At 61.4% G+C, this 228,041-nt stretch carries 217 protein-coding genes, 1 tRNA gene, 5 pseudogenes and 1 riboswitch (1 of these 224 running past the window's edge); of the genes and pseudogenes, 128 read left to right on the forward strand and 95 right to left on the reverse strand.

Annotation, left to right across the window (positions count from 1 at the left end; translation table 11 throughout):
- Positions 1-320: 320 nt before the first annotated feature.
- Together EKN06_RS00005 and EKN06_RS00010 are read left to right on the forward strand one after the other, a co-directional pair.
- On the forward strand, positions 321-617 hold the full coding sequence (locus tag EKN06_RS00005; RefSeq protein ID WP_127610849.1) for a hypothetical protein: 297 nt from the start codon (positions 321-323) through the stop codon (positions 615-617).
- Positions 618-890: 273 nt separating this feature from the next.
- Entirely contained in the window at positions 891-1,085 is a 195-nt protein-coding gene (locus EKN06_RS00010) for a twin-arginine translocase TatA/TatE family subunit (protein ID WP_127610850.1), read from the forward strand.
- Positions 1,086-1,143: 58 nt separating this feature from the next.
- Here EKN06_RS00010 and EKN06_RS00015 read toward each other — a convergent pair whose 3' ends face one another.
- From EKN06_RS00015 to EKN06_RS00030, 4 genes and pseudogenes are all read right to left on the reverse strand, one after another.
- A complete protein-coding gene (locus tag EKN06_RS00015) occupies positions 1,144-2,106 on the reverse strand; it encodes a magnesium and cobalt transport protein CorA (RefSeq protein WP_127610851.1) in 963 nt (320 codons plus the stop codon).
- Positions 2,107-2,297: 191 nt separating this feature from the next.
- Positions 2,298-2,861 (reverse strand): annotated as a pseudogene (locus EKN06_RS00020) (class I SAM-dependent methyltransferase); the annotation flags it as partial.
- A 153-nt stretch (positions 2,862-3,014) separates the two neighbouring features.
- Positions 3,015-3,425 carry a VOC family protein gene (locus EKN06_RS00025; RefSeq protein ID WP_127610853.1) on the reverse strand — a complete coding sequence of 137 codons (411 nt, stop codon included), beginning with the start codon at positions 3,423-3,425 and terminating at the stop codon, positions 3,015-3,017.
- Positions 3,422-4,030 carry a pyridoxamine 5'-phosphate oxidase family protein gene (locus EKN06_RS00030; RefSeq protein ID WP_127610854.1) on the reverse strand — a complete coding sequence of 203 codons (609 nt, stop codon included), beginning with the start codon at positions 4,028-4,030 and terminating at the stop codon, positions 3,422-3,424. Before EKN06_RS00030 ends, EKN06_RS00025 begins: the two co-directional genes overlap by 4 nt.
- 76 nt (positions 4,031-4,106) lie before the next feature.
- On the opposite strand from EKN06_RS00030, the gene EKN06_RS00035 reads away from it, so the two are divergent.
- Positions 4,107-5,000: a LysR family transcriptional regulator gene (locus tag EKN06_RS00035; RefSeq protein ID WP_127610855.1), complete on the forward strand. Its 894-nt coding sequence runs from the start codon at positions 4,107-4,109 to the stop codon at positions 4,998-5,000.
- A 41-nt stretch (positions 5,001-5,041) separates the two neighbouring features.
- Here EKN06_RS00035 and EKN06_RS00040 read toward each other — a convergent pair whose 3' ends face one another.
- From EKN06_RS00040 to EKN06_RS00070, 7 genes are all read right to left on the reverse strand, one after another.
- Positions 5,042-5,740: a FadR/GntR family transcriptional regulator gene (locus EKN06_RS00040; protein ID WP_240654524.1), complete on the reverse strand. Its 699-nt coding sequence runs from the start codon at positions 5,738-5,740 to the stop codon at positions 5,042-5,044.
- A 5-nt stretch (positions 5,741-5,745) separates the two neighbouring features.
- Entirely contained in the window at positions 5,746-6,504 is a 759-nt protein-coding gene (locus EKN06_RS00045; RefSeq protein WP_240654525.1) for a helix-turn-helix transcriptional regulator, read from the reverse strand.
- Positions 6,505-6,558: 54 nt separating this feature from the next.
- The gene (locus EKN06_RS00050) at positions 6,559-7,791 is read right to left on the reverse strand and encodes an MFS transporter (RefSeq protein WP_240654526.1); all 1,233 of its coding nucleotides are present in this window, start codon (positions 7,789-7,791) and stop codon (positions 6,559-6,561) included.
- A gap of 29 nt (positions 7,792-7,820) precedes the next feature.
- A complete protein-coding gene (locus EKN06_RS00055) occupies positions 7,821-9,224 on the reverse strand; it encodes an FAD-binding oxidoreductase (protein ID WP_127610857.1) in 1,404 nt (467 codons plus the stop codon).
- Position 9,225: 1 nt separating this feature from the next.
- On the reverse strand, positions 9,226-11,421 hold the full coding sequence (locus EKN06_RS00060; RefSeq protein WP_240654527.1) for a TonB-dependent receptor: 2,196 nt from the start codon (positions 11,419-11,421) through the stop codon (positions 9,226-9,228).
- A 119-nt stretch (positions 11,422-11,540) separates the two neighbouring features.
- Positions 11,541-12,314 (reverse strand): SDR family NAD(P)-dependent oxidoreductase, encoded by a 774-nt coding sequence (locus EKN06_RS00065; RefSeq protein ID WP_127610858.1) that lies wholly within the window; start codon positions 12,312-12,314, stop codon positions 11,541-11,543.
- A 13-nt stretch (positions 12,315-12,327) separates the two neighbouring features.
- Positions 12,328-13,947 (reverse strand): carboxylesterase/lipase family protein, encoded by a 1,620-nt coding sequence (locus EKN06_RS00070; protein ID WP_240654528.1) that lies wholly within the window; start codon positions 13,945-13,947, stop codon positions 12,328-12,330.
- A gap of 74 nt (positions 13,948-14,021) precedes the next feature.
- Here EKN06_RS00070 and EKN06_RS00075 point away from each other — a divergent pair, with 74 nt between their 5' ends.
- The 4 genes from EKN06_RS00075 (at position 14,022) to EKN06_RS00090 (ending at position 18,187) form a co-directional block, all read left to right on the forward strand.
- On the forward strand, positions 14,022-14,360 hold the full coding sequence (locus EKN06_RS00075; protein WP_127610859.1) for a hypothetical protein: 339 nt from the start codon (positions 14,022-14,024) through the stop codon (positions 14,358-14,360).
- A gap of 154 nt (positions 14,361-14,514) precedes the next feature.
- Positions 14,515-16,167, forward strand: a complete 1,653-nt coding sequence (locus EKN06_RS00080) for an FAD-binding protein (RefSeq protein WP_127610860.1) — start codon at positions 14,515-14,517, stop codon at positions 16,165-16,167.
- Positions 16,168-16,268: 101 nt separating this feature from the next.
- The gene (locus EKN06_RS00085; protein ID WP_127610861.1) at positions 16,269-17,057 is read left to right on the forward strand and encodes a ThuA domain-containing protein; all 789 of its coding nucleotides are present in this window, start codon (positions 16,269-16,271) and stop codon (positions 17,055-17,057) included.
- Entirely contained in the window at positions 17,054-18,187 is a 1,134-nt protein-coding gene (locus tag EKN06_RS00090; RefSeq protein WP_127610862.1) for an oxidoreductase, read from the forward strand. The genes EKN06_RS00085 and EKN06_RS00090 overlap by 4 nt, the downstream gene beginning before the upstream one ends.
- Here the strand turns inward: EKN06_RS00090 and EKN06_RS00095 are convergent.
- Entirely contained in the window at positions 18,184-19,446 is a 1,263-nt protein-coding gene (locus tag EKN06_RS00095; RefSeq protein WP_127610863.1) for a cytochrome P450, read from the reverse strand. The two genes, EKN06_RS00090 and EKN06_RS00095, sit on opposite strands and share 4 nt — an antisense overlap.
- Before the next feature lie 228 nt (positions 19,447-19,674).
- On the opposite strand from EKN06_RS00095, the gene EKN06_RS00100 reads away from it, so the two are divergent.
- The 3 genes from EKN06_RS00100 to EKN06_RS00110 are packed head-to-tail and all read left to right on the forward strand — an operon-like array spanning position 19,675 to position 25,195.
- Positions 19,675-22,179, forward strand: a complete 2,505-nt coding sequence (locus EKN06_RS00100; protein ID WP_127610864.1) for a TonB-dependent receptor — start codon at positions 19,675-19,677, stop codon at positions 22,177-22,179.
- 23 nt (positions 22,180-22,202) lie between these two features.
- The gene (locus EKN06_RS00105) at positions 22,203-23,891 is read left to right on the forward strand and encodes a class I adenylate-forming enzyme family protein (RefSeq protein WP_127610865.1); all 1,689 of its coding nucleotides are present in this window, start codon (positions 22,203-22,205) and stop codon (positions 23,889-23,891) included.
- Positions 23,891-25,195, forward strand: a complete 1,305-nt coding sequence (locus EKN06_RS00110) for a spinster family MFS transporter (protein ID WP_127610866.1) — start codon at positions 23,891-23,893, stop codon at positions 25,193-25,195. Before EKN06_RS00105 ends, EKN06_RS00110 begins: the two co-directional genes overlap by 1 nt.
- Here the strand turns inward: EKN06_RS00110 and EKN06_RS00115 are convergent.
- Positions 25,168-25,905: a TetR/AcrR family transcriptional regulator gene (locus tag EKN06_RS00115; RefSeq protein ID WP_127610867.1), complete on the reverse strand. Its 738-nt coding sequence runs from the start codon at positions 25,903-25,905 to the stop codon at positions 25,168-25,170. The genes EKN06_RS00110 and EKN06_RS00115 overlap by 28 nt on opposite strands.
- A 116-nt stretch (positions 25,906-26,021) precedes the next feature.
- Between EKN06_RS00115 and EKN06_RS00120 the strand changes: the two genes are divergently transcribed.
- Complete coding sequence (locus EKN06_RS00120) at positions 26,022-26,768, forward strand: SDR family NAD(P)-dependent oxidoreductase (protein ID WP_205693783.1); 747 nt, start codon at positions 26,022-26,024, stop codon at positions 26,766-26,768.
- A gap of 25 nt (positions 26,769-26,793) precedes the next feature.
- Here the strand turns inward: EKN06_RS00120 and EKN06_RS00125 are convergent, their stop codons facing one another.
- Entirely contained in the window at positions 26,794-27,696 is a 903-nt protein-coding gene (locus EKN06_RS00125; RefSeq protein WP_127610868.1) for an acyl-CoA thioesterase, read from the reverse strand.
- Positions 27,697-27,777: 81 nt separating this feature from the next.
- Here EKN06_RS00125 and EKN06_RS00130 point away from each other — a divergent pair, with 81 nt between their 5' ends.
- A complete protein-coding gene (locus EKN06_RS00130) occupies positions 27,778-28,602 on the forward strand; it encodes an SDR family oxidoreductase (RefSeq protein WP_240654529.1) in 825 nt (274 codons plus the stop codon).
- Between the two features lie 10 nt (positions 28,603-28,612).
- On the opposite strand, the gene EKN06_RS00135 is transcribed toward EKN06_RS00130, so the two are convergent.
- The 5 genes from EKN06_RS00135 to EKN06_RS00155 form a co-directional block, all read right to left on the reverse strand.
- Positions 28,613-29,155, reverse strand: coding sequence for a VOC family protein (locus EKN06_RS00135; protein ID WP_127610869.1), 543 nt, complete (start codon positions 29,153-29,155; stop codon positions 28,613-28,615).
- Positions 29,152-31,302: a PQQ-dependent dehydrogenase, methanol/ethanol family gene (locus EKN06_RS00140; protein ID WP_240654530.1), complete on the reverse strand. Its 2,151-nt coding sequence runs from the start codon at positions 31,300-31,302 to the stop codon at positions 29,152-29,154. Before EKN06_RS00140 ends, EKN06_RS00135 begins: the two co-directional genes overlap by 4 nt.
- Before the next feature lie 55 nt (positions 31,303-31,357).
- On the reverse strand, positions 31,358-33,751 hold the full coding sequence (locus tag EKN06_RS00145; RefSeq protein ID WP_164843874.1) for a TonB-dependent receptor: 2,394 nt from the start codon (positions 33,749-33,751) through the stop codon (positions 31,358-31,360).
- A 301-nt stretch (positions 33,752-34,052) separates the two neighbouring features.
- The gene (locus EKN06_RS00150; protein ID WP_164843875.1) at positions 34,053-34,685 is read right to left on the reverse strand and encodes a TetR/AcrR family transcriptional regulator; all 633 of its coding nucleotides are present in this window, start codon (positions 34,683-34,685) and stop codon (positions 34,053-34,055) included.
- A gap of 133 nt (positions 34,686-34,818) precedes the next feature.
- Positions 34,819-35,229 (reverse strand): hypothetical protein, encoded by a 411-nt coding sequence (locus tag EKN06_RS00155; protein ID WP_127610872.1) that lies wholly within the window; start codon positions 35,227-35,229, stop codon positions 34,819-34,821.
- 136 nt (positions 35,230-35,365) lie between these two features.
- Between EKN06_RS00155 and cysD the strand changes: the two genes are divergently transcribed.
- The 4 genes from cysD to EKN06_RS00175 are packed head-to-tail and all read left to right on the forward strand — an operon-like array spanning position 35,366 to position 39,642.
- A complete protein-coding gene (gene cysD / locus EKN06_RS00160) occupies positions 35,366-36,271 on the forward strand; it encodes a sulfate adenylyltransferase subunit CysD (protein WP_127610873.1) in 906 nt (301 codons plus the stop codon).
- A complete protein-coding gene (gene cysN, locus EKN06_RS00165; protein ID WP_127610874.1) occupies positions 36,271-38,199 on the forward strand; it encodes a sulfate adenylyltransferase subunit CysN in 1,929 nt (642 codons plus the stop codon). The genes cysD and cysN overlap by 1 nt, the downstream gene beginning before the upstream one ends.
- 2 nt (positions 38,200-38,201) lie before the next feature.
- On the forward strand, positions 38,202-38,948 hold the full coding sequence (locus EKN06_RS00170) for a 3'(2'),5'-bisphosphate nucleotidase CysQ (RefSeq protein ID WP_127610875.1): 747 nt from the start codon (positions 38,202-38,204) through the stop codon (positions 38,946-38,948).
- A 31-nt stretch (positions 38,949-38,979) separates the two neighbouring features.
- Positions 38,980-39,642: a YoaK family protein gene (locus EKN06_RS00175; RefSeq protein ID WP_240654531.1), complete on the forward strand. Its 663-nt coding sequence runs from the start codon at positions 38,980-38,982 to the stop codon at positions 39,640-39,642.
- Positions 39,643-39,653: 11 nt separating this feature from the next.
- Here the strand turns inward: EKN06_RS00175 and aroQ are convergent, their stop codons facing one another.
- From aroQ to crtY, 4 genes are read right to left on the reverse strand one after another with little or no spacing between them, the layout of a single operon-like run.
- Positions 39,654-40,085, reverse strand: coding sequence for a type II 3-dehydroquinate dehydratase (gene aroQ, locus EKN06_RS00180; RefSeq protein WP_127610877.1), 432 nt, complete (start codon positions 40,083-40,085; stop codon positions 39,654-39,656).
- A gap of 25 nt (positions 40,086-40,110) precedes the next feature.
- Positions 40,111-41,130, reverse strand: coding sequence for a phytoene/squalene synthase family protein (locus EKN06_RS00185; RefSeq protein ID WP_240654532.1), 1,020 nt, complete (start codon positions 41,128-41,130; stop codon positions 40,111-40,113).
- Between the two features lie 6 nt (positions 41,131-41,136).
- On the reverse strand, positions 41,137-42,654 hold the full coding sequence (locus EKN06_RS00190) for a phytoene desaturase (RefSeq protein WP_127610878.1): 1,518 nt from the start codon (positions 42,652-42,654) through the stop codon (positions 41,137-41,139).
- Positions 42,651-43,886 carry a lycopene beta-cyclase CrtY gene (gene crtY, locus EKN06_RS00195; protein WP_127610879.1) on the reverse strand — a complete coding sequence of 412 codons (1,236 nt, stop codon included), beginning with the start codon at positions 43,884-43,886 and terminating at the stop codon, positions 42,651-42,653. The genes EKN06_RS00190 and crtY overlap by 4 nt, the downstream gene beginning before the upstream one ends.
- Positions 43,887-44,059: 173 nt before the next feature.
- Here crtY and EKN06_RS00200 point away from each other — a divergent pair, with 173 nt between their 5' ends.
- On the forward strand, positions 44,060-44,950 hold the full coding sequence (locus tag EKN06_RS00200) for a MipA/OmpV family protein (RefSeq protein ID WP_127610880.1): 891 nt from the start codon (positions 44,060-44,062) through the stop codon (positions 44,948-44,950).
- Positions 44,951-45,030: 80 nt separating this feature from the next.
- A riboswitch (TPP riboswitch) is annotated at positions 45,031-45,139 on the forward strand.
- A 73-nt stretch (positions 45,140-45,212) separates the two neighbouring features.
- On the forward strand, positions 45,213-47,072 hold the full coding sequence (gene thiC / locus EKN06_RS00205; RefSeq protein ID WP_127610881.1) for a phosphomethylpyrimidine synthase ThiC: 1,860 nt from the start codon (positions 45,213-45,215) through the stop codon (positions 47,070-47,072).
- Between the two features lie 19 nt (positions 47,073-47,091).
- Here the strand turns inward: thiC and EKN06_RS00210 are convergent, their stop codons facing one another.
- The 3 genes from EKN06_RS00210 to EKN06_RS00220 all read right to left on the reverse strand — a co-directional run bounded on the left by EKN06_RS00210 (position 47,092) and on the right by EKN06_RS00220 (position 48,973).
- Entirely contained in the window at positions 47,092-47,511 is a 420-nt protein-coding gene (locus EKN06_RS00210) for a hypothetical protein (protein WP_127610882.1), read from the reverse strand.
- A 281-nt stretch (positions 47,512-47,792) separates the two neighbouring features.
- A complete protein-coding gene (locus EKN06_RS00215) occupies positions 47,793-48,338 on the reverse strand; it encodes a hypothetical protein (protein WP_127610883.1) in 546 nt (181 codons plus the stop codon).
- The gene (locus EKN06_RS00220) at positions 48,335-48,973 is read right to left on the reverse strand and encodes a DUF2726 domain-containing protein (RefSeq protein ID WP_127610884.1); all 639 of its coding nucleotides are present in this window, start codon (positions 48,971-48,973) and stop codon (positions 48,335-48,337) included. The genes EKN06_RS00215 and EKN06_RS00220 overlap by 4 nt, the downstream gene beginning before the upstream one ends.
- A gap of 240 nt (positions 48,974-49,213) precedes the next feature.
- Between EKN06_RS00220 and EKN06_RS00225 the strand changes: the two genes are divergently transcribed.
- From EKN06_RS00225 to EKN06_RS00235, 3 genes are all read left to right on the forward strand, one after another.
- Positions 49,214-49,822: a hypothetical protein gene (locus EKN06_RS00225; RefSeq protein ID WP_127610885.1), complete on the forward strand. Its 609-nt coding sequence runs from the start codon at positions 49,214-49,216 to the stop codon at positions 49,820-49,822.
- Positions 49,823-50,009: 187 nt separating this feature from the next.
- A complete protein-coding gene (locus EKN06_RS00230; protein ID WP_127610886.1) occupies positions 50,010-50,609 on the forward strand; it encodes a hypothetical protein in 600 nt (199 codons plus the stop codon).
- Between the two features lie 79 nt (positions 50,610-50,688).
- Positions 50,689-50,886 (forward strand): hypothetical protein, encoded by a 198-nt coding sequence (locus EKN06_RS00235; protein ID WP_127611906.1) that lies wholly within the window; start codon positions 50,689-50,691, stop codon positions 50,884-50,886.
- Here EKN06_RS00235 and EKN06_RS16050 read toward each other — a convergent pair.
- The 5 genes from EKN06_RS16050 to EKN06_RS00255 form a co-directional block, all read right to left on the reverse strand.
- The gene (locus EKN06_RS16050) at positions 50,883-51,017 is read right to left on the reverse strand and encodes a hypothetical protein (RefSeq protein ID WP_264394106.1); all 135 of its coding nucleotides are present in this window, start codon (positions 51,015-51,017) and stop codon (positions 50,883-50,885) included. The genes EKN06_RS00235 and EKN06_RS16050 overlap by 4 nt on opposite strands.
- Positions 51,018-51,104: 87 nt before the next feature.
- Positions 51,105-51,575: a YaiI/YqxD family protein gene (locus EKN06_RS00240; RefSeq protein ID WP_127610887.1), complete on the reverse strand. Its 471-nt coding sequence runs from the start codon at positions 51,573-51,575 to the stop codon at positions 51,105-51,107.
- Between the two features lie 25 nt (positions 51,576-51,600).
- On the reverse strand, positions 51,601-51,858 hold the full coding sequence (locus EKN06_RS00245) for an alkylphosphonate utilization protein (RefSeq protein ID WP_205693815.1): 258 nt from the start codon (positions 51,856-51,858) through the stop codon (positions 51,601-51,603).
- A gap of 105 nt (positions 51,859-51,963) precedes the next feature.
- A complete protein-coding gene (locus EKN06_RS00250; protein ID WP_127610889.1) occupies positions 51,964-52,908 on the reverse strand; it encodes a 1-phosphofructokinase family hexose kinase in 945 nt (314 codons plus the stop codon).
- A gap of 44 nt (positions 52,909-52,952) precedes the next feature.
- Entirely contained in the window at positions 52,953-54,557 is a 1,605-nt protein-coding gene (locus tag EKN06_RS00255; RefSeq protein WP_127610890.1) for a GMC family oxidoreductase, read from the reverse strand.
- A gap of 79 nt (positions 54,558-54,636) precedes the next feature.
- On the opposite strand from EKN06_RS00255, the gene EKN06_RS00260 reads away from it, so the two are divergent.
- The 4 genes from EKN06_RS00260 to EKN06_RS00275 all read left to right on the forward strand — a co-directional run bounded on the left by EKN06_RS00260 (position 54,637) and on the right by EKN06_RS00275 (position 57,722).
- Entirely contained in the window at positions 54,637-55,269 is a 633-nt protein-coding gene (locus EKN06_RS00260) for a hypothetical protein (RefSeq protein ID WP_127610891.1), read from the forward strand.
- Positions 55,270-55,648: 379 nt separating this feature from the next.
- Positions 55,649-56,659: a hypothetical protein gene (locus tag EKN06_RS00265; RefSeq protein ID WP_127610892.1), complete on the forward strand. Its 1,011-nt coding sequence runs from the start codon at positions 55,649-55,651 to the stop codon at positions 56,657-56,659.
- 185 nt (positions 56,660-56,844) lie between these two features.
- Positions 56,845-57,429 carry a YbhB/YbcL family Raf kinase inhibitor-like protein gene (locus tag EKN06_RS00270; RefSeq protein WP_127610893.1) on the forward strand — a complete coding sequence of 195 codons (585 nt, stop codon included), beginning with the start codon at positions 56,845-56,847 and terminating at the stop codon, positions 57,427-57,429.
- 41 nt (positions 57,430-57,470) lie between these two features.
- Positions 57,471-57,722 (forward strand): SWIB/MDM2 domain-containing protein, encoded by a 252-nt coding sequence (locus EKN06_RS00275; protein ID WP_127610894.1) that lies wholly within the window; start codon positions 57,471-57,473, stop codon positions 57,720-57,722.
- Here EKN06_RS00275 and EKN06_RS00280 read toward each other — a convergent pair.
- The 7 genes from EKN06_RS00280 to dapD form a co-directional block, all read right to left on the reverse strand.
- On the reverse strand, positions 57,719-58,183 hold the full coding sequence (locus EKN06_RS00280) for a DoxX family protein (protein WP_127610895.1): 465 nt from the start codon (positions 58,181-58,183) through the stop codon (positions 57,719-57,721). The two genes, EKN06_RS00275 and EKN06_RS00280, sit on opposite strands and share 4 nt — an antisense overlap.
- A gap of 86 nt (positions 58,184-58,269) precedes the next feature.
- Entirely contained in the window at positions 58,270-58,734 is a 465-nt protein-coding gene (locus EKN06_RS00285; protein WP_127610896.1) for an ion channel, read from the reverse strand.
- 48 nt (positions 58,735-58,782) lie between these two features.
- On the reverse strand, positions 58,783-59,202 hold the full coding sequence (locus EKN06_RS00290) for a DUF1810 domain-containing protein (protein ID WP_338068049.1): 420 nt from the start codon (positions 59,200-59,202) through the stop codon (positions 58,783-58,785).
- Between the two features lie 13 nt (positions 59,203-59,215).
- Complete coding sequence (locus tag EKN06_RS00295) at positions 59,216-59,395, reverse strand: hypothetical protein (protein ID WP_127610898.1); 180 nt, start codon at positions 59,393-59,395, stop codon at positions 59,216-59,218.
- Complete coding sequence (locus EKN06_RS00300) at positions 59,392-59,619, reverse strand: hypervirulence associated TUDOR domain-containing protein (RefSeq protein ID WP_127610899.1); 228 nt, start codon at positions 59,617-59,619, stop codon at positions 59,392-59,394. Before EKN06_RS00300 ends, EKN06_RS00295 begins: the two co-directional genes overlap by 4 nt.
- On the reverse strand, positions 59,619-59,858 hold the full coding sequence (locus EKN06_RS00305) for a hypothetical protein (protein ID WP_127610900.1): 240 nt from the start codon (positions 59,856-59,858) through the stop codon (positions 59,619-59,621). Before EKN06_RS00305 ends, EKN06_RS00300 begins: the two co-directional genes overlap by 1 nt.
- A gap of 128 nt (positions 59,859-59,986) precedes the next feature.
- Positions 59,987-60,829: a 2,3,4,5-tetrahydropyridine-2,6-dicarboxylate N-succinyltransferase gene (gene dapD / locus EKN06_RS00310; protein ID WP_127610901.1), complete on the reverse strand. Its 843-nt coding sequence runs from the start codon at positions 60,827-60,829 to the stop codon at positions 59,987-59,989.
- 203 nt (positions 60,830-61,032) lie between these two features.
- On the opposite strand from dapD, the gene EKN06_RS00315 reads away from it, so the two are divergent.
- Entirely contained in the window at positions 61,033-63,465 is a 2,433-nt protein-coding gene (locus EKN06_RS00315; RefSeq protein ID WP_164843876.1) for a S8 family peptidase, read from the forward strand.
- Between the two features lie 42 nt (positions 63,466-63,507).
- Here the strand turns inward: EKN06_RS00315 and gmk are convergent, their stop codons facing one another.
- The 3 genes from gmk to EKN06_RS00330 form a co-directional block, all read right to left on the reverse strand.
- Positions 63,508-64,179: a guanylate kinase gene (gmk, locus tag EKN06_RS00320; RefSeq protein WP_240654533.1), complete on the reverse strand. Its 672-nt coding sequence runs from the start codon at positions 64,177-64,179 to the stop codon at positions 63,508-63,510.
- Between the two features lie 87 nt (positions 64,180-64,266).
- Positions 64,267-64,581, reverse strand: a complete 315-nt coding sequence (locus EKN06_RS00325; protein ID WP_240654534.1) for a hypothetical protein — start codon at positions 64,579-64,581, stop codon at positions 64,267-64,269.
- A gap of 109 nt (positions 64,582-64,690) precedes the next feature.
- Positions 64,691-65,200, reverse strand: coding sequence for an SspB family protein (locus EKN06_RS00330; protein WP_127610904.1), 510 nt, complete (start codon positions 65,198-65,200; stop codon positions 64,691-64,693).
- Between the two features lie 188 nt (positions 65,201-65,388).
- On the opposite strand from EKN06_RS00330, the gene hisB reads away from it, so the two are divergent.
- From hisB to EKN06_RS00405, 15 genes are all read left to right on the forward strand, one after another.
- A complete protein-coding gene (hisB, locus tag EKN06_RS00335; RefSeq protein ID WP_127610905.1) occupies positions 65,389-65,997 on the forward strand; it encodes an imidazoleglycerol-phosphate dehydratase HisB in 609 nt (202 codons plus the stop codon).
- Between the two features lie 4 nt (positions 65,998-66,001).
- Positions 66,002-66,631 carry an imidazole glycerol phosphate synthase subunit HisH gene (gene hisH / locus EKN06_RS00340; RefSeq protein ID WP_127610906.1) on the forward strand — a complete coding sequence of 210 codons (630 nt, stop codon included), beginning with the start codon at positions 66,002-66,004 and terminating at the stop codon, positions 66,629-66,631.
- 60 nt (positions 66,632-66,691) lie between these two features.
- Positions 66,692-67,417 (forward strand): 1-(5-phosphoribosyl)-5-[(5-phosphoribosylamino)methylideneamino]imidazole-4-carboxamide isomerase, encoded by a 726-nt coding sequence (hisA, locus tag EKN06_RS00345; protein ID WP_127610907.1) that lies wholly within the window; start codon positions 66,692-66,694, stop codon positions 67,415-67,417.
- Between the two features lie 4 nt (positions 67,418-67,421).
- Positions 67,422-68,243, forward strand: coding sequence for an imidazole glycerol phosphate synthase subunit HisF (gene hisF, locus EKN06_RS00350; protein ID WP_127610908.1), 822 nt, complete (start codon positions 67,422-67,424; stop codon positions 68,241-68,243).
- Between the two features lie 126 nt (positions 68,244-68,369).
- Positions 68,370-70,079: a M28 family peptidase gene (locus EKN06_RS00355; protein WP_127610909.1), complete on the forward strand. Its 1,710-nt coding sequence runs from the start codon at positions 68,370-68,372 to the stop codon at positions 70,077-70,079.
- A 155-nt stretch (positions 70,080-70,234) separates the two neighbouring features.
- Positions 70,235-71,983, forward strand: a complete 1,749-nt coding sequence (locus EKN06_RS00360; RefSeq protein WP_127611908.1) for a cation:proton antiporter domain-containing protein — start codon at positions 70,235-70,237, stop codon at positions 71,981-71,983.
- Between the two features lie 66 nt (positions 71,984-72,049).
- On the forward strand, positions 72,050-72,376 hold the full coding sequence (locus tag EKN06_RS00365) for a phosphoribosyl-ATP diphosphatase (protein WP_420810774.1): 327 nt from the start codon (positions 72,050-72,052) through the stop codon (positions 72,374-72,376).
- On the forward strand, positions 72,373-72,768 hold the full coding sequence (locus tag EKN06_RS00370) for an HIT domain-containing protein (RefSeq protein ID WP_127610911.1): 396 nt from the start codon (positions 72,373-72,375) through the stop codon (positions 72,766-72,768). The genes EKN06_RS00365 and EKN06_RS00370 overlap by 4 nt, the downstream gene beginning before the upstream one ends.
- A 118-nt stretch (positions 72,769-72,886) precedes the next feature.
- Positions 72,887-73,348: a YbgC/FadM family acyl-CoA thioesterase gene (locus tag EKN06_RS00375; protein ID WP_127610912.1), complete on the forward strand. Its 462-nt coding sequence runs from the start codon at positions 72,887-72,889 to the stop codon at positions 73,346-73,348.
- Entirely contained in the window at positions 73,348-74,067 is a 720-nt protein-coding gene (gene tolQ, locus EKN06_RS00380; RefSeq protein ID WP_127610913.1) for a protein TolQ, read from the forward strand. Before EKN06_RS00375 ends, tolQ begins: the two co-directional genes overlap by 1 nt.
- A gap of 69 nt (positions 74,068-74,136) precedes the next feature.
- Complete coding sequence (locus EKN06_RS00385; protein WP_205693784.1) at positions 74,137-74,523, forward strand: ExbD/TolR family protein; 387 nt, start codon at positions 74,137-74,139, stop codon at positions 74,521-74,523.
- Positions 74,524-74,535: 12 nt separating this feature from the next.
- A complete protein-coding gene (locus EKN06_RS00390; protein WP_127610915.1) occupies positions 74,536-75,366 on the forward strand; it encodes a hypothetical protein in 831 nt (276 codons plus the stop codon).
- Positions 75,367-75,368: 2 nt separating this feature from the next.
- Positions 75,369-76,709: a Tol-Pal system beta propeller repeat protein TolB gene (gene tolB, locus EKN06_RS00395; protein WP_127610916.1), complete on the forward strand. Its 1,341-nt coding sequence runs from the start codon at positions 75,369-75,371 to the stop codon at positions 76,707-76,709.
- Between the two features lie 111 nt (positions 76,710-76,820).
- Positions 76,821-77,342, forward strand: coding sequence for a peptidoglycan-associated lipoprotein Pal (gene pal, locus EKN06_RS00400; RefSeq protein ID WP_164843877.1), 522 nt, complete (start codon positions 76,821-76,823; stop codon positions 77,340-77,342).
- Between the two features lie 181 nt (positions 77,343-77,523).
- On the forward strand, positions 77,524-78,066 hold the full coding sequence (locus EKN06_RS00405) for a J domain-containing protein (RefSeq protein ID WP_127610917.1): 543 nt from the start codon (positions 77,524-77,526) through the stop codon (positions 78,064-78,066).
- A 1-nt stretch (position 78,067) separates the two neighbouring features.
- Here EKN06_RS00405 and EKN06_RS00410 read toward each other — a convergent pair whose 3' ends face one another.
- Together EKN06_RS00410 and EKN06_RS00415 are read right to left on the reverse strand one after the other, a co-directional pair.
- Positions 78,068-78,727, reverse strand: coding sequence for a hypothetical protein (locus EKN06_RS00410; RefSeq protein WP_127610918.1), 660 nt, complete (start codon positions 78,725-78,727; stop codon positions 78,068-78,070).
- On the reverse strand, positions 78,724-79,491 hold the full coding sequence (locus EKN06_RS00415) for an alpha/beta fold hydrolase (protein WP_127610919.1): 768 nt from the start codon (positions 79,489-79,491) through the stop codon (positions 78,724-78,726). Before EKN06_RS00415 ends, EKN06_RS00410 begins: the two co-directional genes overlap by 4 nt.
- A gap of 343 nt (positions 79,492-79,834) precedes the next feature.
- Between EKN06_RS00415 and EKN06_RS00420 the strand changes: the two genes are divergently transcribed.
- The gene (locus tag EKN06_RS00420) at positions 79,835-80,362 is read left to right on the forward strand and encodes a 2'-5' RNA ligase family protein (protein WP_127610920.1); all 528 of its coding nucleotides are present in this window, start codon (positions 79,835-79,837) and stop codon (positions 80,360-80,362) included.
- A gap of 72 nt (positions 80,363-80,434) precedes the next feature.
- Positions 80,435-80,511 (forward strand) — tRNA-Met (locus EKN06_RS00425).
- Between the two features lie 421 nt (positions 80,512-80,932).
- Here the strand turns inward: EKN06_RS00425 and cas2 are convergent.
- The 6 genes from cas2 to EKN06_RS00455 all read right to left on the reverse strand — a co-directional run bounded on the left by cas2 (position 80,933) and on the right by EKN06_RS00455 (position 87,562).
- Positions 80,933-81,262 (reverse strand): CRISPR-associated endonuclease Cas2, encoded by a 330-nt coding sequence (gene cas2, locus EKN06_RS00430; protein ID WP_073976073.1) that lies wholly within the window; start codon positions 81,260-81,262, stop codon positions 80,933-80,935.
- A gap of 2 nt (positions 81,263-81,264) precedes the next feature.
- A complete protein-coding gene (gene cas1 / locus EKN06_RS00435) occupies positions 81,265-82,167 on the reverse strand; it encodes a type II CRISPR-associated endonuclease Cas1 (RefSeq protein ID WP_127610921.1) in 903 nt (300 codons plus the stop codon).
- Positions 82,125-85,286 (reverse strand): type II CRISPR RNA-guided endonuclease Cas9, encoded by a 3,162-nt coding sequence (gene cas9 / locus EKN06_RS00440; protein WP_127610922.1) that lies wholly within the window; start codon positions 85,284-85,286, stop codon positions 82,125-82,127. The genes cas1 and cas9 overlap by 43 nt, the downstream gene beginning before the upstream one ends.
- Positions 85,287-85,902: 616 nt before the next feature.
- Positions 85,903-86,352, reverse strand: a complete 450-nt coding sequence (locus EKN06_RS00445; RefSeq protein WP_127610923.1) for a hypothetical protein — start codon at positions 86,350-86,352, stop codon at positions 85,903-85,905.
- 392 nt (positions 86,353-86,744) lie between these two features.
- Positions 86,745-87,059 (reverse strand): hypothetical protein, encoded by a 315-nt coding sequence (locus EKN06_RS00450; protein WP_127610924.1) that lies wholly within the window; start codon positions 87,057-87,059, stop codon positions 86,745-86,747.
- Entirely contained in the window at positions 87,041-87,562 is a 522-nt protein-coding gene (locus tag EKN06_RS00455) for a hypothetical protein (RefSeq protein ID WP_127610925.1), read from the reverse strand. Before EKN06_RS00455 ends, EKN06_RS00450 begins: the two co-directional genes overlap by 19 nt.
- Before the next feature lie 244 nt (positions 87,563-87,806).
- Here EKN06_RS00455 and dmeF (EKN06_RS00460) point away from each other — a divergent pair, with 244 nt between their 5' ends.
- Positions 87,807-88,766 (forward strand): CDF family Co(II)/Ni(II) efflux transporter DmeF, encoded by a 960-nt coding sequence (dmeF, locus tag EKN06_RS00460; protein ID WP_127610926.1) that lies wholly within the window; start codon positions 87,807-87,809, stop codon positions 88,764-88,766.
- A 70-nt stretch (positions 88,767-88,836) separates the two neighbouring features.
- Here dmeF (EKN06_RS00460) and EKN06_RS00465 read toward each other — a convergent pair whose 3' ends face one another.
- From EKN06_RS00465 to EKN06_RS00480, 4 genes are all read right to left on the reverse strand, one after another.
- A complete protein-coding gene (locus tag EKN06_RS00465; RefSeq protein WP_127610927.1) occupies positions 88,837-90,141 on the reverse strand; it encodes a PepSY-associated TM helix domain-containing protein in 1,305 nt (434 codons plus the stop codon).
- Complete coding sequence (locus tag EKN06_RS00470) at positions 90,138-90,716, reverse strand: hypothetical protein (protein ID WP_127610928.1); 579 nt, start codon at positions 90,714-90,716, stop codon at positions 90,138-90,140. Before EKN06_RS00470 ends, EKN06_RS00465 begins: the two co-directional genes overlap by 4 nt.
- On the reverse strand, positions 90,716-92,836 hold the full coding sequence (locus EKN06_RS00475; RefSeq protein ID WP_127611910.1) for a TonB-dependent siderophore receptor: 2,121 nt from the start codon (positions 92,834-92,836) through the stop codon (positions 90,716-90,718). The genes EKN06_RS00470 and EKN06_RS00475 overlap by 1 nt, the downstream gene beginning before the upstream one ends.
- A gap of 757 nt (positions 92,837-93,593) precedes the next feature.
- Positions 93,594-94,559 carry a hypothetical protein gene (locus tag EKN06_RS00480; protein ID WP_127610929.1) on the reverse strand — a complete coding sequence of 322 codons (966 nt, stop codon included), beginning with the start codon at positions 94,557-94,559 and terminating at the stop codon, positions 93,594-93,596.
- A gap of 149 nt (positions 94,560-94,708) precedes the next feature.
- Here EKN06_RS00480 and EKN06_RS00485 point away from each other — a divergent pair, with 149 nt between their 5' ends.
- Both EKN06_RS00485 and EKN06_RS00490 read left to right on the forward strand, forming a co-directional pair.
- Positions 94,709-95,011, forward strand: coding sequence for a hypothetical protein (locus tag EKN06_RS00485; protein WP_127610930.1), 303 nt, complete (start codon positions 94,709-94,711; stop codon positions 95,009-95,011).
- Between the two features lie 76 nt (positions 95,012-95,087).
- Positions 95,088-96,035: a tyrosine-type recombinase/integrase gene (locus EKN06_RS00490; protein WP_127610931.1), complete on the forward strand. Its 948-nt coding sequence runs from the start codon at positions 95,088-95,090 to the stop codon at positions 96,033-96,035.
- Between the two features lie 15 nt (positions 96,036-96,050).
- Here the strand turns inward: EKN06_RS00490 and EKN06_RS00495 are convergent, their stop codons facing one another.
- The gene (locus EKN06_RS00495) at positions 96,051-96,377 is read right to left on the reverse strand and encodes a hypothetical protein (protein ID WP_127610932.1); all 327 of its coding nucleotides are present in this window, start codon (positions 96,375-96,377) and stop codon (positions 96,051-96,053) included.
- Positions 96,378-96,625: 248 nt separating this feature from the next.
- Between EKN06_RS00495 and EKN06_RS00500 the strand changes: the two genes are divergently transcribed.
- Positions 96,626-97,699, forward strand: coding sequence for a COG3904 family protein (locus EKN06_RS00500; RefSeq protein ID WP_127610933.1), 1,074 nt, complete (start codon positions 96,626-96,628; stop codon positions 97,697-97,699).
- 1 nt (position 97,700) lies between these two features.
- On the opposite strand, the gene EKN06_RS00505 is transcribed toward EKN06_RS00500, so the two are convergent.
- Entirely contained in the window at positions 97,701-98,111 is a 411-nt protein-coding gene (locus EKN06_RS00505) for a hypothetical protein (protein WP_127610934.1), read from the reverse strand.
- Positions 98,112-98,472: 361 nt separating this feature from the next.
- Entirely contained in the window at positions 98,473-98,961 is a 489-nt protein-coding gene (locus tag EKN06_RS00510) for a hypothetical protein (RefSeq protein ID WP_127610935.1), read from the reverse strand.
- 286 nt (positions 98,962-99,247) lie between these two features.
- Here EKN06_RS00510 and EKN06_RS00515 point away from each other — a divergent pair, with 286 nt between their 5' ends.
- The 4 genes from EKN06_RS00515 to EKN06_RS00530 all read left to right on the forward strand — a co-directional run bounded on the left by EKN06_RS00515 (position 99,248) and on the right by EKN06_RS00530 (position 103,531).
- Positions 99,248-100,273: an FUSC family protein gene (locus EKN06_RS00515; RefSeq protein WP_127610936.1), complete on the forward strand. Its 1,026-nt coding sequence runs from the start codon at positions 99,248-99,250 to the stop codon at positions 100,271-100,273.
- Between the two features lie 36 nt (positions 100,274-100,309).
- Positions 100,310-100,501, forward strand: a complete 192-nt coding sequence (locus EKN06_RS00520) for a hypothetical protein (protein WP_127610937.1) — start codon at positions 100,310-100,312, stop codon at positions 100,499-100,501.
- A 343-nt stretch (positions 100,502-100,844) separates the two neighbouring features.
- On the forward strand, positions 100,845-102,827 hold the full coding sequence (locus EKN06_RS00525; RefSeq protein WP_127610938.1) for a DNA/RNA helicase domain-containing protein: 1,983 nt from the start codon (positions 100,845-100,847) through the stop codon (positions 102,825-102,827).
- Between the two features lie 146 nt (positions 102,828-102,973).
- Positions 102,974-103,531 carry a thermonuclease family protein gene (locus EKN06_RS00530; protein ID WP_127610939.1) on the forward strand — a complete coding sequence of 186 codons (558 nt, stop codon included), beginning with the start codon at positions 102,974-102,976 and terminating at the stop codon, positions 103,529-103,531.
- A 15-nt stretch (positions 103,532-103,546) separates the two neighbouring features.
- On the opposite strand, the gene EKN06_RS00535 is transcribed toward EKN06_RS00530, so the two are convergent.
- Positions 103,547-104,071 (reverse strand): hypothetical protein, encoded by a 525-nt coding sequence (locus tag EKN06_RS00535; RefSeq protein WP_127610940.1) that lies wholly within the window; start codon positions 104,069-104,071, stop codon positions 103,547-103,549.
- A gap of 135 nt (positions 104,072-104,206) precedes the next feature.
- Positions 104,207-104,761, reverse strand: coding sequence for a hypothetical protein (locus tag EKN06_RS00540; RefSeq protein WP_164843878.1), 555 nt, complete (start codon positions 104,759-104,761; stop codon positions 104,207-104,209).
- A gap of 357 nt (positions 104,762-105,118) precedes the next feature.
- On the opposite strand from EKN06_RS00540, the gene EKN06_RS00545 reads away from it, so the two are divergent.
- Positions 105,119-105,496 carry a hypothetical protein gene (locus EKN06_RS00545; protein WP_127610942.1) on the forward strand — a complete coding sequence of 126 codons (378 nt, stop codon included), beginning with the start codon at positions 105,119-105,121 and terminating at the stop codon, positions 105,494-105,496.
- Here the strand turns inward: EKN06_RS00545 and EKN06_RS00550 are convergent.
- On the reverse strand, positions 105,474-105,704 hold the full coding sequence (locus tag EKN06_RS00550) for a hypothetical protein (RefSeq protein ID WP_127610943.1): 231 nt from the start codon (positions 105,702-105,704) through the stop codon (positions 105,474-105,476). The genes EKN06_RS00545 and EKN06_RS00550 overlap by 23 nt on opposite strands.
- On the reverse strand, positions 105,671-106,198 hold the full coding sequence (locus EKN06_RS00555) for a hypothetical protein (protein ID WP_127610944.1): 528 nt from the start codon (positions 106,196-106,198) through the stop codon (positions 105,671-105,673). Before EKN06_RS00555 ends, EKN06_RS00550 begins: the two co-directional genes overlap by 34 nt.
- 234 nt (positions 106,199-106,432) lie before the next feature.
- Here EKN06_RS00555 and dmeF (EKN06_RS00560) point away from each other — a divergent pair, with 234 nt between their 5' ends.
- The 3 genes from dmeF (EKN06_RS00560) to EKN06_RS00570 all read left to right on the forward strand — a co-directional run bounded on the left by dmeF (EKN06_RS00560) (position 106,433) and on the right by EKN06_RS00570 (position 109,948).
- Positions 106,433-107,392, forward strand: coding sequence for a CDF family Co(II)/Ni(II) efflux transporter DmeF (gene dmeF, locus EKN06_RS00560; RefSeq protein WP_127610945.1), 960 nt, complete (start codon positions 106,433-106,435; stop codon positions 107,390-107,392).
- Positions 107,393-108,633: 1,241 nt separating this feature from the next.
- The gene (locus tag EKN06_RS00565) at positions 108,634-108,924 is read left to right on the forward strand and encodes a hypothetical protein (RefSeq protein WP_127610946.1); all 291 of its coding nucleotides are present in this window, start codon (positions 108,634-108,636) and stop codon (positions 108,922-108,924) included.
- 76 nt (positions 108,925-109,000) lie between these two features.
- Positions 109,001-109,948: a tyrosine-type recombinase/integrase gene (locus EKN06_RS00570; RefSeq protein WP_127610947.1), complete on the forward strand. Its 948-nt coding sequence runs from the start codon at positions 109,001-109,003 to the stop codon at positions 109,946-109,948.
- 17 nt (positions 109,949-109,965) lie between these two features.
- On the opposite strand, the gene EKN06_RS00575 is transcribed toward EKN06_RS00570, so the two are convergent.
- Both EKN06_RS00575 and EKN06_RS00580 read right to left on the reverse strand, forming a co-directional pair.
- Positions 109,966-110,919 carry a retron St85 family RNA-directed DNA polymerase gene (locus tag EKN06_RS00575; RefSeq protein ID WP_127610948.1) on the reverse strand — a complete coding sequence of 318 codons (954 nt, stop codon included), beginning with the start codon at positions 110,917-110,919 and terminating at the stop codon, positions 109,966-109,968.
- Positions 110,916-111,860 (reverse strand): retron St85 family effector protein, encoded by a 945-nt coding sequence (locus tag EKN06_RS00580; RefSeq protein WP_205693785.1) that lies wholly within the window; start codon positions 111,858-111,860, stop codon positions 110,916-110,918. The genes EKN06_RS00575 and EKN06_RS00580 overlap by 4 nt, the downstream gene beginning before the upstream one ends.
- Before the next feature lie 572 nt (positions 111,861-112,432).
- Between EKN06_RS00580 and EKN06_RS00585 the strand changes: the two genes are divergently transcribed.
- A complete protein-coding gene (locus EKN06_RS00585) occupies positions 112,433-113,401 on the forward strand; it encodes a lysylphosphatidylglycerol synthase transmembrane domain-containing protein (RefSeq protein WP_127610950.1) in 969 nt (322 codons plus the stop codon).
- Positions 113,398-115,947 (forward strand): magnesium-translocating P-type ATPase, encoded by a 2,550-nt coding sequence (mgtA, locus tag EKN06_RS00590; protein ID WP_127610951.1) that lies wholly within the window; start codon positions 113,398-113,400, stop codon positions 115,945-115,947. Before EKN06_RS00585 ends, mgtA begins: the two co-directional genes overlap by 4 nt.
- A gap of 16 nt (positions 115,948-115,963) precedes the next feature.
- On the opposite strand, the pseudogene EKN06_RS16135 reads toward mgtA, so the two are convergent.
- A pseudogene (locus EKN06_RS16135) lies at positions 115,964-116,050 on the reverse strand (KUP/HAK/KT family potassium transporter); the annotation flags it as partial.
- 334 nt (positions 116,051-116,384) lie between these two features.
- On the opposite strand from EKN06_RS16135, the gene EKN06_RS00600 reads away from it, so the two are divergent.
- From EKN06_RS00600 to EKN06_RS00610, 3 genes are all read left to right on the forward strand, one after another.
- A complete protein-coding gene (locus EKN06_RS00600) occupies positions 116,385-116,630 on the forward strand; it encodes a hypothetical protein (protein WP_127610952.1) in 246 nt (81 codons plus the stop codon).
- Between the two features lie 80 nt (positions 116,631-116,710).
- Positions 116,711-117,445 carry a hypothetical protein gene (locus EKN06_RS00605; RefSeq protein ID WP_127610953.1) on the forward strand — a complete coding sequence of 245 codons (735 nt, stop codon included), beginning with the start codon at positions 116,711-116,713 and terminating at the stop codon, positions 117,443-117,445.
- A gap of 199 nt (positions 117,446-117,644) precedes the next feature.
- A complete protein-coding gene (locus tag EKN06_RS00610) occupies positions 117,645-118,667 on the forward strand; it encodes a hypothetical protein (protein ID WP_127610954.1) in 1,023 nt (340 codons plus the stop codon).
- Between the two features lie 312 nt (positions 118,668-118,979).
- Here EKN06_RS00610 and EKN06_RS00615 read toward each other — a convergent pair whose 3' ends face one another.
- Positions 118,980-119,444: a hypothetical protein gene (locus tag EKN06_RS00615; RefSeq protein ID WP_127610955.1), complete on the reverse strand. Its 465-nt coding sequence runs from the start codon at positions 119,442-119,444 to the stop codon at positions 118,980-118,982.
- A gap of 283 nt (positions 119,445-119,727) precedes the next feature.
- On the opposite strand from EKN06_RS00615, the gene EKN06_RS00620 reads away from it, so the two are divergent.
- Together EKN06_RS00620 and EKN06_RS00625 are read left to right on the forward strand one after the other, a co-directional pair.
- Positions 119,728-120,285, forward strand: coding sequence for a thermonuclease family protein (locus EKN06_RS00620; protein WP_127610956.1), 558 nt, complete (start codon positions 119,728-119,730; stop codon positions 120,283-120,285).
- Positions 120,286-120,780: 495 nt separating this feature from the next.
- Positions 120,781-121,161 carry a tyrosine-type recombinase/integrase gene (locus EKN06_RS00625; protein WP_127610957.1) on the forward strand — a complete coding sequence of 127 codons (381 nt, stop codon included), beginning with the start codon at positions 120,781-120,783 and terminating at the stop codon, positions 121,159-121,161.
- Between the two features lie 157 nt (positions 121,162-121,318).
- Here the strand turns inward: EKN06_RS00625 and EKN06_RS00630 are convergent, their stop codons facing one another.
- The 6 genes from EKN06_RS00630 to EKN06_RS00655 all read right to left on the reverse strand — a co-directional run bounded on the left by EKN06_RS00630 (position 121,319) and on the right by EKN06_RS00655 (position 125,189).
- Complete coding sequence (locus EKN06_RS00630) at positions 121,319-121,741, reverse strand: hypothetical protein (RefSeq protein ID WP_127610958.1); 423 nt, start codon at positions 121,739-121,741, stop codon at positions 121,319-121,321.
- Positions 121,742-121,987: 246 nt separating this feature from the next.
- The gene (locus EKN06_RS00635) at positions 121,988-122,173 is read right to left on the reverse strand and encodes a hypothetical protein (RefSeq protein ID WP_127610959.1); all 186 of its coding nucleotides are present in this window, start codon (positions 122,171-122,173) and stop codon (positions 121,988-121,990) included.
- Positions 122,174-122,227: 54 nt separating this feature from the next.
- Complete coding sequence (locus tag EKN06_RS00640; protein WP_127610960.1) at positions 122,228-122,788, reverse strand: winged helix DNA-binding protein; 561 nt, start codon at positions 122,786-122,788, stop codon at positions 122,228-122,230.
- 228 nt (positions 122,789-123,016) lie between these two features.
- On the reverse strand, positions 123,017-124,399 hold the full coding sequence (locus EKN06_RS00645; protein ID WP_127610961.1) for an aminotransferase-like domain-containing protein: 1,383 nt from the start codon (positions 124,397-124,399) through the stop codon (positions 123,017-123,019).
- Between the two features lie 33 nt (positions 124,400-124,432).
- Complete coding sequence (locus EKN06_RS00650; RefSeq protein ID WP_240654537.1) at positions 124,433-124,696, reverse strand: hypothetical protein; 264 nt, start codon at positions 124,694-124,696, stop codon at positions 124,433-124,435.
- Between the two features lie 49 nt (positions 124,697-124,745).
- The gene (locus EKN06_RS00655) at positions 124,746-125,189 is read right to left on the reverse strand and encodes a DUF983 domain-containing protein (RefSeq protein WP_127610963.1); all 444 of its coding nucleotides are present in this window, start codon (positions 125,187-125,189) and stop codon (positions 124,746-124,748) included.
- Positions 125,190-125,796: 607 nt separating this feature from the next.
- Here EKN06_RS00655 and EKN06_RS00660 point away from each other — a divergent pair.
- The 7 genes from EKN06_RS00660 (at position 125,797) to EKN06_RS00690 (ending at position 129,529) form a co-directional block, all read left to right on the forward strand.
- Positions 125,797-126,162: a c-type cytochrome gene (locus EKN06_RS00660; protein ID WP_127610964.1), complete on the forward strand. Its 366-nt coding sequence runs from the start codon at positions 125,797-125,799 to the stop codon at positions 126,160-126,162.
- Positions 126,163-126,257: 95 nt separating this feature from the next.
- Positions 126,258-126,452, forward strand: coding sequence for a tyrosine-type recombinase/integrase (locus tag EKN06_RS16140; protein WP_127610965.1), 195 nt, complete (start codon positions 126,258-126,260; stop codon positions 126,450-126,452).
- Positions 126,453-126,455: 3 nt separating this feature from the next.
- On the forward strand, positions 126,456-126,812 hold the full coding sequence (locus EKN06_RS00670; protein WP_127610966.1) for an ArsR/SmtB family transcription factor: 357 nt from the start codon (positions 126,456-126,458) through the stop codon (positions 126,810-126,812).
- Positions 126,812-127,282, forward strand: a complete 471-nt coding sequence (locus EKN06_RS00675) for an ArsI/CadI family heavy metal resistance metalloenzyme (protein ID WP_127610967.1) — start codon at positions 126,812-126,814, stop codon at positions 127,280-127,282. The genes EKN06_RS00670 and EKN06_RS00675 overlap by 1 nt, the downstream gene beginning before the upstream one ends.
- Before the next feature lie 8 nt (positions 127,283-127,290).
- Positions 127,291-127,791, forward strand: a complete 501-nt coding sequence (locus tag EKN06_RS00680; RefSeq protein ID WP_164843880.1) for an arsenate reductase ArsC — start codon at positions 127,291-127,293, stop codon at positions 127,789-127,791.
- Positions 127,788-128,858: an ACR3 family arsenite efflux transporter gene (arsB, locus tag EKN06_RS00685; RefSeq protein WP_127610968.1), complete on the forward strand. Its 1,071-nt coding sequence runs from the start codon at positions 127,788-127,790 to the stop codon at positions 128,856-128,858. The genes EKN06_RS00680 and arsB overlap by 4 nt, the downstream gene beginning before the upstream one ends.
- A gap of 209 nt (positions 128,859-129,067) precedes the next feature.
- Positions 129,068-129,529: a DUF411 domain-containing protein gene (locus EKN06_RS00690; RefSeq protein WP_240654538.1), complete on the forward strand. Its 462-nt coding sequence runs from the start codon at positions 129,068-129,070 to the stop codon at positions 129,527-129,529.
- Between the two features lie 178 nt (positions 129,530-129,707).
- Here the strand turns inward: EKN06_RS00690 and EKN06_RS00695 are convergent, their stop codons facing one another.
- Both EKN06_RS00695 and EKN06_RS00700 read right to left on the reverse strand, forming a co-directional pair.
- On the reverse strand, positions 129,708-130,058 hold the full coding sequence (locus EKN06_RS00695) for a hypothetical protein (RefSeq protein WP_240654539.1): 351 nt from the start codon (positions 130,056-130,058) through the stop codon (positions 129,708-129,710).
- A gap of 473 nt (positions 130,059-130,531) precedes the next feature.
- Positions 130,532-131,434, reverse strand: coding sequence for a LysR family transcriptional regulator (locus EKN06_RS00700; protein WP_338068050.1), 903 nt, complete (start codon positions 131,432-131,434; stop codon positions 130,532-130,534).
- Between EKN06_RS00700 and EKN06_RS00705 the strand changes: the two genes are divergently transcribed.
- A complete protein-coding gene (locus EKN06_RS00705; protein ID WP_338068051.1) occupies positions 131,321-132,556 on the forward strand; it encodes a bile acid:sodium symporter family protein in 1,236 nt (411 codons plus the stop codon). The two genes, EKN06_RS00700 and EKN06_RS00705, sit on opposite strands and share 114 nt — an antisense overlap.
- 181 nt (positions 132,557-132,737) lie before the next feature.
- On the opposite strand, the gene EKN06_RS00710 is transcribed toward EKN06_RS00705, so the two are convergent.
- The gene (locus tag EKN06_RS00710; RefSeq protein ID WP_127610970.1) at positions 132,738-133,253 is read right to left on the reverse strand and encodes a hypothetical protein; all 516 of its coding nucleotides are present in this window, start codon (positions 133,251-133,253) and stop codon (positions 132,738-132,740) included.
- Positions 133,243-134,013 carry a Crp/Fnr family transcriptional regulator gene (locus EKN06_RS00715; RefSeq protein ID WP_164843881.1) on the reverse strand — a complete coding sequence of 257 codons (771 nt, stop codon included), beginning with the start codon at positions 134,011-134,013 and terminating at the stop codon, positions 133,243-133,245. The genes EKN06_RS00710 and EKN06_RS00715 overlap by 11 nt, the downstream gene beginning before the upstream one ends.
- Positions 134,014-134,836: 823 nt before the next feature.
- Between EKN06_RS00715 and EKN06_RS00720 the strand changes: the two genes are divergently transcribed.
- From EKN06_RS00720 to EKN06_RS00765, 10 genes are all read left to right on the forward strand, one after another.
- Positions 134,837-135,577 (forward strand): GntR family transcriptional regulator, encoded by a 741-nt coding sequence (locus EKN06_RS00720; protein WP_127610972.1) that lies wholly within the window; start codon positions 134,837-134,839, stop codon positions 135,575-135,577.
- Between the two features lie 162 nt (positions 135,578-135,739).
- A complete protein-coding gene (locus EKN06_RS00725) occupies positions 135,740-137,908 on the forward strand; it encodes a TonB-dependent receptor (RefSeq protein ID WP_127610973.1) in 2,169 nt (722 codons plus the stop codon).
- A gap of 2 nt (positions 137,909-137,910) precedes the next feature.
- Positions 137,911-139,053 carry a serine hydrolase domain-containing protein gene (locus tag EKN06_RS00730; protein WP_240654540.1) on the forward strand — a complete coding sequence of 381 codons (1,143 nt, stop codon included), beginning with the start codon at positions 137,911-137,913 and terminating at the stop codon, positions 139,051-139,053.
- Positions 139,050-139,817: an SDR family NAD(P)-dependent oxidoreductase gene (locus EKN06_RS00735; protein ID WP_127610974.1), complete on the forward strand. Its 768-nt coding sequence runs from the start codon at positions 139,050-139,052 to the stop codon at positions 139,815-139,817. Before EKN06_RS00730 ends, EKN06_RS00735 begins: the two co-directional genes overlap by 4 nt.
- Entirely contained in the window at positions 139,817-141,172 is a 1,356-nt protein-coding gene (locus tag EKN06_RS00740) for an MFS transporter (RefSeq protein WP_127610975.1), read from the forward strand. The genes EKN06_RS00735 and EKN06_RS00740 overlap by 1 nt, the downstream gene beginning before the upstream one ends.
- A gap of 18 nt (positions 141,173-141,190) precedes the next feature.
- Positions 141,191-142,123, forward strand: coding sequence for a 3,5-dioxohexanoate:acetyl-CoA acetone transferase (gene kce / locus EKN06_RS00745; RefSeq protein ID WP_127610976.1), 933 nt, complete (start codon positions 141,191-141,193; stop codon positions 142,121-142,123).
- 1 nt (position 142,124) lies between these two features.
- Positions 142,125-144,179: a hydantoinase/oxoprolinase family protein gene (locus tag EKN06_RS00750; RefSeq protein WP_127610977.1), complete on the forward strand. Its 2,055-nt coding sequence runs from the start codon at positions 142,125-142,127 to the stop codon at positions 144,177-144,179.
- 2 nt (positions 144,180-144,181) lie between these two features.
- Complete coding sequence (locus EKN06_RS00755) at positions 144,182-145,954, forward strand: hydantoinase B/oxoprolinase family protein (protein ID WP_164843882.1); 1,773 nt, start codon at positions 144,182-144,184, stop codon at positions 145,952-145,954.
- Complete coding sequence (locus EKN06_RS00760) at positions 145,951-146,703, forward strand: SDR family oxidoreductase (protein WP_127610978.1); 753 nt, start codon at positions 145,951-145,953, stop codon at positions 146,701-146,703. The genes EKN06_RS00755 and EKN06_RS00760 overlap by 4 nt, the downstream gene beginning before the upstream one ends.
- Position 146,704: 1 nt before the next feature.
- Positions 146,705-147,289 carry a carboxymuconolactone decarboxylase family protein gene (locus tag EKN06_RS00765; RefSeq protein WP_127610979.1) on the forward strand — a complete coding sequence of 195 codons (585 nt, stop codon included), beginning with the start codon at positions 146,705-146,707 and terminating at the stop codon, positions 147,287-147,289.
- Between the two features lie 358 nt (positions 147,290-147,647).
- Here the strand turns inward: EKN06_RS00765 and EKN06_RS00770 are convergent, their stop codons facing one another.
- Positions 147,648-147,995, reverse strand: a complete 348-nt coding sequence (locus tag EKN06_RS00770; RefSeq protein ID WP_127610980.1) for a hypothetical protein — start codon at positions 147,993-147,995, stop codon at positions 147,648-147,650.
- 92 nt (positions 147,996-148,087) lie between these two features.
- Positions 148,088-148,867 (reverse strand): 2-keto-4-pentenoate hydratase, encoded by a 780-nt coding sequence (locus EKN06_RS00775; protein ID WP_127610981.1) that lies wholly within the window; start codon positions 148,865-148,867, stop codon positions 148,088-148,090.
- A 167-nt stretch (positions 148,868-149,034) separates the two neighbouring features.
- Here EKN06_RS00775 and EKN06_RS00780 point away from each other — a divergent pair, with 167 nt between their 5' ends.
- The 4 genes from EKN06_RS00780 to EKN06_RS00795 all read left to right on the forward strand — a co-directional run bounded on the left by EKN06_RS00780 (position 149,035) and on the right by EKN06_RS00795 (position 152,872).
- On the forward strand, positions 149,035-150,057 hold the full coding sequence (locus EKN06_RS00780) for a LacI family DNA-binding transcriptional regulator (RefSeq protein WP_127610982.1): 1,023 nt from the start codon (positions 149,035-149,037) through the stop codon (positions 150,055-150,057).
- Positions 150,058-150,178: 121 nt separating this feature from the next.
- Positions 150,179-151,015 carry a 5-dehydro-4-deoxy-D-glucuronate isomerase gene (kduI, locus tag EKN06_RS00785; RefSeq protein ID WP_127610983.1) on the forward strand — a complete coding sequence of 279 codons (837 nt, stop codon included), beginning with the start codon at positions 150,179-150,181 and terminating at the stop codon, positions 151,013-151,015.
- Between the two features lie 25 nt (positions 151,016-151,040).
- Positions 151,041-151,808 (forward strand): 2-dehydro-3-deoxy-D-gluconate 5-dehydrogenase KduD, encoded by a 768-nt coding sequence (gene kduD, locus EKN06_RS00790; RefSeq protein WP_127610984.1) that lies wholly within the window; start codon positions 151,041-151,043, stop codon positions 151,806-151,808.
- Positions 151,805-152,872 carry a sugar kinase gene (locus EKN06_RS00795; protein ID WP_127610985.1) on the forward strand — a complete coding sequence of 356 codons (1,068 nt, stop codon included), beginning with the start codon at positions 151,805-151,807 and terminating at the stop codon, positions 152,870-152,872. Before kduD ends, EKN06_RS00795 begins: the two co-directional genes overlap by 4 nt.
- Before the next feature lie 49 nt (positions 152,873-152,921).
- On the opposite strand, the gene EKN06_RS00800 is transcribed toward EKN06_RS00795, so the two are convergent.
- Positions 152,922-154,268: a pectate lyase gene (locus tag EKN06_RS00800; RefSeq protein WP_127610986.1), complete on the reverse strand. Its 1,347-nt coding sequence runs from the start codon at positions 154,266-154,268 to the stop codon at positions 152,922-152,924.
- Between the two features lie 357 nt (positions 154,269-154,625).
- On the opposite strand from EKN06_RS00800, the gene EKN06_RS00805 reads away from it, so the two are divergent.
- From EKN06_RS00805 to EKN06_RS00835, 7 genes are all read left to right on the forward strand, one after another.
- On the forward strand, positions 154,626-155,645 hold the full coding sequence (locus tag EKN06_RS00805) for an alpha/beta hydrolase (protein WP_338068052.1): 1,020 nt from the start codon (positions 154,626-154,628) through the stop codon (positions 155,643-155,645).
- A 26-nt stretch (positions 155,646-155,671) separates the two neighbouring features.
- The gene (locus tag EKN06_RS00810; RefSeq protein WP_127610988.1) at positions 155,672-156,673 is read left to right on the forward strand and encodes a TRAP transporter substrate-binding protein; all 1,002 of its coding nucleotides are present in this window, start codon (positions 155,672-155,674) and stop codon (positions 156,671-156,673) included.
- Positions 156,673-157,137, forward strand: coding sequence for a TRAP transporter small permease (locus tag EKN06_RS00815; RefSeq protein ID WP_240654541.1), 465 nt, complete (start codon positions 156,673-156,675; stop codon positions 157,135-157,137). Before EKN06_RS00810 ends, EKN06_RS00815 begins: the two co-directional genes overlap by 1 nt.
- Positions 157,137-158,420 (forward strand): TRAP transporter large permease, encoded by a 1,284-nt coding sequence (locus tag EKN06_RS00820; protein WP_127610990.1) that lies wholly within the window; start codon positions 157,137-157,139, stop codon positions 158,418-158,420. Before EKN06_RS00815 ends, EKN06_RS00820 begins: the two co-directional genes overlap by 1 nt.
- 241 nt (positions 158,421-158,661) lie before the next feature.
- Positions 158,662-161,391, forward strand: a complete 2,730-nt coding sequence (locus EKN06_RS00825) for a TonB-dependent receptor (protein ID WP_127610991.1) — start codon at positions 158,662-158,664, stop codon at positions 161,389-161,391.
- A gap of 9 nt (positions 161,392-161,400) precedes the next feature.
- Entirely contained in the window at positions 161,401-162,468 is a 1,068-nt protein-coding gene (locus EKN06_RS00830; protein WP_240654542.1) for an alpha/beta hydrolase, read from the forward strand.
- Between the two features lie 16 nt (positions 162,469-162,484).
- Entirely contained in the window at positions 162,485-163,594 is a 1,110-nt protein-coding gene (locus EKN06_RS00835) for a pectinesterase family protein (RefSeq protein WP_127610992.1), read from the forward strand.
- A 333-nt stretch (positions 163,595-163,927) separates the two neighbouring features.
- On the opposite strand, the pseudogene EKN06_RS15870 reads toward EKN06_RS00835, so the two are convergent.
- Positions 163,928-164,323, reverse strand: a pseudogene (locus EKN06_RS15870) (Ros/MucR family transcriptional regulator); the annotation flags it as partial.
- Between the two features lie 243 nt (positions 164,324-164,566).
- On the opposite strand from EKN06_RS15870, the gene EKN06_RS00845 reads away from it, so the two are divergent.
- Complete coding sequence (locus EKN06_RS00845; protein WP_127610993.1) at positions 164,567-164,794, forward strand: hypothetical protein; 228 nt, start codon at positions 164,567-164,569, stop codon at positions 164,792-164,794.
- 3 nt (positions 164,795-164,797) lie between these two features.
- Entirely contained in the window at positions 164,798-166,096 is a 1,299-nt protein-coding gene (locus tag EKN06_RS00850) for an O-acetylhomoserine aminocarboxypropyltransferase/cysteine synthase family protein (RefSeq protein WP_127610994.1), read from the forward strand.
- Between the two features lie 64 nt (positions 166,097-166,160).
- Here the strand turns inward: EKN06_RS00850 and EKN06_RS00855 are convergent, their stop codons facing one another.
- Together EKN06_RS00855 and EKN06_RS00860 are read right to left on the reverse strand one after the other, a co-directional pair.
- Positions 166,161-167,201, reverse strand: coding sequence for a LacI family DNA-binding transcriptional regulator (locus EKN06_RS00855; RefSeq protein WP_127610995.1), 1,041 nt, complete (start codon positions 167,199-167,201; stop codon positions 166,161-166,163).
- Between the two features lie 58 nt (positions 167,202-167,259).
- The gene (locus EKN06_RS00860; protein ID WP_127610996.1) at positions 167,260-168,585 is read right to left on the reverse strand and encodes an MFS transporter; all 1,326 of its coding nucleotides are present in this window, start codon (positions 168,583-168,585) and stop codon (positions 167,260-167,262) included.
- Between the two features lie 158 nt (positions 168,586-168,743).
- On the opposite strand from EKN06_RS00860, the gene EKN06_RS00865 reads away from it, so the two are divergent.
- The 3 genes from EKN06_RS00865 to EKN06_RS00875 all read left to right on the forward strand — a co-directional run bounded on the left by EKN06_RS00865 (position 168,744) and on the right by EKN06_RS00875 (position 173,314).
- Positions 168,744-171,209, forward strand: coding sequence for a TonB-dependent receptor domain-containing protein (locus EKN06_RS00865; RefSeq protein WP_127610997.1), 2,466 nt, complete (start codon positions 168,744-168,746; stop codon positions 171,207-171,209).
- A gap of 72 nt (positions 171,210-171,281) precedes the next feature.
- Entirely contained in the window at positions 171,282-172,418 is a 1,137-nt protein-coding gene (locus EKN06_RS00870; protein ID WP_127610998.1) for a glycoside hydrolase family 68 protein, read from the forward strand.
- The gene (locus EKN06_RS00875) at positions 172,415-173,314 is read left to right on the forward strand and encodes an ROK family protein (protein ID WP_127610999.1); all 900 of its coding nucleotides are present in this window, start codon (positions 172,415-172,417) and stop codon (positions 173,312-173,314) included. The genes EKN06_RS00870 and EKN06_RS00875 overlap by 4 nt, the downstream gene beginning before the upstream one ends.
- On the opposite strand, the gene EKN06_RS00880 is transcribed toward EKN06_RS00875, so the two are convergent.
- Both EKN06_RS00880 and trhO read right to left on the reverse strand, forming a co-directional pair.
- Positions 173,311-173,940 carry a glutathione S-transferase gene (locus tag EKN06_RS00880; RefSeq protein WP_127611000.1) on the reverse strand — a complete coding sequence of 210 codons (630 nt, stop codon included), beginning with the start codon at positions 173,938-173,940 and terminating at the stop codon, positions 173,311-173,313. The genes EKN06_RS00875 and EKN06_RS00880 overlap by 4 nt on opposite strands.
- Positions 173,933-174,901 (reverse strand): oxygen-dependent tRNA uridine(34) hydroxylase TrhO, encoded by a 969-nt coding sequence (gene trhO, locus EKN06_RS00885; protein WP_127611001.1) that lies wholly within the window; start codon positions 174,899-174,901, stop codon positions 173,933-173,935. Before trhO ends, EKN06_RS00880 begins: the two co-directional genes overlap by 8 nt.
- A gap of 124 nt (positions 174,902-175,025) precedes the next feature.
- Between trhO and EKN06_RS00890 the strand changes: the two genes are divergently transcribed.
- The 3 genes from EKN06_RS00890 (at position 175,026) to EKN06_RS00900 (ending at position 178,830) form a co-directional block, all read left to right on the forward strand.
- A complete protein-coding gene (locus EKN06_RS00890) occupies positions 175,026-175,664 on the forward strand; it encodes a DUF1326 domain-containing protein (RefSeq protein ID WP_240654543.1) in 639 nt (212 codons plus the stop codon).
- Positions 175,665-175,666: 2 nt separating this feature from the next.
- Positions 175,667-176,542: a DUF2182 domain-containing protein gene (locus EKN06_RS00895; protein ID WP_127611002.1), complete on the forward strand. Its 876-nt coding sequence runs from the start codon at positions 175,667-175,669 to the stop codon at positions 176,540-176,542.
- Between the two features lie 164 nt (positions 176,543-176,706).
- Entirely contained in the window at positions 176,707-178,830 is a 2,124-nt protein-coding gene (locus EKN06_RS00900; RefSeq protein WP_240654544.1) for a PQQ-dependent dehydrogenase, methanol/ethanol family, read from the forward strand.
- 43 nt (positions 178,831-178,873) lie between these two features.
- Here EKN06_RS00900 and EKN06_RS00905 read toward each other — a convergent pair whose 3' ends face one another.
- The 3 genes from EKN06_RS00905 to EKN06_RS00915 are packed head-to-tail and all read right to left on the reverse strand — an operon-like array spanning position 178,874 to position 181,901.
- Positions 178,874-179,053 carry a hypothetical protein gene (locus tag EKN06_RS00905; protein ID WP_127611003.1) on the reverse strand — a complete coding sequence of 60 codons (180 nt, stop codon included), beginning with the start codon at positions 179,051-179,053 and terminating at the stop codon, positions 178,874-178,876.
- Between the two features lie 50 nt (positions 179,054-179,103).
- The gene (locus EKN06_RS00910; protein WP_127611004.1) at positions 179,104-180,729 is read right to left on the reverse strand and encodes an MBL fold metallo-hydrolase; all 1,626 of its coding nucleotides are present in this window, start codon (positions 180,727-180,729) and stop codon (positions 179,104-179,106) included.
- Between the two features lie 11 nt (positions 180,730-180,740).
- Entirely contained in the window at positions 180,741-181,901 is a 1,161-nt protein-coding gene (locus EKN06_RS00915; protein WP_164843883.1) for a L,D-transpeptidase family protein, read from the reverse strand.
- 102 nt (positions 181,902-182,003) lie between these two features.
- Between EKN06_RS00915 and EKN06_RS00920 the strand changes: the two genes are divergently transcribed.
- On the forward strand, positions 182,004-182,603 hold the full coding sequence (locus EKN06_RS00920) for a murein L,D-transpeptidase catalytic domain family protein (RefSeq protein WP_127611006.1): 600 nt from the start codon (positions 182,004-182,006) through the stop codon (positions 182,601-182,603).
- A 13-nt stretch (positions 182,604-182,616) separates the two neighbouring features.
- On the opposite strand, the gene trxC is transcribed toward EKN06_RS00920, so the two are convergent.
- Together trxC and EKN06_RS00930 are read right to left on the reverse strand one after the other, a co-directional pair.
- The gene (trxC, locus tag EKN06_RS00925) at positions 182,617-183,063 is read right to left on the reverse strand and encodes a thioredoxin TrxC (RefSeq protein WP_127611007.1); all 447 of its coding nucleotides are present in this window, start codon (positions 183,061-183,063) and stop codon (positions 182,617-182,619) included.
- A 19-nt stretch (positions 183,064-183,082) separates the two neighbouring features.
- On the reverse strand, positions 183,083-184,054 hold the full coding sequence (locus tag EKN06_RS00930; protein WP_420810740.1) for a zinc-dependent alcohol dehydrogenase family protein: 972 nt from the start codon (positions 184,052-184,054) through the stop codon (positions 183,083-183,085).
- 418 nt (positions 184,055-184,472) lie between these two features.
- Between EKN06_RS00930 and EKN06_RS00935 the strand changes: the two genes are divergently transcribed.
- The 7 genes from EKN06_RS00935 (at position 184,473) to EKN06_RS00965 (ending at position 195,183) form a co-directional block, all read left to right on the forward strand.
- The gene (locus EKN06_RS00935; RefSeq protein WP_127611009.1) at positions 184,473-185,729 is read left to right on the forward strand and encodes a hypothetical protein; all 1,257 of its coding nucleotides are present in this window, start codon (positions 184,473-184,475) and stop codon (positions 185,727-185,729) included.
- An 18-nt stretch (positions 185,730-185,747) separates the two neighbouring features.
- Entirely contained in the window at positions 185,748-188,903 is a 3,156-nt protein-coding gene (locus EKN06_RS00940) for a TolB-like translocation protein (protein WP_127611010.1), read from the forward strand.
- Between the two features lie 10 nt (positions 188,904-188,913).
- Complete coding sequence (locus EKN06_RS00945; protein ID WP_127611011.1) at positions 188,914-189,996, forward strand: PrsW family glutamic-type intramembrane protease; 1,083 nt, start codon at positions 188,914-188,916, stop codon at positions 189,994-189,996.
- A 165-nt stretch (positions 189,997-190,161) separates the two neighbouring features.
- Positions 190,162-190,521, forward strand: coding sequence for a hypothetical protein (locus EKN06_RS00950; protein ID WP_127611012.1), 360 nt, complete (start codon positions 190,162-190,164; stop codon positions 190,519-190,521).
- A gap of 69 nt (positions 190,522-190,590) precedes the next feature.
- Positions 190,591-193,059: an outer membrane beta-barrel protein gene (locus EKN06_RS00955; RefSeq protein WP_164843885.1), complete on the forward strand. Its 2,469-nt coding sequence runs from the start codon at positions 190,591-190,593 to the stop codon at positions 193,057-193,059.
- A 184-nt stretch (positions 193,060-193,243) separates the two neighbouring features.
- A complete protein-coding gene (locus EKN06_RS00960; protein ID WP_127611014.1) occupies positions 193,244-194,452 on the forward strand; it encodes a collagen-like domain-containing protein in 1,209 nt (402 codons plus the stop codon).
- A 71-nt stretch (positions 194,453-194,523) separates the two neighbouring features.
- Entirely contained in the window at positions 194,524-195,183 is a 660-nt protein-coding gene (locus EKN06_RS00965; protein WP_127611015.1) for a hypothetical protein, read from the forward strand.
- Positions 195,184-195,214: 31 nt separating this feature from the next.
- Here the strand turns inward: EKN06_RS00965 and EKN06_RS00970 are convergent, their stop codons facing one another.
- The 3 genes from EKN06_RS00970 to EKN06_RS00980 are packed head-to-tail and all read right to left on the reverse strand — an operon-like array spanning position 195,215 to position 197,575.
- Complete coding sequence (locus tag EKN06_RS00970; protein WP_164843886.1) at positions 195,215-195,739, reverse strand: nuclear transport factor 2 family protein; 525 nt, start codon at positions 195,737-195,739, stop codon at positions 195,215-195,217.
- A 19-nt stretch (positions 195,740-195,758) separates the two neighbouring features.
- Positions 195,759-196,343, reverse strand: a complete 585-nt coding sequence (locus EKN06_RS00975) for a VOC family protein (RefSeq protein ID WP_240654545.1) — start codon at positions 196,341-196,343, stop codon at positions 195,759-195,761.
- Positions 196,340-197,575, reverse strand: a complete 1,236-nt coding sequence (locus EKN06_RS00980) for an aromatic ring-hydroxylating oxygenase subunit alpha (protein ID WP_127611018.1) — start codon at positions 197,573-197,575, stop codon at positions 196,340-196,342. The genes EKN06_RS00975 and EKN06_RS00980 overlap by 4 nt, the downstream gene beginning before the upstream one ends.
- 369 nt (positions 197,576-197,944) lie before the next feature.
- Here EKN06_RS00980 and EKN06_RS00985 point away from each other — a divergent pair, with 369 nt between their 5' ends.
- The 4 genes and pseudogenes from EKN06_RS00985 (at position 197,945) to EKN06_RS00995 (ending at position 206,747) form a co-directional block, all read left to right on the forward strand.
- Positions 197,945-198,739, forward strand: a complete 795-nt coding sequence (locus EKN06_RS00985; RefSeq protein WP_127611019.1) for an SDR family NAD(P)-dependent oxidoreductase — start codon at positions 197,945-197,947, stop codon at positions 198,737-198,739.
- A 4,406-nt stretch (positions 198,740-203,145) separates the two neighbouring features.
- Positions 203,146-203,910, forward strand: a pseudogene (locus EKN06_RS16145) (autotransporter outer membrane beta-barrel domain-containing protein); the annotation flags it as partial.
- A 111-nt stretch (positions 203,911-204,021) separates the two neighbouring features.
- Positions 204,022-204,477 (forward strand): annotated as a pseudogene (locus tag EKN06_RS16150) (OmpA family protein); the annotation flags it as partial.
- Positions 204,478-204,602: 125 nt separating this feature from the next.
- Positions 204,603-206,747, forward strand: coding sequence for a tetratricopeptide repeat-containing sulfotransferase family protein (locus EKN06_RS00995; RefSeq protein WP_127611021.1), 2,145 nt, complete (start codon positions 204,603-204,605; stop codon positions 206,745-206,747).
- 730 nt (positions 206,748-207,477) lie between these two features.
- On the opposite strand, the gene EKN06_RS01000 is transcribed toward EKN06_RS00995, so the two are convergent.
- Positions 207,478-208,089, reverse strand: a complete 612-nt coding sequence (locus EKN06_RS01000) for a hypothetical protein (protein WP_240654546.1) — start codon at positions 208,087-208,089, stop codon at positions 207,478-207,480.
- Positions 208,090-208,183: 94 nt separating this feature from the next.
- Between EKN06_RS01000 and EKN06_RS01005 the strand changes: the two genes are divergently transcribed.
- The 8 genes from EKN06_RS01005 (at position 208,184) to EKN06_RS01040 (ending at position 214,021) form a co-directional block, all read left to right on the forward strand.
- On the forward strand, positions 208,184-208,987 hold the full coding sequence (locus EKN06_RS01005) for a TlyA family RNA methyltransferase (protein WP_127611022.1): 804 nt from the start codon (positions 208,184-208,186) through the stop codon (positions 208,985-208,987).
- Positions 208,988-209,023: 36 nt separating this feature from the next.
- Complete coding sequence (locus EKN06_RS01010; RefSeq protein ID WP_127611023.1) at positions 209,024-209,527, forward strand: TspO/MBR family protein; 504 nt, start codon at positions 209,024-209,026, stop codon at positions 209,525-209,527.
- Between the two features lie 26 nt (positions 209,528-209,553).
- Positions 209,554-209,847: an accessory factor UbiK family protein gene (locus tag EKN06_RS01015; protein ID WP_127611024.1), complete on the forward strand. Its 294-nt coding sequence runs from the start codon at positions 209,554-209,556 to the stop codon at positions 209,845-209,847.
- Between the two features lie 136 nt (positions 209,848-209,983).
- Positions 209,984-210,610, forward strand: coding sequence for a DNA repair protein RecO (gene recO / locus EKN06_RS01020; protein ID WP_127611025.1), 627 nt, complete (start codon positions 209,984-209,986; stop codon positions 210,608-210,610).
- A gap of 3 nt (positions 210,611-210,613) precedes the next feature.
- A complete protein-coding gene (gene leuB / locus EKN06_RS01025) occupies positions 210,614-211,669 on the forward strand; it encodes a 3-isopropylmalate dehydrogenase (RefSeq protein ID WP_127611026.1) in 1,056 nt (351 codons plus the stop codon).
- Between the two features lie 267 nt (positions 211,670-211,936).
- Positions 211,937-212,281 carry a hypothetical protein gene (locus EKN06_RS01030; protein ID WP_127611027.1) on the forward strand — a complete coding sequence of 115 codons (345 nt, stop codon included), beginning with the start codon at positions 211,937-211,939 and terminating at the stop codon, positions 212,279-212,281.
- A gap of 52 nt (positions 212,282-212,333) precedes the next feature.
- On the forward strand, positions 212,334-213,434 hold the full coding sequence (locus tag EKN06_RS01035; protein WP_127611028.1) for a glycosyltransferase: 1,101 nt from the start codon (positions 212,334-212,336) through the stop codon (positions 213,432-213,434).
- 89 nt (positions 213,435-213,523) lie between these two features.
- Positions 213,524-214,021 (forward strand): PilZ domain-containing protein, encoded by a 498-nt coding sequence (locus EKN06_RS01040; RefSeq protein WP_127611029.1) that lies wholly within the window; start codon positions 213,524-213,526, stop codon positions 214,019-214,021.
- On the opposite strand, the gene EKN06_RS01045 is transcribed toward EKN06_RS01040, so the two are convergent.
- The gene (locus EKN06_RS01045; protein WP_127611030.1) at positions 214,018-215,355 is read right to left on the reverse strand and encodes a phospholipid carrier-dependent glycosyltransferase; all 1,338 of its coding nucleotides are present in this window, start codon (positions 215,353-215,355) and stop codon (positions 214,018-214,020) included. The genes EKN06_RS01040 and EKN06_RS01045 overlap by 4 nt on opposite strands.
- Before the next feature lie 74 nt (positions 215,356-215,429).
- Between EKN06_RS01045 and EKN06_RS01050 the strand changes: the two genes are divergently transcribed.
- The 5 genes from EKN06_RS01050 (at position 215,430) to EKN06_RS01070 (ending at position 220,014) form a co-directional block, all read left to right on the forward strand.
- Positions 215,430-216,638 (forward strand): trans-sulfuration enzyme family protein, encoded by a 1,209-nt coding sequence (locus EKN06_RS01050; protein ID WP_127611031.1) that lies wholly within the window; start codon positions 215,430-215,432, stop codon positions 216,636-216,638.
- A gap of 36 nt (positions 216,639-216,674) precedes the next feature.
- Positions 216,675-218,102 (forward strand): PAS domain S-box protein, encoded by a 1,428-nt coding sequence (locus EKN06_RS01055; protein WP_127611032.1) that lies wholly within the window; start codon positions 216,675-216,677, stop codon positions 218,100-218,102.
- A gap of 116 nt (positions 218,103-218,218) precedes the next feature.
- On the forward strand, positions 218,219-218,617 hold the full coding sequence (gene apaG, locus EKN06_RS01060) for a Co2+/Mg2+ efflux protein ApaG (protein ID WP_127611921.1): 399 nt from the start codon (positions 218,219-218,221) through the stop codon (positions 218,615-218,617).
- Between the two features lie 60 nt (positions 218,618-218,677).
- Entirely contained in the window at positions 218,678-219,469 is a 792-nt protein-coding gene (locus EKN06_RS01065) for a LysR family transcriptional regulator (RefSeq protein WP_127611033.1), read from the forward strand.
- Positions 219,466-220,014, forward strand: a complete 549-nt coding sequence (locus tag EKN06_RS01070) for a GNAT family N-acetyltransferase (protein WP_164843888.1) — start codon at positions 219,466-219,468, stop codon at positions 220,012-220,014. The genes EKN06_RS01065 and EKN06_RS01070 overlap by 4 nt, the downstream gene beginning before the upstream one ends.
- Here the strand turns inward: EKN06_RS01070 and tmpT are convergent.
- The 3 genes from tmpT to EKN06_RS01085 form a co-directional block, all read right to left on the reverse strand.
- Positions 220,011-220,652: a thiopurine S-methyltransferase gene (tmpT, locus tag EKN06_RS01075; protein WP_127611035.1), complete on the reverse strand. Its 642-nt coding sequence runs from the start codon at positions 220,650-220,652 to the stop codon at positions 220,011-220,013. The genes EKN06_RS01070 and tmpT overlap by 4 nt on opposite strands.
- A gap of 72 nt (positions 220,653-220,724) precedes the next feature.
- Positions 220,725-221,705: a hypothetical protein gene (locus tag EKN06_RS01080; RefSeq protein ID WP_127611036.1), complete on the reverse strand. Its 981-nt coding sequence runs from the start codon at positions 221,703-221,705 to the stop codon at positions 220,725-220,727.
- Between the two features lie 75 nt (positions 221,706-221,780).
- Positions 221,781-223,067: a ParB N-terminal domain-containing protein gene (locus tag EKN06_RS01085; protein ID WP_127611037.1), complete on the reverse strand. Its 1,287-nt coding sequence runs from the start codon at positions 223,065-223,067 to the stop codon at positions 221,781-221,783.
- 790 nt (positions 223,068-223,857) lie between these two features.
- Here EKN06_RS01085 and rpsL point away from each other — a divergent pair.
- The 4 genes from rpsL to tuf form a co-directional block, all read left to right on the forward strand.
- Positions 223,858-224,229, forward strand: coding sequence for a 30S ribosomal protein S12 (gene rpsL / locus EKN06_RS01090; RefSeq protein WP_127611038.1), 372 nt, complete (start codon positions 223,858-223,860; stop codon positions 224,227-224,229).
- Positions 224,230-224,367: 138 nt separating this feature from the next.
- On the forward strand, positions 224,368-224,838 hold the full coding sequence (gene rpsG / locus EKN06_RS01095; RefSeq protein WP_127611039.1) for a 30S ribosomal protein S7: 471 nt from the start codon (positions 224,368-224,370) through the stop codon (positions 224,836-224,838).
- Between the two features lie 167 nt (positions 224,839-225,005).
- The gene (gene fusA / locus EKN06_RS01100; protein WP_127611040.1) at positions 225,006-227,099 is read left to right on the forward strand and encodes an elongation factor G; all 2,094 of its coding nucleotides are present in this window, start codon (positions 225,006-225,008) and stop codon (positions 227,097-227,099) included.
- A 107-nt stretch (positions 227,100-227,206) separates the two neighbouring features.
- Positions 227,207-228,041, forward strand: partial view of an elongation factor Tu gene (gene tuf / locus EKN06_RS01105; protein ID WP_127611041.1) — the 5' portion only. The gene runs 341 nt beyond the window's last position; the window shows 835 of its 1,176 coding nt (coding positions 1-835); its start codon is at positions 227,207-227,209; its stop codon lies beyond the right edge, outside the window.

Genomic DNA, 228,041 nt, shown 5'->3' on the forward strand with positions numbered 1-228,041 from the left:
ACCTGAAGGTCGTTGGTTCAAATCCAACCCCCGCAACCAAACCTCATTGATATAAAACATTTTTATAGCCTCACTGTTAACAGTGGGGCTTTTCGCGTTCGGCAATCAAATGGCGGTAAGATGGTGGCAAACGCAATGCCGTACAGACGCATTGTACGGGTTGAGTGCGAGCGGCACCCTTCGTGTCATGAGTGCGTGCGAACGAGAGCAAACGCTGCCATTTGCTAATGACTTGCCCGCGACAGCGCTGCCGTACGAAAAGCAAATCCCGCGATTTTCGTTTTGCCGTATTTGGTCCGGCGGTCTAATCGGGCGTCGCCATGACTTCCGAACCCACGCGATTTGTCAGCTGGAATATCGCTGTCGCCCTGTCGATCTATGGCATCGTTTTCATTGTCAGCACCGGCATTGCCGCACTTTTCGGCGAGGGTTCAACGCCATTGATTGTGATGATCGGGGTTTCGGTTGCTGGCCTAGCAGTGCTTGTGTTGGTCTGGCTCCGCATGGATGGCCGAGGCGGCCTGGTCGAGAGATTGGCTTATCTTATGGGCGGATCGCTCATCGGGTTCGATCTGCTAGGAAACCTTGCCACTCTTTTCGCCGCGCATATTCGCTAACGATAAAGCGCGAAATTCTTTCAGACTGCCGCGCGGGCATGGAAAGTGAATTGGCGCATGAATAGGGCGCCGTCGCACATATCATTTTTACAACCGTCAGTTGTTTGCCAATCTGTTTCTCGCCCCCATTGTGCGCAAGTCTCGCCTTCAGCCAGTTGGCGACGATCGGGGAGAAGGCCGGTAAAGCGCGAGGCGCGGTCATCCGATTTGCGTCGGGTCTGATGGTGAAGGCGGTTCGATAGCATTCTAGTGTAGTTTTCTGGAGCGATTAAGATGGGTTCGATGTCGTTGGCGCACTGGATCATCGTGATGGTGGTCGTGCTTGTCCTGTTCGGTCGCGGCCGCATTTCGGAAGCCATGGGCGACTTCGGGAAAGGCATCCGCCATTTCCGACAGGGACTGAATGACGAAAGCGACACGATAGAAGCCAGAAAGCTTCCGACCAATGAACGCTCGCCGACCGACTAACCATGCGCAAAACCCTGCACGCTCGTCGCATGGGCTTACTCGGGAATGGACGGAAGCGTTATAGCCAGCCCAGCCGGCGGAAGCGAAACCATAGCCCGATGCTGACCGATACGATCACTAGCAGGATCAAGGGGTAACCCCACCGGCTCTGCAATTCAGGCATGACTTCGAAGTTCATGCCGTAGATCCCGGCGATTGCGGTCGGAACCGCCAGGATCGCCGCCCAAGCCGCCAGTTGCCGGGTAATCGCGTTCTGGTTTTGCTGTTCGATCAGCGCGCTGGTTTCCATCACCGACGCCAGCACTTCACGCTGTAATCGCGTCAACGTTTCGGCGCGATGGACGTGATCGTTCACGTCGCGGAAATAGGGCCGCATCTCGGGATCGACGGCGGGCAGGTCGAGGTGTGCGAGCTTGGCACAGACTTCCTCCATCGGGACCAGTTGCCTTTGCAGCCGCAGCAATTGCCGGCGCAGCGAAAAGACTTCCTTCGTGTGGCTGCGGTCCAGCCCGCCATCGACAGCCTCCTCCTCGAAGTGGTCGAGTTTTTCGCCAATTCTGTCGAGCGGAGGGAAATAGCCGTCGATGATAAGGTCGAGCACCGCATGCAGGACGAAATCCGGACCCTGCACGAGCAGCGCGGCATCATCCTCGATCCGCTCTCGCAACAAGGAGTGGCCCTCGCTCGACCCCAGTCGGACCGTGACGATAAAATTTTCCGACACGAAGAACGACGTCAGCCCGAATTGCATTCTCGTATCGATGAGCGAGACAGTGCGTGCCTTGACGAACAAGTGCCGCCCATAGACCTCAAGTTTCGGAAGCCCGGCCAGCGACTGCGCATCTTCGACTGGCAAGGGATGCAGGTGATAGCGTTGTGCGACTGCGTGCAATTCTTCCGCGGTCGGTTCGAACAGGCCCACCCATTCGAATTCGTTATCGCGTTCAGACACGGGCGCGGCGAAATCGACGGCGCCTTGGCGCATGCCATCACGATAGGAAAAGGCGGCGATGACGCTCATGGCGCGGTTGGCGCCATACGCTTTTGACCGATGAGGGTCCCTTTCGCGCCCCTTGGATCGAGGCGGAAATCGAATTCGGGCCAGTTTTTTCGCCAGCGCCTGGCCACGATCCGTTCGCCGGGCCGGTTCGCATCGTCTAGCAGTACGGTGCCGCCCTCCCTGATCCGGGGGAACAGCAATTCGGCGCCACCTCTGACCAACGGATGCGTCGCCCATGGCGGGCCATCGATGATCAGCAAGTCTATTTCGTCAGGGACGCCCGAAAGCGCGTACCAGATCGGCGACCAGTCGACCCATCCGGCCTCCAGCGGAGCATGCCTGAAATCGACGTTCAGGCCATATTCGGCGAGCCATTCGCGCATCGCTTCGAGGAAGACTTCGTGCTGATCGAAGCTGACCAGATGGCCACCGCCATTACGTTCCAACGCGCGCGCCGCGATCAGCGAAGTCGCGCCCGCGCCCAGTTCGACAACGACCTTGGGCCTGAGCAGTTCGATGGTATCGACTATATGATGAAGCAGCACCGTATCCGCCTTCCAGCTGCCGAGGTTGGGCAGGGCGTCGTCGGGCAGGTCCAGCCGTTCGAGCAGGCGGCGCTTGTCCGCCTTGGATCCCCCGCGCAGCGACCGCAGCAGCCAGGGCCACTGGATCAGGCCGAACCCGGCAACGACGAGGCGTCTGCGCCAAAGCGCCGACTGGCCCGCAGGGGCAGGAGACGAAAGCGCGAAAGGCCCCGTTGTTTCTTTGGTCGTCACGAAGCCTCTTGCATCTGTTCGGCGCAGCGCATGCGATCATTCCACATATATGCAACATGGTTTTGATGCACCAGCGCCGAACGGAGTGCTTTGCGCGCCGAGCCCCGATCGGAAGCGCCTGAAATCAGGCTCGCGGGGCCGTCGGAGCCTGCTTCATGCGAAAGGTGTCGCGAATTCCATCCTGATGCCTCCTGGAATGAAGACGAGGAAGTGACGCGTCGCAGAGCCTGGTCCGATCGGGCACGGTGCAACGTCGATCGTCACTTGCGGGTGCTTGCGCAGCAATTCCCACACCGTATCGAGGGCCGCATCGTCAGCCACGGCAAGCGAGAGATGGTGCAGGCCGATGTTGGCGCGGCGATCGAAGGCGCGCGCGGATGCCGGGTCGGTCGCGCGCCAAAGCGTGAGAAGGGTCATGCCATCGGACACGAAGATCGAAGGATAATGGGGCACGCCGCCGACTTCGTCGAAGCCGAGCACGCCGCAGAAGAAATCGCGCGCCTCATCCAGATCGGGCACGGTCAACCCGACGTGATGGACGCCGCGGGTAAGTTTGGTGTTCATGGTTTCGATCCTTCCAGCTCGGCAACGCGCATCCGCAGCCGGGTGATTTCGTCTATGAAGGGTTGCGTACGCTGCCCGACTTCGGCTTCGGAAAAGCGGGGGGTGATGTGTTGCGGGCAGTTCCAGTCGAACCCGACGACATCGATCACAAAGACGCGTTCGGGCGCGGCGGGATAGTGCGGTACCGTCAGCGCAGCGATGTCGTCGGCATTGTCGGTGACGCGCGCATGACCGATCAACTTTAGCCGGCGACGATTGGGATAATCCATCAGGAACAACGCGACGCGGTCGTCCGCCGTCAGGTTGGCGACCGAAAGGAACTGCATGTTGCCTCGGTAATCCGCAAAGCCGATACGGTTGCCTTCGACCTTGCGCAGGAATCCCGCAGGTCCGCCGCGATGCTGGACATAGGGCCAGCCGCTCTCGCCGATGCTCGCCATGTAGAAGCTGTCGCGCGGCGCGATGAAATCGCATTCCCGCGCCGTAAGCTGGTCTGCGGCGTCGGCGCCGGCTTCCATCCGTGCATAGGATGAGCGCGAACCGGCCTCCGTTTGCAGGGCACGACTGCCCGGTCCGAACATTGTGCGAAGAAATACCTGTGCCATGCCGGCCAGCTTATAGCATTGCCTTTTTCGGGATAATACCAGATAAAACGTGATCACTATTTCATTTTGGATAATAATGGACCGGTTCGAAACTTTGGCCGCGTTTGTCGCCGTCGCCGATCGGGGCAGCTTCGTCGCGGCGGCCCGCACGCTTGAAACATCGCCGCCTGCGATCACCCGCGCGGTCGCGTCGCTTGAGCGTCATCTGGGCGTGACGCTATTTCATCGTTCGACCCGGGCAGTATCGCTGACCGACGACGGCGCGGCCTTGCTGGACCGGGCCCGCCGCATCCTCGTCGATTTGCGAGAGGCCGAGCGGATCGTCATGGGTGGGAGATCCGTGCCGCGCGGGCAGGTTTTTCTCACCGCGCCGGTGATGTTCGGCAGGATGCACGTCCTACCGGTGGTCAGCGCACTGTTGGCCAAGCATGACGGATTGAGCGCGCGGATGATGCTCGTCGATCGCAACGTGCGCATCGTCGAAGAAGGCATCGACCTTGCAGTGAGGATCGGCGCGGTCGCCGACAGCGCCTTGCGCGCAATCACGATCGGGTCGGTCCGACAGACGGTCGTGGCCAGTCCCGGCTACCTCGCCGAACACGGGGTGCCGGTTGTGCCGGCTGATCTGACGCACCATCGCTGCATCGTCACCAGCGGCGTTCGGGCCGGTGCCGCCTGGTCGTTCGAAGCGAACGGCGGCGCGGTCGTGGACGTCGCACCACGGCTGACCGTCAATACCATCGACGCCACCGTCGCGGCGGCTGAGGCGGGGCTGGGAGTTGCGAACCTGCTGAGCTATCAGACGGCCGATCCGATCGCGGCGGGGCGGCTCGTGCGCGTTCTCGACGATCAAGCGCCTGTGCCGATGCCGGTGACGCTATTGTTCGAGGCGGGTCGCGCGGCGATGCCCGCGGTTCGGTTGCTTATCGAAGCGATGAAGGAACGGGCGCGCGAGCACGAATGGCGCTGACGGACAGTCGCAGTATGCCCGGTGCCGAGCCATGCGCTTGCCTAGCGGTCGTCGTGAAACAGGTCGCCGATCGACCGTGCGAAATGGGATTCCATAGCGATCCTGGCCAAATCGGGATCCCTCTCCGCAATCGCGGACGCGACCTTGTTGTGGAGCATGACCGATTCGGTCTTTTCCTGTTCGGTCGTACGGCCAGCCCACGCCTTGGGAATTGCGACCTGCATCATCTGTTCGAACGAACGGACGATCTGATAAAACATCTGGTTCCCGCTGGCGAGCGCGATGGTCTGATGGAACTGCGTGTCGGCCAGCGTGCGGGTCGCTTCATCGTTGCTGACGGCAAGCGTGCGCGCCGCGGCGAGAATGGCATCGGCCTGTGCATCGCTGCGGTTGAGCGCGGCAAGTTCAGCGGTGCGCAATTCCAGCGTGCGGCGAACATCCCATACGTCGGCCAGGGATACTTGCGCGGTGCTGACGGCGTGCCCCATCGATGCCGCCATGACCGATCCGTCCATCGCGCCCACCCGCGCACGACGGCCGTTGCCGACATCGATCATCCGGAGCGCGGCGAGGGCGTGAAAAGCCTCTCGCATCACGGGGCGGCTTACGCCCAGATCCGCAGCGAACCTGCCTTCGCTGGGCAGGACGTCCCCGACCTTCAGCCGGTTGGCATCGATATGCGCGCGCACGGCGGCGGTCGCGCTTTCGACCAGGGTTCCCTTGTGCGTGGAAGTCGTCATCTCGTTCATCCCGCGATCCCTGTGCGGCGCAGTTCGCTTGGCGCCATGCCGAACCGGCGATTGAAGGCGCGCGTGAACGCCGCGTTGTTGAGATAGGAGCAACGATAGGCGATCGTCGCCACCGGCAAGTCGCTGGCCAGCAGCATCGTCCGGGCTTCGGACAGGCGCCGTTCGCTCAACACCTGTGCTATGGTGGCGCCATAGATCCCGTGGAAGCCCCGAGCCAGCTTGTCGCGGTTCAAGCCGGTCGTCCGCGCAAGTTCGGCGATGGTGATCTTGTCCTGCCAGCGTTGATCGATGGCGCGGCGCGCCGCGGTCACACGTGCCACATCGCCTTCACTGAGGTCGCATTCGCTCCCGGTGGCGACGAGCGTCGCGCCATCGGCAAGCGCGGCGTGGATCTGGCACAACAGTTCGATACTGCGGGCAAGGCGCAGCGTATCGCGCGCCTCTCCCCGCCCTTCGCAATCCAGGATCGATAGCGCGAGCATCACCAGCCCGCTGGGTAGGTGCCAAGTCTCCCCACCGTCTGGATGCGCCGAAAACAGGCGATCGCAAGCGGCACGCGCCGCGATCAGGACCAGCGGCGTGTCATTCGCCGATGCTGGGCGGAAATCGCGGTCATAGGTCAGCAAAGGTCGTCGTTCATCGGTCAGGCCGTTGAACCGGAATGCGACTGGATGAAGGGGCAGGGCGCAATCCGGCGCCGGGCCATGGCCGATCAGCGTGACCATCTCGTGCGATACCTGGATAGCGCTTTTCATACCCCATTCCTCTCCCGAACGGTTCGTAAACCTATATGATAGCTACCGCAAGAGCTATCTTACAGGTTCCGGGGCATTGCGCCATGCGATCACGAAACCTGCGCAGCCGATCAGGCTGACAATCAGCCCGACGATGGCCATCGCGCGGTCGAGCATCGCTTCGCCGCCAAGCCAGGCGCTGACCACTGTCACCAGTGTCGGTGCTATGCCGAATGCGACAAGTCCGCCTACGGCAAGGAAGACCCCCACCGAGAGGCCGCGCAATTCGTTGGGCAGGATCACGGCCAGCGCCGTCGCGGTGACGAGGCCCGTGATCGTACCGCCGAACAGGAGGACGAAAAGCGCCAGCGCGAATGTGGGGACATCGGGCGCCAGCGGGAAAAGCGCCGCCGGCATCGCGATGATCGAAGCGAAGATCGCGCCGAGCAGGATGCCGCCGCGCCGGCCGGTGCGATGGCCCGCATCGGCGGCGATCCCGCCCACCAGCGCGCCAAGGATGCCGGCGCCGAAAATCACCGCGCCCATCCATCCGGCGAATTCCTGCGGCGTCACGCCATACGATCGCGACAGCACTGGCGCGGCCCAGATCGCCGCCGCCGCATCGGCCATCAGCACTCCGATCTGGCCGAGGAACAAGGGCACGAGAAAACGGCTGTAGCTGCCCAGTTCGCGGAATATCTCGCCCAACGGCGCACGCGGCCCGGCTTTTGTTTCAAGCCGGGGCGGCTCCTTCATGAAGGCGAGGGCTGCAACGATGCCTATGCTCGCGAGCCCGAGCATGAGGTGGATGCTTCGCCACGCGGCAAGTCCGAACAAGCCGCCACGGTCGAGGAAAAGGCCAAGCAGCCAGCCGCCAAGCGCAAAGGCAAGCCCGGTGCCGGCATACTTGCCGATCGTCAGCAGCAGCAACGAACGCCCCCGCCTATCCGGCAGCGAAAGATCGGCGGCGAGCGAGATTGCGATGGTGGTCGATATGTTCGCGCCCACGCCGCCCAGCATGCGGGCTGCAAACAGCAACGGCAAACTGTGCGCAAAGGCGGTCAGCAACGTGCCCGCGGTCCACGCCACGGCGGTCCACAGCAGCAGACGCACGCGAACCGCACGATCGACCAGCAATCCCACCGGCACGGCCAGCACGGCGAGCGGGATCGACACTGCCAGCCCGTTGAGCAGGCTCATCTGGAAATCGCTGAAACCCAATTCAGCCTTGGCTTGTTCCTGCACCGCGCTGAATACGCCGAGCATGACGTTGCCCGCCGCCATGGCCGTGGCCAACAGGACGAGCACGGGCCATGCCCTTCGCGATGGCGCCTTGCTCACAAGGCGAAGATCTTGCCGGGGTTTAGCAGGTTCTGCGGATCGAGCGCACGCTTGATCATGCGCATCTGGTCGACCGCGTCGCCCAGTTCGGCGACCAGCCACTCCTGCTTGCCCAGCCCGATGCCGTGTTCGCCGGTGCAGGTTCCGTCCATCGCCAGTGCCCGCTCGATCAGGCGCCGGTTGATCGCTTCGACTTCGGACCATTCGTCCGGCGCATTGGGGTCGAGCGAGAATACGACGTGGAAATTGCCGTCGCCGACGTGGCCCAGGATCGTGGCCGGCATGCTAGCGGTGGCAAGGTCTGCCTGCGTTTCGACAATGCATTGGGCCAGCCGGCTTATCGGCACGCAGACATCGGTGGCCCAGCCAACCGCGCCTTGTCGCAAGTTTACGGCGGCATAGTAGGCATCGTGCCTTGCGCGCCACAGTCGGTTGCGCTCTTCGGGTCGGTCTGACCAGTCGAACGCACTGCCGCCATTGCCCTGAGCCAGCGCTTCGACCGTCGCGACCTGTTCGGCGACATATGCCGCGCTGCCGTGAAATTCGAAGAACAGCGTCGGCGCTTCGGCATAGTCGAGCTTGGACCAGCGATTGACTGCGCGCATTTGCAGCGCGTCGAGGATTTCGACCCGCGCCAACGGCACGCCGCACTGAATCGACTGGACCACAGTGTCCACCGCGCCTTCGAGCGATGCGAAGCTGCAGACTGCGGCCGAGATCGCTTCGGGAATGGGATGGAGCCGCAGCGTGACTTCGGTGATGATGCCTAGCGTGCCTTCGGACCCGACGTACAGGCGGGTGAGGTCGTATCCTGCCGCCGACTTGCGCGCGCGCCGGGCGGTGCGGATCACCTTGCCCTGCGGCGTCACGATCTCAAGGCTCAGCACCGCGTCCTTCATCGTGCCGTAGCGAACCGCGTTGGTGCCGCTCGCCCGGGTCGAGGCCATGCCGCCGATCGTGGCGTTGGCGCCGGGGTCGATGGGAAAGAACAGGCCCTTGTCGCGCAAGTGCAGGTTCAATTCCTCGCGCCGGACGCCGGGCTGGACGACGCAGTCGAAATCGGCGTCGTTGACCGTGACGATCCGGTCCATCCGCGTCAGGTCGAGCGAGATGCCGCCAAGCACCGCGGCGGCGTTACCTTCTATCGATGTGCCCGCACCGAAAGGGACGATCGGCACGTCGGCCGCCGCGCAAAGATTGACCAGCGCGACGACGTCGTCGGTGTTCTCGGCGAACACGACCGCGTCGGGCAACATCGCTTCGTAATGCGATTCGCTCGATCCGTGCTGTTCACGGATGGCCTGACCCGCTTGCAGCCGGCTGCCGAAACGGGCCTCGATCCTGGCGAGGAACCCTTCGGGCAGCGGTCGGCGCGGGGGCAAGTTTGCGCCCGTGTGCATGTCAGAAATTCAATGCGGCGCGGACGCCGACGCGGCGGCTGTCACCCATGATGCCAAGGTCGGAGGCGGGAAGCCCGGCAAGCTGCAACGTGGTGCGCTCGATAAAGCTTTCCCAATACTCTTCCTTGAACAAGTTGCTGACAAAGGCGCTGATTTGAACCGGTCCCGTGCGATAAGTCGCCGAACCGCCGACGAGCCAGTAACCGTCGAGCAAGGTCGGCGTCGTCTGGTTTAGCGTGGCCGCCAGCCGCTTGCCCTTGCCGGTGACATTGGCGCTGAGAACGAATTCGCTGGCGCCAAGGTCGATGGTGTAATCGGTCGCGAGGTTCGCCGACCAGTCGGGCTGGAACGTCAGCCGGTCCGAGGACAGCGTACGGCCCGTGGTCTGGGTATAGGCGCTGGAATCGGTAAAGCGAGCGTGCATCAGGGTCAGCCCGCCGCTGACCGACCATGCCGGGACCGGTTTGACGAAGCCTTCCAGCTCGACGCCATAGGTTTCGACGTCGCCGGAATTGAGATCGACCGTGACCAGCCCGCCGCCTGCCGCCGGGGCAATCGAATTCAGGCCGATGTAATCCTTGTAATCGTTATAGAACAGCGCCCCTGCAATGCCCGCATTGCCGCCGGGTGCACCGTATTTCGCGCCCACTTCGTACGTCCATGCGCTGTCGCCGCGATACGTCCGGGTAGGGGCGGTCGGTGCGTTGAAGCCGCCGCCGCGATAGCCGCGCGCGACCGACGCATATGTCATGAGTTCCGGCGACCAGGTGCGCCGCACGGTCAGCTTGGGTTGCCATTCGCTCGACTTGATCTTCGCTTCGGGCAGTGGCCCGCCGACCGATCCGAGCGGACCGAGCACGGTCACGACCGAACCGTTGGCCGAGCGCGTCTCTCGATCGTAACGCAGGCCCAGCGCTACTTCCCATGCGTTTGTCGGGTTCCAGAACACAGTGCCGAACGCGGCGTAAGTATCGGCTTTGGTCGCATTGGTGGTGTTGCGAACCACGTCGAAAGGAAATCCGGTGATGATCGGATACAATGTGGTCGCATCGACCGCCTTGGCTTCCTCGCGGCTGTAGAACAGGCCCATGAGGGTCGAGATCGTCGGCGACAGGTCGCTGTCCAGCCGCAGCTCGGTGGTTTTCGTGCGGAGGGTATCGCCACCCGTCGCGCGGGCGAAATCGCCCGGTCCGAAATCGACGTCGCCTTCGACATTGGTCCCGTCGCGCGCGTCAAAGGCGCCGATCAGCGTCAGCTTGCTGGCCAGCGCCTCGATCGGCACCGCAAGCTTCGCATTGATGCCCCGATATTTGTATTCGACCGCGTTGAGCGTGTTGAAGGTCAGGTCGCGCGAATAATCGTCGGTGCCGTCGACACGGGAATAGGGAATGTTGACCGAGTCGATCCAGTCGTAATAGCCATTGACCGTCAGCTCGACCGCCCCCGGCGTCAGTCGCACCGTGCCGTTGATGGAATCGCTGTTGAATGGCGTCCCGGCCTTGTCGAGCAGGATGTTGCGGCTGAACCCGTCCTGTTCCTGATGCGATGCGGCGACGCGGACGGACAGCAGGTCGGCCACGATCGGCCCCGACAGCGATCCTGCGACAATCATCTGGTCATCAGGGCCAGCATAGCTTGCGCTGGCGCGGCCTTCGAACTGGTTGCCGGGCAGGCGGGTGATGACGTTGATCGCGCCGCCCAGCGTGTTCTTGCCGTAAAGCGTACCCTGCGGTCCGCGCAGCACTTCGATCCGCTCGAGATCGAGCAACGGGTTGTTGAGATAGGCGGTATTGGGCCGGTAGATGCCGTCGACGAACAGGCCGACGCCCGGCTGGACCGATTGCACCAGCGTCACGCCCACCCCGCGGATCGCCACGAATGCGCGGCCCGCACCGTCGCTGTTGATGTTCAGGCCGGGCGACAGCACCGCCGCTTCGCGTACCGAATTCATGCCGCGCGACGCCAGCGTGTCGCCGTCGATGGCAGTGACCGCGAGCGGTACGTCGAGCAAAGTTTCTTCGCGCTTGCGGGCGGTGACGACGATCAGCTGGTTTTCGGACTGCTGCGTCGCGACGGTTTGCGCCGATCTGTCTTCGGGCAGCGCGCTCTGGGCATGGGCTGCGATGGGCAAGAGCGTGGCAATGGCAACACTGGCGACAGAAGCGCTGGCGAAACAGGCGTGACGGATTGACAGCATCGGTTGGTCCTCTCCCCCGGGGTCACAAGCCCCGCTACCCGACCTATCTGACAGCTTTCATACCTATATGAAAGGTCGCGCGTATTTGCCGATCGTCAGAGCGATTGTGCCGATCGTCCTCACCAACAAGTATAACCACCGTCGGCGAGGACGATGCTGCCTGTCATCAGCGATGCCATGTCGGACGCTAGAAACAGCACGATGGCCGCGACTTCCTCCGGCTCGCCCAGCCGTCCCATCGGGGTTCCGTCGATCCACCGGCGGTACATCTCGCCGCTCTTGTCCGCAAAGGCGTTGAGCGGCGTGGCGATATAGGTCGGCGCCACCGCGTTGACCCTGACGCCGCGATCCGCCCATTCGGCGGCAAGGCTGCGGGTAAGCTGGTGCACTGCCGCCTTGGAGGCGTTGTAATAGCTCTGCGGCTGGGGGCGATTGACAATGAACCCGCTCATCGACCCGATATTGACGATGCTGCCGCGACCTGCTGCCAACATGTGGCGGCCAAAGCTGCGGGCGCACCAGAAGCTGCCGTTGAGATTGACGTCGAGCACGTTGCGCCAGTGTTCGTCCGTGACATCCTCTGCGGGGGTTTCGCTTCGCGCGATACCGGCATTGTTGACGAGAATGTCGATCCGTCCCGCCCGCGCCAACATGGCTTCTGCCGCTGCGTCGACGGCTTTCGAATCGGTCACGTCGAGCGTCGCTGTTTCGGCATCGATCCCGACAGCGGCCAATCGGCTGGCTGCGAGAGCGAGCGCCTCTCGATCACGGTCGGCAATTGTGATTTGCGCACCCGCTTCGCCCAGTGCCTGTGCACAGGCAAGTCCGATGCCCTGCGCTCCACCCGTGACGAACGCCGTTCGCCCGTCGAGCCGCAGTTTCTCAAGATACATCGCACTTCGTCCTTCAGGCGGGCAGGAATTCGGCGGCGCGCATCGGCGGTTCGGACAGGACCGAATTTGCCTCAAGCTGAAAGACGCCCCGGTTTTCGTCCCATTGCGGCCAGGGCAGGGTGCCGTCCGTGGCAAACCGGGCCCAGATCGCATGAACCCGCTCTGCCAGCGCCGCGGGAGGATGTTCGCCGGCCAGGCCGCGTGGCCCGGTGACGGTGTCGAGCGTGCGAAACACGAACGGCAGTTCGATGCCGTGGCACGCACCGAGCTCTCCGCCGCAGGCCGACGAGCGCCAGTCCATTTCGTACATCCAAGTCCTGCCCCGGTGCGCACTGGCGTATTGGCGCGCGGGCCAGCGAAAGACGAGATCGGTCATCGCGCGCGTCATCGCCGCCCCGGGCCGCACGCCCTTGTCGCCAAGACCATAAGCCTTGAGCGCCGCCCGCGCGCGCGGTTGCGAGCGGGACAGCAACCACCATGCGACCAGCCCCGGTATCTTTTCACGGACGCCGGTGGGCACGAAATAAAGGTTCATTTCTTCCGCATTGGTGCCGATCAGCACCTCAACATCCTGCCCGGCGCCTTGTCGCAGCGCATCGATCGGCTTGACCGGCAGCACGTCGTCACCCCACACCGGGACGAAGCGGCTGATGCCATAAACCGGTTCGAACCCATCGGCATCGCGCAAGTCCACGGCGGACGGCTTCGCGATCCTGTCGAGCACATCCATCGCCGTTTTGTGGCCGACATCGCGAAATCCGTCTGCATCGGGCGTTACGCCCAAGAGCTTGGCCAGTTTGCGCACCAGCCTTTGGGCGATCCCGACTTCGCGGACCATCGCGCCATGACCGCTCTGGATGATTGCGCGCCTGAACAGGCCTGCGGCAAGCGGCGAAGTGACGAGGTCGGCGATGGCCATGGCCCCTGCGCTTTCGCCAAAGACGGTGACGTTGGCCGGATCGCCGCCGAACGCTGAGATGTTTTCCTGAACCCAGCGCAACGCGAACAATATGTCGCGCAGGCCAAGATTGGTCGGCGCACCGGGCACCGGGAGGAAGCCATCGATGCCCATGCGATAATTGATCGCAACGCAGATCGCGCCCGAACGGGCGAACGCGGTTCCGTTGCTGACCGGTGCATCCTTGCTGCCGACGACGAAACCGCCGCCGTGAACCCAGACCATAACCGGCGCGCCCGGCACGCCTTCCGCCGCGCTCGATCCTGCCGCTCTTGATTCCGCGTCCGCCGCTTCGGGCGCCCAGACATTGAGGCGCAGGTAGTCGCCGTCCGATCCGTCGCTGCCGCGACCGATCAACGGCACGGCATCGATTTGCGGCAGATCGCGCACGCGGTGTGGCGCCGAAGGTCCGGGCTCGATCGCGTCGAATATCCCGGCCCATGGCTGCCGTGGCTGCGGCATTGCGAACCGGACGGGGGGCGCGGCATAAGGAATGCCAAGGAACGTGCGAACGCCACCAGCCTGACGGCCGACGACGGTTCCGGCATGCGTCATGACGGGTTGGGTGATGTTGGATGGGTCCATCCAGCCACTATCGCTGCGATGGCTGTTGCTGTCATCCCCGTGGGTTGTGCCGGAAGTCAGGCCGGATTTGCCGGACGCGTGTCCGGTCACGAGATGGCCGGTTTGGCAATGCGCGCCGCGCGGCTATAGGGGGCGTCCGCAATCGCAACCATTCAGGCAAACGCATGGCCCGCAAGCATTCGAAACACGGCCCCTACGACGATGCGCAGGACGAGGATGAAAGTCCCGCTCCGGTGGTGCCGTGCTGGCTCTGCGGCCGGCCCACCGGCAAAACCATCGTGTGGCATCATCCCGTCCCGAAAAGCCGGGGCGGGCGCGATGTCGTCCCGATGCATCCGATCTGCCAGCAAACGCTGATCGCCAATTTCACCAATTCCGAATTGCAGCGCCACGGGATGGACGTGCAAGGTCTGCTGGACAATCCGAACGTGCGCAAGTTCGTCGACTGGGTCGCGAACAAGGACCCCGATTTCACCGCGACGACGGCCAAGAAGAAGCGCTGAACCGGAGCACCTGCGTTTCGGGGTCGCGCAACCGAAGCGCCCTATGATTATATCCAGTCGCCATGCGATCCTGGCTTAAGTATGACAGTTGTCATCAAAAAGCTCGGGCAAAGCACAACAGCCCGTCGCGCCAGCGTTTTTCGGGAGATGGGCATTGTCTGAAGATATGAACTGGGATCTCGAAGTTGACGTCGCCGTGCTCGGCTCTGGCGGGGCGGCGATGACAGCCGCGATCGCAGCGCACGATTTCGGCGCCAAGGATGTCGTGATCCTCGAAAAGACTGGGATGGTCGGCGGCACCACCGCGATGTCGGGCGGGATGCTGTGGGTTCCGGGCAATCCCCATCAGCTGAAGGCCGGTTACGAGGATAACGATGAGGATATCGTCGCCTATCTCGACGCTCTTTCGCCCGGCGCTCTGGACCCTGAAACGCTGATGGCGTTCATGGAAAGCGGGCCGGAAATGCTGTCCTATCTCGCCGAAAGGACGCCGGTCAGCCTCCACGTCTTCAACGATTTTCCCGACTATCAGCCGTACCTTCCCGGTGCGAAGCCCGATGGTGGCCGCTCGCTCGACAACGCGGCCTTTTCGTTCGCACGGCTGGGCAAATGGGCATCGCGGGTCAATCCCAGCAAGATGGCGTACCCCTTACGCGGCAGCCTGATGGAAGCGGTGACCGGCGCGCTGGACGAAGCGACCCTGGCAGAGCGTGAGGCGGGCGACTATCGCGGGCTGGGCCAGGCGCTGGCGGGATCGCTGTTTCTTGCCGTGCTGGATCGCGGCATCCCGGTCGAATTCGAAAAGCGCGCTCGCAAGCTGATCAAGGACGGGGACCGCGTGATCGGCGTCATCGCCGAAGATGCCGACGGCAAGGATTTCCGCGTCCGCGCCCGCCGCGGCGTGGTCATTGCCACCGGCGGCTTCGAATGGAACGAAAAGCTGGTGCAGACTTTCCTGCGTGGGCCGTTGACCGGCCCGGTCAGCGTACCCGAAAACGAAGGCGACGGCCTGTTGATGGCCATCGACGCAGGCGCGCAGCTTGGCAACATGCAGCACGCCTACTGGATGCAGAGCGTGCTGGAAATGAAGCCGCAGCACCGCAATGCCAAGGCGAACTACCTGCTCGGTTCGGATGAACGCGCGCGCCCCGGCGCGATCCTCGTCAACAAAAAGGGCAAGCGGTTCGTCAACGAAGCTGCCAACTACAACGCGCTGGGCAAATCGCTTCACGCCTTTGACGGTGGCACGCACGAATATGCGAACCTGCCGTATTGGCTGATCATCGACGATCGCTATCGCAACAAGTACCACACCTTCAACACGCCCGCGGGCGGCCCGGTCCCGTCGTTCATGATGCAGGCCGACACGCTCGAAGAGCTGGCCGAAATGGCTGGCATCGATCCGGCCGGCCTTGTCGCGCAGGTCGCTCATTTCAATGAAATGGTGCGCAACGGCCACGATGACGATTTCAACCGCGGCGACAACAGCTACGACAATTTCTACATGTGGGGCGACATGGATTTCGAGCCGCCCTACCGCACGCTCGGCGCGATCGACCAGGGGCCGTTCTATGCGGTGAAGATGGAAGCAGGCGCGCTGGGCACCGCGGGCGGGCCGCGCACCAATGCCGAAGCGCAGGTGATCGACTGGAACGATCGGCCGATCCCCGGCCTTTACGCCGCGGGCAACGCGATGTGCGCCGTTCTGGGCGAAGGATACGGCGGGGCCGGTGGCACGCTCGGCCCCGGCCTGACGTTCGGGTATATCGCCGGGCGTCATCTGGGCACGCATATTTCGAACCACTGACCGACTTTCCCAAAAACGCTCTGTCAGTATTATCAGGCAATTGCCTTAAACAAGCTCTCCGGCTAGGTTGTGAGCCAACAAGTCGCTTTGGGAGAGTGCCGTTGAGCCGGCCGTTGAAATTGTTCTGCGCGGTGAAGGGTCATGCTTTTGACCGCAATGCGTTCGAGGACATGTTCCGCGCCTGCGGGGCGGAGCCGACGATCGTGGACCAGCCCGCTGCGTCCGCCATGATCGAAGCGGATCTGCTGGGCGATTACGACGCCATCGCGTTGCACGATATGTGGGGCCTCGATTTCCGGGCCCCGCGCGACGAACGACCCGCATCGGTCGAACCGTCCGATGCGCTGAAGGCCGGGTGGCAGACGATCCTGTCGCGCGGCACCGGCGTGCTGGCGATCCACCATGCCATCGCTGCATGGCCCGCGTGGGACGATTACGCCCGGATGTTGGGCGGGCGCTTTCTCTATCGCGATGGAATGCTGGACGGGGCGATGCGGCAGGACAGCGGCTATTGCCCCGACGTTTTCTATCGCGCGCGAACCGAACCCCATGCCGTGACACGCGGCGTGGCGGATGAGATCGATTTCCTCGACGAGCTTTACGCGATGGAAGTGCTCGATAGCGAAGGACTGGAGCCGATCCTGACCCGCGTCACCGACATCGAACCGGGGCGTTTCATTTCCGCGAAAAAGGCGGTTCGCCGGATCGAGGGCGGGCCGGACTGGTCGCCGTCTTCCGACAACCGGCTGCTCGGCTGGGCCAAGACGGCAGGCCATTCCCGCGTCGTCTATCTCCAACCTGGTGACGGGCCGCAAACGTTCGCGCATGGGGAGTACCGCGCGCTTATCACGAATGCGCTGCGCTGGATCGTGCGAAAGGACGCCGCATGACCATCGACCCCGCCACCCTGTTCGAACCGCTGCGCATCGGCGGGATGACCGTGCCCAATCGCATCGCGCTTGCGCCGATGACCCGCGAATTCGCGCCCGATGGCGTGCCGGGCGACGATGTCGTCGAATACTATCGCCGCCGTGCGGCCGGGGGCACCGGGCTGATCATTACCGAAGGGATGGCCGTTAACGCCACGGGCGCGCACGACGGGCCGATCCCGCTGCTGTTTCAGCCTGAAACCCAATTGGCGCTGGCCCGCATCGCGACGGCGGTAACGGGGGAGGGCGCGTGCATCGTGCCGCAGTTGTGGCATGTGGGGTTGCAGGATTCGCCGACGACGGTGAACCCCGACACGGTGAAACAACGACCGCCGCGTGTCGGCCCGTCGGGCATTTACGGTAATGGGAAGCCCGGCGGTTCGCCGATGACTGATGCGCAGATCGCCGACACTATCGCCGATTTCGCCCGCTGTGCCGCAGGGGCGATGTCCGCGGGTTGCGACGGGATCGAAATCCACGGCGCGCATGGCTACCTGCCCGATCAGTTCATGTGGTCCCGCACCAACCGGCGCAAAGATCGCTATGGCGGCGACGTCGCACAGCGCAGCCGGTTCCTTGCCGAAATCGTCGCCGCTTGCCGCGCCGCGACCTCGCCAGATTTTGCGATCATCGCGCGCATCTCGCAGTGGAAGTCGGTGGATTACGACGCCCGCCTTGCCGACAGCGCCGACGATTGGGCCGCCATGCTCGCGCCCTTGTGCGATGCGGGTGTGGATGCGTTCCATTGTTCGACCCGCCGTTTCTGGGAGCCCGCATTCCCAGACGGCGGCCCGACGCTGGCCGCGCTGACCCGCCGGTTGAGCGGCAGGCCGGTGATCGCGGTAGGCTCTGTGACGCTGGAACGGGATTTCAAGCAAGGCACCAGCGAAACGGGCGGCGGCATCGCCGAAAGCGCGGCGCGTTCGGCCCACGTGGCGCAGATCGTGGAAGCGATGGAGGCGGGCGAATTCGACATGATCGCGGTGGGCCGCGCCATGATCGCCAATGCCGACTGGGCCAACATCGTGCGCGAAGGGCGGGCGGATAACCTGCGACCCTTCGCGCGTGAGATGCTGGCGACGCTGGCCTAGTCTGCGGCTTTTGCCGTGAACGCGATGGGCAGTTCACGCAGCGAATAAGTCAGGAAGCTTGGCACGTGGATCGGCTCGTCCAGCGGGCGGGCAAGGCGGATGTCGTCCAACCGGTTAAGCATGGTGAGAATGCCGATCGCCAATTCCGCGCGGGCCAGCGGCGCACCGACGCAGAAGTGCGCGCCCGCGCCGAAGCCGAGGTGCTGGTTCACGTTCGCGCGCTCCATGTCGAATTGATGCGGGCATCCGAACTTCGCCTCGTCACGATTGGCCGCGCCGTAACGTACGCTGACGACCGAGCCTGCGGGAATCAGCGTGCCCGACAATTCCACGTCGCGGGTGGTGCGGCGGCGCAGCGCCTGTGTCGGGGTCTTGAAACGGATAACTTCCTCGACGAACCGGCGGATGTGCGACGGGTCCTCGCGCAGCCTGTCCTGCAATTCCGGTTCGGTCACCAGCTGCATCATGGCATGGCCCAGCGCAGCGGTCGTTGTGTCGAAACCGCCGCCGATCAACTGGCTCATCACCGATTGCAGTTCGGCCATCGACAGCGGATCTTCGGTATCGCCGTGCGCGTGGACCAGCGCCGACACGAGATCGTCGCGCGGATTGGCGCGGCGTTCCTCGAACAGGCGGGCGAGGTGGTGCTGCGCCTCCAGCTCGATATCCGCGTTAGCGCACAGGGCATCGGCATCCATCACCCGCGACGCGGGCGCCAGCATCGCTTCGCCCCATTTGCGGAAAGTGCCAACCTCGTCCGCATCCAAACCCATCTGCTGGGCAAGGATGACGCCGGGCAACAGCAGCGCGTATTCGGCCATGAACTCGCATTCGCCCCGTTCTGCAAAGCCGTCGATCAGCTTGTTGGCGGTCGCTTCGATATGCGGGCTGAGATCGCGGACGCGGCCGACGGTGAATACCCGGTCGACCAGCTTGCGATAGCGTGAATGGACCGGCGCATCGGTGCGCTGCAATGTCTGGATATGCGGCCAGCCATGTTCGTCGAGATAGTCGTGCAGGACTTTCGAATTTTCCTCACCCTGAAGCGAGGCGCGATCGACGTTGTTCGAAAACGTCTTCGGATCGGTCAGAACTTGGCGCAGATCGTCGTAGCGGGTGACGACGTAGAACCCTGTTTCCGGCATGCGGTAGACGCCCGGCTCGGCCTGGATGCGGGCATAGGCGTCATAGGGTTCGCTCTGCGTCGCGGGGTCGAGCAGGCTGATATCGTCGAGCGATGAAGTCGTCTTGTCCGTCATGCGGGGGCCTCTCTCCGGCATATTTTCACCAAGGATGGTGCAAATGCCTGAAACACTCAAGGCTAATTATGCAAATGACAGCGATTTGGCGGAGATTAGCGTGTTGCAGCGCACAAAAATAAATGCACTTGCCTTAAAAAATTCGTGGAGTATGAGGAGGGCAACCGCGCGACAGGTGCGGCACGTAGAGGGCCTCCTTTTTGAAGGGGCCGATAGGGAGAGAAGACCATGTCATCTTACGGCAAGACGGCCCGCGCGGGTCGCACTTTCGGTTTGCTCGTCGCGGCCAGCACGTTCGCCATCGCGGGCGGCACCGCCCATGCCCAGAACGCTGGGCCGGTCTTTACCGATACCACGTCCGAGGCGGCCGAGGTTCCCCCGGCCAGCGGCGGACTTCAGGAAATCGTCGTCACGGCTCGTAAGCGCGTCGAATCCGCGCAGGACGTTCCGGTGTCCGTCACCGCCATTTCGGCGCAGGAAATCAACGACCGCGATCTTACCAGCCTCGAAAACGTCGCCGCCGCCACGCCGCAGCTGGCCATCGGTCGCAACGCGACGGGTTCGGGCGCGCAGCTCACGCTTCGCGGCATCGGTTCGAACTCGCTGTCGATCGGCACCGAACAGTCCATCGCAGTCATCGTCGACGGCGTCTATTACGGGCAGGGCCGCACAATCAACGAAGGGTTCTTCGACCTTGGCGGGATCGAAATCCTGAAGGGTCCGCAGTCGCTGTTCTTCGGAAAGAACGCCACCGCGGGCGTGATTTCGATCAGCACCGCCGATCCGACCGACCATTTCACCGCGTCGTCGAAGACGAGTTATGAATTCAACGCGGGCAAGCTGCGCGAAGAAGTCATCCTGTCGGGCCCCATCGGCGATACGCTGGGCTTCCGCCTCGCGGGCCGGGTCGGCAAGGATTTCGGTTACCTGTTCGACAACCGCGCGGGTTCGATCAACTACGTCACGACCGATCGCCCCTCCACGACGCAAACCAATGCGACGACCAACCATCTTGCCACGGCGCCGGCTGACAATGGCCCGCGCGAACGCGAAATTCTGCTGCGCGGCACGCTGGAATGGGAGGCGAGCGATCGCCTGACGGCGCGACTGACCGCAAACTACGGTTACAACCGCACCAGCGGCACCTGGAACTATGCGGTCTTCGCCTGCGAAGGCGGCTTCAGCCACTTGTCGCCGGGCGTTCCGTGCGAACGCGATTTCTCGCTTTACGCAAACAACATGCCCGCCGACATCGCCGCCCAAACCCGCTTTGCGCGAGACGACGGCAAGAATTTCAACAAGTACTCCTCGTGGGGCATGACCGGCACGATCGACTACGATTTCGACGACCTGATGCTCACGTCGGTTACTAACTACCAGTGGAACCGCAATATCTGGTCGCTGGATCTCGATTATCAGTCGGCGTCCTCGCCCTCCCTCAACATCTGGGGTTCGGAAAATTCCAAGTACGATGCGTTTTCCGAAGAATTGCGGTTGTTGAGCCAGTTCGACGGTCCGCTGAACTTCCTGTTGGGCGGATATTACCAGACATCGAACCGCGGGTTCGAACAGAACGTCCTGTTCGCAGGCTTTGAAAACAGCGCCGCCCCCGACGGTTTCCGCTATGTCGCCTATGCCAAGGACAGCAGCACCAAGGGCAAGACGGTTTCGGGTTACGGCCAGTTGATCTGGGAAATCGTGCCCGAAACGCTGGAGGCGACGGGCGGCGTTCGGTACATCCATGAAACCAAGGACAGCTTCTTCGTCCAGCCTTACGCCCACCCGCTGGTCAATGGTACGCGTTACGCGGTGAACCAGCCGCTGACAGCCGACCAGACATTCGATAACTGGTCGCCCGAAGCGACGCTGACGTGGACGCCCACGACGAACATTACGCTCTATGGCGCGTACAAGACCGCGTACAAATCGGGCGGTTTCTCGAACTCGTCGATCCAGTCGCCGGTGACCCCGCTCGAATTCTTCCTGTTCGAACCGGAAAAGGCGAAGGGCTTTGAAGTCGGCCTGAAAACCGATCTCCTCGATCGCCAGCTGCGCTTCAACGTGACGGCCTACAACTATGAATTTACCAACCTGCAGGTCACTTATCTCGACTCCGCGGCCCTGTCGTACAACTCGGTCAACGCGGGCAGCGCGCGGACCAAGGGCGTCGAGGTCGAATTCGCCTATGCACCCAATGCCATTGCGGGTTTCCAGATCAACGGGTCGGCCAACTATAACCGGTCGCGTTACGGCGATGCGATTTCGCCGTGCTATGGCGGGCAGAGCCTCGACAACGGGTGCATTCCCAACCTGCTCAGCCCCGGCACGCCGGGTCAGAACCTTGAGGGCCTGCCAACTTCGGACGCGCCGGACTGGACCGGTTCGCTGGGCGCGCGATACGAAACGCCGCTGGGCGATGCGATGCGCTTTGGCCTGTCGTTCGACGGGCGCTACAGCTCCGACTACTTGACCTCGTCGTTCGGCAGCCCGCTGTCGCGGCAGGGATCGTATGTCACGCTGGACGCGGGCGTTAAGGTGGGCGCCGAAAACGACGCATGGGAAATCGCACTGCTGGGCAAGAACCTGACCAACCACTTCATCGTCACCGGCGTGACCGACGGTAGCGGCACCGGTTCGGGCACCGGCACGAACGCCGCGATCAGCGCCGATCAGGTCGGCTTTGTCGCGATGCCGCGCACTGTTACAGTGCAGGTTACCCTGCGCATTCCCTGAACCGGAAAGTGAATCTGCACCCCGTGATCGATCAAGCCAAAGCGATCTCCGACCAGCCGTTCCCCCTGCCTGACCCGTTGACGGTGGGGGGGGCGCTGTTCGCCATTTCGAACCGGTTCGGCGATCTTCCGGCGCTGGTCTATGGGCAGCACCGAGCCAGCTGGCGCGAATTGTCCGAACTGTCGATTGCCATGGCGCGGCGGCTGGTGGGGCTGGGCGTGCAACCGGGGGAGCATGTCGGCGTCCTGATGCCGAACTGCTTCGAATACATCGTGCTCTATCTCGCGACGCAGCTGGCAGGGGCGAACGCGGTGCTGCTGAATGCGCGCTATCGGCCCGACGACTTGGCCTATGTCGTGCCCAAGGCGGACGTCGACTACCTGTTCGTCGGCGGCCACGCCGCCCGGCACTGCGACTATCGCCCGATGTTGGAAGAAGCATTTCCCGGCATAGGCGGTGAATTCGTAAGCGCGGGCGGGCATATCATGCACCCCGCGCTGCCCCGGCTGAAACGCATCGTCGAACTGGGCGAGGATCGGCCGGGTGCATGGATGTCGCCCCACGCATTCGCCGCGCTGGACGGAGACGCTTCGCGTGACGAAGTCATCGCGCGTACCTTGGCTGTGCTGCCCGACGACATCGGGCTGATGATTTTTTCGTCGGGAACCACCAACCGGCCCAAGGCGTGCATGATCGCGCACCGATCGCTGTGCATCACGGCAAAGGGCATGGCGGGGCGTTTCCGCCTGACCGAACAGGACGTGGTCTGGGACCCACTGCCGCTATTCCATATGTCGACGATCCTGCCGCTGGCGGGCTGCCGGGAAACCGGGGCCTGTTTCATGGGGATGGACCATTTCGACGCTGATGTGGCGATGAAGCTGTTGATCGCCGAACGGCCCACCGTCCAGTACGCGGGCTTTCCCACGATCATCGGCGCGCTTGTCGCCCATCCCGATTTCGCGAAATACGATCAGTCACGCCTGCGCATCAATCACGTGGTTGGCCCGCCCGACCTGCTGCGCCGCTATGCCGACGATTTTCCCGGCGCGGTGCCGGTTAATTCGTATGGGCTGACAGAGGCGACCGGCGTGCCCTGTTACAGCGATCTCGACGATCCGCGCGACTTGCTTTTCACCACCAGCGGCAAGGTCTACGACGGGGTCGAGGCGCAGATCGTGGGCCCAGACGGCGCCGAGCGGCCCGATGGCGATCCCGGCGAGATCTGCCTACGCGGCAACGTGATATTCGCCGGGTATTACCAGGACCCAGATGCGACGAAGGAAGCTATCGACGCCGATGGCTGGCTGCATACCGGCGATCTGGGCCGGATCGGTCCGGGCGGTCGGTTGGTCTACGAAGGGCGGCTCAAGGACATGCTCAAGATCGGCGGCGAAAACGTCGCGGCGGTCGAGCTGGAAAGCTTTCTTATGACCCACCCCGCGGTCCGCATGGCGCAAGTGATCGGCGTGCCCGACGACCGTCTGATGGAAGTGGCCGCCGCCTTCATCGAAGTGCAGCCCGGAAAATCAATCGCACCCGAAGACATCATCAGCCATTGCGAAGGCCGTATCGCGAGCTACAAGATACCGCGATATATAAGATTTGTTGAGGATTGGCCGATGAGCGCGACGAAAGTACAAAAGTTCGAACTTGCAAAGGGTTTCGAGCCACATTCGAAGTTCGAACCGCACCGCAAGGGCCACGCTTGATGAGCGTTCCTTCGCAATCTGACCAGCAGCCTGGATGGGGCGCATGGGGCATGGTCGTGATCCTCACGCTGGCCTACACCCTCAGCTTCATCGACCGTCAGGTTCTGAACCTGCTGGTCGAACCGCTCAAAGCCGAATTCGATCTTTCGGACACCCGGCTCAGCCTGTTGCAGGGCGCGGCGTTCACCATCGCCTATATTGCTTTCAGCCCGATTCTGGGCCGGATGGCGGACACGTCGAACCGTCGCAACCTGCTGATCGGAGGCGTCCTATTGTGGAGCCTTGCGACCGCTCTTTGCGGCCTTGCGCGCAGTTACTGGCAACTGTTCGCCGCCCGCTTCGGGGTCGGCGCGGCAGAAGCCAGCCTGACACCAGCGGCATGGTCGCTGATCGCAGATCGCTTTCCACCGCACATGATGCCGCGGGCGCTGTCGGTCCTGTTGATGGGCCCCTATCTCGGTGGCGGGCTGGCGATGATCTTTGGCGGCATCCTGCTGGAATATGCGGCCGGTCGCGATTTCGGCATCCTGGCGCCGTGGCAATTCGTGTTCATCGCGGTCGCTGTACCCGGCATGGTCGTTGCCGCCCTGCTCGCCTTTTTCGTGCGCGAACCTATGCGCAAACTGGGGCTCGGCGAAGTGTCCGGCGATACGATGCCTTTGTCCGAAGTGGGTCGCCGCTTTCGCCGCAACTGGCGCTTCTATTTCAATTTTTACGCCGGGATGGGCGGGTTGGTCATCACGCTCTATGCCTTTCCGGCATGGCTGCCTGCGATGCTGATGCGCCAGTTCGGGGCAGACGCGTCGGTCGTCGGCATCCAGTATGGTTCGCTGGTCCTCATCGGCGGTTCGGCCGGTGTGCTGACCGGGCCGTTGCTGACCGGCTGGCTGGAGCGGCGCGGTAGGCGCGATGCGCTGTTGATCGTGCCGTTGTTGTCGGCGGTGCTGGTTGCGGTGCTGGCAACGTCGCTGGCCTTTGCGCCGTCCTACACGGTCGCGCTGGCGATCGGCGGGATTGCCAGCTTCTGCTATTCGCTGCCCATGGCGGGCGCGTCGGCGGCTTTGCAGATCGTGACGCCGAACCGCATGCGCGGCATGGCCAGCGCGGTCTATGTCTTTGCAGTTTCGGTCATCGGGCTGGGCACGGCGCCGACGATCGTGGCGCTGATTACCGACCACGTTTTCCACGACGAAGGAATGGTCGGCGTGTCGCTGGCGCTGACTTCGGCGGTGTCGGCGCTCGTCGGGCTCGTCCTGCTTGCCAATGCGCGCAAGGCTTACGTGGAACTGCTGGACACCCCCTGATGTGTCCCGACCGGGATTTCGAACAGCGGCGGACCGTCGTGGCGAAACGGCGTCATGATGGCGGCGGTCATCATGTCGAGTGTGTCGTCGACCAGCACGCCGAGCGCGATGTTCTGGTCGAAATGCGGAAAGCCGCTGTCCCGCCGCATCAACATGTTGAGGAACATCAGTTTCACCAATCCGACCCGCAGCCTCAGTACGTCTGCCGGAATGTGGCTGCACCGTTCGGCCAGCAACTGGCGCACGCGGCGCAACGCGGGCACGGGCACGTCGGGATTGTCGTATGGATGGGCAATCCCTTCCGCGCGCGAACGGGTCAGGTATTGCGCCAGAAACGCCGAATAAGGGTGCGCCCCTTTTTCGTCGCAGATCGTCAGGTGCGGCAGGACCAACACCTGCAACAGGACGCGCACGTCGGAAATCCGGCCGCTGGCTTCCGCGTTTTTCAGCATCTCGTGCCGCAACGGCTCGAACAGGTTCGAACGATAGTCGAAGATGTCGTAGACCAGTTGTTCCTTGCTGCCGAAATGGTACTGGACCGCAGTATTGTTGCCCTGTCCCGCCGCGCTGGCGATCTCGCGCAGGGCCACGCCGTCGATGCCGCGATCGGCGAACAGGATTTCCGCAGCTTCCATGATGCGGATACGCGTCGCCTCCGCCGTGCGCGAACGCCGGCGTTGCTTCGGTACTTTATCGGTCTTGCTGGTCATCGTGCCCCGTCATGCCTTGGCGCGAAAAGTACAATAGCTGTCGTAGCGCCACAAGTTGCGCCGCTCCATGCCCGCAAACGCCCGCAATCGCCAGCCAGATATGAAAGCGCCTTGCCGTGATCGACCAGACCCAAACCTCTCCCCGCCCGGCACCGCGTGTTGCCATCGTGACGGGGGCCGCCCGCGGTATCGGACGCGGTGTGGCGCGCGATCTTGCCATGTTGGGCCACACGGTCATTTCGCTGGACCGGGAACTGGGCAACGATGCCAGTGTGGTTCATGTCGCCTGCGACGTGTCCGATCCCGCGTCGGTCAACGCAGCAGTGGCAGAGGTTGAGCGCCGCTTCGGCCCGGTTCAGATCCTGATCAACAATGCGGGCATCAGCCCCGCCGCGCCCGACGGACGCGCGCTGTTGATCGAGGATATTACCGACGCGGACTGGCGGCGTGTGCTGTCGGTCAATCTCGATGGCGTGTTCCATTGCTGCCGCGCAGTGCTGCCGGGGATGAAGCGTTCGGGATGGGGCCGGATCGTCAATTACTCGTCGCAGGGCGGGCGCATGCGGTCGCAGCTTTCGGGCGCGCATTACGCCGCGTCGAAATCTGCGCTGTTCGGCTTTACCCGCCTGTTGGCAGGGCAGGGCGGAGCGCACGGCATCACTGCCAACTGCATCGCGCCGGGCCGGATCGAAACGGACCAGAGCGATCAGTTCGCGCTCGACGATTATGTCGCGCAAATCCCTGTGGGCCGATTGGGCCGCCCGGGCGACATCGCGGCGGCGACGCGATACCTCGTGTCCGAAGATGCCGCGTTCGTGACCGGTGCGATCATTGATGTGAACGGCGGGTACTTCATGCCGTGAATGGCGTGCTGCGCGGCGGGAAGGTTCAGATCTTCCCTTCGCGCTCCTGCGCAAGTTCCCGCAGCAACCCCTGTTGCGTGACCGTGGCGATCAGCGTGCCGTCGGCGCGGTACATGCTGCCGCGCGATAACGTACGCGCACCGCTCGCCGCCGGGGTTTCCAGCGCGTAAAGCATCCATTCGTTCATATCGACGGCGCCGTGAAACCAGATCGCGTGATCGAGGCTGCTGGTCTGCAGATAATTGCTGTCCCAGCCAAGGCCGAGCGGCAGGAGCCCGGTCTGAAAGATATGGAAATCGCTGGCATAGACGAGCCAGCGGCGATGCTCCGCCTCCGTCGCCTGCAGCGGTTGCTTCATGCGGAACCAGAAATTGCGGCGCGGCGGCAGGACCTCCGATTGTCCGAAAAGGAACGGCTCGCACGGCCGCCATTCGAGCTGTTGCCGCCGCAGCCAGTACGGGCGATGCCGATCGGGCAGGGTGTCGCGATGGGCGGCAAACAGGTCTTCCAGTATCGGCAGGTCGTCGGGCGGGGGCACGTCGGGCATGGCAAAGGCGTGGGTCCGGCCCGCTTCGTCCGTCTGAAACGATGCCATCATTTCGACAATCGGCTTGTCGTCCTGCGTCACAGAAATCTGCCGCGCGGCAAAACTGCGCCCGTCGGTCAGGCGGCGGACTGAAAAATCGAGCGGCCTGTCGGTCAGCCCCGGCTTCAGGAAGTATGCGTGGAGACTGTGCACCGCCTTGTCCTCCGGAACCGTCGCCTGCGCGGTGGCCAGCGCCTGCGCCGCGACCATTCCACCGTAAAGCCGCAACAATCCGCTGGGAATGACGTGACTGGCGAACCGGTCTGGCGCAGTTTGGACGAAATCGAAAGCCAGGGCACGTTCCTGCGCCGGATCGTCGGGATAGGGGTTTGCCGGGTTCATCCGGGCGCTCTCCGCAATTGCTATTTTGGCTCAAGCGCCTTAATCACTGCGTCATAACAACACAATACGAGAGGCAAGCCTATGACTGCGCAGGTCGCGACCGACAATGGAAAACCCCTGGCCGGGATGGCGACGGTCATCACCGGCGCGGCCAACGGGCTGGGCGCGGCGACCGCGCGGCGGTTCGCTCGGCTGGGCGCGAAACTGGTGCTGGGCGATATCGACGATGCCGGCGGACAGGCGCTGGCTGCCGCACTGGGCTGTGAATTCCGTCACTGCGACGTGACGAACGAAGCTGATGTCGAGGCGATCGTCGCAGCCAGTGTCGAGGTTTACGGATCGTTGGACTGCATGATCAACAACGCAGGCCAACTGGGCGCGCTGGGTGGCATTGGCGAAATCCCGCTCGATGCTTGGAACCGCACGATCTCGGTCCTGCTGACCTCGGTATTCCTCGGCACGAAACATGCAGCGCGGGTGATGGGCCGGGGCGGTTCGATCATCAACACCGCCAGCGTCGGCGGCATCGCGCCGCTGGCGCCCCACGCCTATACCGCCGCCAAGCACGGTGTCGTCGGACTGACGCGTTCGGCGGCGTCGGAATTGGCGGTGGACGGCATCCGTGTCAACGCCGTGGCACCGGGAAGCGTGCCGTCGCGCATGACTGAGCTGGCCTATGGCGATGTCGCCGCAATGGAGGCGGTGTCAAAGGCGCGCAATCCGCTGGGTACGATCGTTTCGGCGGACGAGATCGCGGGTTGCTTCGCCTATCTCGCCGGGCCGGACGCGCGCAACATCACCGGACAGGTCATTACGGTCGACAGCGGTCTGACCGACCTTCGGCTGAACGCCGATTACTATCGCAAGAAAGCCGACTATTTCGGCCGCGACGGGGTAGAGGGCTGAGGCCCGAAGCCTAAAGGTAACGCACAGGCTCGCTGCCGTCCCATTCGGCGTGGGCCCGGGCGACCATCGCGAACACGTCGTTGATGACGTCGCACGCTTCGATCAGTTCGAAACACGGTTCGGCCAGCGCGGCCTCGTTCTCGATATAGCAGAACCGGGTCGCCTGACTGCGCCCCTCTGTCGCGATGCGCAAGCCGCCATCGACCGCCTCCTGCCGTGCCGCGACGTAATCGTCGGCGATGTATCCCAGGTGGTGCAACCCGCGCCCGCCCGCGCCAAGGAAACGGTGATAGGTCGAAGGCCCGCCGCCCGGCACGATCAGTTCGATCTGAACCGGCCCAAGCTGACCCATGGCGACGCCGGCGATCATCTGTTCGTCGCAGGCAACGCCGCCGTGGGCCAATTCGACGAACCGCCGTTCGGGCAGCACGAAGAACGGCCCCGCGCCCAGCGTCCCGGTCCAGTGCGCCATCGCCGCATCCAGATCGTCGACAAGATAGCCAAGCTGTTCGACCCGCGATCCGAAGGGCGCCTGTCTGCTAAGGTCGGTCATGGTTTTTCGGCTCCTTTCGCGACGCGGGCGCGGTCGTTGACATAGGCGCGGATATCCTCCGCATCGGCGGGCGAAAGGTATTTTGCAAAGCTCGCCATGCCGTTGTCGGACAGCATGCCGTCTATCACGATCTGGCGCCAGACATCCCCGTTGGCCAGCGCGCCCGAACGACGCAGGTCGGGCAGAACGCCGATCGATTGCGCGCCCGCACCGTGACACGCGCCGCAGGTGGAATTGAACAGCGCGTCGCCATGCGCGATTTGCGCGGCGGTGAACTTTTCGTCCGAAGGCTGGAATGGCGGAACATCGGCCTTAGCTTTGACCGGAAGCTTTGCCGTGCCGCCCAGCTTGAACGCCATGATCCGCCCCGGAATGCGCGGATCGGGCCGGGAAAATCCGGGCATGGCTAGGTTGTATGCGCCGCCCTTGCCGACCATGACCGCGACGTATTGGACGCCATTGACGGCATAGCTGACCGGCCCCGGCATGATCGCCTGCTGCGCTTCGAACCGCCACAGTTCCTTGCCCGTTTTCGCGTCATGCGCACGGAAGGTGCCATCGGCCAACCCTTCGAAGACCAGCCCGCCCGCCGTTGCCAGCACGCCGCCGTTCCATGGCGAATCCCGTTCGGCCCGCCACACTTCCTTTTGCGCGACCGGGTCCCACGCGATCAGGCGGCCCTGAAATGCGCCGAGCATCGCCTTGATCGCTGCAGCCTCTTCGGGAAGCTTTCCGCCTGTCCCCACGCCAAGGTTGAGCAGGCCCGGACGATATTCGAACGAACCGTCGGTCGCATAGCGCATCGGCACCTGCATCGCCGGGATATAGACCAGCCCGGTCTGCGGGCTGAACGCCATCGGGTGCCAGTTGTGCGCGCCCCATCCGCCGGAACTGGCAAGGAACGGCCCCGCCTTGTCATAACGCGCGGCGGGATAGACGACCGGACGGCCAGTGGCCAGATCGACCTTTTCAGCCCAGTTCACCGGCACGAACGTTTCTGCCGAAACGGGTTTGCCGGTCTTTCGGTCGATGACGTAGAAGAACCCGTTCTTGGGCGCGTGCATGATCACCTGCCGCGCGGTTCCGTCGATGGTCAGGTCGGCAAGGATCATCTGCTGAGTAGACGTGAAGTCCCATTGGTCGCCCGGCGTTTCCTGATAATGCCAGATATATTCGCCGGTATCGGGATCGAGCGCGAGGATGGACCCGATGAAAAGGTTGTCTCCTTCGCCGTTCGAACGGATGCCACGATCCCACGGGCCGCCGTTGCCGACGCCGACGTACAATCGGTCGAAGTCCGGGTCGTACACGATGGAATCCCACACCGTGCCGCCGCCGCCGATCTGCCAGTACCGATCGCCGCTCCACGTCTTTCGCGCCAGTCGTTCGAGCACCTCGTCCGATGCTGCGCCGTCCTTTTTTCCCGGTTCGCCGGGCACGGTATAGAACCGCCACGCCAGCTTGCCGGTCGACTGGTCATAGGCGGAGATATAGCCGCGTACGCCCTGATCCGCGCCGCCGTTGCCGATGAACACCTTGCCCTTGGCCACGCGCGGTGCGCCCGATATCGCCTGCGATGTTTCGGGATCGGTCGTCTGCACCGACCATACCTTTGTCCCGGTCTTTGCGTCGACCGCGATCAGCCGCCCGTCGATCGTGCCGAAGAACAACCGCCCGTCGGCATAAGCCGCACCCCGGTTCACCACGTCGCAGCAGGCGTGAAGGCCGGCGCTGCCGGGCACTTCGGGATCGAACTGCCAGATCCGTTCGCCCGTCGCGGCGTTCAGCGCGACGATCTTGCTCCACGCCGTGGTCGCATACATCACGCCGTCGACGACCAGCGGCGTGCCTTCCTGACCGCGAAAGGTGTCGAGGTCGTGATACCACGCCAGGCCAAGCCCCCCGACATTGCCGGCAGCGATATCGTCGAGCGGCGAAAACCGCTGTTCCGAATAAGTGCGGCCGTGGCTCAGCCAGTTCTGGGGCTCGGAATCGGCGGCGACGATGCGGGCATCGAACGCCACCGATTTCGTCCCGACATCACCAGGTTGCGAACACCCGGTCGCGGCAAGCGCGAACAGGACAATTGCGAAGATCCGTTTGTGGAATGGGGATATCCCGCAATTCCGGTGATGCTGGATGGTCAAGTGGTCAGGTCCGCTCGTTCTGGCTGGATGGGTCCGCGATGGCGTCGCGCCACCCTTAGAAGCGGACCGTTCCCTGCAGCATGATCTCGCGCGGGCGGCCGATGTTCACCCAGACCGCATCGGGCGTGCCAAAGGGTTTTTCAGCCCCGGCGATGCCGTAATACTTGTTGGTCAGGTTGCGACCGATCAGCGCCAGTTCCCATGCATCGTCGAGTTCGTAGAGCCGCGCCGTCGCGTTGATCCGGGCAAAGCCCTTTTGCCAGCCGACCGGGTTCTGGTTTTCCAGGATCCAGTAGCCGCTGGTGTAATTGGCATCGCCCGAAAGGCCGAGTCCGATATCGCTGGTCAGGTCGGTGTCATAAGTCACGCCGCCGGTCAGGTTCCATTTGGGCGCCCGAACCAGCGCCGTTCCCGACAGGTCCTGAACCCCGTTGCAGCCCTGGGCCGCGGTCTGGCCCGCATAGCACGGAGCGGCCGCGAAGCTCAGGTACTTCGCCTTGTTGTAGCCCGCCGCAGCGCGCAGCGTGAAGTCGGGCGTCACGTTGAACGCGCCGTCGAGTTCCACGCCGGTCGTGCGCGCCGAAGCGGCGTTGCGGATGGTGAACGATGGCGGTGAGGGGTTGAACGAGGTGAGCTGCAGCCCCTTGAACGTATAGCGGTAAACCGTAGCGTTCACCAACAGGCGACGGTTGAGCAGTTCACCCTTGAAGCCGACTTCACCGCCGTCCGCCTTTTCCGGCGCGAAGCCGAGATCGCTGACCGTCTGGCCGAACGACAGGATCGACGGGTTCGAAAAACCGCCCGATTTATAGCCCGTCTTGTATGCGGCATAGACCATCGTTTCGGGCGTGGCGCGCCATGATAGCGTCGCTTCGGGAGAGATCTGCTCGTCGGAGAATCTGCCGCTGGTAAACACGCCTTCTTCGGCCGTGATCATGAACGGCGCGAAGTTCTGGTTGACGTAGCTGTTACCCTGCGACGTGCGCTTGGTTTCGCGCGTCCAGCGCGCACCGCCCGCCAGTTCCACCGTGTCGGTCACGTCGAAGATCAGCTGGCCGAAGGCGGAGTAGGTCTTGCCCGAGTTGTCGGTCAGGAATTGCCAGTTGTGGTACGTGTCGTAGCGCGGGTCCTGCCCGACGTTGGCGATGAACCCGTTGCCGCGCGTGTCGCGGGCGCTGTCTTCGAAGAACAGGCCTGCGGCAACATTGAACGCGCCGTCGAAGTCGGAGTTGACGCGCAGTTCCTGAGTGAACGCTTCGGAATGATCCTTGTTCGCGCCCGCCACCGTGGGGGTGGAATCGAACGCGAAGTTGTCGAACCCGTCATTGGTATAGGACCAGAAGCCGGTGACCGAAGTGAAGTTCAGCGCGCCGGCACGGTAGTTCATGGTCAGCGAGGTGAGCAGCGATTCATACCGCGTTTCGGGTACGCCGCCGTTGGAGCCGGGGTAGTTCGCGCCGATTTCCGGGTTGAAAGCGCCCAGCGTGCGTTCGCCGTTCAGTTCGCAATCGCTGTAGGGATCGGCCACGAAGACCCCGCCCAACAGGTCGAGCGTGCGCGAACCGCCCTCGCACAGCAGTTCGGTGCCCGACGTTTCGCCATGATCGCGCAACTTGTCGCCAAAGACCTTCAGCGTCGCGTCGAAGTCCGAACTGGGGTTCCATTCGAGCGTCAGGCGACCGAGGATTTCCTTGGTCCCCGGATCGTTGGCATAGGCGGCGCCGACGCTGGGGTGATCGGGGTCGCTGGGCAGGGTGATCGGCCCGGCGTTGTTCTTGATGTAGCCGTCCATCTTGCTGCCGCGCGCGGCGATGCGGAAGCCCAGCGTCTCGGTGAGCGGGCCGGAGATCGCGCCTTCGAGGATGCGTTCGTTGGCCTTGAATTCATATCCGGCGCGGACATACCCCTCGAACGAGGAGGTCGCGCCCTTGGTCTTGACCGAAATGACGCCGCCGGGGCTGTTCTTGCCGAAGAACAGCGCCTGCGGGCCCTTCAGGACCTCGACCTGCTGCACGTCGAAGAAGCTTTGCGCCACAAGCCGCCCGCGGCTGATCTGCAACCCGTCGATGTTGAGCGAAACGGTCTGGTCGATACCGGCGTCGAGCGCGGATGAGCCGAGGCCGCGGATCGTGAACGACGCGCCTGCGCCGCCGCCGCCGGTCTTGGCAAGGATGACCTGCGGGACGAGCTGGCCAATCTTCTGCAGATCGGTGGCGGCATAGCGTTCAAGCTGTTCGGCCCCGACCGCAGCGATGGCGACCGGCACATCGAGCATCGTTTCCTCGCGCCGACGGGCGGTCACGATGATCGCATCGGCGGGCATGGCGGCCGAAGCGTGGGCGGGGGTGCCATCGTCGGCAGCTTGCGCAAGGGCCGGTTGGACAAAGGCGGTCTGGGCGGCAATCGCGATGACCGCGGCGGACGTCAGCATGTTCGTGCGAAACGGCATTCTCTCTCTCCCTATCGATCTTCTTGGCGCTCTCTCGGCGCTCATGGCGTACCGATTCGACGGCATTTGTACCACGTGCCTTAATATGCCGTTCGATCGTCAGGAGGCAATCGACGATTTGAAAGTGTCGCCATTGATATTAACGATGAGAGTTATATTGTTGTATATATTAAGATATAAGGGATACAGGTCCGGATCCCTAAAAATTAGAACTTACAAAAACACTTGATACATTTAATCAAAAAGAGCGGTTCGCCGTAAAGACGACAGTCTTTTACTGTTCGATTACGTCCAAAACGGATCAAACGGGAATGCCGTTCAATTCGAATTGATGGCGGAGGAACTCTTCCTGTCGGCGGGCGGACCAGCTGCGCGGTTCGAAACATGCCTGCACCGCCGTTCCGATCAGGAACGTGAAAGCCTGGCGCGAAGCGCGGCGCGCGCTTTGTTGCGAAAAGTCGTTTTCGCGCATCAGCAGTTCGGCAAAATCGCGTACGGCATAGCGGACCTGCTGTCGGTATTCTGCCTGAAATGCCGGGTTGGCGGCGGCCACGGTGTTCTGGGCCAGATAAACCGCCCAATCCTCACGCCCCTGTGGCGTGACGGGCATCTGCGCCAGGATGCAGGCAAGCGGGCTGCCGTTGGTGCGGACATAGGCTTCGCGGATGCGGGCCTGCGTGCGCAGGATCGTCATGCGGTACACAGCCAACCAAAGACCCTGACGATCGCCGAACAGCGATGCGATCGTCGTGGTGCTGCAATCCATTTCGGCGGCAAGCCGACGAAAGGTCAGGTGTTCTAGCCCGCGCGACGCGACCAGCCCGATGGCAGCTGCGGCAAATTCCTGTCGCCGCAAGCTGTCGGGATTGCTGACGTCGTCGAACCGGCCCATCCACGCCGGTATGCTGGCATCCCATTCGTGCAATCTGTCCATGCCGTTCATGCTCCCCTCTGCCAGCACTAACGGCAAAGGCGACGACGATAAAGCTTTGGCGCGGGTTCATGCCCGTGCCAGCAGCCTGGACATGGACGATCCAATTCGGTTCACGTTCGGGCCAGTTTGGGCGTCAGGCCAGTTCGATATGCCGCCGCCCGCGAAAATTCTCGATCCCCAGGCTGGCGATCAGCGCTGACGGCAGTTCCAGCGCGGTGCTGCCCGCTCGCCACGCCGTCGAGGTCGAAACCCGGACCCTGTCGTGGTGCAATGCATTGCCGGGCGGAATGGCGGGAAGCTCTACCGCGCGTTGCATGCTGGCGCACAGGTCGCCCAGCCGCGAAGCATCGCGCAATCCGGGGGCGAGCACGATGAAGCGTCCGTAATCCCATATCATGATTTGCGTGCCCAATGGCGCGGCCACATCGCGCAACCGGCTGGAGATTTCGCGGTAAAGCCGTTTGGTCGCACGATTGCCATGGTGGGTGACGTAAGCGTCCAGTTCGTCGACCTGGACGGGGTGGGCCCGCCCGGCGCCAGCCAAGCGAAGGTATCGCGCGCGCAAGAATTCTTTTGGCGCGCGGGAGCCGAGGCTTGGATAGGGACGCTACCAATGACTAGAGTTGACAGTGCCTGTTTTGCCGCACGGCCGACCCGGCGAACCTATCGAGGAAACATTCATGGCGCGCGCGCTGACCCATCTTGAACGACTGGAAGCGGAAAGCATCCACATCATCCGCGAGGTCGTGGCCGAAACCGACAATCCGGTGATGCTCTATTCGGTGGGCAAGGACAGCGCGGTCATGCTGCACCTGGCGAAGAAGGCGTTCTACCCTTCGCCGCCGCCGTTTCCGCTGCTGCATGTCGACACGACGTGGAAGTTCAAGGCGATGTACGACCTTCGCGACAAGGCGGCAAAGGATGCGGGCATGGAACTGCTCGTTTACCAGAACGAAGAGGCGAAGGAGCGGGGGATCAACCCGTTCGACCATGGCCCGTTGCACACCGACATGTGGAAGACCGAAGGGCTGAAGCAGGCGCTGAACCTTTATAACTTCGACGCGGCATTCGGTGGCGCGCGCCGGGACGAGGAAAAGAGCCGCGCCAAGGAACGCGTCTTTTCGTTCCGTTCGGCCAGCCACGGCTGGGACCCCAAGAACCAGCGCCCCGAACTTTGGAACCTGTACAACGCGAAGAAGGCGAAAGGCGAAAGCATCCGCATCTTCCCGATCAGCAACTGGACTGAGCTGGACATCTGGCAGTACATCCAGCTGAACAAGATCGAGATCGTGCCGCTTTATTTCAGCGCGCCGCGCCCGGTCGTCGAACGCGATGGGCTGCTCATCATGGTCGATGACGAACGCATGCCGCTGAAGGATGGCGAAGTGCCCGAAATGCGCTCGATCCGCTTCCGCACGCTGGGCTGCTACCCGCTGACCGGCGCGGTGGAGAGCGAGGCGGCGACATTGTCCGAAGTGATCCAGGAAATGCTTCTGACCACCACCAGCGAGCGGCAGGGTCGCGCCATCGACAAGGACGCGGGCGACGGCAGCATGGAAAAGAAGAAGCAGGAGGGGTATTTCTGATGAACGACGTTCAAAACCCCATCTACAAGACCGACGCGCTGATTGCGGAGGATATCGACAAATACCTCGACGCGCATCAGCACAAGACCATGCTGCGCTTCATCACCTGCGGTTCGGTGGACGACGGCAAGTCGACGCTGATCGGGCGTTTGCTGTATGATTCCAAGATGATCTTCGAAGATCAGCTTGAGGCGCTTCAGGCGGACAGCAAGCGGGTCGGGACGCAGGGGCAGGAGATCGACTTCGCGCTGCTGGTCGACGGTCTGGCCGCCGAACGGGAGCAGGGCATCACGATCGACGTCGCCTATCGCTTCTTCACCACCGAAAAGCGCAAGTTCATCGTCGCCGACACGCCCGGCCACGAACAGTACACGCGCAACATGGTGACCGGCGCATCGACCGCCGATCTTGCCGTCATCCTGATCGACGCGCGCAAGGGCGTGCTGGTCCAGACGCGGCGGCACAGTTATCTGGCGCAACTGGTCGGCATCAGGAACATCGTACTGGCGGTGAACAAGATGGACCTCGTCGATTACGATCAGTCCGCCTACCTCGACATCGTTCAGGACTATCGCGAGTTCGCGGCGCAGATCGGCATTACCGATTTCACCGCGATCCCCATCTCGGGCTTCAAGGGCGACAACGTCACCGACCGTTCGGCCAATACGCCGTGGTACGACGGCCCGACGCTGATGGAGCATCTCGAAAGCGTGGAAGTTTCGGCCGATGCCGACCTTGCCAAGCCGTTCCGCATGCCGGTGCAGTGGGTGAACCGGCCCAATCTCGACTTCCGGGGCTTTTCCGGCCTGATCAGCGGCGGCACGGTCAAGCCGGGCGACGCGGTGCGGATCGTGCCTTCGGGCAAGACCAGCACGGTCAAGTCCATCGTCACCTTCGACGGCGACCTGACAGAGGCGCAGGCCGGGCAGTCGGTCACGATCACGCTCGACGACGAAGTCGACTGTTCGCGGGGAAGCGTCATCGCCGCCGCCGACAGCCCGCCGCAGGTCGCCGATCAGTTCGAGGCGACGGTGGTGTGGATGGCGGACGAGGCGCTGCTGCCGGGCCGGTCATATTGGCTGAAATTGGCGACGCAGACCGTGTCGGCCAGCCTGCAGGCACCGAAATACGCGGTCGACGTCAACACGATGGAGCATCTGGCCGCCAAGACGCTCGACCTCAACGCCATTGGCGTGGCCGAGTTGGTGACTGACAAGCCGATCGCCTTCCTTCCCTATAAGGATGAAGACGGCACGCTGAACAAGACGCTGGGCGGTTTCATCCTGATCGACAAGATCACGAACCAGACCGTGGGCGCGGGCATGTTGCATTTCGCGCTGCGCCGGTCGCAGAACGTGCATTGGCAGGCGCTCGACATCACCCGCGAAGCGCGGGCCGGGATGAAGAACCAGGAGCCCAAGGTGCTGTGGTTCACCGGGCTGTCGGGTTCGGGCAAGTCGACCATCGCCAACCTTGTCGAAAAACGCCTGCACCGGATGAACCGGCATTCGTTCCTGCTGGATGGCGACAACGTGCGCCACGGGCTGAACAAGGATCTCGGCTTTACCGATACCGACCGGATCGAGAACATCCGCCGCGTGGGCGAAGTCGCGCGCCTGATGACCGATGCGGGCCTGATCGTCGTCACCGCCTTCATCAGCCCGTTCCGCGCAGAACGCGAAATGGTGCGCCAGATGTGCGCCGAGGGAGAGTTCGTCGAGGTGTTCATCGACACGCCGCTGAGCGTGGCGGAAGAACGCGACGTGAAGGGCCTCTATAAAAAGGCGCGGGCCGGCGATCTGAAGAACTTTACCGGGATCGACAGCCCGTATGAAGTGCCGGAGGCCCCGGAACTGCGCATCGACACGACGAAGATGACGGCCGAGGAAGCGGCCGACCGGATTGTCGAATACGTGCTGGGCTGGTGACGATGTCCGCGATCATCGAGAGCGATGCCGAACTGGCCGCCATATTGGCCGATACTGCGGGCAAGATCGCGGTCGCCGTGCGCGACAGCGGGTTGATCGACGGCAAGGCGCTGGGCGATGCAGGCGACAAGGTGGTCAACGCCTTCCTGATGCGCGCAATCGCCGCACAGCGCCCCGACGACGGTGTGCTGTCGGAGGAAAGCGCCGACACGCCCGAACGTCTGGGCAAGGAGCGCGTGTGGATCATCGACCCCGTCGATGGCACGCGCGAATATGGCGAACGGCGCAGCGACTGGGCCGTGCACGTCGGCCTTGCCATCGGCGGAAAGCCGGTGATCGGCGCGGTTGCGCTGCCGGGCGTGCCGCAGGTCCTGCGCAGCGATCAGGTGTCGGCGCTGCCGCCGGTGCCCGCAACGCTACGCATGGTGGTCAGCCGAACGCGCCCGGGCGCGGACAGCAAGGCCGTGGCCGAAGCCATCGGTGCCGAACTGGTCCCGATGGGCTCTGCCGGGGCCAAGGCCATGGCAGTCATCCGGGGGGAAGCGGACATCTACCTCCATTCGGGCGGGCAATACGAATGGGACAATTGCGCGCCCGCTGCCGTCGCGCTTGCCCACGGCCTCCACGCATCGCGCATCGACGGATCGCCGCTGGTCTATAACCAGAAGGACGTATCGCTCCCCGACTTGCTGATCTGTCGCAAGGAACACGCCGAACGCGTGCTGAAACTGGTCGCGGAAATCGGCTGAGGGCGACACCTGCGATTGCATGGTGGGCGACTTGGCCGCTAACACGTCGGCCATGCCCCACCGCATGCACCATGTCGGGATATTGGCCGTGCTGCTTGCCGGGTTGGCGGGATATGTCGACGCGGTCGGCTTCATCGCCAGCGGCGGCTATTTCGTTTCGTTCATGAGCGGAAATTCGACCCGGCTGGGCGTCGGGCTGGGCAGCGGGACCGAAGCCGCCGCGATTGCCGCGATGCTGATCGCCGCATTTCTTGCCGGCACGGTGGCGGCGACGCTGTTGCGCCGAAAGGTGCCGGTGCGGGCGCGGGAATCGGCGGTTCTCGCTTACGTCACGGTGTTGCTGGCCACCGCCGCGATGGTGTCTTCGGGCCATGCCATGTTCGCGCTGATCCCGATTGCCGCCGCGATGGGGGGCATGAACCTCGCCTTCGAAGTCGATGGCGACGTGCGGGTGGGGCTTACCTACATGACCGGAACGCTGGTCAAGCTGGGCATGCGGATCGCCGACGCGATGATCGGCGGCCCGCCGCTGGGCTGGATGCCATATCTGTTGCTGTGGGCCGGGCTGGTGACAGGCGGTGTTACGGGGGCGTTCGCTCAGCTTGCGTTCGGGGTACTGTCGCTGTGGCTGGCCGCAGCATTTGCGCTGGCCGTTACCGTGGCGGTGACCATGTCCCGGTGGCGCAAGGCCTAAGGGCCAATCTGTCAGAGCAGGTTTGCGACCGCCTCTATCCCGAAACCGTATCCGGCGATCCCTGCGCCGCAGATCACCGTGTCGGCCACGCCTGAGATATAGCTGTGGTGGCGAAATTCCTCGCGCGCGTGGATATTCGAAATGTGCACTTCGGCGATCGGGCCGTCGAACGCGGACAGCGCATCGCGCAGCGCGATCGACGTGTGGGTATAGGCGCCGGGATTGATGACGATGGCGGCGGCATTGTCGCGCGCATCGTGGATCCAGTCGATCAGTTCGTGTTCGGCGTTCGATTGGGCAAAACGCAGTTCGTGCCCCAGCGCGGCGCATTTGTCGCGGCACAGCGTTTCCACGTCGGCCAGCGTCGCCGAACCATATATCTCCGGCTCCCGCTTGCCCAAAAGGTTCAGGTTCGGTCCGTTCAGAACTGTGATCGTCGCCATCGTGGCCCCCTTTGCGTCCACCCGATTAGTGCTGGCCCGCGTTCGAAGCAACCTCGCGCGCCCGCGCTTCGAAATCGCGGCGGGTCAGCGGGCGGGCCATCGCGTCGTCTTCGCAACTGGCGGGCGGGGCGCGCAGACATGCCGCCCCGGCGCCGAACACATGACGCAGCTTTTCGAACCGGCTGGTGAATGCGCGGTGGTCCCAGCCGTGAATCCCCGCCTTTTCGACTTTGCGCGCGATCGATCCGTAAATGCCGGTGGCCGACAGGATCGCCCAGCGCGACCGCATCGGCAATCGCGCCGCGCCGATCCGGGCGCTCGCTTCATACGCGCGCGCCATGACGCAGGCGTCGTGCACCATCGCGACCAGTTCGGGCCGGTACATCGGTTTCATGTGTTGCCCTGGCGTGATGTCGGCTTCTACCATCCATTCGACCGGCAGGTAGCAACGGCCCGCGGCATCGTCTTCCCACACGTCGCGCACGATATTGGCAAGCTGGAACGCGATGCCCAGATCGCAGGCGCGGTCGAGCGTGTCGGCGGCCATGCTGTCGTCATCGGGCACGCCCATGACTCTTGCCATCATCACGCCGACCGCGCCGGCGACGTGATAGCAATATTGCAGCATGTCCGCTTCGCTGCGCGGTTGCCAGTCGGCGGCGTCGAGAGCGAAGCCCGCCACCACGTCGTCGCACATCTGAGCGGTTAGCCCGCATTCGCGCGCCACCACGCCCAACCCGTCGAACGAAGGATCGCCCGTCGGCTCTCCCGCCAGCGCCAAGGCGGTGTGGCTGCGGATGATGGCCAGTCGGTCCGCCGCATGCGCCTGATCGCCCAGTTCGCCGCCCATGTCCTGCGCATCGGCAAGATCGTCGGCGGCGCGGCACCATGCGTACAGCAGCCAGACCCGTTCGCGCGTCACGCGGTCGAACAGCAGCGATGCCGCGGCAAAGCTTTTCGATCCACGCGCGATCGTGTTGCGGGCATGGGCGACAAGCGCGTCACGATCGCGAATCGCGGCATTCTGGGCAGCAAGGTCAGGCACGGTGGCTCAGCTTTTCGAAAGGTCGGAAATCATCAGCCGCGCCGTTGCCCGCGCCGATCCCACGACGCCGGGAATGCCTGCGCCCGGATGGGTGCCCGCACCAACGAAGTACAGGTTCCCGATTTCGTCGTCGCGGTTGTGCGCGCGAAACCACGCGCTTTGCGTCAGGATCGGTTCGAGGCTGAAGGCCGATCCCATGTGTGCGGCAAGGTCGGTGCCGAAATCGGCCGGCGAATAGTGGAATTTCGTGACGATCCGCGAATGGATGTCGGGGATCAGCCGCCGCCCCACTTCGTCCAGCACGCGCTTTTCCAGTTGCGGCCCGATCTTGTCCCAGTCCACCGCCAGCTTGCCCATGTGGGCCACGGGGACCAGCGCGTAAAACGTGCTCATGCCTTCCGGGGCCATCGCCGGGTCGGTGACGGTCGGGTGGTGCAGGTAGATCGAGAAATCCTTTGGCAGGACGCCGGATTTGTAGATGTCGTCCAACAGGCCCTTATAGCGCGGGCCGAACAGGATCATGTGATGCGGGATGCCGGGCCACGTGCCCTCGATCCCGAAATGCACGACGAAGAGGCTGGGGCTCCAGCGCTTTTTCGCCAGCTTCTTCGCGACCGCCGGTCCGCGCCGGTTGCCCGCCAGCAAGTCCCGATACGAATGCATCAGGTCGGCATTCGTCGCCACCGCGTCGAATTTTTCGGTCCACCCGCTTTTGGTCGTAACGCCGGTCGCGCGATTGCCCAGCGTTTCGATCTTTGCCACCGGATCGGCCAGCCGGACCGTCCCGCCCAGCCGTTCGAAATGGGTGACCATCCCGGCGATCAGCTTGTTCGTCCCGCCCTTTGCCCACCATACGCCGCCGTCCTTTTCCAGCTTGTGGATGAGGGCATAGATCGCGCTTGTCGTCATCGGGTTGCCGCCCACCAAGAGCGTGTGGAAAGACAATGCCTCGCGCAGTTTCGGGCTCTTCACGAACTTCGAAACCATGGAATAGACGCTGCGCCACGCCTGATATTTGGCGAGCGCGGGGGCAGCCTTGATCATCGTGCTGAATTTCAGGAAGGGCACGTGGCCCAGCTTGACGTAGCCTTCTTCGAAAACCCCGGCGGAATATTGGGAAAATTCCTCGTACCCAGCCACGTCCTCGGGGTTAAGCCGGTGGATTTCGGCCGCCAGCTGCGCCTGATCGTTCGAATAGTCGAAGGTCGTCCCGTCTTCCCATTGCAGGCGATAGAACGGCATGACCGGGATCAGTTCGACATCCTTGGCCATCTCGTGATCGGTCAGCCGCCACAACTGCTCAAGACAATCGGGATCGGTGATGACGGTCGGTCCGGCATCGAAGGTAAAGCCTTCCTTTTCCCAGACATAGGCACGCCCGCCGGGCTTGTCCCGCGCTTCGATCACCGTGGTCGCGATCCCGGCCGACTGCAGCCGGATGGCCAGCGCAAGCCCGCCGAATCCGGCGCCGATAATGGCGGCGCGTCGCGGGGGCCGGGTGGCGGGACTGTTCGCGTCGGTCATCGGGTTCCTTCCGGCGCGGGGGATGCGCCAATTTCGGTCAATGCGCCCGGCACGCCAATTCCGGCGAGTGCCATGACGGCCTTGGTAATGGGTACCGGGGGCTTCCCGGCCAGCACGCGAAGCTTGTCAGCCGAAGTGCTTCTGCCCGCGTAGAACCGTTCGATCAATGCTTCGTCAAGCGCATAGAACCGTTGGAGTACCCGGTAGCGTTGCGCCGGTTCCGCCGCGGCGAACAACATGCGGGCCAGCAGGCGGTAGAACCGCCCCCGTCGCCAGTGCCGTTCGGCCCATGCGCGCGATGCCCGCGCGAGGGTGCTGCCGGTCATATCGGGCAGGGCGGCGACATGGGCGGCAAAGCGCACCGCGTCGGGCAGCGAATAGCTGGTCAGCGGCTGGAACAACCCGGCGCGCACACCGGCGCGGCCGATGGCTGCGTCGCTGTGCCCGGCCTGCCAGAATGCGGCGAAATCGCCATCGGTGACGACCGGCAGAACGCCGCTTTCGGTGCGGGTCCGGTCCACGACATCCCATCCTTGCGCGGCGGCATAGGCGTCGATGCGCGCCAACAGGCATACGCGGTCCAGATCGGGCGTATCGCTGTAATATGTATCCTCGACGAAAACCTTGGTCGCCGAAAACGGCAGGCAATAGACGAACCGATAACCGTCCAGCTGTTCGACGCGCGCATCCATCACGACAGGCCGGTCCAGCCCGTGCGGTTCGCGCGTGGTCAGCATCGTGCCCACGAATTTCTGCCAGCCGCCCGAAAAATGGCGCAACAAATCGGGGTTCAGCCCGCGCGTGTCGATCACGCCGTGCGCAGCGATGCGCGTGCCATCGGTCAGGGTCGCTCCGTCTGCATCCAGCGATGCGATATCGCGGCCGGTCATGACCGCATCGGCGGGCAGCGCGCGGGCGATGGCGGCGGCAAGGTTTTCGGACGTCACGCTGCGATAGGGCGTCGGCAATTCGCGGACAAAGCCCGGAAAACGCACGGAATAGCCCGCGTCCCAGCGCGCGGCGACCAGCGGTTCGACCAGCGCGCGATCCGCCGCCGCAACATCGCTGGCAAAAAACGACCAGACGTGGTTGCCGCCCACGGCATCGCCGCGTTCGATCAGGGCGACAGTCAATTCGGGGCGCCGTTCCCGCAGCGCCAGCGCGATCAGCGACCCGGCCAGCCCGCCCCCTGCGATCGCAATGTCGAATTGCCTGACGATAGCCTTTTCCATTACAGTGCCTGCTCGCACGCAACCCGTCCGGGCGCAAGCCGGACCATGGCAGGCGCCCGACATAGGTTCGCGGTGGGGGTCAGGGTAGGGGCCGGGGCGGAACAGGACATAGTGTCGCGCGTTTGGCAGTTAAACCATCTTGGGGAAGCAGCCTTTTGAAAAATCATGCAAGATTGCCCGCCGTCGGCGGCGCCGCGGCTCTGAAATTCACCGCGATGGCAATCGCCTGCATGATCGCAACGCCCGCGCTTGCCAATGCCGATGCGCCGCAGCTGGACGATCTGGCACAGCCGCTGCTCGACGACGTTTTCGACGGCGATTACGCCATCGTCGCGGTGGGTGCGGGATATTTGCCCGACTACGAAGGCTCGAATGATTATGGCGTGATGCCGGGTGTCGCGGCGCGCGGTTCGGTCGGCGGCATCGGCTTTGCCACGCGCGGCATCGGGCTGGAACTCGATCTTGTCCCCAATCTTCCCGGTAATGTCGAAGTGTCGTTCGGGCCGGACATCCGGTATCGCACCGTGCGCAGCGGTTCGGTGAAGGACGACGTGATGGACCTGCTGCCCAGGCTCGACAAGACCGTCGAACTGGGTTTCGGCGCGGGCGTTTCTGTCAAGAACGTGCTGACGCCGGTCGATTCCATAGCGCTCAGCGCAAGCACTCGCTGGGACGTATCGGGCAATGGCGCGGGCCAGTCGATCAGTGCACAGTTATCCTACTTCACCGCGCTCAGCCCGGGCATGGGCGCAGGACTGTCGGCGGGCACCACGTGGGTCAACGGCGATTATGCCGATTATTATTACGCGATCTCTCCTGTCGGCAGCGTGGCAACCGGCGAGCAGTTGCCGACATACGATGCCGACAGCGGGTTCAAGGATTGGGAAGTGCGGGCCTATTACGGCTTCGACTTCGACGGCGATTTCCGCAACGGCGGCCTCGGCCTCGCGCTGGCGCTGAGCTACGAACGATTGCTGAACAGCGCGGCGGACACGCCGCTTACCGCGATGCGCGGCGATGCCAACCAATATGCCGCGATGATCGGGCTGGGCTACGCATTCTGACGAAGAGTTCGGGCTGACGACAAACTGGGGCGCATGAGCCCACGGCGCTTTACGCCGCCGCGCAATGGCATTACATCATCAGAGTAACCCCGGGGAGCGAGCTTTCGCTGAGAGGATTGGGTAGTGCCAATCGACCCGTTGAACCTGAACCCGTTAATCCGGGCGGAGGGAAGGGAGACGCGCCAGCACCATTCCCCGGCGCCATCCCCCCACCGCACCGCCGCGTTTCCTGATCAGACATCAAGCGAAAAGGCTGCCCATTATGGCCGACATCAATTCCAAGCTCGAAATCGGCGTCACCACCGGCCCCATCCGCGGCTCGAAGAAAATCCACGTCGGCCCGCGCCGGGTGGCGATGCGCGAAATCTCGCTCGAACCGTCGAGCGGTGAGGAACCGGTCCGCGTCTACGACACCTCCGGCCCCTATACCGACGCCGCCTGCAGCATCGACATTTCGGCCGGCCTTCCGGCCCTGCGCCGCGACTGGATCATGGAACGCGGCGATGTCGAAGCCTATGACGCGCGGCAGGCCCGGCCCGAAGACAATGGCCAGCTTGGCCCTGATCGTTCGGGCGGCGTCCCGGCGTTCCCCAACGTCGTCAAGCGCCCGCTGCGCGCCAAGCCCGGCATGAACGTGTCGCAGATGTACTACGCGCGCCGCGGCATCATCACGCCCGAAATGGAATATGTCGCCGAACGCGAAAACCTGGGCCGCGCCATGGCGAAGGACCACGTTCGCGACGGGCAGAGCTGGGGCGCCGAAATCCCCGAATACGTCACCCCCGAATTCGTGCGCAGCGAAGTCGCGCGCGGCCGGGCGATCATCCCCAACAACATCAACCACCCCGAATCCGAACCGATGGCGATCGGCCGCAACTTCCTCGTCAAGATCAACGCCAACATCGGCAATTCCGCCGTGGCGTCCGACGTCGCGAACGAAGTCGATAAGATGGTCTGGTCGATCCGCTGGGGCGCGGACACGGTCATGGACCTGTCGACGGGCCGCAACATTCATGACACGCGCGAATGGATCATCCGCAATTCGCCCGTCCCCATCGGCACCGTCCCGATTTATCAGGCGCTGGAAAAGGTCGGCGGCGTGGCCGAAGACCTGACGTGGGAAGTGTTCCGCGACACGCTGATCGAACAGGCTGAACAGGGCGTCGATTACTTCACCATCCACGCCGGCGTGCGCCTGCCCTATGTGCCCTTGGCGGCCAAGCGCATGACCGGCATCGTGTCGCGCGGCGGTTCGATCATGGCGAAGTGGTGCCTTGCGCATCACAAGGAAAGCTTCCTCTACGAACGCTTCGACGACATCACCGAGATCATGAAGGCGTACGACATCGCGTACTCGCTGGGCGACGGCCTGCGCCCCGGATCGATCGCCGACGCCAATGACGAAGCGCAGTTCGCCGAACTCTACACGCTGGGCGAACTGACCAAGCGCGCATGGGCGCAGGACGTTCAGGTCATGATCGAAGGGCCCGGCCACGTGCCGATGCACAAGATCAAGGAGAACATGGAAAAGCAGCTCGAAGCGTGCGGCGAAGCGCCGTTCTACACGCTCGGGCCCTTGGTCACCGACATCGCACCCGGTTACGACCATATCACCAGCGGCATCGGCGCGGCGCAGATCGGCTGGTACGGCACGGCGATGCTTTGCTACGTCACACCCAAGGAACATCTGGGCCTGCCCGATCGCGACGATGTGAAGGTCGGCGTGATCACCTACAAACTGGCCGCCCACGCGGCTGATCTGGCAAAGGGGCACCCGGCATCGCAAGTGCGTGACAACGCCCTGTCAAAGGCGCGCTTCGAATTCCGCTGGCGCGATCAGTTCAACCTGTCGCTCGATCCCGAAACCGCGGAACAGTACCACGACCAGACGCTGCCCGCCGAAGGCGCCAAGACCGCGCACTTCTGTTCGATGTGCGGGCCCAAGTTCTGTTCGATGAAGATCAGCCAGGAAGTCCGCGAATTCGCCGCCAAGCAGAACGCCGGCATCGAAACCTTCGTCGCGGCGGAAGACGCGGAGAAGGGCATGAAGGAGATGAGCAAGGTCTTCAAGGAAACCGGCTCGGAACTGTACATGGGGCAGGGTGATCGGGAGCACGATTGAGGACGAAAGCAAGAGAGGTCTAGCGCTCCTTTGAACGTTTTTCAAAGAAGCGCTTTTTCCTTTCTTGCTTCTCTTCCCACGAAGGTGGCATGTAGGTCCAAGGTTCTCGCTTGGTGAGCGCGCCCATGAAGTCGCCAAGCTTGCCAACGCCTATGCCCGTTGCTCTTATAAGAGCTTCTGATGCGCCACCGCCACCTTCGGGCTTTGCGATTATTATGTAGTCACCTCGCTGCAAAGAAGGGGGGCGGTTATTAAAGTCCATGTCTGTAAAACTATAGGCATCCGACAGCCATACTAGGACATCATCAAATTTTTCACGGTGAACGCGATAGAGAAAAAACTCATCGTCACTTTCATTATTAACCGACTTGACGCAATCGTGCTCTTCCATCCGGCTAATAAAATATTGCGGTATCGTGTAATAAAGATCTTTCGACATGCAAGTTTTCCCAAATCTCTAATTTTTTGAAAAAATCTGTGATTTCAGCTTTTTGGGATACATGAAAAATTTGGCAATGTAATATGATGCCAAATCGGTCTAAAAATCTAGTTTTTATAGACGATAAGATTGGGCGAATATCCCATTCAGATGATATCAGTATCACATCAAAATCATCTGGGTCATTAGTTGAGATTGATGAACCAAATTGTGTGCATGATATTATCGGAGGTGAATTTGCCACAATGAACGCAGCGATCCATGCTTTCATTTTGGCGAAATCATGCATGGCGTTTTATTATCTCCACAACTTCGGAAGGAAACTGATTTTCCCGGTAATCGGCTCTCCCCATTGTTACATGAGCTTGAAATGCATCGATGTGATTTAACCACCTCCTAAACGAAATTATGTGGCGCTTTGGAATGATATCCCAATTCTCATTGATCAAATTTTTGATAATGTGATTATTTTCGACTATTTTTGATCTAAGCCCATACCATACGTCGAGTTCGGTGCGGACAACTTTGGGAGATCTTTCTGTGTGCCCACCATTCGGGCCAAACGACGAGAATATTCGATAATTATCATCCGTAAGAGGTTTTATTTTTCGACATAATCCGCGAAATCTGCTCCCAAAAAATTTATAAGGTATGCGACAAGTCGAACTGCTATTTATTTTTCCTTTAAAATACTTAACTAGGAAAATCGATGCAGGTATAAAAATTGCAGTGATAATGACCAGCCAAGTATCAACATTTAGGCCCATCGGCTGACATTTAGACAAATCTCCGATTGTCCAAGCCTTACTGCAGCTTGCAAAATTCATCGATCTACTTTCCCGATCAACTTCCGCACCATCTCCCGCACCTCCGCTGGCGTATCGCCGCTGACCACTTCGACAAAACCTATCCCCGCCCGTCGCAGCGCTTCCTTCTTTACCGCATCGCGCGCTGCCGTTTCGTCGCCGGTGTGGTGGCCGGTGCCCTGAAATTCCACCGCGTACAGCGGTTGGCAGTCGGCGTCGACGATCAGCAGGTCGACCCGCTTGGCGTTGATCGCCCAGAACGCGGCCTTGTCTTCGCTCCACAAAATCTCGCCCAACGATACCTGACCCATCGCGCGCCATCCGGGGCTATGATCGGTCAGCGCCTGATCGATCACGCCCAGCAAGCGCCGTTCCGGCTTGTTCAGCAGGGGGCGCGCCTTGAAGCTGGCGTTCATCACGCGCTTGAGTTGTTCCGCCGCCGTTTCGGTCGTGCTGGCCGGGACGCCCTTGATCGCCGGGGCTTTCTGCGGCTCGCGCTTCATGCCCGTCTTTCGGCCCCGCCAATAAGCGCGGCGCTTTTCCATCTCGATACCGCTGAAGAATTTCTCGACGGTAATCCCGATGCCCGCGCCAATAGCCAGCACCAAGAGCAAGATAACCGGCTGATCCAGTAAAGCATCTATCGCGTAGTTCATGGGCTGCGAATATCTTGCGATTATTGCTGATTGGTCAATGGATTGTTTTTTGATTGCAGCGCCGCTTGCAACGAACGTTGCGCAGTGCCCGCCCCGCTGCGACTAGGCGCTGCGCGCCAAGTCTCGCTCCCCTCCCGCAAGCGGGAGGGGATGGGGGTGGGCGCGGCGGCGCACGGCGCTTGAGGCCGCAACAAACATTTTATTTTCCTACACCCCCCATCCTGTGGCCTATCCTCATGGATGACAGACACCGACACACCCAACGCGGACCGCGCGCCGCTTTACGACCCGGACAACCCTGACAGGGACGAGCCCCTTTCGCCCGATGCCGAACTGGGCACGCGGCAGTGGACACGGGCCAAGATGGGGGATTTCCTGCGGATGCTGGCGGCCTCGCACTCGGTGGCGCAAGCCGCGCGGTCGGTGGGGATGTCGCGGCAAAGCGCCTACAAGCTGCGCTCCCGATTAAAGGGCGAGCCGTTCGACATCGCCTGGGAAACCGCCTTTCGCCACGGCTATGACAATCTCGCCCATGCCGCGCTGGAACGCGCGCTCAACGGGGTGGAGGTGCCGCATTATCACAAGGGCGAGCTGATCGGCACGTCGCGCAAGTATGACGAGCGGCTGACCGTCGCCCTGCTGGCCATGCGCAACCGTTTCGGCGCGCCCACCGTCGGGCGGTTCGAGGCGATGGCCGAATATATGTCCGAACGCTGGGATTCGCTGCTCGACCGGGTGGAAACCGGCGCGCTCGATTGGGATGAGCCCGAATTCATCCACGACGAAGCGGCAGAAGCGCCGCGCATCCTTGGCCGCTTTGCTATCGACGAAAAGCCGGGGCGGAATTGAGGGTGGCGGAGATGATGGCGATGATGATGGCGTTGCGGGCGCAGAGGCGTCACCCGTCGCGTTCGCCCGGAATGCGCGCGATCCTGCGGCTTTGCGGGGCCAGGGGGCGGGTGACACCGTGTCGCCTTTGTCACCTTTCGCCGCGACGGGGTTGGAACCGTGGCCCTGCTTCGCGGTTGATCGTGGCATGAAGCACATTCTCGCCGCGACGGCTCTCGCCCTGACTTCCGCCATGACCTTGGCCGCCTGTTCCGCCGAACAGCCCGCCGACGAAGGCACAACGCCCGAAGTTACGGCAACCGCCACGCCCGATGCCGCCCCCGGCACCCCCATCGCACCCGCCGCCGAAGCGACCGACAGCAAGACGCTGACGCTCGCAGGATTGGGCGCGTTGAAGATCGGCCAGCCGGTCGCCGCCGACAGCGGCTGGACCAAGGGCGCGGTTCAGGCGTCAGATGGTTGTTTGACCTATTCCTCCCCCGCCTATCCCGGTGCCTATGCCATCGTCGAACAGGGCGCGGTGCGGCGCATTACCGCCCGATCGGGTTCGGACGTGAAATTCGTCGAAGGCATCGGCGTGGGATCGACCGAGGCGCAGGTAAGGGGCAGCTTCCCCGGTTTCCGCGAAACGCCCCACAAATATGTCGAAGGCGGCAAGGATCTGACCGCTCCCAACGCCGACAGCGGCGATGCGGCAGTGCGCTTCGAACTGGGCGCGGACGGCAAGGTCACCGACATGCACGTCGGCACGATGCCGGTGCTGGGCTATGTCGAAGGGTGCGCCTGACCCGCAAGCCGGATCGCGCATTGCCGAGCGGAGGACTTCACGCCTATAGGCGCGATGCCCCCGCTTACAGGAATTGTTGATGGCCGATCTTTATATCAAAGCGCTCGAATCGGAGCGAAAGTCGCTTTGGGCGACCTGCCGGCTCAAGGGATTGGGGCGCAATACCCCGGAACGGCAACGGATCGCCGCGCTCGACGAACTGATCGTGGCGCACAAATCCCGCCCTGCCGGGGAAGGAAAAAAGAATGCGGCGGGGGAACCTGAGAAAAAGGGTTAGCTGTTTTTCATGTTCTCCAACCCCTTGATCCCGCCGGGCTTCAACGACGGTTGCGAGGCGTTCTGCTTCGGACCCTTGTCAGCCTTGGGCTTGCGGGCTTCCTTGCTCTTCTTTTGCTGACCTTTGGCCATGTTCGTTCCAATCGGGACGGAATGCCCCGCCGGCGACATAGCCCATCGCCGGGCCGATGATGGCATGAATTCGGAAACGTGGGCTGGTCAGCGCACCTGGCGCGACAGCTTGACCAGCGCCTGATCCAGCGCCTGAAGAAACCGGGATCGGTCGGTCTTGCTGAAGGGTGCAGGGCCGCCGCCCAATCCATCGGCACCGGCGCGAAGGTCGGCCATGATGGCGCGGGTTGCGATTGCCGGACCGATGGAGGCTGCGCTGAAGGGCTTGCCGGTATGCGCGATTACGATCGCCCCCGCCTTGATACAGCGGTCGGCCAGCAGAATATCGCCGGTAATCACCACGCTGGCAGGCGTCGCACGATCAGCGATCCAGTCGTCCGCCGCGTCGAACCCGTCGTCCACGATCACCCGCGTCACCAGCGGGCTGTCGGGAATGCGGAATGGGGAATTGCTGACGACGCTGACCGGAACTTTGTGGCGAAGGGCGACCTTGTAGACTTCCTCCTTCACCGGGCAGGCGTCGGCGTCGATCAGGATTTGAAGCGCGCTTGTGGTCATCGTCGGGTAATTCGGATCGCCGCGCTCAACGCTTCTTCACGAATTCGGCCCGCAGGACGAGGCCCTTGATCCCCGGATACCTGCAGTCGATTTCCTGTGCGTCGCCGGTTAGCCGGATGGACTTGATCAATGTTCCTTGCTTCAGCGTCTGGCCCGCGCCCTTGACCTCGAGGTCCTTGATCAAGGTGACTTGGTCCCCATCCGCCAGAAGGTTGCCGACCGCGTCGCGAACGTCCACCGTCTCGCCCGCCGTTTGTTTCGCGGCAAGTTCGGAAGCCGGCATCCATTCGCCGCTTTCCTCGTCATAAACGTAATCTTCGTCGCTCACGCCCTGCTCCTCATGTTGCGCTGCGCATGACAGGCCAAAGGCGATATGGCCAGCAGATCGTCAGCCCCTGCATTCGTCCTGCGCTCCCAATTGCTCCCACATCCGGTCGATATCGGCGGGGGTGCACAAATCGGTGCCGGGGGTGAGGACAGCGGCTGTGCCAGCGGCCATCCCACGGCGGAACGCGTCGGGCACGCTCATCCCGCTGGCAAGGCCGTGAACCATACCGGCGACGAAGCTGTCACCTGCGCCGGTGGCACTTTTCACCGGCACGTCAAGACCGGGACGGCAAAGCACGCCGCCGGCATGGGCGAGAACGGCGCCGCGATGGCCCAGCGTGACGGCAATCTGCTGGGCATTGCCCTTCTTGACCAGAGTCAAAGCCGCATCACCCACTGCTTCCAGTGTTTCGAGCTTGCGACCGACCAGAGTCTCGAACTCGCCGAGGCTTGGTTTCACGAGGCAAAGCCCGCCCGCTTCCATCGCGGCGGCGAGCGGCTCGCCGGATGTGTCGAGCACCAAGCGGACCTTGCGCTGCGTGCATATGGCGGCAAGGCGCGCATAGAAATCGGCGGGCACCCCGCGTGGCAGCGAGCCGCTGGCTACCATCCAACCGCATTTCGCTTGGCCGACGAAATCCAGGACCGATTGCCACTCTGTGTCGGAAAATTCCGGACCTTCGGGTACGAAGCGGTATTCCTGTCCGGTGCTGCGTTCGAATACGGCCAGGCTCATGCGGGTTTGGCCCGCGATGGGGATGCAATGGCGGGCTACGCCGGTCCGGTCGATCAGGTCATCGAGCAGTCCCCCGCTGGCGCCGCCAGCGCAATAGACGGCGATGACGGGCGCCTTCAGCCGGTGCAGCACGCGTGCGACGTTGATCCCGCCACCGCCGGGGTCATAGCGTTCGTTCGCGGTGCGGATCTTGTGCGTTGGTTGCACGACATCTGCTTCGCAAGCGCCGTCGATCGCGGGATTCAGCGTAAGGGTAAAGATGGGCTCCATGCCCCATCATGCCGTGCAGGGCAGGGCGGGGGCAAGCGTATGGATCAAATCGTCCTAAACGCCAGCTTCTGCGCATCTTCGCGCAGCATGGCGGCAGCCTTTTCGGCGATCATCATCGTGGGGGCATTGGTATTGCCCGAAGTGATGGTCGGCATGACCGAAGCATCGACGACCCGCAGGGCCTGCGTGCCGATTACGCGCAGGCGTTCGTCGGTCACGGTGCCCATCGCGGCGGTGCCGACGGGGTGGAAGATCGTGGTGGCAATGTCGCCGATGGCCCGCATCAGTTCTTCATCATCTTGCGCGTCCGGACCGGGCCGAATTTCGCGCGGTGCGTACCAGGCCAGTGCAGGCTGGGCGACGATGTTGCGGGTAAGACGCACGGAGCGCATCGCCACTTGTCGGTCCGCCTCGGTCGTCAGGTAGTTGGGTCGAATCGATGGGTGATCTTGGAAGTCGTTGCTGATGACATGGCTCGCCCCACGGCTGGTCGGGCGCAAATTGCAGACGCTGGCGGTGAATGCGGGAAAGCGGTCGAGCGCCCCGCCGAATGCCTCGAGGCTCAGCGGCTGGACATGATATTCGAGATCCGCAGTCGCGACATCTGGCGAAGACCGGGCGAACAGGCCAAGCTGGCTGGGAGCCATCGCCATCGGGCCGGACCGGTTGATGACGTATTCCAGCCCGATCAGCGCTTTGCCCCACAACGTCGATGCGCGGGCATTCAGCGTCGACACGCCGGTGACTGCCCAGGCGCAACGGATCTGGAGATGATCCTGGAGGTTTTCACCCACTTGCGGGCTGTGGACCCGCGTTTCGATGCCAAGATCCTGCAAGCGAGCGCTATCACCGACGCCGCTGCGTTCGAGGATGGCGGGAGAGCCGATCGCGCCTGCCGACAGGATGACTTCGCCGTCCGCGCGCGCCTCTTGGGATGCGCCATCGGCATGCCAGCGAACGCCGACCGCGCGGGTTCCTTCGAACTTGATCCGGTCGGTGTGCGCCCGGGTGACGATCTTCAGGTTGGGGCGGTTCCGTGCCGGTCGCAGAAATGCATCTGCTGCACTCCACCGCATGCCCCGGCGCTGCGTGACCTCGAACAGGCCGGATCCAAAATTGTCGCCATCGTTGAAGTCGCCGGTCGGCGGGATGCCCGCCTCGTCAGCTGTGCGTTGAAACGCGTCGAGTATGTCCCAGCGCAGCCGTTGCCGCTCGATCCGGATTTCCCCGCCGCTGCCGTGGGCGTCGCTCTCCCCGCCGAAATGGTCCTCGGCCCGCTTGAACAAGGGCAGGACTTCATCCCAACCCCAGCCAGTCATGCCCCTTTGGCGCCAGCCATCATAATCGGCGGCTTGTCCGCGCATGTAGATCATGCCGTTGATCGACGAAGATCCGCCCAGCACGCGACCGCGCGGGAATCGCAGCGAACGTCCGTTCAGGCCCGCTTCCTCAGCCGTGTTCATGCACCAATCGGTGCGCGGATTGCCGATGCAGTAAAGGTACCCGACCGGAATGCGGATCCAGTGATAATTGTCTCGTCCACCGGCCTCCAGCAACAGGACCCGGACCGACGGATCGGCACTCAATCGATTGGCAAGGACGCAACCGGCACTACCCGCACCAACGATGATGTAGTCGAAACTCTCCATCGGCGATGGCAACCACAATTCGACTACGGCGGCAAGCTGGCCTGAGGAACAGGGTGCATGGGCTGGCGTTTGAATATGTATGAGGAATATAATCCTGCCTGTAATTTCGCTAGTCCTGCTTGCCGCATGCGATCCCGCCCCGGAAGAAGACAACACCGGCACAGAAGCGCCGCAAGCACCTCAGGCGCCGGTCAGCACGCCCGAAGCGGTCGATCCCGGTTCTCTCGATGCACCGCCACCCGAACCGTTGGCGGTTAAGCTGACCCGCAACGAATGGGCCACGGCCGCCAACAAGGATGTTTGCGCGCCCTTGGTTTTGACCAGCGACGGCGGCGCATCGGCAGAGGCGCGGAGGGCGAATTTCGCGGGCGGCTGGGGTGTGGCGTTCGACACTGAAAAAGTGCGCAGCGCTTATGGCGTCGCGGGCCCGGGGATCGTCGATGCCGATGGCGCCGATGGGCAGGAAGATAGGCTGAAGGGGCAGTGGCCGCACTTCATGCGATTGCCCGACCTGCCGCAACCTGCCTTTGCAGGCTTTGGACTGGAAGGCGCAAGGCCGTATCGCGAGGACAGGCCAGACGGTGTCGGCGACAATTCGCTCGCCTATGTGCGGGTAGCGGGGCAGGACTGCACCTATAACGTGTGGAGCCGGCTTGGCCGCGCCCACCTCGAGGTGCTGTTGAGTTCGCTTCGACCCGGCTTGGAAGACTAGTCGGCTATCCCTGAAGCTTTTGTGGGCGATCATCGCAATCAGATATCGAATGCAGCAAGGTTTCAGTGGGGTTGCGAGCAACGCCGGATGACGGCCCAAAAATAAAAGCGGGGACTCGCCAGAGGATGCAGTGCTTTTTGATCCAAGCGCCGATTTCGCCAAGCCAGACCAGCGCTGACTCACATGCCCGAAAATGAATTTCAGATTAACTCGAAGTTGATTGCGATGAACCGCAAATTAACATTTTTATTACCCTCCATTAATAGAAATGATTACTGGTCGGGATAGCCGGCAACTTACCCGAAGAAACCCGTCAACTTGTCGCAAAAAGTCGATGAGAGCGGATCGACCGATAACGAATGTTGTTATCGAATTCACCATGACAAGAACCCAGCTCAACTTTCGCCCCGCCGGCAGCGCCATTGCAGCTGCGCTGGCTATCGTTGCAACCCCGTCGATGGCTCAGGACGTCGCCGCCGATCTGGCGGATTCGATCCAGTCCGAAATAATAGTTCCGACCATCACATCGAGTAACACGCCGTCAGGGCAAGCCGATCTTGCGGAGGCCGGAGACCCTGCGTTGGCTTCGACCACAGCCGCTTCCCAAGGCACGTCCAGCCCGGCAGGTTCAAGCGCAGTCGGCAACGTCGCTGCGATCGAGCAATCATCTTCCTTTGCCGCCAACCCGACATCGAACCGCGAAAGTGCCGCGAATACCACACCCGTCCGCATTGCCGACTTCGAACAAGCCGCACGTTCCGCTGATGTCGTCGTGATCGACAATGCCGAAAGCGCCGAAGGCGCGGCCGTACTCGCAACAGCGGAAAGCGCGAGGTCCCGTCCCGTCACGACTGGTCAGGAAGATAGCGAATCCGGGGCAAGCATGACGATGGCAGGCGGAGCCCTTGCGCTCGGCCTTGGCTTCGCAGGATTGTTGTTGGCAGGTGCATCACGCCGTAGACGCCGGCCCTTGGCAAATGAGCCCGCGGCGGCTGGCAAAGTGAAGCCGGTTAGCCACCGCGATGGAGATGGTTACGTCACGTCCCCCGTTCGAACCGCGTCCAAACCTGCCTTTGCCGTTTCGGCATCCAATCCGGCCGCGGCCTATTCCAGCAAGTGGGACAGCACGACTTTTGTCAACGCCTCGCCGTTGCTGGGCGCTCTGCCAAATGGCGCGCCACCGCGCACTCCCGATGGTCGCAAGGCGCTGATCGACAGGCTGGTTCGTGCACGACCAGACCATGCCAATCCGTTCAGGTCGACGGGTGCCCGCCGCCGCAGGGCGCGGCTAATCGTCCAGAGCCTTACGCAGCGCATGGCAGACCAACCGCAAATCGATTTTCGACGCGTCTACGAATCGTTCGGTCGTCGCAGGACCGTAACGAGCTGATTCGCGCGATTAAGGGGCCGTTCGTAGCGATACGGGCGGCCCCAACTCCATCTAATCGGGGCAAAACACGTGTCGGGCCTCTCGCAAGGGCGCGGCTTTTCCCATATCTCCACCGCTATCCGACTGTGAGGACGCCTGTGTTTTCAGCGCGGAGCCATGATGCAATGTACGAGTTCGATTGATTTATGCCTGATTGTCCCGCTTGGCTGGAAAACGCGCTTCCCGATGCTCGCGAGGGTGCGGGCGCGCTCACCGTGGCGCGGCTCGGTAACGCGGACCTGGTTGGCGCCGGGGGGCTTAAGCTGACCAGCGTCGCGTTTGGCGATGGGGAAGCACTCGACCCCAGCTTTACCGCCGACGAAGAGGATGCGGCCGCTCCACCGCTGGAATGGAGCCAGCCGCCTGCCGGTACTCAGGAAATGGTGCTGGTGGTCGAAGATGCCGACGCTGGCGCCAAGTGCCATTGGCTTGTTTTCGGCCTGACGGCTCAGCGCGGCAAGCTGATGGAAGGTGAAGTTCCGCCACGGGCCGGCAAGAATGCCGCTGGCAAGGCTGAATGGCTGCTTCCCGCTCCAGCAGAAGACGAGGAACCGCACCATTATATATTCCAGCTTTTTGCGCTTGATGCGCCGATCGGGTTGAGCCCCGGTGCATCGCGCAAGGCGCTGGTCGAGGCGATGGAGGGGCATGTCCTTTCCGTGGCGTTGCTGACGGGCACATATGCCCGAGACAAAGAGATCGAGGACTGGGACGACCTCGAGGTGGAATAAGTCCGCCCCGATCAGTTCCGAATTTGAAGGGAGCCGAAAAAATGGCCGCCAAGAACAATGCGATCAACAAGCCTGTGCCGGTTTCGCCGACGCTTGAGGAAATCGTCGGCAAGGGGCCGATGTCCCGTGGCGAGGTGACTTCGAAGGTGTGGGAATACATCAAGAAGCACGATCTTCAGGCCAAGGACGATCGGCGCATGATCGAACCCGACGCAAAGTTGGGCGCAGTCATCGGCACCGAGAAGATCTCGATGTTCAAGATGACTGCCGCGGTGTCGAAGCACCTCGGTTAATTCGAAAGTCTCTGCCGGCGGGGCCAGTCGATGACCCCGCCGGACCAGAGCGCCAGCCAGATCAGCACTGGTTGCAGGAGCATTCTGGGCACGTGATAAGCCCATAGAGAGCGCTCTATCCACGCCCCGTCGGGACGCGTGAAATCCATGACCATGTGATTCACGTTGGCTGGCCAGACGCAGAGCGCATAAGCCGCAAGGCCAATCGCGCCCATCTGGCGCAGCCGCATGCTCATCGGTTGCAAGAGCGCGATCGCACCCAGCAATTCCGCGACGCCTGTCAAGAATACGACGGGTCCGGGCCATGGCACCCAGTTCGGCATTATTTTCAGGAACGGGGCCGGGCTCGCCAGATGGGCAACGCCTGCAAAGCCGTAAAAAATCGCCAGAAGCCAGCGTGCCGCTGCGCGGAGCCGAGTGTTTCGCGAGTTCGTCACGCGAGGGGGTTTTTTAAGGTTCATGCGCGGACCATGGTCGCGAAGCCATGTGCAGGGCAATGCCGATCTGCTGAATGCAACAACCGTGCTGATCCGATCAGGGGCGGACCCTACCGCTCCTTCAGATCGATCCTGCCAAGAAAGCGAACGAAATAGGCGGTCGACCAACCGAGCAAGATGATCCCGCAGATCCCTTCGAGTGCGCCGATGACGCGCCAGTTTCTGGCCATGGCGACATCGTCATATCCGATCGTGCCGTAAGAAATGATCGAATAGTAGATCGCGGTTTCCAGCGTCGGGAAAGCGTTCACCATCCGAAAAAACAGCGCGAAGAGCCAGATTTCGACGCCGTGCAGGACGAACAGCGAATAGACGATAGCAAGCGTGACTGCGATTCCGCGCACCGACACAGGCGGAAAGTGATCCCCGCGCTGATCGGAATCGGAAGTGGTGACGAAATGAGTGATTGTCGCCAAACCGATGCCGTGGACCGTCACGCACAGCATGATCATCGCCGTCGACCAGCTGAGCTGCGGCAACAACATTTCGATTGATTCTACGGTGTTGCCTTCCAAGGCGACCCTCCCATCCACGGTCAAATGTACGGATCAGTTCCCAAACCCTTAACGCTCGACCGACAATAGGGAGAGCGTCGTTTCATCCCGTGTCCCGTCGTAAAAGTTAGCCAGTATGTCGGCAAATGGCTTGGGTTCTGCGGCGACCTGCTCGAACAGGGTCATGCTGCTTTTAAGCTTCATGGCGTCGACGGGTCCCAAAATGTCCGCGGCAGTGCGTCGACCGGCCCAATTCATCATGGCCGCGCAACAATTCAGAAGGCGGGGCCCGAGAATAGGATGGCCGAGGAAGCTTAGCGCCTCATCGGCACTGGAAATACCATAGAATTGTGCAGTCGCGCTTCGCCCAAGACCGGCCAGTTGAGGAAAGACGAACCACATCCAGTGCGATCGTTTTTGGCCTGCGCGTAATTGATGCAACGCGGTTGGGAAAACCTCCTCCTGCGCCTCCACGAACCGATCGAGCATAGACATCCTGCGGTCAGTTCTTTTGGTTCGACATGGCTTTGCGTTTTGCCGCGGCGTATTCGGCGAATTCTTTTTCGGTCATGGTGATGTACTGATAATTGGCCGTTCCCTGAAGCGGGTCAGGGTGCCCGTCACAGCACTTCTTAGATGACGCCTTCCCGGTCAGGTCCCGAACGTTAGAACCAACCGTCATGATTTTGCCGCCTGTAACTCGGAACCGAGCTTCAGTACCTCGTCGCCATCTTCCTGAGCGATGAGGTAAGCCGGGTTATCTTCGGTGCCGTGGCGAACTATCAGGCTGCCCTTAAGGGTGCGTTGCACGTCACGCTCGAACCGTTCCCTGACTTGACCTGATCCCGTACCGTTGCCCCACGACCACTTCACGTGCTGGTAATGGCGGTATTTATTGGCTGACATCAGTCCACCTGTTCGGCCGCGCTGCCGTCGGCAGCACCCGCCTGCGCCTGATTGGCGGTCAGTTCCGAGCCGCTGGGCGTCGGATTGTCGACGGAAGCCGCGCCGGTCATCCACACGATCGACATGGCGATCACGGCAAGAACAAGGCTGATGGCAAGAACATAACGGACGATGTGTGGCGTACTGCCACCGCGGGCTTCATTCGTAGTGACGTCGACTTCTTCGCCGTGACGTTCCATGCATAACTCCTGTTTTTCGCGTCTTGCGACCGATGGCGCCGCCGGGGGCGCCGGGTTCTAGGCAAAAACGCACCCTTTGGCGGTTTCGTTCCGCCAAGAGGGTCAGGAGTAGTCGCGTATCGCGGAGATCAGGGGCGAAGCAGTTCGTTGATGCTTGTTTTCGAACGAGTTTGCGCATCGACCGTCTTTACGATCACAGCGCAATAAAGCGATGGGCCGGGCGTCCCGTCGGGAAGCGGCTTGCCGGGCATTGCGCCGGGAACGACGACAGAAAACGGGGGCACCTTGCCCATGTGTATTTCGCCGGTTGCCCGGTCGACGATGCGTGTCGACGCGCCAAGGTAAACGCCCATCGAAAGCACGGCGCCTTCGCCGACATGCACGCCCTCGGCCACTTCGGCGCGCGCACCGATGAAGCAATTGTCCTCGATGATGACAGGTCCGGCCTGCAAAGGTTCAAGCACGCCGCCGATGCCTGCGCCGCCCGACAAGTGCACGTTCTTGCCGATCTGCGCGCATGATCCCACCGTGGCCCAGGTATCGACCATCGTACCTTCGTCGACGAAAGCGCCGATGTTGACAAAGCTCGGCATCAGCACGACGCCCCGGCCAATGTGGCTGCCCCGCCGCGCGACCGCGCCAGGCACGACGCGGAATCCGGCCTCGGCAAATCGCGTATCGCTCCAGCCCGAAAACTTCGAAGGCACTTTGTCATAAGCAGGCGCGCCGGCCGAACCGTCGGGCACAATCTCGTTCTCATTGAGACGGAAAGATAGAAGCACCGCCTTCTTCAACCACTGGTTGACGACCCATGCGCCGTCCTTCTTTTCCGCCACGCGCGCTTCGCCGCAGTCCAGCATGGCGATCGCTTTTTCGACATGTTCGCGCACTTCGAAGTTTTCGGGCGTGATGTTCGCGCGATCTTCGAAAGCGGCGTCGATTGCGGCGATCAGGGTGGCGTTGTCGGACATGGCGTTTCCTTGCAATGCCGGGCGTCCGCCGATCGGGCGGGGCAGGGCGGGATCATCTCGATTTGCCGCCTATCGCCAGAAGTCCGTTCGGGCAACCATGCTTAGGGCTGCGTCGGGGACTTCCCGTCGGAACATTCACCATTTATCCATCCGGCTGTGGTATCGATAATGGCAGCAACACGCGCCAGGGACGCAGACTGGACATGATGACGGTACAGCCGCCTTCCGAGGTGTTTCGCGGGATTTTCGCCGCGATCACGATGACTTCGACCCTTGCGCTTGCAGCTTGCGGCGGGGGAGCGAGCAGCGGCGGCGGCGTCATTTCGACACCCGCCCCTGCGCCAGCGCCTAGCCCGACACCCAGTCCCACTCCCAGCCCGACGCCCACCCCGACGCCCACCCCGACACCAACACCCGCTCCGACACCAACACCGTCGAGCATCTTCGACACTCAGGAATATCGGGATTCGGACGGTCCGGCCCAGCATAACGCGATTACCGCGTGGCAGGACGGCAAGACCGGCAGGGGCGTGGCCATCGGCATCATCGACACCGGGATCGACATTGACAGTCCCGAATTTACCGGGCGCATCTCCGCGTCGTCGCAGGACGTAGCGGGCAGCCGAAGCGTGGACGACAGCGACGGGCACGGTACGCAAGTCGCGCTGGTCGCGGCGGCGGCGCGAAACGGTAGCGGCATAATGGGCATCGCCTATAATGCGACGATCGTGGCGCTTCGCGCGGACGAACCGGGGACTTGCGACATTGTCGACCCGACCGACTCTTCGACCGGGTGCAGCTTTACCGACCCCGCCATCGCCAAGGGCATAGATGTGGCCGTGACCTCTGGCGCCAGGATCGTGAACCTGTCGCTGGGCGGTTCGGCCCCGTCGCAGGCCGTGCTCGACGCGATCACCCGCGCCGGGGAGGCAGGACTGGTTGTCGTCGTATCGGCCGGTAACGAAGGCGATTCGACCGACCCGGCGATCGACCCGAACAATCCCGACCTGTTTGCATCGGCTCTGCGCGCAGCGGCCCCCGATAACGTGATCATCGTCGGATCGGTCAATGGCAGGGACCAGATCTCCGGCTTCAGCAATCGTGCGGGTAACGAAGCGGCCTTCTACATCACCGCCCGGGGGGAGGATGTCTGTTGCGCCTATAAGGATGGCGAAATCTTCGTCGAGACGACGGGCGGCGTGCGGTACGTCTATACGATGTACGGCACGAGCTTTTCCGCACCGCAAGTCGCGGGCGCGGCGGCACTGCTGGCACAAGCCTTCCCCAACCTCACCGGAGCGGAGATCGTCGATCTGATCTTTGCGGGTGCGCGCGACGCAGGCGATGCAGGGATCGACGCAGTCTATGGCCACGGCGTGCTCGATATCGCGCGTTCGTTCTCGCCGCAGGGCCAGACGTCGCTTGCCGGCACCTCAACTCAGGTCGCACTTGGCGAAGGCGCTGGGGTGTTGAGCCCGGCGATGGGCGATGCGATGCGGCGGGCGAGCCTGGGGGTAGTCGTGCTCGATGGGTACGACCGCGCTTACGGTATCGACCTTGCCGGGAATATCGGCAGCGCTCGGGTCGAACCGAAGCTTTATGGCGCTGTGACGGGACGGACGCAGGCGTTGACAACAAACCAGGGTGCGACGTCGCTGGCGTTCACGGTCGCGCCCGGCATGGTGCGGGCGCCATCGCCGGTGCCCCTCCGGCTCGACATGGAAAACGTCGATCGCGCGCGGCTTCTGGCCGGGCGGATCGGAGCCAGGATTTCGCCACAGACCGACTTTTCCTTTGCCTTGCGCGAAGGGGCCAGGGGGCTGGAGGCGGGAATGGCAGGACATTCCCGCCCGGCATTCCTGGTGGCGGGAGAGGGTGGCAACGAACTTGGCTTCGTCGCACGGCGGGACGGCGCGGTCGCGGTGAGGCACGGGTTCAAGGGGTTGGGCGGTCAATTCGGCCTGACCGCCTCGGCAGAAAGCGGAGAGGCTTGGAGCGATCCGTTCGGCGACGGCGTCCGTGCGCGGGGCAAGCGTGGCAATTTCGCGCGATATGCAACGAAGCTGGACTGGGATCGTGATGCGCTCGCCTTTTCGGTCGGCGCAAGCTGGCTTGCGGAATCCGAAACGGTGCTGGGCGCGCGGTTTGGCGACACCATCGGCACGGGCGGGGCGGACACGCTGTTCCTCGATGCCGGTGCGTCCTTCCATCCCGCCGATGATTGGCTGGTGACGCTGGACTACCGCCGGGGCTTCTCCCGGTCCGGAGCGGCAGGCCTGATCGCCGGCTCCGCCTTTCAGAGCAGTGCGTGGAGCGCCGATGTCCAGCGAACCGGTCTATTTGCAAGGGGAGACGGTCTGGCCTTCCGGATATCGCAGCCACTGCGGATCGAAACGGGCGGGCTGAACCTCAACCTGCCGGTTGGCTACGATTATGCTACCGAAAGCACGACGTTTGGGCGTCGGGAACTGTCGCTGACGCCAAGCGGTCGGGAAATGACGAGCGAGTTGCGCTGGTTCGGACCTTTCGCGGGCGGCAGTCTGACCGCGAGCGTGTTCTACCGCGCCGATCCCGGTCACATCACTTCAATCAGAGAGGACAGGGGCGCCGCCGTGCGTTGGTCGGCCGGTTTCTAGGCACACGGCGGAGCATGCAGCGGCATTCTGGCGGAGGACCCATCAGGCTCCTGGCGGAGGGCCGGCCATCAGTTCGCGGACAAAACGGACGAGGCCGGTCTGGCGTTCGCGGCGCATGCGTTCGGCGTGCAGGATTTCGCGAACCTGCGCAAAGCAGCGGTCGATGTCGTCGTTGACCACGACGTAGCGATATTCGGACCAATGGCTTATTTCGGCACGCGCCCGTTCCATCCGGGCATCGATGACCTTTGCATCATCGGTGCCGCGAGCGATCAGGCGACGGCGCAGTTCGTCGATGCTGGGCGGGAGTATGAACACGGGGACGACGTCTTCGCTCGCGCGTTGGTTGAGCTGTTGCGTTCCCTGCCAGTCGATGTCGAACAGGAAATCCTTGCCGTCCTTCATCCCGTTCCAGATATGCGCCTTTGGCGTGCCGTAGCTGTGACCGAAGACGTGCGCCCATTCGAGAAACTCGTGCTCTTCGACCATGCGGTCGAATTCGGGTTGCGGCACGAAGTGGTAGTCCTTGCCCTCGACTTCGCCGTCTCGCATCGGGCGGGTCGTGGCGGACACCGACAGGCAAAGCTGATCGTCTGCGGCAAGCAGCTTTCGAGCGATGGTCGTCTTGCCCGCGCCGGATGGCGAGGATAGGATGAACATCAGGCCCCGTCGTTGCAGAGACAGGGGGCGCATATCGGGAGTGTCAGCGGTCATGCGCGCTGATGGCCGCGACTTGGCCCGCCGGTCAAGTTCCAGAATGCGTTTTGATTGTTATTGACCGCCACTCGGGTGGCAGGCGTCTCATTTTTCGGCGTTGGCCATCCGCTCGCGCATCTGCTTTTCGCCTTCTGCCCGTGCTTCGCGTTTGCCCTTGCTGCGATCGAGCAGCGTCTTGCCAAGAATACCGGTACCGACGATGATCGCGCCAGGCAGCGACCGGGTCGCGATCCGCGCTACCGCGACAGCGGCCAGCGTCTGAATCATCGAACGGCCTTCCACGACCTTTTCTGCGTCATCCTTGGTATAACGCGTGCGAAGAAGGGTCTTTTCGGTAAAATGCCGTGCAAGCCGCCCGGCTCCGCGAAGCGCGATATCGGTCACGATCAGATTGGTCATGGGATTGGGGCTGAGACCGGGAATGCGACGCTTGGCCATTTTAGTCCTCTTTTCGCTGTCCGGCCCCACCCTCTAAACGGATGGTCGCAGGCGAAACCTGCGAAGCGGACTATTTCTTCTTCCCGAAATCGACGGTCACGACATTGGAACCGTCTTCAGGGACGCTTGCCGAAGAAACGCCGCTACCGCCGCCCTGTTCCGAATCGTTTTCGGCAATGTCATGCGGTTCGGGCGGTTGGCCCGATTCGATCGCCTGAAACTGCAGCCCGAAATCGACAGCCGGATCGACGAAGGCCGTGATCGCGCCAAAGGGAATGACCAGCTTGGCCGGCATCTGGTTGAAGCTGAGCCCGACCGAAAACTGGTCTTCCTCTACCGAAAGGTCCCAGAACTTGTTCTGCAGCACGATCGTCATCTCGTCCGGAAAGCGCGCGCGCAGGTCCGGCGGGACCGAAACGCCGGCCGCGCCGGTCTTGAACGTGATGTAGAAGTGGTGCGCGCCGGGAAGCTCGCTGCCCGATGCTTCCACTTCGCGCAACACGCGGCCGACAACGGCGCGCAGGGCTTCCTGGACGATTTCATCGTAGGGGATCAGGCTATCGGGCGTCGGTTCGCTCATGGCGCCGGATTGAGCGCTCCGACCGTCCGGGTCAAGCCGGAAAAGGACGTTTTCCCGGCTTCCGGGCCAACGGTCGGCAACCCAGCGACCCTGCCATCGGCTTGTTTGGGCGATAAATTCAGTGCGGGGCCGGATGTTCCGTAATCTGCCGTCTTGCGCCGCGCCGCAGCGCGCTTATAGCGGGCGCCATGCGTACCGGATCGATCTCTCGCAAGACCAAGGAAACCGCCATCGAGGTGTCCGTCAACCTCGACGGGACAGGCGAATATGATATCGCCACCGGGGTCGGTTTCCTCGATCACATGGTGGAACAGTTTTCGCGTCATTCGCTGATCGACGTGACGATGAAGGTCGATGGCGACCTTCATGTCGATCAGCATCACACGGTGGAAGACAGCGCCATCGCGCTGGGCGAAGCGATCCTTCAGGCACTGGGCGAAAAGCGCGGCATCGCGCGGTATGGTCATGCCTATTCCCCGATGGACGAAACACTGGCCCGCGTGGCGCTCGACATTTCAGGTCGGCCCTATCTCGTGTGGAAGGCCGGTTTTTCGCAGCCTCGGCTGGGCGAGATGGATACCGAGCTTTTCGAACACTGGTTCCATTCGATCGCGCAAGCCGCGGGCATCACCCTGCACATCGAACTGCTCTACGGGCAAAACAACCATCACATCGTAGAGTCACTCTATAAAGGGTTTGCCCGCGCGATGCGTGCGGCGGTCGAAATCGACCCACGCAAGGGCGATGCGATCCCATCGACCAAAGGCCTGCTCGGAAAGGGCACGATAGAGGTCTGATGCCATGCCCGGACATGTCGCACTCATCGATTATGGCGCAGGAAACCTGCAGTCGGTCGCCAACGCGCTGAAGGCGGCAGGCTCGCACGCGGTCAAGGTCACGAGCGATCCCAAGGTAGTGCTGGCGGCGGAAAGGGTAGTCTTGCCCGGCGTCGGCGCATTTGCCTCTTGCGCCAAGGCGTTGCGCGCCATTCCCGACATGGTTGCCGCGATGGAACGGCGCGTGCTGGATCAGGGCGCGCCCTTCCTCGGCATCTGTGTCGGCATGCAGTTGATGGCGACGCGCGGTGTCGAACATGGTGTGCACAAGGGACTGGACTGGATCGGGGGCGAAGTGCTGCCGATCGAAGTGACCGATCCCAAGATCAAGGTTCCGCACATGGGCTGGAATGATGTCGCCCCGATGAAGCACCCCGATGGTGCCGAACTGATTGAGCGTGGCGAGGCCTATTTCCTTCATTCCTACCACTTCGCCACGGACGAAGGGCGCGATATCGCCGCAATCACAGACCACGGCGGTGCGATCACGGCGGCGGTGGCGCGCGACAACATCCTGGGCGTTCAGTTTCACCCGGAAAAGAGCCAGCGCTACGGAATCGAGCTTCTCGAACGATGGCTGGAATGGAAGCCGTGAGCTATCATGGCCTCCGCCGCAAAACCTGGCGCCTCGGTGCCTGACAGATAGGCAGTTTGGATGATCGTATTTCCGGCAATCGACCTTAAAGGCGGGCAGGTCGTCCGCCTTGCCGAAGGCGATATGGACCGCGCCACTGTTTACGGCGATGATCCCGCCGCGCAGGCGAAGTTATTCGCCAAGGCCGGGGCGATGCATCTGCATGTCGTCGATCTCGACGGATCGTTCGCGGGTGAAGCGCGCAATCGCGAGGCGGTCGAGGCCATCGTCGACAGCTTTGAAGGATATGTTCAGCTTGGCGGCGGCATCCGCACGCGAGAGGCGGTGGATGCATGGTTCGATGCAGGGGTGGCGCGGATCGTGATGGGCACGGCGGCGCTGAAGGATCCCGATTTCGTCAAGGACATGGCGCGCGAATATCCCGGCGGCATCGTCGTGGCGGTTGATGCCAAGGACGGCATGGTCGCGACCGCTGGCTGGGCTGATGTGTCGGATGTCGCGGTGGTCGACCTTGCCCGCAGGTTCGAGGATGCGGGGGTCGCGTCGCTGCTGTTCACCGATATCGGGCGCGATGGCATGCTTAAGGGCTGCAATATCGAGGCGACGGTCGATCTTGCCCGCGCGGTCGACATTCCGGTCATCGCCAGCGGCGGGGTCAAGGGGCTGGACGATATCCGCATTCTTTCGATGTACGCGAACGACGGGATCGAGGGCGTGATCACGGGTCGCGCGATTTATGATGGTCGGCTTGATCTCGCCACCGCGTTGAAAATGGCGGAGGCGTGACGCCATGACCGTCCGCGTCCGTGTCATCCCCTGCCTCGACGTGCGCGATGGCCGCGTGGTGAAGGGCGTGAATTTCGTCGACCTGATCGACGCGGGCGATCCGGTGGAACAGGCGCGGGCCTATGACCTCGCTGGCGCGGACGAGCTTTGCTTTCTCGACATATCCGCCAGTCACGAAGGGCGCGGCACGCTGATCGACGTCGTGCGCCGCACGGCAGAAGTATGCTTCATGCCGCTGACGGTGGGGGGTGGCGTGCGCAGCGCGGCCGATGCCCGCGCGCTTTTGTTGGCCGGGGCTGACAAGGTCGCGGTCAATTCCGCCGCCGTTTCGCGCCCCGAAGTGGTCGCCGAAATAGCCGAACGCTTCGGCAGCCAATGCGTCGTCGCCAGCGTCGATGCGCGGCGGGTCAGCGGCGGTATCGGTGGACAGCTTGTGGATAAGGCCGGGGACAACCCTGATCAAAACCCTGGGGAAAGCCGGTGGGAAATTTTCACGCATGGCGGGCGGCAGGCAACCGGGATCGATGCTGTCGAACATGCTTTGCGCCTTGCAGAAATGGGCGCGGGCGAACTGCTGGTCACGTCGATGGACGGCGATGGTACGAAACAGGGGTATGATCTCGAACTGACCCGGACCATCGCGGATGCCGTGGGCATTCCGGTAATCGCCAGCGGCGGGGTCGGCAATCTTGGCCATCTCGTCGCCGGAGTGACAGAGGGGCATGCCAGCGCGGTGCTGGCGGCCAGCATCTTTCATTTCGGCCAGCACACCATCGCCGAAGCGCACGAGGCCCTGCGCCTGGCCGGCCTGCCCGCGCGCAGCTAGCCGGAAACCTCGCGAAGCTAACGAAGAATGTCACGGCGCTGCGGTGAGCCGTTCACCTTGGGGATTGCTTTGCGCGTGTAGTTGGTTACACGCGCAACCATAAAATTCCCCCGAGGTGCTGAATTCATGCGTTTCTTTCCGATCGTCGCGGCGTCGCTCGCACTGACGTCATGCGTGGCGACCACTGATGCGCCGCGTGAGGCCGTCGTCTCCGCGCCCAACGCCGGATATATCGAAGGTGACGTGCGCTACCTCGCATCCGACGCGCTAGAGGGGCGAGAGACGGGCACACGCGGGTTCGAAACGGCGTCCGATTACGTGGCCAGCCGGTTTGCGGCCGTGGGCCTGATGCCTGCCGGTCAGGACGGCACATGGTTTCAGCGAGTGCCACTGCGCATGAAGAGTTACGGCGACAAGTCGAAGAACAAGATAGAGCTGAGCGGACCCAACGCGCCTACCGCGTTCACCGCGTTCGACGATTACATCGTCACCTCGGCCGGCGATGAAAAAGCAGGCGTCGTGGATGCGCCTTTGGTCTTTGTCGGGCAGGGTTTCGTCGATCCGCGCACCGGGCGCGACGACTTCGCCGGCGTCGACCTTAACGGCAAGATCGCAGTGGCGCTGCGTGGCGCACCCAAGTTTCTGGGCCCTGAAGAGCGGGCCTATTTCAACGACCGCCGAACCAAGGCCATCGCCGAACGCGGCGCTGTCGGCCTGCTTTCGCTGAACAGCCGCGAATGGCTGAAGGATTCGGACTGGAGCGACACGGTCAAGTACTACACCTCGTCACGCGGAGCGACATGGCGCGGACCGGACGGCAAGGCCCATGGCACGACGGCGGCTTATCAGGCCTATGCGACGGTTCACCCGGCAGCGGGGGAGCGGTTAATGGCAAAGCAGCCTGTCGACTTGTCCAAGGCCTATGAAATGACGGACGATCCCAAGACGCGCTTCAAGGCGTTCGACATGGGCATAACCGCCAGAATGACCTTCGACCAGAATTTCGAAAACCAGGCGAGCCGCAATGTCATCGGGATGATCGAAGGTACTGATCCCGAGCTGAAAGGCGAATATGTCGTCCTGACTGCCCACCTCGATCACCTTGGCATCACGAAGGGCGAGGGCGAGGGCGAGGGCGGGGGCGATCGGATCAACAACGGCGCGCTCGACAATGCATCGGGCGTGGCCATGATGCTGGATGTCGCCCGCCGGCTTGCCGCAAACCCTCCACGCCGCTCGGTTCTGTTCATCGCGCTGACGGCCGAAGAAATGGGCCTCGTCGGCTCTTCGTACAACGCGCACTTCCCGACCGTCCCGGCCGACAGCATCGCGGCCGTCGTCAATATCGACATGCCGATGGTCACCTATCCGTTCACCGACGTCGTTGCCTATGGCGCCGAACGTTCGACCCTTTTTCCCGTGGTCGATCAGGCGACTCGCCGTGCCGGTGTGACGGTGGCGGCAGACCCGCACCCGGACGAGGGACTTTTCACCCGTTCCGACCACTATTCCTATGTCGAAGCAGGCATTCCGGCGGTCTATCTCGACACCGGACCGGGCAACGGCGGCGACAAGATTCTGACCGACTTCCTGAAGGACGGTTACCACGAGCCGTCCGACGAGATTGACCGGATCGATTTTGCCCAGGCGGCGAGGTTTGCCGAAATCAATTACGAAATCGCCTTGGGCATTGCGAACATGGACCAGCGACCGGTGTGGAAGAAGGACGACTTCTTCGCCACCGTGTTCGATGGACGCATGGAGGGTCAGCCCTCCCCAAGCGAGCAATCGCTGGTCCATCGCGGCGGGACGGGTTCATCACGCCCCCCAGCATGATCCGTCCCGCCGCACCTTTCACAGCTTTGACAATTTTCAATCGGTCCGGGCTTCCTGCGCTTCGCATCACGGGCCGCAAGTCCATTGCGGGGCCACGCGCCAACCCCTAACTCTACGCCGATTCGCCCGGATTTCCCGGGAACCGGGGGCAAATGATGCACGAAGGCGGCGGAGGCGGCATGCTGATCGAGGGGTTGATCCTCCTCGGCTTCGCGCTTTTCTTCGTGCTAGTTTTCCGTCGTCTGGGCCTTGGTGCGACGCTGGGTTATCTCGTGGCCGGTGCAGTCGTCGGCCCGCAAGTCCTCGGACTTGTCGGCGGGGCGGAAGCGAAGGTCGATTTCGCAGAGCTTGGCATCGTCATGCTGCTGTTCATCGTCGGCCTCGAACTCGCGCCAAGCCGGTTGTGGCGGATGCGCCGCGAAATCTTTGGCGTCGGGTTGGTGCAGGTCGTGTTGTGCGGTCTGGCGGTCAGCGCGCTGATCTATGGTTTCACCGAATTTTCGCTGGCGGCATCGCTCGCGATCGGGCTGCCGCTCGGCCTTTCGTCGACTGCGCAGGTCCTGCCCATGCTGCAAAGCGCCGGGCGGTTGCGCACTCCGTTCGGAGAGCGGGCCTTTGCCATCCTGCTGTTTCAGGATCTGTCGCTGATCCCGCTGATCACCATCGTCGCCGCCTTGAGCCGCAAGCCGGAATTGCAGGAAGGACCGCCGGGCTGGCAGACCGCGTTGATCGCGATTGCCGCTATCGCCGGACTGATCCTCGCCGGACGCTACCTGATCCGCCCGCTCTTCCGGCTGATCGGCATATTGGGCGAGCGTGAGATGTTTGTGGTCGCCGCGCTGTTCACCATTCTCGGGTCTGCGGCGCTGATGGCGTCGCTCGGTCTTTCCACCGCCTTGGGCGCGTTCATTGCGGGTGTTATGCTGGCCAGTTCGCCCTATCGCCATGAACTCGAAGCCGATGTCGAACCGTTCCGTTCGATCCTGCTCGGCCTGTTCTTTCTGTCCATCGGCATGATGCTCGACTTGTCGGCCATTGCCGATCGGCCCGTCTTCGTGGCGCTGATGGCGCTTGGCGTGATTCTTACGAAAAGCGCGGTCATAACCGCCATCGCACTGGTCATCCGCATGCCGTGGCGGCGCGCGCTGGCACTGGGCCTTTTGCTCAGCCAAGGCGGCGAATTCGGTTTTGTGCTGTTTGCACAGGCGCAGGACGGCCTGCTGATTGCGCCAGAAGCGGCCAGCCTGTTCGGGGCGGTCGTGACGATCTCGATGGCGGCGACCCCGTTCCTGATGATGGCGACACGCCGCATCCGCGCCGAAGCGCAGAACGCCGATGATGCCCAGCGCGAAGGGCCACAGCCCGACGGAGCGAGCGCGGTTGTCGTGGGTTATGGCCGCTTTGGCCAGACAGTAACCCAGATGTTGGTTGCCGCCGGAATCCGCGTCACCATCGTCGACCGCGATGTCGAACTGATCGACATCGCCCGCGAGTACGGCGCGCAAGTCTTTTTCGGCGACGGCACGCGGATCGACTTGTTGCGACAGGCCGGGGCGGAGCAGGCGCGAGCGATCCTGTTCTGTCTCGACCGGGACCAGATCGAGCCCGACCTCGTCAGCGCCGTACGGGAACAGTTTCCCGATGCCGCGATCTTTGTCCGCGCCTTCGACCGGCGCAGCGTATTGCGTCTGTCCGGCACGCCGGTCGATTTCGTGGTCCGCGAACTGTTCGAATCGGCGATTGCGATGGGCCGGAGCGCGCTGGAAAAACTGGGCGAAAGCCTGCAGGGGATCGATGAGGCCGAGAGCGCGTACCGCGAACGCGACTGCGAACGGATGGAACGACAGATCGACAGCGGCGACATTCACACCGCGCGCGACCGAATTTTCGTACAACGGGATTGAGCGCCTGATGATTTCGCGCGTTGATTTCACGCGCCCTCCCGCGCAAAGGCTGAAGCCATGGCCGATATGAAACCGACCCCGACACTGGCACGACTGGCTGCCACGATCGAAGCTCGCAAGGGCGGCAACCCGAACGACAGCTATGTCGCCAAGCTGTTCGATCGCGGTCCCGACTATGTCGCACGCAAGTTGGGGGAGGAGGCGGTCGAAGCCGTCGTTGCCGCGCTGGCCGGATCGGACGATGAACTGATCGGCGAAGCGGCGGACGTCATCTTTCACCTTGCCGTGCTGCTTTCCGCCCGCGACCTGTCGATTGCCGACGCGCTGGCCGAACTCGATCGTCGCGACGGCGTGTCGGGCATCGCCGAAAAAGCATCAAGGACACCGGAATGACCGCCGTCGATCCCAGGTCGCCTTACGACGACGCCAATATCTTTGCGCGGATTCTGCGCGGCGAACTGCCTTGCACGAAAGTGTACGAGGATGAATGGGCTTACGCATTCCACGACATCGCCCCTGTCGCCGACATCCATGTGCTAGTCCTGCCCAAGGGCAAGTATGTGAGTTGGGACGATTTTTCGGTCAACGCACCGGCCGACGAAATCGCCGGGTTCGTCCGTGCGGTGGGGACGATCGCACGCGACATGGATCTGGTCGACGCGGGTTATCGCTTGATCAACAACGTGGGTCCGAACTCCGGCCAGATCGTGCCGCACCTGCACGTGCACCTGCTCGGCGGCCGAATGCTGGGCCCCATGTTGGACCGCAACTGGCGGGCCGGCTGACACTCCACCCGATCGTCGATTTCGCCCGTAAACTGAATTCGCGATGAAGCAGCCATCCACAGGTGAAAAATAACGCGCTTGTATGGCGAATCGCGGCTTGGCTATGACGCCACCTGCAATGTCCCAACCGCTTCCCAGCCCGGTAACCGGATCGATCCGCGACGGCGTGCATTATTATGCCGTGCGTGTGTTCTATGAAGATACCGACCTGTCGGGCGTTGTGTACCATGCCAACTACCTTCGCTGGTTCGAACGGGGGCGATCCGATCTGCTGGATTTGATCGGAGTGGATCAGCGCGCGGCGGTGGAATCGGGAGAGGGCGCCTTTTCGGTTGCCGACTTGTCGATCCGCTATCGTGCGCCGGCGCGTCTGGGCGATACGGTCATGATCGAAACGCGTGTCGTGCGGCTGGGTCGTGCGTCGTGTCAGCTTGCGCAACGCGCCTTGCGCCATGATATGCTTCTTGCCGAGATGGACGTCCGTGTCGGCTTTGTGACTCCCGATGGCCGCCCGCGCCGCCAGCCCGATGCGTGGCTTGCGGCGTTCGAAGCCTTCGCTCCCATCAAGACCGGAAACTGATGACCCTCCTCGATACCATCCTGACTGTCGCCGTCCCTGCATCAACCACGGCGAGCGTGCCCACGCGCCTCGATCCGGTACAGCTGTTTCTTGATGCCGATATCGTGGTTCAGGCGGTTATGGCGGGTCTCATCCTCGCGTCTGTCTGGGTTTGGGCGATCATCGTGTCATTTTCGATCAGGATGGCGCGGCTCGACCGCGTGAACCGCGCGTTCGAAACGCGCTTCTGGCAGGCCGACGACGTAGAGCCGTTGGTGCGCGGCAACGAAGACCTTCCTTCGCGCCGGATTGCCGCCGCAGGCATTGCCGAGTGGCAGACTTCGTCGCGTCGCGGTTTGAAGGACAAGGCCAGCCTGCGCGAACGGCTTTCCGGCGCGATGGACGCGGCGGTCACGCATGAAAGCGACAGCCTGTCGGAAAAACTGAACTTCCTCGCCACCGTCGGCTCGGTCGCACCGTTCGTCGGCCTGTTCGGCACGGTCTGGGGCATCATGAACAGTTTCTTCCAGATCGGCGCGCAGTCGAACACCTCGCTCGCCGTTGTCGCGCCCGGTATTTCGGAAGCGCTTTTTGCCACCGCCATCGGCCTTTTCGCCGCGATCCCGGCGGTCATCGCCTACAACCGGTTCTCGCACCGGGTGAACGCTTTCGAGACGCGGCTCTATCGCTTTTCGGACCGCTTCCACGCCTCGCTCAGCCGCGAACTGGAGACGTTGTAAGTGGGCGCAGGGCTAACCGGTTCGGGCGGCGGACGCAGCAGGAGGCGAGGGCGGGGCGGTCGGGCGCCCATGGCTGAAATCAACGTCACGCCGATGGTCGACGTGATGCTGGTGCTGCTCATCATCTTCATGGTCGCAGCCCCATTGATGGTCGCGGGCGTGCCGGTCGATCTGCCGGACAGCCAGGCCGATGCACTGGATAATCAGGACCGGCAGGTCACGATCTCGCTGGATGCGCAGGGCCTGATCTATATTGACGAAGACCGTGTGCCCGCAGGCGCGCTGGAAGAGCGGCTGGCCATGATTTCGCCCAGCGGAGAGACCGCGCCTCCGGTCGTCCTGCGCGCGGACAAGGCGCTCGATTATGGGCGGGTCGTGGCGGTCATGGGCACGCTCAACCGTGCCGGATTCCGCCAGATTTCGCTGGTCACCCACGGTTCATCGGAAAGTCCATAGGCCTTGTCCCTAATGCGTGCAGCCGCGATCACTTCGGATGACAGTGCGACCGCCCGTTTCGGGCGCGAAGACCGGTTGGGCCTTGGCATTGCGATCGGATTGCATGTCCTGCTCCTTCTGGCGTTAGCCATCTGGGAAAAGGACGCGCCGACGATGTCCGAACCCGACAGGATCGCGGTAACGGTCTCCGACGAAATAGCGCTTGAATCCACATCACCCAACCCGAGCGCCGATCCAGCGCCGTCCGTAGGTGCGGAAATCGGCGAACCCGAGCCACCTTCCCAAGCGCAGTTGCAGGTGCAGCCGACCCCGCGCGACGTCGTCGAGCCGCGCCCCGCGCTGGTGCCCGCGCCGGCGCAAAAGGCGATCCCCAGCCCGCCTCGCCCCGCACCGAAAGCTGCGACAAAACCTGCGCCCAAGGCGCAACCGACGAAGCAGGCCCCCTCACGCGGGAGCCGCATCGGCAACGATTTCCTCGCCGGCAGCGGCGGCAGCGGCAGCGATGCCGAACAGCCCGCGCAAAAGGCCGGACCGCTTACTGCCGCGTCGCTGTCCAGCGCGATCAGCCGTCAGCTACGCCCGCACTGGACCGCGCCGCAGGGTGTTGACGCGGACAAGCTGGTGACTGTGCTGGCTTGGGAAATGAACCGCGACGGCAGCCTCAAGGGACGCCCGCGCGTCGTTTCGCAAAGCGGCGTCACCGAAGCCAATTCCGCACAGAAGGATCGCCACGCCGAACTCGCGATCCGTGCGGTGCAACTGGCCGCCCCGTTCGAGCTGCCCGACGATTATTACGACACGTGGAAGAGCGTGCGCGAATTCCGATTCGACCGGAGACTCTAAGCATGAAGACGACAACCCTCATTGCCGCCGCCCTCGTCGCGCTATCCGCGCCCGCTGCTTTCGCGCAGGACGGCGGGCTTGTCGGTTCGGTCTCGGACGAAAGCGAATGGCAGGATCTTGGCATCGCGATACCAGCTTTCCCGGCGCAGCAGGACGTGGCCACCGCCGCCGCGCCCAAGACGACCGGCGCGCTGGGCGTCGAGCTCGCACGGATCATCACCGCCGATCTGAAGAACAACGGCTTGTTCAAGCCAGTCGGTCCCGATGCCTTGCCGCGCATATCGTTCGGCGAAGCGACGAACCCGCAGTTCCCCCGCTGGCAGTCGATGGGCAGCGAGATGCTGGTCCACGGCTTCGTGAAAGCGGCGGCAAACGAGCAGCTCACCGTGGGCTGCTATCTTTACGACGTGCAGCTGCAAACCGAACTTGTCCGCGAGGGATACGTCGTCAGCCCGGCCGACTGGCGCCGCGCCGCGCATAAATGCGCCGACCTCGTCTATTCGCGCCTTTCGGGCGAAGATCCGTTCTTCGATTCCAAGATTGCCTACATTGCCGAAAGCGGGCCAAAGGGTAACCGCCGCAAGCGCCTTGCCATCATGGACAGCGACGGCGCGAACCACCGCTTCATCACCAGCGGGACCAGCACCGCGCTGACCCCGCGTTATTCGCCCGACTATTCGAAGATCGCCTATCTTTCGTACAGCGACGGCAATCCGCGCATCTATGTCTATGACGTCAATTCAGGTCGGCAGCATCTGGTGGCCGATACCGGCAGCACGACATTCGCCCCGCGCTGGTCCCCTGACGGCAAGTGGATCCTTTATTCCATGGCCATCGGCGGCAACACCGACATCTATCGCGTGTCGAGCGCGGGCGGCGGACGCCCGGTGAAACTGACCAGCAGCCCCGGCATCGACATCGGCGGTTCCTATTCGCCCGACGGGTCGAAGATCGTGTTCGAAAGCGACCGTTCCGGCAGCCAGCAGATTTACGTGATGGACGCCGACGGCGGCAATCAGAAGCGCGTCAGTTTCTTTGGCGGCCGTGCGGCTACTCCGGAATGGAGCCCGCGTGGCGACCAGATCGCATTCACCCACATCGCGGGCAATTTCCGGATCGCCACGATGACCCCGGGCGGCGGCAACCTGCGTAACCTTACCGATGCATGGCAGGACGAAGCTCCGACATGGAGTCCCAATGGCCGCATCATCCAGTTCTTCCGGACCGAACGTAACTCTGGCGAAACCAGCCTGTGGCAGGTCGATCTCACGGGACGTCACTTGCGCAAGCTCGACACCCCGGAAAACGCGTCCGATCCGTCATGGGGACCGGTTCGCCCCTAAGTGCGTTAGTAACAAAGACCCTCAGTGCGGGCGGGACGGGTCGCAACGTTCGCCATGCTGAAAGCAAACGCCGGGACGTACCCGGCGCCACATACAAAGGAGTTTGCCCCCATGTCCATTTTGCGTAATCGCACGATCGCGCCGATCATCCTGATTGCGGCCGGTTCGCTCGCCCTTGGCGCCTGCAAGACCACGCCGAAGGAGCTTCCGCCCGAACCGACGCAGACGCCGGCACCGACCGGTGGCATGGATACTGTCAACGGTATCGTTCCGGGCAGTCAGGCCGATTTCCTTGCCAAGGTATCGTCGGACACCGTGTATTTCGACACCGACGAATCGAACATCGACAGCGCCGATATGGCGACCCTGCAAAGCCAGGCCCAATGGCTGATGCAGTTCACGAACAAGCGCATTACGATCGAAGGTCACTGTGACGAACGCGGCACCCGCGAATACAACCTTGCGCTGGGTGAACGCCGCGCCAACGCCGCCAAGAACTACCTCGTGGGTCTGGGCATCGATGCAAGCCGGATTTCGACCCTGAGCTATGGCAAGGAGCGCCCGAAGGCGATGGGTTCGAACGAGGGTGCATGGGCGCAGAACCGCCGCGCCGTGACCGTCACTGTCCAGTAAGCCGGATATCGCATGCCCGGGCATGATCCGGGTGGCAATCCAATGGGATGCCGGGCCTGACAAGCGCAGGGCCGGCATTTCGTTTGGGGATGCGTTGTCGGCCATAAACCGTTCCGCATCTGTCGTATCCGGTTCAACGGGCCGTTCCATCCGGCCATAAAATACTTTAGGCGCATTCTTCATGGCCCGATCCAAACGTTCCATAGACTGGGGGTTTCCCCGCTGGCGCGGCTACGAAGCCGGTCGCGAGGCGCAAAGCATGCGTCTTTGCGATCGCGCAGGTTGTGACGAACCGGGCGTCTGTCCCGCTCCGAAAAGCCCCAACAGCCCCGAACGTTGGTATTTCTGCCAGCAGCATGCGGGTGAATACAACCGGGGCTGGGATTACTTTGCGGGGTTGAGCGCAGAAGAAGCCGCCGCCCGTGCATCCGACGAACAACGTGATAACGCGGGTTATCGCGAAAGCGTTCATTACGGCTGGGCCGGATCGGGCGACGGATCGCGCAGCCGCGATGAAATGAACGCTCTCGACGTATTGGGCCTTGATCCCGACGTTGAATTCGAAGCGGTGAAAAAAGCGTGGCGCGCCAAGGCAAAGGAAGTGCACCCGGATGTAAAGCCCGGCGACGCTCAGGCCGCGGCTGAATTCCACAAGCTTCAACTGGCGTACGAAGTCCTGCGCGCGGCGGAAGACCGCCGCCAATGGGCCGGCCCGCAAGCCTGATTCAGCGTTCGGGCCAGACCGGCGGAGGCGGGCCGAGTTCCTCGATGTCCCAAATGTGCGCGATCACCAGCAGCCGATCGTATATCGGGTTGGGAAACGGGGGAGTCGGTGGCAGCGGTAGGCCCGACGCAGGATCGTCATGCATCGTTGCCCTGCTCAGCGCTTTTTTGGCGGCCGCCTGTGCCGCATCGCCTTTCCCGAGATCGTGATTGATGAAGGCCAGGCCGACTTGCCCGGCAAAGGCAAGATCGGGCACCCTTGGTCCCAAAAAGGCCAGCGCTTCGTCATAGCGGTCGCGCTGCCGGTGCATCCCGACCAGAGCGGCATAGTCCCACCGCGCCGAAGTGACGAGGTTGGGCATGGCATCGCGCTCGTGCGTCGCGGCATGAGCGAGGTCGTCCAAGGTCGCACCGATGTCGCCGCGGGCCGCGCGCGCCGTTGCCCGGGCATTGAGCGCGCGAGCCGATTCGAAGCCGTCGACATCGGCGGCCAATGCCCGGTCGAACAGCGCCTCTGCGTCGTCGGGGTGCTCTTGCGCGATCGCGGCGGCCTTCATCCATAAATAGTACGGCTTCTGGAACCGGGCGCGCCCGATCTTCTTTTCGAACACGTCACGCGCCTCCTGATCCCAAGAGGAGCTGCGGTACCAATCGTCGCTCATCTCCCCGACTGTGCCTGCCGCTCGATCCACTCCTCCACCACCGCCGCGAAAAGCGGTGGGCATGTTTCGGGCAGGAAGTGATCGGCACCGGTGATGACGTCGAGTTCTCCCTGCGGCAGTGCGCTCGCCAGGGCGCGGCTGGGAATGGCGAAAGCGGGACGCGTGTCGGCGCCCATGGCCACCAGCACGGGCGTCTCGATCTTGGCGAGCAGGTCCGGTCCGATCTTGCTTGGCGGTTCGCCAGCTCCCATCAGCAGCGGCATCATCCGATGGTTGGCAAGGTACATCGCCTGTCGCGATGGCGCGAGCGCGGTAAAGGCGGATCCGACGAGCTGGCGGACTGCCGCCTGTGTCCCGTCCTTTGCCAGTACCGCGCCCACCGCGCCGAACACGCTGCCCGCGTCCTTGTTAAAGGCTTCGCGTTCGGCGTCGTCGATCACGTACTGGCCCAGTGCCGCCTCGTACAGCAGTGCGGAAGCAAACAGCGCCGGCGCATCGAGCAGAGCCTGAAGGACCACATGGACCGAATAGGACCAGCCAACGACGTGCACGTCGCCCCCCATCAACGCCGCCATTTCGCAGACCTCGCGGGCATGGAGCAGCGTTCCGAACCCGCCGCCGTCATCGGGCCAGGCCTCCTCGCCGAAATAGGTGAGGGTGATCGCTTCGGCCTGCCAGTCGGCGGGCAAGGCAGCAATCACCGGCTGCCAAAGGCGAGCGTCGGCCGCTGCGCCATGCACGAACAGGATGCGGGGTACCATCATCCAGGTTTCGTATCAAACGCGACCAGTTCTGCCAATCGCCAGCTCTCGGCCCGTCCACCGCGCTGGACCTTGGCAACGCGGCGCAAAATGGCCAGACATACCCGGAACGAAAGGCTCCCGATGCAAGCGATGATCCCCGACGTGATACTGAGAACTCGCCTGCGCGAAGAAAAGACCATCGCGGCCGTCTCGCGTCCCGGTGCATTTGCACCCACGTGCCCGAATGAACAGTGCCCCGGATTTGAACGGATTGGCAGCCGTCGGCGCGGACGGGGTTTCCGCACCCGGAAGCCTCAGGACGCGCTAAAGTCGCACGCGTCGTGAAGTTTCCTCGATAAGCGTCATGCCCAGTACGCGCCCGATCATCGTCACGGCAAGCCTGCCACCGGACCTGTTCGCCATGGCGAACAGGTTGCGGCAGGCGCATTTCCCGCCGGACCGCAATTTCCTCGCTGCGCACCTCACTCTTTTTCATGCGATCCCGCCATCGTGTGAAAGTGAGTTGCGGCGGTTGCTCGCCGATATCGCGGGGCAGGAACCGCCACCGCCAGCGCGACTGAGCGGGATCATGTCGCTGGGAAGGGGAACAGCGCTGGCCATCGAGAGCGCCGACCTGTTTGGAATTCGCGCCAGAATCGCAGGGCATTTTGTCGGGAACCTCACCGCTCAGGACGATCATCGTCCCCGGCTCCACGTCACCGTGCAGAACAAGGTTTCGTCCGCCGAAGCTCGTGCCTTGCAGGCCAGGCTCGCCGACGACATTCTGCCGCGCGACTTCGCTTTTCCGGCACTTGAGATGCATTTCTACGACGGTGGCCCGTGGGAATTCGCCGGTCGCTGGCCATTTCGCAAACTTGCGCGACGCAGGTAGTTGACCGCGCCCCGCCACCCGCCTAATAGGCGCGCCTGCCGGGCACTGAGGTGCCTTGTGCGATGCCCTTGGGGCGGAGTAGCTCAGCTGGTTAGAGCAGCGGAATCATAATCCGCGTGTCGGGGGTTCGAGTCCCTCCTCCGCTACCATTTTTCAAACTATATGGATCTCAGAAAACGACTAACGCCCGCTGGCAATTCGTTGAAGTGCGAAAAATTGCTCTCCCACGTCAGGGCTCGCAGATACCTCGAAAGTCGGCAGCAAATGCGGCCCATGCCGGCCGTGGTTTCCCTACCGATTTGCCCATGGTAGGACGAGCGACCGGGAATGGACGTTGATCGGAACGCCGTGGTTTCCCTACCGATTTGCCCATGGTAGGACGACGCCCGCCACGCACTCTCACAGACAGGAGCCGTGGTTTCCCTACCGATTTGCCCATGGTAGGACTGCGTCCAGTAGCGTCCTGTAGCGGCCTGTGCCGTGGTTTCCCTACCGATTTGCCCATGGTAGGACTGCTCGACGGTAACGGGTTGGAACTGCTGTGATTTTCGCGGAAATATTCCGCTGAAATCACAGCAGAACCATCTGGGAGGGCCCGACTTGTTCAGTTTTTGGCGCGGTCCCTAGCATCAATTCCATTCTGCCATACTGCTTGTCCGTAACCTGGAGCGTCCTCACGCTGCCTTCCTTGGGCAGGCTGCTTCGCACCCGGCGGATATGCTTATCCACAGCATCTTGCCCCCGGCAGACCCTCGCGTAAACCGAAAGTTGCAGCATCATATAGCCATCCTTCTTGAGGAACTGGCGAAATTGGCTGGCTCGCCGTCTCTGCGGTTTTGTTTTCACCGGCAGGTCGAAGAATACCATCAACCACATGAAGCGTACCTCGTCGGCCTCCATGCCTAGTTGCGCCGGGCCAGCGGAAGCGCTGGCGTGTTCAGCAGTGTGGCGTTGCCGGCTTCGATCGATCTGACCAGACTGGCGGCGACCGCCTCTGTTGCTGCAAGGATCGTCAAGCGCTCTTCGCCGATCGAGATGTTCTCGCTCAGGATACCTGCCATATGGCGGCGATCCTCGACGTCCATCTCGTCTTGCTCTTCGGCGGTTACCCGTGCACGGGCCATTCGATCGACGACCGGTCGGAATGGCTCAATGAGATCATCGACAAGATTGAATGGGTTTGTTTTCGATCTGTGATGAATGCCGAAGGCCGGAAGCAAGCCGGATGCAGCGCAAGACCGCGCCAGAGCCGCGCGGACCACGGCGTATCCGTAGTTCAGCAGGCCATTGCGCCGGTCTTCGTCATGGCGCCGAAATCCTTCAAAAAGGCGCTGCCAATAGGCGCGGGCAGCCTGTGCCTCCAGGTTGTCAGGGTCGCCCGAGCCAACCCGCCCCGCCATGGCGGACAAAGCGGTTGCGTGATCACTGCCGATCCCGCGCAGGACGGCGGCCTGATTTTCGATCTTGGCTGAAACGAGCTTTTGCCACAGCCGCTTTTTCAGCGGCTGGCTCATCCCGATCTGAGCGTGGGCGATGGCGGCTTGCGCATGATGCTGGTGGAATGACATGAGCATTCCCGCCGGATGATGTTTCGCGTCTGGCACCACCATCGCAACACCGCTTTCCGCCAAGGCGCTGAGCAGGGAGCCGCTTACGGAGACTTGCGGGGTATCGAGAATTATCCAAGCGATGTCCTCGACCGGGAAGGTGAGCGCCTCATCGCTACCTTCAGGATCGACAACGATCTGACGGCTGCGATGCGTCAGTCTGGCGGGATTGGAGATGTGCAGACCACGCCATGCCATGTGCGGACCTCGGATTTCACTTCGGAACGCACGCCGAAGCGATCCACACTGTACTTTCTCATGGTTAATAAGGTTTTTGCGCCAATGCTTTGCATCGAATTGCCATTGTCGTCGGCTAACAAGCGGGAGTCTCTCGGGTTCGAGAGGTTGATGGCACCGGTCGACCTATTCAGTCCCTGAAAGTATCCAGCAAGCAATTCACCCGTGGGCTTTGTCACCTCGATATAGCTTCTTGGATGGAGGCTGAACTTGAACTTGTAGCTGTCATCGATCAGCGTCCATTCGTCCTCATCCTTGTATGCGACGACAGACCTCACAGGGGGCATCGGCCAGTCACGCTTGTTCATCACGTGATGAGGGTAGATCGGCACAAGGTAGAACTCGTCTTTGCCCCGCTTGTTGGGCCGCGCAAACACATCAACCCGGACGATCTCGCCGCGATCTGCCGTGCCGCCCCTGACATGCACGGCAGGCTTTCCTTTTGTCCGAAGCCGAACCTTGCGGATTTCATCTCCGGCAGGGGAACGCGGCAGACTGTCAGCAGGCCTTCCGTTTGCGATCCATTCCCGGACAGCTTCAATCACGCCCTGATTTCGTTCCGGGTCTTTGATGTCCTGCAATCGCTTTTCGGAAAGGTCGGTGATCGACTTACGTTCATAGACGACCAGCGCGCCATCGCGCTTCTTTACCTGCCGCACGGTCGCGGCGTGACCCTCTCCCCGCGCACGTCTCCGTTCCGGCCTCGCGACAAAAACATTGTCATATGCTTCATTGACCTCCCGCCGGAAGCTGGCGGCATCGCCCCATGGCGGATCAACCTGCCGTAGCGGGCGGGCAAGGCCTTTTTGTTCCCATTCCTGGTAAGACCGGGTGAGCCGCTGTACTTCCCATTCTCCGATCGCGGCAACGACAAGCGCATCGAGTGCGTGGTGGCGGGCATCTTCTACCCGATTGCCGTCAACTTTCTTCAGCGATTCCACGCCCCACGCATGACGCAGGGCTGCTGTGAGCCCGCCTGGACGCGTGAAAACGCGGCGGTTGCCGCCCTTTTCCTGCCGGTCACCTTCCGGGTAAAACAGCTTCACTGCTTCGGCGAGCAATCGCGCTGCATAGCGGGTGTCATTGAGGTTGCGGGTGCGGAAGCGCTCTTCCGCCTCCATCGCGTTCTTGAGGACATAGTTGCGCTTCTTCGCGCCCCGGAACGCGGTGTTCCCTTCGATCCGGGCCAGAAAAGTATTCCAGGCATCTTCGCCTTGCGAAGACATGATCCATTCGAAGGGTGTTTGCCCCTTCTTCTCTTGATTTGCCCGCGCCGTGCAGAGCACCTTGTTGGAGTAGCTGTCATCCCCGAACCGCGACCATGGAAGGATATGGTCGACCTGATGGCTGTTGTCGGTTGCAATGATCGCAGTCGCTGGAAGCGCCTTGTCCGTATAAGGGCAGCGTCCGGCCTGTTCCTTCCATAAACGGTATCTCAGCAACGTGTCGCCGTTCACGTCCTCGATGCCCAGCAGTTCGCGGACTTCATCGCGCTGACGTTCGCGCTCTGCTGTGTTCTTGTCGATACCGCGCTTGATCTCGTTGCGCTTTTCAAGGCTGTTGCCGACATCGCGCGCCATCTCGATGTGCGCAGCATCTGGTAGGCCCCAGCGATTGCGCATCGCCCAAAGCTGCTTCAGCCCTTCAGTGAGGGACTTTCGCGCGACAGGGTTGGCGATTTCGTCGCCCATTGATTTCACCAGCGCATTGAACCCCGCCTTGTCCGCTACCTGTTCGCGCTTGCTCCAGCGGGACGCCGCATGGTCATAGCCGACAGCCACGCAAGCCTGATCGTAACGCAGCCCCGCATTGAGGTGTGGGATCAGCGCGCGCGCCGCCTTTGCGGAGATATGGCCAGCCCCCTTGAACCGCGAAAACGCTGCGAGGTCTTCCAGCAGGACATCCACAGCTCCTGTGGGAAGGCCAAGCTTGCCAAGCTCCGTGCCAATCTTTTCAGCCGTTTCGTGAAAGCTGATGACATGGGCGATCTGGTCGAGCTGCTCCGGCTTGTCCTGCAATTCCGACCACAGCGCTTCGCCTAAGGCATCGCGCAGCTTCTTGGTGCCGTGCATGGCCTCGCCTGTCCGTGCAGCGATGTCCTGCGCTTCTTCCTCCGGCTTGAATGTCGTGAAGCGCTGAGCTGCTGGCAATCCGATCCGTTTGCGCACCTCCCTGACGGAGAACTTGGCCGTTTTCGCGAGATCGCCCGTCGCCAGCGTGATTTCTTCGGGTGTGAGCGGGCGCTCGCCCTCCGGCGTGGTAATGCGCAGGTTCACCAGCTTGCCGAGCAGGCGGAACTTTTCGAAAGACGGGGCAAATCTGGCGGCGCGCTTTTCGTTCGGCTCGAACTGGCACATACCGACCAGCTTTTCGCTGTCCTGCATCTCCAACTGCCGAAAGGCGATTGCGCAAAAGTCAGTTTCGAGGGCGGCTAAAGCTGCAGCATTGCCAAGGCGGCGTTGCGCCTCGAACAGCTTTCCGACCTCGTGGATCAGATCATCGCGGCTTTGGGTACGGTCGAACAGACCATCGCGATTGCGCTTGCGGTCACGAAAATCGGCATCGCGGCCAAACATTTCGCCAACAGTCCGATAGCGGCCGAGGCGCTCGCGGGTTGCCTCCAGTGCCTTGAGCATCTTCTGATCATCGCCAGCGTTGTTCGCCACCTTGCCCTTCCTAGCCGATTTGAACCCGCGTCGCTTGGCGATGTGACCCAAGGCGACGGCAAATTCAGCGGGCGAGAGTGGCTTGTCCAGCCCCCGCGCGCGCAGTTCCCAGGGATCAAGCCCGGCCCGCTTCAGCGCATCCGATTCATTGCCTGCCAGCAATCCGTGGTGCACAAACAGGCGGCGGATTTCTGCCATCCGCTGCGCGCGGCGGCGGATCACCCGGCGCAGCAGGCGGTTGCCGCGCCTTATCTGGTTTGTGGGCGTCCGTTCTTTGTCGGTCTCGGGAACGTCGAACATCCACGATCCCATGGCTATGATCTCGCCCGTTGGGTCGCCTGTGGTGGGGTGGCGCAGCACAGCCCAGCCGCATGATGCAATTCCCAGATCGATGCCAAAAACGAAACCGTTCATTACTTTCCCCTTTCTTTCGAAAGAAGCGGCTTGACCCGAGAAGGTCAATCGGCAATCGTAACATCGGCAAATCGGTAGGGAAGCCACGGTAACAGAGCTTCACTGTGAAGGATCATCCCGAAAGGGAAATTCCTTATTGAAGCATTGATACAGAGGCTTCTGTATTTACAAGACCCTCAACGGGAGCCCGCTGAGGGTCTTGTTGTTGTATGAGCAGAAAACGGCCGGTTTCAGCGAAACCATGCGGTCGCGGCATCTCCGCTCTAGGTGCGGTACCGAATGGTCCGCTCAGATCAGTCAGAGCAACAGTTTTCGACGGGACGGACGTCTGATAGCTGGAGCTTGAACGACGCGATCTGGTTGGACGGTGCCATTGCGGAGTGGTTGACCGACGGCAGCTTCCTTCTTGCCGCCATGCACCCGTCAGTCCGCAACCGGCCCAGATGCTGTCGAAACGAATGTTCAGCTTGTTTCGAACCGGAGCACCAATTCGAGGCAATCTCGTTCCAGTACGCATATGAGTTCATCCTTCGCTAGTTTCGATGAACACGAGCGTAGAGGTGCGTCAGGGTGGATGCGGGTGGACTGGCGTTGGGTTATTGATGTTACATGAGGATCAGACGAAAGGCGGCCAGTAGGGCTGGTCGGGACTCCAACGATCGCCGTGCGTTTCTAGCGCAATGACACGCTTCCGCGCCTGAGCGACCATTTTGGGCAGCGAAGCGGCGGAGTAACCATGTGTCCGATCCATCTCGTTCAGCATGCGGCAGATTTGAGCGACGGTCGCGGTGCCTTTGCCCCATTGTGCGTCGTATAAGGTTTCAGCTGCCCATACGTCTGCAACCAGCTCAACCGCGCGCTTAAACTTCTCGTCAGTCAGATACACCGTATCGATTTTCCAGGTCCACGCTCCTGCCGGGGCCAATTTGGCCCGGCGATCACGCGCCCACATTACACGCCGGCGAAACATCGGGCTGATCGGAGTAGGGTCGCCCTTTTTCCGCGCTCGTTCGGCCCGCTTGTTTCTCAACCAACGTTTGCGGCGCTTTGCTTCATCGATCGGCATGGCAGAGCGTTGTAAGAGCGCGGACCAAAATTGGAACGAAATAAGCCAAGCGACAAAACCGATCTTATGCTCTTAATGGGTGGCTCCTCGCCGGGATGTCTGGCGAGTTCTATGAGAACGAAAGGAGTTACATTGTCTGACCAAATAAGCCCAAAGAGCAATTCCGTTGCCGAGGAACTGGCAGAAGCGCTTCGGAATGCAGGCATCGAAAGCGACGTGCCGGAGTGCGCACCTAACCCTCTAAATGCAGCATTCCATGCTTTTAGCGAATGCTATCCTGGAAGTTGGAAAAAGGGCTGGGATGAGTTCCGCGAGCTTTATGACACTCCGAACGGACCGAACGCCCAATACTATCGGAAGCTCGCCGAACTGTGCCACCGAGCTCTCCGTAGTTACAACCTCAATAACGACTTGAGGGAGCCGATCGCTTTTGCGTGGGGATATTTCACCCGCAGGTTCGAGGAGACAGTTGCGGGCGGAGATTGCGAGACTTTCAACGTAGCGTCATAGCGCTTGCCGGTGGATGGCGCTGAAGGAAAAACCTCCGGGATTTCGGCGCCATCCGGGTCGGCGGCACCAGCCCCTTCTAGGACTTCCACGGTTGCTGGAGCGACGCCGGTGATGGCAAATGGAATAGTTGGTCGTGAAATGGAAAACCATTTCGCGACCAACTCGACACCTTGCTGCGTTAGCCCTTCATCGACCACCCGCCCTTGCGCCGTTCAATCAGCCCAACAGGACCGAACTCCAGCAACGCCGGCAGTCCGCGCAGCGCTTCGGTCTTCAGGCCGTCCATGCCATCGTGGATGCGGAACAGCCGGGCTTCGCCTTCAGTCAGTCCGCACCGTTCGCAGTAGACCGCCGCGGCGACATCACCGCTGGGAGCGACGACGAAATATTCATCGCCGTGGACCTCCTCGATCCGGTAAAAGTTCAGTTTCGGTGCTGGCAGGGCGTGAGCGATCCAGCCGACACCCTCACAGTAGGAGGCCATTCCAACCGGGGCAGTCTCAAGAAGCGCATCCAGGCCAGTCCGCCGATCGTCAAGCAGAGTTTCATCGACACGTTCAAGGGTGAACCCGTCGTTCTCCCTGTTCATGATGATCTCGATTTCGGTGATGACCTCGGAGGCGCGTTCCTCCCCCGGCGCCACGACGAAGGCGGTGCAGGTTCGATCGCCGCGTCTGACATCGATCTTGTAAAGTTCCATTCGCATGGTCAGCAGTTCCTTGTGCTGTTGGTGATGACGTCACCATGCATGCGCGCTGCGATGGATGCGGGTGGGCAATCTTAGTGACGCAATGGGAAACACAACACCGACGGGCTGCGTGAGACTGTCGCCGGTCTGCGATGTAAGGCTTCTATCCGCGATCATATTTTACTAAGCGCTCTCGCGAGGTGGACATGTTCAGAGCGCGCGTCATGGACCCCCAACATCCGTTCGAGGACAGAAAATGCATTCCCACCAGATCGAAGTGCTGACGCATGACCATGTGTTCCTTGGCGATGCTCACGACACGCACGCGGCGAGGACACGCTGGGTCGTCGTGCTGACTGCCGTCATGATGGTCGTGGAGATTGCCGCGGGTCTGCTAACCGGTTCGATGGCCCTGCTGGCTGACGGGATTCACATGGCGACCCATGCGGGCGCATTGGGAGTGGCCGCTTTTGCTTATAGCTTTGCCCGCCGGCATGCTGACAATCCGCGGTATACTTTCGGCACGGGCAAGGTCGGGGATCTGGCTGGCTTTGCGAGCGCACTGCTGCTGGCGGTGTTCGCGGCAGGTATCGCTGTGCAGTCGGCGGAGCGATTGTTCGAGCCTGCTACGATTGCTTACACCGAAGCCACCGTGATCGCCGTGCTCGGCTTGCTAGTGAACCTTGCCAGCGCATTCCTGCTGGGTGCTGACCACCACCACGACCATGATCATCACCAAGGCCATGGGCATTCGCACAGCCACGGCCACACGGATAACAATCTGCGCTCCGCCTATTTTCACGTTCTCGCAGACGCGCTGACCTCGGTGCTTGCAATCGGCGCTCTGCTGGCCGGCCGCTACCTCGGCTGGGTATGGATGGATGCGGCTATGGGACTGGTGGGGGCCGCCGTAATTGGCCGCTGGTCCTGGGGTCTGATGCGCGATACCGGCGCCGTGCTGCTCGATGCAACATCGACGGCGGATCTCGAAGGTGAGGTGCGCGAGGCAATTGAGGATGGCGACGCGCGCATCGTTGATCTGCACGTCTGGCAGGTCGGACCAGGGAAATTCGCTGCTGTCGTCTCGTTGGTCGCGGAGAGCCCGCTCGCACCCACGGACTATGCTAAGCGCGCGCAGATCCATGAGGAGCTCGTCCACATTACGGTCGAAGCCCATCGCTGTCCCGGTCCTCACCGAAACCTACACGCCGCCTGAGGTTTCGGGCCGATCACACGTCACCACCTTTGCTGGCAGCAACCCGATCGGTAAGGCATCCTTGCTTGGATCAGATCGGGGCCTCAGTTCTGGAGGGAAGGGCGATGCGTGTTTCCCACGCGACCCATGCAGCGGTCATCAGGGCGGAGCCGATCCAGAATATTGCCCGGAAAGGCAGATCGTTGCCGAAGCCCATCCGCAGCAGCAGGGTCATCGCCAGCACCAGCGGAATGCCGTAGACAACGCCGTTCCAGGCGGCCCTGATCCGCGGCTGGTGAACGCCACGACGCTCACGTTTGCCAAGCCAGATGTAGACGCCGGTCGCGGATATGACGGTCAGAGCGATGCCAAAAACCAGATAAGCGAGCTTCACTGGCAAGCCGCCGTAGGTTCCGAAGTGCAGCTTGTAGGTCGAAGCAGTTGCCTGCTGACCCAGCTCGCCATCGGCGAGACCTGCGGTGTCCAGTAGACGTCCGGCCGCATCGAACGCGTAGTATTCGCCGAAGATAAGACGGCGATCATGCGAACCGACGATCTGGACGTGCTGACCAGCCGTCAGGGGATCGTGCACGATTACATAAGTAACCGTTACATTAGGATGATGCGATGCCATGTACCGCAGTGCGGTCGCGACATCGGGCAGCGGGGCGGGCGTCGCGTCGGGTTCGCCCTCCTCTCCGAAGATCGGGCCATAGACCGCCTCGACGTCGCCGTCGTAGTCGATCGTGGCGATGGTCCAGGCGGTTACGGTCGCCATGCCGATCAGCGCACCGGTCAGCGCGATCGCCAGCGAGAACGGTAGCGACCAAACGCTCAACCGGTTGTGCCAGTCAGCCAGGCCGACACCGTTACCGTTTCTGGCGCGCAGGCGAAAGGCGTCGCGGAAGATGCGCGGATGGGCGATGACCCCGGACAGGGCGAGTGCCAGCATCATTACGCCCAGTGCGCCGACGAAGGTGATGCCGACGGGGCTCGGCAGGTTCAGCGTGTAATGTAACTTGATGAGGAAGTCGGACCAGGCGATCTCCTCCGGCATGGCAAGCGAGCCGTCGGTGTTGACATGAACGGCCTGGGTATCTGTGGTAATCGTCGTGCGGGGCAGGTCATTCACCGGAAGATGCACGAAGAGATGCATGGTAACGGGCTTGCCAGCTTCTTCCGCAATTATCGCCGCGACGGCCTTCTGCACGCTGTCGGGATCGATCGCGGTCATCTCCGGGGCGCCGGGCTGTTCCAGTCGTTGCAACTCGGCATAAAAGACCGACAGGGTTCCGGTCAGCGAGACAAGGTAGAGCAACGCGCCGGCCATAAGGCCGATCGCGGCGTGGGCCGACAGGGCCCGCTTCACGGTTCCGGGTTCCGGTGCGGTGGTCATGCGATTTTTCCGATGAAGACAACAGGTAGCGCCGGCAGCGCGGCCAGCCCGAGAATGTGAAGCTGTGTGCGGCGGCGGGGCGTCATCAGCACCACATAGACGAGCCCGGCCCATGCCAGCGGCATCGCGAACAGGGCGGTGACATTGGAATTGGCTTCACTCGTCCCGACAAGTTCGGCGACGCCGCGCAAGGCGACCGCCACGCAGAGTGCCGACCCGGTAGCGATCAAGACGGTGAGGGCAAACGTCAGCCCGCGTCTGGCCAGCGCGAGAGGTTCGCCCGCTTCGGGCAGCATGCCAACCCGGCGATTGGACGCCGGCGCCCCGATGCGAGGCGAGCCGAATGCCGCCACGGAGAGCAGCGCGAACGCCGCTCCCATACCTGCAAGAGCAGCGATTGCCACGCCCCAGGCCCCGGCGGCGAGTGCGCCCACCACTCCCGCGAGGGCGATCAGGCCCCACCCCAGACCGTTGCCGGCGCGCGAGCGTTTCGGCTGCGTCCAGGCAACCCGCAGGGCAGCAACGCCCCCGATCGCTTCCAGGGCGGCCAGCCAAAGGGGTCCCTCGCTTGCCATCAGAACCGATAGCTCACAGTGCCAAATACGTTCCGTTCCGCACCCATGAAACAGTCACCCCGGGCAAGACACGCCGAGTAGTAATCCTTGCCGAGCAGATTGGTGGCGTTAAGCGCTACGCCCCAGTTCTGCCAGGTCACTTCCGTCAGTGCGTCGACCAGCGTGTAGGAAGGGGTGCGGACTCCTTCGGGAAAGGCGAAGCCGAAAGACCGATGGCTGCCGACATAGCGGACGCCGCCTCCCAGCCGCAGCGAGGCATCGCTCGCGAGCGGGAAGACCTTTGTCGCCCAGACCGAGGCATTGTGCTGCGGCACACTGTCGAGCTGTCGTCCGGTGCCTTCGATCTCCGCTTCATTGTAGCTGTAGTTGGCGATCAGGTGCAGGTCGCCCGGCAACACGGCGTTCGCCTCGAACTCCAGACCTTTCGAGGTCAGCGAGCCGACCTGCAACCGCCCGGTAAGGATGATGTCGGGGTTCTCGGGATCGGGCACGGCTACGGCGACGGGTCGGTTGGATTCTCGTATGTGATAGGCCGTTGCCGTCACGAGGACGGTGTCGTTGGGGTGGAACTTGACCCCGGCCTCGTATTGCCGGCCGCTCTTCGGGACAAAGGGATCGTCGTAGACGTCCGTTCCGCCAATCGGCTCGAAGCTCTCGGTATAGCTGAAGAAAGGCGAGACACCGGGCACCAGCTCCGCGATCACGCCGGCGCGAAAGCTGGTTGCGCCGGTATCGTAGACCTCGTTACCGAAGGAATCCGACCGTGCCTCGTCGCGGCGGACACCGAACACGACGGAAACTCGGTCCCACAAACGGATCTGGTCCTGCAGGTAGAAACCGAGCTGCTTCTGACTCACGTCCTCGGCGCTGGCGCGCAGGAACCCGGCATCACCCGGCATGGGGATTGTGCCGTTAAAATCGGAAAGGCCGGAGTAGTCGATGTCGTAGATGTCGATCTGCTCCAGTGCCAGACCGCCCTGCTTGCGCACCCGGTTCCAGCTGTAGTCGACACCAGCGAGCAGCGTGTGTTCGATAGCGCCACCTGTGCGGAAGTCGAACTGGACATTGTTGTCGGTGGAGAAGATCTCCATGCGGGCAAGGCTGCCGCTGGCATAGTTACCGATGATCCGCTGGTCTTCGTCGAGATAGGGATTGGTCGGGTTGCTATAGCTGTTAGGGTAGTGGGTCAGATAAGTGAGGTCGCTGTCGATGTAGCGCGCCTTGAGATTCAGCTTCAGCGCCTCGGAAAAGCGGTGATCCAGGAGCGCGGAGCCTTGCAGAAGGCGGCCATCGTAGCGGTCCCAGCCGGGCTTGCCGATGAATAGGTCATTGTCGAGCTGGCCGTTGGGGTTCGGCAGGATCGTGCCGACGAGCGGCAAGAACTGCGAGGTCGAGCCGCCGTCATCCTCCTGATAAAGGCCGAGCACGGTCAGCTTGGTGGCGTCGGTCGGCGCCCAGGTGACCGACGGCGCCAGCAAGACGCGATCGTCAGGCACATGATCGGTCTGCGAACCGGAATCACGCACCCGTCCCACGACACGCGCGGCGAGGTCGCCGGTGAGCCCGCCGGTGATGTCTGCCAGCGCATCTTTCCGATCGTGCGAGCCGTAGCGCAGCGAGAACTCGCCCGACGGTTCGAACTCGGGGGCCTTGGAGACGAGATTCACCAGCCCCCCAATGGAGCCCGCGCCGAACAGCACTGAGGCCGGCCCGCGCACGACCTGCACTTGCGAGAAGTTGTAGGGGTCGGAGCGGACGCTGGCATAGTAGCTGAAGATGTCACGCATGCCGTCACGGAACTGAAGGGCGTTGATGCCGCGGATGAAGCCACCATCAACCCTGCTGTCTGGGCCGTAGGGATTGGATTGCACGCCGGCGACATAGTTCAGCGTATCGCCGATCGATACCGCGCCCTGAGCCTCGAAGGTATCGGCGGTAATCACCGTGACTGGCTGAGGAACTTGAATCGCGGGCGTGTCGGTCTTGGTGGCAATCCCGCCTGCCTGCGTTTCGCCGGTGACCAGGATCTGCTCGCTGTTCAAGGCGGCTTCACTTGCAGCTGCGGGGCTTGCGGTCAGGGCGGTGGAACAGGCAAGTGCGGCGGCACGGTGAAACTTCATCAAATCCCCCTCATCGGAATCTCGTGATTGATTGTTGATGGGGCTGCTAATGCGAATCGATTTCATTAGCAATAAGTTTTCTGATGAGCCCTTGCGAAGGCATTGTGAGCAGGGTCGAGCGGCTAGGAGCGCGGGATGGATGGCGATTCTTAAAAATCTACGGGAATTTGGCGCCAGCAGGGTGGTTGCGTCGTGGAAACACCAGGACTTCATTGACCGAGACCCTTATCGCTAGGGCACATTTCAGCTTTCAATAAGTTCACGCGTTGACTCAACCTTAGGTCAGATCTTACGATTTTACTTGGGAAATCAACGACGTGTATGATCCTCGGTGAATGGCGGAAGAATCCAGTCCATTTTTCGTCAACTTCTATTTACATTTAGACCTCGCTTGCTCCTGGAGTGAGAAAGGCAAGCGCCAGACCGCTACTCGGTGAGCGGAGCGAACCGATAGCTCTGGTGCGAGCCTGCTCCCTCGCGCAGCGAGGGAGCGTCTTTCAATCACAGTCCTTAGCTGGATGCCCACGCTTCGCGCGGGCATCAGGCGTCGCTCGCAGCGCGTCTGGATACTCGCTTCGCTCGCATTCCAGCGCGAGCTCCCTAGCCTGTTGATGCGCGGAGTTCTGATAATACAGATGTCAGGGTAAAACAGATAAAGGGCATGCAAATTCTACAGGGGTTTGAAAGGGGCGGTAAAAGGATGGCACGCGATTTATACAGGGGGTCAGTTACAGGGGTTCTGTATCTCTGACGAGCTTCAGGTTTGAAATCGCCATGGTCCCCAAAGGGGTGCGCGAATGCCGTCGCCTTCGAGCTTCGCGACCCGTTTGAGGTCTTCTGAGACCCGAGCCTGAAGCGTCGGTAGAGCCATGCCATGCGCCCTTCCGTTCGCGACAAGTTGCTCGGCAATCGCTTTTCCGGTCGAAATTCCCCTTTCGCGCTGAAGCAGTTCTTTTGCCCGCCAAACGTCGGCAATCCGCTCGCACGTCGCATCTGGCAAATTCCTCAGCCACAGCGTGTCTTGCGGTTTTGCACCTTGGACGTTCTTCAGACTCTTTAGATGCCTTGCGCGCCGGCCTCGTTCCAGATCGAGTGCATGGAGATACTCGGGGGTGATCGTTTGACCATGTGAAGCTCTCAGATCGCGAGTGCGCTTGCGGCGGACATTCTCACTTTCGCGCCGTCGATTTTTCTCGCGCTCCGCATTTGCGATCGCAGCGACCTTCGTTTGATCGTCGTTGATGTTCGTCCATCCGCCGTGGGCCTCAATCGCTGCCAGGAAGCCATCCCACCGTTTCCCGTTCGCACCAACAAAGCAGCGGGGGCCATGATCGTCACCTGTCGCCTCGATCCACTCGACAAATGCTGGCTCGATAGCGGCAGAAGATTCCATCCGCTCGATAGATAGATCGGAGCACGCTAGGAAAGTCCCCAACGTTTTCGTCTCGCAACTATGGCAGGGCGTTCCGCCGGCGCGATAGGTGCCACCTTCATCGACCCATGGCTTGCCATCAAAAATACCGCGTACGAACCGTTCAGGCCGCCCAAAGCAAGGCTTCCCTTCCAGCAACGGCATTTCTGTCACATTGCCATTGCCATCCGTTTTTACTGCGCCTCTTCCGAGATTGGTGATGTGAGACAGATTACGCCGAGTTCCTTCTGCATCACGAAAAGGCTGGCTACTTCCAAAGCGCCGAACTTCGGCGACATAATTGTTGTCCAAGTCGAATATCCATGGGTGAGGCTGGTATGAACCCTCATACCGATTTCGGGCGAGGGGGAAAGGCCCAGCCGCAGGCGCTGGGATGCATCCTGCAAACTCAGGATTTTGATCCATTGACGAGACCACGTAGACGCATCTACCGGCCATATATGGCCGAGACAACGAAGCGCGATAACGAATATTGGAGAGCCCGTCTTGGAAAGGACGGCCACGCCGATCTTCTTGCGCGCGTCGAGGCCGACGAGATCAGCGTATACAAGGCTGCGCAAATTGCGGGGTATCGAGCCAAGGGGCCGCGTTCTGTTTCGGGCAAGCTCTCTTATCATTGGAAGCGCGCAAGCGCCGACGAGCGCAAACGGTTCGTGAAACATCACCTCATTGAGATCAACCGAGTGGGACGAGAAGCGCTTGCAGAAGTTCGAGCAGAAGAGGCGAAAAAACCCGCCGAATAGGAACAAAAATAACCCGACGGGCGCTCGGGAGTATTCTAGAATAGCGGGACAAACCAACGCTCTAGGATATGTTCAAATGATCACTGTCGAACACGACATCACCATCACTGACGCTGCGACGCTCTGGCTCCAGCGCTGCGAACTCGAACAGCTTGAACGCGCGACGCTCCACTCATACCGGGGCCATGTGAAGAACCACATTGAGCCGAAGATGGGTCATCTGCTGCTCACTGATCTCAGCGCCGTGCACGTTCGTGATTTCCTTGACAGCATGCTGCGAGACAGCACGCGAGCCATGGCGAAGAAATGCCTCACGACGCTCCGGTCGATCATCAGCGCCGCGCAGGAACGCGGTCTGGTGATGCACAACGTTGCGCGTGACGTGAAGCTCCGGCGGTCCGAGAGGCATGACCCTGACCGCGTGTTCCCCACGAAGGATGAAATCAAGGCGCTCATCGCCAACGCGCCGGCCAAACACCAGCCGCTGATCATGACTGCGCTTTTCACCGGCATGCGCATGTCTGAGCTGCGCGGTCTTTCATGGGACGCAATCGACTTTGAGCGCAGCGTCATCACCGTGAGGAAGCGTGCTGACCGCTACTGCGACATGGGCAATACCAAGAGCAAGTCAGGGCGGCGTGAGATACCGATGGGGCCGCAGCTCGCCAAGGTCCTGAAGGAATGGAAGTTGGCGTGTCCGAAAGGCGCTCTCGACCTGGTGTTCCCCAACGGTGTTGGCAACGTCGAGACGCATTCGAACATCTACAACCGCGTCTTTAAGCCGCTTATGCTGGCGTGTGGGATCGTCGATGGGAAGGGCGCTCCGAGGTTCTCGCTGCATGCAATGCGACATGCTGCGGCATCGCTGTTCATCGAGCAAGGTTGGCCGCCTAAGAAGATCCAGACCATGCTGGGGCACTCTTCTATCACTATGACTTACGATGTGTATGGCCACCTGTTCCATGACCCTGCGAAGGACGTGGACCTCATGGGTGAGATGGAGCGGGGGGTGCTGGCGGCGTAAATTTCGATTGCGAGGTCACAAGCACGTTTGCAGCTTATCGAGACCATTGTTGATCTCTAGCCGGCTGCGATACTCGACGATGCTTCCAGAGCCGGTAGCCGCAGGTTTGAAATCAAACCGGACTACAGGCCCCAAAGCGTTTTGGCGAGTAATCCAATAGTTTGTGCCATCAGTGCCCATAGTCGGACCGCCGTGTAGTGACTGTTGTAAGCAACCGGCTACGACGCCTGCCGATTTTTCGCTGAAATAAGTGTCGATAACGTCGTTTTTGAGAAGGCCGGCCTGATTGGCCGCGCATGACGCCAAGGGAATACTCAAAACGGCGATCGCTAATTTTTGCATGATTGCTCCTGATCCACATCGGTGACTGTAACAGTCTACAACCGAAAGGAAACTTTCCGGCCGAGCTTATCCCCGTCGTAAATCTCGCCAGTTGCCAGCCAACCGAACAAGCTTACATGCCCGATGAAAAATTCTTGATGGGTCGAGTTAGGTCATTGAAAGAGTTGAGTTAAGGTGGAAGTGAAACTTGGTAATCCAAAAATGCCGGTCCTCTAGCTCGGGGCGGGAAAGACCACTAGGACGCCTCAATGAAGCTGATTTTTGTTTTCGCGGCATTCTTCGCCGTTTCCATTGCAAGTCCCACGTGGGCGCTCAATTACAGTCAAGGCTACACCGGCGGTAACTGCTCCACCTGTTCGTGGATCGCAGCCGATGGCGAAATCGCGGAAGGCGATGCGCAAAGCTTGCTGGATTACATCAAAGCCAACAAGATCGATTATGAGAAGCTGATCATGATCAATTCAGGCGGGGGCAACGTTGCGGCGGCAATCGAGCTAGGCAAGCTGATCCGCCAGCGAGGAATGCGAGTCACGGTTGCGAGGACCACCGAAGAGGAGCCCGAAGGTGCTGGGCGAACCTTCCAGGCCTATGAGGGCGGCACCTGCGCCAGCGCATGCGTGTTCGTTTTGATGGCCGGCGAGGTGCGCGAGATCGTGGAGGATAGTGTCGTAGGTGTCCACCAGTTCGCGCCGACGAACGATGATTTTGGCAGCATAGCGTCGACGACTTCCTCAACCCAGAGCATCATCGCTATGCTGCAAGCCTATGCTGTCGCCATGGGCGTAAATCCAGCGATCTTGACCCTGGCATCGTCCATTTCGCCCGATGACATGCTGTGGCTGGAACCGCAGCAGATGGAGAGGCTCGATCTCCTTACCACTCGTAACTACAAGAACGAAGCGGAGTGGGAGCTGCGCCCTGCTGGCAGCCAGCTGGTCGCGAGGGCGTCACAAGAACAGACTAATGGCCGCACCACCGGTCTGGTGGTGGCTTGCCGATCGCTTCATGTGTTCTTTGAGGTGACGAGCAAGCAGAGCGATGAAATCGCGAAATCGATCAAAGGCGCTGAGTTCACCATGGATCACACTCGTTGGTCCTTGCCGCTGACGATCGTTGACGTTGCGGTTCGCAACGATCTCATCCAAGTCAGTTTTGAAGGGGGACCGAAAGTGCTCGAAGCGATCGCACGGGCAAATGGTTCGCTCAATATCGATATGGATATGCCTTGGGTCTATTACGACGAGTTTGGTGGATTTGAGCATGACATCCCGACCTCGAATATCGAGGAAATGACTCCCCACATTGTTAGCTCATGCCGGTGACCTATTGAGCTAAATAGTCGTTGCCGTAGCTGATGCGTGTGCAGGCGTGCCACTCGTTGTCCACCCCAGCTTCACCTTCGCGCCCATAGCAGTAGCCATAAAGACGCATCATGCCGACGGTGGCATCGCGAGCAGAACATACGCGGCTCATCCACTCTTCCAAGTTGTTTTGCTTTACTCGGTCGCTAGGTCCGCCACGGCAAGCCCCATTATACTTTACCCAATCCGCGAGAATGGGTTGCACGTTGACCGGGTAGTCTTTGGTCCATTTTAAATCTTCGGCGGTCAGCGGCGCGACGCCACCAAGGCTTTCCAGCGAAACCGGCGTGCGACGAGAGTTCGTAGTCTGCCCGTTTGCGGTAGCAATTAGGCCAAAGGTGAGGCAGGCGCCCAGCGCGATTTTCTTCAACATAGCTTTGAGGATCCCTATTGCAGAGGGGTTACCTGGCTGACGAAGCGTAGGATGTCACGTCGCACGCAATGAAGCGTGTGATGATTATGCCCACCGGCGGTTTTTGGGGGTATTCGGCGAGGGCGGCCTATTGATCTCGTCGTGCGTCCAATCGTCCAGGAATCCCGCCGACAACCTCAGTCATTCCTCGATCACGATCACGTAGCTCCCATGGTCATCGGTTTTACGATCATACGAAAAACGTGGATCTCTCCTATGGGGAATGGAGCGAGGCTCTTGGCTGCATGAGCACCAGTTTCTGATGAATACAACATCCGCCCTTTTGCTGCAGCGGGAGCCTGATGAAAGTGTCGTCAGAAGCTTACAGAGATGCGATTGCAGATCGTCGATCTTTAAGGCGTCGCCTTATGCTTTCCAATGTGAGTCCGATAAAATCTGAGGAGCTAGTGCTTCTGATCTCGGTGATGTTGCTTTCACGGAAAGCTCGACCGATCTCACCGTAAAGTTTTGGATCGGATTCGGCCAGACTTTGCATGGATTGTAGCTGTAAGCGTAATGCTTCGACTTCGTCGAGGTCTGCTCTACTTGTCATTCCCATCCCAGCAGCCATTGACTGGCGCATTATCGCCTTTCCCATGACGGACTCGATTTCTGCGATGAGCCGGATGATTTCAGCTTGCAAATGAGCGCGTTTTTCAATCGCTTCGTTTTTTTCTATTTCCCTTATGTGGCGCGCAAACCTTTCCTGTCCCGTCGCTATCCAGATCGCCACACCTACAGCCGATATGCTGCCAATGCCGGCGACCCAATCGGCGGCGTTTCCCCAATCCACGGACAATGGACAGATCATCGAGTTTTTCCCTGACCCTTACGCCACCCCTTTCAGGACCCTGCGAAGGATGTGGGCCTAATTGGTGAGATGGAGCGCATCTGCTGGCGGCGTAATTTTTGATTCTGGCGTTGGCCGATGTTGCATTCATAAAAGAGCAAGGCGAGTCGAAAATGTGCATCGTGTGGCGGCGCGGTTCTTGACCAATTGCCGTAAAATATGCTGGTTCGTATGTAGCATTAGTGCTGCAATGATCAGCACCGTCATCGTTTTTAAGTGGTTGTGCTTTCGGCAGGCTGGGGGGTAAATGAGCGGCGTAACCGATATAGTCTTGAAACCTGCGTCGGCGCTTAAGCAGGGACAGGAAAAGTTTTTCGGTCATCTGATCACGCAGAACGAGCGCGCCGAGCAGTGGCGCATGGGCATCAATCTTTCGCTCGTTGTGGGCGGCGGCGCTCTTGCTGGCATGGGTAAGCTTTCCGGTATAGCTGATCCCCATGCTTCGTGGATGGCAGGTGTCGGGCTTGGGATGGTCGCACTTGGCACGATCTTCGTGACCCTATTTGATTTTAGGCGCGGCAAGCTGACGGCGGAAGCGAAGGACGCGCTCAGCGTCGCCGCCGATTTTCTCGATGACAAGGAAGCGCTCCAACAAAAGCTGGCCAATGTTGAAGTGTTAGACAAGCGTCGTCGGTTTCTCCTCATAGCCATCCAACAGATGCATGAAGCGATCGAACGTATGCCCCATGAGACGCCCGTGGTCACAGTCATCGAAGCGATGCTCGATGCGGGTTCGAGCGATCTCGAAGGTGCAATCGGTTTTGAAGCAGGCGAAAAATGGGCCTTCTCGATTTTTCAGCGGGAGCCAGATCCTGATGGAGGTAGGTTCGAAGTCATGCAGCGCATCGTGGTCTCGTTTAACGACAGGCAACGAGAAAAAGCGCGCGAAGCCGAAAAGCCCGAAATGCAAACGCGGCATTGGAAGAAGAAGGAGGGTTTCACCGGCGTTTGTTGGCAACACGACGACGAAGTGATCGAGGCGGACTTGCGCAGCCCTGAGGTCGCAAGTCAGTATCCTGTGCCGAAGGGGAAGCAGAAATTAGGGGATGAGGAGCGCTACATATCTGTTGCCGTTATTCCGATTAAAGTAGGCTCCGCAAATGACATGTGGGGATGTGTCACGGCAACCAGCAATGTCCCAGACCGGTGGCGACGCGCCGTTAACGATCCGCGTGAGCATAACGTTATGGTCGTTCGGCAACTCGCCCAACTGATCGCTATGCAGGTGGCATTGCGCGATGGAGTGATAAAGCATAGCTTCAAAAAGGCTTAAGGATGTGCATATAGGTTCTCTTCCGAAGGAGCTTCCATGACTCGCCAAAAAGAAGATGAACTGCTCGCCCGCCGACGCGAGCTACGCCGCAGGGCGCATGAGCTGATTCAGCGGATTGTGGAGGCGCGGCTTAAGGGTGAGCGAGACGCCGAGGCGATTGGTGAATTGGCTAGACTTTCTCAGGAGGAAGTCGAAATGACGAGTCCTGATCTGACGCTGGCAGCCTGATCTGACCAGACAATTCTGGCTTGCAGATCGACCTCGAAGACGGTTTGATGTCTTTTAGGCAAGTGCGTAGAATGCCGTTCATTTATCCAGCAGCTACGTAGACGCGTCTACGCGCTGTTTCCGTTGGAATCATAATCCGCGTGTCGGGGGTTCAAGTCCCTCCTCCGCTACCATTTTTCCTAACTGATGATCCCAATCGCACCTGTCACCACGATGGGGCTAGGTGATCGCGATGTTATTGGTCTGGGCATGAACTTGCTCGCGTTATTGGCTGCTTAGTTCAATCGACCTACGCTGATGTTCAATGCCCACTTTCGCAGGGCGACAGCAATAGCGAGCCTCTGTGACCAGCAATCCTCGATCCTTTTTTGCCAGTTCCGGCGCAGACTTCATCATCAAGGACCCGCAATCAATCCTTGGCGCGCTCGCAATCCGCGTCGGACTCCAGCATGCTGGCGATGAATCACAGCAGATCAAGGCTTGGCAGAGGCAGATCGCATTGCTTCAGAGCGCTCTGTGCGCTCTCGATGGCCCGCCAGATGGCGTGCTGCTTGAGCTTCCATTATTTCGGCTGGAGCGCCGGATCGATGCCATCATCCTCGCGAATGGCTCGATCATCTGCCTTGAGTTTAAGATCGGGGCGCGATCTTTCGGGTCGGCAGACGTCGCTCAGGCGGTTGATTATGCGCTGTGCCTGAGAGATTTCCACTCCGCCAGTAACGACCGTCGCATTTACCCTGTCCTTTGCGCTGACAATGCTCTTGACGGTCTCTGTCGCACAAATCTCGACCTGACTGACCAGGTGGCCGGATGCACGCTCGTTAACGGCAAAGAACTGTCAGCAGCGTTGCGAGCTATCATCTATGAAGGCGATGGGAGACCCATTGATTGGTCGAGTTTTGATGCGGCACCATACAATCCGACACCCAACATCATTTCTACCGCAAGGGCGCTGTATGCTGGACATTCGGTCGCCGAAATTGGTCGGAAAGATGCATCTTCCCAAGCGATTGAGCGAACCGCTGCTAAGCTGCGTGAGATAGCCAGCGACGCCAAACTCCATAGCCGAAAGGTTGTGTGCTTTGTTACCGGCGAGCCTGGATCGGGGAAGACGTTGCTCGGACTTGATCTCGTGTTCTCCAAGAAGGTCGACACCGATCCTGACGAACCAGCTGCACTTCTAAGCGGGAACCGACCCTTGGTTTTCGTCCTCCAGGCGGCGATTGCTGAGGATGCCAAGAAGCGATTGGCGGTCACCGCCACAGAGGCGAAGCGACAAGCTCAGCAAGCTTTGCAAACCCTCCTTGGGTATCTCAAAGACCATACAGACGAGAAGGCCGACCCACCGGAGCATGTGATCGTTTTTGACGAAGCGCAGCGTGCCTGGGACGCGGAGACGGGCCTGAAGCTCTTGGGCCGTCGGAAGTCTGAGCCCGAACTCTTCATGGAAATCATGGGCCGGTTAGATTGGGCTTGCTTGGTTTGCCTTGTCGGACCTGGGCAGGAGATCAACCGCGGTGAGGGCGGACTAGCGCTGTGGGGCGAAGCGTTGCGCGACAATCCCGATTGGGATGCTCATGTTTCGGAAGCGATGTTACGTGGAGAAAGTGGCCTAATCGGCTTGCTTGATGGGGACGTGGGCGATGAGTTACATCCGACCGTTCACAGGGAACTCCACCTTCAAACCAATCTTCGTGCACATAGGAACCCCAAACAAGGTCGTTGGGTAAGTGCACTGCTTGCAAGCGACATCACCGGCGCTGCCAAGATTGCCGATAATCTCGAAGGCCCTCCAGCATACGTGACCAGGAACCTTGATGAGGCCAAGCGTTGGCTCAAGTCGCGGGGCAGGGGGCATCACCGTGTCGGGCTATTGGCAAGTTCTGGTGCCGTTCGCTTGCTTGGAGATGGCGTGCCGCCGTCTCCTATGTCGAATGAGTTGGATCGCGTCGTTCACTGGTTCCTATGCGATGGAGACGATTTTCGATCTTCAAACGCGCTTGAAGTCCCGCTCTCGGAGTTCGTCAGCCAAGGGCTTGAGATCGACTATGCCTGCTTATGTTGGGGCAATGACCTCATCTGGTCTGGTGACGCTTGGCAGCCGCGAAAGATGCGAGCGCCGAAGTGGGCCAATCTAGCCTCATCCCAAGCGCGCCAATATCGGATTAACGCTTATCGTGTGCTGCTTACGAGAGCGCGTGCGGGCAACGTTATTTTTGTCCCTTCTGGGGATGTAGAAGATGGAACGCGTCTTCCGGCGCAGTTTAATGAGATCGAGGCGAGGCTTCTTGAGGCTGGATGTCAGCAGTTGCCTATTCAGGCATAATCCGCGTGGGGGGGGGGCGCGTCCCTCCTCCGCTATCTTTTTTTCGAAATCGCCAGTTGACCTGCGCGCTGTGCCTTGCGCCAGCAGCGCTTTCGCTTCTGATCCGCTCTAGTCGTATTCGCCTGTCCATGCGACAGACTTAGGTCATGTCCTACAGAAAGCCATTTCGCGCCGTCCCGATCACTGAGGGCAAGCGCTACAGGAAGGCGCGCAAAGTCAAGAAGCGTTCGCAACGGCAGTTCTACGCTGTCTTGGCGACCATCGCCGCAGGGACCGTCGCGATTATCATCGGGATGTTTTTCTATTATCGCCCGTCGATGCCTGCAACTCATACTCAGTCGGTGCGGCTGACGGGTCCGAACGTCTTTGAGTGTAGGGTTTCCAGCATCACCGACGGCGATACGCTTCGCTGCTGGGACGGCTCGCGGGTTCGCCTGAATGCCGTAGCAGCGAGAGAAACAAACGGCACCTGTTCGCCCGGCCATCCGTGCCCAGCCGCGACGGCAGAGGAAGCAACGGATAAGCTCCGCGAACTGGCGGGCGGCCAGACCCTGCAGTGTCGCCAAACTGGAACGAGTTTTAACCGCAAGGCGGCCATCTGCGTCAACGAGAGCGGAGTGGAGATCAACTGTGCGATGGTGAAATCTGGCACGGCGCTGATCTGGCCGAAGTTCGCGACCGAAAATCCGATCTGTGTTTATTGATTCGAACTCAAAAGGCTACCCTACCGACCAGCCGCCGTTGATCCACTCCGCGATACCGACGGGACCATGGTCTAGAAGCTCCTTCATCGCTGCTTGTTGAGCTCTCGTGAGACTCGCCATACCCTCTTCGAAATCGTAACGGAGATGATCGCAGTTACGGCGATAGAGCCATTCACCCCAGATCTCCGCGGCCATGTCGAAGGTGGGCGCGACAACATGCGCGACAATCTTGTCGCCGTTCTTGACCTGGAAAAGTTTGAGCCGATGCACGACAGGGCTGTGAAGGATCCAACCCACGCTGCTCACTAAGCTGGCGAAGCCTTCCGACGGCGATCTTAGGATTTCATCGAGCCCGAGGCGATGATGGCCTTCCAGGATGGTGTCAAACCGCCGGAATGTAATGGACTTATATCGTCGACCTATGGCGTTCATATGATGACGCACGAGCGCCGTGGCGCGTGCTTCGCTGCGCGCGAAGACATATGCTGTGACGGTGCGGTTGCTCTGCTTGATCTGAGCTTCGAAAAGAAACGACTGCATGCACTGCAACTCCTTGTGAACTTCGGTGATGCAGCGACTTTAGATCGTGGTTCGATTGGAAGCGGGTGGGATCGTTATTGGGAAAACGATGGTCACTGGCCGAGCGGGGATCGCAAACTGCCGTGGGTTAGGATTCTACCTCTCAAACTTCTTGATCACCGTCTGAACTTGAGCCGGGCTCCAAGCACCACCTCGGGGCGCTCGATGCCCCCTCTGATTGAGACGCTTCGCAATACCGGTGAGAGAAGTCACACCGCGATACCGAACATCTTCGATAGCAGCCCATGTGGCGGCATCTCGACGCATCGCTTTTGCCTGACGAGCTGTCGCGCTTGCTGCGGGACCGAGTTTCAGACCGGCAGAATTGCCGCGATCGCCGCCAAGAGTTAGACCCCGGTCCTTCGCCTCAGCTAGAGCATCGCTCACCTTCTGACCCATCTCGCGACGCCAATAATAATCCGAACTGACAAGCTGATTGTAGCTGAGATGATTGATTTGAGGCACGTCTGCACCACGAAACTTTACACCTTCAGTTGCGATATATCCCAGCCAGCGAATGCCGCTGCGCATCCTATCGATCTGCCCGATTAAGAGCGTGGCGCGCTCATTTTTGCAAAGCTGCACCGCTTCGTTAAGGGCCGTGCGTTCGCCTGCTTCGAGGGGTTCTAGCTCGATAAATTCACCGATCATTTTCGATCGAAGCGGCGGCATAATCGCCTGAACAGCGCGGCGCTGCGCGTCTTCGTTGAGCCTACTGAAGGGGCGGGTCGATACTCGATAGTAGGCGACACACTTCCCTCGGAGGGGCGGAATCCAAATTCTCGACGCATTAAGGGTTGCCATTAACGTAAAATCGCGTTCGTTCGATCAACGCTGTTTCTGCCAGCATCAAATTGTAATGTATAGAGAAAAAATGGAAGCTGCCGCCTCATCGCGGATCATAATGTGTACGAAATTCGCCATGCGACATCCTGAGAAATTTGCTCAGAATTGATGGTCCTCGCCGGATTGGCCGGTGAGTTTTGTTACTCAAATGAGGTTTACACTATGATCGAATATAATATCGACCCCGCCACTGGCATCATGCGGGCCTTCTTCACGATGAACCCCGATGCAACGCACGCCGATCTTGAGGTCTGGATTGATGGGCTTGAACGCTCCGAAGCGGATCCCCGGCTCCTCTGCGCGGCGTATGCAAACATCTGTCAGCAGGCTCTGACCAAACTCGAAGTCATGGCTTCTCCTGCTTCGTGTTTTTCGCAGATTGCGGAGATCGCGGGTGCTCTCAGCCACTTTGAGACGTCGATGAGAGCATACAGCGCCGTCATCGGGCATCGCAGGTTTGAAAAACTGGCGCAGATGCAGCCCTTAGAGGCGCTGAAAGTTTGTTTGCAAAACAGGGTTATGCTGGACGAATTGGTGTAATCGCCGGTGGATGGCGCTGAATGAAAATCTCCGGGATTTCGGCGCCATCCGGGTCTTTGGCACCAGCTGCTCCTAGGACTTCCGCGTTTTCTGGAGCAAAGCCGGTGATGCCGAACGGGATAGCTGGTCGTGAAATGGAAAGCCATTTCGCGACCAGCTCCAAGTGTTTCAGCGTTAGCTCTTCATCGACCAGCCGCTTTTGCGCCATTCGACAATTCCGACAGGACCGAACTCCAACAACGCGGGCAGTCCGCGCAGCGCTTCGTTCTTCAGGCCGTCCATGCCATCATGGATACGGAATAACCGGGCTTCGCCTTCTTCCAGGCCACACCGGCCGCAATACACCTGTGCGGCGACATCGCCGCTGGGGGCGACGACGAAATATCCATCGCCTTGCACTTCCTCGATCCGGTAAAAGTTCAGTTTCGGCGCTGGCAGGGCGTGAGCGATCCAGCCGACACCCTCACAGAAGGATGCCAAGCCCACCGGGGCAGTCTCAAGCAGAGCGTCCAGGCCGGCACACCGATCGTCAGGCAGCGTTTCGTCGACACGTTCGAGGGTGAAACCGTCGTTCTCCCGGTTCATGATGATCTCGATTTCGGTCATGACCTCCGATGCGCGTTCCTCGCCGGGCGCCACGACGAAGGCGGTGTAGATTTGACCGCCGCGTCTTACATCGCATTTGTAGAGCTCCATTCGCATGCTCGCATTTCCTTGTGCTGTTTGGTGATGTGGTCATCATGCATGCGCACCCCGATGGATGCGGGTGGGCAAAACCAGTATCGCAACGGGAAACACAGCACCGACGGGCTGCGAGAGACTGTCGGCGGTGTGCGATGTAAGGCTTCTATCCTCGATCATATTTCACTAGTCGCTTTCGCAAGGGGGGACATGAACGCGCGTCTTGGACCCCCAACATCCGTTTAAGGACAGACGATGCATTCCCACCAGATCGAACAGCTGACGCATGACCATGTGTTCCTTGGCGATGCTCACGATAAGCACGCTGCAAGGACGCGCTGGGTCGTCGTGCTGACCGCCGTCATGATGGTGGTGGAAATTGTCGCGGGTCTGATGACGGGTTCCATGGCCCTGTTGGCTGACGGTATCCACATGGCGACCCATGCGGGGGCATTGGGCGTGGCGGCGTTTGCCTACAGCTTTGCCCGCACGCATGCTGACAACCCGCGGTATACTTTCGGCACGGGCAAGATGGGGGATCTGGCTGGCTTTGCGAGCGCATTGCTGCTGGCGGTGTTTGCCGCAGGTATCGCTGTGCAGTCGGTGGAGCGATTGTTCGAACCTGGAAGGATTGCTTACACCGAAGCGACCGTGATCGCCGCGTTCGGCTTGCTGGTGAACCTTGCCAGTGCATTACTGCTGGGCGCTGATCACCACCACGACCATGACCACCACCAGGGCCATGGGCATTCGCACAGCCACGGCCACACGGATAATAATCTGCGCTCCGCCTATTTTCACGTTCTCGCAGACGCGCTGACCTCGGTGCTTGCAATCGGCGCTCTGCTGGCCGGCCGCTACCTTGGCTGGGCGTGGATGGATGCTGCGATGGGACTGGTCGGCGCAGCGGTCATTGGCCGCTGGTCTTGGGGTCTGATGCGCGATACCGGCGCCGTGCTGCTCGATGCCACATCCACAACGGATCTTGAGGGTGAGGTGCGCGAGGCGATCGAGGATGGCGACGCGCGCATCGTCGACCTGCACGTCTGGCAGGTAGGACCGGGCAAGTTTGCTGCTGTCGTTTCCCTTGTCGCGGAGAGCCCGCTCACACCGACGGACTATGCGAAACGCGCCCAGATCCACGAGGAGCTGGTGCACATAACGGTCGAGACCCATCGCTGTCCCGGTCCTCACCGAAACCTACACGCTGCTTAATCCATAGGGACGTTTCGCCGCGCCACGATCGTCGATTGGAAGGTGTGCCGTCGAGGGTCATGAATTGCATTTGCTGCGCAATTCCTGGCTCCATTGGTCGCGGATAGCGCCGGACAGTTGGAAGGTGACCGGTCCTGGAAAGAAAAGTCGACGCGTATAGCGATGTGACTGCTCTGGCGTAGGATTTTTCCTGGAACGCACGCCGGTCGGACCGAACTTGGTGAATGGCAGAAAATTTGGCGGTTCGATCGTTGAGATGTTTTCAGCGCGGGGGGCGCAGAGAATCTACCCTAAAACACGGAAACCATGACGGCAAGAGATCCATGCTTTTCGTGGGGACCACCGAGAGGTCTGCGTCAGCCTGGATCTACTTGTGGGGCTGCATTGCTATGCGGAGACATGTTGTCCATGTAGCGAGGGGCGCTGCTCCTCCAACCGTGGACTTCATGTTTTGCGAGTGAGTTTGGATTCATGTCTTCCGGGTTTCCATGTTTTCCTGGCTTCCATGGTTTAGGCTACCGGTCTTCGACCGGTAGCGGACCGCCGCTGCTTCGCAGCGACGATCTCTCTCTCCTTTGGAAAGTGATAACCACCATCCCAAGGAAGACTCTCATCCCCCCGCGACCATGAAAAGAGATCATCATGGCTGCGAGGGGGTTTTTCCTTGGTTATCCCAGGGGAAGTGGTGAAGAGCATCGAGTTGTGCGACAACTGGATCGGTGGGACGCCTTACCGATCGACCTGCTCCGAAACCCCGGCCTCTCGGCCCGTCCGGTTATCCAGCTCTTGCTGGAAGCACCCTGCTGAGCTTTCCTTCAACTCTCACAGGGCAGGGGGCAACGCCCCCATCTTTGTGGCAGCCTTTTACTCCCTCTGACGGAGCGGGGCGCTCACCAGCCGGGTGGTGCGGCTGATTCTCCCATTGCGTGCACTCGCGCAACTCCGGTCTTCGTCCCGGCCTTTGCTTTGCCGCAGGGCAGGCGGCTCGATAACGGTTCTTTACCCGCTTCTCGATTTTGCGCCGATGCGGCGACTTGATCCCATGTGCTATGACAACGCGCGGTTCGCTTAACCGGCTATCGCGGGCCAATTTTGACTTGCGCTCAGTATAGCATAATGCCGACGCATCTCGGACTAAAAAATGACTAAGAAACAGGAGTATACTTTTCATTGCCGTAAAGCGACACACCTCCGGCACCTTAGCGTTGACAAGGCAACGTAGACGCGTCTACATCTCGCTTATGAAGAGTAAGAGAGACAATCGGTATTGGGTGGAGCGTCTTCAGAAGGAAGGGCACACGTCCTTGTTGCAGCGCGTCGAGGGTGGCGAAATCACCGTCTACAGAGCAACGCAGCTGGCCGGGTTTCGTCAAAAGAAGCCGCCATCGCCAGCGGGCAAGCTTTCGTATCACTGGAAGCGAGCAAGCCATGATGAGCGCCAACGGTTTGTCGCTGCGCATGCCAAGGACATAAATCGCGTTCTGCGTGAAATTCGTGACCTTCTCCTAGAGGCGAAAAAACCCGCCGAGTAGGACCAAAAATGACCCGACGGGCTCTCGGGATTGTTCTAGAATAGCGGGATAAACCAATGTTCTAGGATATGTTCGAATGATCAGTGTTCAAGCCAAAATTACCATCACCGAAGCCGCGAAGCTTTGGCTCCAGCGCTGCGAGTTGGAGCAGCTGGAGCGAGCCACGCTCCATTCCTATCGTGGGCATGTGAAAAACCACATCGAACCGAAGATAGGAGATCTGCTGCTCAACGATCTGAGCGCAGTTCATGTGCGCGATTTTCTCGACAGCATGCTTCGCGACAGCACGCGGGCCATGGCAAAGAAATGCCTCACGACGCTGCGTTCGATCATCAGCACGGCCCAGGAACGTGGGCTGGTCATGCACAACGTCGCGCGGGACGTAAAACTCCGGCGTTCCGAACGACACGACCCCGATCGCGTGTTTCCGACAAAAGACGAAATCCGCGCTCTGATCAGCAACGCACCGCCGAAGCACCAGCCGCTCATTATGACCGCTCTCTTCACTGGCATGCGAATGTCGGAGTTGCGCGGGCTCACCTGGGCCGCGATTGACTTCGAGCGCAGCATCATCACCGTCAGGAAGCGCGCTGACCGCTACTGCGACATGGGCAACACCAAGAGCAAATCAGGACGTCGGGACATCCCCTTCGGCCCGCAGCTCGCTCAGGTTCTGAAACAATGGAAGCTCGCGTGCCCCACCGGAGAGAATGACTTGGTGTTTCCGAACGGCGTAGGCAACGTTGAAACACACTCGAACATCTATAACCGAATCTTCAAGCCGTTAATGGTCAAATGCGACATCGTGAACGCGAATGGAGCACCGCGGTTCTCGCTGCACGCGCTGCGGCATGCCGCCGCATCGCTGTTCATCGAGCAGGGATGGCCGCCTAAGAAGATCCAGGTGATGCTTGGGCATTCGTCCATCACCATGACCTACGATGTCTATGGGCACCTGTTTCATGATCCTGCAAAAGACGTCGACCTCATGGGCGAGATGGAAAGGGGGCTGCTGGCGGCGTGAGTTGACGATACCTGTTTTCAATCTTTGCGATTGCGGGGCGGTAGGTGAAGCTTAGTGGCAGCGTCTATCACCGCATCTCCGTATTTGGCGCGAAGTCGATCCAGAAACTCCGGTTCATTCGCTTTGGCGAAGCCAAGCATGCCCTTCAGATAGCCGAGTTGATCTTGGTCGAGCTGGCCAAGAGAAAACCGATGAACCAACGAAGAGATCGCTCTCTTGCGATCTCTTCCGATCGATACTGCGCCGGCAGGAGTCACCACAAGGCCTGTAACCATCCGCTTCACGCTCCGGCCGTAAACTCCTCTCTTCGAATCATTGAACTTGAGCTTGGGCGAGGCGAGATGCCTGATGCGTTGACGAACCAAGCTTTCAAACGCGATGATCTGATCAATGGTTTGACCCGAAATAGTTATGTCATCGGCATACCGGCTGTAGCGTACTCCCATAGCCTGTGCATGTGCCGAAAGTTCAACGTCCAAATCGTAAAGAAGTATGTTGCTCAATATTGGAGAAGTGGGTGCCCCTATCGAAAGGCATTGGGGCTTTCTATGGCCACTACCCCAAAACAGTATCTGTGAAGTTATAGGAATTTCATCTGATAAAAACGGCTGAAAATTGTTATTTTTTAGAAAGCGGATCCAGTCTTTCACCTTAATATTTGGGAAAAAACGTTCGAAATCGAGCTTGAGAAAGAAGTTGCTGTCAGTATGAATGGCTGCATTATCGCCAATATTCCGGCCCTTCACGTAGGCCATCGCAGATTGATGGACTGGGAAGTTGATCAGATATTTATTGAGCATCAAGCGCTGAAGCGCCTTCAACTCGCGCGCAGGGTGTGCGATTTCACGCCATCCTCCAGTCCGCTTGGGGATCTGATAGACCTTGTATCGCGAGGGGGCTGTGGTGATTATCCGCATGAGCTCTGGCTGCGGCAGGCCTGTTGCCCAAATGAGCTCCGACAGCAAGCTCATGGGATGGCGCCCTTTTTCTCTTGCACTCTCTCGCGCACCTGCCGAGAAAGTTTCAATTCTTTTGCGATCGCGTCCGCGACATCGGCTTTCCGCCTAATCGGATCTCTCTCGACGCCCTCCTTGAAGCTGTAACGCGAAAAGGGATCCGCCATGGCAGTTGAACACCAATAATCACAATTTAAATGGCGGAATTTTGTTACCCAACCTGCGAGTTTCATACAAAAGAGCGCGTTCCTCAAATCCTTCTGTGTCATCGCTGGGCGGATCGCCTGCGTGTATGATAATAGCTGTGTGATCGTCATGGCATGAGATAGGTGAAGAAGCCAAAGTATTAACACGAAAGTTTGAAGTTCTTCAGCTGACTTCCAACTCTCTTCTGCTGGAATACGCTTCAACTGCTCGTTAATAAATCCGACTATGTCGGAAACATGAGGTGCTGCTGTCTGCTTTATTAATGCGCTCTTCTTATTTAGAATCCAGGGTATTGCTGCAAGTCTTCTGTCATCCTCAGATTTTAATCTTTCCAGAGGGCCATATCTAACGAAGGACTCCGCCTCCTCGTGCTCGGATTGAATGAGCACCGCAAGGCGTTTTCTAATCGAGGGAACGGCAGCGAACGCCCCAAGTTCTGCAAGGGAGCCGGCGCTTTCTGCGATCAGCAGGATCAGCGCGGCAATTTTTGAAATGTCCTCCTCAAAACTGATGAGGTCACCGTAGTCCGACTCTCGGTAAAGTTGGTTTGCTTCCTCGGCGAGCACGACATCGGCTTTTAGCCGGGGCGCGATCCGCCGATCGCGAAGAAGATAGTGCCTAAGGCTGCAAGCGGCGTGGGGGGCGTCTTGCATCGCCCCTCCGCAGAAAAAGATGAACTTTGACGGTCGCCTAATCCTAAGGGTTTCTAGGTCTAGGTCGTGATAAAGACGAAAAAGCTCTGGAGGCACGTAATCTCTTTACCTCAGGAAGGCAGGAAAGGCCTGGAGAGGTCATCGGCCCGAAGGGCGAGGCTTGCCGAAGAGATGAGCTCTCCAGGCCTTTCCTGCCGATAAACGCTCCCAATAACATAAACGTCTGGCTAAGCGCCCGACGAAGTTGGGGATGGAACTCCAACTTACGCGTAAAGAGTATGCCACACATGCAAAGTTTGCAGGCGAACGTCAACAGGTTCGATGGAGCACATGTCAAATCGTTATTGGCAACGTCGGGCTTGCGAAACATCGTCGCTTGGCCCCCGGAAACCTTCAACTATGCCACGTAGACGTGTCTACGCTGCGTTTCCGTTGGAATCATAATCCGCGTGTCGGGGGTTCGAGTCCCTCCTCCGCTACCATTTTTCAATACATTGATCGCCGTCGATGAGTGCGGTTATTTGCCTCGTTCCGTTATCGCTGAACCCTTATTGCGAGGGCGGGATTATTGCGTAGTGGCACGCCGACCTCGTTGCTATAGCAGGGTGTCGGCATAGTCTCCGAAAGAGATTTGGCGCGCGCTTCTTCTTGCGGGGTGCAACGAACCGGTGACGCTCGGCTCAGGACGTTATTCGCTTATCGCGGCGCTTCTCATTTTGGCGGCAATCGTCTTTGCCGCGCTGCATTTCGGTGACCTCACCCGCTTCGTTGTAATGGTGCAATCCGCACGGCCTGAGTGGATCATCTTCGCCATCGTCTTGCAACTTTGCACTTATGTTTCGGTGTCAAAGGGCTGGCTGGCCGTATTGCAGCGCGCCGGTATCTTGCTGACACTGCGCCGGATCGTTCCGATCGCCTTTTCCAAGCTGTTCGTGGACCAGGTGGTGCCTGCCGCGGGCATGGGTGGCAACGTGCTGCTGGTCGACCGGCTGACTGCGCTGGGCGTGCCGCGGCGCGCGGCCATAGCGGCGCTGTTGGTTTCGATGGTGGGTTATTATGCCGCCTATGCAGTGCTTTCGCTGTTGATGCTGATACTGTTGTGGGTGCACCGCGAGGCCACTCCGCTGCTTGTAGGGCTGGTTACGACCTTTTTGATCGTCGCGTTGGCAATTCCGTCGCTGGCGCTATGGCTCCGCGGTCGAGGGAGCAAGCCGCTTCCGCCAACGGGCGAGCGGTTTCCACCGCTCGCCAAATTGCTCTCGATCATTGGCGAGGCACCCTCCGAACTAGTCCGCGATCCCTTGCTGATCCTACGCGTGGCCGGATGGAACGCCCTGGTTTTTCTGGCCGATGCGGCAACGCTGGCCGCGTGCCTGCACTCTATAGGCGGGCCGTTTTCGTTTTCGACCGCCTTCATCGCGTTGATGATGGCGTCGATTGCGGTGACGCTGGCGCCGCTGCCGCTTGGGCTCGGCAGTTTCGAGGCAAGTGCCACCGCCACGCTTTCGATGTTGGGCATCCCCATCGCGGCGGCACTGGCGGCGACTCTGCTTCTGCGCACGCTCACCCTCTGGTTGCCGCTGATCCCTGGCTTCCTGTTGATCCGCCGGACGCCGAAAATTCGAGGTGGAGTATGACAGTCCCCTGGAGCCAGACCGCGCAAGAGGCGCTCGAAGCGCTTCAGAGCCGCAACGAAGGCCTACATGAGGCGGAGGCAACGGGTCGTCTCGCGATTCAAGGCCCCAATCGGCTGCGCGATGGCGATAAGCGGCAATGGTCGGCCCTGCTCGCCCGGCAGTTCGCAAGTCCGCTGGCGCTGATCCTGATTTTCGGCGCCTTAATATCTCTGGCGCTGTCCGACTGGCTGGACGCTGCAATAATTCTTGCCATCCTCGCGGGCAGTGGCTTGCTCAGCTTTGGTCAGGAGTATCGCGCAGGCAAGGCGGTTGCCGCACTGCGCGCACGCCTTGCCCTTCAGGTGCGCGTTCTCAGAGCGGGGATGGAGCGACGCGTGGGCGCGGAAACGCTGGTGCCCGGCGACATCGTTCTGCTGGCTGCAGGCAATCTGGTGCCGGCCGACGGACTGGTCCTCGAAGTGCGGGATTGCCAGGTGACGGAGGCAAGCCTTACCGGCGAATCTCTGCCGGTCGAAAAGGCAACTGGCGTTCTGCCAGTGCAGACACCGATCGCGCGCCGAACCAACATGCTCTTCATGGGTTCGTCGCTGCGCAGCGGCACGGCGAAGATGCTGGTGACTTCAACTGGGCGCAAGACTGAGTTCGGCGCGATCGCCGAGCAATTGCGTAAGGCAGAGCCGGAATCCGAGTTCGCGCGCGGCATTCGCCGTTTCGGGGCAATGCTGCTGAGCGTGATGCTGGTAATTGTGCTGGCGGTGCTGGGGGCAAATCAGTTGTTGGGGCGGCCGCCGGTTGAATCGCTGCTTTTCTCGGTGGCGCTGGCGGTGGGCATTTCGCCGGAGATGTTGCCTGCGATCATCAGTGTCACGCTGGCCAAGGGGGCACGGAATCTCGCGCGCGGAGGTGTCATTGTGCGGCGGCTCGATGCGATTGAAAATCTGGGCAGTATCGATGTCTTGTGCACCGACAAGACCGGCACGCTTACCGAAGGCGCGATCAGGCTCGATGCTGCCGTCGATGCATCGGGGCAAGTGTCGTCGATGGTCGAACGGGCAGGGTTTCTGAACGCCGCGCTTGAAACCGGGATCGCCAACCCGCTTGATGCAGCGATTGTCGCGGCGGGCGAAGCCAGGGGAGCGCAGGTCGATCCTGCCATCAAGATTGATGAGATACCCTATGATTTCCTGCGCCGCAGGTTGAGCATCGTGGTTTCCGAGCCCGACGCAGACCATGTCCGAATGATCACCAAGGGCGCCTTTGCCGATGTGCTGTCGGCCTGCACGCTCGTGCAGCACGAACACGGGGTAAAGCCACTCGACGGTGCTGAGCGCGAAGCGCTGGAGGCAATGCTGCGCGAGCGCGGCTCGGCAGGCTATCGCGCGCTTGCCGTCGCAGAACGGCGGCTTTCGCGTCGTGATCGCTATTCACGCGATGACGAAAGGGAGATGATATTTCTTGGCCTGCTCCTGTTCTTCGATCCGCCCAAGCCCGAGGCGATGCAGGCAGTCCATGACCTCCAGTCGCTGGGCATTAGTGTGAAGATGATAAGCGGCGACAATCGCTATGTTGCTGCCCATGTCGCAGAGGCGGTTGGACTCGACCCGAAGCGCCTGATGACCGGGGAGGCGGTCGCGAAGATGTCGGCTGAGGCGCTGTGCCGACGCGCGGGCGAGATAGCCATATTCGCTGAGACCGACCCACAGCAGAAGGAGCGTATCATCCGCGCTCTTCAGCAGGCGGGGCACGCCGTTGGCTATATGGGCGACGGGATAAACGATGCCCCTGCGCTGCACCTTGCCGATGTCGGAATATCAGTCGACCAGGCTGTCGATGTCGCTCGCGAAAGCGCCGATGTCGTGCTGCTTCGGCGCGATCTGGACATACTTCGTCAGGGTGTGGTGGACGGCCGGCGCACTTTCACCAATACGCTGAAATATATCGCGATCACCGTCAGCGCCAATTTCGGCAACATGGTAAGCATGGCGATTGCGACGCCGCTGCTTCCTTTCCTGCCGCTGCTTGCCAAGCAGATTTTGCTCAATAATTTCATGTCTGACCTGCCATCGCTTGCCATATCGACCGATAATGTTGACCCGGAAAGCGTCGCCGCCCCGCAGCGCTGGGACATTGGGAAGATCCGAAGGTTCATGATCGTGTTCGGGCTGGTGAGTTCGATTTTCGACCTGCTGACCTTCGCCGTTCTCCTGTTGAGCTTCAAAGCCGATCCGACAACTTTCCGCACGGCCTGGTTTCTGGTGTCCCTGCTTACGGAACTGGCAGTGCTGTTCTTGTTGCGCACGCGCCGGTTCGTGCTGGCGAGCAGGCCTTCGCGATTGTTATTATGGAGTAGCGTGGCAGTGGCGTTCGTGACGCTGACTTTGCCCTATGTTCCGCTTGCGCAGGAAGCATTTTCACTCACGCCGCTGACGCCTCTACTGCTGGGCTTTTGCGTTGCAGTTACAATCGCCTACGCATTTGCCACTGAGGTTGCGAAATTCTTTTTGGCCAAGTCTGCGGATCGAAACTGGCCTCATAAGGGCGCTTGATCTTGGCATCATGCGGTGCCAGCGCCTCGCGGAATGCGTAAAGCGGGCTGGTGCCGATGTCGCCGTAAACTACCCCAATCGCGCCCAGTGTCAGTGCCACCAGGGAATTACGTTGATAGTGTTAAGCTTATACAGTTGAGGGCATCCGAGACGAAGGCCATGCTATGCATTGAACAAACGTTAAGATGCCATATGGAATGGAAGCCCGCCGGATAAAGAAGGCATAAAGGTTTCATATTCCGTGTTTCGGGGGTTCGTGTCCCTCCTCCGCTGCCATCCCTCCATACAACACAGCATTATCAGGTTGATCGTTCGGCTGATCGGTGTGTTGGAGGACTGGGCATGAACTTGGTTGCGTTATTGGCTGCTTAGGTCATTCGACCTACGCTGGCCTTTGATGTCCGTTTGCATTCGGGCGAAAGCAACAGCGAACTTCTGTGACCAGCAACACTCGATCGTTCTTTGCCAGCTCCGGCGCAGACTTTATCACCAAAGACCCGCAAACGATCCTCGGTGTGCTTGCAGTGCGCGTTGGTCTTCAGCATGCCGGTGATGAGACCCAGCAGATAAAGGCTTGGGAGCGACAGATTGCGTTGCTTCAGAGTGCGCTGAAGGTTCTCGACAATCCACCTGATGGTGTGCTGCTTGAGCGGACAACTGTTTACCGCGCTTTCGAGGCATGATTCTATGTCCCCTCATTTGAGTGCGAAGGGGAATTGAGGGGCGATTGACAATTTGGCGCAAGTTCTGGTCATCTTGAGAGATGACGGCGGCAGAACTCATCGCGTCCATCGCATCGACTGTGATGTCCACAACGCTCGCTATCGTAGCGCTGATATTCAGCCATCGGCAGAGCGTTGGGTGGGCACCGGTCGCGTTCGCTTCGAAGCCTGTCATGAGCGGAACCGGTGGATCGTGGGAGTTCACCATCACGGTGACGGTCGAGTTCTGGAATCGGCGTCGGTATCCAGTCGCACTGCGTTTTGTTCGCGCCGACATCACAGGGGTAGACATCCTCGATGTCCGATCTACGCTCGAAGTGCCTCGGTCATTCGCTCACAAAAACTGTGTCTACACCGAACCCGACGCAGTCGTTGGACCGCAGACTTCGTCTCAGGTTGAAGTGGCGATCATCTTTAAGGATCAATCGCTCGATGCGCTGAAGCCGCAGTTCGATTTCAAGATCGGCTACTTCGATCCTCGCGCCAATAAGGAGGAGGAACTTCAGTTCAGCTTCAAAGCGTTCTACCTTGAGATGGGCTGGAATAAGACAGAGGGCGAACGATCGGAGTTTATGAAGACTTATGACCGCTTGCGAGAGGACTACGAGGCTCGGCCCGACAAAGCGGAGGAAAAGCAAGCCCTGAAGACACTGCTCGACGACCCGTCGCTTCCCGCGCCTGAAGCGCGAGCAAAACGAAGCCGGTCGCAGCCCCCGAAGGGAAACAACGATGTCAGAGAGCGCTTCCGCGATGACCTCAGCCGAGACCGCGCCTAAGCACTGAGAAGACGGAACCGCGAATTCGCCATCGGGGGATCGCCCAAATCCCTCCTCCGCTACCTTATTCCAGAATGTGGAACGGTGCTTTCGGTGCGTGCGGAGCGGATGCCACCGCGTCAGGATTTTTCTGCAGATCTCGGGTTACAGCCCAGATTCCGGTCTTGCTCACTACCGCATTTCGCCTAAATCATAAGCTGTGACAGGCAATTACATCCTGAGTATAGCCGAGCGTGCTGCATCAGGCCCGGCTTTCACCGCTGGACAATGCTTTGCCTGTGGCGGGGAGCCAACGACTGGCAGCGGGGAACATGTCATCCCGATGTGGTTGCAGCGGCGCTTCGACTTGTTCGACAACCACCTGACATTGCTCAACGGGACACGGTTCCCATACCGCAGCTTGACTATTCCGTGCTGCGGGTCCTGCAATGGTGGGTTTCTACGAACGATTGAAAACGGCGTTATGGCCGTCATCGACGATCCCAATATTGACGATCCGGTTACCCGGATCACGTTCGCCCGCTGGCTTTGCAAGATATTCATTGGCATACTTGTCAAAGAGACTACGCTCGACTTCGATAGGAAGGATCGCGCCCAAGGAAAGATCGTCGACCATTTCTTCCTGGAGGATTTCTTCCACGCACAACTCATCTTGCAGACGGCTCGCAAGAAAAGCGTCTTCCAGTGCCTCCATGGGAGTTTTCCGTGTTCGGTCTATATGTATCGAATCTCTCCCGATGAGACATATGGGCAATTCGACCTTTCGACGAGTATCGCCGGCCACTCGATTGCAATGCGCATAGGGCCGATCGGGGTAATTTTTGTGAACGACGGGGGCCTACAGCTTCACGTCGACATGAAAGGACCCCTCGGCTTGGACGGCCGCGACCTTCATCCGGTCCAATTCTCGGAGATCGCCGCGCGCGTGCACTACAAAGCGGGGCTGAGAGACGCGACACACACCTACACGTCTTGGGAGACGCCGGACCTGCTAACAGTCGAGCAAGTGGCTGTGCGACCCTATACGGACATTCTTGTGGAAGGTGGTGCGCGTAGAATCTTCCGGCCGTGGGACGACATCGAGTGCGCCGAGGCGATCTCCCGCTACCGCATTGCGGACTGGGGACCGGTATATGATCCCGCAACAGGCATGTTCACGACCACACTTGGCAACGGCAGCGGCGAAGTTCTGTCGCTTTCAACTCTCCTAATTCAACCCTAGCGTCACTTCCGGCATCAGGTGCTTTACCCGATTAACGCCAGGAAGGCCTCGCCCCGCACCAGAAAATTGCCGTAGCGGGAACCTCATCGGTATGGGATGAAATCGCCCAGAAAAACGACGCCAGTGGTAAATCCCGACGTTTGATCCACCGTCCGGACAATATCCTGCTTGCAGAGCTGCCCCCCCGAACGCTCCACGACCAGGACGTCGCCGCTGTCGAGCGAACGCGGGTTGTCCGGCCGGGCGACATATATCGAGCTGCGGCCACGAAAAAGGGCAGCTGTGCGGGCGGCTAGGAGGACCGAAACTTCTCTACCACAGGCCGTGACTCCCGCCCGCGGTTCCGATGATCGTGATGAGTGAGGCCCCCAGCAGGATGCCATGCATGACCTTCATCCGACGAAAGTCAGCGGCAGGCGTGGACGACTGACGCATGCGTTTATGGATGACGAGTGGTTCGAGGATGAACAGCATCACGGCAAATATCGCCCAGACGGTCACCATAGCTGTCATCCACCAGAACTCCGGTTCGCCGAACCGTTCCCACAAGCCGGCGCGCCAGACCATCCAGAAGCCGCTGAGACCGGCAAGAGCCACCCAGATGCGCGCCTGCCGCGCAAAGCCGCTTTCGAATCGATGAAAGCCCGAGAGCCGCTCTTCGGGCATGGTGTCGCGGGATATTGCCGGCAATGCGACCGTGGTGACAAAAGCGACGCCGCCGATCCATAGCACGATGGAGGTGATGTGGATCACCCGGGCAATCATGAAGTCATCCACCGTCTATCTCCCAGGCTGCTTAGATACGTAATGATGCAACATATTATGATCGAGCGAAGATTAGGCAGATCGCCTTCGCGCTGCCGGAACGCATTTTCTAAATTAGGGTCGTTTTCACAGGACGGCTATGGGTCAAGGTAGCACACCGCCTCTATTCGGAAGGCGAGTTCGCTGCGGTCCAAACGGCCTTAGAACAGACGGCGAACGACTCTGGGCAAAGTATCTGTCCCCAGCTTGCCAATCTATATTGAGAAAATGACATGGTTGCGCCAACCATCAGGTTATGTCGTTCAGGAAGCCATTTCGAGCCGTCCCGATCGTGCCGGGGCAGCGATACAGAAAAGCGCGTAAAGGTAAGGCCAAGTCGCAAAGGCAATTCTATCTCGCATTGGCATCGATCGCCGCTGTCACAGCGGTAATTATCATTGGAATGTATTTCTATTATCGTCCGTCAGCGCCGGCGGCATACGCTCAACAGTCCCAGATGACAGGGCCAGATGTCTTTGCGTGCAAGGTTTCCAGGATCACTGACGGCGACACGCTTGGTTGCTCTGACGGGACGCGCGTTCGTCTCAATGCCGTTGCTGCCAGGGAGACTGACGGCACGTGTAGTCCCGGCCATCCGTGTCCCACTGCGACGGCCGAAGAAGCGACCGACATGCTACGCGAGCTGGCGAGCGGCCAGACACTGCAATGTCGCCAAACGGGAACAAGCTATGGTCGAGAGGCGGCAATTTGCATCAACGAGGATGGGGTGGAGATCAATTGTGCGATGGTGCGATCTGGCACAGCGCTGATCTGGCCCAAGTTCGCGAGCGAGAATCCGATCTGCGTTTATTGATCGTCCACGCTCAGCCACGAACCAGTCGCCAGAAGGCCTCTCGGCATCGCTATCGACCATCCGCGAACCTAGCTGGATCACGTATCCCAACTGGTCAGTTCTGCTTTCTTGGCGCTATTCGTCCTGCCTGATGCAGAGAAGAACCTGGCCGAAAGGCATCTGATGCGAGCGATCCATGCCTTATCGCATTTCTCTCAAACGGTAAGTCTCACTCAGTGCTCCGCGATGCGGTGAAGAGCGATTTGGAACGGATTCGTAAGTTGGAAACGGTCGCCAAATACAATGGCGGCATTGCCATCTGGCCGAAGTTCCAGCATCCGGCCCTCCGTGATCCACCTACATTTTGACGAAGTGCTTTTTTTCGCCGAGCATCTACATTCTTGAAGCAAGGTTTGCGCTTGCCGTGGAATAGCTGCTCGCCGAACACCGCGCATTTCCTTGGGTTTTGCCGTATTTTCTCGGCAACCCAGACCATAGTATAAACCCTTACGGTTTATGTTGGTGCTGCAAGCCAGGCAGGCACGCATACACACATGTTCGCGATTTTCTCGACAGCATGCTTCGAGACAGCACGCGGGCCATGGCGTCGGCAACGTTGAAACCCATTCGAACATCTACAATCGGATATTCAAGCCGTTGATGCTTGCATGCGGCGTCGTGGGCGAAAATGGATCGCCGCGGTTTTCACTCCACGCTTTGCGCCATGCTGCGGCGTCGCTCTTCATCGAGCAGGGGTGGCCGCCGAAGAAAATCCAGACCATGCTGGGGCATTCGTCGATCACGATGACTTATGACGTCTACGGTCACCTCTTTCATGACCCTGCGAAGGACGTGGATCTTATGGGTGAGATGGAAAGGGGGCTGCTGGCGGCCTAGCCTTTTGGTCCTAAAATGCGCCGGTCGGAGCACGTCGATCAGACCGACGAGCGGATGCGACGCGCGAGCGTCAAGGAGCGAACTGGCTCACTGGCTGAGCGATCAATTGCGTAACTAACGAAGCGCCAAAAAATCCGCGTGAATCGATCGACGTTGCCTAGGCGACAAGATGGCCGTCGATTTCGGCATCGAGGCGAATGTCGACGAACATCGCGTAAATGGCCGCGCCCGCGCTATCGATGTAGCGCTCCATGGACGAGATGCCCTCCTGGCTCAGCACGACCATGCCCGCATTCGGGTTTGCTGCGCCGCGCTCCTTTTGGATTAGACCTTGTTCGGAAAGCAGGGTCAGCCAGCGTTCGCCCGTGGCGAGAGGGATCTTGGCGTCCTGGCAGATCGCCTTGATCGGCAGGGGTTTCCGGCCAGCGTCACCTTCGACGAAAAGAGTCAGCAGGATGTCCCAAGACGCATTGCTGAAAAGCTCTGGTTCGAGGTGATCGTGACGGCTGTTACGAAGTTTTAGAAGCAAACGGCCCAGGCTTCGGCGGTCCATCGGTCCCGGTTGGCGATCGCCCAGCACGGAGGATGCAAATGGCTCCACAGGATCGCGATCGCGCGAGCTATCGAACAGCACGGCTTTTCGTTCTGCGTCGGCAGCAAGGCCGCCCATGATCCGCTCTAGGCGACGAAGCTTATGGGCGATCAGGACAAAATCTTGATTGGGCATCGATAATCCGGAATCATTGGGGGAGCTGGTCGTCTATCGCATAGCGATCAGCGATGAAACCCCCATCATGAGCAGCGGGAGCACACCGCTAAGACCGGTCTAACCGCCGCCTGATCGTCCGGCCTCGTCAATTACGTCGATAGAGCGTTGTATCGAACGCAGCTCGACAAGCGCCGTATCGAGGATTGCGCCAGCACGGGTCAGGCCCAAGGCGTCAACCTTCGTCAGACAGCTTTCCATTTCGAGGATGACCGCTCTTAGTCCCATAGCGTCTAAATTGTGCACGTTTGCCCCTGTCTACTGACATCGCAGTATATTGTGGCAGTGACGATCTGTTAACTATCCTTTAGGATTCGACTCGTTTCGGGACGATTGATTAAAATCCAGAAGATACAGCGTCATGGCGCGGAACCCTTCGTCGGTCAGTTCCACTAACATTTCCCGGCGATCTCGCTCCGACGGTGTCCGACGAAGAAGCCCAGCTTCTTCCATGACGCCAATCCAGCGGAGCGCCGTCGTCGAAGCTACGCCAGAGGCAAAGCAGACACTCTTTGTCGTCAGCTGCTTTCCACTGGCCTTGTGCTGAAAGGCATCGAGCAAGATGTCCCATGAAGGCTCTCCGAAGAGCCCCCGATCAAACCATCGATCGCGTCGCCGGCGGGCAGCATGAATGGCGCGGGCTACTCGAGCGAGATGATTGGGGCCGGCCTCCAGGACATTGAGTGGACCGAGAGGCTCGTCCGGCAAAGCAATTGCCTCAGCTCTGATGGGATTGCTTTCGATCTCGTCTGCGATTCTGTTCAGCCGTGACGCCACCGCACGTAATTCGCGAGCCTTGGACCCGGCAGCTCTCGACGACTCCGATGGCCCTTGAAAGCTTTTTGAGTTGATGTCCTTCACTCGAAAACTCCCTTTCGGCGAGAGCCTTAGGGGACGTTAACTTCAAGTGCAAACCAACCGCAGTTAATATAGGTATAATTACATAGACTTAGCGCGATTTATCACAATTTCGGCTTTGTGGGATCGCTGCGCTTTCATTATTTAAGCGGGGCTTCGCAAAACGCTCTTCTGCGCTCGCATGCAGTCGCCACCGCCTTTCCTGGCCAGGGTAAGCGCGATAGATCTCCGTCAGACGAGAGACACTTTGTGTGGAGCAGAGGCGACGGTCATCTCGCGGAGTAGTGCCAATGCGGATTTGAGCCCCTTTCGAGTGATCAATCCGCCGGTGGAGACCCGGAAGGCTGGAGGTGCTCCGGTCCTCTCGACCGCGAAGGCATCGGAAAAGCTGAGCGAAAGGCCAAAAGGCCGCAGCGTATCGATGATGATTGCCGGATCAGATCCAAGTGGCAAAGGCAGCCAGAGGTGGTAGCCGTAAGGTTGGGCGCGATAGCTCCCGGGCCTCAACGTATTAGCAACAATCTCTTGGCGAGCGCGCACTTCCGATCGCACCGCTTCGGCCAAGTGCCAGAACTCACCGTTTTCGAGCCAGACCGATACGACCGCGGCATTGAATGGTGGCGCCATAATCGCTGTTTCGTGCAGATCTGCAGCGAGGCGCCACGCGGCCCCTATGTCGGGTGCGCGAACCCATGCGAGACGCAGGCCGGGCGAGATGATTTTCGAGATACTGCAGATGTGAAAGGTTCTGTCCGGGATCAGTGATGCCAACGGGGGCATCGGCACCTCGGGAAGAAGTCCGTAAGCATCGTCTTCAATCACGACCAGATTGGAACACGCGGCTACTTGGGCGATCGCCTCGCGTCTAGCTAGGCCCATCGTCGCCGTAGTGGGGTTGTCATTGGTCGGTATGACGTAGAGCCCGTTGATGTGTTCGCGCTGGCAAGTCTCGGCGAGAGCCTCGGGCAGGATTCCATCCTTGTCAGTGGGGATCGGAACGAGACGCAGGCCGTAGCGACGCGCTACCGACAGAAAGCCGGGATATGCAAATGGCGCGACCGCAATCGTGTCTCCCGGCCGGAACGCGGTGCTGACGATCGCGTGCAAGCCGTGCTGTCCGCCCGCTGTCACAACAACAGTATCAGCGCCGCATTCTATCCCGCGGGTTTGAAGCAATGTTGCACCTGCTGCGCGCACCGAAGCCATTCCGCCGCTCGGTTGATAATGAAACGGGGGCGGAATGGTTGCCTGGGTCATCAGGATGTCGCTTGCGGAACGCCAAGCGTTGGCGAGAGCGTTACCGGCCGGTTCCGGCGGAGCATTCATGCCGGTCTCGACAGGCTGGTCAACCTCGACATTCGTGCTGGCCGGCTGTGTCAAGATGAAGCTGCCGCGCCGCCCTTCGCCGCCGATCAGGCCACGTCGCTGCGCTTCACTGTAACCCCGGCTGACGGTGGTGAGATCAACCCCCAGCATTTCAGCCAAGGCTCGCTGCGGAGGCAATCTTGTGCCGGCTGTCAATCTTCCAACGACAATGTCCTGCTCTATTGCATCGGCAATTGCGAGATACTTGGGTCCGGTGACGGAAGTTAGATCGGGTAGCCAGTTGTGCATGGCAGGGCCTTACAGGAAATCCCTAGTTCGCGGCTAGTCGCGGTGGAAAAAGGCTGGCCGGCCAAGGAGAACGTTCCGAGCCATCTCGCCCCTGTCGTGGGCGGCGAGTGCGCCGCCAGGGCTCTCCTCGTCCCAAAAGGCGGGATCGACATACTGGCGAAGTGCATCGATTTGGCGTGCCGTCTGGTCCGCCTGCTCTTGCAGCAGCGTCCTCGCGATGACAACTTCGGGAAAGTCGTCGCCTTCACCGGCAGCTACGAGCGCGCCTAGATCGGTCCGGCGCAGTGAGTTAAACATTTCCGCGACTAAGTCTCGGGCGGCAGCAAGACCGTGCGAGGCCGCTAGATTACTCATCGCCCACTTCCGGTCTGAGTTTTTTGGCGCTGGCATTGAGCTGCGCCCACAGTTTCTCGGTGCCTGCCTCCTGCGCGTCGTTGGCGAATTGAGACGCGACGAGCCAGCCTTTGATCGGCTGCAGGGGGAATATGCAGCCGAAGACCAGAAGCGGAAGGGAGGTTACAAGGTGCACCCAGAACGGTGGATCAAGAGCGGCTTGAATCCAGACAGCCACGAAGGTGAGGGGGAAGGCCACGATGCACAACGAGAAAAATGCAGGACCATCGTCTGGAGCGGCGAAGCTGTAGTCGAGCGCACACACCGGGCATTGATCTGTGAGCTTGAGCCATTTGCGGAACATCCTGCCCTGTCCGCATCTCGGACAAAGCCCCTTCCATCCACATTTCAGGATCCAGGCAAACTTACCGTCGGAGGGTGCTACATTGAGCGACATTATCATCTACCACACAAACATAGAGAAGCTTTGTCTGCTATGTTTGTATGCATACAATGTCAATACAAAATAAAACATACTGCTGACATAACCTTGCATGCCAATCAGATTTTCAGTAAGCTGAAGGCCGGCATTTGCGAAATTCACGTAGACGCGTCTACGCGCTGTTTCCGTTGGGATCATAATCCGCGTGTCGGGGGTTCGAGTCCGCTCCGCTACCATTTTTGCAATAAAATCATAACTTTATACTCGTTCCCAAGACGGGAAGGCCGAAATGCATTTTACGCAAATAGGGCTAGTTTTGCGGTTCCGGTAAACCGGACCGCCAAACATGCTGATTTTGCTAGATGAGCATCCGATTCTGCATCCTTCGCTCAATACGATTCGCTGTCAGGCGTGCTAGCGGCATCACAACATCACCTCTTTCACGACCCTGCGAGGGACGTTGACCTGATGGTTGAGATGGAGAGGGGCTGCTGGCGGCTTTAGCGTCCATCATCATAGAATATGCCATCCACGCTTGCGGGGCTCTTCCACGCTCGCTCTAAGCACTGACACGCCCGACAGTGATTGACGCAGGCACGTTTGGTCAGGATAGATCGATCCGATGATGAAGCTACCCGTTCTTGCCGTTCTGTTGCTCGTCGCCGGGGCCTGCGCACCCGTGTCGCAACGTGAAGCGACCGCAGCATCGCTTCCAGCGGTCGAGATGCGTGGACTGGCTTTTGCCCAGGCGCATTGTTCGGAATGCCACGCGGTGATTGCCGGTCAGGTTTCGCCTCTGGCCGAGGCGCCCCCATTCGAAGCGGTCGTCAACGTGCCAGGCCTGACCGAGGCGACGATCACGCCTTGGTTGCGCAATTCGCATAATTTTCCCGACATGATGAACTTCGCCATAGATCCAGCAGAGATCGACAATCTGGCCGCCTACATGCTGTCCCTGCAAAACAGGAATTATGTGCCGCGTATTTGACGTGAACACTCTGCATTGCGCTTCAGGCCCGCATCTGGAGCCACTCATCTCATTTCGACTGCCATGGTGCCCATCTTCAAGCCGGTGAGGCTTGTATGCGGGATCATGGACGGGGCGGCGCTTCGAGGTTTTCGTTGCATGCCATGCGCCATGCAGCCGCATCGCAATTCATCGAGCAGGGGTGGCCGCCGGAGAAGATCCAAGTGATGTTGGGGCATTCCCGCCCAAGATTGGCATTGCCAAGGACTGCATCTTTCGATATTACGATATTTATCGAATTATTGGATTAAGAGATGCAAGCCAACCGCGTGATCCGCGCCCTTGCCGCCTTGGCGCAAGAGCACCGCCTCGCTGCATTTCGCCTGCTCGTTCAGGCGGGTGAGGACGGGATTGCCGCTGGCACCCTTGCCGATATGCTCGATGTGCCACCGTCCTCGATGAGCTTTCATCTTGCCCAGCTCGCCAATGCCGGACTGGTTACGCAGCGTCGTGCAAGCCGATCGATTATCTACTCGGCGGACTATGCGGCTATGAACGGGTTGATGGGCTACCTGACCGAAAATTGTTGCGGCGGCGTATCTTGTTTTGGGAATGCTGCCGGCCTTCACTCGCTTGATCGAGAACCCGATCCTGAACGAAAGAGCGCCTGATGAAACGCTTCCATGTGCATGTTGGGGTGACCAACATCCAAAGGTCGATTGCCTTTTATTCCAGCCTGTTCGGTGCCCAACCCGGCGTTGTGAAGTCCGATTACGCCAAGTGGATGCTTGACGATCCGCACATCAACTTCGCGATCTCGATGCGCGAAGATGCCGCCAAGGGCATTGAGCATATCGGCATCCAGGTCGAGAACAAGGCCGAATTGGCCGAAGTCTATAGCCGCCTGAAAGATGCCGACCGCCCGGTGCTGGAAGAAGGCGCGACCACCTGCTGTTATGCGCATTCGGAAAAGTGCTGGATCGCCGATCCCGATGGCGTGGTTTGGGAAGCTTTTCTGACTGAAGGCGAAAGCACGACCTACGGCGGCAATCCCGACCTCAACCGGCTTGCGTCTCCCAGTGCCGCGGCAAGCGCCTGCTGCTCTCCGCAAATGGCCCCTGCCAAGACTTCCTCCTGCTGAGGCATTCGATGTCCGACCGGCCACTCCACGTGCTGTTCCTGTGCACGGGCAATTCCGCGCGCTCGATCCTGGGCGAAGCCATTCTCAACCATGACGGCAAGGGCCGTTTCAAGGCATACAGCGCCGGCAGCAATCCGACAGGCCAGGTCAATCCTTGGGCGATCAATACGCTCACGACGCTCGGTTATCCAGCGGATGGCTATAGCTCCAAAAACTGGAGCGAGTTTGCCCACGGGCCGGAGTTCGACTTTATTTTTACTGTTTGCGACAGTGCAGCGGCGGAAAGCTGCCCGGTCTGGCCGGGTCGCCCGACATCTGCGCATTGGGGTATTCCTGATCCGGCGGCAGTCGTAGCGAGCGACGCGGAAAAGGCAGCGGCCTTTCTCGATGCCTTTCGCATGCTCAAACGCCGTATCGACCTGATGTTGGCGCTTCCGATTGCGGACTTTGAACAGGTTGCCCTGCGCGAAAAACTGCAGACAATCGGGCACGAAGCCGACACGCTATGAACGCGACGACCGTTGACATCGACGCTCGCGCGGCAGGATTGGGCCTATTCGAGAAATGGCTTTCAGTCTGGGTCGGTGCGGCGATCCTTGCCGGGGTTGTGCTGGGCAATCTTGCGCCTGGCACCTTCGCTTCTCTGGCGTCGGTCGAATACGCCTCGGTCAATCTTGTCGTTGCGGTGCTGATCTGGGCGATGATCTTCCCGATGATGGTCGCTGTCGACTTCGGAGCGATACGCCGTGTTGGCGACAAGCCGAAAGGGCTGATCATCACGTTGGTGGTCAACTGGCTGATAAAGCCTTTTACCATGGCCGCGCTCGGCGTGCTATTCTTCGAGGTTGTCTTCGCCGATTTCATCGCCCCTGCCGATGCACAGCAATATATCGCCGGGCTTATTCTCCTTGGAGCTGCACCATGCACGGCGATGGTGCTTGTCTGGTCGCAACTTGTGAAGGGCGACCCAGCCTATACCTTGGTGCAGGTGGCAGCCAACGATCTCATCATGATCGTGGCCTTCGCGCCCATTGTCGCATTGTTGCTGGGCGTCACCGACATTGCCGTTCCATGGGAAACGTTGTTGTTGTCAGTGGCTCTTTACGTCGTCGTGCCACTGGCCGTCGGGGCATATGTCAGGCAGCGCCTTTTGGGCAATCACAATGGTGACGAGAGCGCGGTATGCGCCTTCACCGGACGCATGAAGCCTTTCTCGATCATCGGATTGCTGCTGACGGTGCTGCTGCTGTTCGGGTTTCAGGCCGAAACCATCGTCTCCCGTCCCCTGTTGATCGCACTGATAGCCGCGCCGATCGTCATGCAAAGCTATGGCATCTTTTTCATCGCTTACGGCTGGGCCAAGGCATGGAAGGTGCCGCATGCTGTCGCCGCACCCTGCGCGCTGATCGGGACGTCCAACTTCTTCGAGCTGGCAGTTGCGGTGGCAATCGGCTTGTTCGGGCTTGGGAGCGGCGCGGCCTTGGCAACGGTTGTTGGCGTTCTGGTTGAGGTGCCAGTCATGCTCTCGCTGGTTGCCATCGCTAATCGAACGCGCGGCAGTTTCGCTCTGCCATGACTTTTGATGGGTCAGGCTCGTTGTAAAACAACGTAGCCGTGTCCACTGTGCGCTTCCGTTGGAATCATAATCCGTGTTTCGGGGGTTCGTGTCCCTCCTCCGCAAACACCGGGAACTGCTGCTTCTCGGCTTGCGGATCTGTTACCTTAATCGGATCGGCCCTTCGTTCGGTACGCCGACGCTATGGCCCACCTGAGTGGAGAGCTTTGATGAACCGCAGGATTGGATCTTTCGCTCGTAACGCTGGCGTTGCCTTTGCCATGTTGGTTGCCGCCTGCACGACGGCGGCTCAGGCGGCGTCATACGTGATGTATCGCGATCCGGGCTGTGGCTGCTGCCATGAATGGGCTGAGCATGTCCGCCACGATATGCAAGCAGAAGTCGAGATGCGTGAAGACATCCCGATGCCGCAGGTGAAGGCCGAGTTGGGCGTGCCTGACGATCTGGTGTCATGCCATACCATGAAGGTCGATGGCTACGTCATCGAGGGTCATGTCCCGGCAAAGGAAATCCAGCGGCTGCTTCGCGAAAAGCCCCAGGACGTCAAGGGTCTTGCCGTTGCCGGAATGCCGCTCGGCTCCCCCGGCATGGAGGTGGCTGGGCGCACTCAGCCCTATCAGGTCATCGCGTTCGGCGATTTCGGCCAGCGGGTGTTCGCCAGCTACGAATGAGAGCTCGTTGCCGCAGGGGCTTCCTGGCGGACAGTCCCCAGGCGAGCAAAGCAAGTGAACGCCGCGATTTGCCACTCGCTTCCGCGGTGGTGAAGGAGGCGCCAATCCTTTGAAACCCTGCGCATCGTGGACGGGCTTTCTCCCCGGTCGGCAGCAGCCGTCCCGTGGGCGACGAACCTCATCGGTAGGGGATGAAATCGCCCAGGAAAACGACGCCAGTAGTGAATCCAAGCGTTTGATCCATCGTCCGGACAATATCCTGCTTGCAGAGCTGGCCACCTGAACGCTCGACGACCAGAACGTCACTGCTGTCGAGCGAACGCGGATTGTCCGGCCGCGCAACATAAATCGTGCTGCCTGCGTCATAGACCAAGGCGGTTCCATCGATCACGATCAGCCGATTGCTCAGCATCGCAGGAATGCAGCTTTGTGGTTCGCCAGCGGTCTTGCCTCGTAGCATCTCGGCAAGTCTTGCATCACCCTTTGCCGAGGGCGCTCGCGCCTCGGTGTGCGTGCAACCGGCGGCCAAAGTCAGGGCAAGCGCGATTGGCGCAGCCAGCGAAAGATGGATTCGATCTGGAGGTCTCAAGGTCAATTCCTTCCATATCAGTTCAAAGGCGGGTTTATCGGGCGTCCGCTATACCACAATCTGCGCGACCGCCCTCAATTGGGAGATGACCGAACAGCTTCACGCGATGGCTGATGCCGAACTGAGAAAGCCGTTGCTGGTGCACGGTGGTGAGCGTGAGGCGCGATGCTGGCGGTGGGCAATGTTGTCGCGGGTTTCGTCTCGGAGGCAAGAGGCACGATCGATGCCACAAATGTTTCCTCGTTCGGAAGCTGACGAAAATATATCGACGAGCGGTCAAGCGGATGATCGGGCAAGCGGGGAGTTCTAACCTGACTTCTTTCGCGCCTCCGCCGTGCAGGGCGTGTGATAAAGGCGATGGCTGTGTTGTGAAGGCCGAGACCCTGTCGTTTGAACGCGGTGCGGTGCGGCGTTCAGATCGCCGGAAAATCCACCTCGATCGCCTTGCGGAGTTCATGGCCGCTCGACTTCATGACCCGTGCCAATGCCCGCATCGAATTTGACGGCGCGCCTTTCTTTGCCAGCAGGGCAAATTCGATATCGCCGAGATCGGGCAATTGCCCTGCTGGCAGGGGCACGAGACTGGACGGGGCCAACGATTGCGCGTGGGGCGCGACGCCAAGTCCGGCGATGGCGGCAGCATGCACGCCGCTTTGACTGCCGCTCGTACACACGATGCGCCACGAACGGCCATGTCGGCCAAGGCTGGTGAGCGCAGCCGATCTGGTGAGGCTGGGTGGAAACAGCACCACCAGGGGGACCGGACTATCGGGGGCGAGCCGCAGGCTGGGCGCAGCAAGCCATACGAGAGGTTCGCGCCAAACCAGCTCGCCGAAGTCTTCGCCCACCCGGCGCTTCAGAAAGATCAGATCGAGATCGCCCGCATCGAGTTGCTGGCGCAAAACCTCGCTGAGCCCGACGGTCAGTTCGAGTTCCACCATGGGATGCGCTGTCGTGAAACTGCGCAGCACTTGCGGTAGTCCGCGCAGGACGATGTCTTCGGAAACGCCGAGCCGGACCCGCCCGTGGATTTTCTCGCCCGCAAAATGGTGCATGGCTTTGGCATTTGCATCGAGGATCACTTGCGCGAAACTCAGCATCGCTTCCCCCTCGCTGGTCATCCGAACCGAATGCGTGTCGCGGATGAAAAGCCGCCGACCGCATCGTGCCTCCAACTTGCGGATGTGCTCGCTTATGGCCGGTTGCCCGATGCCCAGCCGGTCGGCGGCAGCGGTGAAATTCTTCGTCGTGGCGACGGTTACGAAGCTGGTGAGCCACTTTGGATCGAACATGTCACGCCCTCGCAAACCGATCATCACAAAACGCGATCACAGTTATATCTTTCAGCACGGTTCACAATAGCCGAATGCGATGCGAAGGCCCGGTCCTCCTTTCCGATTGAACCGGATAACGCGATGACCAGACTGTATCGGCTCTTCGATATTTACATCTTGCTGATGGTCACGATGATCGTTCTGGCGATGTTGGTGCCGGCAAAGGGGCAGGGCTATGCGATCGCGTCCGGCATTGCCGACGTCGCGATTGCGTTTCTGTTTTTCCTGTACGGTGCGCGAATTTCGCTCAAAGAGGCAAAAGCAGGTCTTGGCCAAGGGCGACTGCAAATTGCCGTCTTGCTCAGCACATTCGTACTGTTTCCACTTGTCGGGCTTGGCTTGGCCAAGGGGCTGGGTGGGTTACTTCCGCCAGCCATTATCGCCGGCGTGATTTACCTCACGGTGCTGCCCTCTACCGTCCAGTCGTCCATCGCGTTCACCTCTATCGCTCGGGGTAATGTCCCGGCGGCGCTGTGCGCGGCTTCGGCATCCAATATCGTCGGCGTTTTCGTGAGCCCGATCCTGGCCGGTGCATTGATCGGCGGCGATGCGGTTGATCTGTCGTTTGGCGTGTTCCGTGACATTTGCCTGCAACTCCTCCTTCCCTTCGTGGTCGGACAGTGCCTTCGTCCATGGATCGCAAGGCTTATGTCGGCGCACAAGAAACTGCTGGGTTATGCCGATCGCGGATCGATCCTGCTCATCATCTACGTCGCGTTCTCGCACTCTGTGGCCGAAGGAATCTGGAGCAAGGTCGATGCAGCAGATCTGTTGCTGCTGTCGGGGGTGCTGGCGGTCCTGCTGGCCGCGGTCCTGCTTATCACTGCGGCAATTGGCCGGCGGGTTTTGCGACTTGAGTTCGAGGAGGCCGTCGTCCTCCAGTTCTGCGGGTCGAAGAAATCGCTGGCCAGCGGGCTGCCGATGGCGACGGTGGTCTTTGCGGGAACCGACATCGGGGTGATCGTGCTGCCGCTGATGATCTTTCACCAGATGCAGCTCGTCGTGTCCGCGTTCCTCGCGCAACATTATGCCAGGCGGGCCGATGATACGACCCCTGAGGTGAGTTTGATCGACCTGGAAACACCCAGTGCAAAGACCAGCTGATTGGTCACGCCTTGGCGAGCGAGGTCGGCACTGTTCCTTCGGATATATGTGAATGCGAAGAAACGTGCGCTTCGCAGGACGTAGAAAATCGGACTGAAACGCCGCTAGACGTCGATGTCACTTCGATGGCGCACACGGGACCGGGCGGCAGCCTTTCGGACATTCCATGCGTTGAGCTAAGTCATTCGCCTTTGTCGGGCGTGGTCACCTTGCGATCGCGCGCCGCCTGCAGGAACGTTGCGGCGAGATTGGACATAGCCATTGCGTCAGCCGCTGCCTTGGTCGCCATTCTCGTCGATTCAGAGGCCATGGCTGCCGCCTCGGCAGAAGCTTCCTCGGCATGACTGGCCACGGCCAGGGCCGCCGCCGCCGCCGCCGCAGAGGCGGATGCTGCCGCATCTATGGCGGCCTGCGCCGCGAGCTTGGCTGCTTCGGCCGCCGACTGCGCCGCTTCGATGACGGGGATTTCCGACGCTTCCTTGGCCGCCTCTGCGCACAAACGCGTGGCGTTCGCTGAATTTTCCGCCGCCTTGGCTGCCTGCCGAGCGGCTTCCGATGCGTGCGATGTCATGCCCGACAGCGCTTTCAGCGTGGTGACGTACGACGAATTGAGGTCGATATGGCTCTTTTTCAGCAGATCGATGTCGTTAGCCATCGCGGACAGCCGGGCTTCCAGCGAATCCATATTAAGGTTCATCGGTTTGGCCTTCATGGTTGCATGTATGGTTTTGGACTGATGATTGGCGCGGCAGAAATTCCGAAAACGCCTGGCTCAGCACCGCGTAGCATTCGCAAGCGCGCGCTTCGAGGCCGGGTCGGTTCAGGATCGTAATCTTTCCATATCCGTAATCGATCAAGCCCGCGGCCTGGATCTTGTTGGCCGCGACGCTCACCGCCTCTCTCCGGCATCCGATCGCGACGGCCAGTTGCTCTTGCGTCAGGTTGACGTGCTCGCTCTGCATGCGGTCCGACGCCATCAGCAATGTCCGGCATAATTGCTCAAGGATGGAATGATGTCGGATGCATGCGATCCTCTGCGCCGATTCCTGCATCAGGGCTTGCATGTAGCGCATGATGACGCGGCGGAAGTTGGCCGATCGATCGAAGCTCTGCCTGATGACTTCGGCGGAAACGCGATAGGCTCTGCCACTGGTTTGCGCGATTGCCGTATTCCGGGTCGCGTGGCCATCCATCAGTGCCGAAATACCGACAACGCCATCGCAACCGATCTGCGTGAATTCAGCAGAATAACCAATAGATAGATCGCAAGTCAGCGAAACGATCATGTCTATCGGGAAGTAGAGATATTCTATTACCGAAATTCCGGAATATAATACCTCGCCACTTTTCAGGTGGACGATCTTCTGCGCATCGAATTCTCCTGGGCGGCATTCCAGCACGAAAATGTCGGCAAGAGCATTGCCGGTAGCAGACCCGTATTTGGCCAACTTGCTCATCACGAACCCATTTTCACGCATCTCAGTCAGAGCGGACTGGGAGGGTCCCGCTCAGCGGCTGAAAGCCATAGCCTCAAATGCGCGCTAACACACAGACTGCGTCTTGGCGACTAGGTATACTGGGGAATTCGCGCCGAATGCCTCGATAAATCCACGAGGCTTAAACGCGGCAGTTATCCTTGGTGCATATGGCCGGAGGTTTCCAGGCATATCCCTGGGCCCTTCGGGTACGCAAAAAATGGAATATATTCCGGATCACTTCCTGGAAAAGTTTTCTGAAGAACTGAGTAGCTCTTTGGATACCTTTCAGGCTCGAAATGAAGTTTCGAGAGACGTATTGGACAGGCTTCATCTTGAGATGGTTGGCCTTTTCAAGTCGAACGTCGAATATCTTTTGGCTTCTTCCAATTAGATGCGACTCTGAAAATTCGAGCGACATAAGAACGCGGCACCAGCGATCGCTTTCCTGAAATAGCGAGTTGGGGTCCGTCTGCTCATCCGCTTTTCCCGGCGGCCACGCCAATATCTCGCACCATCTTCAACCGAGTGGCGGCGCGCATCCCGCGCCTTCTGCCATCTTTGGAACTCGTGGCAGAAATGTCGGGTGCGAGGGGGCGCTTGCAAGTAATCACCCCTGCCATTCCCGATCGGACCGCATGCTCGCCACGACCGTATGTATCGGTGCCGATCACGTCGGCAACAGCGTCCGCAAAAACGAGCTCCTTTCCATTTCACGATACAATCGTGCTGAATCTGTAGTCGTCCGGCACCGCTGCGGATATGGAGATCGTCGACCATCTGCTGAAAAGGCTGTTATTCGACCATGGCGCGTCCCAAAAAAATCGACGCTGATACGGACCGTGAATTTGCCCGGCCGGGCGGGCATCCCTTCGGCTCGCCGAAGCAAAGTTCCGACGGGGAATCCAAATCCTCGCTGGTGAGGCTGGTGTACGAGGCGATCATGAGCGCGCTCGACGCTGGCGAGCTGACGCCCGGCAGTCGCATCGTCGCATCGGAACTGGCGACAAGGCTGGGTTTCAGCCGGGCCCCCGTGCGCGAGGCACTGGCCGTGTTGGCGGGGCAGGGGCTGGTCGAACTCCTGCCCGATCGCGGCGCCATGCTGCGTCCGATGAGCCCCCACGACATGGCCGCGGTCTATGAAGTCAGCGCGCCGGTTGCCGCCGTCGGCTTGCGCGAAGCCGCGCACCGGATAGGCGAAGGCGACAACGCGGATCGGATCCGCGAGGCGATGGCGGCGATCAGGAAAGCCGGCGAGGCAGAACATCCCAGCGTCGGGTTTTTCCTCGTCCTCAACGACTTTCACTACCTCGTGAACGCCATTGCCGAAAAACCCTACGTCGATTTCGTGCTGCGTGCGGTCAATCTCGAATACTGGAACCGCCTGCTCGTGTCGGTCATCGATATGGACCTGCATTCCCCCCAATATGTCAGCAATTACCAGCGGATCACCGACGCGCTTCTGGCGGGCGACGCAAAGGCTGCCGAGGCGATCATGCTCTACCATGCAGATTGGTGCGCCACCTTGATCGAGCCGTCGACATAAGCGCATAATTGTCGACAATATGAGATTTTGGTGCGGAGATTAGCGATATAAATCTAGTTATAACTCAGAATCGTCGACAATCGCTTGCGGAAGGCGGCGAATCGTGATTTATCTCCAGACGGCGGACCTAAAGTTGTCGCCATGCCCAAGGGGGATAATCATATGGCTGCGATTCAGGTGAGATTGGCGTTCGGTGCGGCTTTGCTTTTCACGAGCGCTAACGTCTATGCCCAGACGTCCCCGATCGACCCGGCCACTGCCGATGCGAGCGCCGATAACGACGACATCATCGTCACGGCTAGCAAGACTGGCGCGACCAAGTTGCAGAATACTCCCTTGGCCGTCACTGCCTTCACCGCCGAAACGATGGAAAAGACCGGCGTCAAGGATATCCGCGATCTCGCGGCTGTGACGCCCAATATGCTCATCACCCAGAATCAGGCATTTTCGCAGGTCTATATTCGCGGCATTGGGTCGAACAACGTGTTCGGCGGTTCGGACCCTTCGTCGACAATCCACCTGGATGGCGTCTATCTCGCCCGTCCGGCCAGCTACCTGTCGAACTTCCTCGATGTGGAGCGGATCGAAGTGCTGCGCGGCCCGCAAGGCACGCTTTATGGCCGCAACTCTGTAGGCGGCACTATCAACGTGATCAGCCGCAAGCCCGGCAACGATTTCGAAGGCAAGGTGCAGGCCACGTACGGCAACTACAACTTCGCCCGGCTCGAAGCCTATTTCGGCGGGCCGGTGGTCGAGGACAAGATTGCCGCGTCGTTTGCGATCATCGGCTCGCGTCGTGACGGTTACCTCGAAAATATCGTGCCGGGTGTCGGCGATGCCGATGACGAAAAGACGGTGGGTTTTCGCGGTCAGCTCCGTTTCACGCCCAGCGCCCCGCTCGAGATCATCCTGCGCGGAGACAACGTATATTCGAGCGATGCCCTTGCAGGCTATATCAAGACCTTGCAGCCGACGGCCGATCCGCTGTCGAACAGCATCATCACCGATTTCCGCAAGATCGCGCTCGACCTTCGGCCGAGTGCCAAGCGTCGCCAGTGGGGCGCCGCGATGGAGGTGAATTACGACCTCGCGACTGCCGCCTCGTTGAAATCGCTTACGTCCTATCGCGCCAACGAACTGACGTCGGTCAGCGATTCTGACGGAACGGCCATCCGGAACCGCAGGACCGACATCTTCGAAGATCAGCACCAGTTCTCGCAGGAATTCAACCTTACCGGCGCGTTTGGCGGGCTGACCTACATCTTGGGCGCTTACTATTTCAACGAACGCATCGACGTCGATTCCACGGTCACGACGTTTGGCGGAACCGCGGCGAACTTCTCGCCAGTGATCAACACCGATGCCTATGCCGCGTTCGCGCAGGGCAGCTATGCCATGACCGACTGGCTGACGGTGACCGCAGGCATTCGCTATACTGAAGAACACAAGAAGATGGATCAGGTCGCGCTGTTCGCGTCCGACGTGACTGGCCTGCCGCTGGCTGGTTATCCGCTGACTTACAGCGTCGAAGATACGTACAAGGCATGGACGCCCAAGTTCGGCATCGAACTGCGGCCGGCGGACGGCGTGCTGCTCTATGCTTCTGCGACCAAGGGTTTCAAATCGGGCGGGTTCAATTTTTCCAGCCGCAACCCGAACCAGGGTTTCGATCCCGAAATGCTGTGGAGCTACGAAGCGGGTGCCAAGTTCGACCTGTTCGGTCGCCTGATGCGGATTAACGCGACCGTATTCCATTACGATTACACCGATCTTCAGGTTCAGTCGTTCCTGTCGCCGGGCGTGATCGACATCACGAACGCGTCGGACGCGAAAGTCGACGGTGTCGAACTGGAAACCCAGATCCGTCCCACCCAATGGTTCAGGTTCGGCGGGAATCTTGCCTACCTCGATGCGCGGTATGACAATTACACGTCGGCATTGCTGGCGGGCAATATCCCCTACGATGCGTCGGGCAACCGGCTCAGCCTTTCGCCCGAATGGTCTTATTCGGTATTTGCCGAGGCAGAAGCACCGATCGGCGACGGTTCGGGTTTCATCCGCGGCGAATACAACCATCGCACGCGCCAGTTCTTTACCGCTGAAAACGCCGGCATCGATTCCCTGACCGGCGATGCGGAAGAAGCTTATGGCCTTGTCAACGCCAGCGCCGGTTACACATTTCCGGGCGACAGTTTCCAGCTGATCTTCTTTGGGCGGAACCTGACCGATCGCGAATACATGACCAGCACGGCGACATCCGCCGGTCGCGCTCGCGTGGGACGTGTCGGCGAACCGCGCACTTACGGCATCCGCGGCGTGGTCAAGTTCTGATCATGGACTCTCAGGTCGCTTCGATGATCGAAGGGCACTGCGACCCCGATTTCGAGAATGTCGGTCGCGTCTTTCGCGCCAACTTCCTCGAACGGGGGGAGCAGGGCGCTGCGGTCGCCGTCTACCGCGATGGCCGGCTGGTCGTCGATATGTGGGGCGGCTGGGCCGATGCCGCAAAGACGCGTCCGTGGACCTCGGATACCATCATCTGCATGATGTCGGTGGGCAAGGGGATGGCCGCGCTTTGCGTGTGGATGCTGGTCGACCGGGGCCTGATCGATATCGATCGGCCCGTGGCGCATTACTGGCCCGGCTTTGGCCAGGCCGGGAAGGAAGGCATCACCGTCGCAACGCTGATCGCCGGAAAGGCCGGGCTGCTTTATGCCGACCACGCCCCCGATGGCGCCGGGTACGACTGGGCCACGATGATCGACGCGCTGGAACGGCAGGAGCCAGAATGGGCCCCGGGCAAAGACCACGCATATCATTCCGCAACCGCAGGATACCTTTTGGGCGAGCTGGTTCGCCGGGTCGATGGGCGAACGGTCGACAGGTTCCTGGCAGAAGAAGTGAGCGGCCCGCTGCACGCCGATTATGGCTATGGCGCCGCCTGGGCCGACCCCGATCGGGTCGCCGACGTCCTGCCCAACTGCAACAGCCATACGTTCGTTCAGACGCGCGATCAGTCGACGAAACTGGGCCGTGCGTGGCGCATGCGGCCGCAGTCCGACGATCATTACAACGACCCGCGCATGCGCAGCGGGTTGATGCCTTCGACCAATGGGCACGGCAACGCCCGAAGCGTCGCGCGCATTTACGCCGCGTTGGCACAGGGCGGCACGCTTGACGGCGTCCGACTGGTCAGCCCCGAAACGATCGACCGCATGCGTGCGGAAACCTGGTTTGGAACTTGTGCGATGACCGACAGGACATTTCGATATGCCCACGGCTTTTTCCTGAACGAACCGCTGATGTCGCCGATGGGCACGAACCCCCGTGCGTTCGGCCACCCCGGCGCAGGCGGCGCATTGGGCTTCGCCGATCCCGAAAACCGCATCGCCTTTTCCTATAGCCCATCGCTGATGTGCGAAGGTGGCGGTCTTGGCGAACGGTGCAAGGCGCTGTCCGACGCGGTGTACGCATGACCCGCGCGTTCGAAGGAAAGGTCGCCATCGTGACCGGCGGCAGTTCGGGGATCGGTCAGGCGGTCGCGCTGGCACTGGCAGACGGCGGCGCGCACGTCGCCGTGGTGGCCAGCAGCAGCCCGACAAAGGCCGAGGCGGTGGCTGCAGCTATCATAGCAGTTGGTGGCAGCGCGGCGGGTTTCGTGGCGGATGTCAGGGATGCGCCGGCGCTGGCGATGCTTGTCGCGGCGGTCGAAGAGACATTCGGCGGGGTCGATATCCTCGTCAACGCGGCGGGGGTCTTCTACCCCACTCCTGTCACCGGGATCGAGCCGATGTCGGCGGCGCAGCTGATCGACATCAATGTCACCGGCGTGTGGAACGCCATTGATGCGGCTGTTCCGGCGATGCGTCGGCGTGGCGGCGGAAGGATCGTCAATCTCGCTTCGGTCGCTGCGACCATCGGGATCAAGGGCTTTGCCCTTTACTGTGCCAGCAAGGCGGCCGTGGCGATGATGACCCGCGCTCTCGCAGCCGAGCTGGCGCCTGAAAACATCGCGATAAACGCGGTCGCACCCGGCAACACGGCAACGCCGATGAACGCCGACGTCCGCGCCGATCCGGCCATGACCGAAGGAATGCGGCAGATGACGCCAAGCGGAACCGCGTTCAGCGACGTGGCCGACATTGCCGGCATCGTCCTGTTCCTTTTGTCCGATGCGGCGCGTCCGGTGCATGGCGCGGTGTGGCTTGCCGACGAAGGCATTTCGGTAGCGATCGGTTGATGGCCAGCACGACGTTACCATCGACCCCTGTGACCCCTGTGGCCCCTGTGCCCTCGGCCAAGGGGTATGCATGGTACGTCGCGTTTCTGCTGGCGACGGCGCATCTGGTTTCGTTCATCGATCGCTATTTGATGAGCCTGGTGATGGAGCCGCTGAAGGCCGATCTGGGCGTCAGCGACACGCAGCTCGGGCTGTTGCAGGGGACGGGTTTCGTCATTCTCTACACCGTGGTCGCGGTCCCGCTCGGCCGCGCGGCGGACAGTTTCAACCGCCGCAACCTGATCATCGCGGGCATCCTGATATGGAGCGTGGCGACGGCGCTTTGCGGCTTGGCGTCGTCGTTCGGAGGCCTGTTTGCGGCACGCGTCGCCGTCGGTTTCGGCGAAGCGGCGCTGGTCCCTGCGGCCATGTCACTGCTGGCGGCGTACTTCCCCCGCCGCCAGCTTGGCCGTGCGGTTTCGCTGTTCACGACGGGCGCATCGCTCGGCAAAAGCGCAGCGCTGATCGGCGGCGGCGCGCTGCTCGCGCTGTTGACGTCGATGGGTGGACTGTCGCTCGGGCGCTATGGAACGCTTGCGCCGTGGCAAGGGACGTTCGTGCTCATGGCCATCCCTGGCATCGTCCTTGCCGCCCTGATGCTGACGGCAAAGGAACCTGCGCGAACCGTGGCGCAACACATGGGCGCCGTGGCGAAGCCGGGCATCGGCGAAGCATGGCGCTACGTCGTGCGGCACCGCGCTGCCTTTCTCCTTCACACAGGCGCATCGGCGCTGGTCGTCCTGACGATCCAATCCATCGCGGCGTGGGCGACCTCGTTTTACGTCCGATTCTTTGCGCTGACACCGTCGCAGGCGGGAATCGCGATCGGCTCGGTCATCCTCATCGCCGCGCCCCTCGGTCATCTTAGCGGGGGCGCACTGACCGACTGGTTCCAGTCCCGCCGTTCGCGCTCTCCCGCTGCGCCAGTTATCGTAATCGGCATGGCGGGCGCAATTCCCGCGGTCATCCTTTTCGTCGCCAGCCCCAGCCTGCCGCTGTCGCTGTTTGCTTATGGCTTGCTGAGTTTCAGTGTCACGCTGGCGGCGCCGGCCTCGCTTGCGGGCATCCAGATGCTGGCGCCCGATCGCTTGCGCGGGGTCGTCACTTCGATGTTCCTTGCCGTGACGACGCTGGTCGGGATCGGGCTCGGTCCCATGCTGGTCGGATTGTTCAGCGATCTTGCGGGCGGGCCGCTCCAGCTTGGCAGAGCTCTGCTGTCCATGATCGTGGTCGTGGCCGTCATCGCCATCATCCTCGCGCTCGCCAGTCGGCGCCCATTCGAACGCACCGCGGCGCTTACCGCCGCCGCCAACTGATCCATTCAGGAGCTTTTCATGCGAAAGACCGGCAAGGCCATCATCACCTGCGCGGTGACGGGATCGATACACACGCCGTCGATGTCGCCGCATCTGCCGGTGACGCCGAACGAAATCGCCGAACAGGCCATTGCCGCGGCCGAAGCGGGGGCGTCGATCCTGCATCTTCATGCGCGCGATCCGATCGACGGTCGGCCTTCGCCCGATCCCGAATTGTACATGCAGTTCCTGCCCCGCATCAAGCAGTCGACCGACGCCGTGGTTAACATCACCACGGGCGGCGCGCCTGGTTTCAGCGAGGATGACCGTATGGCCGGCCCCCTGCGCGCCAGCCCGGAAATGACGTCGCTCAACATGGGATCGATGAATTTCGGTTTCTTCGGTCTTGCCGACAAGTTCGACTGGAAGCACGATTGGGAACGCGAACTGATGCTGGGGTCGAAGAAATTCCCCGCCAATCACAATTTCGCGCTGATCGAACGCATCATGGTCGAACTGGGTCAGGGGCACGGGACGCGGTTCGAATACGAATGCTATGATATCGGGCACCTTTATACCGTCAAACATTTTGCCGACATGGGGCTGATCCAGGCGCCGTTCCTGATCCAGGGCATCTTCGGCATTCTGGGCGGCATCGGTGCCGATCTCGAAAACTTCATGATGTTCAAGCAGACCGCCGATCGTCTGTTCGGCGATGATTACCTGCTGTCCTGCTTTGCCGTGGGCCGTCCGCAGATGAAGTTTCTTGCGCAATGCGCGCTGGTCGGCGGCAGCGTCCGCGTCGGGTTGGAAGACAGCTTGTTCATCGGCAAGGGCGAACTGGCCACCAGCAACGCGCAACAGGTGCTGAAACTGCGCACGATACTCGATGCGCTGGACATCGAAGTCGCGACGCCATCGGACGCGCGCGAAATGCTGGGGCTCAAGGGCGCAGACGCGGTGGGGTTCTGACATGCGGTTCGCAACCGATACCGGCGGCACGTTCACCGATCTCGTGGTCGAAGACGACGACGGGTCTATCACCTTGCACAAGGCGTCGACTGTGCCGTCCGATCCGGTTTCGGGCGTACTCGATGCGCTGACCGTCGCGGCCACTGCGCGCGGGCTGACGTTGCGCGACCTGTTGGCCCGGGCGGACAGCTTCATCCACGGCACCACCCATGCGATCAACGCGATCATCACCGGCAATGCCGCGCGCACCGGGCTGATCGTGACGCAAGGGCACCGCGACATCCTCTTGTTTCGCGAAGGCGGCCGGACCGAACCGTTCAACCACACAGTCGCCTATCCCAAGGCCTATGTCGCGCGCGCGCTGACGTTCGAGGCTCCGGAAAGGCTCTTGGCCGACGGCACGGTGCAGACCCCGCTCGACGAAGCGGCGGTGGTGGAAATCCTGGCACGGATGCGCGAACAGAAGGTGGAGGCGGTGGCCGTCGCGTTGCTGTGGTCGACGCTGCATCCCGCGCACGAACTGCGCATCGGCGAACTGATCGAACGTCACCTGCCAGGCGTTCCATACAGCCTGTCGCACAAGGTCAACGCGACCCTGCGCGAGTTTCGCCGGGCATCGTCGGCGGCGATCGACGCATCGCTGAAACCGTTGATGACGCGTTATCTGGGCAGCCTGTCCGACCGGCTGGCGGCAGAAGGTTTTGGAGGCAAGGTCATGGTGCTGACCAGCGCGGGCGGCATGGTCGAAGCCGCTGAAGTCGCGGCCGCACCGATCCGCATCATCAATTCCGGGCCGTCGATGGCACCTGTGGCGGGCCGCCATTATGCCAACCGCGAAGGCGGCTGGCGCACCGCGATCGTCGCCGACACGGGCGGGACGACTTACGACATCAGCCTCGTCAGCGATGGCCGCGTACCGATGACCCGCGACCTGTGGATCGGCGAACCCTATCGCGGGCATCTCGCCGGATATCCCAGCGTCGATGTCAAAAGCGTGGGCGCAGGCGGCGGCAGCATCGCTTCGCTCGATGCGGCGGGCCTGCTGCACGTCGGGCCGCAAAGCGCCGGATCGACGCCGGGGCCTGCCTGTTACGGGCGGGGCGGCACGCTGCCCACGGTGACCGATGCATGCATGGTGCTGGGCTATCTCGATCCCGACTATTTCCTGGGCGGCGCGATGACGCTTGATGCGGACGCATCGCGCACCGCGATTGCGGAAAACGTCGCCGACAAGCTGGGCATGAGCGTCGAGGACGCGGCGTGGAGCATTCTTGATCTCGCCACCGAGAACATGGTGCAAGCGATTCAGGAGCTGACGGTCAATCAGGGCATCGACCCATCAGACGCGGTGCTGATCGGCGGCGGCGGGGCGGCGGGGCTCAATTCGGTGTTCATCGCGCGCAGGCTGGGGTGCAAACGCCTGCTGATCCCCGAAACGGGCGCGGCGATGAGCGCGGCAGGCGCGATGATTTCGGACATCACCGGCGAATTCGCCGCGACGGTCCACACCACCACCGCGGCGTTCGACAATGACCGTGTTGCCGCCGCGATCGACCGGCTTCGCCGCGATGCCGAACAGTTTGCGCAGCGCACCGGCACGCCCGGCGAGATCGAATTCATTGCCGAGGCCCGGTACGAAGGGCAGGCATGGGATATCGACGTGCCGCTGACGTCGACCAATTTCGCCACGCAGCAGGATATTCAGGCGTTTCGGCATGCATTCGATGCGATGCACGAACAGATCTTCACGATCCGCGATCCCGGCTCCGCAGTCGAACTGATCGGCCTTCGCGCACGTATCCGCTGCCCGGCGCGAGCCGACGGCGCGTTCCTGCTGAAAGAGGATCCCGAGGCAGCCACTGCGATGCGGAAGCGGCCGGTGTACTTCGCTGGCGAAGGCTGGGTCGATACGCAGATCCTGCGCTGGGACGCGGTGCCTACGGATACCGATTTTGCGGGGCCCGCGCTGATCGAATCTCCCTTTACCACGGTCGTCGTCGACCCGGCGGCACGCTTTCGCCGGTCGGCTGCCGGCGCGCTTTTGATCGAGGCCTGATTATGGAAAATGCACTGGGCGATCGGATGAACGGCGCCGAAATGGCCGTGCTGCGCAGCCGGCTGGACGGCATCGTGCGCAAGATGTCGAATACGCTGCTGCGGACAGGGCGCTCGGGTGTGCTCAATCGCGCGCGCGATTTTTCCTGTTGCCTGCTCACGCGCGACGGTGACCTGATCAGCGCGGCAGACAGCTTGCCGATCCATGTACTTTCCGGGCCGGACATGATGGCGCGGTCGGTCCTGCAATTCCATCCCGATCAACGCGCGGGCGATGCGTTCCTGCACAATTCGCCCTATCACGGCTGTTCGCACCCGGCGGATCTTTCGGTGATCGCACCGGTCATGGACGAGCACGGCAACCACCGCTTTACCGTACTGGCCAAGGCGCATCAGGCCGATATCGGCAATTCGCAGCCGACGACGTACATGGCCGACGCCAAAGACGTATATCACGAAGGCGCGCTGATCTTTCCTGGCGTTCAGGTGCAGCGCAACTGGGAGGATATCGACGATATCATCCGCATGTGCGAAATGCGCATCCGCGTGCCGCATCAATGGCGTGGCGATTACCTCGCCACGGTGGGCGCGGTGCGCATCGGGGAAAAGGCGCTGACCGGACTGGCGGCGGAAATCGGCTGGGACCGGATCGAATCCTTTGCCGGGCAGTGGTTCGATTATTCCGAAACCCTGATGGCGGACGCCATCGCCCGATTGCCCGCCGGATCGGTGACGGGAACAAGCACGCACGACCCGTTCCCCGGCTTTCCCGGCGAAGGCATCAGGATCGAGGCGAAAGTCGATGTCGACCCCGTCGCCGGGCGTGTCGCCGTCGACCTGACCGACAATCCGGACTGCCTGCCATGCGGGATGAACCTGTCCGAAGCCTGCGCCCGCACGGCGGCGATGATCGGCGTGTTCAACAGCATCGACCATAAAGTGCCCAAGAACGCAGGCTCATTCAGGCGGATCGACATCGCCCTGCGCGTTGGGTGCATCGCGGGCATTCCAGTTCACCCGTTTTCGTGCTCTGCGGCCACGACCAATATCGCCGACCGCGTCGCCAACAGCGTGCAGACCGGGCTGGCTTCGCTGGGCGAAGGCATCGGCATGGCCGAAGTCGGTTCTGTCATCGCCCCGTCCGCAGGAGTGATTTCCGGAGTCGATCCCCGAACCGGCCAGCCTTTCGTGAACCAGATCTTCCTGGCTATGAGCGGCGGCGCGGCAAGCCCGTCAAGCGACGCTTGGTGGACCATCGGCCATGTCGGCAACGCCGGCCTGTGTTGTATCGACGGGGTGGAAATGGCCGAATTGCTACAGCCTATCGTCGTTCATTCGCGCGCGTTCCTGCCCGATACCGAAGGCGCTGGCACCACCAACGGCGCGCCGTCGACCATCGTCGAATTCGGTCCGCTCGGCGCCGATATCGACATCGGCTATCTTTCCGACGGTCATTGCAATCCGCCGGTCGGCGTGCGCGGCGGCGGCAGCGGGGGCGGGGCGGATCAGTACCTGATCGGTCGCGACGGCGTGTCCACACCGCTCGACGCCTGCGCACAGGTCACCATCCGCGAAGGCGAACGCATCGTCGCGATATCCTGCGGCGGCGGGGGCTATGGCCCGGCCAAAGCGCGCGGTGCGGACCAAGTCGCCGAAGACGTCGCAGGCGGGCTGGTCAGCGTGGCGCGGGCGCTCGACGTCTATGGCGTGGCGCTGGCCGATGACGGCAGCGTGGCCGCGACAGAAACCGCAAAGCTGCGCGAGGCGATGGCATGAGCGCGCGCCGGGTACTCGTGACCGCAGGGGCGTCGGGCATCGGCCTTGCCATTGCCGAGGTTTTCGCGAGCCGAGGCGACGAAGTCGTGATCTGCGATGTCGATCAGTCCGCACTTGACGACGCGGCGGGGCGGCTGAACGGGATCGTCGCGATCCAGGCCGACGTTTCGGACCCCGTGGCGGTGGACAGCCTGATCGCAAAGGCAGGGCCAGTGTCGGTCCTCATCAACAACGCCGGGATCGCAGGGCCGGTCGGTGGCATCGAAACCAATGCGCCCGACGAATGGGCCCGCTGTTTCGCGGTCAACGTTCATGGCGCGTTTCACATGATCCGCGCCGTCGTTCCCGCCATGCGGGACAGCGGCGGCGGCACGATCGTCAATATCTCCACCGCCTCGACCGTTACCGGATTGCCGGGCCGGTCGGCCTATGTGGCGTCGAAATGGGCGCTCGAAGGGTTGACCCGGACGCTGGCGCGAGAGCTTGGCCCCGATGGCATTCGCGTCAATGCGATCCGTCCCGGTTTCATGGACACGACGCGGATGCGCGGGATCATGGAACGGATCGCAGGCGAAAACGGGCTGACCGTCGCCGAAGTCGAAGCCAGCGCGCTCAAATACATTTCGATGCGAACGAAAATCCAGCCTGCCGAGATCGGCGAGATGGCCTGGTTCTTCGCATCGGATGCCGCACACCACATCACCGGGCAGATCGTCGGCGTCGACGGCAATGCCGAATGGGAGGGATGACATGTCACGGATTACGCCACTGACCATCGACGAACTGAGCGAGCGCGGTGTCGACGTGACGCCGTTCCTGCACGATTTCGCCGAACTGCCCGGCAGCGTCGCCACGCTCGGCTATCGGCCCGACATTCTGAACGGGACGCTGGTGCTGTGGCAAGCGGTGATGGGCGCGGGGTCCCTGCCGGACGAATTGAAGTATCTTGCCGGATATCTCGCCAGCATGTCGGCCGGGTGCCAGTATTGTTCGGCCCATACGGCCAGCAACGCGGGCACAGTAGGCGACAGCGCGAAAGTCGCCGCAGTCTGGGAATACGAACGCAGCCCGCTGTTTACCGAGGCGGAGCGCGCGGCGCTGCGGTTTGCGCAACTGGCTGGGATGTCGCCGTCGGGCGTGCGCGACGAAGATGTCGACGCGATGAAGGAATTCTATTCCGAAACCGAGATCGTGGAACTGCTCGCGGTCGTCGCGCTCTATGGCTTTTTCAATCGGTGGAACGACAGCCTGGCTACGCATCTGGAACCGACGCCGTTCAAATTCGCCAACCAAACCATCGCCGACCACGGCTGGCACATCGGCAATCACGCGTGATGGGGCGATGATTTCGGTGTGACGGGGCGAAGGATTTCCGGGCCGGTCTTGCCACGGCGGACCGGTCCCGGAAATGGAGGTCAGATGAAGCTAACCGCTCCGTCATCGAACGTCCGGTGCCGTCGACGCCGACCGAGTTATCGTCGGCGCCGATTAGCCCATTGAGCGATTTCGACGCGCTGTCGTTGACGATCTCGCCGTTGAACACGTTGTCCAGTATCTGCGCGGAAATGATCGGCACTCGTTTTCGACGACGAGTTGGATCGGTTCCTGATCGCTGCCCGCGCCATTGAGATCGACGGTGTCGCCGTCATATTCGGTGGCGGTGAAGGCGGGCGTGAGGTCGATGGTTTCGATGTCAGTGTCGCCGCTGGCGCTGGGATGGTCGAGCTGGTCCTTGAGATCGACGGTGAAGGCGTCGTCGGTCGGGTCGCTGGGTCGTCTGGGTGATGGTGAAGATCAAACGACCGTCGGCGGCCTTGGCCTCGACGACGCTGCCGTTGACGTTCCAGGTCATGGCGGAGCCCTTGGGGGTCATGGTGTTGCCGTCGATGTCCTGCACCGCCCCGGACACGAGGGTATTGATGGCAAAGGTGACCGGCTCGTCCGCGCCACTGGTGACCGTGGCGGCCAGCGCGGCATAAGTCAGGTCGGTCTCGTAATCGGTGGCGTCGCCGTCGGTGTTTGCCGTTCGCCGCATCGCCATCGGCCACCGCGCGTCGCGTTGCTAACGCCGTTGATCCGCGGTTTCGACGGCATCGGTCAGTAGAAACCCCGCCGGTTAAATCGCGGGCGATATCAGGCGATAAGGGTCTGGATTTCGCCAAGACCTTCGAATCGGGCCGTGACGATGGCGCCGGGAAGGATTTCATGCACGCCGGTGATTGCGCCGCTGGAAATCCACCAGCCGGATCTGGGCGCAATGCCGCGTTGGGCTAGGTTTGCGAGGAGGAAGCGGGCTGCGCCGAACGGTCCGTCCAGCATCGTTGCCGTGGTGGCGCGCCCAACCTCTTTGCCATCGCTTGCAACGCTGACGACGACATCGTTCAGCGTGCCCCAACTCGCGCGATCCACCATGTTGCCGAGCAACAATCCGGCATTGTTGCCGTGATCCGCAACCGTGACGCAAGGTCCGTCGTCGTTGATGCCGGGATAGGGCGACGAAGCAATCTCGATCCCGATGCGAACTTCGTCGATCCAGTCGAAGACGTCTTCGTTGGTGGTCGGCAACGGTGCGCCGTCCTTTACCGCCAGCCGCAACATGAATTCCGCTTCTGCCGCCGCGAACCCGTCATGGAATACTGGCATCGCCACGGGCGTCCCGGCAAATTCCGCGATCGACCCGGCCAGGATCGGCCCGACCAGGCGATCCGCCCCAAGCTGCGTGTCGAGCGGAGCATTGATCCGCCCGACTTTCCAGCCGACCACGTCCCGGTCCCAGATCGACAGGGCCGCGTCCTGCACCGCGTAGGCGGCGGCGAGGTTCTCGGGAACGGCTCCCGGAAATTTCGAAATCGCCTGCCGCTCTCGCCTTGCGGTGACAAAAGCTTCGGCAACCGAGCGCGCGGCAGAACTCACAGGATCATCCTCTGTTCACCCAGATTTCCTGCGACATAGTTCGAAAAGGAAACCGGTGTCAAAACTTTTTGCCACCGGTTTCCCTGTACGCTTGAAGCGGCGGACTTGTTTGCATGGGCCTGTCCTGCGTAAGTCCGTGACGACAAGAACCGCGAAGGAAGCTGGCGATGGCCAAAAGCGAACGGCAACCCACGATCAACGATGTCGCGCGCGTTGCGGGTGTATCGAAGAAGACGGTCAGTCGGGTCATCAACCGTTCGCCGCTGTTGAAAGCCGACACCCGGGAAAAAGTCGAGGCCGCGATCCGCGAACTGGCCTATGTGCCCAATCCGCAGGCGCGCGCGCTGGCCCTGCGGCGCAATTTCCTGATCGGATTGCTGCACGACAATCCCAACGCGCAGACCGTTCTGAATGTGCAGGAGGGGGTGCTCGACGCCATTCGCGATACCGATTTCGCTTTGGTCGTGCGCCCGGTGGATCGCCATTCGCCCCGCATGCTCGACGATATCCGCGACTTCCTCGAAAAACAGCGACTGTTCGGTGTACTGATCCTGCCGCCCGTTTCCGAAAACGACGCGCTGGCGGCGCTGTGCCGAGAACTGGGGTGCGGTTACGTGCGCATGGGCTCGGCACAGCTCGATCAGGGCGAGAACCTTGTCATGTCGAACGATCGGGATGCGGTGGGGCGCGCCGTCGACTACCTCGTCGAACAGGGTCACCAGCGCATCGGCCTGATATGCGGACCTGACGGTTTCCGTTCCGCGCTCGAACGTCGCGAAGGGTTCAAGGCCGCGATGAAGCGCCATGGCCTCGATGTTCCCGCAGAAATGATCGCAGAGGGCAGTTATACCTTTGAATCCGGGATTGCCGCCGCCGAACGGTTGCTGGCCGCGTCGCCCCGCCCGACCGCGATCTTTGCGAGCAACGACGAAATGGCCGCTGGCGCGCTGCACGTCGCGCGTCGCGAGGGCATGGCCGTGCCGGACGACCTGTCGCTGGTGGGATTCGACGATTCGCCCATCGCCGCGCATATCTGGCCACCCATGACGACGGTTCGCTGGCCGATCCGGGCGATGGCCAAGGCCGCGGCGATGAAGCTGATCGATCCGCTGGAGGCTGGGGCGCAACCCTCGCAATTCCTGTCCGACCTCGTGGAGCGCAGCTCGGTAGCGCGGATCGAAGGGGCGTGATCGAATTGCCGAACTAGTTGTTGAAACCCGCACCCGTTTCGCGCTATCGCCATTATGACACCGGTTACCAAGGGGCGCCCATCGATGCGCCGATTAGCACGTTTCGAAGGAGCAGGGCCTGATGTTTTGCAAGACTTTCCACGCCACACATCCGGACATGATGGATTCCGTCACCAATGACGAACTGCGTTCGCGCTATCTGGTGCAGGGCATGTTCCGCGATGGCGAGATCAACCTTAATTATTCGCACAACGAACGCTTCGTCATCGGCGGCGTGGTGCCCGGCGCGGCAGCGATCGCCTTGCCGGCGCAGACCGAACCGGCCAGCGCGGCGGGCCGGCCCTTTCTTGAACGGCGCGAAATGGCGGCCGTGAATATCGGCGGCGACGGTGCAATCACGGTCGATGGTCAGCGGTTCGCGATGAAGAACAAGGAATGCCTGTATGTTCCGATGGGTTCGCAGACTGTCGAATTCGAAGGGCAGGGTGCCCGCTTCTACCTCGCCTCGCTGCCTGCGCACAAAACCCTGCCGATCAAGCACATCACGCTGGATCAGGCCAATCCGCTGGCGCGCGGCGACCTGCAGAATTCGAACCAGCGCACCATCTATCAGCTGGTCATCCCCGGTGTCTGCGACAGCGCGCAGCTTCTCCTCGGCCTGACCGTGCTCGACGAAGGGTCGGTATGGAACACGATGCCGCCGCATCTCCACGACCGGCGCAGCGAGATCTACCTTTACTTCGAACTGCCGACAGAGGCCGATCGCGTCATGCACTACATGGGCGAGCCCGATGAGATGCGGCATCTCGTCATCGCCAACGAAGAAGCGGTCATCAGCCCGCCGTGGTCGATCCACATGGGGTCTGGCACGAAGAACTACGCCTTCATCTGGGCGATGGGTGGCGAGAACCTCGACTACACCGACATGAACGTCCTCGACATCTGCCAGCTGAAGTAGAACGATCGAGGGGAGGGGAAAGACGATGGGACCATTCGATCTCAGCGGCCGGGTCGCGGTCGTCACCGGCGCGAACACCGGCATAGGGCAGGGAATCGCCGTTGCTCTGGCCGGGGCGGGCGCCGACATCGCGGCGGTCGGCCGCAGCCCGGCGGACGAGACGGCGGCCATGGTCCGCGCGCTGGGTCGCCGGTGCGAACTGATTTCAGCCGATCTGTCCAGCATCGCGCCGGTCGGCGAAGTCGTCGATACCGTCGTTTCACGGCTGGGCCGGCTGGACATACTCGTCAACAATGCCGGGATCATCCGGCGCGACGATGCGCTGGATTTTACCGAAGCCGATTGGGACGCGGTAATCGACACCAACCTGAAATCGCTGTTCTTCCTGTGCCAGGCCGCCGCGCGTCACATGGTCACGTGGTCCAGCCAGGACGGCGACCGGGCCAAGATCATAAACATCGCATCCATGCTGACCTTTCAGGGCGGAATCCGCGTGCCCAGCTATACCGCGAGCAAGAGCGGGGTGGGCGGCCTCACCAAATTGCTCGCCAACGAATGGGCGGCCAAGGGCATCAACGTGAACGCCATTGCGCCGGGTTACATCGCCACCAACAACACCGCCGCGTTGCAGGGCGACGAAACGCGCAACCGGCAAATCGTGGAGCGCATTCCCGAAGGACGCTGGGGCGCACCGAGCGATATCGGCGGCGCGGCGGTCTTTCTTGCCAGTAGAGCCGCGGACTACGTTCAGGGGCACATCCTTGCCGTCGATGGCGGCTGGCTCGCCCGATGAGCGCGGCAGGGGCAGGGGCAGGGGCAGGGGCAGGGGCAGGGGCAGGGGTAGGGGCCGCACGCCCGGTCGTCTGTTTCGGCGAGATGCTCCTTCGTCTTTCGCCCGCGGTGGGCACGCCACTGGCCCGCGCGAACGATGTCGCGGTCGCGGTCGGCGGGGCCGAAGCCAACGTCGCGGCCGCACTGGCCAGCCTTGGCCGCCCAACCCGCATGGTCACCGTTCTGCCCGACAATCCGCTGGGCCGCGCGGCGCGCATGGGCGTGGCGGCGGCGGGTGTCGACATGGCCTTTGCCGCGACCGGTCCGGGCCGGATGGGCCTGTATTTCTATGAACAGCCCGCCGGGCCCATACCCGGGCGCGTCACGTACGATCGCGGGCACAGCGCCTTTACGCTTGCCGAACCCGGTGCGCTCGATTTCTCAAGCGCGTTAGAAGGTGCCGCACTGCTGCACATGTCGGGCATAACGCCCGCATTGGGGCCGGGCGGAGTGGCGCTGGCGCAAGCCGCGCAGGACGCCGCGCTAAGCGCAGGGGTGCCGATCTGCTTTGATGGCAACTATCGCGCCAACTTGTGGGATGCGTGGGACGGAAAGCCGAGCGAAATCCTGGGACCACTCGTAGAGAACGTGAACGTGCTGATCGGCAGTCACCGCGACATATCGCTGCTATTGGGCGGGACTTTTTCGGGCGATGGCCCCGACCGCAGGCGCGAAGCAGCAGAGGCGGCCTTTGCCGCTTTCCCCAAGCTGCAACTGATCGCGTCGACCGCGCGGCATATCGAAACCGGTCAGATCCATCGCCTTGCCGCGCGGGTCGACCAGCGGGGCGATCACTTCCAGACGGACGAAGTCCGGATCGAGGCAGTGATCGACCGGATCGGCACGGGCGACGCATTTGCCGCAGGGTTGTTGCTGCTATATCTCGAAGGCGCGACCGCACAGGACATGGCGCGATCGGCGCTCGCCATGGCGGTCATGAAACATGGCATTGCAGGCGACATGATCGCCGCGACCCGCGCCGAACTGGACACGTTCGACATGGGTGCCAGCGACGTGCGGCGATAACGGCAATCGGCGGCAGGACCAATCCTGCCGCCGATGCCTTAACCGATCCTCAGTTGCTTTTGCGCATGGCGCGGTCGCGGGGGGAAAGATGCTCTTGCGCGCCCTCTTTCTGCCCGGGATACAATGCCGACTTCGGCGTCATGGTGGCCAGGTTCCAGTCCTTTTCCCGGAACGGTGCGCGGGTTGCCGGGATCGTCGGATAACCGCCGACCTCGTCCTGCGAATCGATGACCTCGCCGCGCCCTTCGGCGATGTAGAAGAGCACGCGCACTTCTTCGGCGCCGCGATCCCATGGCCGCGCGCCTGCCGTGGCCAGCAGTGTCGTTTCGACTTGCGACGACGGCATGATGGCATAGCCCGCGACGTCGGCCAGCGGCTTGGCGGCTTCGATCAGTTTCGCGGTCGTGTCGCCGTAACGGCCAAATGCCGGAAGCGGATCGCCATGCCGGTCCACCGCGACATTGTCCCGCCCATAATAGGCAAGGTCGCCGACGCCGCCCAGCATCAGGAACGGCAGGCCGCAATCGGTGCTGTTGCCGCCGCGCATGACATTGCCGATGGCCGTAAGCTCGCCAGTGACGGGCGCGTGCCCGGCCCATTCGAGATCCATCAGGTTGTAGTGCACCGCGCGATGCTGCGGGTCATAGATGAAGTTGTTGACCATCAGCACTTGCGCGCCGCCCTTTACCAGCGGCGAGCGTTCGACGTTGTGCGCCCAGATGTTGCGGTCGAAGACGATCCCCGACGTGTTGTCGTGGACGAGCGATCCCTTGGAATGTTCGCCTTTGGGATGGCTCGAATCGGCAAGGCCTTCGGCGGCGAAATTCAGGCGAAAGGTGATGTTGCGGCTGGTGCCCTTGCGCCATTCGTCGACCGTCTCGCCGGTAAAGCGAGGCCCGCTGGCCGACATGTTTTCATCGACCGCCCACATGAAAGTGTTGTTTTCGATGACCACGTCGTGCGCCGAAACGGTGGAGAATGCATCCGCCTCCCACCCGCTGCGCTTCGCCTGCCCCGCATCGCCCGTCAGGACGCGAAGGTGGCTGATCTTCACATCGTGGGTCCGCACGTCGATCCCGCCGCGCAACAGGGTTATGCCCGGCGACGGCGCAGTCTGGCCGGCGATGGTCAGGAACGGTTCCGCGATGTTGAGGACCGACCGATCGAGGTCGATTGCGCCGCCCACTTCGAATACGACGATGCGCTTTCCCTTGGCGGCCAGCGCCTCGGCAAGGCTTCCGGGTCCGTCCTTGGCCAATGTCGTCACGCGGATGATGCGCCCGCCCTTGCCGCCCTGTGTCGGGTCGGCGGGTTCGGCTCGCGCCGAAAGCGTCGGTGCGACGGCCAGCACGGCGGCTAGCGCAACGGCGGTTCCAGACCCTAATCCCAGTTTCATGATTGTCCTCTCCGGTCTTTGTCGCGAGCCTTCTTGACAGAGCCAAAGATGCGCTGCAAGAGTTTATGACACCGGTTACCAAAAACCGGGTCAAGGGTCGGACCGGATGCTGAAAGATACTGTCGCCTGCCTGTTTCAACCGGAACTCCCTTCGTTGAAGAAGGGGTGGCCGGCATCGCTCCGTGCTGGCGGGAAAACGCTGCCTGGCCCTTTTGGGCGCGCGTTATCAGGCGTCTGCGGTCAGGAATTTTCGGTTCGGCGCGCCAGTCACCACTGTCGGGCGGGCGGAATGGCAAGCTCCCTCTTGCATCGTTCCGCCTTGTCCAACGGCACGGGAGCGCGACAGGGGCGATGAGCATGGATCGCCGATCCCTGCTTGCCCTTGCCAGCGCTCTCGTGCCGGTCGGGATTGCCGCTGAAGCCCGGGGGCAGACGTTTTCTTCCGCGACACGGGAAAACAGTCTGTCTCCGGGTGTGGCCTTTGTCGGTGCCTCGGCCGATCCGGCGGAAACGATCAGGCTCTGGTCGTCGGGCGCGCCCGGCATGCCGGCAAATCGGCTCCGCGAAATGCTCGTCGAACGTTCTGCCGATCCCGGTGCGCCCGATCGCGCGATTGCCGGCATTTCCGATCCGCGCATGGCCGTGTTTCGCCCGCATTGTTCCAATGGCGCGGCCGTGCTCATCATGCCGGGCGGCGGCTATCGCCACGTCGTCGTCGACAAGGAAGGTTACGAGATGGCCCGCTGGCTGGCGGACCGGGGTTTCACGGCGTTCGTGCTGTTCTATCGCCTGCCCGGTGACGGCTGGACCGACGGCGCCGATGTCAGCCTGACCGATGCGCAGCGGGCGATGCGCCTGATCCGCCAGCGGCACGCCGAATTCGCGATAAAGCCCGACCGGATCGCGGCCATTGGCTTTTCGGCGGGCGGGCACTTGTGTGCCGACCTAGCGACCCGCTTCGGCACCCGTATTCAGTGCACCGATGACGAACTCGATGCCCTGACGGCGCGGCCATGCTGCGCTGCGGCCATATACCCGGTCGTTTCGATGAGCTTGCCCGATGCCCATCGCGGTTCGCGCGAAAGATTGCTTGGCCCCGCGCCTTCGCCAGAGCGCGAACGAAAGCATTCACCCCATCGCAACGTGCCGGCCGATGCGCCGCCGTTCTTCATCCTGCATGCCGAGGACGACCCGGCCGTGCCCGTCGCCAACGCGCTTTTGTTGCGCGCCGCATTGAAAGATCGCGGCGTGCATGTCGATACGCATCTGTTCGCGCGTGGCGGACACGGTTTCGGCCTGCGCAAGGCGGCGGGACTGCCGGTTGCGGCATGGCCCGATCTCTGGCGCGAATGGGCGCGAGGCATCGATTTGATATGACCGGAATGGAAACTGGGATGCGGAACATGGCAGGCAGCGGTTTTTCGCGGCGCAAGCTGTTGGCTGGGTCGATCGCGCTTTCGGCGTCGATGCTGGCGGGTTGCGAGCGGCGGATGTCGGGGCTGTTGACCAGCGCCGATGCCCATCCGGGCGATTACCCGACGGTCCAGGCGGTGGAATTCATCGGTCGTTACTTGTCCGACCGCACCGGCGGGCGGCTTGGTGTAAAGGTCTATGCCGGCGGCCAGTTAGGGAGCGAGACCGATACGCTGGAAATCGCCAGCTTTGGAGGGCTCGACCTGACCCGGGTAAATTTCGCGCCGCTCAATTCCATCGAGCCTATGACGCTGCCGTTTTCGCTGCCGTTCCTGTTCCAATCGGTCGACCACATGCGCAAGGTCGTGGACAGCCCGCTGGGCGACGAAGTGCTCGCCTCGCTCGAAAGCCACGATCTCATCGGTCTTGCCATATACGATTCGGGCGCGCGTAGTTTCTACAACACGCGCGGGCCGATCCGTTCGCCCGCCGACATGAAGGGACTGAAACTGCGCGTGCCGCAGTCGGATCTTTATGTCGCCATGGTCAACGCGCTGGGCGCCAATGCCGTGCCGATCCCGCTGAACGAAGTTTATCAGGCATTGCAACAGGGGGTGATCGACGGGGCGGAAAACAACTGGCCGTCATTTGTCACAGCGCGCCATTACGAAGTGGCGAAATACTATAGCCTGACGCATCATCTTCTCACGCCGGAGGCTCTGGTGATGAGCAAGCAGCGGTATACCCGACTGTCCCCGTCCGACCGAACGCTGGTGCGCGAGGCGGCAAGGGCGTCCGTGCCTTTCATGCGGCAGAAATGGGATGCCAAGGTGGATCAGGCGAAGCGGGACTTCGCAAGTTCGCCGGGTGAGGTAAATACGGTGGATACCGCGCCGTTCGCCGCCCTGATGCGTCCGGTCTGGGAGGCTTTCATCACTTCACCGCGCCAGCGCGCCGTCGTCGAACGGACAATCGCGATGGGAGAAGCATGATGGCCAAGGCAATTGCAGCCATGCTGATACGGATCGGATCGGTCGGGTTGATCGCCATGGTGGCGATCGTCGGATGGCAGGTGTTCGGTCGTTACGTGCTCAGCAGCAGTCCGTCGTGGACCGAACAGGCGTCGCTGGTGCTGATGATCTGGTACGTGATGCTGGCGTCGGCGGCGGGCGTTTACGAAGGGTTTCATATCCGCATCGTATTGCTCGAAGAACGCCTGGGCGGGCGGGCCAAGCCGGTGCGGCAGGTCGTCGCGCTGATCGTCATGGTGCTGGGCCTCGTCCTGCTGGTCTACGGTGCTCAGCTGTGCTGGATCGTGCGCGGCAATGTCATCCCGTCACTCGATCTCAGCCGGGCGGTCGCCTATGTTCCGCTGCCGATTGCCGGCGCGCTGATCGCCCTGTTCGCTTTGCCCCAGATAATCTCGGGCGACATCATCGATCGGGAGGCGGTGTAATGGAACTGCTAGTTCTTTTCGCCGCGCTTTTCGTGCTTCTTGCGATCGGCGTTCCGGTGGCCTTTGCCCTGTTCGGGTCGGCGCTGGCCTGTTTCGTGACGATGGGGATTCCGCCGATCGTCGCGGTCCAGCGTGTCGCATCGGGCATCAGCGTTTTTACCCTGATGGCGATCCCGTTCTTCATTTTCGCCGGCGATCTCATGTACCGCGCCGGCATTGCAGAACGATTGGTGCGCGTCGCCGACGCGGCCGTCGGTCGGACGAGGGGCGGGCTCGGCATCGTGAACGTCGGCGCGTCGATGATGTTCGGCGCGGTGTCCGGCTCGGCCATTGCCAGCGCTTCGGCCATCGGATCGACCATGGTGCCGTTGATGAAGGACAAGGGCTATCCCGTCGATTATTCGGTGAACGTGACGGTCACGGCCGCCATCGTCGGCATCCTGATCCCGCCTTCGCACAACATGATAATCTATTCGGCGGCATCGGGAATTGGCGTTTCGATCAGCGACCTCTTCTTGGCCGGGGTGTTGCCCGGAATCCTGACGGGCTTCATGTTGATGCTGACAGCATGGCTGGTCGCGCGCCGGCGCAGCCTGCCGTTCGGCACATTTCCCGGTTGGCGCGAATTCGTTCGTGCGGCGGCCTATGCCCTGCCGGGGCTGATGACGGCGGTCATTATCATGGGCGGCATTTTGTCGGGGCTGTTCACGGCCACAGAAAGCTCGGCCATCGCGGTCATCTATACGATCGTCATCGGCGCGTTTGTCTATCGTACGCTGGGCTGGACGGCATTTTTCGAAGCCGCGAACAAGTCCGTGCGCACTGCCTCGCTCGTTCTGCTGATCATCGCTGCGGCAACTGCGTTCGGCTTTGCACTGTCGCTGCTGGAAGTGCCGGCCGAACTGGGGTCGCTGATCGGTACGATCACCAGCGATCCGCTGCTGACCCTGCTCATCATAAACCTGATGCTGCTGGCGCTCGGGACCTTCATGGACATGGCCCCCCTGATCGTGATCTGTACGCCGATCTTCTTGCCCGTGGCCATCGGCGTGGGCGTCGATCCTGTCCACTTCGGGATCATCACGATGCTGAACCTTGGCATCGGTCTGGTAACGCCGCCTGTCGGATCGGTCCTGTTCGTGGGATCGGCGGTCGGACGCATATCGGTTACCGAGCTCGTTCGAACGATCTGGCCGTTCTATCTGACGCTGATCGCGGCGCTGCTGTTGATCACTTATGTGCCGACTGTCTCGCTGTGGTTGCCGGGTATAATGGCAAATTGAAGTGCATTTCGTTCGCGCAGAGCGGGAAATTATGGCGTGCGCCGAGGTACCTGTGACTTTTTGCACATGCCTGTTTCAAAACTTGAATCGGTAAACAAACAGAGCCATTGACACCGGTGCCATCGCGACATAACAATTTGCTCGCGACACCATATGAGGCTGATTGCGGGCGCCACTTGACACCGGTGTCAGACAATCGGACCTCGACAGGTCGACAAGAAGAATATTGAGAGGGGATGTTATGATTTTCGCCAACAAGCCGAGTTCCGCCGGTTCGCTGCGCTTTGCCGCGGCAAGCCTTGGTGCACTTTCGATCGCGATGCTCGCCGGCAATCCGGCCATGGCGCAGGACGTCGCCGCCACCGCGACAGCCGAGGATGACGGCAATGTCATCGTCGTCAGCGGCTTTCGCCAGTCGCTGGTCGAGGCGCAGGAAATCAAGCGTAACTCCGCGAACGTCATCGAAAGCATCGTTGCCGAAGACATCGCGAAGATGCCCGACCTCAATATCGCGGAATCGATCCAGCGCATTCCCGGCGTCGCGGTTTCGCGCGAAGGCGGCGAAGGCCGGAACATCACGCTGCGCGGTTTTGCGCCCGATTTCACCCGCACCACGCTGAACGGGATGGAAGTACCGGCCAGCAGCGACGGGCTCGATTCGGGTGGCTTCACAATCAATGCCGGCCGTTCGTTCGACTTCCACATCTTCGCATCCGAACTGTTCAACCGGATTGACGTTCAGAAATCGCAGCGCGCCTCCATCGAAGAAGGCGGCATTGCCGGTACCGTCGATCTTTATACCGCGCATCCCTTCGACTTCGACGGACTGACGATCGTCGGTTCGGGCCAGGCGGGCTACAATACGCTTAGCCACAAGATCGATCCGCGCGTGACCTTCATGGCGGCCGATACGTTTGCCGATGGCACCATCGGCGTGCTGTTTTCCGCCGCCTATTCGCAACGCACGGTGCGGCAGGAAGGGTTTGGCACGGTTCGCTACACCTCGCCTTACGTGAACGGCGATTCCTGGGCCGATAGCGATCCGAACGTCGTGGGCACTGTCGACGGCAGCTGCGGCGCGGCCGACCCGCTCGATTGCCTGTGGGCGCCGCGCCTGCCGCGCGCCGACTTTTTCGGCAACGACCAGAAGCGCCTCGGCCTGACTGGCGCGGTACAGTTCCGCCCGACCGACGCGCTTGAGATCACGTTCGACTGGCTTCATTCCGAACTGGAAAACGATCGCCGCGGTTACAACTCGATGGAATGGTTGTTGACGCACGGCACGCCGGGCAACTTCACCGGCCAGACCCCGCTGGAATTCGTCGTCGGTCCCGATGGGCGTCAGATCGTCGCGGCGAGCTTTGACGATGTGACGTCGTGGTACGAAAGCCGTTATCAGTATTCGGAATCGAAGTTCGACCAGTACATGCTGAGCGGCAAGTACGAAATCAACGACAAGCTCACTCTCGACGCCCTTGGCGGCATGGCGCAGGACAAGGCGGACCGGACCGAGCTTCGCTTTTACGTCCGTTCCAATCCGCACTTCTATTCCTACGACTTCCGCGACAATCCGAATGTCGCCACCGTCGGATATGGCGATTGGGATCCGACCGATCCGAACAATTTCGTCGACCAGCTGAACGGCGCGAACCGCGTCAATAACGTCGACAAGAAGAACTACACCGCCAAGAGCAACCTCACCTACGAAGGCGAAGGCTTCTCGATCATGACCGGCGCGGCCTATAACGACCGTAAGGTTATTTACGAGGAAGGGACCGGCGCTAATGTCAGCTTCACTCCGTCGGAATACCTGATGGACCTGCCGGTGTCGGGCTTCGGCCGCGGGCTCGGCGTGGAGCTTCAGCCTTTCGCGGTGGTCGATTTCGACAAGCTGGCCGGCGACGGGCTGTTTCCCGAAACCTATACGCTTGACGCGGGCAGGGGCTGGGAGGTGAGCGAACGCACGTTCGCCGCCTATATCGAAACGAACGCCGAATTCCCGATTGGCTCAATGCTGCTGCGCACCAACGCGGGCCTGCGATATGTCCGGACGAAAGTGCTTTCGACGGCCCAGATCGCCGGAACCGACGTTACCCAGACCAACAGCTACGACAATTACCTGCCTTCGATGAACCTCGCGCTGGAAATTACGCCAGATGTCATCGCACGCTTCGCCTATGCGCGCAGCATGACGCGGCCGGGGCTGGGCTCGCTCAACATCGCGGGACCGAACTTCGGCTATACGACGCGCACGGTCAGCAATCTGGGCAATCCCAATCTCGAACCTTACCAGTCGAACGACATCGATCTCGCGCTTGAATGGTATACGCCCAACGGCGGCCTGTTCGCGGCCGGCTTCTTCCAGAAGGACATCGTAACGTCGTTGAAGACCGACGTCGTCTTGCAGATGATCGACCCGGTGTTCTGGCCTGCCATCTACAACGATCCGCAATACGACGAATCGTTCAATGCCGACCCGGCCGAAGTGCCCTATACTTTCTACATTCCGGTGAATTCGTCCGAAGGCAACAAGGTCAAGGGTTTCGAACTGACCGCGAACCAGCCTTTCACGTTCCTGCCGGGAATGTTGCAGTATTTCGGCATCGCAGCCAACTTTACCCACGTGTCTGCTCGGGATTCCACGGGACTTTCGCCCAATTCGTACAACGCCACGCTGTATTTCGACCACGAAGATTACGGCATGCGCGTTTCGGTCAACAAGCGCGATGATTACTTGTTGAGCGAACCGGGCGGCAACGGCCATCTGCAGGAACGCAAGTACGGCCCTACCCATGTCGATTTCTCGGCCTATTATAACTTGTCCGAAAGCTTCACGATCAGCCTCGAAGGCATCAACATCACCGATGAAAAGGAACTCATCTACGGCACTGGCGAGGGGGATCAGTATCTTCCCCGCGAATACAGCCACACCGGTGCGCAGTGGTTCCTCGGGGCACGCTTCCAGTATTGAGGCAGCGCAGTGACGTCTCACCGCGCTCATAACAACGAAAGGATGGCGGCAGGCAAGCTTGCCGCCATCCTTTGCCTCGCTGCACTGGCCGGATGTACCGCCGCGCCATCCGGCAAAGCGCCGGGACAAGCGCCCCTGGCCTCGGCTCGTCCCGATCCGGCGGCCAATACGATCCCGCTCGACGACAGCTACACCGTCTCGCAGCGCTATTTTGAAAATCGCGCCGCGCATCCAGAAATATCCATGCCGGCCGTCGCTTTGGCAGAGGGCGGGCAGATCCTGTTCGACCGTCGTTACAAGCTGACGAGCCACCGCGAACTTCACGCCGACGTGTTCCTGCCCGCCGCTGCCCAGGCCAATGGCCAGGCGCTGGTGCTGATACATGGCGGTGCGTGGCGTTCTGGAAACAAGTCCAATTTCTATGCGATGGCGGCTTTGCTGGCCCGGCGCGGCTATGCCGTCGTCCTGCCGGAATTCCGCCTTTCGCCAGAGGCGCGTTATCCCGCCGGTCTGGTCGACATCAACGATGCGATTTCATGGGTCCGATCGAATGCCACGGATTTCCGCATTGATCCCGACCGTATCGCCATCGGCGGCGAATCCTCTGGCGGTCAGATGGCCAGCCTGATCGCCTATACCGGCGGAACGACGCTGTTCACCGCTGACGGAACCGCGGCCCCGCGGGTCAATGCGCTCATCGACATAGACGGCGTGCTAGATTTCACCAGCCCGCTTGGCGTCAGGTTTGAAAACGCTGCGGGCGAAAGCTCGGTTGCGGCGCTCTGGCTTGGCGGATCGCTGGAAACGGCGCCCGATCGCTGGAAAGAAGCGAGCGCGGCCAGCCATGTCGGGGCAGGCTCGCCGCCGACGCTCATCATCAGCGGAGAGGCCGACCGGTTCACCGCAGGCCGCGAAACCGTGATGGCGGCGCTGGCCCGAAACGACATCGCTGCCCGCCATGTCCACTTTGCGGGGATGCCGCACACCTTCTGGCTGTTCGATCCCTATCTTGGCCAAGTGGTCGATGCGATCGATGGCTTCATCCGAACCGAAATCCGCGCCACTGCGGAAAAGTAAGACAGGAATTCCACCCATGTCAGGTCGCAAACTTTTCATCGCGGCACCGCTGTTCGCGCTCATGGGCTGCGCGACGGTGCCCGCCGCCGGCGGGGACATGGTGGTGGAGGTCAGCAAAAATTGCGAGGCAAGGCCAGCCTGCCACGAAACGGTGGCAAGTGCGCTTGCCTACGCCTCTGCCCAGCCGGTTGGGCTGCCGGTGCGCATCGCCATCGGTCCCGGCGATTTCAACGAAAGGATTGTTGTCGAACGATCGCACCTCGCCATCGGCGGCGCGGGGGCAGGGCGGACGCGGCTGCACAATGACCTCGTCGCCGAAAATGCCGCCGGGCTGCATCGCGAACGTTGGGGCACCGCCGGGTCGGCGACGCTGACGATCGCGGCCACCGATGTGACGATCGCCGACATGACGATCGAAAACGATTTCGACTATCTCGCCAACGATGCGCTGCCTGCGGGCGATCCAGACAAGATCGGCAATTCGCAGGCGCTCGCGGTGTTGCTCGATCAAACCAGCGACCGGGTGCTGATCGAACGCGCCGCCTTGCTGGGCTATCAGGATACTCTGTTCGCGCATGGTGGACGCGCGGTCGTGCGCGACAGCCTGATTGCCGGCAACGTCGACTTCATCTTTGGCGATGGCCTGTTGCTGATCGAAGACAGCGAGCTGCGCACGCGCCGTCGCGCGCCGAACGCGGACGAATTCGAATCCTTCCTGCTGGCGCCATCGACGCGGGTCGACCAACCGGTTGGCATCCTTGTTTACCGATCACGTCTGACGCGCGAGGCGGGCGTACGGGATGAAAGCGTCGCGCTGGCCCGGCCATGGCATCCCACCACGACTTTTGCCGACGGTCGCTATGCCAACCCCGATGCAATCGGACAGGCCATCTTCGTGGATTGCTGGATGGACGCGCACATTCACCCCGATCACTGGACCAGCATGGCCGGAACTGCCCGCGACGGTACGAAGACCGATATCTTCACGCCGCAATCATCGCGGTTTTGGGAACAGGGATCGTCGGGGCCGGGCGCGCGTCATCGCGACATCGGGATAACGTGGAAGCCGGACCTGCCGTTCGCCGCGTTGCGAGATCGGATCACAGCGGGATGGGCCGAAAACTGACGACCAACCCACGGTTGGCTTCGAGGCAGGTGCTGCCCGAAACTCAGCCGGATGTTTGGCGGGTTGGAAAGCGCGTGGCTTGCGCGATCAGTCCGCCTTGGTCGTCCGCTTTTTGCCGGCTGCCCCAGTCTTGGCTGGCGCGGTCTTGGCTGGCGCAACCTTGGCTGTCGCAACCTTGGCTGTCGCAGTCTTGGTTGTCGCGGTCTTGGGCGCGGTCTTGCTGGTCGGCGCCTTTATTGCCGGCGTCTTGCCGTTCGCGGTCTTTTTCGCCGCAGTACTGTTCGTCGCCGCCTTGGCCCGGACGGGCTTGGCCGGTTCGGCCGCAGGGATTGCGGGCTTGCGCCCCAGACCGATCTTCACAGCGAGTTCGCGGCGTTTGGCGGCGTAATTGGGCGACACCATCGGATAGTCTGCCGGCAGGTTCCAACGCTGGCGATACTGGTCGGGCGTCATCTTGTAATGCGTCATCAGGTGACGCTTGAGCATCTTCAGCTTCTTGCCGTCTTCAAGACACACGATGTAATCGGGCTTGATCGAATTGCGGACCGGTACCGCCGGTTCGGGCGGAACTTCTTCGGGCTCCGAAGAACCAAGACCCGCGAGCGCTGCATGGATACTGTTGATCAGTCTCGGCACATCGGCGACATCGACCGAATTGTTGCTGACATGGGCCGCAACAATATCGGTCGTGAGGGTGATTAGGGTTTCCGCTGTCAGGTCCCGATCCATTGCTGGCCTTTCATTATCAACTGTTTGCCGCACTCGAATACGATGAGGCATATTGGCTCGAATAAGCGAGATGCCATATTAATCAGCTTGAGCGAAAAAATACCACGGAATTCGAATTCAGCATACTTCGCTGATGGCGACTTGTCTTTGTTCGGGACACCCGGACCCAGATCATGCCGTGTCGCCGTCCGGTCTTGCGCTGGCATTGAATGCGATCGCCTCGGCCTGTCGCCGCCTTTGGGGATGCTGTTGCGGGCCTTGATCCTTTGGTTGCCGCTGATCCCGGCCTTGCTGCTGTCGCGGCATCTGTTGCTGCGCCAACGGCAGAAGGGCGCGATGCCGCCGCGAAGTTCATGTTGGGCCGCTCGCCGCGCGGATTTCGGCGCGGGTCTGGACTTTCGCCGCTCGATGTTCGACCACGACGCCGAACCGGCGCCACGCCCACAAGGGCCGCGCCAGACGAGAGGATGACCCGTGACGGATCGCAAACTGCACCCAGAGACCCTGGCCCTTCATGCTGGATGGCGTGCCGATCCTCAGACCGGGGCGGTCGCACCGCCGATCTATCAAACCACGTCCTATCAATTCGACGATGCCGATCACGCCGCGCGCCTCTTCGCGCTTGAGGAACTCGGCAACATCTATACCCGCATCGGAAATCCGACGACGGACATCCTGGAACAGCGGATTGCAGCGCTGGAGGGTGGGGCCGCGGCATTGGCGGTCGCATCGGGTCAGGCAGCGTCCGCCTATGCCGTTCAGAACCTGGCGCGCGCGGGCGACAACATCGTTAGCGGCACCGACTTGTACGGCGGCACCTACAACCTTTTTGCCAACACGCTGAAGGATCAGGGGATCGAGACGCGCTTCGTCGATCCCGCCGACCCCGACGCCTTCGTCCGGGCCAGCGACGACCGCACACGGGCATGGTATGCCGAAACCCTGCCCAATCCCAAGCTGGTCGTTTGCCCCATCGGCGAGATCGCGGCGTTGGGACGGCCGATGGGCATTCCGTTGATCGTCGACAACACGGCCGCGCCGCTGCTGGCCCGGCCGTTCGATCACGGGGCAGCAATCGTCGTCTATTCCACCACCAAGTATATCGGCGGGCATGGCACATCCATTGGCGGGATGATCGTCGATGGCGGCAACTTTGATTGGGAAGCGTTTCCCGAACGCCACCCCACGTTGAACACTCCCGACGCCAGTTATCATGGCGCGGTATGGAGCCAGGCGGCCAAGCCGTTGGGGCCCATCGCCTATGTCCTGCGTGCGCGCACTGTGCTGTTGCGCGATCTTGGCGCGGCGCTTTCGCCGTTCAATGCGTTCCAGCTCCTGCAGGGTCTCGAAACCTTGCCGCTGCGGATGCCGCGCCATTGCGACAATGCGATGAAGGTCGTGGCCTTTCTCAATGGCCGCGCCGACGTGACCCGCGTGATCCACCCATCGGTGCAAACCGGCATTCAGGCAGAGCGCGCGGCAAAGTATCTGTCGGGCGGATTGGGTGGCTTGCTGGGTTTCGAACTGGCCGGCGGTCGCGATGCCGGACGGCGCTTTATCGATGCGTTGCAGCTGTTCTATCACGTCGCCAACATCGGCGATGCCCGCAGCCTTGCCATCCATCCTGCATCGACGACCCATTCGCAGATGGCCGAAGCGGATCAGGTGAAGGCGGGCGTTTCGCCGGGCTATGTCAGGCTGTCGATCGGGTTGGAGCATATCGACGACATCCTCGCCGATCTGGAACAGGCGCTGGACAAGGCCGGCGTCTGATCGGCGGTCAAGCGCCTGGCCCCAAGGACCTTTGCAGATGACCCTTTGCGCGCGTCGTGGCGTGTCAAAGGGTGGTCTGGCGTTCCATCAGGATGGGTTCCATCACGACATGTTGCTTTGACCGCCCGGCGATCGATGCTTCGAGGTCGGCGACGATTTCGTGCGCGCCGCGGGCAATGTCCTGTCGGATGGTGGTTAGCGGCGGCATCGTCTGCGCCGCAAGCGGAAGGTCGTCGAAGCCGATGATCTGAACGTCGTCCGGGATCGTCATCCCCTGTTCGTGAAGAACCTTCATCGCGGACATGGCGATCAGGTCGGATGCCGCGACGATGGCGTCGAAACTGCCGGCATTGGCCCGCAACTGTTCGCGCAATTCGCCTTCCATAGTCTCGTTCGACAAATGGCAGGGCAAGTGGACGAGTGTCGCGTCGCGTCCGGCGATCGCATCCCTTGCGCCGTCGAGCCGTTCGGCGATTTCGATGCCGGTCGTATCGCCCAGGAACACGAGCTTGCGCGCGCCGCCTGCGATCAGCCGTTCGGCCGCCATGCGCCCGCCCGCGCGATTGTCGGTGCCCACCACGCAATGTATCTGGCCGGGGCGATAGGTGCCCCATGCGACGAGATTGGGATAGTTCGCCGCGACACGTTCGATCTTGTCGTATTGGTCTGATTGCCCGATCACGATGACGCCATCGACCATGCCGGAGCTCGTGATCCGTTCAAGCCAGTCGGGCGTATCGTCGGGGATCGCGCGGCTGAGCATCAAGTCGTAACCGCGTTCGGTCAGCTCATCGGCCAGATATCCCAGCAGCGTCATGAAAAACGGGTCGGAAATATGCTGCCGCCGTTCATGCCCGAGCGGGATCACCACGCCGATCACCCCGGTGCGGCGGGTCCGCAGCTTGCTCGCCATCTGGTTGGGGCGAAAGTCGTGTTCGCGGGCCAGCGCTTGTATCTGTTCCCGCGTCTTGGCCTTGACCAGCGGCGATCCGGCCAGCGCGCGCGATACCGTTCCGGCCGAAACCCCGGCGATACGGCCAATGTCGGCCAAGGTGCGGACCTGCGGCGGAGCAACGTCGCCCGAGATATCGTTGTCGCTGGTCATGTCATGGCCATAGAATCGCAGTTGATGGCTTGCAAACGTTTGTTAGCCCCGATGCGTGTCAGGCGCGCGCCGCCCTTGGCACCGGGTTTCCGGCACGAACGAACAGCGTGGCGACCGCGCCCAGCAACATCAACGCACCTGCCAGGATCAACGTGTTGCGGGGATCGCCACCCAACAAGGGGCGATAGATCAGCGGCATCGTCAACGTTTCGATCATCATCGGAATGACGATGAACATGTTGAAGATCCCCATGTATATGCCGGTCCGTTCAGGCGGAATGGAATCGGCCAACATGACGTACGTGTTGCCCATCATTCCGGCCCAGCCGATGCCGATGCCCAGCATCAGGGCGAACAGCACCCACGCCGTTTCGACGCCGGGGATCAGCAGCATCGCCGTTCCCGATGCGGTCAGGCACAAAGCATGGATCCGCCGCGCACCCCAGCGCCGCACGATCGGGATCAGCAGCAGCGCGCCCGCAAAGGCGATGAAGTTGTAGAACGCACCTGCTTGCTGCGCGGTCAGCGTGGCATCGCGGAATCCCTGCGACGCCGGATCGCTGGTATCGTACAATGCGCGTGCGACGGCAAAGACGATGAACTGCCAGTAGGTAAACATCGCATACCACTGACACAGCATGGCCAGCGCAAGCTGGCGCATGGGGGCGGGCATGTCGCGGATGGCGTCGATAATTTCGCGCATCGTGGCGCCGAAGGTCATCGGGCGCGCTTCGAGGTCCTGTCGTTCTTCGTCCGTCAGCGGCAATTCGGGCACACGCCAGACCGACCAGACTATGGTTGAGATCGACAGGATCGCGCCAATGATGAAAGCGATGCGGACGATCACCGGAATGCCGTTGTCGTCCAGCAAATCACGCGCGACGAACGAAGTCAGCAAGGTGGGCGCCAGATAGGACAACGTCTGGGCCAGTCCGGTGAATGCGCTTTGCGTCAGGAACCCGACCGATCGCTGGTCAGGGCTCAACCTGTCGGCGACATAGGCGCGATAGGGTTCCATCGTGATGTTGTTGCCGGCATCGAGGATCCACAACAGGGACGCCGCCATCCACAGCGCGCTGGAATAAGGCATCAGAAACAGGCTGATCGAACAGATGATCGCGCCGATCAGGAAATAGGGCGTGCGCCGGCCCCACCGTGATTTGGTCCGGTCGCTCATCGCGCCGACGATCGGCTGAATGATCAGGCCCGTCATCGGTCCCGCCAGCCAGAGCAGGGGCATCGTCGCTTCGTCGGCACCGAGGAAACCGTAGATCGGCCCCATGTTCGCCTGCTGCAGACCAAAGCTGAATTGAAGCCCGAAAAAGCCGATATTCATTTCGATGATTCGCGGCAGCGAAAGGCGCGGTTTTGCGCGGGTTTCCATAGCCTTCAATCCTCTCGACCAGCCGCTTCGGCGACGTTTCTATAGGCCGATGCTAGCGCAAAAACGCATAAATGCAATCGTTTGAAAAAAGCTATTGCAATCGTTTGTATCTGGGGTAGGCTTAGGCTGCGAATCATAAAGATTGCAGGAGAGGATTGATGAACTTCCGTTCGATTATGGCCGTTGGCGCTGCCTTGAGCGCACTTGCCGCCGCCAATGCCCAAGCGCAGGATACTGCTCAGGAAGCGTCGACCACCGTCGCGGCGCAGGACGATGCGCTCGGCCTCAATGTCATTGTCGTGACCGCCTCGGCCCGTCAGGCCAATGCGATGGACAGTTCGGTTTCGGTCAGCGTGCTTTCGCCCGATCTGATCTCCGACGCGGCTCCGCGCACCACCGCTGAAATCTTCCGCCAAATCCCCGGCATCCGTTCGGAATCGACCGGCGGTGATGGTAACGCCAACATCGCGGTTCGCGGTCTTCCCGTAGCTTCGGGCGGCGCGAAATTCCTGCAATTGCAGGAAGACGGCCTGCCGGTCATGCAATTCGGCGACATCGCTTTTGGCAACGCCGACATCTTCCTGCGCGCCGATCAGACGATCCAGTCGATCCAGGCCGTACGCGGCGGTTCGGCATCGACCCTTGCGTCCAACGCCCCGGGCGGCGTCATCAACTTCGTGTCGAAGGACGGTAGCCAGGAAGGCGGCACCGTCATGGCGACTGCGGGCATCGATTACGAAGAATACCGGCTCGACTTCAACTACGGCGGCTCGCTTGGCGAAAACACCCGCTTTAATATCGGCGGCTTCTGGCGCGAAGGCGAAGGGCCGCGCGATGCCGGGTACAACGGCAACAGCGGCTACCAGATCAAGGCCAACCTGACGCAGGAATTCGACGGCGGTTTCGTCCGTCTCCACGTCAAGCATCTCGACGATCGGGCTATCGGCTACCTGCCGATGCCGACGCGGGTTACCGGCACCAACGCAGATCCCAAGTTCGGGTCCATCGACGGTTTCGACATCAAGTCCGACACCCCGCACAGCAAGTATTTTACCAGCGCGTTCGGTCTCGACGGCAACAACGACACCCGCACCACTGACATCAAGGACGGGATGCACCCGCTGGTCACTTCGCTGGGGCTGGAAGCACAGTTCGAAATCGCTGACGGCTTCCGGGTCGAGGAACGCTTTCGCTGGTCCGACGTGTCGGGCCGGTTCGTATCGCCGTTCCCTTCGGAAATCGGCGCGGCGGGCGGCATCGGCAATTCGGTCGGCGAACTCTTGACCGGCGTGCCGGGCAACTACGACCTCGTTTACGCCAATGGCCCGAACGCGGGTTCCCCGTTCGCCAACTCGAACGGGCTGCTGATGCGCACCCACCTGTTCAATGTCGACATTAACGACTTCGGCGGATTTTCCAACGATTTCAAACTGGTAAAGGAAGTCGGACCCGCCACGCTGACCGCCGGTTACTACAAGGCACGCCAGAACATCGACATGGACTGGATCTGGGACAGCTTCCTGCTCGAAGTCGAAGGGCATAACGCCGCGCTGGTCGACGTCGTCGATCCGGTGAGCGGCAACACGCTGACCGATGGCGGGCTCTATGCCTATGGCGTGCCGTACTGGGGCAATTGCTGCCAGCGCAGTTACGATGTCCGTTACGACATCGATGCGCCTTATGCCGCGGTCGGCTTCGAATTCGGCGATCTCAGCCTCGATGGATCGCTGCGTTACGACCACGTCAAGGCGCGGGGCGAATATGCCGGCAACAGCCAGATGGCCAATCTCGACGTGAACGGCGACGGCACGATCCAACCGGTCGAGCGGAGTGTTTCGACGATCGACAACGCCAATGCCAGCCCGGTCGATTACAACGTCGGTTACTGGTCGTGGTCGGTTGGCGCGAACTATCGGTTCACCGCCGATCTCGCCGCCTTTGCGCGGGTCAGCCGCGGTGGCCGCGCCAATGCCGATCGCTTGCTGTTCGGTGTGGTTCAGGCCGACGGTTCGGTCCGCAAGGAAGACGCTGTGGACTTCGTCGACCAGTATGAACTGGGCGTCAAATATCGCAACGGACCGTTTGCGCTGTTCGTCACCGGCTTCCATGCCAAAACTCAGGAACAGAACTTCGAAGCGACCAGCCAGACTTTCTTCGACCGCACCTACAAGGCAACGGGCGTCGAACTGGAAGGCGCGTTCCGTTCGGGCATCTTCGACCTGCGGGCTGGCGCGACTTATACCGATGCCGAAATCGCCAAGGACAACATCACTCCGGCAAACGAAGGCAACACGCCCCGTCGGCAGGCGAAGTTCGTCTATCAGCTGACCCCCGCGGTCGATTTCGACATCGTGCGCGCCGGCTTCAACATCGTCGGCACGTCAAAGGCCTATGCGCAAGACAGCAACCAGCTGGTGTTCCCGGCCTTTACCCAGGTGAACGCTTTCGTGAACATCAGGCCGCGCGACGATATCGAGCTTTCGATCAACGCCAACAACCTGTTCGACACAACCGGAATCACCGAAGCCGAAGAAGGATCGATCGTCGAAGGGATGGACAACTACCTTCGCGCCCGATCGATCAACGGACGCACGATTTCCGCATCGCTTCGTTACGATTTCTGACGAAGCGATGCGCGCGGTGGGTGGCTCCAATTCCCTCCACGGAGCCACCCACCCGATGCGTCTGATCGGATCATGACCCAGATTACCCCTCATCCCGCACTTCAGCCCGCCACGCTGCGCTGGACCGCGGCGGATCTGGCCACTCTGGCCCAACGGGATTTCGACCGCGCACCGGTGCTGGGACAGACGGACGTCGTGCGGATCGGCAGCGATCTCGACGTCTGGGACGCCTGGCCGTTGGCCGACAATGCGGGCAACCCGGTATCGTGGCGCGGCGGAGAGCTCTGGTTCGCCCTGGCCGCCCCGGCGTTGGACGATCCCGAGGAACGCCACGGCAAAGCCCGCATCCATACTTTCCACCACGTCGACGGCGCGTTCCACCACATGGGACCGACGCTGCCCGACGGCTTTTCGCCGGGAACTCGCGAATGGTCGGGCTCGGCTCGGATCGAAGGCGATGAGGTCGCGCTGTATTTCACCGCTGCCGGCGCGCGCGACGAAGATCGGTTGAGCTATCGCCAGCGCCTGTTCGTCACCCGCTTGCATCTGGGTGACGGCGAGGAAATCTTTAAGGGCTGGAGCGAACCGCGCGAATTGCTTGCGCCCGGGTCCGGTCCCTATCTTGCCGTCGAAGCGGCCGAAGGGACCATCGGCGAGATCAAGGCATTTCGCGATCCCTTTCCATGGGACCTGCCAGATGGCCGCAAAATCCTGTTGTTCACGGCGTCGTCCAAGGCCGATCCGGGACCGTTCAACGGCATGGTCGGCATGGCGCTTGCCGGGGAAGACGGGACTTATAACGCAGTCGATCCACTGATCGATGCCGTGGGCACGAACAACGAACTGGAACGACCGCACCTTGTCGCTGCGAACGGCAGGATATACCTGTTCTGGTCGACGCAGGCGAAAGTGTTTGCGCCGGGCTGTATCGCGCCAACGGGGCTTTACGGAGCGGTCGCCGACAATATCGAAGGGACGTGGCAATTGCTCAACGGTGACGGACTGATCTTCGCCAACCCGGTGAACGAACCGTTCCAGACCTATAGCTGGTGGGTGATGCCCGACCTTCGGGTGACCAGCTTCGTCGATTATTGGGGCGTGGACGATCCGGCGGCCGAGGCAAAGCCACATGGCCGTGCGCATTTCGGCGGCACGTTCGCGCCGTTCCTGCACCTTACGCTCGACGGCGCGACTGCCGGTCTCGCATGACCGGCGGAACGGCGCAGCGGTTGGCCGGGATCGAGCTGGGCGGGACCAAGACGATCGTGGTGCTGGGCGACGGTACCCGGATCGTGGAGCGCCGCGAATTTCCGACCACTACCCCTGACGAAACGATGGGCGCGGCGCTGGCCGTGCTGGGCGAATGGAACCGCGCAGCGCCGCTGGACGCTATCGGCATCGGCAGTTTCGGGCCGCTCCGGGTCGATGCCCAGGCCGCCGATTTCGGGACCATTCTGGCCACGCCCAAGCGGGGCTGGAGCGGTGCACAAATCCTCGCCCCGGTTCGCCGGGCGTTCGCCTGTCCCATCGGCGTCGACACCGACGTCAATGCGGCGGCGCTGGCCGAACATGCGCTTGGCGCGGCGCAGGGCTGCGGCAATGTCATCTACCTCACTATCGGCACAGGGCTTGGCGGGGGCGTGCTGCTGGACGGTCGCCCTGTCCACGGCGCGATGCACCCCGAAATCGGCCACGTTCGCCTTCGCCGGGTCGCGGGCGACGCATTTGCCGGGGTATGCCCGTTTCACGGCGATTGCATCGAAGGGCTGATCGCCGGCCCTGCGCTCGAAGCTCGACTGCCCGCGCATCCGGCCGATCTGGACCCGGTCGATCCGGCGTGGGATCCTGTGGGCATGGATCTGGCGGAGTTGCTGGCGCAGCTGATGCTGACCTTTTCGCCCCAGCGCATCGTCATCGGAGGCGGCGTCGCCAATCGCCAGCCGCACCTGATCGCGCGGGCAAGGGATGCGCTGCCGGGCCTGATTGCCGGTTACCTTGGTGATATGGACGCAGCCGCATTGTCTCGCATGATCTGCGCGCCGACGCTGGGCGACGATGCGGGGCCGGTGGGATCGCTGGTGCTCGCCGCGCAGGCGATGGGTTAGAACGCGATCGCCACGTCGCCCGGTGCCCAAGGGCGCGGGCGCACCATGATCGCCGCGAACAAGTCCGAGCTCAAGTGACCGTCAAGCCACGTCTTCAACCGGGGGAGCGGGACCCCGTCGAACCATTCCCGGTCCACCGCCGCGAACTGGCGCACGAACGGGAAAATCGCCGCATCGGCAATGCCCCGAGCCGCGCCGCATAGCTGATCGGACTGCATCAGGCGGCTTTCCAGTTCGCGCAGGAATCCAAGCCCGCTGTCACGATGGTAAGACGGATCGGCGTCTTGTCGTTCGGGATATTTGTACCGGTCCAGATCGCGCTTGAAGTCTTCGTCGTTCAGCGCGATCAGCGAGCGATCGTCGCGATCCAGCCAGCCTTCGGGATCGTGCAGCGCCAATGCGCGGCGCATGATGTCGATGCTTTCGTCGATCACCTCGCCACCGGGCATGACGAGCACGGGGACGGTGCCCTTGGGTGACGCGGCCAGCATGGCGTCAGGCTTGGCCGAAAGCTTGATCTCGCGCAGTTCGCAGCGCAATCCGCCAACCTTGAGCGCCAGCCGCGCGCGCATGGCATAAGGGCAGCGGCGAAAGCTGTAGAGGATCGGATCGGCTTGCTCAGTCATCGGTTTCGGCAGACCTGATCGCACCGATATGCGCGCGACCCCGTTCGGCGGCGAGCGCTTCCTGCCGTTGACGCTCGCGATAGGATGCGCGCTGTTCGTCCGTCCGTTCGCCATGGCACGCGGGGCAGGCCACGCCGACTTCGAACAGCGGCGACGCGCGATCTTCTTCGCTGACCGGGCGTCGACAGGCATGACACAGCGCATAGTGCCCCTGCGCAAGCCCGTGGCCGATGGTCACTCGCTGATCGAAGACGAAGCATTCGCCCTGCCATAGGCTTTCGTCCTCGGGCACGGTTTCGAGGTATCTGAGAATACCGCCCTTGAGATGGAAGACGTCCTCCACCCCTTCCTGCTTCAGAAATGCGGTCGATTTTTCGCACCGGATGCCGCCGGTGCAGAACATCGCGACTTTTGGCGTCTTGCCCGTGCCCAGAATGGCGTCGCGTTCGCGGCGGAACCATGCGGGGAAATCGCGAAATGTGGCCGTCTTGGGGTCGATGGCTCCGGCGAACGTGCCAACGGCGACTTCGTAATCGTTGCGGGTGTCGATGACGATGGTGTCAGATTGCGAAATCAGTGCGTTCCAGTCGCCCGGATCGACGTAAGTGCCCACGCTCGCCCTCGGATCGATGTCGGGCTCGCCCATCGTGACGATCTCGCGCTTCAGCCGGACTTTCAGGCGATGGAATGGCATTTTCGGTGTGGCCGAAAACTTGACGTCAAGCATCGCGCAATCGGGCAGCGTGCGGATGTGATCCAGCACCGCGTCGATGCCCGCGGCGGTTCCCGCAATCGTGCCATTGATCCCTTCGGGCGCAAGCAAAAGCGTGCCTCTAACGCGATGACGGGTGCAAATCCGGTCGAGCGGTTCGCGCAATTGCGCGCAATCGTCGAACCGCGTGAAGCGGTAGAGCGCGGCGACGCGGATTTGTTCGGGGGATTCGTCACGATGGCTGTGCATCGTGCGCCTATAGCGCCGTCCTCGCCACGCGTCAGCATCTGACGGCGATCCACCGATTTCGCCCGAAATTTCAAATGTGCTATGCTGCCGCCGACGCGGGTCGCATCGTGGCGGATGGAGACTGATGGTGACTTACTGGAAGCTCAAGGGGCGCGAACTCGCCAACTGCAATTGCGATTACGGCTGCAATTGTCAGTTCGGCGGATTGCCGGACAAGGGCGGGTGCCAGGCCGTTTTCGGCATGGCCATCGACGAAGGGCATTACGGCGACACCGATCTTTCGGGCCTCAATATTTCGGCGGTGTTCCGCTGGCCCGGGCCGATTCACGAAGGAAAGGGCGAATGCGTCGCCTTTGTCGACGAACGCGCGGACGAGGCGCAGCGCAGCGCGCTGCTTACCATCATGACCGGCGGCGACACCGATCCGATGGCGACGGTCTTCGCGGTCTTTGCCTCCACCATCGAAACCATGCACGCACCGGTGTTCACGCGGATCGATTTTGAAGTGAACGTCGAAGGGCGCAAGGGACGCCTGCACATTCCGGGGCATGTCGAAATGACGGGCGAACCGATCCGCAGTCCGGTCGACGGGTCCGAAGTGCGCGCCCGCATCGACCTGCCAAACGGTTTCGAATACGAAATTGCCGAAATCGGTTCGGGGACGAGCAGGGCGACGGGGCCGATGACACTGGAGCACGCGAACAGCTATGGCCAGTTCGCCCACCTTCATCTCGACAGCCACGGGGTGGTGAGGGCCGCCTGAAGATGATCCTGCCGCGCGCGCTGCGCCATCAGCGCGCCATAACGATAATGGCGCTGGTCCTCCTCGCGGTATTGGCGTGGACATGGATCGTGGCCGGGGCGGGCATGGCGATGGATCCGCTGGTCTCGATCGTTCCGCAATCCATGTCCGATATCGCGACGCCCGACATGCCGATGGCGGATATGGCCATGGGGGATATGCCCATGGCGGACATACCCGCTCCGCCCATCGAGGGGACGAGCGCATGGTCGGGCAGCCGCATCCTGCTCGTCATGTCGATGTGGTGGGTCATGATGATTGCCATGATGCTGCCTGCCGCCACGCCGACGATCCTGCTTTATGCCAAGGCGGTCGGAGCTTCGGCCCATGTATCGGCTGACGGATCTAACGGTGCGATGTCACCCGCGACCGGGGCGTTTCTGGCCGGATACCTGATCGTATGGGGCGGATTTTCCGTGTTCGCGACCTTGTTGCACATGATGCTGGATGCGACCGGGTTATTGAGCGCGATGGGCATGGCGTCGCAAAGCCGGGTCCTGTCCGCGATCGTGCTCATTGCCGCCGGTGCCTATCAGCTCAGCCCGTTGAAGGAGGCGTGCCTGAACCATTGCCGCAGCCCGGGGCAATTCCTTGCGCGGCACTATCGGCCCGGACGGTTGGGCGGGATGCGCATGGGCGTGATCCACGGCGCCTATTGCGTCGGATGCTGCTGGTTGTTGATGGCCCTGCTGTTCGTCGGCGGGGTCATGAACCTTGCGTGGATCGCGCTGCTGACATTGCTGGTTGCGGCGGAAAAGCTGCTGCCGTGGGGCCGCGCCGTGGCCATTGTTGCCGGACTGGGCTGTATCGGGTGGGGAATTGCGATTCTCGTCTTCTGATCGCGCCAGAACATAGCTAGCTAGAACTTAGCCAGAATGCGAGGTGCGCGGGTCTTGCTCTTGCGCCAAGACGGATGCTCGCGACATTCGGTTGGCACGCTGCCGCCGGGTTCGCCCCGTTGCCCATGTGGCGGGAAACACAGAACATAAATGCGGGAGTTGCCGTGATCATTTCCAATTTTACGCCATCGGTTTTCCGGACGAACCTGGGGCGCGCCGCTCCGCGTTTCGTGCTGGCGATGATTGCTGCCGCCTGTCTTTCGACCTGTACAACCGATACGCCAGAAGCCGCCGATCCCGCGCAGGATGCGGCCAACTGGACCGGGTTCGGCGGGAACAGCGACGAACAGCATTACAGCGCGCTCGATCAGATCGACGCGGACAACGTGGGCGAACTCGGCCTCGTCTGGTCGATGGACCTTCCCCAACAGAACAGCGTGTCCGCGCCGTTGGCAGTGGACGGCGTGCTTTACACCGCCACCGGCTATTCGGTCGTGCGAGCCATCGATGCCGTGACGGGCAAGCTGTTGTGGGAATACGATCCGCAAGTGCCCGAAGCCGCCGGTCGCAAGCTGCGTCAGGGCTGGGGCATTCGCGGCCTCGCTTATGGCGAAGGGCGGCTTTACGTCGGCACGCATGACGGTCGTTTGCTGGGCATCAATGCCAAGGACGGCACGCTTGCGTGGTCGGCGCAAACGCTGCCCAAGGACAACGCCAGCTTCATCAGTGGGCCGGCGCGGTACTTTGACGGCAAGGTCATCATCGGCTTTGGCGGAGGCGATGTCAGCGACGTGCGCGGCTATGTGACCGCTTACGATGCGAAGACCGGAAGCCAGCTCTGGCGCTTCTGGACCGTGCCGGGCAATCCGTCCGATGGGTTTGAGAACAAGGCCATGGAAATGGCGGCCAAGACGTGGGCTGGCGAATGGTGGAAATACGGCGGCGGCGGCACCGTTTGGAACGCGATGACCTACGATCGCAGCACGAATTCGATGATCCTCGGCGTGGGCAACGGATCGCCGTGGAACCACAAGATCCGCAGTGAAGGGAAGGGCGACAACCTCTTCCTCGCCTCCATCGTCGCGCTTGACGCCGATACGGGCGAATACAAGTGGCATTATCAGGTCAATCCCGGCGAAAGCTGGGACTACAACGCGTCGATGGATATGGAACTGGCCGACCTCGACATTGGGGGCCAGCAACGCAAGGTGCTGATGACCGCGCCCAAGAACGGGTTTTTCTATGTCATCGACCGCACGACCGGAAAGCTGATTTCGGCCGAACCGTTCGTAAAGGTTTCGTGGGCCTCGAAGATCGACCTGAAGACAGGCAGACCGGTTGAAAATCCCGATGCGCGCTATGCCGATGGCAAGACTTTCACGATGTGGCCCGGCCCTGTCGGCGCGCATACGTGGCTGCCGATGGCGTACAATCCGAAGACGCGGCTGGTCTATATCCCCGCAATCGAGATGGCCACGAGCTACAACGACGTCGGGATCGAGCGTAAGAACTGGAAGCGCACGCCCGGCAACGCGGTCGATGGCGGGGCCAACCCCAATTTCGTCGTGCCCGATGCGGGGCCGACGAATGCGACCAGCGCGCTGATCGCATGGGACCCCGTGACGCAGAAACAGGTCTGGAAAGTGCCGACGCCGGGACCGTGGAACGGCGGCATCATGACGACGGCTGGCAATCTCGTGTTCCAGGGTAGGATCGACGGCACGTTTGACGCCTATGCCGCGGATACCGGCAAGAAGGTGTGGAGCTTTGCCGCGCAGGCCCCCGTCACCGCGCCGCCGATCAGCTATTCGGTGAACGGCAAGCAGTATGTGACCGTCATCACCGGCATGGGCACCAGCGGTTCGGCGTTCGGCACGCTGCTGCCCGTATCGATCGATTACCGCACGCAGGCCCGGCGCATCCTGACCTTTGCCATCGGTGGCAAGGGCACTTTGCCGAAACAGGTCGCAACCCCGGTGGAGCCTGTGGCCGACCCGGATTACACAGCCGACGCTGCACTTGAATTGCAAGGGCTGATGAAGTTCGCGCGCCAGTGCGCGGTGTGCCACGGGGTCGATGCCATCGCGGCGGGCCATGCGCCGGATTTGCGTGCATCGTCCGTCCCGCTCGACGCGGCGGCGTTCGCCAGCGTGGTGAGGGACGGAATTCTCGTGCCCAACGGCATGCCGCGGTTCGAGGAATATACCGACGCGGACCTTGCCGCCGTGCGCCAATACATCCGCGCCGAAGCGGCCAAGTGGCGGACAACGGCCAAGCCGCAAAAATAGACTATGCCCGGCTCGCCTGTCAGGAAAACGACAGGCGGGCCGTTCAGCGCAGCTTGGCGATGGGGAGCCCGTCCAGCTTGGCGCGGTCTTTAATCGACTCTTCGCTGCGGGTGAGCGCCTTGGCTATGGCCTTCAGCCCCATGCCTTTCTTGGCAAGGGTGTGGAGCTTCTGAAGCTCGTCGGGGCGCCAGGGCTGGCGGTGTCGTTCAAAGCGTTCGGCCATACCGGTGCCTTAGACGCTGGTTCGCCAAATGACCACGGCTGCGCGAAATTTCACGCAGCGGGTGTATCGTCCGGCTGGCGGCGCGACGATTGGGGTCGAACGGCCGCGTTATAAGATTCCAAAATTTCGCGCATCCGGCGCAACGCCTCGCGCCGTTTGCGTTCGTCCGCTATGCGCGACAGCTGGCCCTTCAGCGCGGTTGCGAACGCGGCGTATTCGTTCTGCCAATCGGCCCCGATCGCCTGTTGCAATTCGACATTCCCGGTGGCCGTGCGCTTTGCCTTTTTCCCCGCCGCCAGGCCATAGCTTTCGCCCAGTTCGGGCAAGCGGACATTGGCCTCGGGCAATTTGCGCTGCAGTTCGCGGCGCAGCGCCTCTGCCTCCTCCGGCTCTCCGTGGTCGAGGAATATGGTGCCGGCCCCCGGCCCCCTTGCGGCGATCCAGTCGAGCAGTCCGCGCTGGTCCGCATGGGCCGAATAATGGTCGATCCGCCGGATCTGCGCCCGAACCCTGACGTCGGTGCCCGATATGCGGACGGCTTTCGCCCCTTCCAGAATGACTCGGCCGAGCGATCCCTTGGCCTGAAATCCGACGAAGAGCACGGTCGAATCCGGACGGTGAAGGTTGTGCGTCAGGTGATGCCTGATCCGTCCGCCCTCGCACATGCCCGATGCGGCCATGATGATTGCGCCCGACACGGAATTCAGCCGGATCGATTCCGCAACGTCACCCACGAAATGCAATGAACGGTCGGCAAAAACGTCAGCGCCGCCGGTATCCTCAAGCTCTGCCGCATAGCGCGAAAACACCTCGGTCACCCGCGACGCCAGCGGGGAATCAATGAAAACCGGCACGTCGGGCACCATCCCCGCACGCAACAGGAATACAAGGTCGAGCAGCAGTTCCTGTGTCCGTTCCAGCGCGAAAACCGGGATGACCAGATTGCCCCCACGGGCGAGAGCGGCGGTAACTTCGGCGCCGAGCAGTTTGCGGCGCTGGTCGATCGTCACGTCATCGCGCACGCGCCCGCCATAAGTGGATTCGCACACCACATGATCGAATCCAGCGGGTCCTTGGGGATCGAGCTGGAACGCCTTGTTATCCGGCCCCAGATCGCCCGAGCACATGACGCGAACGCCGCCAGCCATCAGTTCGACGGACGCCGCGCCAAGGATGTGGCCCGCGTTCCACAGCCGGGCGCGAAAGCCGAGGGCAGGTTCGAACCATTCCTCCAGCTCGACCCGGCGGCACAGCCGCCATGCGGCCAGCGCGTCCGCTTCGGTATAGGCGGGGACAAAGGCCTCATCGCCCGCGCGGTCGCGCCTTCGATTGCGACGCTGGGTATCGGCTTCCTGTATCCGCCCCGCGTCGGCCAGCATGTGTTCGAGCAGGTCGGCGGTCGGTCCGGTACACCAGATCGCGCCCTTGAACCCCCGCGCCACCATTTTGGGCAGCAGTCCGCTGTGGTCGATGTGCGCATGGGTCAGGACGACGGCAGGAATGCGTGCCGGATCGAAATCGAACGGCCCGGTGTTGAGCATTTCGAGCGTGCGCGAACCCTGAAACATGCCGCAATCGACAAGGATGGACCGACCGTCGTGTTCGAACCGCATGCACGAACCGGTGACGGTTTGCGCGCCACCGTGAAAAGTCAGCTCAAGCGGGTGTTCAGTCATCGTCATCTCCTTCATCCGGCTGCATTTGCCGGGACGGGACAGCCTTCGCCGACCGTCGTTTCTGCCATCCGCACCGGCGGGCGCATGTCGGCCGAGGCGCGGATGCGGGTGTCCCGGCGATAGATGTCCGGCACCACGCGTACCGATCCGTCGCCGTCGGCAAATGCGGTGAAATACGTGACGTAGATCGGCAGCCCGCGCGGCAGGTCGACCGTCGTCGTCTTGCGCGTCGCCACGATGGCGTCGATCTCATCGCGGGTCATGCGGCCATCCAGCAGCGTCGTGGCCAGCCCCAGCGCATCGCTGACCCGGATGCAGCCATGGCTGAACGTGCGCACCTGTTCGTCGAACAGCGCCTTGTTCGGCGTGTCGTGCAGATAGACGCGGTAATTGTTGGGCATCACCAGTTTAACCACGCCCAGCGCATTGTTCGGCCCGGGCCTCTGGCGATAGGACCCGTTGCCCCACACGTAGCCGCGCGCACGCGCCGTCGCGGGGCTGCGACGGACCAGCGCACCGATGCTTTCGCGCACGATGCTGGCGGGGATATACCACCACGGATTGATGTTCACCCCGGTCACCGTCGCGCCGAAAATCGGGGTCGGCGTGCTGGTTTTCCCGACGATGACGCGCCATGCGCCCACAGGTTTTCCGCCGCGCCACAGCCTTGCCTCGAACGCGGGGGCGTTAACGATCAGGTAGTCCGCACCCGGATCGCGCGGCATCCAGCGCCAACGTTCCATGTTGCGCACGATGGCCGTGCGCCGATCCAAGTCAGTTTCAGTCGCCAGCGCGCGTCGCAAGATCGCATAGTCGGGATGCACAGGGCGCAGGCCGGCAAGAAAACTGCCGAGCGAGCCGTTTCCAACCGCGTGATCCAGCATGGGCGCGAGATCGATATCTCGATCGGGGTCGACGATGTTCCAGCCCGCGCGTTCGCCCGAAGTTGCCGCGCCCAACAGATGCATCCGCGCAAGTTCGAGCGCGAGGGCGTCGGCGGCTTCGTCGATCTGCGCCTCCGCCCCCGCCGCCACGGCCCGGCTCAGCGGCCTGACCGGGAGTTCAGGCAATCCTTCGTTCGGCGCGGCGGCGACCCATTGGCGCAAGGTGACGAGATCGTCGCTGGTCCAGCGCGCGGCCATCGCGGGAGAGGCGGCCAGCAGCCCCGACATCAGCGTCAACGCGAGCAACGCCGCCCTCATCGCAAAATCTACCTGTTGTATATAACCCTTCACTTCATATACTACATGTAGACATATTCGGGATTGGATGGGATGAAGCTCGACCGACGACGCGCCATTGGCGCACTTTTTGCGGCCACCAGTGGTCTGGCCGCTCCACGGGTATTTGCGACCCCGCGCAAGCTCGCACGACCGGCCGCGCTGACTCAGGCTTTGGCGGCGCTCGACCGCCATGCCCATCGCGGTATTGCGCGCGATGTCATCGGGCTGGTCGATTTCACGCGGCCTTCGCGCGACCGGCGCTTCGAAATTGTCGACATCGCCAATGGCCGCGTGGTGGCCAGCTATCTTGTCGCGCATGGCCGGGGCTCGGACCCGCGAAATACCGGCTGGGTGCAGGAATTCTCCAACCGCGCCGGTTCGAACGCTTCGTCCGCAGGCAGCTACGTCATTGGCGACACCTATTTCGGCAAGCATGGCCGCTCGCGCCGACTGCTCGGGCTGGACCCTACCAACAGCAACGCCTTCGACCGCGCCATCGTCATGCATGGGGCGGACTATGTGACGCCCACGATGGCCGCCCGCGAAGGCCGGATCGGCCGCAGCCTCGGCTGCTTTGCGGTGGAGCAGCACGTGCGCGACGAAGTGCTCGACCGGTTGGGCAAGGGGCGGCTGCTGTTCGCTGCGGGCTGATCGCGTCATCGCCCTATGACCCCGCGGCTTTTCGCGCCCATGCGACGATGGACCCGGTCGGCATCGCGCCCGACTGTCGCGCCACTTCGCGACCCTTGGCAAACATCATGATCGTCGGGATCGAACGAATGCCGTAACGCCCGGCGATGGCCTGTTCCGCTTCGGTATCCAGCTTGCCCAGCCGGATGGCAGGTTCGAGCTGTTTGGCCGCCGCGGCAAAGGCGGGGGCCATCTGGCGGCACGGTCCGCACCACGACGCCCAAAAATCGACCAGCAGGGGAATGTCCCCCCGGCCTGCGTGGGTATCGAAGTTCGCCGTGGTCAGCGTCAGCGGCTGGCCGGTGAACAGTGCCGATCCGCACTTGCCGCACTTTCCCGCTACCGCCGCGCTGCCCATGGGCACGCGGTTTAGGGTGTTGCAGGTTGGGCAGACCGCGATCCGGCTGGCTTGTGTTGCCATGGTCGTCAGGCTCCTTTCGTCATGGGACAAGCACCGCCGCGCCGCTCACCCGGCCGTGGCGCAGGTCGTCCAGCGCTTCGTTCGCGTGGGCAAGCGGATAGGTCGTCGTGCTGGTGCGGATGGGCATGTCGGCGATCAGAGCGAAAAACTCCCTTCCGTCGCGGCGCGTCAGGTTGGCGACCGACCGGATCGAGCGTTCCTGCCACAAGTCGCGATAGGGAAAGCCGGGAATGTCGCTCATGTGAATGCCCGCGCACACCACGCTGCCGCCCTTGCGAACGGACCGCAACGCCGTGGGGACCAGCGCGCCGACAGGGGCAAAGATTATCGCGGCGTCGAGCATGACGGGCGCGGCCTCGTCCGATCCGCCCGCCCAGACGCAGCCCAGCGAGCGGGCAAAATCCTGTGCCGTGCGGTCACCGGGGCTGGTGAAGGCATAAATCTCTCGCGCCTGTGCCCGCGCGACTTGCGCGAGGATGTGGGCCGCTGCGCCAAAGCCGTAGAAGCCGATCCGTCGCGCATCGCCCGCCATGCGAAATGCGCGATAACCGATCAGCCCTGCGCACAGAAGCGGCGTCGCCTCGACATCGCCGAACCGGTCGGGGATGGCGAAACAGAAGCTTCCGTCAGCCACCACGTGCGTCGCAAAGCCGCCATCGCGGGTAAAACCGGTGAACTGCGGATCGTCGCACAGGTTCTCGGCGCCCGCTTGGCAATAATCGCACTGCCCGCAGGTATGGCCAAGCCACGGCACGCCGACCCGCGTGCCCGGCGCAAAGCGATCCGCCCCGCTGCCGCAAGCGATCACCCGGCCCACGATTTCATGACCGGGAACGATGGGCAGGATGCCGTGGATGTCGCCGTCCACCACGTGCAGGTCGGTGCGGCAGACGCCACATGCGGCGATTTCGATCAGCACTTCGCCGGTGCCGGGCCGCGGGATTTGCCGCTCGACCAGCCTCAGCGGCTCGGCAGGCTTGTCGAGTTGCATGACTTTCATCTTTGGCAAGGTCGATGCTTCACAACGTATCGTCCTGTGCGGCCCAGCAGTGTTGCCGGGCACCATTACATTATCGACCCATCGGGCACGCGGGCGCAACTGTCTTTGACCTTTGGCAAAGTTGTCTGAAAATCGTCCCTGCCGATAAAATGGGGTTGCTTGCCGGGCATGCTTCGACCGCGAAGTCGCAAAAACGACGGCCTGTACCTGTTTATTATAGCGGTGCTTGGCGATTATTCATCGGCTGCTGCCGCGCCGTGTCGGCAGACAATCGATTGAGAACCCGCGACAATCCTGATCCTGGGGCACTACTTTGGCCCAGTTGGTTAATGGCGACTAAGCATTGTTGACACGCATGTCATTCAGGCAGAGATTACGCCGCGATCAAGTATCAACGGGGGGCGTAGTAATGGTTGGCATGGGCACGGACGACGGCAATTTCGACAGCCAGAGCGTCGCTTCTTCGATATCCCGTAAAAAGGCGCTGATCATCGCGGGCGGGGCGGTTGCCGCTGCCGTCGCGGCGTTTGCCGTCGCGCAACAGATCCCGATCAAGGGTACGACGGCAGGGACCATCGTTCCTGCCAACCGTCATGTCGAAGCGCAGATCGACAGCGCCGACGTGACATTGGGCGATACGTCGGTGCCCATGCTGATGCAGACCGACGCGTTCGAGGTCATGGCCAACAATCCGCAATTCCGCGCAATGGCCAGCGATCCTGGCTTTGCCGCGCTCGCGCAGAACAGCCAGGCAATGGCGATGATGGCGGCCAATCCGCAGGCATTCGCTGCCTTGGTCAAGGACCCGGCAGCATTTGGGGCCGCGGTAAAGCACGCCGATGCCATGGCGGCCGAAGCGCGCTTGGCAGGAGCTATGCCGCGCGATTCACAGGCCTTTGCCGCCATGCTGGCAGAGCCGGAGGCTTTTGCCCGCATGGCCGCAAATCCGGACGCATTTGCCCAGATATCTACCCATCCGGCGTTCTATTCCGCCGTCGCGAAATATCCCGAAGCCATGGCCGCCATGGCCACGGATGCGAGCGCCTTTGGCAAGTTCGCCCGCGACCCAAGCGCCTTCCAGAAAGCCGCCGCCGCTGCGGCCATGCCGCAGATGTCGGGGGCCGAGGCATCGTTCAAGGCGCTCGCCGCCGATACCGCCGCCATGTCGCGGGTCTCCGCTAACGCAGAGGCCTTTGCCGGGATGGCCACGAATGCCAAGGCGTTCCAGATTTTCACCAAGGACAACGCAAGCATGCGCGTGGCCATGAGTGCTCAGGCGATGGACGCGATGATGCGCAACGCCGGGGCGTTCAAGGTGGCTGCCAACAATGCCGAATCTCTCGCCCGGATGGCCCGTTCGGCAGTGGCCTTTTCCGCGCAATATCGCCGCGCCTACGATGCACGAGTGCAAGCGCGGTCGGTCGATGCGCGGGTGCAGGCCATGGCACAGGCTCATCCCCAGGCTTTTGCCATGATGGCGGCCAATCCTCAGGCATTTCAACAGCTTGCTAGCCAGCCGCAGGCGATGGCAACGTTTGCCCGCAATGCATCGGCGATTTCGCAACTGGCCCGGACGCAAGCGTTTTCATCGCTGATGGCCAGCGCGAATTTTGCAGCGGCGGTCAAGACGAAGGCATTCGCCAACGCCATTTCCGCCACGCGTTAAGGTCCGGTCGCCGATCGCGTGAGTTTGCCAAGGCTAACGTCCGTTCGCCAGCGTCTGGCGCTGTCCGCGCTTGCGGTCGGCGCTTGCTGGACGACATCCGTCGCTGCGCAGGATGCGGGGCTGGATGATCCTTTCGCCATCGCAGGGGTCCCCACGCCAGCGGATAACCCGGCGAACGACGCTTCCGCGCCAGAGGGCGGCGAGAGGCCCGCGCCTGATGGCGGCGAGCCGGGCGACGAGCCCGCGCCGAGCCCGGTCGACCTGCCGCTGATCGACTTGTCGCTGATGCGCACCGATGAATTCACGCTGCTTTATTTCGATCCGGCGCAAACCTACCTGACGCCATACGTCGGCCGCGCGGTGGCCAATTCGCTGGCGTTCCACGAAAAGCTGTTCGACTGGAAACCGTGGGACAGCACGACGGTCCTGCTCAAGGATTTTTCCGATTACGGCAACGCGGCGGCGCGCTCGTCGCCCAACAACGCCGTTCTGTTCGATGTCGCGCCGCTGGGGCTGACTTATGAAACGTTCAGCCCCGGCGAGCGGTTCTATACGCTCAGCAACCACGAAATGGCGCATGTCGCGACGATGGATGTGTGGAACAGCCGCGATGCCGGCTGGCGCAAGTTCTTTGCCGGCAAGCCGATGCCGGTGGAGGAACACCCCGAAACGATTCTCTATAACTTCCTCACCACCCCGCGCGTCAGCACGCCGCGCTGGTATCTGGAAGGCAGTGCCGTCTTCCTCGAAACGTGGATGGCGGGCGGGCTGGGACGGGGGCAGGGCGCTTATGACGAAATGGTGTTCCGCGCCAAGGTGCGCGACGATGCGCGGATCTGGTCGCCGGTCGCGCTGGAATCCAAGGGGTCGAACAGCGACTTTCAGGTGGGCGTCAACGACTACCTCTATGGCACCCGCTTTTTCAGCTATCTGGCGCTGACTTACGGGCCGGAAAAGGTGCTCGACTGGCTGCGCAGGGACGAAGCCAGCGCGGGGTTCTATGCAACGCAGTTCCGCCGGGTTTTCGGGCTGAAGCTGGAAGACGGCTGGAACGACTGGATCGCGTGGGAGCGCAAGTTCCAGTCGGGCAATCTCGATGCGCTGGCGAAATATCCGTTCACGCCGGTGGAACCGCTGGCCGACCGGGGGCTGGGTTCGGTGTCGCGAGTTTTCTTCGACGAACGGTCCAACAGCCTGATCGGCGCGTTCCGTTATCCCGGCGTGCTGCCCCACGTCGGGCGCCTGTCGCTGTCGACCGGCAAGATCGAGCGGCTGGCCGATATAAAGGGGGCGATGCTTTACAGCGTGACCTCGCTGGCCTTCGATCCCGACACGCGGACCGCGTTCTATACCGAAGACAACTATGCCTACCGCGATGTGCTGGCCATCGATGTCGACACCGGGAAAAAGCGCATGCTGCTGCGCGACCGTCGGATCGGCGATCTTGCCTTCAACCGGCAGGACAAGTCGCTGTGGGGCATCCGTCATCAGAACGGGCTGTCGACGCTGGTGCGCATTCCCGCGCCCTATGCCGGGTTCAATCAGGTTGCGACGTTCGACTACAACGAAACCCCGTTCGATCTGGATATCTCACCCGACGGGACGATGCTGTCCGCCTCGGTCGGGCTGTCCAATGGCAAGCAAACGGTCCGCGTCTGGCAGATCGAAACACTGATCAGTGGCGGCCTCGAAAGCGGCTTGGAAGGCCTGTTCGACGGCGGCGTGGCGGCCCCGCTGGCCCAATTCGACATGCCGCCCGCCACGCCCGAAAGCTTCGTCTTTGCGCCTGACGGAAAGTCGCTTTACGGCACCGCCTATTACACCGGCGTGTCGAACGTGTTCCGATACGACATCGCCACCGGTGAAATCGCGGCGGTGTCGAACGCATCGACCGGGTTCTTCCGCCCCCTGCCGCTGGATGACGGATCATTGATCGTCTTCGATTTCGCGGGCGAAGGTTTCATCCCCACGCGCATCGCGCCCGAAGCGCGCGACGATCTGGGCACGATCGTATTCCTTGGCGCCGAAGTGGCGCGGCTGCATCCCGAAGTCAGGGACATGGCCGCAGGGTCCCCGGCGCGGGTCGATCTCGATGCCATCGTGACCGAACGCGGCAAGTACCGGCCCGACCGCGAACGCAAACTGGCCGCGCGTTATCCCTTTGTCGCGGCGTACAAGGGCGATGCGGTTGCGGGGCTGCACTTCACGTTCGAAGACCCGTTGCAGTTCAAGCAGGTGACGATCGATCTCGCGATTTCGCCGACCGAGGATCTTTCGCTGTCCGAACGACTGCATGGCGAAATCGCCTTCGAAACGCTGAACTGGACCGCGCGTTACTGGCACAACCGCGTCTCGTTTTACGACCTGTTCGGGCCGGTGGAACGCAGCCGCAAAGGGGACGCAATCGAACTTGGTTGGCGCAAGTCGGTCGTCTACGATCCGCCGCGTGTCCTCGAACTGTTTGCCGATCTCAACGGGTACGTCGGCCTGGAGACCCTGCCCAATGCGCAGAACGTCGCGGGGCCGAGCGAGTTGCTGTCGTTCCAGGCGGGCGGGCATTACGTGAACGAGACGAAATCGCTCGGCGCGATCGACCATGAAAAGGGCGTGGGCGCGGAATTGGTCGTGGGGGCCGATTACGGCAATGACGCCGTGTTTCCCGGTATCCGCACCGGCTTTGCCATCGGCCGTCCGTTGCCGATCCGGAATTCATCGGTGTGGCTCTATACCCATGCGGGCGCAGTCGGCGGCCCGGCCGAAAACCCGTTGGGCAGCGTCTATTTCGGGTCGTTCCGCAATAATTACGTCGATGACCGCGAGATCAAGCGATACCGCGAATGGGATTCGTTTCCCGGCTTCGAAATCGACGAGATCGACGCGCGCCGCTTTGCCAAGGCCGTGGCCGAATGGAACCTGCCGCCGCTGCGATTTGCTGAACTGGGCACCAGCTCGTTCCATCTAAGCTCGCTGCGGCCTGCGGTTTTCGCAGGGATGCTGGCGACAGACAGCGCGTTTGGCGGTGCGCGGACCTATGGCACGATCGGGGGTCAGATCGACCTCAACATGACGGTCTCGCTGCGCTTGCCGATGACTTTGTCGCTGGGCGCGGCCAAGGGCATCGACGGGGGAAATTTCCGCGGGACAGAGTGGCTTGTCTCGTTAAAGGTCTTATGATCCCGGTTCGATGGAGTCGCATCTGATCCTGAATGTCCTGCTTGCACTGGCGCCGGTGCTGGTGCTGCTTGCCGGGTTTCTGTGGCTCGACGTGCTGCATCTTCTCAGCCCGCGGTCCATCGTTCTGCTGTTGGTCATGGGTGCGGCTGCGGCGGCATTGTCCTATCCGGCCAGCGGGCGGGTGCTCGATGCCCTGCCGATGGGTTTTTCGACTTATTCGCGGTTTGTCGCACCGTGGGTTGAAGAGGCGATCAAGGGCGGCGCAATCGTCTGGCTCTTCCTGCGCAATCGCGTGGGGTACAAGATCGACGCCGCGCTCAGCGGGCTTGCCATCGGGGCAGGGTTCGCGATCGCGGAAAACCTGTTTTATCTGGTCCGGGTCGACGACATGAGTCCCGGCATGTGGCTCGTGCGCGGGGCGGGCACGGCGGTGATGCACGCGGGCACGGCGGCGATCATGGCCTCACTTTCGCACCAATTGAACGAACGCGGATTGCTGGCGCATGCCGGCGACTGGAAATTCCACATTTCCGCTTTCGTGCCCGGCTTTGTGCTCGCATCCCTGCTGCATTCCTTGTTTAACCAATTTCCCGAACGACCGGTGGTGGCAATGCTGACGACCATCGTCGTCGTTCCGATCATCGTCATCGCCGTGTTTCGCTATGGCGCGCGCGAAGCTTCCCACTTCCTCGACGTCGAACGCGAAGAACACATCGCCGATCAGGCTGCGTTGGAAGCGGGGCAATGGCCCGATAGCGAATGCGGCAGTCGTCTGCGCGAATATGTCGCATCGCGGCCCGATGCCGATACGTTCGGGGCGCAGGTCATCGCCTATTGGCGTGCGCTGGGCGAACTGGTGTTGAGCGCGGAAAGCCGCATGGTCGAACGCGCCAACGGTCATCGCACCGATCCGCAGGCGGATGCCGACCGCGCGCAATTCGCTGTTGTCGCGGGGATAGAGCGCGACATGAACCATCCCAGCCTGCGTACGGTGAAACGGCTGCTCCCGTTCAGCCGCAACGACCTTTGGGCCATTGGCGAACTGCGCGAACAATTGCACCATTCTCCAGGGCACAGCGCGCAAAAGCCCTGACGCCGCGCGCGTCGAGATCGCGCGGGCCGACTCGCCTCGACTACGGGTATGCCCGAATAGACCGCACCATCGCGATCATGGACCTTGCCGGCCGAAGGGTCGCTCCTGGCTCGTCATCGGCATCATGCCCGCGATCTCCCGATCGCGGCGGGGGAGGTTTCCATCGTGGATCGCAGGACAATGACGCTTGGCATCGTGCTGGCTCTCGCCGGGCTCGGCGGCTGTGTGGATCATGGCTACAATTATCGGCTTGGCGCTGTCTGGTTCAGTCAGCCCTATCATGTCTGGTACGACGGACATTACGGCGCCTTCCATGATGGATATTGGGGAACGGACGGTTTCTTCTATTTCCGGATCACCGACAGGGATCGCCAGTACCGCCGCGGCCATGAAGGGCACTTTCGGCGCGAGCGGGTGACTACGGATTCGCGTTTCAGGTATTACGAAGGCACTTCGAAAAAGCCTTCGCGCGAAACCCGCATGCCGAACTATCCCGCCCATCGCGACCATGACGAACGGCGGTGAACTGATCGACTGTCGCGACCACAAAACGATGCCTATGCGCAAGCCTTTCCGGTTCGAGGGATCGACCGGGTGCTGAACAAGGCGATCTGGTTTGTGGCCTGCGCGTTCCTGTTCGACGCCGCGGCCGCCGCGCAAGAGGTCGACGCTGACACCGCAGGTGCCGCCAAACCGGGCAAAGTCGAGCCCGCCGAAAAGAAGGCGACCGGTGCCCTTGAGGGCGGTGTCGATGTCGCGGCGGGCTATGACGATAACCTGTTCGCAACCCGCCATCGCAAAGTCGACGACGCGTTCGTACTGATCGAACCGAGCCTGAAATACCGGCTGACAACCGGCGATCTTCAGCTTGCCTTGCGCGGTTCGGGCGATGTCGCGTTTCACGACCGGAACGCCAGCGAAGATTACGATGACTGGCTTATCGGTGCGGACGGGCAAGTCGCACTGGGCAAAAGTGCCCGGCTGATCGCGGGCGGGACATATGAATGGCAGCACGAAAGCCGTACTTCGCCCGAAGACGTCGCAGGCTCTGCGCCTACCAGGTTCGAGCGGGCCTATGCCTATGCCGGGCTGATCGGCAGGGCGGGCAAGGCGGCATACCGGATCGGCGCCACGTACAACGACTACGACTTTGCCGACACGCCCGCCGCATCCGGCACGATCGCCAACGACGATCGCGACCGGCGCACGTTCGAACTCGGCGGAAGGCTGGGCTTCGAGGCGGCTGAGGGGACCGAACTGTTCGTCCAGGGTCTGTGGGACCAGCGCCGCTATCGCCGGGAAATCGACGATTGGGGCTTTGCGCGTGATTCCAGGGGATATTCGCTCGCCGCCGGGGTGCGCCACGAAATCGGGCGGTCGTTCAGCGGCGAAGCCTTTGTCGGCATCCTTCGTCAGGATTATGACGATGCGTTCCTGCCCGATGTTCACACCATCGATTACGGCATGGCGCTGGACTGGACTGTGCGCAACGGGCTCAGCCTGTCATTCGATCTCGATCGCAGTATCGAGGAAACGACGCTGCCGCTGGCATCGTCCTATGTCCTGACATCAGGCAGCCTGTCGGTGCAGGCGTCGGCTGGGCGCCGCATTGCGATCGGCGGCGGGATTTCAGGCGCGGATTACGCCTATCGTGGGGCCGATCGTTCGGAATTCGTGATCGGGGCGAACGTGTGGGCACGGCATTGGCTCGGCCGCCACCTGTACATCGGCGCGGACTACGAATTCGGGCAACGCTCATCGAATGTCGCGGGTTACGATTACGATCAGAACCGCGTGTTCCTGCGGCTCGGCGCGCAACTTCAACCGCCGTACGACAGGGGCGCAAGCGGCGTCGAAGTCGCCCCGGGAAGCCGCGGACCGGACGGGCCGTACCTTGCGGTGTTGCTGGGTCACGGTTCGCTGGTAACCGGGCTGAACGGGCCGCGCGGCACCGGCACCAACACGGCTGATTTCGGCGATGTCGATGCCGATATTGGCGTGTCGCTCGGTTACGGCAAGACATTTGGCCGCCTCTATGCCGGGGTCGAGGCCGAAGGATTTGAGGGTGGGGCCGACTGGCTCCACGACGCCGACCGCCGTTTTTCGGTGTCGCGCACCAACAGTTACGGCGCCAGCTTGCGTCTGGGCCGGCTGACCGGACAGGGCGAACTCGTCTATGGCCGGGTCGGCGTTGTCTCCACGCGTTTTCGCACGCTTTACCGTCGGTTCGATCAGGAGGTCGACGATGCGCGGCGGCTAGCCGGGCTGGGCCTTGGCCTTGGGCTCGAAGCATCGGCGGGAAGTCACGGTTTCGTGCGCAGCGAATATGGGCTGGTGTCCTATCCCGACTACGACGTCGGGGTTGGGGGCGGGGGCGGGCCAGCCAAGGCGGACGGTTCTGTCGCCGACAACTTTTCGAACACCGAAAACCGGTTTCGCATGGGTGTCGGCTTGCGGTTTGGCGGCAATCCGGCGCGCAAGGATACGCATACAGATTTTTCAGGTGCCTATCTGGGCGTCGCACTGGGTCATGGCGGGCTGACCAGTTCGAACCAAGGTCCGCGCAGTGGCGGCTTCATGCTCGACGTCACGCGCAGCGGGCAGGGTGCTTTGATTGCCGCCTTTGCGGGAGCGGGGGCCGAATTGACCGGTTTCTACCTTGGCGGAGAAATCCATGCCGACACCGGCAAGCTGGATTGGAACATAGAACGCGATCCGCAAGGTCGGATCTATTCTGTCGAGCACGATTATTCCTATGGCGGCAGCGTGATCGCGGGTCGCAAGATCAGCGGATCGGCCCTGCTTTATGCCCGGATTGGCGTGGTGAGAACAATGTTCGACACGCGATACGCAACAACCAAACAGTCGGTTCGCGAAAGACATGTGGAGCAAGCGCCAAGATATGGGGCGGGATTGCAGATCGCGCTCAGCAAAAAATCGAGATTTCGGGTGGAATACAACTTCGCCGACTATGCCAAGTACAAGATCGCGTATGGCGAGAATGAAGATGCTTTCGAAAACTACGAAAACTTCATCAACATAGGATTTCTACGGAATTTCTAAGGTGTCGCTCGACGCTACATCGGTTCCCGCAACGTGAACAACGCGCCGGGTCGCAGCTTCGGACAGGCTGCAATCCGGCGCAAATTGTCGGAGCGAAGATATGTCGAAAACACAGCCCTGCATCAGCAGATACTTTTCATCCGCCACGGCCATCGCCGTTGCGCTTGCGGTCGCAGGCGGAACCTTGGCGACCTTACCCGCACCAGCCGCAGCCCAGCATTCCGGAGGCGCCAGCACGCAGGCGGGCGGGCACGACAGCGGGCACGACACGGGCGAGGATTCTGGTCACACCGACGATGGACACGACAAGGGGCCTGATGCGGAACCGGGCAAGGGCGGCAAGGGTCGCGCGCCAGGCGAAGCGGGCAGCCGCAGCCCACGTGGCATGCAGGACATATTCCGTTCGGTCGCGGCTGCCGAAGATGGCGGCGACGACACCAGCGATCGGCCAGATTGGGCCGGGGCCAAGGGCGGGCGCAACGAACATGGTGGCAAGCCATCCACCGGCGGCGACAATCGCGGCGACCTTTACGGCGACATGTACGTCATCCTGCGCGACGAGGACGGCGAACCCATCCTGACCGAAGAAGGCTGGGTCCAGCCGGTCGACGCAGACGGTGTTCCGCTCGAACTCGACGAAGAAGGCGCGCTCGTCGATCCGACGTTGGCGATAGAAGTCGTGCTGGGCCGGCTCAACGTCGGGCGCTCGCCCACCAGTGTGCTGAACAAGCGGGCGGACGAAATCGTGACGCTGCTTAACGACGCCGATGAAATCACCGTGGACGCGGCCGGAAGGCTGGTCGTCGTCAATTACGTGCTCGATGAAAACAACCAGGTCATCGACACCGTTTACAAGACGATCGACGCCCCGCTCGACAATCTCGCGCTCTATGTCGCGCTGATGACCGAAGGCACGATCCCCGGCGTCACCGATCTCCCCGGAGAGGAATACGACTTCCTGGTCGATGGCGAATTCACCGGCGAAGACCTTGTTGCCGCCACATCCCTTTTGGCAGCGGCGAGCGACAAGTACGAGACACTCTCGCTCGACGCGGTCGCCTATATGAATGCCATTCTCGGCATCAATACGGTGACCGAAGGGACGATCACCTATTCGTCGATGGACTACAGCGATTACTCTTACGACCGGTCCGATACTTACGATGCAGTGATCGTTACGGTGCTGGTCCAGCAAGACGACGGAAGCTGGGTGGCCGAACCGGTCAACATTTATGACGAAGTGTTCGGAGAAGTCGATTACGTGAGCGAGGACGGCTTCGACGGCTTTGCGCAGGCGGTCGACGATGCCCGCGAAGTCATCAGCTACATCCACGAATACGCGATCCCGGCCGATCAGATCGATTCCGTCGTGCCCGAAGAACCGACGCCATGATCTGCGCCGTGACCGCCAGTGGCGACCCTGCCGGCAATGCTCTCACCCATACTGTTTCGAAGGAATCTGCGATGACCAGAAGTTCGACCGCACGAATACTCCTGACATGTGGCGGTATCGCCGCGTTGGCCGTGGCCAGCCCTTCATGGGCGCAACATGGCGGAGGCGGGGCGGGGGCAGGGCCAGGGGGCGGGGGCCAAACCGCGATGCCCGGCATGACCGGAGCCGGCGATATGGATCGGATGCAAGACAGGGACCGGCTGCGCGACCCTGATCAAGACCGCGACCGGGATCAGGACCGCGACAAGGACCAGGATCGCCTCCACGATCGCGACAGGTTGCGCATCGACCAGACGGTCAGCGGCCAGTTATCGACGTGGAGCCTGTTGAGCGAAGGCGAACGCAGGCAATTCCACGAACAGATGCGCGCGGCGAAAACCGAAGAGGAACGCAACCGCATCCGTTCGCAACATCGCGCCACGGTTCAGCAGCGGGCGAGGGACCTAGGCATCGACCAACCGGGTGCCAGCGGCTGGCACGGGGGTTATTACCTTGCCCAAATGTTGACCGAGCGGGAGCGGTTGCAATTCCACGAACGCATGCGCGTCGCCGCCAACGAGCAGGAGCGCGCGCGGATCAGGGCCGAAATGCATGCCACGGCACGCGAACGCGCGCGCGAAATGGGCATCGACGTGCCCGCCTGGTTCGGACAGCGCCGCACCGCTCGCTGATGAGGAGGACGGTGGGCGTGGCGGGCAGGATTCAGGCCGTTTTCAGCCACGCCCGGTCGTAGGAACGATCCTGCATGTCGTGCCGCCCGAACAGCGCGTCGGCCAGATCGGTCTGCAAAAATGCGTCGGCGGCAGGTTCCATTCGCGCCCAGTCGTTCACTTCTGATCGATGGGCAAAGCGCCATTCGCCGTCGCGCCGTTCGTACCGATCGATATAGCGACCGCAGATCGTCATGTCGGACGGCACGCCATCGGCCATGATGCGGTGAAAGGCGTAGAAATAGACCTCGCCATAAGCGACGTCGGCATTGTCGGGGTCGAATTCGATCAGGTGCTGCCCAATCAGGTGCTGGTTCGCGAGATGTTCGGTCAGCAGTTCCTGCGCAAAGCGCACGAATTCCGGGCCGCTGCCCACGAATATGCCGTAATCGGTCGTCGAATCCGGCCAGAACGTTGCCATCTGCAAATCGGCATCCAGCCTGTCCTGCCCGCGCATGTACCGCGCGGCGAGATCGCGGATGGCATCTTTGGCGATCAGCTTGTCGAGATCGGTCATAGGGTCTCCGGGCACGGCATCAGCCCACCGTTTCGGTTTTGGGCAATAGAGGCGTGCGTTGGTAAAAGGCGAGATCCTCGATCTCGTAAGTCGGCGGCGTGTCATCGGTCCGCGCGTCGTGCAACCGTTTCCAGTGCGCGAACAGGCCCATGATATGCGGCGGGTCGCCGTGGATTTCGGTGAAGACGCCGTTCAGCGCGCGGGTGTCGAAATAGGCGGCGTTCACTTCGTCCGCGTAGAGTTCGGTCGCAAGGTCGTAGCCGCGATCCAGCCACCACTGCCGTTCGGCATCGAAGTCCGATACGAGATAGGCGATATGGTGAAAGCCTTCCTCTCCCGGTGCGAACATGTCGCGATAGATCGACGGCTTGTCGTCGTGCTGTTCGATGAACTGGATCATCGTATCGCCAAGATAACCGAAGGCATAGGACACGTCCGCCTCCACCGCCGCGCCGCGATAGGTGAATTCCTCGCAATCGTGGTGGCGGACCATGCAGAACGGCCCCGCGCCAAAACATTCGGCCCAGTTGCGCGAAGCTTCGTCGATCGAACGTACGAAATAGGCTTGCTGGAAAAGTTCGCGCCTCATCACCGGCTTCGTCATTCCGCCGCCTCGTCGAGCCGGTGTTCGGCAAAGCGCGATAGCAACTGTTCGACGGCCAGTCCTTCGGGAATGCGCTCCGCGCCGATCCGGCGGTCCACCTCTTCGTGGAACCAGTAAATTCGGCGTTCCTGGTAATTGATCATCATGCCGGTAAAGCCGCCCGATTCAAGACTGCGCTGAATGGGGCCAAGGTTCATCATGTCTTCTTCGAGCACGTCGTCGAATATCGGCAGGAACCGCTCCCAGAACGCCGGCCGTTCGCCATCGCCCCAGTCGGGCGCCACGTAAATCGCCTGCATCGTGCATTTGCCGACCCCGTCTGGCCAGAACAGCAGCACCGGAAAACCGGTCGGTTCCACCGGCGTGATCAGGTTGGGAAAGGCCATGTAGGCGACGTTGTTCATGCGATAGAGATCGGGCATCGTCGCGATGTCGGGCGCGCCTTCGAACTCCACGAAGTTCAGGCCCTGGTTCATCTTCTTGCGTACCGCCATCCGTGAATGGCCGCCCTCCATCAATCCCATCGCCGCCGCCTTGTGGTCCAGCATGATGCCGGCGTTGGTCGGGTGGATGGTGTTGATGTGATAGACCTCCAGAAAGGCGTCCATCGCCACCTTCCAGTTGCAGGCGACCGAATATTCCTGAACGTGCAGCGTGCGCAGCTTTTCCATGCCGACGCAGTCCAGTTCCGCCGTCAGCGGGCCGAGATAGTCGAGCAGCGGTTCGGCATCCTTGTCGAGGTTGACGAAGACCCAGCCGCCCCACACATCACACGACGCTTCGATCAGGCCCCGGTCGCTCTTGTCCAGACAGGGAAAGTCGCGTTCGTCCGGCACGCCCTTGAGCTTGCCGTCGAGGCCGTAGGACCACGAGTGGTACTGGCAGCGCAGCAGCCGCGTATTCCCCGCATCGTCGCGCACTACCGGCGCCCCGCGATGGCGGCAGGTGTTGTAGAAGGCGCGGATTTTCTCGTCCTGCCCGCGCACGAGCAGCAGGGGCACGCCCAGCTTGTCCCACAGCCGATAGTCACCCACCTTGCGCAGATCTTCGTCACGCCCGGCGCAGACCCAGCTGCGGGTCAGGACGCTTTCACGCTCGAGCCGGAAGAACTCTTCGCTGGTATAGCGACCGCCCGGAATTTCCGGCAGCGGCGGGAAGTCGGGTCGCGGTCCGGTTCGCGCAGATTCGAAGGCGATGACCTTTTCGACTTCGTCATAGACGGTATCCGACATCGGCGGTTCCTCTCCTGCTCACCCAACGATTCTTTGGGGCTGAGCCAAGTTGCTGTAAATGCGCCGTTTTCTTTGACGCCATTTCCCACGATGCAACCGCATCGCCGAGCTTTGCACACCTGTCGAAAGGGATAGATGGCGAGCGATCGGGCGCCCCACCATCGAAGGGGCATTTCGCTTAAGCCGAGGCGTCGCCCGCTCCCGGTCGAACTGGGGCAAACTATGGGTTAGGACAGTTTCGTCAGCCTGTCTCGCGACGCAGTCTGCGCATCGATCACGACAGGGTCAAGAACGATTGGGGCCAAGAAAAACAGGGGCCAAGGGCGCATCAGACGCAGGCGGGCACCGGGTCGGCACGGGAAGGATATCATGGAAGACAAGGTTTTGACGGGCAAGGTCGCGATCGTCACCGGCGCGGGTCGCGGCATCGGGCGGGCGATCGCGATGGCCTATGGCGCGGCGGGCGCGAAAGTCGTCGTCGCCTCGCGCACGCCCGACACGGTGGAGCGCGTGGCAAAGGAGATCAACGACGCGGGCGGCACAGCCATCGGCGTGGCAGTCGATGTGGGCCATCGCGATCAGGTCTTCGCCTGCGTCGACAAGGCGGTCGAAGCATTCGGCGCGGTCCACATCCTCGTCAACAATGCGCAAGGGTTCGGCACCGAAGCCGATCCCCAGCCGTCGACCGTATTCGTCGCGTGCGAGGATACCGACGAGGACGAGTGGGAATATACGTTTCGCACCGGCGCGACGGCCAGCCTGTGGTTCATGAAGGCCTGTTTTCCGCACATGAAGCAGGCAGGTTACGGCAAGATCATCAACTTCGCGTCGAGTTCGGGCCAGATCGGGTTCGAAGGCAACACCTGCTATAACGTGACGAAGGAAGCGATCCGCGCCCTCTCGCGCACCGCCGCCCGCGAATGGGGGCAGTACGGGATCAACGTGAACATCATCAATCCCGCGCTCGAAACCCGCGCGTTCGACAAGTGGAAACAGGCGCGGCCCGAATTCGTCGAGGCGTTGAAGGACAAGATCCCGATGCGGCGGCTGGGCAATCCGGATCGCGATGCCGGCCCGATCGCGGTATTCCTCGCCAGCTCCGGTTCCGACTATATCACCGGTCAGACGGTCATGCTCGAAGGTGGCATGCACACGCTTCCCTGATCGTGGGCGCCCGCGATCATCTGCCGCGACACTATGCGTTTCGACACTGCAGGACTTGGCCAAATCCAAAGCGAGTCGTGCGTCCGCGGTACGCACGGCGACCCTGTTTCGGCTCCATCCGACCTGTCCACAGGCGCGAGCGGGCACCCGATGATGTTTCTCGTACAACTTCGCTGTCTATGGGTTTGGCGGAGGGCAGGGCGAAATATCCCCTAACGCCTATTACAAACTCTGTTAAGTTGTAGCCGCGCTACGGAGGGGAAATGCAGCATCCACCGGACATTTTGCACAAATGGGTCCGGACCGACCAAACAAATATGTAAAATCCGGGAACTGTTATTGGAGGAGCGGGTTTCACGGTATGGTCATTAACGTATTGGATACCCATTCGGCGTAGCTGACCATCACTCTCGTACCGAAGTTAATTCGTGCAGACCGTTGACTTCACCCTGTTGTCGGGTGCACGATTGATACATTACCATAAAGCCTATTTGGGGGAACAAATGGCATTAAATAAGCGCATGTTGGTGCTCGGAGCATCAACGATAGCAATCGGCATAGCCGCTCCCGTCTACTCACAGACAGTTCCTGGATCCTTTGATTCCTTTACCGCTGACACTGTCGACGAAACGCTGGTCATCAGCGAAATTGGCGACGAAAACGCTTCTGGCGTTACAGATATCGGCGGCGCAACTTCAGCCGCAGTCGTATTCGACGAAACGAACGGCGCCGTAATTCAGACCGGCAGCGCAACGCTTTCCGACCTCAATCTCGAAATCGTGAATGATGGCAGCTACACCATCGGCGCGATCGCTGAGGCTTCCGGAACCGCGACTGCGGACATCAGCAACGCCATTTATCAGAATGGCACCGCGAACGAAACCGGACGCGTTACCATCTCCAACACCGGCGACCTGTCGGTCATCGCGGACGCCAAGGCAGTCGGCGACGGAATTGCCGAAGCTTCCGCCGATGTCAGCAAGGGCATTCGCCAGGAAGTCTATGGCGAGGCCGCCATCGCAAACCTGACGAACAGCGTTGACGGTGTGATTTCCATCGTCGCCTCCGCTTCTGCGGATGGTTCGCGCGCGGATGCAGACGCTTCGGTTGCCACTGGTATCTATCAGTATGCTTCGGGCGATGACGCAACGGCGTCCGTCGTTAATGACGGCACGTTCACTCTTTCGGCGGTTGCGACCGCAGCTGGCACCGACGTTGATGGCAGCGGTACTGAAGCCGATGCCTATGCTTATGCATCGAACGGCATTTATCAGTACGGTGAATCGGATGTCGGCGATGTCTCGCTGACGATCGTCAACAATGGCGAGTTTTCCGTTACGGCTGATGCTGGCGCGATTGCTACGAACGACGATCTCACCGGTGGCGACGCAGACGCCTACGCTCTGATCGAAACCGCGATCTCGCAGGAAGCCAACGCTTACGATGGCGGCAGCATTTCGCTCGCAGCCACCAACAACGGCACGATTGACATCGCCGCTGTCGCAAACGCTACGGCTGACGGCTATGCCGACGCCGACGCTTATGCAACGACGGGCATCTATCAGAGCGCCGACGCATTTGGCGGGGGCGATGTTGCTCTCGACATTACCAATGCCGGAACGTTCACTTACACGGCCGACGCATCGGCAGCAGGCTTTGGCGCATCGGCTTCGGCCACCGTCGAAGAAGCGCTTTCGCAGGCTGGCAGCGCGCATGCCACGGTCTCTGCTGCTTCGGGTTCTGTGGCCCTTACCATGACGAATACGTCGACTGGTGTGGTGACTGCAGAGGCAAATGCCGCGGCAGTGGCTACGGGAACCGGCGCTGATGCGTTCGCATCGGCAACGTACATCATCTATCAGTCTGCCAGTGCAGATGATGGCGATGCAGCGGCCACGGTGACCAACGATGGCATGATCGATGTCGGCGTTTCCGCTTCCGCGATCGCACAGAACGTCGACGGTACGGCTGGCGACGCTGAAGCGACCGCATCGGCGTCCGTCGTATTCTCGCAGAATGCCGACGTGGATACCTTGGGCAACGCGACCGTCACTCTTGCCAATAGCGGCACGATGAACGTCGACTTGTCCGCGGACGCGATGGCAGACGGCGCAGCTTACGCCAGCGTCGAAGTTAGCCAGGTTCTTTATCAGGACGCCGATGTCGATGGCATGGGCGATGCTACTGTGGCGTTCGAAAACAGCGGCACCTTCTCCCTTACGGGCAGCGCCAATGCGACGGGCGGTACTTACGCTCAAGCAACCGCTACCGGCGATGAAGAAGTAACGCTTTACCAGCGGGCCAATGCGGGCACTTGGGAAGCGGAAGATTCGGGCAATGCGTCCGTTTCGCTAACCAACACCTCAACGGGCGTCATCGACATCGCATTCGCCGCGAATGCGATTGCCACCGACGGTGTTGCGAATGCCTACGCCTTCCTCTCGAGTGCGCCTTATCAGGAAGCGAACTCGATTTACGGTGATGCTTCGGTTGAGCTCGTCAATGACGGTTCATTCGACATCGCGGTTGCGGCAAATGCAGAAGGCGTCGCCGCCGCTAATGCAGTCGACGCCGCTAATGCAATCGCCGTTGTCTCGGGCATTTCGCAGGAAGCTTATGCGCCCAATGGTGCGGCATCGCTTGCCGTTACCAACACTGGTTCGCTGACGCTCTCTGCGCTTGCGGAAAGCAGCGCGACCGACACCACCGGCCTATCGGCCGGCGCCTATGCGGTGGCAGTAGTAGGCGGCGCGATCAGCCAGTCTGGTTATGGCGAGTCGATCATGGCCGCCGTCACCAACAGCAGTGTCATCGACGTGGCAAGCTCGGCTTCGGCCACTGGCAAGAACGCCTATGCAATTGCCATTGCCGAAGGTGTCGATCAGGACGTTTCGGCAGAAACCGATGCGGAAGTCTCGTTTGCCAACGGCGGCGACTTGTCCGTCGCAGCGGACCTGACGGCAACGGGCATCACCTTTGCCGGCGGCTATGCTATAGCCACTGGTGTCAGGCAGTCCGCAGACGGCGTGGCGCCGTCCTTCACCTTCGCGAACGATGGTGCGATGGCAGTCAGCGCAGACGTGGCCGTTTCGGCTACGGCTCCGGTCGCGAGCATCGACGCTGGGGGCGGCTATGCCTACGCTCTTGGTTATGAGCTCGATGCCTCTGACTCGGGTGGCATTATCGACGTATCGAACAGCGGTTCGATCGACGTATCCGCGTCCCTGACGGGAGAGGGCGGCGCAAGGGCCGTCGGCATGCTCCTGGAAAGCGAAGCCTCTTCCGAACTTCTCCCGCCGATCTTCCCGGTCGACCACGTAACGGGCGGCGTTCTGTCCGGTACCGTGGCCAACACCGGCACGATGACCGTAATGGCATCGGCAACGGGCGGTCTTTCGAACTTCGCGACGGCGACCGGTTATCAGATCAATGCCGGCCTGGCCGACGTTACGCTGACCAACACCGGCACCATTTCGGTTTCGGCACTGACGGATGGCGGAGTTTCGGAAGCGACGGGCATCGTCGTTACCGATCTCGGCGGCGTGGATCCCCTGGAAGAATACTACTTCGTCCTCAACAACGACGGTGGTTCGATCATCGCCGAAGAAAGCATCGATGGCGGTGCAACGTGGACACGTGGCATGGCGATCGACGTCACTGCCTCGCCCAACCCGGTGCAGATCAACTTCACCGGCGACGGCAGCGTCTACGGCAACATCGACATTCTGGCTGGTGACGAAATCACCGTTTCGGATGGCGAAACTGCCTTTGACGGCATCCTGAACCCCGGTGGCGAGCTCGAAGGCTCGGTCCTGGTCACGGATGGCGGCACGCTCTACCTGGTCGATGAACCGACGGCGAACCCGTCCTACGACGGCCCGGCACAGCTCAACGTGGACAGCTTCACGGTGTCTTCGGACTCCACGCTGGCACTGCAACTGCCGAGCAACTCGCTGACCGAAGGCTCGTACCCGACGGTTGTGGCAAACACGGCCGACATCACCGATGCGTCGCTTCTGGTTCGTGCGTCGAGCGAAAACGGTCTCTATGCCGACAGCTACGACTTCCAGGACGTGATCGACGCGAACGTGCTGACCGGCGAGTTCGCTTCGGTAACGACAGACAACCTGTTCTTCACCGCCGACGCTACTTACGACGATATGGCCAATGTCGATCTCGCGCTTAACCGCACGCCGTTCGACATGATCCCGGGGCTGACGGTCAATCAGACCAATGTCGGCGCAGGCATCGAAAACGTCTACTCGAACGCACTTACCGGTCCGTTCGGCGGCTTGGTGAGCGAACTGTTCAACCTCGACGAAAATAGCTACCCCGACGCACTCGATCAGCTTTCGGGTGACATGTACGCCGGCTATCTGCAGGGCTTGCGCAACAACGCACTGCAAATGAACGGCATCATCTCCGACCAGATCGATTGCGCCATCAGCATCGACGGGCCGCAGAAGTGTCAGGATCGCAACGGCGAAACCCGCCTTTGGGGTCTGGTTGGCTACAACGACGTATCCGTCGACGACGACGGTAACGGTTCAGGCTACGTGGGTGACCACTGGTCGGCTCTGGTTGGTCTCGACTACACGATCAGCAACTTCACGATCGGCGCTTTCGGCGGCTATCGTGACAGCGATCAGGTCTATGATCGTTACAACGGCAAGATCTCGTCGAAGGGTTGGCAAGTTGGCCTTCTCACGGCTTACGATGTGGGCAACTTCTACATCCGCGCCCTGGGCAGCTACACCGACCTCAAGGCGGACGCGCATCGCAATGTGTCGATCGGTTCCTTCGTGGATCGGATCAACTCCGACCCCGATGCAAAGGTGCTCTCGCTTTACGGCGAAGGCGGTCTGCGCTTCGACCTTGGCAATGCTTGGCTGACGCCCTTCGCGGCAGTCGACTACACCAAGGTCAAGTTCGCCGGTTTTGAGGAACGCGGCCTTCCGGGCGTCAACCTCAATGTCGATGGACAGAGCCAGGATCAGACGTCGCTCGTTGCTGGTGCCAAGTTGGCAGCCAACTTCGGAGGCATCGTGCCTGAGGCCAAGGTTGCATATCGCTATGACCTGACTGACGATCCGTTCGGCTACACGGCGTCTTTCGCCTCGAACGGCGGCAGCGAGTTCACGGCCTATGCTCCTGAAACCGCACGCGGTTCGCTGGTTGCCGGGCTTAGCCTCGCAGCACTGATGGGCGATCGCTTCACCGGCCGCATTGGCTGGCAGGGACGCTTCAACAGCGACGTTACGGATAACGCGTTCTACGGCAGCCTGACCTATACCTTCGGTCAAGCCGCTCCGCCGCCTCCGCCGCCCCCGCCCCCGCCGCCCCCGCCGCCCCCTCCGCCGCCCCCGCCGCCGCCGCCGGCAGCGGTCTGCAACACGGGCCCCTACATCGTGTTCTTCGATTGGGATTCGGCTGAGATCACGTCGGAAGCGGCTTCGATCCTCGACAGCGCGGTTGCAGCCTATGCGGATTGCGAAAGCGTTCCGATCATGCTGGCAGGCTATACCGACCGTTCGGGTAGCGAGCAGTACAACCTGGGTCTCGCGGCACGCCGCAACGACTCGACCCGTGCGTACCTGACCGCTCGTGCAATCCCCGACTCGGCGATCACGAGCCAGGCCTTCGGCGAAGCGAACCCCAGGGTTCCGACTGCCGACGGTGTCCGCGAACTGCAGAACCGCCGCGTGGAAATCACGTACGGTCCGGGTTCGGGCATGTAAGCAACACGCTAGTCAAACAGCGTAAGAACACAGAAAAAGGGGGGATTTTCCCCCCTTTTTTTGCGATACCGTTCAGGCCCGAGATTCATTGAGGAGCGTTCCGTCTCGGACGGAGCGAATGGAACATGACTGCGAACAGCAATACGCTCGTCACCGACGAAATGATCGACAAGGTTCAGAAGGGCTCGCTTCGGATGACCGAAGCCAAGGCCATAGCCATGGCCGGCGAACTCTATTCGCGCGGCAAGTACAGTCAGGCGGAAAAAGTCTGCCGCCAGATCATCAATCACAAGGCGTCGGTATCCGATGCGCATAACATCCTGGGCGTATCTTTGAACGCACAGGGCAAAGCCGACGAAGCAGTCAAATCCATTGGCCGGGCGATCAAGCTCTCTCCAAAGGTTGCGAGCTATCACGCCAATCTCGGCGAAATTCAGCGTTTGGCGGGCGATCTTTATGCCGCGCAGAGCACCCTCGAAAAGGCGGTCGAGCTCGATCTTGGCAATGCGCAGGCCGCCAATAATCTCGGCATCGTCTATTTCGAGCAGAAGGATTTCGAAAAGGCGGTCGACTGTTACCGCCGAGCGCTGGCCATCAAGCCGGCCTTTCCCGAAGCGTACAATAACCTCGGCAATTCACTGCGTATGACCGGTGATCTCGACGCGGCGGATGCTGCGTACCAGTCTGCGCTCACATTGCGCGAAACATATCCCGAGGCGTACAATAACCTAGGCACTTTGCTCCGCGAAAAGGGCGAACCGGAACAGGCGCAGCATGCGCTGAAAAAGGCGATCCAGCAGAACCCGCGCTATGTCGATGCCTACAATAATCTTGCCGCTCTTCTTCACGGCGAAAAGCAGGATGTCGAGGCGCTGCGCCAGTTGGCCGAAGTACTGCGTTTCGCGCCGACCAATCCCAAGAGCCTGCTGCTGACCGCGCGGATACAATTGCGGCGCGCAAACTATGCCGCCGTCGAACAGGCTTGCCGGCTGGCGCTCAAGGAAGATCCCGAAAACGACGAGGCGCTGACCGTGCTCGGCGAGCTGATGCACGAGCTCGACAGGTATGATGCGGCGCTCAAGCTTCTGGAAAAAGCGTTGAAAATCAATCCGACCAACGCGGAGGCGCGCAATTTCTATGGCGTGACGCTGAAGTCGGTCGGTCGCCTCGACGAAGCGAAGGAACAGATCCTCAAGGGCTTGGCCGAAAACGAGGCGATGTATGGCGCCTATGCCAATCTCAACGATCTCGTCGATTATGCGAACGAGCCGGAGCTTTTCGCGCGTATCGAGGCGCTGATGGAAGCCAGCGACGATCCCGAAGCCGATCGCATGCTGCCGATGCACTACGCTTACGGCAAGGCTCTGGACGATCGTGGACAGCATGAAAAGGCGCTGGAACACTATGTTATCGGCGGCAAGCTGAAGCGCAATCTGCTGAACTACGTCGAAGAAAATACGTTCAAGTTCTTCGAAGACATCAAGCAGAAATTCACGGCCGATATTTTCGTGAACCGACCATTCGCAGGGATGGATACGACGCGTCCGGTGTTCATCCTTGGCATGCCACGTTCGGGTTCGACCCTTTGCGAACAGATCATTTCGGCCCATCCCGATGTCCACGGCGCGGGTGAAGTGAAATATCTGGCAAGATCGATGCAGAGCCTGCGCGATCGTTTTCCGACGCTTCAGGCATATCCCGAAATGGTGTCGGGGATGAGTGAGCAGCAATTCCGCATTCTCGGCGATCAATACATGAAGTCGATCGTCGAAGCTGCGGGCGAGGCGCCGCGAATCACGGACAAGCTGCTGACAAACTTCTTTTTTGTCGGCCTCATCAATCTGGTGTTCCCGAATGCGAAGATCATCAACACGCTGCGCAATCCGGTCGATACATGCCTTTCGGCGTTCACCAAGCTGTTCAAGGACGACATGCCGCACAGCTATGACCTCAGCGAACTGGGCCGTTATTATCGCCAGTACGAAGCGTTGATGGCGCACTGGCGCGATGTGCTGCCCGAAGGCGTGATGATGACGGTGAACTACGAAGATACCGTCGCCGACACGGAAAAGACGGCCCGCGAATTGATCGAATTCATCGGTCTGCCGTGGGACGAGGCCTGCCTCGAATTCCACAAGTCGGCCCGCCCGGTAAAAACGGCAAGCGTCGCGCAGATCCGCAAGCCGATCTACAATTCGGCGGTCGAACGCTGGCGCAAATATGGCAACGGCATGCAGCCGCTGCTCGACGCGCTCGAATTCAAAGGCTGACGCCGCCAGTCTTTCGCCCTGCCTCTCGCAGACCTTGCGTCGCTGCTGCCCTTCGGGGTGAGCGGCGGCGGAAGGTTCTGGAAAGGTCGTTCAGGAACTGCGGGACGTTTTAGTCGGACCAACTCACGCTGGTCATGGCGGTCAGGGTCCGAGGCAATCCGCGGTGCGTGTTTGCCCGCGCAGAAAAATGAGAAAGCCCGCAAGCGCCGTAATGCCTGCGGGCTTTCGCATGGTCAGCGGCCGGAAGTGCCGCCCTTATACGAAGCCTTTATCGCCTCACGCCCTGAAGGGCGGTGATTTATCGATAATGCCTCGTGGTGGACTTCACCGACCTCTCTGCTGAACCATGAGACATCGGATCACCTCCTTTCGCGCCGGGGCCAAGATTTCCCGCGACCGCAAGCCCCCTTGAAAGCCTCGCGTGCGGCAGGGCGGGGGTCGGTTCAGGCCTGCGATATCTGCCGTTCGATCGGCTATCGGGCCACCGCTCCGTCCTTGAATGGAAGATGCTTTTTTTGTGCCCCGACGACAAGTCTTGCGTTGAAGTTTTTCGCTGTCATACTCGTCGACTTGGCAACGAACCTGCGCTCCACAAACCGCTGATTTACTGCGGTTCGCTAGTCATTTTCACGCTTCCCGTTCTGCGACATTCCGCCACATCCGGACAGCCTGTGGAGCGTTTTTTCGTGCGACTCCAAGGCTATCCACAGTTGCCTTCAGCGACGGGCGATCAGCGGCAATCTTCGACTACCCGGGCGATTTCAGACCAGCTCGGCAAATAGAGCGTTTCACTGCCCGCAACCTGTATCGCGATGCGCCCGCGGCTGAAGATCATGGCGTCGAGGATCGGGTCGTATGGCGCAAGCGTCGCCACGACCTGCGGCATTGGCCCGCCCGCTGCGGTGACGGGAACTGTCTTTACAGCCTCCGTCGTGGTGATCGTCATCGACGTTGCCGCAGCCTGACCGACAAAGGGGCGCCACAACTTGATCTGACGGTTCGTCCGTTCGCAGGCGACGGTAAAGCGTGCGTCCGAGCGCGCGGGACCGAACAGCGCGCGGGTAGCGTTGGCGTCCGCGACATAATGCCAGTCGCCCGGCGTCAGCGGTTGATCCATCCAGCCTGTCGGTGCCGGAACGACCGGAGGCGGAGAGGGCGCCGGGGCCGGAATCGGTACGGGGGCCGGTGCCGGTTCGGGTGTCGGGGCGACACAACCGGCGAGCCCCAGGCCGGTGGCGGCAATCATGCCCCCTGCCAGAAGCCAACATTTTCGCATTGCGGCGCGGGCCTTTTCGGCACGCAGGGTGAGGGGAAGGGCGGTTCGATCGTCGCTTGGCGTCATGCGCGCGTTATGCGAAGGGCAGGGCAATAGCTCAAGTCCCATCCGTTCAACCGGTTATCGTTTTCGTCCACTGACCGTCAAAGCACCCGATTTCATGGCCAATCCGAAAAAGCCCAAGCCCGAAAAGCCCGAACGGCCCGAAAATCCCGACCGGCCCAAGTCGGCAAAGCAGCGCGTCGACCAGTTGCTGGTGAGCCGGGGGCTGGCCGAAAGCCGTGCGCGGGGGCAGGCGCTGATCATGGCGGGACTGGTGTTTTCGGGCGAGACGAAAATTGCCAAGCCCGGACAGCAACTGGCCGAGGATGCCCCGTTGGACGTTCGCGGGCGCGATCATCCGTGGGTCAGCCGTGGCGGCATCAAGCTGGCGCATGCGATCGCGCAGTTCGGGCTGGACCCCACCGGCGCGGTCGCAATGGATATCGGCAGTTCGACTGGCGGTTTCACCGATGTCCTGCTGCAGGGCGGAGCCAGCCATGTCTTTGCCGTCGATTCCGGCACCAATCAGCTGGCGTGGAAACTGCGGCAGGACCCGCGCGTCACCGTGCTGGAACAGACCAGCGCGCGAATTCTGACCCGCGAGCATATAACGCAAGCCTCCAACTGGGTCGTTTGCGACGCCAGCTTCATCGGTCTGGCCAAAGTGCTGGAGGTGCCGCTGTCGTTGGCGGCGGATCGGGCGACGCTGGTCGCGCTGATAAAACCGCAGTTCGAAGTTGGGCGCGGCGAAGTGGGCAAGGGCGGCGTGGTGCGCGATCCAGAACTGCATCAAAGGGTCTGTGACGAGGTGCGCGACTGGCTTGTGGCATCGGGATGGACAGTGCGCGGGCTGACGCAAAGCCCGATCACCGGGCCCGAAGGCAATATTGAGTTCCTCGTCTGGGCCGATCGCGGTCGTTAGGCGGGAACCGACGGTTCCCTTCTGCGTTCTGTCAAGATGACAGAGATCGCAAGTGCGTCGGATCGTTCCGGCTCCGTCCTTCGGTGGGCGTTCATCACGGTTCCCATCGTCGTCATCATCGGGCTTGCTTCGGGATGGGCATCGGGGTCCGGCGGTGACGGGGTCTGGTTCGCCAACTTGGTCAAGCCGGGCATTTATCCGCCTGCGTACCTCTTCGGCATCGTCTGGACGATCCTTTACATACTGATGGGCTTTGCCCTCGCATTCGTCCTTGCCGCGCCCGCCAATCCATTCAAGCGTTTCGCGCTGATCGTCTTTGCCGTGCAACTGATCGTGAACGCGCTGTGGTCACCGATCTTTTTCGGCGCGCATCTAATCGGCTTTGCGTTTTTCTGGATTCTGATGCTGATCGTGCTGGTCATGGCGACGATGGCCTATTTTGCGCGGATCAGCCGCACCGCGATGTTGCTGATGGTCCCATATCTTGCGTGGATCTGTTTCGCGGCAGTATTGAACCTGCGTTTCTGGCAGTTGAACTGAACCGCGAACAGGACCATCTAGTCACCATGCAAAGCGACAATCCCCGTATTTCGGACCTCACCCGCATGTTCACTGCCGCTGCCGGCACTTTCGCCGGAATGGCGCAGGAAACGGCCGAAGGCGCTCGCGAACGATTTAAGGAAGCGATGGTCGGGCTGGACTTCGTAAGCCGCGAAGAGTTCGAGGCGGTGAAGGAAATGGCCGCCAAGGCACGCGAAGAAAACGAAAAGCTCGCCGCTCGCATCGCCCTGCTCGAATCCGACGTGGAACCGGCCGCAGCCAAAAAGGCTGCTGCCAGGAAGTCTCCGCCCGCCGCCTGACTTGCTTGCAGCGGCGCAAAGCCCTGCATCGACCGAAAGCCGTGCACTCCAAAGGGCAGGAGTTTAGCCGGCTAACTTTCTTTCGCGTTCGATACTGGTCATTGCCAGCAACCCTGAGCCGCGCCACATCCCTGTCATGGAAATCCGCGCCCCCGCCATCGTCTGCGCCAGCCGTCCGCATGGCGAGACGGCGGCCATCGTGCGGGTCTTGACGCGCGATTACGGCATGCTGGCAGGCTATGTCGCAGGTGGGCGGGGCAGGCAGCTGCGGCCAGTGCTTATCCCCGGCAACGTGGTAGAGGCGGACTTGCGCGCACGATCGGCCAGCCAGTTGCCTTTCCTCAAGCTGGAACTGGTGCAGAGCCGCGGGCCCTGGTTGACCGAGCCTTTGCCCGCCAGCGCGATCGGATGGGCGACGACCCTGACGGCATCGGTCCTGCCCGAACACAATCCCTATCCCCCGCTTCACGATGCGCTGGGCGCGCTGCTCGACGCCATCTGCCATGCGCCGTCCGCCCGGGGTTGGGCTCTGGCGATGGCGAAGTACGAAACGCTGATGCTGCGCGATCTTGGCTATGGCGGCGATGAACCTCTGCCAGCGGCGGACGCATGGCCGGAAATCATGGCAGCGCTGGACCTTTCGGGCAGGCAATTATCCCACCGCCTGCTTGCGGATCGGCGCACGAATGTTATGGGCGCGCGTGAAATCATGATGCAGCGGTTGTCCCGGATCGGCGGCGCTGCGGACACGAATGAGGGATAGTTCATGAAGATCGCGGTTTTCGCAGGCGACGGCATCGGCCCCGAAGTGACGGCACAGGCGCTGCGCGTGCTCGACGCCCTGCCGATCAAGGTATCGCTGATCGAAGGCGATGTCGGCGGCGTTGCGTACAAGCGGCACGGCCTTCCGCTCCCGGCCGAAACGCTGGTCGCCGCGCGCGAGGCGGATGCCATCCTGTTCGGCGCGGTCGGCGATTTCGACTGCGATCATCTTGAACGCCACCTTCGGCCAGAACAGGCGATCCTGGGCCTGCGCAGCGAGTTGGGCCTGTTCGCCAACTTGCGCCCGGCCAAGGTGTTTCCGGGGATGGAGGGCCATTCCGCGCTTAAGCCCGAGATCGCAGGCGCAATTGACTTGCTGATCGTGCGCGAACTCAACGGCGACGTCTATTTCGGCGAAAAGGGCACGCGCACCACGGCGCAAGGCCTTCGCGAAGGATATGACATCATGTCCTATGACGAAGGCGAAGTGCGCCGCATCGCGATCGCCGGGTTCGAAGCGGCCCGCAAGCGGCGCGGCAAGCTGTGCAGCGTGGACAAGGCCAACGTGCTCGAAACCAGCCAGCTTTGGCGCGACGTGGTGATCGAAACCCACGCCGACTATGCCGATGTGGAATTGAGCCACATGTATGTCGACAATGCCGCGATGCAGCTGGTGAAATCGCCCGGCCAGTTCGACGTGGTCGTCACCGGCAACCTGTTCGGCGACATCCTGTCGGATCAGGCGTCGATGTGCGTCGGCTCCATCGGCCTGTTGGCCAGTGCCTCGCTGGGCGAGCGCAAGACCGCATACGGCACCTTTGGCCTGTACGAACCGATCCACGGTTCCGCGCCCGATATCGCCGGCAAGGGCATCGCCAACCCGATGGCCACGATCCTCAGCCTTGCCGAACTGCTGCGCCATTCGCTGGGCGAAGAGCAACAGGCCGCGCGGATCGAAGCCGCCGTGGCAGCCGCGCTGGCCGATGGCGTGCTGGGCGGCGATCTTGGCGGGACCGCGAATTGTTCAGAGATTGGTGACGCGGTGCTCACAAGGCTGTAGACAGCCCGAATCCGAAACAGGCTGGGGGGCCGCGTTCACATGGAAGGGCATTCGCCGGACGGTCCGGCCCAGGCGATGGATTTTCGGGACCCCGCGGGCCCGCTGGGGTCAGAATACGTGCATGGACAAGCTTCGCGCACAGGATCTTCAGGCGGGGAATCTTCGCACAGGGAACCTTCTTACCATCAGTCGGTCGATCCGCTGGCGGATGCAAGGGGTGGCCCGGCGCGGGCCAAACGGCCGTGCTGCGTTCGCGCATTCGAAGCGATGCACGTGCTCGCCTTGCCCACCGGGCTGCTGATTTCGCCCAAGGGCATGGCGATCGAAGCCTTGCCGTGGTTGTGCGCCATGCTGCTGGGCGCGCTGGCGGTCACGCGGTTGCGGCTGGCGCTGGTCTGGTTGCTGCTGACGGCGATCTGCATCGGATTCGTGATCTTCATCCCCATCGGCATCGCGTCGCAATCCTATCGCATGGTCGACAATCCCGGATCGTGGGTGCGCGTCGCCTATGTCATGATCATCACGGGATTTTCGCTGTTCTTCCTGTGGCGTCGCGAAACCATGATCTGGATGCGCGAAAGCGGCGGCAAGCTGTCGATGGCGGTTTTCTGACGCTTTTCATGCGGGCGCGAAACGGGCATTACCGCCTGAACCTGGGGCCAAGATGCTGAAACTCGCGATTATCCTGCCCACGCTGAACGAGCGTGCGAACCTTGCACCGCTTGTCGAAAGGCTGGCCGCTGCGCTGGACGGGCCGTTGGGCGCGAACGGGTGGGAGGCGATTTTCGTCGACGACAATTCCAAGGACGGCACCGCCGAGGAAGGCCGCCGCCTGTCGCAAGCCGATCATCGCATCCGCGTGATCCAGCGCATCGGCCGCCGCGGCCTTGCGAGCGCCGCGATCGAAGGCATGCTGGCGACCGCCGCGCCTTACGTGGCGGTGATGGACGCCGACCATCAGCATGATCCGGCCTTGCTGCCGCAAATGCTGACCGCGTTGCAATCGGGCGAAGCGGACGTCTGCGTCGCCAGCCGTTTCGCGCCCGGCGCCAGCATGGAAGAATGGGGACGGCCCGACCGCGAAAAACAGTCGGAACTGGCCAACAGCCTTGCCCGCAAGCTGACCGGCGTCACGCTGACCGATCCGATGAGCGGTTATTTCATGATGCCCGCCGACACGATGCGCGGGGTGGCGCCCAACCTGTCGGGGATCGGGTTCAAGATCCTGCTCGATATCCTGTCCACCGTGCCGGAACCGTTGCGGGTGAAGGAATTTCCCCTGTCCTTTGCCGCGCGCGCATCCGGAGAATCCAAGTTGGACCAGGCGATTGCCTTCGAATTCCTAGTGGGGCTTTACGACAAGACGCTGGGCCGCGTGATCCCGACCCGCTTCGCGCTGTTCGGCACGATCGGTGCGCTTGGCGTCGTCGTGCATCTTGCGGTGCTGTGGGCGCTGTTCCGGGGGGCGGGGCTGCCATTTCTGTATGGTCAGATCGGCGCGGTGATCGCGGCGTTGACCTTCAACTTCATACTCAACAACGAACTGACATATGCCGACAAGCGCCTGCATGGTCTGCGCCCACTGATCGTCGGCTGGTGCAAGTTCGCGCTGACTTGCTCCATCGGCGCGTTTGCCAATGTCGGCGTGGCAGAAGCGCTGGTGACGCGCGGCGTGCACTGGGTGCTGGCGGCGGTGGCGGGGATCGTGATCGGGTCGGTCTGGAACTATGCGCTGTCCAGCCGCTTCGTCTGGGGCAGGTTCTAGGCGGCTTTTATCCAGCCGCGCTGACGGTCGTTTAGCGCATCTTAACCACTCTGCGCTCCAATAGCCGCCGAAAGGGGCCGGTTGCTGGCATGATCGTCGCGCGGATCAGGGCAAGATCGCAGGAAGCAGAGCGTCGCTGGAAAGTGCGCCGCGACGTCAGTATCGCCACGTCGGCTCGCCAGACCTCAAATCTCAGGGCGGAGGACGGCTATTCCGCCTTGATCCGCAACTTGTCCGAAAACGGCATGCTGATCGAAACCCACGCCCCGCTGGGCCCGCGGGACGCGTTCGAAATCGCATTACCCGACCATGGCGAGTGCGTCGCCGAAGTCGTCTGGGTCAAGGGCGAACTCAAGGGTTGCCGCTTTTTCACGCCCATTCCGCAGGCCGTGGTCAGTGCCGCCGTCCTGCGATCCCCGGCAGAAGGGGCGGCGCAGGATATCTACGACGAATTGCGCCATGTCCGCATGGCCCTCGACCATGAAGAGCAGCGGCACATGCCGTCCGCGCTTTCGATCCCGGGGCTCGTGCTGCTGCTGGTCTTCGAAGTGCTCGTCGTCGCGATGCTGATCGCAGGTTCCGCCTAACGCCAGCTTTCGAGCCAGGCATAATCGGCGAAACTGATCTTGCTAGGCAGCGGCATGGTCGTCAGGATCGGGTAGAAATAGGCAAACAGCAGCCCATTGGCGATCAGGAACGCAATCGCCCATCCGCGCCCGATCCGGCGAAACGGTCGCCGCCAGACCGCGGCGTCGAGCGCCAACGCCAGCGCGATCGCGATGAATTGCGCGCAGATCAGGTAATGGTAATAGAACTGCACCGGTTTCGGCGCGACGATCCACATCGCCAGTGAGGCGATCCATGCGCCCGTCACCGCAAGACAATCCATCCGCCCCTTTGCCAGTCCCAGCCAGCCACAGGCGATCAGCGCCGCCAACCCGCTCCACATCTGCAGCGGATTGCCCAGGAACAGCATCCCGCGCCAGACGCCCTCGTACTCTTCGTAGAAATACCAGATCGGCCGCCGGTCGATGACCCAATCCCACCAGTTCGACATATAGCCGTGGGTCTTGATCACGCTTTCCTGCAATTCCAGCATGTAGCGTTGCCATTCGATCGGCCCGGTAAAGCGCGCGGGCGGATCGGCGAGCAGGGCGATGGTCTGGAAACTGGCGAAATAGACGGCGAGCGGTAGTAGCGCGAGCCAGCCGAACGTTTCGAAGATCGACATCGACCCCAGCGGCCGGCGACCGTTCCCGTAACGCGCCCGCAAATTGCCCGCAAAGATGCACAGGCCGGCAAAGGCGATCACCGGGGCCGCGTTCCATTTCACCGCGAACGACATCCCGAACAGCACGCCCGCCAGCATAGTGCGCAATCGCACGTGTCGCCGCGTCGCGACCGCCGCGACCAACGACCAGCAGCCCAGCATCAGCAAAGCCAGCATCGCTGTATCCAACATCGCGATCCGCGCCTGAACAAGCAGCAGGAAATTGGTCGCCGCCAGCACGCCCGCCGTCAGCGCGGCAAAGCGCGAGCGGGTGGCCAGCCACGTCATCCGCATCATCGCCAGCAGCGTCAGGCAAGCGAACAGCGCCGATCCCGCGCGCCAGCCGAACGGATTGTCGCCGAACACGATCATCGACACGGCGATCAGCTGCTTGCCCAGCACCGGATGTTCGGGATTCAGCAACCCGGTCCCGTCGATCCACAGCCGGGCGGCGGGCAGGTAGTGCACTTCGTCGAAAATGGGGATCGCAACCGCGTCGATGCCAAACAACGCCAACGCCGCGAACGCCAGCACGATCAGCGCCATCCATGCCAGCGGGTCCGATTGGCCGGAATCGCGTGCGACCGTGACCGGGCGGGAAGCCTTTTCGGGCAGGGCGCCCAGGTCGGATTTCGCGGATCGCATCGGCATGAGCGGGTACTGCGTCACGACCTTGCGCGCAATCGCGATTGCACGGCGCGGCCCTGCGCGCTAACCGCTGCGCCATGAAGCGCACCACCGGACAAGACCGCACCATCACCCGCAACTGGCGTCCCGCGACGCAGGCCATCCGTGCCGGCACGTGGCGTTCGGAAATGGGTGAGACGAGCGAGGCCATTTTCGCGACATCGGGCTACAGCTACGAAGACGCGGCCACGCCCGCCGCGCGCTTTGCGGGCGAGCTGGACGGCATGACCTATTCGCGGCTGCAGAACCCCACCGTGCAGATGTTGGAAGAACGCATCGCGGTGATGGAAGGGGCGGAGGCTTGCCGTACGCAGGCCAGCGGCATGGCGGCGATGACCGCGGCGCTCCTGTGCCAGCTTTCGGCGGGCGACCACATCGTTTCGGCCCGCGCCGCGTTCGGATCGTGCCGCTGGCTGGTCGACAGCCTGCTGCCGCGCTTCGGGATCGAAGGGACGGTCATCGATTCGACCGATAACGACGCGTGGGAAGCCGCGATCCGGCCCAATACCAAGGTGTTCTTCTTCGAAACCCCGGCGAACCCGACGCTCGATATCGTTGATCTCGCCCACGTCTGCGGCGTTGCCCGCGCGCATGGCATCACGACCGTCGTCGATAACGCATTCTGCACCCCGATCATGCAGCGCCCGATGGATTTCGGCGCGGACGTCGTTGCCTATTCCGCGACGAAGCTGATGGACGGGCAGGGGCGCGTGCTCGCCGGCGCGGTCTGTGGGACAGAGGAATTCATCAACGACAAGCTGCTCCCGTTTCAGCGTAACACCGGGCCGAACCTGTCGCCGTTCAACGCATGGGTCGTGCTGAAGGGGATGGAGACGCTGGCCCTGCGCGCGCGGCAGCAGTGCGACAATGCGCTGAAGGTCGGGCGCTTCCTCGAAGGGCGGGTGCCGACGATCCTGCACCCCGGCCTCGAAAGCCATCCGCGCCATGCGCTGGCCATGCAGCAGATGACGATGCCCGGTTGCATTTTTTCGGTCGTGCTGGATGGCGGTCGGGAACAGGCGCACGGCCTGCTCGACGCGCTGCAACTCATCGACATTTCCAACAACATAGGCGACTCGCGTTCGCTGATGTGTCATCCTGCCAGCACGACCCACCATTCGGTCGGCCCGGACGCCCGGGCCGAAATGGGAGTGTCCGAAGGGATGTTACGCCTCAATGTCGGGCTCGAAGATGCAGACGACCTTATCGAGGATCTGGCACAGGCCCTCGACGCGGTCGGCCTGTGACGGCCTGTTTCGCGATGACGGGGTCCTGATCCCGGGATGAAGGAAGTTTCGGACAGTCCCGGCAAGACGCCGGTCAGCGCCACACCATCCGGCGCCCCGCCATCCAGCGCCGCGGGAATGCCGGCTCTTTCTTCCGAAGCCTTGTTGGCGGCAGTCGTTGAAAATTCGGACGATGCCATCATTGCCAAGACGCTCGATAGCGTGGTGATGAGCTGGAACAAGGGAGCGGAACGCCTGTTCGGGTGGACCGCGGACGAAATGATCGGCCAATCGATCCGTCGCCTTATCCCCGATGAACGCCAGGCCGAAGAGGACGCGATCCTGCTTCAGATCCTGGACGGGAAAAGGGTCTCGGCGCTTCACACCGTCCGCTTGCGCAAGACGGGCGCGCCGGTTCGCGTTTCGGTGACCGTATCGCCGGTGCGGGACGAGAGCGGCACGATCATCGGGGCCAGCAAGATCGCCCGCGACGTCGGTGCGCTGGAAACCGCGCGCCAGCAACTTGCCGAAAGCGAAAAGCGCTTCAAGATGTTGGCCGACAACATTTCGCAGCTGGCGTGGATCGCGGACAAGGAAGGCTGGAAATTCTGGTACAACCAGCGCTGGTTCGATTACACCGGCACGACGCTCGATGAAATGAAGGGCTGGGGCTGGGAAAAGGTGCACCATCCCGATCACGTCGACCGGGTTGTGAAGCGCTTGAAGCACAGCTGGGACACCGGCGAAATCTGGGAAGATACCTTTCCCCTGCGTGGCCGTGACGGCCAGTTTCGCTGGTTCCTGTCGCGCGCGTCCCCGATCCGCGACGAAGCCGGCGAAATCGCCTGCTGGTTCGGCACCAACACCGATATCAACGATCAGCGTGCGCAGGCAGAATCGATCGAGACCCTGTTGAACGAGGTCAATCACCGGTCGAAAAACATGCTGACGCTGATCCAGTCGCTGGCGCGCAGGTCTGCACCGGGCAACGACGAATTCCTGAAACGGTTCGTCCGGCGGCTGGACGCGCTGGCCGCCAATCAGGATCTGTTGGTGCGCCGCGCGTGGACCAGCATATCCTTGCGTGAACTGATCGCGGCACAACTGTCCTTCGCGCTCGACATTGCCGAAAGCAAGCTTGCCTACGACGGTCCGGAAATCGAGATCAGCGCCCGCGCGGCCGAAACGCTGGGCATGGCGCTGCACGAACTGGCGACCAACGCGCTGAAATATGGCGCCCTGTCGAACGTCAAGGGACACGTCAGGGTAAGCTGGGACAATAGCGACGGGATGTTCACGATCAGGTGGCAGGAATTTGGCGGCCCGCCCGTCAGCGAACCGGCGCGCGTCGGCTTCGGAACCTCGGTCATCTGCGATATCCCGCGCGCCGCGCTCGATGCCGAAAGCGAGCTGGAATTTGCCAGCATGGGCGCAAGTTGGCACCTGACTTGCGCCTCGCAAAGCGTGGTATCGGGCATCGTCTAGGGTTTGCGGTCGGGAAAATCGGCCGAGGTGAGAATCCGGGCGATAATCCACCGCGACGGGGCACGTCGGGTTTGAAAGGCGCGGCAATCGCGGTTAGGTTCTACGACGTGATGATGATTGACCAGTTCTTCGACCATGTCGCCATGACCGCCGGGATTACCGTGCGCGTGGCTGCGAGCTTCCTGCCCGAACAGTCGCATATTCCGGCGGGCCGCTGGTTCTGGGCCTATCACATCAGGATCGAAAACCGGTCGGACCAGACGGTTCAGCTGGTCACGCGGCACTGGCGGATCACCGACGCCAACGGGCTCGTCAGCCTTGTCGACGGCGAAGGCGTGGTTGGTGAACAACCGCGCCTCGATCCGGGGCAAAGCCACGATTACGTATCGGGCTGCCCGCTTGAAACCTCGTACGGATCGATGGAAGGCTATTACGGGTTCGTCCGCGACGACGGCACCAAATTCGAAGCCGCGATCCCCTTCTTCCCGCTGGCAGCGCCCGCAACCGCGCGCTGACGCGCCGGACTGCGGTCTAGCATTGCCCAATCGCATGACGCGGCCTAAACCCCGCCCGCGATGAAACGTACGCATCTTCCCCTCAACGGCCTGCGCGTGCTCGATGCGGCGGCGCGGCATCTTTCGTTCACCCGCGCGGCGGACGAACTTGCCGTCACGCCCGCCGCGGTCGGGCAGCAGATCCGCGCGCTCGAAGACTTGCTGGGCGTGGTTCTGTTCCGTCGCACGCCAAAAGGGCTGGAACTGACGGACGAGGCGGGGGCGGGGCTCGATTCGCTGCGCGAAGGTTTCCTCAGGTTCGAGGAATCGGTGCAGGCGATGCAGGCGGGTCAGCTGTCGCACATCTTCACATTTGCCGCGCCACGCGACTTTTTCGGCGCATGGTTCGCGCGGCGGCTCGCCGATTTCCGCGTCGCCAACCCCGACACGCGCTTCCACATGGCGGGCGGCGCGACCGCCGATTTTACCGAGGCGAACCTCGACTTCGCGGTGCGGCTGGCCGACGGTCCGGGCGATCTTGAAGGCGTGCCGTTGCGCCCCGCGCGACAGGTCGTCGTGGCCGCGCCCGGTGCGCAGGACGCGTGGATCGCATGGCCCGGCGGCCCCGCGCCCGATGGCATGGAAGCGACGATGCACGTCGGCGCGACCGGTCAGGCGCTTGCGGCGGTGCAGGGCGGGTTGGGCCGCACGACGCTGCCGCTCCAACTGGTCGAGGACGCGCTGGAAAGCGGGGAGCTTCAGGCGCTCGGCCCGGTGGAAGACAGCCGTTTCGGTTACTGGCTCGTCGCGCCGCGCCCGCAATGGCGACAGAAAAAGGTGAAGGCGCTGATCGCGTTCCTTCAGGACCAGTGAGCGGGCTGCGCCCCACGAACGGCGTAATCGCGACAACCGACAGGCTGGTCCTGCGCACGCTGCGCGTCGACGATATCCCGGCGCTGTTCAAGGGCTTCGGCGATCCCGGCGTGATGACATGGTGGAGCCGCGAGGCTTTCGCCGATGAAGCGGAACTGGCCGCCTATCTCGTGCCTGTCGATGCGACCGAAAGCCTGGTCTGCGTCGCGGCCGATCCTGCAACCGACGAAGCGATGCTCTATTGCACCGCCATGCCGCGCGCCCGCGGGCAGGTCGAACTCGGCTATCTCTGCCTGTCGCAATGGCAGGGCCGGGGCTTGGTGGCAGAGGCGCTGACGGCGCTGATCGACCATGTTTTCGCAAGCGGCGACATTCGCCGCATCTATGCCGATACCGATCCCGACAACGATGCGTCGAACTGCCTGCTCGAACGGCTCGGCTTCACGCTCGAAGGGTGCTTGCGCGAAAACTGGTTCACGCACATCGGCGCGCGGGATTCGAAGATCTGGGGCCTGCTCGCCCGAGAATGGCGAGCCAACGATTAAGCGCCGGGACGTAGCAGCCACGCGGCCTCGGTCGCCGGGACCTTGCCTTTCAAGCCACCTTCGACATCGCGCTGCTCCAGCAATTCCGCCGCATAGTCCTGCCCGAACAACCGCCGCACTTCGCCTTCGCCGGTCGCAAACGGCGGGCCGTCGGCCAGCGTCTGGTCGTAATCGAACGTGATCAGCAACCGTGGCGCATCGGGCGCAAGCTCGCGCAGCTTTGCCGCATAGCGATCGCGCATCCCGCCGGGCAATGCGACGAGCGAGGCGCGGTCGTAAACCGCATCTACCCGCCCCAGCGTTTCGCCATCCAGCGCAAAGAAGTCCCCGGCAAAGACCGTCAGCCCATCGGCTTCGTAGCGGGTGAGGCCGTCCATCCGTTCGATCTTCGGCACCTTGCCGATTTCCGCGAACAGTTGTCCCACCGCGATCACTGACAGTTCGACGCCCACGACGCGGAAACCCTGTTCGACCAGCCACGGCAGATCCCGCGCCTTGCCGCACAGGGGCACGAATATCCGCGCGCCCGGGGTCAGGCCCAGCCGGTGGAGGTGGCGGACGAGCAGGTCGTTGGCGCGCCCTTCGTGAAAGCCGATCTCGTTCGCCTGCCAGCGCGATTGCCAGAATTCGGGGTCCATCACGGCCGCCGCGCCGACAGGGAACGGCTTGGGGCGACGGAGAGGGCAGGGCGCACGGTCATGACCCCCACGCTAACCCGCGCGCTCGTCTCGCGCAATCCGGTCGCCATCCGCCTTGCTCTTGCCGCCAACCGTCTTGCCGAACCCCATCCGCTCTCGCATCTGGTCCAGCTTGCGGTTGATGGAATCGATGATCTCCTGCTCGTCCAGCTCTTGCGCCGCGCTCCTCTCCCGTTCCGAGCCATAGCGGTGCGCGCGGCGGTGGCGCAGCATGAACATCGTCAGCGCTTCGTTGTGGCGGCGATAGTGGCCGATGACGCGCCCGCCGCTGACCACGGGGCGCAGCTCGCCCTCCATCGCGCGGATCAGCGCGCTATCCTCCAGCCTTGCCATCCCGGCATCGACCGCCTTGTCCCACGCCTTGGCAAAGCCCTCTGCCCCGCCCCGGGCGCGCAGCTTGTAGAGCGCCTCCAGACTTGCGCCGATTTCGCGCGCGGCCTGCGTCACCGATCCGGTGGCCGCCAGCGCGGCGATGAAGGCGCGCTGGCGGTCGGGCACGATGGCGTTGCGGCGCGGCGCTGTGTGGATATAGGGCGCAAAGCCCAGCAGGGGATCGCCGGGCGCAGGCGGCTCTGCGGCAAAGGCGAGGTAGGACGTCCGCCGCGAAGGCCGCGCCGACTTGCAAGCGAGTCGCGCCACACCCTGCAAACCTGCCCCCTCCATACCCACCCAATCCCCACAACCGGCATCCCCCCAACCGGGACCCCCAAAACCGGCATCCCCGCGCGAAAGCCCCCGTGCGCCCTTGCGCGCCGCCTTCGCCCGCTCGCACCCCCGCGCCGCGTCCCAGGCCGCGCGAAATTCGCCAGCCCCCTTGGCATAGCGCAGCTTTTCCAGCGCCGCGACCGACACCCCGATGCGCAGCGCCGCCACCGCGACCAGCCCCGTCTCGGCCAGCGCCGCGATAAAGTCGCGCTGCCGTGCGGGCGTCAGCCGGGCATGCGCGGCGCGCTCGACAGGGGTGAAGGGAAAGGGATCGGGATGGTGGGACATGGGCGCGCTCCGGTGCAAAGGGCGGGGCGCGGATAGGTAGTGGGTAACTGGAGTGTAGGAAAATAACATCGCTATCTAAAGTGAGCACGCTGCAACTATGAATCGACCTAGGCGATCCCAATAGGCTCTGAACTCTCGTTCCATCGGCGAAAAATCGGGGGAATGCAATAAGCGTTGCATACTCGCGACTGAGATTAACTCATCATTCTGTCGTATACGCTCAATTTCCTCGAAGTATCGCTGATCAATTAAATCGCGATCTAGCAGTGATCTTGCAACGACTCCTACTCGCCTAGATAGATCTTGCCTTTCACTAATTCCGTGCTCTGCAATGTAGCCTTCGACCGCATGTTCAAGCAGCATCCTGAGGAGAGCAGCAGTGGCGTTCGGAAAAGTTCTGATAGGCAGGCTGCACAATTCATCCCAAATGCGAGATAGACGCTGCTGATCCGCGGTCCACTGGGGGCTAGGCACACCCGCTGGTATTAATGTTCGTGAAGCGGGCTGATGTCGAGCAGGTCGTCCGCGTCGCCCAGGAATTGGAGGTTGAGGTTGCGGGCCGACTGCATTTCTGTGTTGCTCTGTTGGCAGAATATTTTCAGTTTCAAGCTGATCTAGGTAACGTCGCTTTCCCTCGTTATTCCAAAGATCCCCCAATGTTAGATCGCCGCTGGCAAGGTCCGATGTGATGCGGTGAAGTGTATTTAGGACAACGTCGCGATCGTGTGTTAGAACAAACTGCCTCCCAGCAGTCGAAACACCCACCCGATTTCTGAATTGTTCGGAGGATAGAAGTCTCGCCAGTGTCGACCAAGGTATTCTACCTTCAGGAAGCATGCCTCCGTCGTCTAAAAATGCTTCGATAGAAGCGCTGACATTCGCCGTATTCCCGCGACCAGTCCGCTCCGAGAAGTTTCGCTTCGCTCGATCGTCCCATCCTATTTGCCCGACGCCCGCTTGAGTTCCGGTATGACGACGAAAGAGAATGTTATCGACGGCTTCACGATCCGCTTCGACTTGACACATAATTCGTGAGGGAAATCGGCCTTCCCATTTGTTTCGCAATCCCTGAAAAAATTGTCTCAAGTCGTCGTTTGGAGCAAGGTCAGGACTGCGGATCAATTTGATGCATGTTACGCGCCGGTTGCCGTCGAAAACCACATAACTGTCGTCATGAAGCATTACTAAAGGAGGATCAAAGATACGACCTTCCCTAGCAATATCCTCTGCGAGTGCGCGCATTCGCGGTTCGTGTTCATGGAACAATTCGCCGATTGCCGCACTTTCATCTCTTAGTTCTCCATGCCGATCATTGGCAGGGTTAACCATAAGGTCTGAAATACGAATGCTCTCAAATGGCATGAAATTGCTCCCCCTTCAGACCTCTTTTATTGAAAGCGTCGGGGGTGGCAAGATTTGGTGTAGTCCGCCCGGCGCACTGGGACCATTTGGTCACAAGGTGCGCGGCAGTGAACGAAACGTCGGTGGCGCCGCGATTTTTTGTTTTAGTCCCTCAAACGCCGGGCGGGGCGCATCCGCGCCCCTTGGCTTCCTCGCATAAGCTCGGGCGGCCATTCGGCCTTGCGGGTGTCGCTTCGCGCCCCGATATCCCTTGCTCACGGGGCACCGAAGGTGACTCCCGCAAGCGCGAACGCGCGCCGCCGCTTATTGCGGCGAAGCCAAGCGGGCCGGATGGCCCGCGCCCGGCGTCTGAGGGACTCAAAGCAAATACCCTCCGCTTGACCCACCCCTCGAATCCGCGTAGGGGCGCGGCCAGTCGAGGGGTTGGGTTTATCCAACACCAAGACCATTGAGCTGAACATTGCCGGTGAGACGGTAAGGCTCGCGTTTCTACGCGGGTCTTTTTCCCTTTGGAACCAAGGTTCTTAAATGGAAATGGGCATATGCCCGACTGGATACCCGTCAAAGTAACCTGCATCGCGGGTGGAGCGTTTCGGTTCGTGCGTCGTGAGTCGCAGCCCGTGCCTTTATATAAGGGCGCGCTGCCGCCGCCGCATGATCCTCGATCTCCATACTTGGCGCTGCAGGCATCTGGCTCGACCACGAGTTTTATGCCCGAACCCATCCGCACTGGCGCGGGGGAGGGCGCAACCCGGCGGGGGAAACCCTGTCGGCCAAGGAAGGAACCACAATGCCGACGATCAACCAGCTGGTCCGCAAGGGCCGCGTTCCGCAGAAGGCCAAGAGCAAGGTCCCTGCGATGGAAGCGAACCCGCAGAAGCGCGGCGTTTGCACCCGCGTCTACACCACGACCCCGAAGAAGCCGAACTCGGCGCTTCGCAAGGTTGCCAAGGTGCGCCTGACCAACGGTCGCGAAGTCATCACCTACATTCCGGGCGAAGGCCACAACCTGCAGGAGCACTCTGTCGTGCTTATCCGCGGCGGCCGTGTTCGCGATCTTCCCGGTGTTCGTTACCACGTCCTGCGCGGCGTGCTCGATACGCAGGGCGTCAAGGATCGCAAGCAGTCCCGTTCGAAGTACGGCGCCAAGCGTCCGAAGTAATCCATTTCGGCGGCGGCGGCCCGCTCCCCCACCCGGCTACCCTAACGAGGTAGACTCTGGGTGGCCGGGTGGGGGAGCGGGCCGGTGCCGCAAAGGTGGCCACGGATGTGGTCGCCGCTTTCCGAAGGAAACGAAAAAATGTCACGTCGTCGTCGTCCCGAGAAGCGGGAAATCCTGCCCGATCCCAAGTTCGGTGATCAGATCCTGTCGAAGTTCATGAACAACCTCATGTACGACGGCAAGAAGTCCACGGCCGAACGCATCGTTTACGGCGCGCTCGAAACGGTGGAAACCAAGTCGAAGGCCGATCCGATCCAGCTGTTCCATGATGCGCTGAACAACATCATGCCGCAGCTCGAAGTCCGCAGCCGCCGCGTCGGTGGTGCGACGTATCAGGTCCCAGTCGAAGTTCGCCCCGACCGTGCCCAGGCTCTCGCGATCCGCTGGCTCATCACCGCTGCGCGCAACCGTCCCGAAACCACGATGGCCGCGCGCCTGTCGGGTGAACTGCTGGATGCGTCGAACAATCGCGGCAATGCCGTGAAGAAGCGTGAAGACACCCATCGCATGGCCGACGCCAACCGCGCCTTCTCCCACTACCGCTGGTAATACCGGCGGGGGTGCCCGGGCCGGGAATGCCGGCAAGGGCAGGGCGTATCTGCGACGCGGCGGGTGGAGCATAATTGCTTCGCCGCTGCGTCTTCAGATGGTCACATTAGTCACTATATGGGGCAGGCCTGTTTCAGGCCCTGTCCATACCACCCAAGGAAACTTCCATGGCCCGCGAATATCCGCTGGAACGCTATCGCAACATCGGCATCATGGCGCACATCGATGCCGGCAAGACCACAACGACGGAGCGGATCCTCTACTACACCGGAAAGTCCTACAAGATCGGCGAAGTCCACGACGGCGCCGCCACCATGGACTGGATGGAGCAGGAGCAGGAACGCGGCATCACCATCACTTCGGCCGCAACGACCACGTTCTGGTCCGCCGAAGACGGTAAGGGCCCGAAGCACCGCATCAACATCATCGACACCCCCGGCCACGTCGACTTCACCATCGAAGTCGAACGCTCGCTGCGCGTGCTCGACGGCGCGGTCGCAGTGTTCGACGGCGTCGCGGGCGTGGAACCCCAGTCCGAAACAGTATGGCGCCAGGCCGACAAGTACGGCGTACCGCGCATGTGCTTCATCAACAAACTCGACCGCACCGGCGCAGACTTCTACTATTGTGTGCAGTCAATCATCGACCGCCTCGGCGCGCTTCCGCTCGTTCTGTATCTTCCGATTGGCGCCGAAAGCAGCCTTAAGGGCGTTGTCGACTTGGTGAACATGCGCGGAATCGTCTGGGAAGACGAAAGCCTTGGCGCTAATTTCAACTATGTCGAAATTCCCGAAGATCTCGCCGATAAAGCCGCCGAGTACCGTGAAAAGCTGCTTGAATTGGCTGTAGAGCAGGACGACGACGTCCTTGAGGCATACCTCGAGGGTCAGGAGCCTGATGTGGCCACGCTGAAGGGGCTTATCCGTAAGGGTACGATGGCGCGCGCGTTCGTCCCCATCGTCTGTGGCTCTGCTTTCAAGAACAAGGGCGTGCAGCCGCTGCTCGACGCCGTCGTTGACTACATGCCTTCGCCCCTCGACGTTCCTGCCATCAAGGGCGTCCTTCCCGACAGCGACGAGGAGGCTGAACGCCCCTCGAGCGACGATGCTCCGTTCTCGGCGCTGGCGTTCAAGATCATGAACGATCCGTTCGTTGGCTCACTCACCTTCACCCGCATCTATTCGGGCAAGCTCTCCAAGGGCCAGGTCCTGAACTCGGTGAAGGACAAGAAGGAAAAGATCGGCCGCATGCTGCTGATGCACTCCAACAACCGCGAGGACATCGAAGAGGCATACGCCGGCGACATCGTTGCACTTGCCGGCATGAAGGACACGACGACCGGCGACACGCTGTGCGACATGGCCAAGCCGATCATCCTTGAAAGGATGGAGTTCCCCGAACCTGTCATCGAGCTTTCGGTCGAACCCAAGACCAAGGCCGACCAGGAAAAGATGGGCATCGCGCTCAACCGCCTGGCCGCCGAAGATCCGTCGTTCCGCGTCAGCACGGACCACGAATCGGGCCAGACGATCATCAAAGGCATGGGCGAACTTCACCTCGACATTCTCGTAGATCGGATGAAGCGCGAGTTCAAGGTCGAGGCCAACGTTGGCGCGCCGCAGGTAGCCTATCGCGAATCACTCGCAAAGGCGGTCGAGGTCGATTACACCCACAAGAAGCAGTCGGGTGGCTCGGGCCAGTTCGGCCGCGTCAAGGTCCGCGTCACCCCCGGTGAGCGCGGCCAGGGCGTTATCTTCACGGACGAGATCAAAGGCGGCAACATTCCGCGCGAATATATTCCAGCCATCGAGAAGGGCTTCCGCGAACAAGCCGAGAGCGGTTATCTCATCGGCTTCCCGATCATCGACTTCAGCATCGCGCTGTATGACGGTGGCTACCACGATGTCGACTCGTCGGCGATTGCGTTTGAAATCGCAGGTCGCGGTGCGATGCGCGAAGTGGCGCAGAAGGCTGGCATCAAGCTGCTCGAACCGATCATGAAGGTCGAAGTCGTCACTCCCGACGATTATCTCGGCGACGTCATCGGCGATCTCAACTCGCGTCGTGGCCAGATTCAGGGCACGGACACCCGCGGCAACGCACAGGCCGTCGAAGCCAACGTGCCGCTGGCCAACATGTTCGGCTACGTCAATGAACTGCGCTCATTCACACAAGGCCGTGCGCAGTACTCGATGCAGTTCAGTCACTATGAAGAGGTCCCGGCAAATGTCGCGGCGGAGGTCAAGGAGAAGCTTGCGTAAGCTTCTACAACGGTCTAGGGGCGGCGCCTGATTCAGCGGGTGCCGCTTCTGTCCCGCACAAAATCACACAGATCAACAGATCCAGACGAACCAGAGGTTTTTGAAAAATGGCGAAAGCTAAGTTTGAGCGGAACAAGCCGCACTGCAACATCGGCACGATCGGTCACGTTGACCACGGCAAGACCACGCTGACGGCCGCGATTACCAAGGTCCTCGGTTCGCCCGTCGACTTCGCGAACATCGACAAGGCTCCCGAAGAGCGCGAGCGCGGCATCACCATCTCGACCGCACACGTCGAATATGAGACCGAGGCACGTCACTACGCGCACGTCGACTGCCCGGGGCACGCCGACTACGTGAAGAACATGATCACCGGTGCCGCCCAGATGGACGGTGCGATCCTGGTCGTGAACGCCGCTGACGGCCCGATGCCCCAGACCCGCGAGCACATCCTGCTTGCTCGTCAGGTCGGCGTTCCGGCTCTTGTCGTGTTTATGAACAAGGTCGACCAGGTTGACGACGCCGAGCTTCTCGAGCTGGTCGAGCTGGAAATCCGTGAGCTGCTTTCGTACTACGACTTCCCGGGCGACGATATTCCCGTGATTTCGGGTTCGGCCCTTGCCGCACTCGAAGGTCGTGATGCCGAAATAGGCGAAGACAAGATCATGGAACTCATGAAGGCCGTGGATGATTACATTCCGCAGCCGCCGCGTCCGACCGACAAGCCGTTCCTTATGCCCGTCGAGGACGTGTTCTCGATCTCTGGCCGCGGCACTGTCGTGACCGGTCGTATCGAATCCGGCATCATCAAGGTCGGCGAAGAAGTCGAAATCGTCGGCATCAAGGACACCAAGAAGACCGTCGTCACCGGCGTCGAAATGTTCCGCAAGCTGCTCGATCAGGGTGAAGCTGGCGACAACGTCGGTGCTCTGATCCGCGGTG

The organism is Croceicoccus ponticola (assembly GCF_004004515.1).
In the GTDB taxonomy this organism is placed as follows: domain Bacteria; phylum Pseudomonadota; class Alphaproteobacteria; order Sphingomonadales; family Sphingomonadaceae; genus Croceicoccus; species Croceicoccus ponticola.

Coding starts and splice junctions, on each gene's coding strand:
- EKN06_RS00130 (WP_240654529.1), top strand. CDS start 27,778: ATGACTGCGCAGGTCGCGACCGACAATGGAAAACCCCTGGCCGGGATG.
- trxC (WP_127611007.1), bottom strand. CDS start 183,063: ATGGCAACACAAGCCAGCCGGATCGCGGTCTGCCCAACCTGCAACACC.
- fusA (WP_127611040.1), top strand. CDS start 225,006: ATGGCCCGCGAATATCCGCTGGAACGCTATCGCAACATCGGCATCATG.
- EKN06_RS00250 (WP_127610889.1), bottom strand. CDS start 52,908: ATGGAGCCCATCTTTACCCTTACGCTGAATCCCGCGATCGACGGCGCT.
- thiC (WP_127610881.1), top strand. CDS start 45,213: ATGGCCGACATCAATTCCAAGCTCGAAATCGGCGTCACCACCGGCCCC.
- EKN06_RS00565 (WP_127610946.1), top strand. CDS start 108,634: ATGAAGAGTAAGAGAGACAATCGGTATTGGGTGGAGCGTCTTCAGAAG.
- EKN06_RS00025 (WP_127610853.1), bottom strand. CDS start 3,425: ATGAACACCAAACTTACCCGCGGCGTCCATCACGTCGGGTTGACCGTG.
- EKN06_RS00690 (WP_240654538.1), top strand. CDS start 129,068: ATGAACCGCAGGATTGGATCTTTCGCTCGTAACGCTGGCGTTGCCTTT.
- mgtA (WP_127610951.1), top strand. CDS start 113,398: ATGACAGTCCCCTGGAGCCAGACCGCGCAAGAGGCGCTCGAAGCGCTT.
- EKN06_RS00975 (WP_240654545.1), bottom strand. CDS start 196,343: ATGACGAAGCCGGTGATGAGGCGCGAACTTTTCCAGCAAGCCTATTTC.
- EKN06_RS00675 (WP_127610967.1), top strand. CDS start 126,812: ATGAAACGCTTCCATGTGCATGTTGGGGTGACCAACATCCAAAGGTCG.
- EKN06_RS00935 (WP_127611009.1), top strand. CDS start 184,473: ATGGTTGGCATGGGCACGGACGACGGCAATTTCGACAGCCAGAGCGTC.
- gmk (WP_240654533.1), bottom strand. CDS start 64,179: ATGACCGCTGACACTCCCGATATGCGCCCCCTGTCTCTGCAACGACGG.
- EKN06_RS00530 (WP_127610939.1), top strand. CDS start 102,974: ATGTCCTACAGAAAGCCATTTCGCGCCGTCCCGATCACTGAGGGCAAG.
- EKN06_RS00010 (WP_127610850.1), top strand. CDS start 891: ATGGGTTCGATGTCGTTGGCGCACTGGATCATCGTGATGGTGGTCGTG.
- EKN06_RS01045 (WP_127611030.1), bottom strand. CDS start 215,355: ATGCCGATGCGATCCGCGAAATCCGACCTGGGCGCCCTGCCCGAAAAG.
- EKN06_RS00570 (WP_127610947.1), top strand. CDS start 109,001: ATGATCAGTGTTCAAGCCAAAATTACCATCACCGAAGCCGCGAAGCTT.
- EKN06_RS00545 (WP_127610942.1), top strand. CDS start 105,119: ATGATCGAATATAATATCGACCCCGCCACTGGCATCATGCGGGCCTTC.
- rpsL (WP_127611038.1), top strand. CDS start 223,858: ATGCCGACGATCAACCAGCTGGTCCGCAAGGGCCGCGTTCCGCAGAAG.
- crtY (WP_127610879.1), bottom strand. CDS start 43,886: ATGGAAAAGGCTATCGTCAGGCAATTCGACATTGCGATCGCAGGGGGC.
- EKN06_RS00550 (WP_127610943.1), bottom strand. CDS start 105,704: ATGGCGCAAAAGCGGCTGGTCGATGAAGAGCTAACGCTGAAACACTTG.
- EKN06_RS00770 (WP_127610980.1), bottom strand. CDS start 147,995: ATGGCGATGCGGCGAACGGCAAACACCGACGGCGACGCCACCGATTAC.
- EKN06_RS00870 (WP_127610998.1), top strand. CDS start 171,282: ATGACCCAGATTACCCCTCATCCCGCACTTCAGCCCGCCACGCTGCGC.
- EKN06_RS01035 (WP_127611028.1), top strand. CDS start 212,334: ATGCTGAAACTCGCGATTATCCTGCCCACGCTGAACGAGCGTGCGAAC.
- hisH (WP_127610906.1), top strand. CDS start 66,002: ATGCCCGGACATGTCGCACTCATCGATTATGGCGCAGGAAACCTGCAG.
- trhO (WP_127611001.1), bottom strand. CDS start 174,901: ATGCACAGCCATCGTGACGAATCCCCCGAACAAATCCGCGTCGCCGCG.
- EKN06_RS00390 (WP_127610915.1), top strand. CDS start 74,536: ATGCGTGCAGCCGCGATCACTTCGGATGACAGTGCGACCGCCCGTTTC.
- EKN06_RS00825 (WP_127610991.1), top strand. CDS start 158,662: ATGATTTTCGCCAACAAGCCGAGTTCCGCCGGTTCGCTGCGCTTTGCC.
- EKN06_RS00905 (WP_127611003.1), bottom strand. CDS start 179,053: ATGGCCGAACGCTTTGAACGACACCGCCAGCCCTGGCGCCCCGACGAG.
- EKN06_RS00655 (WP_127610963.1), bottom strand. CDS start 125,189: ATGTCGCTCAATGTAGCACCCTCCGACGGTAAGTTTGCCTGGATCCTG.
- EKN06_RS00835 (WP_127610992.1), top strand. CDS start 162,485: ATGTCAGGTCGCAAACTTTTCATCGCGGCACCGCTGTTCGCGCTCATG.
- EKN06_RS00150 (WP_164843875.1), bottom strand. CDS start 34,685: ATGGACAGATTGCACGAATGGGATGCCAGCATACCGGCGTGGATGGGC.
- EKN06_RS01010 (WP_127611023.1), top strand. CDS start 209,024: ATGACAGAGATCGCAAGTGCGTCGGATCGTTCCGGCTCCGTCCTTCGG.
- EKN06_RS00815 (WP_240654541.1), top strand. CDS start 156,673: ATGGCCAAGGCAATTGCAGCCATGCTGATACGGATCGGATCGGTCGGG.
- EKN06_RS00915 (WP_164843883.1), bottom strand. CDS start 181,901: ATGTCGGGGCTGCTGGCCGCCTCTCCCGCGATGGCCGCGCGCTGGACC.
- EKN06_RS00230 (WP_127610886.1), top strand. CDS start 50,010: ATGAAGCACATTCTCGCCGCGACGGCTCTCGCCCTGACTTCCGCCATG.
- EKN06_RS00715 (WP_164843881.1), bottom strand. CDS start 134,013: ATGAGCAAGTTGGCCAAATACGGGTCTGCTACCGGCAATGCTCTTGCC.
- cas1 (WP_127610921.1), bottom strand. CDS start 82,167: ATGGCATGGCGTGGTCTGCACATCTCCAATCCCGCCAGACTGACGCAT.
- EKN06_RS00660 (WP_127610964.1), top strand. CDS start 125,797: ATGATGAAGCTACCCGTTCTTGCCGTTCTGTTGCTCGTCGCCGGGGCC.
- EKN06_RS00760 (WP_127610978.1), top strand. CDS start 145,951: ATGAGCGCGCGCCGGGTACTCGTGACCGCAGGGGCGTCGGGCATCGGC.
- EKN06_RS00945 (WP_127611011.1), top strand. CDS start 188,914: ATGGAGTCGCATCTGATCCTGAATGTCCTGCTTGCACTGGCGCCGGTG.
- hisF (WP_127610908.1), top strand. CDS start 67,422: ATGACCGTCCGCGTCCGTGTCATCCCCTGCCTCGACGTGCGCGATGGC.
- EKN06_RS00225 (WP_127610885.1), top strand. CDS start 49,214: ATGACAGACACCGACACACCCAACGCGGACCGCGCGCCGCTTTACGAC.
- EKN06_RS00495 (WP_127610932.1), bottom strand. CDS start 96,377: ATGCAAAAATTAGCGATCGCCGTTTTGAGTATTCCCTTGGCGTCATGC.
- EKN06_RS16050 (WP_264394106.1), bottom strand. CDS start 51,017: ATGGCCAAAGGTCAGCAAAAGAAGAGCAAGGAAGCCCGCAAGCCCAAG.
- EKN06_RS01085 (WP_127611037.1), bottom strand. CDS start 223,067: ATGCCATTTGAGAGCATTCGTATTTCAGACCTTATGGTTAACCCTGCC.
- EKN06_RS00045 (WP_240654525.1), bottom strand. CDS start 6,504: ATGAAAAGCGCTATCCAGGTATCGCACGAGATGGTCACGCTGATCGGC.
- EKN06_RS00445 (WP_127610923.1), bottom strand. CDS start 86,352: ATGCCGATCGATGAAGCAAAGCGCCGCAAACGTTGGTTGAGAAACAAG.
- EKN06_RS00680 (WP_164843880.1), top strand. CDS start 127,291: ATGTCCGACCGGCCACTCCACGTGCTGTTCCTGTGCACGGGCAATTCC.
- EKN06_RS00245 (WP_205693815.1), bottom strand. CDS start 51,858: ATGCCGGCTTCCGAACTTGCCGCGAAACAAACGGCGGGCGAGACGGTG.
- EKN06_RS00275 (WP_127610894.1), top strand. CDS start 57,471: ATGGCCGCCAAGAACAATGCGATCAACAAGCCTGTGCCGGTTTCGCCG.
- EKN06_RS00965 (WP_127611015.1), top strand. CDS start 194,524: ATGACCAGAAGTTCGACCGCACGAATACTCCTGACATGTGGCGGTATC.
- EKN06_RS01050 (WP_127611031.1), top strand. CDS start 215,430: ATGAAGCGCACCACCGGACAAGACCGCACCATCACCCGCAACTGGCGT.
- EKN06_RS01030 (WP_127611027.1), top strand. CDS start 211,937: ATGCACGTGCTCGCCTTGCCCACCGGGCTGCTGATTTCGCCCAAGGGC.
- dmeF (WP_127610945.1), top strand. CDS start 106,433: ATGCATTCCCACCAGATCGAACAGCTGACGCATGACCATGTGTTCCTT.
- cysD (WP_127610873.1), top strand. CDS start 35,366: ATGGCGCGCGCGCTGACCCATCTTGAACGACTGGAAGCGGAAAGCATC.
- EKN06_RS00700 (WP_338068050.1), bottom strand. CDS start 131,434: ATGATCGGTTTGCGAGGGCGTGACATGTTCGATCCAAAGTGGCTCACC.
- EKN06_RS00315 (WP_164843876.1), top strand. CDS start 61,033: ATGATGACGGTACAGCCGCCTTCCGAGGTGTTTCGCGGGATTTTCGCC.
- EKN06_RS00540 (WP_164843878.1), bottom strand. CDS start 104,761: ATGATCGGTGAATTTATCGAGCTAGAACCCCTCGAAGCAGGCGAACGC.
- EKN06_RS00220 (WP_127610884.1), bottom strand. CDS start 48,973: ATGAACTACGCGATAGATGCTTTACTGGATCAGCCGGTTATCTTGCTC.
- EKN06_RS00210 (WP_127610882.1), bottom strand. CDS start 47,511: ATGTCGAAAGATCTTTATTACACGATACCGCAATATTTTATTAGCCGG.
- EKN06_RS00075 (WP_127610859.1), top strand. CDS start 14,022: ATGGCCCGCAAGCATTCGAAACACGGCCCCTACGACGATGCGCAGGAC.
- EKN06_RS00240 (WP_127610887.1), bottom strand. CDS start 51,575: ATGACCACAAGCGCGCTTCAAATCCTGATCGACGCCGACGCCTGCCCG.
- EKN06_RS00035 (WP_127610855.1), top strand. CDS start 4,107: ATGGACCGGTTCGAAACTTTGGCCGCGTTTGTCGCCGTCGCCGATCGG.
- EKN06_RS00090 (WP_127610862.1), top strand. CDS start 17,054: ATGACCATCGACCCCGCCACCCTGTTCGAACCGCTGCGCATCGGCGGG.
- EKN06_RS00510 (WP_127610935.1), bottom strand. CDS start 98,961: ATGATCTGTCCATTGTCCGTGGATTGGGGAAACGCCGCCGATTGGGTC.
- tmpT (WP_127611035.1), bottom strand. CDS start 220,652: ATGGACCCCGAATTCTGGCAATCGCGCTGGCAGGCGAACGAGATCGGC.
- dmeF (WP_127610926.1), top strand. CDS start 87,807: ATGCATTCCCACCAGATCGAAGTGCTGACGCATGACCATGTGTTCCTT.
- rpsG (WP_127611039.1), top strand. CDS start 224,368: ATGTCACGTCGTCGTCGTCCCGAGAAGCGGGAAATCCTGCCCGATCCC.
- EKN06_RS00865 (WP_127610997.1), top strand. CDS start 168,744: ATGAACTTCCGTTCGATTATGGCCGTTGGCGCTGCCTTGAGCGCACTT.
- EKN06_RS00710 (WP_127610970.1), bottom strand. CDS start 133,253: ATGAACCTTAATATGGATTCGCTGGAAGCCCGGCTGTCCGCGATGGCT.
- EKN06_RS00235 (WP_127611906.1), top strand. CDS start 50,689: ATGGCCGATCTTTATATCAAAGCGCTCGAATCGGAGCGAAAGTCGCTT.
- EKN06_RS00765 (WP_127610979.1), top strand. CDS start 146,705: ATGTCACGGATTACGCCACTGACCATCGACGAACTGAGCGAGCGCGGT.
- EKN06_RS00215 (WP_127610883.1), bottom strand. CDS start 48,338: ATGAATTTTGCAAGCTGCAGTAAGGCTTGGACAATCGGAGATTTGTCT.
- kduD (WP_127610984.1), top strand. CDS start 151,041: ATGGGACCATTCGATCTCAGCGGCCGGGTCGCGGTCGTCACCGGCGCG.
- EKN06_RS00970 (WP_164843886.1), bottom strand. CDS start 195,739: ATGACCGATCTCGACAAGCTGATCGCCAAAGATGCCATCCGCGATCTC.
- EKN06_RS00325 (WP_240654534.1), bottom strand. CDS start 64,581: ATGACCAATCTGATCGTGACCGATATCGCGCTTCGCGGAGCCGGGCGG.
- leuB (WP_127611026.1), top strand. CDS start 210,614: ATGAAGATCGCGGTTTTCGCAGGCGACGGCATCGGCCCCGAAGTGACG.
- EKN06_RS01065 (WP_127611033.1), top strand. CDS start 218,678: ATGAAACGTACGCATCTTCCCCTCAACGGCCTGCGCGTGCTCGATGCG.
- hisB (WP_127610905.1), top strand. CDS start 65,389: ATGCGTACCGGATCGATCTCTCGCAAGACCAAGGAAACCGCCATCGAG.
- EKN06_RS00470 (WP_127610928.1), bottom strand. CDS start 90,716: ATGGCAAGCGAGGGACCCCTTTGGCTGGCCGCCCTGGAAGCGATCGGG.
- EKN06_RS00645 (WP_127610961.1), bottom strand. CDS start 124,399: ATGCACAACTGGCTACCCGATCTAACTTCCGTCACCGGACCCAAGTAT.
- EKN06_RS00805 (WP_338068052.1), top strand. CDS start 154,626: ATGGATCGCCGATCCCTGCTTGCCCTTGCCAGCGCTCTCGTGCCGGTC.
- EKN06_RS00405 (WP_127610917.1), top strand. CDS start 77,524: ATGGCCCGATCCAAACGTTCCATAGACTGGGGGTTTCCCCGCTGGCGC.
- EKN06_RS00720 (WP_127610972.1), top strand. CDS start 134,837: ATGGCGCGTCCCAAAAAAATCGACGCTGATACGGACCGTGAATTTGCC.
- EKN06_RS00255 (WP_127610890.1), bottom strand. CDS start 54,557: ATGGAGAGTTTCGACTACATCATCGTTGGTGCGGGTAGTGCCGGTTGC.
- EKN06_RS00065 (WP_127610858.1), bottom strand. CDS start 12,314: ATGTATCTTGAGAAACTGCGGCTCGACGGGCGAACGGCGTTCGTCACG.
- EKN06_RS00170 (WP_127610875.1), top strand. CDS start 38,202: ATGTCCGCGATCATCGAGAGCGATGCCGAACTGGCCGCCATATTGGCC.
- EKN06_RS00455 (WP_127610925.1), bottom strand. CDS start 87,562: ATGGAACTTTACAAGATCGATGTCAGACGCGGCGATCGAACCTGCACC.
- EKN06_RS00555 (WP_127610944.1), bottom strand. CDS start 106,198: ATGCGAATGGAGCTCTACAAATGCGATGTAAGACGCGGCGGTCAAATC.
- EKN06_RS00980 (WP_127611018.1), bottom strand. CDS start 197,575: ATGTCGGATACCGTCTATGACGAAGTCGAAAAGGTCATCGCCTTCGAA.
- EKN06_RS00930 (WP_420810740.1), bottom strand. CDS start 184,054: ATGCAACTCGACAAGCCTGCCGAGCCGCTGAGGCTGGTCGAGCGGCAA.
- EKN06_RS00015 (WP_127610851.1), bottom strand. CDS start 2,106: ATGAGCGTCATCGCCGCCTTTTCCTATCGTGATGGCATGCGCCAAGGC.
- EKN06_RS00910 (WP_127611004.1), bottom strand. CDS start 180,729: ATGACTGAACACCCGCTTGAGCTGACTTTTCACGGTGGCGCGCAAACC.
- tolQ (WP_127610913.1), top strand. CDS start 73,348: ATGACCCTCCTCGATACCATCCTGACTGTCGCCGTCCCTGCATCAACC.
- EKN06_RS00375 (WP_127610912.1), top strand. CDS start 72,887: ATGTCCCAACCGCTTCCCAGCCCGGTAACCGGATCGATCCGCGACGGC.
- EKN06_RS00290 (WP_338068049.1), bottom strand. CDS start 59,202: ATGCTCGATCGGTTCGTGGAGGCGCAGGAGGAGGTTTTCCCAACCGCG.
- EKN06_RS00030 (WP_127610854.1), bottom strand. CDS start 4,030: ATGGCACAGGTATTTCTTCGCACAATGTTCGGACCGGGCAGTCGTGCC.
- EKN06_RS00060 (WP_240654527.1), bottom strand. CDS start 11,421: ATGCTGTCAATCCGTCACGCCTGTTTCGCCAGCGCTTCTGTCGCCAGT.
- EKN06_RS01015 (WP_127611024.1), top strand. CDS start 209,554: ATGCAAAGCGACAATCCCCGTATTTCGGACCTCACCCGCATGTTCACT.
- EKN06_RS00750 (WP_127610977.1), top strand. CDS start 142,125: ATGCGGTTCGCAACCGATACCGGCGGCACGTTCACCGATCTCGTGGTC.
- arsB (WP_127610968.1), top strand. CDS start 127,788: ATGAACGCGACGACCGTTGACATCGACGCTCGCGCGGCAGGATTGGGC.
- EKN06_RS00095 (WP_127610863.1), bottom strand. CDS start 19,446: ATGACGGACAAGACGACTTCATCGCTCGACGATATCAGCCTGCTCGAC.
- EKN06_RS00800 (WP_127610986.1), bottom strand. CDS start 154,268: ATGAAACTGGGATTAGGGTCTGGAACCGCCGTTGCGCTAGCCGCCGTG.
- EKN06_RS00005 (WP_127610849.1), top strand. CDS start 321: ATGACTTCCGAACCCACGCGATTTGTCAGCTGGAATATCGCTGTCGCC.
- EKN06_RS01055 (WP_127611032.1), top strand. CDS start 216,675: ATGAAGGAAGTTTCGGACAGTCCCGGCAAGACGCCGGTCAGCGCCACA.
- EKN06_RS00355 (WP_127610909.1), top strand. CDS start 68,370: ATGCGTTTCTTTCCGATCGTCGCGGCGTCGCTCGCACTGACGTCATGC.
- EKN06_RS00300 (WP_127610899.1), bottom strand. CDS start 59,619: ATGTCAGCCAATAAATACCGCCATTACCAGCACGTGAAGTGGTCGTGG.
- cas9 (WP_127610922.1), bottom strand. CDS start 85,286: ATGAACGGTTTCGTTTTTGGCATCGATCTGGGAATTGCATCATGCGGC.
- EKN06_RS00740 (WP_127610975.1), top strand. CDS start 139,817: ATGGCCAGCACGACGTTACCATCGACCCCTGTGACCCCTGTGGCCCCT.
- tolB (WP_127610916.1), top strand. CDS start 75,369: ATGAAGACGACAACCCTCATTGCCGCCGCCCTCGTCGCGCTATCCGCG.
- EKN06_RS00605 (WP_127610953.1), top strand. CDS start 116,711: ATGACGGCGGCAGAACTCATCGCGTCCATCGCATCGACTGTGATGTCC.
- EKN06_RS00110 (WP_127610866.1), top strand. CDS start 23,891: ATGAGCGTTCCTTCGCAATCTGACCAGCAGCCTGGATGGGGCGCATGG.
- EKN06_RS00505 (WP_127610934.1), bottom strand. CDS start 98,111: ATGTTGAAGAAAATCGCGCTGGGCGCCTGCCTCACCTTTGGCCTAATT.
- EKN06_RS00260 (WP_127610891.1), top strand. CDS start 54,637: ATGAGGAATATAATCCTGCCTGTAATTTCGCTAGTCCTGCTTGCCGCA.
- EKN06_RS00515 (WP_127610936.1), top strand. CDS start 99,248: ATGAGCGGCGTAACCGATATAGTCTTGAAACCTGCGTCGGCGCTTAAG.
- EKN06_RS00420 (WP_127610920.1), top strand. CDS start 79,835: ATGCCCAGTACGCGCCCGATCATCGTCACGGCAAGCCTGCCACCGGAC.
- EKN06_RS00190 (WP_127610878.1), bottom strand. CDS start 42,654: ATGACCGACGCGAACAGTCCCGCCACCCGGCCCCCGCGACGCGCCGCC.
- EKN06_RS00100 (WP_127610864.1), top strand. CDS start 19,675: ATGTCATCTTACGGCAAGACGGCCCGCGCGGGTCGCACTTTCGGTTTG.
- EKN06_RS00365 (WP_420810774.1), top strand. CDS start 72,050: ATGAAACCGACCCCGACACTGGCACGACTGGCTGCCACGATCGAAGCT.
- EKN06_RS00650 (WP_240654537.1), bottom strand. CDS start 124,696: ATGTTTAACTCACTGCGCCGGACCGATCTAGGCGCGCTCGTAGCTGCC.
- EKN06_RS00465 (WP_127610927.1), bottom strand. CDS start 90,141: ATGACCACCGCACCGGAACCCGGAACCGTGAAGCGGGCCCTGTCGGCC.
- EKN06_RS00360 (WP_127611908.1), top strand. CDS start 70,235: ATGCACGAAGGCGGCGGAGGCGGCATGCTGATCGAGGGGTTGATCCTC.
- EKN06_RS00055 (WP_127610857.1), bottom strand. CDS start 9,224: ATGCACACGGGCGCAAACTTGCCCCCGCGCCGACCGCTGCCCGAAGGG.
- EKN06_RS00520 (WP_127610937.1), top strand. CDS start 100,310: ATGACTCGCCAAAAAGAAGATGAACTGCTCGCCCGCCGACGCGAGCTA.
- EKN06_RS00475 (WP_127611910.1), bottom strand. CDS start 92,836: ATGAAGTTTCACCGTGCCGCCGCACTTGCCTGTTCCACCGCCCTGACC.
- EKN06_RS00125 (WP_127610868.1), bottom strand. CDS start 27,696: ATGAACCCGGCAAACCCCTATCCCGACGATCCGGCGCAGGAACGTGCC.
- EKN06_RS00115 (WP_127610867.1), bottom strand. CDS start 25,905: ATGACCAGCAAGACCGATAAAGTACCGAAGCAACGCCGGCGTTCGCGC.
- EKN06_RS00920 (WP_127611006.1), top strand. CDS start 182,004: ATGAAGCTCGACCGACGACGCGCCATTGGCGCACTTTTTGCGGCCACC.
- cysN (WP_127610874.1), top strand. CDS start 36,271: ATGAACGACGTTCAAAACCCCATCTACAAGACCGACGCGCTGATTGCG.
- kduI (WP_127610983.1), top strand. CDS start 150,179: ATGTTTTGCAAGACTTTCCACGCCACACATCCGGACATGATGGATTCC.
- EKN06_RS00040 (WP_240654524.1), bottom strand. CDS start 5,740: ATGACGACTTCCACGCACAAGGGAACCCTGGTCGAAAGCGCGACCGCC.
- EKN06_RS00730 (WP_240654540.1), top strand. CDS start 137,911: ATGGACTCTCAGGTCGCTTCGATGATCGAAGGGCACTGCGACCCCGAT.
- EKN06_RS00415 (WP_127610919.1), bottom strand. CDS start 79,491: ATGATGGTACCCCGCATCCTGTTCGTGCATGGCGCAGCGGCCGACGCT.
- EKN06_RS00880 (WP_127611000.1), bottom strand. CDS start 173,940: ATGACTGAGCAAGCCGATCCGATCCTCTACAGCTTTCGCCGCTGCCCT.
- EKN06_RS00135 (WP_127610869.1), bottom strand. CDS start 29,155: ATGACCGACCTTAGCAGACAGGCGCCCTTCGGATCGCGGGTCGAACAG.
- EKN06_RS01005 (WP_127611022.1), top strand. CDS start 208,184: ATGGCCAATCCGAAAAAGCCCAAGCCCGAAAAGCCCGAACGGCCCGAA.
- EKN06_RS00500 (WP_127610933.1), top strand. CDS start 96,626: ATGAAGCTGATTTTTGTTTTCGCGGCATTCTTCGCCGTTTCCATTGCA.
- EKN06_RS00485 (WP_127610930.1), top strand. CDS start 94,709: ATGGCCGAGACAACGAAGCGCGATAACGAATATTGGAGAGCCCGTCTT.
- EKN06_RS00995 (WP_127611021.1), top strand. CDS start 204,603: ATGACTGCGAACAGCAATACGCTCGTCACCGACGAAATGATCGACAAG.
- EKN06_RS16140 (WP_127610965.1), top strand. CDS start 126,258: ATGCGGGATCATGGACGGGGCGGCGCTTCGAGGTTTTCGTTGCATGCC.
- EKN06_RS00490 (WP_127610931.1), top strand. CDS start 95,088: ATGATCACTGTCGAACACGACATCACCATCACTGACGCTGCGACGCTC.
- pal (WP_164843877.1), top strand. CDS start 76,821: ATGTCCATTTTGCGTAATCGCACGATCGCGCCGATCATCCTGATTGCG.
- EKN06_RS00625 (WP_127610957.1), top strand. CDS start 120,781: ATGTTGGTGCTGCAAGCCAGGCAGGCACGCATACACACATGTTCGCGA.
- EKN06_RS00670 (WP_127610966.1), top strand. CDS start 126,456: ATGCAAGCCAACCGCGTGATCCGCGCCCTTGCCGCCTTGGCGCAAGAG.
- EKN06_RS00810 (WP_127610988.1), top strand. CDS start 155,672: ATGGCAGGCAGCGGTTTTTCGCGGCGCAAGCTGTTGGCTGGGTCGATC.
- EKN06_RS00855 (WP_127610995.1), bottom strand. CDS start 167,201: ATGACCAGCGACAACGATATCTCGGGCGACGTTGCTCCGCCGCAGGTC.
- EKN06_RS00845 (WP_127610993.1), top strand. CDS start 164,567: ATGCTGTTGCGGGCCTTGATCCTTTGGTTGCCGCTGATCCCGGCCTTG.
- EKN06_RS00385 (WP_205693784.1), top strand. CDS start 74,137: ATGGCTGAAATCAACGTCACGCCGATGGTCGACGTGATGCTGGTGCTG.
- kce (WP_127610976.1), top strand. CDS start 141,191: ATGCGAAAGACCGGCAAGGCCATCATCACCTGCGCGGTGACGGGATCG.
- EKN06_RS00145 (WP_164843874.1), bottom strand. CDS start 33,751: ATGCCGTTTCGCACGAACATGCTGACGTCCGCCGCGGTCATCGCGATT.
- EKN06_RS00780 (WP_127610982.1), top strand. CDS start 149,035: ATGGCCAAAAGCGAACGGCAACCCACGATCAACGATGTCGCGCGCGTT.
- EKN06_RS00725 (WP_127610973.1), top strand. CDS start 135,740: ATGGCTGCGATTCAGGTGAGATTGGCGTTCGGTGCGGCTTTGCTTTTC.
- EKN06_RS00860 (WP_127610996.1), bottom strand. CDS start 168,585: ATGGAAACCCGCGCAAAACCGCGCCTTTCGCTGCCGCGAATCATCGAA.
- EKN06_RS00735 (WP_127610974.1), top strand. CDS start 139,050: ATGACCCGCGCGTTCGAAGGAAAGGTCGCCATCGTGACCGGCGGCAGT.
- EKN06_RS00535 (WP_127610940.1), bottom strand. CDS start 104,071: ATGCAGTCGTTTCTTTTCGAAGCTCAGATCAAGCAGAGCAACCGCACC.
- EKN06_RS00295 (WP_127610898.1), bottom strand. CDS start 59,395: ATGACGGTTGGTTCTAACGTTCGGGACCTGACCGGGAAGGCGTCATCT.
- EKN06_RS00895 (WP_127611002.1), top strand. CDS start 175,667: ATGATCCTGCCGCGCGCGCTGCGCCATCAGCGCGCCATAACGATAATG.
- dapD (WP_127610901.1), bottom strand. CDS start 60,829: ATGTCCGACAACGCCACCCTGATCGCCGCAATCGACGCCGCTTTCGAA.
- EKN06_RS00305 (WP_127610900.1), bottom strand. CDS start 59,858: ATGGAACGTCACGGCGAAGAAGTCGACGTCACTACGAATGAAGCCCGC.
- EKN06_RS00280 (WP_127610895.1), bottom strand. CDS start 58,183: ATGAACCTTAAAAAACCCCCTCGCGTGACGAACTCGCGAAACACTCGG.
- EKN06_RS01000 (WP_240654546.1), bottom strand. CDS start 208,089: ATGACGCCAAGCGACGATCGAACCGCCCTTCCCCTCACCCTGCGTGCC.
- EKN06_RS00795 (WP_127610985.1), top strand. CDS start 151,805: ATGAGCGCGGCAGGGGCAGGGGCAGGGGCAGGGGCAGGGGCAGGGGCA.
- recO (WP_127611025.1), top strand. CDS start 209,984: ATGGAAATCCGCGCCCCCGCCATCGTCTGCGCCAGCCGTCCGCATGGC.
- aroQ (WP_127610877.1), bottom strand. CDS start 40,085: ATGGCGACGATCACAGTTCTGAACGGACCGAACCTGAACCTTTTGGGC.
- EKN06_RS00620 (WP_127610956.1), top strand. CDS start 119,728: ATGTCGTTCAGGAAGCCATTTCGAGCCGTCCCGATCGTGCCGGGGCAG.
- EKN06_RS00330 (WP_127610904.1), bottom strand. CDS start 65,200: ATGAGCGAACCGACGCCCGATAGCCTGATCCCCTACGATGAAATCGTC.
- hisA (WP_127610907.1), top strand. CDS start 66,692: ATGATCGTATTTCCGGCAATCGACCTTAAAGGCGGGCAGGTCGTCCGC.
- cas2 (WP_073976073.1), bottom strand. CDS start 81,262: ATGGAGGCCGACGAGGTACGCTTCATGTGGTTGATGGTATTCTTCGAC.
- EKN06_RS00575 (WP_127610948.1), bottom strand. CDS start 110,919: ATGAGCTTGCTGTCGGAGCTCATTTGGGCAACAGGCCTGCCGCAGCCA.
- EKN06_RS00370 (WP_127610911.1), top strand. CDS start 72,373: ATGACCGCCGTCGATCCCAGGTCGCCTTACGACGACGCCAATATCTTT.
- EKN06_RS01040 (WP_127611029.1), top strand. CDS start 213,524: ATGATCGTCGCGCGGATCAGGGCAAGATCGCAGGAAGCAGAGCGTCGC.
- EKN06_RS00265 (WP_127610892.1), top strand. CDS start 55,649: ATGACAAGAACCCAGCTCAACTTTCGCCCCGCCGGCAGCGCCATTGCA.
- EKN06_RS01080 (WP_127611036.1), bottom strand. CDS start 221,705: ATGTCCCACCATCCCGATCCCTTTCCCTTCACCCCTGTCGAGCGCGCC.
- EKN06_RS00410 (WP_127610918.1), bottom strand. CDS start 78,727: ATGAGCGACGATTGGTACCGCAGCTCCTCTTGGGATCAGGAGGCGCGT.
- EKN06_RS00985 (WP_127611019.1), top strand. CDS start 197,945: ATGGAAGACAAGGTTTTGACGGGCAAGGTCGCGATCGTCACCGGCGCG.
- EKN06_RS00890 (WP_240654543.1), top strand. CDS start 175,026: ATGGTGACTTACTGGAAGCTCAAGGGGCGCGAACTCGCCAACTGCAAT.
- EKN06_RS00270 (WP_127610893.1), top strand. CDS start 56,845: ATGCCTGATTGTCCCGCTTGGCTGGAAAACGCGCTTCCCGATGCTCGC.
- EKN06_RS00820 (WP_127610990.1), top strand. CDS start 157,137: ATGGAACTGCTAGTTCTTTTCGCCGCGCTTTTCGTGCTTCTTGCGATC.
- EKN06_RS00875 (WP_127610999.1), top strand. CDS start 172,415: ATGACCGGCGGAACGGCGCAGCGGTTGGCCGGGATCGAGCTGGGCGGG.
- EKN06_RS00755 (WP_164843882.1), top strand. CDS start 144,182: ATGGAAAATGCACTGGGCGATCGGATGAACGGCGCCGAAATGGCCGTG.